At 48.7% G+C, this 230,686-nt stretch carries 197 protein-coding genes and 1 pseudogene (2 of these 198 only partly in view); 119 read left to right on the forward strand and 79 right to left on the reverse strand.

What is annotated here, in order from left to right:
* The 5 genes from G367_RS0116470 to gcvH all read left to right on the forward strand — a co-directional run.
* Positions 1–1,037, forward strand: partial view of a UbiH/UbiF/VisC/COQ6 family ubiquinone biosynthesis hydroxylase gene (locus G367_RS0116470; RefSeq protein WP_020414258.1) — the 3' portion only. The gene continues 199 nt to the left of window position 1, outside the view; 1,037 of the gene's 1,236 nt are visible here — the last part of the coding sequence; its start codon lies off the left edge, out of view; the stop codon is at positions 1,035–1,037.
* A gap of 107 nt (positions 1,038–1,144) precedes the next feature.
* Positions 1,145–2,107, forward strand: coding sequence for a rhomboid family intramembrane serine protease (locus tag G367_RS25245; protein WP_051089523.1), 963 nt, complete (start codon positions 1,145–1,147; stop codon positions 2,105–2,107).
* Between the two features lie 173 nt (positions 2,108–2,280).
* The gene (locus G367_RS0116480) at positions 2,281–3,396 is read left to right on the forward strand and encodes a CNNM domain-containing protein (protein ID WP_020414260.1); all 1,116 of its coding nucleotides are present in this window, start codon (positions 2,281–2,283) and stop codon (positions 3,394–3,396) included.
* 203 nt (positions 3,397–3,599) lie between these two features.
* Complete coding sequence (gene gcvT, locus G367_RS0116485; RefSeq protein ID WP_026305189.1) at positions 3,600–4,688, forward strand: glycine cleavage system aminomethyltransferase GcvT; 1,089 nt, start codon at positions 3,600–3,602, stop codon at positions 4,686–4,688.
* A 66-nt stretch (positions 4,689–4,754) separates the two neighbouring features.
* The gene (gcvH, locus tag G367_RS0116490; RefSeq protein WP_020414262.1) at positions 4,755–5,141 is read left to right on the forward strand and encodes a glycine cleavage system protein GcvH; all 387 of its coding nucleotides are present in this window, start codon (positions 4,755–4,757) and stop codon (positions 5,139–5,141) included.
* Between the two features lie 70 nt (positions 5,142–5,211).
* Here the strand turns inward: gcvH and ptsP are convergent, their stop codons facing one another.
* Both ptsP and G367_RS24055 read right to left on the reverse strand, forming a co-directional pair.
* A complete protein-coding gene (gene ptsP / locus G367_RS0116495) occupies positions 5,212–7,479 on the reverse strand; it encodes a phosphoenolpyruvate--protein phosphotransferase (protein ID WP_026305190.1) in 2,268 nt (755 codons plus the stop codon).
* Positions 7,480–7,574: 95 nt separating this feature from the next.
* Complete coding sequence (locus G367_RS24055; RefSeq protein ID WP_020414264.1) at positions 7,575–8,252, reverse strand: RNA pyrophosphohydrolase; 678 nt, start codon at positions 8,250–8,252, stop codon at positions 7,575–7,577.
* Between the two features lie 168 nt (positions 8,253–8,420).
* Between G367_RS24055 and G367_RS0116505 the strand changes: the two genes are divergently transcribed.
* A complete protein-coding gene (locus tag G367_RS0116505) occupies positions 8,421–9,086 on the forward strand; it encodes a histidinol-phosphatase (RefSeq protein ID WP_020414265.1) in 666 nt (221 codons plus the stop codon).
* A 47-nt stretch (positions 9,087–9,133) separates the two neighbouring features.
* Positions 9,134–10,312, forward strand: a complete 1,179-nt coding sequence (locus tag G367_RS0116510; RefSeq protein ID WP_245556710.1) for an imelysin family protein — start codon at positions 9,134–9,136, stop codon at positions 10,310–10,312.
* 56 nt (positions 10,313–10,368) lie between these two features.
* On the opposite strand, the gene mepK is transcribed toward G367_RS0116510, so the two are convergent.
* The 5 genes from mepK to G367_RS0116535 form a co-directional block, all read right to left on the reverse strand.
* Positions 10,369–10,902: a peptidoglycan L,D-endopeptidase MepK gene (gene mepK / locus G367_RS0116515; protein ID WP_020414267.1), complete on the reverse strand. Its 534-nt coding sequence runs from the start codon at positions 10,900–10,902 to the stop codon at positions 10,369–10,371.
* Positions 10,903–11,971: 1,069 nt separating this feature from the next.
* Positions 11,972–13,150 carry a L,D-transpeptidase family protein gene (locus G367_RS0116520; RefSeq protein WP_020414268.1) on the reverse strand — a complete coding sequence of 393 codons (1,179 nt, stop codon included), beginning with the start codon at positions 13,148–13,150 and terminating at the stop codon, positions 11,972–11,974.
* A 27-nt stretch (positions 13,151–13,177) separates the two neighbouring features.
* Positions 13,178–14,434: a L,D-transpeptidase family protein gene (locus G367_RS0116525; protein WP_020414269.1), complete on the reverse strand. Its 1,257-nt coding sequence runs from the start codon at positions 14,432–14,434 to the stop codon at positions 13,178–13,180.
* 179 nt (positions 14,435–14,613) lie between these two features.
* The gene (locus G367_RS0116530; protein ID WP_020414270.1) at positions 14,614–16,581 is read right to left on the reverse strand and encodes a L,D-transpeptidase family protein; all 1,968 of its coding nucleotides are present in this window, start codon (positions 16,579–16,581) and stop codon (positions 14,614–14,616) included.
* A gap of 426 nt (positions 16,582–17,007) precedes the next feature.
* The gene (locus G367_RS0116535) at positions 17,008–17,844 is read right to left on the reverse strand and encodes an NRDE family protein (protein WP_020414271.1); all 837 of its coding nucleotides are present in this window, start codon (positions 17,842–17,844) and stop codon (positions 17,008–17,010) included.
* A gap of 95 nt (positions 17,845–17,939) precedes the next feature.
* On the opposite strand from G367_RS0116535, the gene lgt reads away from it, so the two are divergent.
* The 10 genes from lgt (at position 17,940) to G367_RS25250 (ending at position 26,506) form a co-directional block, all read left to right on the forward strand.
* Positions 17,940–18,791 carry a prolipoprotein diacylglyceryl transferase gene (gene lgt, locus G367_RS0116540; RefSeq protein WP_020414272.1) on the forward strand — a complete coding sequence of 284 codons (852 nt, stop codon included), beginning with the start codon at positions 17,940–17,942 and terminating at the stop codon, positions 18,789–18,791.
* A 6-nt stretch (positions 18,792–18,797) separates the two neighbouring features.
* Positions 18,798–19,631: a thymidylate synthase gene (locus G367_RS0116545; protein WP_020414273.1), complete on the forward strand. Its 834-nt coding sequence runs from the start codon at positions 18,798–18,800 to the stop codon at positions 19,629–19,631.
* 10 nt (positions 19,632–19,641) lie between these two features.
* Positions 19,642–20,151, forward strand: a complete 510-nt coding sequence (locus G367_RS0116550) for a dihydrofolate reductase (RefSeq protein ID WP_020414274.1) — start codon at positions 19,642–19,644, stop codon at positions 20,149–20,151.
* 287 nt (positions 20,152–20,438) lie between these two features.
* On the forward strand, positions 20,439–21,221 hold the full coding sequence (locus tag G367_RS0116555; RefSeq protein ID WP_020414275.1) for a DUF3450 domain-containing protein: 783 nt from the start codon (positions 20,439–20,441) through the stop codon (positions 21,219–21,221).
* Complete coding sequence (locus tag G367_RS0116560; RefSeq protein ID WP_020414276.1) at positions 21,218–22,588, forward strand: MotA/TolQ/ExbB proton channel family protein; 1,371 nt, start codon at positions 21,218–21,220, stop codon at positions 22,586–22,588. The genes G367_RS0116555 and G367_RS0116560 overlap by 4 nt, the downstream gene beginning before the upstream one ends.
* A 14-nt stretch (positions 22,589–22,602) precedes the next feature.
* Positions 22,603–23,130, forward strand: a complete 528-nt coding sequence (locus tag G367_RS0116565) for a MotA/TolQ/ExbB proton channel family protein (RefSeq protein ID WP_020414277.1) — start codon at positions 22,603–22,605, stop codon at positions 23,128–23,130.
* 115 nt (positions 23,131–23,245) lie between these two features.
* Complete coding sequence (locus G367_RS0116570; protein ID WP_020414278.1) at positions 23,246–23,647, forward strand: ExbD/TolR family protein; 402 nt, start codon at positions 23,246–23,248, stop codon at positions 23,645–23,647.
* A 5-nt stretch (positions 23,648–23,652) separates the two neighbouring features.
* The gene (locus G367_RS0116575) at positions 23,653–24,270 is read left to right on the forward strand and encodes an energy transducer TonB (RefSeq protein ID WP_026305191.1); all 618 of its coding nucleotides are present in this window, start codon (positions 23,653–23,655) and stop codon (positions 24,268–24,270) included.
* Positions 24,271–24,281: 11 nt separating this feature from the next.
* Entirely contained in the window at positions 24,282–25,634 is a 1,353-nt protein-coding gene (locus tag G367_RS0116580) for a tetratricopeptide repeat protein (protein ID WP_020414280.1), read from the forward strand.
* Positions 25,635–25,855: 221 nt separating this feature from the next.
* On the forward strand, positions 25,856–26,506 hold the full coding sequence (locus G367_RS25250; protein ID WP_020414281.1) for an energy transducer TonB: 651 nt from the start codon (positions 25,856–25,858) through the stop codon (positions 26,504–26,506).
* Between the two features lie 48 nt (positions 26,507–26,554).
* Here G367_RS25250 and ilvD read toward each other — a convergent pair whose 3' ends face one another.
* The 7 genes from ilvD to G367_RS0116620 all read right to left on the reverse strand — a co-directional run bounded on the left by ilvD (position 26,555) and on the right by G367_RS0116620 (position 36,002).
* The gene (ilvD, locus tag G367_RS0116590) at positions 26,555–28,390 is read right to left on the reverse strand and encodes a dihydroxy-acid dehydratase (RefSeq protein WP_026305192.1); all 1,836 of its coding nucleotides are present in this window, start codon (positions 28,388–28,390) and stop codon (positions 26,555–26,557) included.
* A gap of 126 nt (positions 28,391–28,516) precedes the next feature.
* Positions 28,517–29,839: an amino-acid N-acetyltransferase gene (gene argA, locus G367_RS0116595; protein WP_020414283.1), complete on the reverse strand. Its 1,323-nt coding sequence runs from the start codon at positions 29,837–29,839 to the stop codon at positions 28,517–28,519.
* Between the two features lie 115 nt (positions 29,840–29,954).
* Entirely contained in the window at positions 29,955–31,118 is a 1,164-nt protein-coding gene (gene argE / locus G367_RS0116600; RefSeq protein WP_020414284.1) for an acetylornithine deacetylase, read from the reverse strand.
* Positions 31,096–31,974 carry a DMT family transporter gene (locus G367_RS0116605; protein ID WP_020414285.1) on the reverse strand — a complete coding sequence of 293 codons (879 nt, stop codon included), beginning with the start codon at positions 31,972–31,974 and terminating at the stop codon, positions 31,096–31,098. The genes argE and G367_RS0116605 overlap by 23 nt, the downstream gene beginning before the upstream one ends.
* Positions 31,975–32,156: 182 nt before the next feature.
* Positions 32,157–33,857 (reverse strand): thiamine pyrophosphate-binding protein, encoded by a 1,701-nt coding sequence (locus G367_RS0116610; RefSeq protein ID WP_020414286.1) that lies wholly within the window; start codon positions 33,855–33,857, stop codon positions 32,157–32,159.
* Positions 33,858–34,039: 182 nt separating this feature from the next.
* The gene (locus G367_RS0116615; RefSeq protein ID WP_020414287.1) at positions 34,040–35,314 is read right to left on the reverse strand and encodes an inorganic phosphate transporter; all 1,275 of its coding nucleotides are present in this window, start codon (positions 35,312–35,314) and stop codon (positions 34,040–34,042) included.
* A 10-nt stretch (positions 35,315–35,324) separates the two neighbouring features.
* Positions 35,325–36,002: a TIGR00153 family protein gene (locus tag G367_RS0116620; protein WP_020414288.1), complete on the reverse strand. Its 678-nt coding sequence runs from the start codon at positions 36,000–36,002 to the stop codon at positions 35,325–35,327.
* Between the two features lie 148 nt (positions 36,003–36,150).
* Between G367_RS0116620 and tfpB the strand changes: the two genes are divergently transcribed.
* The 3 genes from tfpB (at position 36,151) to G367_RS0116635 (ending at position 41,933) form a co-directional block, all read left to right on the forward strand.
* Positions 36,151–37,926, forward strand: coding sequence for a type IV pilus assembly ATPase TfpB (gene tfpB, locus G367_RS0116625; RefSeq protein WP_020414289.1), 1,776 nt, complete (start codon positions 36,151–36,153; stop codon positions 37,924–37,926).
* Positions 37,927–38,076: 150 nt separating this feature from the next.
* Positions 38,077–40,920 carry a bifunctional [glutamate--ammonia ligase]-adenylyl-L-tyrosine phosphorylase/[glutamate--ammonia-ligase] adenylyltransferase gene (gene glnE / locus G367_RS0116630; protein ID WP_020414290.1) on the forward strand — a complete coding sequence of 948 codons (2,844 nt, stop codon included), beginning with the start codon at positions 38,077–38,079 and terminating at the stop codon, positions 40,918–40,920.
* 59 nt (positions 40,921–40,979) lie between these two features.
* Positions 40,980–41,933 carry a branched-chain amino acid transaminase gene (locus G367_RS0116635; protein WP_020414291.1) on the forward strand — a complete coding sequence of 318 codons (954 nt, stop codon included), beginning with the start codon at positions 40,980–40,982 and terminating at the stop codon, positions 41,931–41,933.
* A gap of 80 nt (positions 41,934–42,013) precedes the next feature.
* On the opposite strand, the gene G367_RS0116640 is transcribed toward G367_RS0116635, so the two are convergent.
* Together G367_RS0116640 and G367_RS0116645 are read right to left on the reverse strand one after the other, a co-directional pair.
* Positions 42,014–43,357 (reverse strand): UDP-glucose dehydrogenase family protein, encoded by a 1,344-nt coding sequence (locus tag G367_RS0116640; protein ID WP_020414292.1) that lies wholly within the window; start codon positions 43,355–43,357, stop codon positions 42,014–42,016.
* The gene (locus G367_RS0116645) at positions 43,357–44,562 is read right to left on the reverse strand and encodes an O-antigen ligase family protein (protein WP_169337129.1); all 1,206 of its coding nucleotides are present in this window, start codon (positions 44,560–44,562) and stop codon (positions 43,357–43,359) included. The genes G367_RS0116640 and G367_RS0116645 overlap by 1 nt, the downstream gene beginning before the upstream one ends.
* Before the next feature lie 429 nt (positions 44,563–44,991).
* Between G367_RS0116645 and G367_RS0116650 the strand changes: the two genes are divergently transcribed.
* Positions 44,992–45,882, forward strand: a complete 891-nt coding sequence (locus G367_RS0116650; RefSeq protein WP_245556711.1) for an ELM1/GtrOC1 family putative glycosyltransferase — start codon at positions 44,992–44,994, stop codon at positions 45,880–45,882.
* On the opposite strand, the gene G367_RS0116655 is transcribed toward G367_RS0116650, so the two are convergent.
* Both G367_RS0116655 and G367_RS0116660 read right to left on the reverse strand, forming a co-directional pair.
* On the reverse strand, positions 45,879–46,544 hold the full coding sequence (locus G367_RS0116655; protein ID WP_020414295.1) for a YrbL family protein: 666 nt from the start codon (positions 46,542–46,544) through the stop codon (positions 45,879–45,881). The genes G367_RS0116650 and G367_RS0116655 overlap by 4 nt on opposite strands.
* 4 nt (positions 46,545–46,548) lie before the next feature.
* On the reverse strand, positions 46,549–47,667 hold the full coding sequence (locus G367_RS0116660; protein ID WP_026305195.1) for a glycosyltransferase family 4 protein: 1,119 nt from the start codon (positions 47,665–47,667) through the stop codon (positions 46,549–46,551).
* A 189-nt stretch (positions 47,668–47,856) separates the two neighbouring features.
* Here G367_RS0116660 and G367_RS0116665 point away from each other — a divergent pair, with 189 nt between their 5' ends.
* Together G367_RS0116665 and waaA are read left to right on the forward strand one after the other, a co-directional pair.
* Complete coding sequence (locus G367_RS0116665) at positions 47,857–48,777, forward strand: glycosyltransferase family 2 protein (protein WP_020414297.1); 921 nt, start codon at positions 47,857–47,859, stop codon at positions 48,775–48,777.
* Between the two features lie 103 nt (positions 48,778–48,880).
* On the forward strand, positions 48,881–50,179 hold the full coding sequence (waaA, locus tag G367_RS0116670) for a lipid IV(A) 3-deoxy-D-manno-octulosonic acid transferase (protein WP_020414298.1): 1,299 nt from the start codon (positions 48,881–48,883) through the stop codon (positions 50,177–50,179).
* Positions 50,180–50,223: 44 nt separating this feature from the next.
* Here the strand turns inward: waaA and G367_RS0116675 are convergent, their stop codons facing one another.
* The gene (locus tag G367_RS0116675; protein WP_020414299.1) at positions 50,224–51,723 is read right to left on the reverse strand and encodes a TolC family outer membrane protein; all 1,500 of its coding nucleotides are present in this window, start codon (positions 51,721–51,723) and stop codon (positions 50,224–50,226) included.
* Between the two features lie 356 nt (positions 51,724–52,079).
* Here G367_RS0116675 and G367_RS0116680 point away from each other — a divergent pair, with 356 nt between their 5' ends.
* Genes G367_RS0116680 through G367_RS0116695 form a run of 4 tightly spaced genes read left to right on the forward strand, consistent with a single transcriptional unit; the run spans position 52,080 to position 56,367 of the window.
* On the forward strand, positions 52,080–52,730 hold the full coding sequence (locus tag G367_RS0116680; RefSeq protein ID WP_020414300.1) for a paraquat-inducible protein A: 651 nt from the start codon (positions 52,080–52,082) through the stop codon (positions 52,728–52,730).
* Complete coding sequence (locus G367_RS24065; protein ID WP_051089524.1) at positions 52,727–53,413, forward strand: paraquat-inducible protein A; 687 nt, start codon at positions 52,727–52,729, stop codon at positions 53,411–53,413. The genes G367_RS0116680 and G367_RS24065 overlap by 4 nt, the downstream gene beginning before the upstream one ends.
* The gene (locus tag G367_RS0116690) at positions 53,406–55,793 is read left to right on the forward strand and encodes a PqiB family protein (RefSeq protein WP_020414302.1); all 2,388 of its coding nucleotides are present in this window, start codon (positions 53,406–53,408) and stop codon (positions 55,791–55,793) included. Before G367_RS24065 ends, G367_RS0116690 begins: the two co-directional genes overlap by 8 nt.
* A gap of 22 nt (positions 55,794–55,815) precedes the next feature.
* Entirely contained in the window at positions 55,816–56,367 is a 552-nt protein-coding gene (locus tag G367_RS0116695; protein WP_026305196.1) for a DUF4136 domain-containing protein, read from the forward strand.
* A gap of 64 nt (positions 56,368–56,431) precedes the next feature.
* Here G367_RS0116695 and G367_RS0116700 read toward each other — a convergent pair whose 3' ends face one another.
* Positions 56,432–57,487: a glycosyltransferase gene (locus G367_RS0116700; protein WP_040629039.1), complete on the reverse strand. Its 1,056-nt coding sequence runs from the start codon at positions 57,485–57,487 to the stop codon at positions 56,432–56,434.
* Between the two features lie 39 nt (positions 57,488–57,526).
* Positions 57,527–58,567: a glycosyltransferase family protein gene (locus tag G367_RS0116705; protein WP_020414305.1), complete on the reverse strand. Its 1,041-nt coding sequence runs from the start codon at positions 58,565–58,567 to the stop codon at positions 57,527–57,529.
* Between the two features lie 157 nt (positions 58,568–58,724).
* Here G367_RS0116705 and G367_RS0116710 point away from each other — a divergent pair, with 157 nt between their 5' ends.
* The 6 genes from G367_RS0116710 to parE all read left to right on the forward strand — a co-directional run bounded on the left by G367_RS0116710 (position 58,725) and on the right by parE (position 64,436).
* Positions 58,725–59,387 (forward strand): NUDIX domain-containing protein, encoded by a 663-nt coding sequence (locus tag G367_RS0116710; RefSeq protein WP_020414306.1) that lies wholly within the window; start codon positions 58,725–58,727, stop codon positions 59,385–59,387.
* Positions 59,388–59,474: 87 nt separating this feature from the next.
* Entirely contained in the window at positions 59,475–59,996 is a 522-nt protein-coding gene (locus tag G367_RS0116715; protein ID WP_020414307.1) for a DUF1249 domain-containing protein, read from the forward strand.
* Between the two features lie 41 nt (positions 59,997–60,037).
* Positions 60,038–60,862 (forward strand): 3',5'-cyclic-AMP phosphodiesterase, encoded by an 825-nt coding sequence (gene cpdA / locus G367_RS0116720; RefSeq protein WP_245556712.1) that lies wholly within the window; start codon positions 60,038–60,040, stop codon positions 60,860–60,862.
* A 298-nt stretch (positions 60,863–61,160) separates the two neighbouring features.
* Complete coding sequence (locus tag G367_RS0116725) at positions 61,161–61,838, forward strand: hypothetical protein (RefSeq protein WP_020414309.1); 678 nt, start codon at positions 61,161–61,163, stop codon at positions 61,836–61,838.
* A gap of 76 nt (positions 61,839–61,914) precedes the next feature.
* The gene (locus tag G367_RS0116730) at positions 61,915–62,538 is read left to right on the forward strand and encodes a YqiA/YcfP family alpha/beta fold hydrolase (protein ID WP_026305199.1); all 624 of its coding nucleotides are present in this window, start codon (positions 61,915–61,917) and stop codon (positions 62,536–62,538) included.
* Between the two features lie 11 nt (positions 62,539–62,549).
* Positions 62,550–64,436 (forward strand): DNA topoisomerase IV subunit B, encoded by a 1,887-nt coding sequence (gene parE, locus G367_RS0116735; protein ID WP_020414312.1) that lies wholly within the window; start codon positions 62,550–62,552, stop codon positions 64,434–64,436.
* 370 nt (positions 64,437–64,806) lie between these two features.
* On the opposite strand, the gene G367_RS0116740 is transcribed toward parE, so the two are convergent.
* The 3 genes from G367_RS0116740 to G367_RS0116750 form a co-directional block, all read right to left on the reverse strand.
* Entirely contained in the window at positions 64,807–65,052 is a 246-nt protein-coding gene (locus G367_RS0116740) for a hypothetical protein (RefSeq protein ID WP_020414313.1), read from the reverse strand.
* 131 nt (positions 65,053–65,183) lie between these two features.
* Positions 65,184–65,690, reverse strand: a complete 507-nt coding sequence (locus G367_RS0116745; RefSeq protein ID WP_020414314.1) for a hypothetical protein — start codon at positions 65,688–65,690, stop codon at positions 65,184–65,186.
* A 51-nt stretch (positions 65,691–65,741) separates the two neighbouring features.
* Positions 65,742–66,542 (reverse strand): helix-turn-helix domain-containing protein, encoded by an 801-nt coding sequence (locus G367_RS0116750; RefSeq protein ID WP_020414315.1) that lies wholly within the window; start codon positions 66,540–66,542, stop codon positions 65,742–65,744.
* A gap of 320 nt (positions 66,543–66,862) precedes the next feature.
* Between G367_RS0116750 and G367_RS0116755 the strand changes: the two genes are divergently transcribed.
* On the forward strand, positions 66,863–67,357 hold the full coding sequence (locus G367_RS0116755; protein ID WP_020414316.1) for a hypothetical protein: 495 nt from the start codon (positions 66,863–66,865) through the stop codon (positions 67,355–67,357).
* A 54-nt stretch (positions 67,358–67,411) separates the two neighbouring features.
* Complete coding sequence (locus tag G367_RS0116760; protein ID WP_020414317.1) at positions 67,412–67,942, forward strand: hypothetical protein; 531 nt, start codon at positions 67,412–67,414, stop codon at positions 67,940–67,942.
* 10 nt (positions 67,943–67,952) lie between these two features.
* Here the strand turns inward: G367_RS0116760 and G367_RS0116765 are convergent, their stop codons facing one another.
* Together G367_RS0116765 and G367_RS0116770 are read right to left on the reverse strand one after the other, a co-directional pair.
* Complete coding sequence (locus G367_RS0116765; protein ID WP_020414318.1) at positions 67,953–68,408, reverse strand: helix-turn-helix domain-containing protein; 456 nt, start codon at positions 68,406–68,408, stop codon at positions 67,953–67,955.
* On the reverse strand, positions 68,395–68,754 hold the full coding sequence (locus G367_RS0116770; protein ID WP_169337130.1) for a helix-turn-helix domain-containing protein: 360 nt from the start codon (positions 68,752–68,754) through the stop codon (positions 68,395–68,397). Before G367_RS0116770 ends, G367_RS0116765 begins: the two co-directional genes overlap by 14 nt.
* A gap of 178 nt (positions 68,755–68,932) precedes the next feature.
* On the opposite strand from G367_RS0116770, the gene G367_RS0116775 reads away from it, so the two are divergent.
* The 24 genes from G367_RS0116775 to G367_RS25270 all read left to right on the forward strand — a co-directional run bounded on the left by G367_RS0116775 (position 68,933) and on the right by G367_RS25270 (position 89,379).
* A complete protein-coding gene (locus G367_RS0116775) occupies positions 68,933–69,220 on the forward strand; it encodes a hypothetical protein (RefSeq protein ID WP_020414320.1) in 288 nt (95 codons plus the stop codon).
* Positions 69,221–70,668: 1,448 nt separating this feature from the next.
* The gene (locus G367_RS0116785) at positions 70,669–70,965 is read left to right on the forward strand and encodes a hypothetical protein (RefSeq protein ID WP_020414322.1); all 297 of its coding nucleotides are present in this window, start codon (positions 70,669–70,671) and stop codon (positions 70,963–70,965) included.
* Positions 70,952–71,254, forward strand: coding sequence for a hypothetical protein (locus G367_RS0116790; RefSeq protein ID WP_020414323.1), 303 nt, complete (start codon positions 70,952–70,954; stop codon positions 71,252–71,254). Before G367_RS0116785 ends, G367_RS0116790 begins: the two co-directional genes overlap by 14 nt.
* Positions 71,251–71,688 (forward strand): hypothetical protein, encoded by a 438-nt coding sequence (locus G367_RS0116795; protein WP_020414324.1) that lies wholly within the window; start codon positions 71,251–71,253, stop codon positions 71,686–71,688. The genes G367_RS0116790 and G367_RS0116795 overlap by 4 nt, the downstream gene beginning before the upstream one ends.
* A 182-nt stretch (positions 71,689–71,870) precedes the next feature.
* Positions 71,871–72,443 (forward strand): hypothetical protein, encoded by a 573-nt coding sequence (locus tag G367_RS0116800; protein WP_020414325.1) that lies wholly within the window; start codon positions 71,871–71,873, stop codon positions 72,441–72,443.
* Positions 72,440–73,036 (forward strand): phage baseplate assembly protein V, encoded by a 597-nt coding sequence (locus G367_RS24070; RefSeq protein WP_020414326.1) that lies wholly within the window; start codon positions 72,440–72,442, stop codon positions 73,034–73,036. Before G367_RS0116800 ends, G367_RS24070 begins: the two co-directional genes overlap by 4 nt.
* A gap of 8 nt (positions 73,037–73,044) precedes the next feature.
* Positions 73,045–73,386: a GPW/gp25 family protein gene (locus G367_RS0116810; protein ID WP_020414327.1), complete on the forward strand. Its 342-nt coding sequence runs from the start codon at positions 73,045–73,047 to the stop codon at positions 73,384–73,386.
* Complete coding sequence (locus G367_RS24075; RefSeq protein ID WP_020414328.1) at positions 73,383–74,333, forward strand: baseplate assembly protein; 951 nt, start codon at positions 73,383–73,385, stop codon at positions 74,331–74,333. The genes G367_RS0116810 and G367_RS24075 overlap by 4 nt, the downstream gene beginning before the upstream one ends.
* A gap of 2 nt (positions 74,334–74,335) precedes the next feature.
* Positions 74,336–74,698, forward strand: a complete 363-nt coding sequence (locus G367_RS0116820) for a hypothetical protein (protein WP_020414329.1) — start codon at positions 74,336–74,338, stop codon at positions 74,696–74,698.
* A gap of 13 nt (positions 74,699–74,711) precedes the next feature.
* On the forward strand, positions 74,712–76,556 hold the full coding sequence (locus tag G367_RS25255) for a collagen-like protein (protein WP_020414330.1): 1,845 nt from the start codon (positions 74,712–74,714) through the stop codon (positions 76,554–76,556).
* 252 nt (positions 76,557–76,808) lie between these two features.
* The gene (locus G367_RS0116830; RefSeq protein ID WP_020414331.1) at positions 76,809–78,614 is read left to right on the forward strand and encodes a collagen-like domain-containing protein; all 1,806 of its coding nucleotides are present in this window, start codon (positions 76,809–76,811) and stop codon (positions 78,612–78,614) included.
* Positions 78,615–78,643: 29 nt separating this feature from the next.
* A complete protein-coding gene (locus G367_RS0116835) occupies positions 78,644–79,579 on the forward strand; it encodes an immunoglobulin domain-containing protein (protein ID WP_020414332.1) in 936 nt (311 codons plus the stop codon).
* A 9-nt stretch (positions 79,580–79,588) separates the two neighbouring features.
* Complete coding sequence (locus tag G367_RS0116840; protein WP_020414333.1) at positions 79,589–80,233, forward strand: 2OG-Fe(II) oxygenase family protein; 645 nt, start codon at positions 79,589–79,591, stop codon at positions 80,231–80,233.
* Entirely contained in the window at positions 80,220–80,819 is a 600-nt protein-coding gene (locus G367_RS25260) for a prolyl hydroxylase family protein (protein ID WP_020414334.1), read from the forward strand. The genes G367_RS0116840 and G367_RS25260 overlap by 14 nt, the downstream gene beginning before the upstream one ends.
* A 13-nt stretch (positions 80,820–80,832) precedes the next feature.
* Complete coding sequence (locus tag G367_RS0116850; protein ID WP_020414335.1) at positions 80,833–81,381, forward strand: phage tail protein I; 549 nt, start codon at positions 80,833–80,835, stop codon at positions 81,379–81,381.
* A 78-nt stretch (positions 81,382–81,459) separates the two neighbouring features.
* Positions 81,460–82,767 carry a phage tail-collar fiber domain-containing protein gene (locus G367_RS25265; protein WP_020414336.1) on the forward strand — a complete coding sequence of 436 codons (1,308 nt, stop codon included), beginning with the start codon at positions 81,460–81,462 and terminating at the stop codon, positions 82,765–82,767.
* Between the two features lie 17 nt (positions 82,768–82,784).
* Positions 82,785–83,411, forward strand: a complete 627-nt coding sequence (locus tag G367_RS0116860) for a hypothetical protein (RefSeq protein ID WP_020414337.1) — start codon at positions 82,785–82,787, stop codon at positions 83,409–83,411.
* A gap of 39 nt (positions 83,412–83,450) precedes the next feature.
* A complete protein-coding gene (locus tag G367_RS0116865; protein WP_020414338.1) occupies positions 83,451–84,959 on the forward strand; it encodes a phage tail sheath subtilisin-like domain-containing protein in 1,509 nt (502 codons plus the stop codon).
* Between the two features lie 33 nt (positions 84,960–84,992).
* Entirely contained in the window at positions 84,993–85,502 is a 510-nt protein-coding gene (locus G367_RS0116870) for a phage major tail tube protein (protein WP_020414339.1), read from the forward strand.
* Positions 85,503–85,602: 100 nt separating this feature from the next.
* Positions 85,603–85,875 carry a phage tail assembly protein gene (locus tag G367_RS0116875; protein ID WP_020414340.1) on the forward strand — a complete coding sequence of 91 codons (273 nt, stop codon included), beginning with the start codon at positions 85,603–85,605 and terminating at the stop codon, positions 85,873–85,875.
* A 173-nt stretch (positions 85,876–86,048) separates the two neighbouring features.
* Entirely contained in the window at positions 86,049–87,764 is a 1,716-nt protein-coding gene (locus G367_RS0116880) for a phage tail tape measure protein (RefSeq protein ID WP_020414341.1), read from the forward strand.
* Entirely contained in the window at positions 87,761–88,201 is a 441-nt protein-coding gene (locus tag G367_RS0116885) for a phage tail protein (RefSeq protein ID WP_020414342.1), read from the forward strand. Before G367_RS0116880 ends, G367_RS0116885 begins: the two co-directional genes overlap by 4 nt.
* Positions 88,191–88,400, forward strand: coding sequence for a tail protein X (locus G367_RS27150; RefSeq protein WP_020414343.1), 210 nt, complete (start codon positions 88,191–88,193; stop codon positions 88,398–88,400). Before G367_RS0116885 ends, G367_RS27150 begins: the two co-directional genes overlap by 11 nt.
* Before the next feature lie 10 nt (positions 88,401–88,410).
* Positions 88,411–89,379 (forward strand): contractile injection system protein, VgrG/Pvc8 family, encoded by a 969-nt coding sequence (locus tag G367_RS25270; RefSeq protein WP_020414344.1) that lies wholly within the window; start codon positions 88,411–88,413, stop codon positions 89,377–89,379.
* A 190-nt stretch (positions 89,380–89,569) separates the two neighbouring features.
* On the opposite strand, the gene G367_RS0116900 is transcribed toward G367_RS25270, so the two are convergent.
* Positions 89,570–90,037, reverse strand: a complete 468-nt coding sequence (locus G367_RS0116900; RefSeq protein ID WP_157533585.1) for a hypothetical protein — start codon at positions 90,035–90,037, stop codon at positions 89,570–89,572.
* A gap of 659 nt (positions 90,038–90,696) precedes the next feature.
* Between G367_RS0116900 and G367_RS0116905 the strand changes: the two genes are divergently transcribed.
* Both G367_RS0116905 and G367_RS0116910 read left to right on the forward strand, forming a co-directional pair.
* On the forward strand, positions 90,697–91,179 hold the full coding sequence (locus G367_RS0116905; protein ID WP_020414346.1) for a hypothetical protein: 483 nt from the start codon (positions 90,697–90,699) through the stop codon (positions 91,177–91,179).
* Between the two features lie 325 nt (positions 91,180–91,504).
* On the forward strand, positions 91,505–91,825 hold the full coding sequence (locus G367_RS0116910; RefSeq protein WP_020414347.1) for a hypothetical protein: 321 nt from the start codon (positions 91,505–91,507) through the stop codon (positions 91,823–91,825).
* A 738-nt stretch (positions 91,826–92,563) separates the two neighbouring features.
* Here the strand turns inward: G367_RS0116910 and G367_RS25275 are convergent.
* Positions 92,564–92,995, reverse strand: a complete 432-nt coding sequence (locus tag G367_RS25275) for a LytR/AlgR family response regulator transcription factor (protein ID WP_020414348.1) — start codon at positions 92,993–92,995, stop codon at positions 92,564–92,566.
* Positions 92,996–93,093: 98 nt separating this feature from the next.
* Positions 93,094–93,375 (reverse strand): histidine kinase, encoded by a 282-nt coding sequence (locus G367_RS27155; protein ID WP_157533586.1) that lies wholly within the window; start codon positions 93,373–93,375, stop codon positions 93,094–93,096.
* 988 nt (positions 93,376–94,363) lie between these two features.
* On the opposite strand from G367_RS27155, the gene G367_RS0116925 reads away from it, so the two are divergent.
* Positions 94,364–94,636: a hypothetical protein gene (locus G367_RS0116925; RefSeq protein WP_020414349.1), complete on the forward strand. Its 273-nt coding sequence runs from the start codon at positions 94,364–94,366 to the stop codon at positions 94,634–94,636.
* Positions 94,637–94,705: 69 nt separating this feature from the next.
* Here G367_RS0116925 and G367_RS0116930 read toward each other — a convergent pair whose 3' ends face one another.
* Positions 94,706–95,620 (reverse strand): LysR family transcriptional regulator, encoded by a 915-nt coding sequence (locus G367_RS0116930; protein ID WP_020414350.1) that lies wholly within the window; start codon positions 95,618–95,620, stop codon positions 94,706–94,708.
* Between the two features lie 121 nt (positions 95,621–95,741).
* Here G367_RS0116930 and G367_RS0116935 point away from each other — a divergent pair, with 121 nt between their 5' ends.
* Complete coding sequence (locus tag G367_RS0116935; protein WP_020414351.1) at positions 95,742–96,464, forward strand: SDR family oxidoreductase; 723 nt, start codon at positions 95,742–95,744, stop codon at positions 96,462–96,464.
* Between the two features lie 132 nt (positions 96,465–96,596).
* On the opposite strand, the gene mmsB is transcribed toward G367_RS0116935, so the two are convergent.
* A complete protein-coding gene (mmsB, locus tag G367_RS0116940; protein ID WP_020414352.1) occupies positions 96,597–97,487 on the reverse strand; it encodes a 3-hydroxyisobutyrate dehydrogenase in 891 nt (296 codons plus the stop codon).
* Between the two features lie 42 nt (positions 97,488–97,529).
* A complete protein-coding gene (locus G367_RS0116945; protein ID WP_026305203.1) occupies positions 97,530–99,041 on the reverse strand; it encodes a CoA-acylating methylmalonate-semialdehyde dehydrogenase in 1,512 nt (503 codons plus the stop codon).
* 425 nt (positions 99,042–99,466) lie between these two features.
* Here G367_RS0116945 and G367_RS0116950 point away from each other — a divergent pair, with 425 nt between their 5' ends.
* Positions 99,467–100,525, forward strand: coding sequence for a hypothetical protein (locus tag G367_RS0116950; protein ID WP_020414354.1), 1,059 nt, complete (start codon positions 99,467–99,469; stop codon positions 100,523–100,525).
* A 224-nt stretch (positions 100,526–100,749) separates the two neighbouring features.
* Here the strand turns inward: G367_RS0116950 and G367_RS0116955 are convergent, their stop codons facing one another.
* The 3 genes from G367_RS0116955 to G367_RS24110 all read right to left on the reverse strand — a co-directional run bounded on the left by G367_RS0116955 (position 100,750) and on the right by G367_RS24110 (position 102,417).
* Positions 100,750–101,055, reverse strand: a complete 306-nt coding sequence (locus G367_RS0116955) for a hypothetical protein (protein ID WP_020414355.1) — start codon at positions 101,053–101,055, stop codon at positions 100,750–100,752.
* A gap of 31 nt (positions 101,056–101,086) precedes the next feature.
* Positions 101,087–101,248 (reverse strand): hypothetical protein, encoded by a 162-nt coding sequence (locus tag G367_RS26490; protein WP_169337131.1) that lies wholly within the window; start codon positions 101,246–101,248, stop codon positions 101,087–101,089.
* 566 nt (positions 101,249–101,814) lie between these two features.
* Positions 101,815–102,417: a GNAT family N-acetyltransferase gene (locus tag G367_RS24110; RefSeq protein ID WP_020414358.1), complete on the reverse strand. Its 603-nt coding sequence runs from the start codon at positions 102,415–102,417 to the stop codon at positions 101,815–101,817.
* Between the two features lie 447 nt (positions 102,418–102,864).
* On the opposite strand from G367_RS24110, the gene G367_RS0116975 reads away from it, so the two are divergent.
* Positions 102,865–104,340: a DEAD/DEAH box helicase gene (locus G367_RS0116975; protein WP_040629100.1), complete on the forward strand. Its 1,476-nt coding sequence runs from the start codon at positions 102,865–102,867 to the stop codon at positions 104,338–104,340.
* Positions 104,341–104,384: 44 nt separating this feature from the next.
* Here the strand turns inward: G367_RS0116975 and G367_RS0116980 are convergent, their stop codons facing one another.
* Complete coding sequence (locus G367_RS0116980; RefSeq protein ID WP_020414360.1) at positions 104,385–105,686, reverse strand: amidohydrolase; 1,302 nt, start codon at positions 105,684–105,686, stop codon at positions 104,385–104,387.
* An 816-nt stretch (positions 105,687–106,502) separates the two neighbouring features.
* On the opposite strand from G367_RS0116980, the gene G367_RS0116985 reads away from it, so the two are divergent.
* From G367_RS0116985 to G367_RS0117000, 4 genes are all read left to right on the forward strand, one after another.
* Positions 106,503–108,860 carry an efflux RND transporter permease subunit gene (locus tag G367_RS0116985; RefSeq protein WP_020414361.1) on the forward strand — a complete coding sequence of 786 codons (2,358 nt, stop codon included), beginning with the start codon at positions 106,503–106,505 and terminating at the stop codon, positions 108,858–108,860.
* Complete coding sequence (locus G367_RS0116990; protein ID WP_020414362.1) at positions 108,841–109,656, forward strand: outer membrane lipoprotein-sorting protein; 816 nt, start codon at positions 108,841–108,843, stop codon at positions 109,654–109,656. Before G367_RS0116985 ends, G367_RS0116990 begins: the two co-directional genes overlap by 20 nt.
* A gap of 11 nt (positions 109,657–109,667) precedes the next feature.
* Positions 109,668–110,852: a hypothetical protein gene (locus G367_RS0116995; protein ID WP_020414363.1), complete on the forward strand. Its 1,185-nt coding sequence runs from the start codon at positions 109,668–109,670 to the stop codon at positions 110,850–110,852.
* Positions 110,853–111,396: 544 nt separating this feature from the next.
* Positions 111,397–112,092, forward strand: coding sequence for a hypothetical protein (locus G367_RS0117000; RefSeq protein ID WP_157533588.1), 696 nt, complete (start codon positions 111,397–111,399; stop codon positions 112,090–112,092).
* Between the two features lie 62 nt (positions 112,093–112,154).
* On the opposite strand, the gene G367_RS0117005 is transcribed toward G367_RS0117000, so the two are convergent.
* A complete protein-coding gene (locus G367_RS0117005) occupies positions 112,155–112,748 on the reverse strand; it encodes a TetR/AcrR family transcriptional regulator (protein ID WP_020414365.1) in 594 nt (197 codons plus the stop codon).
* Between the two features lie 452 nt (positions 112,749–113,200).
* Between G367_RS0117005 and G367_RS0117010 the strand changes: the two genes are divergently transcribed.
* The 5 genes from G367_RS0117010 to G367_RS0117035 all read left to right on the forward strand — a co-directional run bounded on the left by G367_RS0117010 (position 113,201) and on the right by G367_RS0117035 (position 120,238).
* Positions 113,201–113,500 carry a hypothetical protein gene (locus G367_RS0117010; protein WP_020414366.1) on the forward strand — a complete coding sequence of 100 codons (300 nt, stop codon included), beginning with the start codon at positions 113,201–113,203 and terminating at the stop codon, positions 113,498–113,500.
* A gap of 526 nt (positions 113,501–114,026) precedes the next feature.
* Complete coding sequence (locus tag G367_RS25740) at positions 114,027–114,368, forward strand: DUF1272 domain-containing protein (RefSeq protein ID WP_083922764.1); 342 nt, start codon at positions 114,027–114,029, stop codon at positions 114,366–114,368.
* Between the two features lie 228 nt (positions 114,369–114,596).
* Positions 114,597–115,559 (forward strand): glucokinase, encoded by a 963-nt coding sequence (glk, locus tag G367_RS0117025; protein WP_020414368.1) that lies wholly within the window; start codon positions 114,597–114,599, stop codon positions 115,557–115,559.
* 170 nt (positions 115,560–115,729) lie between these two features.
* The gene (locus G367_RS0117030; protein WP_020414369.1) at positions 115,730–118,594 is read left to right on the forward strand and encodes a TonB-dependent receptor; all 2,865 of its coding nucleotides are present in this window, start codon (positions 115,730–115,732) and stop codon (positions 118,592–118,594) included.
* 135 nt (positions 118,595–118,729) lie between these two features.
* Entirely contained in the window at positions 118,730–120,238 is a 1,509-nt protein-coding gene (locus G367_RS0117035; RefSeq protein WP_026305206.1) for a tryptophan halogenase family protein, read from the forward strand.
* Between the two features lie 151 nt (positions 120,239–120,389).
* On the opposite strand, the gene G367_RS0117040 is transcribed toward G367_RS0117035, so the two are convergent.
* From G367_RS0117040 to G367_RS0117065, 4 genes are all read right to left on the reverse strand, one after another.
* A complete protein-coding gene (locus G367_RS0117040) occupies positions 120,390–120,689 on the reverse strand; it encodes a hypothetical protein (protein WP_020414371.1) in 300 nt (99 codons plus the stop codon).
* Between the two features lie 43 nt (positions 120,690–120,732).
* Complete coding sequence (locus G367_RS0117045; RefSeq protein ID WP_020414372.1) at positions 120,733–122,643, reverse strand: VCBS domain-containing protein; 1,911 nt, start codon at positions 122,641–122,643, stop codon at positions 120,733–120,735.
* Positions 122,644–123,891: 1,248 nt separating this feature from the next.
* On the reverse strand, positions 123,892–124,140 hold the full coding sequence (locus G367_RS0117060; RefSeq protein ID WP_020414375.1) for a hypothetical protein: 249 nt from the start codon (positions 124,138–124,140) through the stop codon (positions 123,892–123,894).
* 127 nt (positions 124,141–124,267) lie between these two features.
* Positions 124,268–125,128, reverse strand: coding sequence for a DUF3014 domain-containing protein (locus G367_RS0117065; protein WP_020414376.1), 861 nt, complete (start codon positions 125,126–125,128; stop codon positions 124,268–124,270).
* Between the two features lie 276 nt (positions 125,129–125,404).
* Here G367_RS0117065 and G367_RS0117070 point away from each other — a divergent pair, with 276 nt between their 5' ends.
* Entirely contained in the window at positions 125,405–127,057 is a 1,653-nt protein-coding gene (locus G367_RS0117070) for an alpha-amylase family glycosyl hydrolase (RefSeq protein ID WP_020414377.1), read from the forward strand.
* 60 nt (positions 127,058–127,117) lie between these two features.
* Here G367_RS0117070 and G367_RS0117075 read toward each other — a convergent pair whose 3' ends face one another.
* A complete protein-coding gene (locus G367_RS0117075; RefSeq protein WP_020414378.1) occupies positions 127,118–127,969 on the reverse strand; it encodes a universal stress protein in 852 nt (283 codons plus the stop codon).
* Between the two features lie 2,029 nt (positions 127,970–129,998).
* On the opposite strand from G367_RS0117075, the gene G367_RS0117090 reads away from it, so the two are divergent.
* On the forward strand, positions 129,999–132,545 hold the full coding sequence (locus G367_RS0117090; RefSeq protein ID WP_020414381.1) for an alpha amylase C-terminal domain-containing protein: 2,547 nt from the start codon (positions 129,999–130,001) through the stop codon (positions 132,543–132,545).
* Between the two features lie 88 nt (positions 132,546–132,633).
* On the opposite strand, the gene G367_RS0117095 is transcribed toward G367_RS0117090, so the two are convergent.
* From G367_RS0117095 to G367_RS0117105, 3 genes are all read right to left on the reverse strand, one after another.
* On the reverse strand, positions 132,634–135,750 hold the full coding sequence (locus tag G367_RS0117095) for an FG-GAP repeat domain-containing protein (protein WP_169337132.1): 3,117 nt from the start codon (positions 135,748–135,750) through the stop codon (positions 132,634–132,636).
* Positions 135,751–136,051: 301 nt separating this feature from the next.
* Complete coding sequence (locus G367_RS0117100) at positions 136,052–137,983, reverse strand: alpha-amylase family protein (RefSeq protein WP_020414383.1); 1,932 nt, start codon at positions 137,981–137,983, stop codon at positions 136,052–136,054.
* Between the two features lie 52 nt (positions 137,984–138,035).
* Positions 138,036–140,477, reverse strand: coding sequence for a glycoside hydrolase family 31 protein (locus tag G367_RS0117105; RefSeq protein ID WP_020414384.1), 2,442 nt, complete (start codon positions 140,475–140,477; stop codon positions 138,036–138,038).
* 184 nt (positions 140,478–140,661) lie between these two features.
* Between G367_RS0117105 and G367_RS0117110 the strand changes: the two genes are divergently transcribed.
* Positions 140,662–142,179 carry an MFS transporter gene (locus G367_RS0117110; RefSeq protein ID WP_020414385.1) on the forward strand — a complete coding sequence of 506 codons (1,518 nt, stop codon included), beginning with the start codon at positions 140,662–140,664 and terminating at the stop codon, positions 142,177–142,179.
* A 166-nt stretch (positions 142,180–142,345) separates the two neighbouring features.
* Positions 142,346–143,752 carry an alanine/glycine:cation symporter family protein gene (locus tag G367_RS0117115; RefSeq protein ID WP_020414386.1) on the forward strand — a complete coding sequence of 469 codons (1,407 nt, stop codon included), beginning with the start codon at positions 142,346–142,348 and terminating at the stop codon, positions 143,750–143,752.
* Positions 143,753–143,803: 51 nt separating this feature from the next.
* On the opposite strand, the gene G367_RS26495 is transcribed toward G367_RS0117115, so the two are convergent.
* Positions 143,804–144,250: a L,D-transpeptidase family protein gene (locus tag G367_RS26495; protein WP_169337133.1), complete on the reverse strand. Its 447-nt coding sequence runs from the start codon at positions 144,248–144,250 to the stop codon at positions 143,804–143,806.
* On the reverse strand, positions 144,208–144,447 hold the full coding sequence (locus G367_RS26500) for a hypothetical protein (protein WP_169337134.1): 240 nt from the start codon (positions 144,445–144,447) through the stop codon (positions 144,208–144,210). Before G367_RS26500 ends, G367_RS26495 begins: the two co-directional genes overlap by 43 nt.
* Positions 144,448–145,213: 766 nt before the next feature.
* On the opposite strand from G367_RS26500, the gene G367_RS0117130 reads away from it, so the two are divergent.
* From G367_RS0117130 to G367_RS0117140, 3 genes are all read left to right on the forward strand, one after another.
* Positions 145,214–145,531 carry a hypothetical protein gene (locus G367_RS0117130; protein ID WP_020414389.1) on the forward strand — a complete coding sequence of 106 codons (318 nt, stop codon included), beginning with the start codon at positions 145,214–145,216 and terminating at the stop codon, positions 145,529–145,531.
* Between the two features lie 8 nt (positions 145,532–145,539).
* Complete coding sequence (locus G367_RS0117135; protein ID WP_020414390.1) at positions 145,540–145,920, forward strand: hypothetical protein; 381 nt, start codon at positions 145,540–145,542, stop codon at positions 145,918–145,920.
* A 287-nt stretch (positions 145,921–146,207) separates the two neighbouring features.
* Positions 146,208–147,662 carry an aryl-sulfate sulfotransferase gene (locus G367_RS0117140; RefSeq protein ID WP_020414391.1) on the forward strand — a complete coding sequence of 485 codons (1,455 nt, stop codon included), beginning with the start codon at positions 146,208–146,210 and terminating at the stop codon, positions 147,660–147,662.
* A gap of 145 nt (positions 147,663–147,807) precedes the next feature.
* Here G367_RS0117140 and G367_RS0117145 read toward each other — a convergent pair whose 3' ends face one another.
* From G367_RS0117145 to G367_RS0117155, 3 genes are read right to left on the reverse strand one after another with little or no spacing between them, the layout of a single operon-like run.
* Positions 147,808–148,098: a putative quinol monooxygenase gene (locus G367_RS0117145; RefSeq protein ID WP_020414392.1), complete on the reverse strand. Its 291-nt coding sequence runs from the start codon at positions 148,096–148,098 to the stop codon at positions 147,808–147,810.
* 37 nt (positions 148,099–148,135) lie between these two features.
* Entirely contained in the window at positions 148,136–148,588 is a 453-nt protein-coding gene (locus G367_RS0117150) for a DMT family transporter (RefSeq protein ID WP_020414393.1), read from the reverse strand.
* Between the two features lie 56 nt (positions 148,589–148,644).
* Positions 148,645–149,319: a type 1 glutamine amidotransferase domain-containing protein gene (locus G367_RS0117155; RefSeq protein WP_020414394.1), complete on the reverse strand. Its 675-nt coding sequence runs from the start codon at positions 149,317–149,319 to the stop codon at positions 148,645–148,647.
* 121 nt (positions 149,320–149,440) lie between these two features.
* Between G367_RS0117155 and G367_RS0117160 the strand changes: the two genes are divergently transcribed.
* The 3 genes and pseudogenes from G367_RS0117160 to G367_RS27160 form a co-directional block, all read left to right on the forward strand.
* Positions 149,441–150,322 (forward strand): LysR family transcriptional regulator, encoded by an 882-nt coding sequence (locus G367_RS0117160; RefSeq protein ID WP_020414395.1) that lies wholly within the window; start codon positions 149,441–149,443, stop codon positions 150,320–150,322.
* A gap of 57 nt (positions 150,323–150,379) precedes the next feature.
* Positions 150,380–150,694 (forward strand): cupin domain-containing protein, encoded by a 315-nt coding sequence (locus G367_RS0117165; protein WP_026305209.1) that lies wholly within the window; start codon positions 150,380–150,382, stop codon positions 150,692–150,694.
* 367 nt (positions 150,695–151,061) lie between these two features.
* Positions 151,062–151,314, forward strand: a pseudogene (locus tag G367_RS27160) (DUF1203 domain-containing protein); the annotation flags it as partial.
* A 94-nt stretch (positions 151,315–151,408) separates the two neighbouring features.
* On the opposite strand, the gene G367_RS0117170 reads toward G367_RS27160, so the two are convergent.
* Positions 151,409–151,774 (reverse strand): winged helix-turn-helix transcriptional regulator, encoded by a 366-nt coding sequence (locus G367_RS0117170; protein WP_020414397.1) that lies wholly within the window; start codon positions 151,772–151,774, stop codon positions 151,409–151,411.
* A gap of 112 nt (positions 151,775–151,886) precedes the next feature.
* Between G367_RS0117170 and G367_RS25745 the strand changes: the two genes are divergently transcribed.
* The 3 genes from G367_RS25745 (at position 151,887) to G367_RS26980 (ending at position 153,607) form a co-directional block, all read left to right on the forward strand.
* Complete coding sequence (locus G367_RS25745; RefSeq protein ID WP_040629041.1) at positions 151,887–152,297, forward strand: GFA family protein; 411 nt, start codon at positions 151,887–151,889, stop codon at positions 152,295–152,297.
* A 565-nt stretch (positions 152,298–152,862) separates the two neighbouring features.
* The gene (locus tag G367_RS26975) at positions 152,863–153,186 is read left to right on the forward strand and encodes an alpha/beta hydrolase-fold protein (protein WP_051089525.1); all 324 of its coding nucleotides are present in this window, start codon (positions 152,863–152,865) and stop codon (positions 153,184–153,186) included.
* Positions 153,187–153,202: 16 nt separating this feature from the next.
* Positions 153,203–153,607, forward strand: coding sequence for an alpha/beta hydrolase-fold protein (locus tag G367_RS26980; protein ID WP_169337135.1), 405 nt, complete (start codon positions 153,203–153,205; stop codon positions 153,605–153,607).
* Between the two features lie 16 nt (positions 153,608–153,623).
* Here the strand turns inward: G367_RS26980 and G367_RS0117190 are convergent, their stop codons facing one another.
* From G367_RS0117190 to malT, 4 genes are all read right to left on the reverse strand, one after another.
* A complete protein-coding gene (locus tag G367_RS0117190; protein WP_020414400.1) occupies positions 153,624–154,499 on the reverse strand; it encodes a polyphosphate kinase 2 family protein in 876 nt (291 codons plus the stop codon).
* 42 nt (positions 154,500–154,541) lie between these two features.
* Complete coding sequence (locus tag G367_RS0117195; protein ID WP_020414401.1) at positions 154,542–157,073, reverse strand: plasma-membrane proton-efflux P-type ATPase; 2,532 nt, start codon at positions 157,071–157,073, stop codon at positions 154,542–154,544.
* A 318-nt stretch (positions 157,074–157,391) separates the two neighbouring features.
* On the reverse strand, positions 157,392–159,041 hold the full coding sequence (locus G367_RS0117200) for an alpha-amylase family glycosyl hydrolase (RefSeq protein ID WP_020414402.1): 1,650 nt from the start codon (positions 159,039–159,041) through the stop codon (positions 157,392–157,394).
* Between the two features lie 245 nt (positions 159,042–159,286).
* Positions 159,287–162,001, reverse strand: coding sequence for an HTH-type transcriptional regulator MalT (malT, locus tag G367_RS0117205; protein ID WP_020414403.1), 2,715 nt, complete (start codon positions 161,999–162,001; stop codon positions 159,287–159,289).
* Between the two features lie 435 nt (positions 162,002–162,436).
* Here malT and G367_RS0117210 point away from each other — a divergent pair, with 435 nt between their 5' ends.
* The 9 genes from G367_RS0117210 to G367_RS0117250 all read left to right on the forward strand — a co-directional run bounded on the left by G367_RS0117210 (position 162,437) and on the right by G367_RS0117250 (position 169,262).
* On the forward strand, positions 162,437–163,330 hold the full coding sequence (locus G367_RS0117210) for a hypothetical protein (RefSeq protein WP_020414404.1): 894 nt from the start codon (positions 162,437–162,439) through the stop codon (positions 163,328–163,330).
* Positions 163,331–163,367: 37 nt separating this feature from the next.
* Positions 163,368–164,018, forward strand: coding sequence for an MBL fold metallo-hydrolase (locus G367_RS0117215; protein WP_020414405.1), 651 nt, complete (start codon positions 163,368–163,370; stop codon positions 164,016–164,018).
* 45 nt (positions 164,019–164,063) lie between these two features.
* Entirely contained in the window at positions 164,064–164,675 is a 612-nt protein-coding gene (locus G367_RS0117220; protein ID WP_020414406.1) for a DUF2799 domain-containing protein, read from the forward strand.
* Positions 164,676–164,750: 75 nt separating this feature from the next.
* A complete protein-coding gene (locus G367_RS0117225) occupies positions 164,751–165,179 on the forward strand; it encodes a hotdog fold thioesterase (RefSeq protein ID WP_020414407.1) in 429 nt (142 codons plus the stop codon).
* Between the two features lie 29 nt (positions 165,180–165,208).
* On the forward strand, positions 165,209–165,916 hold the full coding sequence (locus tag G367_RS0117230) for a M48 family metallopeptidase (protein WP_020414408.1): 708 nt from the start codon (positions 165,209–165,211) through the stop codon (positions 165,914–165,916).
* A gap of 47 nt (positions 165,917–165,963) precedes the next feature.
* Positions 165,964–167,328 (forward strand): 23S rRNA (uracil(1939)-C(5))-methyltransferase RlmD, encoded by a 1,365-nt coding sequence (gene rlmD / locus G367_RS0117235; RefSeq protein WP_020414409.1) that lies wholly within the window; start codon positions 165,964–165,966, stop codon positions 167,326–167,328.
* A 183-nt stretch (positions 167,329–167,511) separates the two neighbouring features.
* Positions 167,512–167,880 carry a DUF2750 domain-containing protein gene (locus tag G367_RS0117240; RefSeq protein WP_020414410.1) on the forward strand — a complete coding sequence of 123 codons (369 nt, stop codon included), beginning with the start codon at positions 167,512–167,514 and terminating at the stop codon, positions 167,878–167,880.
* Positions 167,881–167,934: 54 nt separating this feature from the next.
* Positions 167,935–168,327, forward strand: a complete 393-nt coding sequence (locus tag G367_RS24135) for a VOC family protein (protein WP_020414411.1) — start codon at positions 167,935–167,937, stop codon at positions 168,325–168,327.
* Positions 168,328–168,332: 5 nt separating this feature from the next.
* Positions 168,333–169,262 (forward strand): SDR family oxidoreductase, encoded by a 930-nt coding sequence (locus tag G367_RS0117250; RefSeq protein ID WP_020414412.1) that lies wholly within the window; start codon positions 168,333–168,335, stop codon positions 169,260–169,262.
* Positions 169,263–169,304: 42 nt separating this feature from the next.
* Here G367_RS0117250 and mnmH read toward each other — a convergent pair whose 3' ends face one another.
* The 4 genes from mnmH to G367_RS25290 all read right to left on the reverse strand — a co-directional run bounded on the left by mnmH (position 169,305) and on the right by G367_RS25290 (position 173,501).
* Positions 169,305–170,399, reverse strand: a complete 1,095-nt coding sequence (gene mnmH, locus G367_RS0117255) for a tRNA 2-selenouridine(34) synthase MnmH (protein ID WP_020414413.1) — start codon at positions 170,397–170,399, stop codon at positions 169,305–169,307.
* A 483-nt stretch (positions 170,400–170,882) separates the two neighbouring features.
* On the reverse strand, positions 170,883–171,788 hold the full coding sequence (locus tag G367_RS0117265) for a sterol desaturase family protein (RefSeq protein WP_020414415.1): 906 nt from the start codon (positions 171,786–171,788) through the stop codon (positions 170,883–170,885).
* Position 171,789: 1 nt separating this feature from the next.
* Positions 171,790–172,374, reverse strand: coding sequence for a hypothetical protein (locus tag G367_RS0117270; protein WP_020414416.1), 585 nt, complete (start codon positions 172,372–172,374; stop codon positions 171,790–171,792).
* Complete coding sequence (locus G367_RS25290) at positions 172,371–173,501, reverse strand: aromatic ring-hydroxylating oxygenase subunit alpha (RefSeq protein ID WP_083922768.1); 1,131 nt, start codon at positions 173,499–173,501, stop codon at positions 172,371–172,373. The genes G367_RS0117270 and G367_RS25290 overlap by 4 nt, the downstream gene beginning before the upstream one ends.
* Before the next feature lie 72 nt (positions 173,502–173,573).
* On the opposite strand from G367_RS25290, the gene G367_RS0117280 reads away from it, so the two are divergent.
* From G367_RS0117280 to G367_RS0117290, 3 genes are all read left to right on the forward strand, one after another.
* Positions 173,574–174,164: a TetR/AcrR family transcriptional regulator gene (locus G367_RS0117280; protein ID WP_211214948.1), complete on the forward strand. Its 591-nt coding sequence runs from the start codon at positions 173,574–173,576 to the stop codon at positions 174,162–174,164.
* Between the two features lie 854 nt (positions 174,165–175,018).
* Complete coding sequence (locus G367_RS0117285) at positions 175,019–175,618, forward strand: hypothetical protein (protein WP_020414419.1); 600 nt, start codon at positions 175,019–175,021, stop codon at positions 175,616–175,618.
* Between the two features lie 219 nt (positions 175,619–175,837).
* The gene (locus tag G367_RS0117290) at positions 175,838–177,688 is read left to right on the forward strand and encodes an SLC13 family permease (protein WP_020414420.1); all 1,851 of its coding nucleotides are present in this window, start codon (positions 175,838–175,840) and stop codon (positions 177,686–177,688) included.
* 19 nt (positions 177,689–177,707) lie between these two features.
* Here the strand turns inward: G367_RS0117290 and G367_RS0117295 are convergent, their stop codons facing one another.
* Entirely contained in the window at positions 177,708–178,154 is a 447-nt protein-coding gene (locus G367_RS0117295) for a CBS domain-containing protein (protein WP_245556713.1), read from the reverse strand.
* A gap of 549 nt (positions 178,155–178,703) precedes the next feature.
* On the opposite strand from G367_RS0117295, the gene G367_RS0117300 reads away from it, so the two are divergent.
* Entirely contained in the window at positions 178,704–179,180 is a 477-nt protein-coding gene (locus tag G367_RS0117300; protein WP_020414422.1) for a DNA binding protein, read from the forward strand.
* Positions 179,181–179,356: 176 nt separating this feature from the next.
* Complete coding sequence (locus G367_RS25295; protein WP_020414423.1) at positions 179,357–179,941, forward strand: SixA phosphatase family protein; 585 nt, start codon at positions 179,357–179,359, stop codon at positions 179,939–179,941.
* Between the two features lie 5 nt (positions 179,942–179,946).
* On the opposite strand, the gene cobB is transcribed toward G367_RS25295, so the two are convergent.
* From cobB to selD, 3 genes are all read right to left on the reverse strand, one after another.
* Positions 179,947–180,696, reverse strand: coding sequence for a Sir2 family NAD+-dependent deacetylase (gene cobB / locus G367_RS0117310; protein WP_281165758.1), 750 nt, complete (start codon positions 180,694–180,696; stop codon positions 179,947–179,949).
* Between the two features lie 129 nt (positions 180,697–180,825).
* Positions 180,826–182,133: an NAD(P)/FAD-dependent oxidoreductase gene (locus tag G367_RS0117315; protein WP_020414425.1), complete on the reverse strand. Its 1,308-nt coding sequence runs from the start codon at positions 182,131–182,133 to the stop codon at positions 180,826–180,828.
* A gap of 128 nt (positions 182,134–182,261) precedes the next feature.
* Positions 182,262–184,556: a slr1591 family oxidoreductase gene (gene selD, locus G367_RS24150; protein ID WP_020414426.1), complete on the reverse strand. Its 2,295-nt coding sequence runs from the start codon at positions 184,554–184,556 to the stop codon at positions 182,262–182,264.
* 252 nt (positions 184,557–184,808) lie between these two features.
* On the opposite strand from selD, the gene G367_RS0117325 reads away from it, so the two are divergent.
* Positions 184,809–189,995: a DUF748 domain-containing protein gene (locus G367_RS0117325; RefSeq protein ID WP_020414427.1), complete on the forward strand. Its 5,187-nt coding sequence runs from the start codon at positions 184,809–184,811 to the stop codon at positions 189,993–189,995.
* A gap of 15 nt (positions 189,996–190,010) precedes the next feature.
* Here G367_RS0117325 and G367_RS0117330 read toward each other — a convergent pair whose 3' ends face one another.
* Entirely contained in the window at positions 190,011–190,550 is a 540-nt protein-coding gene (locus tag G367_RS0117330; RefSeq protein WP_083922769.1) for a carboxymuconolactone decarboxylase family protein, read from the reverse strand.
* Between the two features lie 217 nt (positions 190,551–190,767).
* On the opposite strand from G367_RS0117330, the gene G367_RS0117335 reads away from it, so the two are divergent.
* The 3 genes from G367_RS0117335 (at position 190,768) to G367_RS0117350 (ending at position 192,414) form a co-directional block, all read left to right on the forward strand.
* Complete coding sequence (locus G367_RS0117335) at positions 190,768–191,190, forward strand: GFA family protein (protein ID WP_026305211.1); 423 nt, start codon at positions 190,768–190,770, stop codon at positions 191,188–191,190.
* Between the two features lie 187 nt (positions 191,191–191,377).
* Positions 191,378–191,686 carry a hypothetical protein gene (locus G367_RS0117340; RefSeq protein ID WP_020414430.1) on the forward strand — a complete coding sequence of 103 codons (309 nt, stop codon included), beginning with the start codon at positions 191,378–191,380 and terminating at the stop codon, positions 191,684–191,686.
* Positions 191,687–192,015: 329 nt separating this feature from the next.
* The gene (locus G367_RS0117350; protein WP_020414432.1) at positions 192,016–192,414 is read left to right on the forward strand and encodes a hypothetical protein; all 399 of its coding nucleotides are present in this window, start codon (positions 192,016–192,018) and stop codon (positions 192,412–192,414) included.
* Positions 192,415–192,522: 108 nt separating this feature from the next.
* Here G367_RS0117350 and G367_RS0117355 read toward each other — a convergent pair whose 3' ends face one another.
* Together G367_RS0117355 and G367_RS0117360 are read right to left on the reverse strand one after the other, a co-directional pair.
* A complete protein-coding gene (locus tag G367_RS0117355) occupies positions 192,523–193,329 on the reverse strand; it encodes an ABC transporter permease (protein WP_020414433.1) in 807 nt (268 codons plus the stop codon).
* Positions 193,326–193,931, reverse strand: coding sequence for an ABC transporter ATP-binding protein (locus G367_RS0117360; protein ID WP_020414434.1), 606 nt, complete (start codon positions 193,929–193,931; stop codon positions 193,326–193,328). The genes G367_RS0117355 and G367_RS0117360 overlap by 4 nt, the downstream gene beginning before the upstream one ends.
* 293 nt (positions 193,932–194,224) lie before the next feature.
* Here G367_RS0117360 and parC point away from each other — a divergent pair, with 293 nt between their 5' ends.
* The 3 genes from parC to G367_RS0117375 all read left to right on the forward strand — a co-directional run bounded on the left by parC (position 194,225) and on the right by G367_RS0117375 (position 198,147).
* Positions 194,225–196,474 (forward strand): DNA topoisomerase IV subunit A, encoded by a 2,250-nt coding sequence (gene parC / locus G367_RS0117365; protein ID WP_020414435.1) that lies wholly within the window; start codon positions 194,225–194,227, stop codon positions 196,472–196,474.
* A gap of 136 nt (positions 196,475–196,610) precedes the next feature.
* Positions 196,611–197,075, forward strand: a complete 465-nt coding sequence (locus tag G367_RS0117370; RefSeq protein ID WP_157533593.1) for a MarR family winged helix-turn-helix transcriptional regulator — start codon at positions 196,611–196,613, stop codon at positions 197,073–197,075.
* Complete coding sequence (locus tag G367_RS0117375) at positions 197,068–198,147, forward strand: HlyD family secretion protein (RefSeq protein WP_020414437.1); 1,080 nt, start codon at positions 197,068–197,070, stop codon at positions 198,145–198,147. The genes G367_RS0117370 and G367_RS0117375 overlap by 8 nt, the downstream gene beginning before the upstream one ends.
* A gap of 83 nt (positions 198,148–198,230) precedes the next feature.
* Here the strand turns inward: G367_RS0117375 and G367_RS0117380 are convergent, their stop codons facing one another.
* Positions 198,231–198,650 carry a DUF2147 domain-containing protein gene (locus tag G367_RS0117380; protein WP_020414438.1) on the reverse strand — a complete coding sequence of 140 codons (420 nt, stop codon included), beginning with the start codon at positions 198,648–198,650 and terminating at the stop codon, positions 198,231–198,233.
* A gap of 21 nt (positions 198,651–198,671) precedes the next feature.
* Here G367_RS0117380 and G367_RS26220 point away from each other — a divergent pair, with 21 nt between their 5' ends.
* Positions 198,672–198,815 carry a hypothetical protein gene (locus G367_RS26220; protein ID WP_157533595.1) on the forward strand — a complete coding sequence of 48 codons (144 nt, stop codon included), beginning with the start codon at positions 198,672–198,674 and terminating at the stop codon, positions 198,813–198,815.
* On the opposite strand, the gene G367_RS0117385 is transcribed toward G367_RS26220, so the two are convergent.
* Together G367_RS0117385 and G367_RS0117390 are read right to left on the reverse strand one after the other, a co-directional pair.
* A complete protein-coding gene (locus G367_RS0117385; protein WP_020414439.1) occupies positions 198,810–200,276 on the reverse strand; it encodes a protein adenylyltransferase SelO in 1,467 nt (488 codons plus the stop codon). The two genes, G367_RS26220 and G367_RS0117385, sit on opposite strands and share 6 nt — an antisense overlap.
* A gap of 73 nt (positions 200,277–200,349) precedes the next feature.
* Complete coding sequence (locus G367_RS0117390) at positions 200,350–201,822, reverse strand: Ppx/GppA phosphatase family protein (RefSeq protein WP_020414440.1); 1,473 nt, start codon at positions 201,820–201,822, stop codon at positions 200,350–200,352.
* Positions 201,823–202,083: 261 nt separating this feature from the next.
* On the opposite strand from G367_RS0117390, the gene ppk1 reads away from it, so the two are divergent.
* Entirely contained in the window at positions 202,084–204,129 is a 2,046-nt protein-coding gene (gene ppk1 / locus G367_RS0117395) for a polyphosphate kinase 1 (RefSeq protein ID WP_020414441.1), read from the forward strand.
* Positions 204,130–204,140: 11 nt separating this feature from the next.
* Here the strand turns inward: ppk1 and G367_RS0117400 are convergent, their stop codons facing one another.
* Together G367_RS0117400 and aceK are read right to left on the reverse strand one after the other, a co-directional pair.
* Positions 204,141–204,641: a hypothetical protein gene (locus G367_RS0117400; RefSeq protein ID WP_020414442.1), complete on the reverse strand. Its 501-nt coding sequence runs from the start codon at positions 204,639–204,641 to the stop codon at positions 204,141–204,143.
* A 56-nt stretch (positions 204,642–204,697) separates the two neighbouring features.
* Positions 204,698–206,452, reverse strand: coding sequence for a bifunctional isocitrate dehydrogenase kinase/phosphatase (gene aceK, locus G367_RS0117405; protein WP_020414443.1), 1,755 nt, complete (start codon positions 206,450–206,452; stop codon positions 204,698–204,700).
* A gap of 158 nt (positions 206,453–206,610) precedes the next feature.
* Here aceK and G367_RS0117410 point away from each other — a divergent pair, with 158 nt between their 5' ends.
* The 3 genes from G367_RS0117410 (at position 206,611) to G367_RS24155 (ending at position 210,875) form a co-directional block, all read left to right on the forward strand.
* Positions 206,611–207,219 (forward strand): MarC family protein, encoded by a 609-nt coding sequence (locus tag G367_RS0117410; RefSeq protein WP_020414444.1) that lies wholly within the window; start codon positions 206,611–206,613, stop codon positions 207,217–207,219.
* 476 nt (positions 207,220–207,695) lie between these two features.
* Positions 207,696–207,965, forward strand: coding sequence for a hypothetical protein (locus tag G367_RS0117425; protein WP_020414447.1), 270 nt, complete (start codon positions 207,696–207,698; stop codon positions 207,963–207,965).
* A 1,164-nt stretch (positions 207,966–209,129) separates the two neighbouring features.
* A complete protein-coding gene (locus tag G367_RS24155) occupies positions 209,130–210,875 on the forward strand; it encodes a diguanylate cyclase (RefSeq protein ID WP_020414448.1) in 1,746 nt (581 codons plus the stop codon).
* Between the two features lie 72 nt (positions 210,876–210,947).
* On the opposite strand, the gene pstS (G367_RS0117440) is transcribed toward G367_RS24155, so the two are convergent.
* From pstS (G367_RS0117440) to G367_RS0117450, 3 genes are all read right to left on the reverse strand, one after another.
* A complete protein-coding gene (gene pstS / locus G367_RS0117440) occupies positions 210,948–212,033 on the reverse strand; it encodes a phosphate ABC transporter substrate-binding protein PstS (RefSeq protein WP_020414449.1) in 1,086 nt (361 codons plus the stop codon).
* Between the two features lie 167 nt (positions 212,034–212,200).
* The gene (gene pstS, locus G367_RS0117445) at positions 212,201–213,280 is read right to left on the reverse strand and encodes a phosphate ABC transporter substrate-binding protein PstS (RefSeq protein WP_020414450.1); all 1,080 of its coding nucleotides are present in this window, start codon (positions 213,278–213,280) and stop codon (positions 212,201–212,203) included.
* Positions 213,281–213,398: 118 nt separating this feature from the next.
* Positions 213,399–215,327, reverse strand: a complete 1,929-nt coding sequence (locus tag G367_RS0117450) for a PhoX family protein (protein WP_020414451.1) — start codon at positions 215,325–215,327, stop codon at positions 213,399–213,401.
* 280 nt (positions 215,328–215,607) lie between these two features.
* Here G367_RS0117450 and G367_RS0117455 point away from each other — a divergent pair, with 280 nt between their 5' ends.
* Both G367_RS0117455 and G367_RS25300 read left to right on the forward strand, forming a co-directional pair.
* Complete coding sequence (locus tag G367_RS0117455; protein WP_020414452.1) at positions 215,608–218,220, forward strand: TonB-dependent receptor; 2,613 nt, start codon at positions 215,608–215,610, stop codon at positions 218,218–218,220.
* Positions 218,221–218,287: 67 nt separating this feature from the next.
* A complete protein-coding gene (locus G367_RS25300; RefSeq protein ID WP_020414453.1) occupies positions 218,288–220,228 on the forward strand; it encodes a phytase in 1,941 nt (646 codons plus the stop codon).
* Between the two features lie 116 nt (positions 220,229–220,344).
* On the opposite strand, the gene G367_RS0117470 is transcribed toward G367_RS25300, so the two are convergent.
* The 4 genes from G367_RS0117470 to G367_RS0117485 all read right to left on the reverse strand — a co-directional run bounded on the left by G367_RS0117470 (position 220,345) and on the right by G367_RS0117485 (position 224,100).
* Positions 220,345–220,731 (reverse strand): VanZ family protein, encoded by a 387-nt coding sequence (locus G367_RS0117470; RefSeq protein WP_020414455.1) that lies wholly within the window; start codon positions 220,729–220,731, stop codon positions 220,345–220,347.
* Positions 220,732–221,141: 410 nt separating this feature from the next.
* A complete protein-coding gene (locus G367_RS0117475) occupies positions 221,142–222,011 on the reverse strand; it encodes a delta-class carbonic anhydrase (RefSeq protein ID WP_020414456.1) in 870 nt (289 codons plus the stop codon).
* A gap of 189 nt (positions 222,012–222,200) precedes the next feature.
* Positions 222,201–222,866, reverse strand: a complete 666-nt coding sequence (locus G367_RS0117480) for a replication protein P (RefSeq protein WP_020414457.1) — start codon at positions 222,864–222,866, stop codon at positions 222,201–222,203.
* The gene (locus tag G367_RS0117485; protein WP_020414458.1) at positions 222,778–224,100 is read right to left on the reverse strand and encodes a DnaT-like ssDNA-binding domain-containing protein; all 1,323 of its coding nucleotides are present in this window, start codon (positions 224,098–224,100) and stop codon (positions 222,778–222,780) included. The genes G367_RS0117480 and G367_RS0117485 overlap by 89 nt, the downstream gene beginning before the upstream one ends.
* A gap of 203 nt (positions 224,101–224,303) precedes the next feature.
* On the opposite strand from G367_RS0117485, the gene G367_RS0117490 reads away from it, so the two are divergent.
* The 4 genes from G367_RS0117490 (at position 224,304) to G367_RS0117505 (ending at position 230,332) form a co-directional block, all read left to right on the forward strand.
* Positions 224,304–226,547: a heavy metal translocating P-type ATPase gene (locus G367_RS0117490; RefSeq protein WP_020414459.1), complete on the forward strand. Its 2,244-nt coding sequence runs from the start codon at positions 224,304–224,306 to the stop codon at positions 226,545–226,547.
* A complete protein-coding gene (locus G367_RS0117495) occupies positions 226,547–226,915 on the forward strand; it encodes a cupredoxin domain-containing protein (protein ID WP_020414460.1) in 369 nt (122 codons plus the stop codon). The genes G367_RS0117490 and G367_RS0117495 overlap by 1 nt, the downstream gene beginning before the upstream one ends.
* A 199-nt stretch (positions 226,916–227,114) precedes the next feature.
* A complete protein-coding gene (locus tag G367_RS24165) occupies positions 227,115–227,972 on the forward strand; it encodes a DUF417 family protein (RefSeq protein ID WP_020414461.1) in 858 nt (285 codons plus the stop codon).
* An 851-nt stretch (positions 227,973–228,823) separates the two neighbouring features.
* Positions 228,824–230,332 (forward strand): multicopper oxidase family protein, encoded by a 1,509-nt coding sequence (locus G367_RS0117505; RefSeq protein ID WP_157533603.1) that lies wholly within the window; start codon positions 228,824–228,826, stop codon positions 230,330–230,332.
* Between the two features lie 304 nt (positions 230,333–230,636).
* Here the strand turns inward: G367_RS0117505 and G367_RS0117510 are convergent, their stop codons facing one another.
* A protein-coding gene (locus G367_RS0117510; protein ID WP_020414463.1) for an ester cyclase crosses the window boundary here: on the reverse strand, positions 230,637–230,686 show its end. Its footprint extends 481 nt past the window's final position; 50 of the gene's 531 nt are visible here — the last part of the coding sequence; the start codon falls outside the window, past its right edge — the gene reads right to left on this strand; the stop codon is at positions 230,637–230,639.

Consider the following 230,686-nt stretch of genomic DNA (forward strand, 5'->3'; position numbering starts at 1 on the left):
AGGTTGGTGCCTGGGCGGAGATTTCTGCGCGCCGCGCCTGCCCATATGTGGAAATGCGAGTCTGGGATGCCGATGGCACCGGTTCAGTAAGGTTTAACAGCCGCGATGTGCAATTACCAAATCTCGGCCATATTGTTGAAAACAATGTGATTGTTGCTGCTTTGAGGGCCCGGCTTGAGGCACTGCCGAATGTGGAGCTGGTCAATGGCTTTCGTTTGGAAAGTTGGTGGCGAGACTGTGGGCTTTGGCACTTACAGCCGCGTGGTGAGCAGCTCAATGACATAGAAGAGTTGCGTGAGCGGGCCGAGATAGTGCGCACCCGCCTGCTGATTGGGGCCGATGGCGCTCGTTCTAAAGTGCGAGACCTGCTCCGAATTCGCTGCCAGGATACGGATTATCATCAGGCAGCCCTGGTATGTGTCGCTCGCTGCGAAAAGCCTCATCGCCATACCGCTTGGCAGCGTTTCCTGCAGAGTGGCCCCCTGGCATTCCTGCCTCTAGCTGGACTCGGGGATGACAATCACTGTGCCGTTGTCTGGTCGGCGGATGACCCACTCGCTCGGGAGCTGCTGATGTTGGATGACCAGGCCTTCGCTCTGAATCTGGAAAAAGCTTTCGAAAGTCGGCTCGGTAAAGTCGAATCAGTGAGTGAGCGCTTTTCTTTTCCTCTGCGTGCTCGCCATGCGGAGCGCTATCATGGCCCCGGTGCCGTGCTGGTTGGGGACGCGGCCCATAGTATCCACCCTCTGGCTGGACAGGGCGTGAATCTTGGGTTCCAGGATGTGCGTGTTCTCACCGATGAAGTAGACCGTGCCTTGTCCCGCGGGCTGGAACCTGCACACGCCTCGGTGTTGGCGCGTTACGAACGTCGTCGCCGCGGGGATAATGCTGCAACCTTAAAAGCCATGAGTGCGTTTAAATCTCTGTTTGGTGCTGGCGATTTGCACTGGCGCTGGCTGCGCAATACTGGCTTGAGTATGGTGGACGCCAGCCCCATGTTAAAAAAGCGTATCATTCTGCGGGCCATGGCGGTGTAGTGAGAGCTTGCCCCTTGTAATTGCCGTTAAAATATAGCGCCGTTAAGTGCAAAAGGGCCCGTTGGAATGAGTGATGTCAGGCAATCCAATTAGAAGGGTTTACCGATTTGAGCCAGTGGTTAGTTATTTATTCCTTTCCTCTTTCGAAGGATCTCTGTGCACTGGCGCATTTTATTCAACGTTATCAACTGCCGTTGCGAATCGTTGAGGAGAAAAACCGGCAGCAGATAATGACCTTTGATGGCAACCTAGCAGAAGTACTTAAACCCCTGCTGCAGCGCTGGGATGCTGGTGAAGTTGACCTCGACAGGGTCCAGTTACAAGCTGCTCAGCCAAATGGTGCGCCTGATTCGGCAGTTGAAGCGAATGATCCCGAGACGGAATCAGCGCATCAACCTAAAAAAAATGTATCGTCTGAACAGGCACATAACCAAGTCTCAGTGTTACCAAGTTTTCCCCTGGATAAGACACCAGTCAGCCTCTTGTTGATTGCACTATGTTTTGTTGGCTGGTTTCTGCAAGCGAATAATTTTTCCAGTGCTTTGCTGATCTACCCGGATCAAACGGGCAATCCTCTCTCAGATTCCTCTCTTGCCTGGCATCTACAAAATGGGCAGTGGTGGCGGTTGTTGACACCAGCTATTGTGCACTTTTCCCTGCCCCATGCTTTGTTCAATGCTCTGGGTATTTGGATATTAGGTCGGCCATTGGAAGCCCGGGGTGGCAGCCTCATGTATACGTTGCTGGTACTTATCGGGGCTATCGCCTCCAATCTTTCCCAGTATTTGTGGGAGCCGAGGGTTCTTTTTGGTGGTATGTCTGGAGTGGTGTATGGCCTTGTAGGGTTTGCTTTGGTAGTGCAGCGTTTTCAGCCAGCATGGCGTGATATTCCCGTAGGTATTATCACCGTGGCTTTGGCTTGGCTGGTTTTATGCGCTTTGGGGGTTGTGACATTTTTCACCGGAGTCGGGGTTGCAAACGCAGCACATATAGGGGGCTTCGTTAGCGGCTTGGTCGTTGCTTTAGTGTATTGCGTTGTGGGCGGGGGGCGGAAGTTTATTCCAGGCTGAACCGCTCCCTAAGGTGCACTTGCGTTTGTTGTTCCTGTTTTGATAAGTGGGGCCTTGTCCGGCTGTTATTGGCCCATTTGATAATATTTTTGCTTTTTTAGCTTGTTACAGGCTTGTTGTGTCGTTGGCAGTACGCAAAAATTCAATTCCAGTTTTTCTGTAACCAGGGATATATGCTTCTCTTAATTACTTATGTATTTATCGCTCTCGGTTTCTCCTTTTTGTGCTCTATAGCCGAGTCCGTCATTCTCAGTGTAACAACGCCCTACGTGCGACTATTGGAGCGCGAGGGACATAAGGCCGGCCCTCTGCTACGTAAACTCAAGGGGGATATCAATGCGCCCCTGGCCGCAATTCTTACCCTGAATACCATCGCTCATACCGCCGGTGCTGCCGGGGCTGGAGCCCAGGCAACGGCGGTTTTTGGCAATCAATACCTGGGAATTGCCTCTGTGATCCTGACACTGTTAATTCTGGTTTTTTCTGAGATTATCCCCAAAACCCTGGGAGCGGTTTATTGGCGTCAACTGGCACCATTTACTGCTTACGGGTTGCGGGGGCTGGTTTGGCTGCTCTATCCGTTTGTCAAAATGTCTGAAATGTTAACCCGCGGTCTCTCCCATGGGCCGACCCTGACCGGCTTTAGCCGCGATGAATTTGCGATTATGGCCGAGATTGGTGAGGCTGAGGGCCAGCTGGAACAGCGTGAGTCCAATATTTTACGCAATCTCTTTTTTACCCTGCGGGATCACTCGGTACGAGAGGTGATGACTCCACGCACCGTGGTTTTTTCCCTGCCCCAGGATGCAACATTGGCTGAGGCTTATGAGGAAGTTGAAAAAGGGCGCTTCTCGCGTATCCCTGTTTATGAAAATCGCGATCCAGATTGCGTTGTAGGTTTTGTACTTAAACAGGAGCTTTTACTTGCTTATGCCAAGGGAGAGCGCGAGCGTAAGTTGGAGGATTTCCGCCGTGAGATGCTGATGCTGCCGGAAACTGCCACGATCTATCAGGCCTTCCAGAAAATGCTATCTCGTCGGGTGCAGATCAGCGCAGTGCTGGATGAGTATGGTGGCCTTGAGGGATTGATCACCCTTGAGGATCTTCTTGAGACCTTGCTCGGTGAAGAGATTGTCGATGAGGCTGATAAAACCCCTGATCGCCAGGAGTTGGCTAAGCGGTTGTGGCGTTGGCGCTCCAAAAAATATGGTCTAAAGGTGGACGAATCGGCTCAAGAAGAGAAAAAACCAGAAGAAAGCAATAAGGAGAGTGAGCGTCCGCGGGACTAATCTATCCGCTCTTCATGCCACTTTTTTTACTACCGGTGGCACCAGCGGAATCTTTGACGGCCTCCGGCATTCTGCGCAGGTTTTAGTCCCGGCGGCTGCTAAGCTTGCTGACCATAAATGTCGCCGCGGATAGCCTGCTGGCAAGGTCTGTACTCAAGCCGCTAGAATACGCCGCTTCGGAACCTGACGGACTGAGAATTAAGATGGGAAACAGAACGCCTTTGTTTGACACACATGTCGCCATGGGTGGCAAAATAGTGGACTTCGGTGGATGGGACATGCCGCTACACTACGGCTCCCAGCTGGATGAGCATAATAAGGTGCGCACCGATGCGGGGATGTTCGATGTCTCCCACATGACCGTAGTAGATGTCGATGGGCCCGCTGCTCGCGACTACCTGCGTTATTTGCTGGCCAATGATGTGGCCAAGCTAGACGGCAAGCCTGGCAAGGCTCTCTACACTGGTATGCTCAATGACCAAGGCGGTGTAATCGACGACTTGATCGTCTACCTGCGTGATCCTGGTTATCGAGTGGTGGTGAACTGCGCGACCCGCGACAAAGACTTAGCCTGGATGAACAAGCAGGCAGAATCTTTTGATGTGACTCTCACAGAGCGTCCTCATCTTGCAATGATCGCTATCCAAGGTCCCAATGCAATCGCTAAAACCAAGGAAGTCCTGGGTATCGACTGGACTGCGGCAATCGATGCGTTGAAAGTATTTGAAAGTGTGGCCCGTGGTGATTGGTTTGTGGCGCGCACCGGTTATACCGGTGAAGATGGCCTGGAAATCATGCTCTCGGGTGAGGACGCCAGCGGCTTCTGGCGCGCTCTCGCCGATGCTGGCGTAGCGCCTTGTGGTTTGGGTGCTCGCGATACTCTGCGTCTGGAAGCCGGTATGAACCTCTACGGCCACGAAATGGATGAAGAGACTTCCCCACTGGTGGCCAATATGGCTTGGACCGTCGCCTGGGAGCCGGAAGGCCGCAACTTTATTGGCCGTGCAGTCTTGGAAGAAGAAAAAGCGCAGGGCGTTAAGCACAAGCTGGTTGGTCTGGTCCTGGAGGAGCGCGGTGTACTGCGGGCGGGCCAACAGGTGGTGGTAGACGGTACAGAAGAGCGCGGTATCATTACCAGCGGGACCTTCTCGCCGACCCTGGGTTACTCCATTGCCATGGCGCGGGTACCGGTCAGTGTTGGCGATACCGCTGAGGTGGAAATCCGCAAAAAGCTGCAGCCAGTCAGGGTGGTGAAGCCCTGTTTCGTGCGCAATGGCAAATCGGTTATTTAAGCGTCGCCCGCAGGTGTACGCGTTGGCAAGACAATAAATTCAGATGCTTAATCAAGGGATAACAGCATGAGCGAAATCCGCAATGAACTGAAATACCTCTCCAGCCACGAGTGGGCGCGCCTGGAAGAGGATGGCACCGTAACTATCGGCATCAGCGATCACGCTCAGGATGCTCTGGGCGACGTGGTATACGTTGAAACCCCCGAAGTTGGCAGCACCCTGGCTGCAGGAGATGAGGCTGGTGTGGTCGAGTCGGTGAAAGCTGCCAGCGATATTTACTCCCCCGTTTCCGGTGAGGTTGTCGCGGTGAACGAGGCTCTGGAAGACTCTCCGGAAACCGTGAATTCTTCCCCTTACGATGATGGCTGGTTCTTCCGTATCAAGCCCAGTGACGTGAGTGAGCTGGACAATATGTTGGATGCCGAGGCGTATCGCGAGGAGTCAGCGGAGTAATTACTTCCTGATCTCAAACAAAAAAGCCGCTGCCAAATGCAGCGGCTTTTTTGTTTGAAGAGTATCGGACTTAATGCCGTGCACTTGCTGGGCGCAGAATATTTTTGAGGCCGATCCTCTGCAAAAAGGCGCTCACGGTTTGTTCAATCTCGTCAGCGCAATCCATTTTGAGCACCTGGTGTAGAAGCAGCTCGGTATCTGCCTGGCGCACAGCGCGCAAGGTAGCCTTTACCCTTGGCAAATTGGTGGCATTCATCGATAGTCTGTCATAGCCCATTGCCACTAACAGCAGCGCCCCCCCGGGTTCGCCGGCCAGCTCTCCACAGATGCTCACCTTGGTGCCCTCTGCATGTGCAATGGTGACGATTTCCTGTAGCGCGCGAAGCACCGCGGGATGGAGGGCGTGATAGATATTGGCTACACGTGTGTTGTTGCGGTCTACCGCTAACAGATACTGGGTCAGGTCGTTACTACCTACTGAGATAAAGTCGGCGCGCTCGGCCAGCTCGCGAATCTGGTAAATGGCTGAAGGTACTTCCACCATGACACCAACCGGCGGCATTTCAATCTCATACCCTTCTTCCAGCAGCTCTCCGTAGGCGCGTTCTATTAACCTGCGCGCCGCTTCCAGTTCATTGAGCCCGCTGATCATTGGTAACATGATACGCAGGTTGTTGAGCCCTAAGCTGGCTTTCATCATGGCGCGCACCTGCGCCAGGAATATTTCCGGATGGTCCAGGGTAACGCGGATACCGCGCCAGCCGAGGAAGGGGTTAGTTTCTTCGATAGGGAAGTAGGCCAGCGCCTTATCGCCACCGACATCCAGGGTTCGCATGGTGACTGGCATGGGCGCGAAGGCCTCCAGCTGTTCCCGGTAGATTTCCCGCTGCTCTTCCTCAGAGGGGAAGCGGTCGCGCAGCAGGAAAGGTACTTCAGTCCGAAATAGGCCCACGCCTTCCGCACCTCGTTCCAGGGAGCGCACTACATCGGCCATTAGCCCGGTATTAACTAGCAGGCAAACCCGGTGGCCATCAGCTGTTTCCGCTGGTAGCCCGGCCATATGGTCGAGGCTACGGGCAAGCTGGTGTTCCTCCTCCACAATATCGTCATAGCGGCGCTTCAGTTCCGCGCCGGGATGGATATGTAGGTCGCCCCGATAGCCGTCCACAACCATATCGACACCATCGATAGTCTCATAGGGGAGATCCTGCACCCCCATAATGGCAGGCAGACCCATGGCCCGGGCAATGATAGCTACGTGGCTATTGGAAGAGCCCTTTACAGAGACGGCGCCGATTAACTTTTCCCGTGGGACCTCAGCCAATACAGCCGCTGTTAACTCCTCTCCCACGAGAATGGTGTTATCCGGGTAGTCTCGCTCGCTCTGCTGGCGTTGATGCAGATGTGAGAGAACCCTGGAGCCCAGGTCGCGAACATCGGCTGCCCTGTCGCGAAAATAAGAATCGGACATGGCTTCAAAGCGCCTTACATGTTCGAGCATGACCTCGGCCCAGGCCCTGGGGGCACTCAATTGCTGTTGGATACGGTCGCAGACTTCAACGGCGAGAGAGTTATCGTCCAGCATACTGATATAGGCGTCGAACAGCGCACGCTCCTCGCGGTTCAGGTCTCCTTTGAGCCTTTCTCCTACTTCGCGGATTTCTTCCCTGGCAGTGCTGAGTGCTTGCTGGAATAAGGCGAGTTCGTCCTCAATATCCAAGCACAGGGAATAGGGCACGGTGGCCAGGTTGGCCTGGGGGGTGACAATATGCGCACGACCGATGGCAATGCCAGGTGAGGCGGCAATACCGGAGAAATGGGTTTCCTGGCGCTGCCTACGGATGGTGGCCAGCATACCGGTGGCCTCCGCATGCGCTATAACCCCGGCCAATTGAGCGGACAGCGTGACCAGGAAGGCTTCCTCACCCTCATCGAAACGGCGCTGTTCCTCCTGCTGGACAACCAAAACACCAAGTACGGTGCGGTGGTGAATAATCGGCGTGCCCAGAAAAGCGCTAAAGCGCTCCTCGCCAGTGGAGGGAAAATACTGGAAGGCGGGGTGAGCTTCGGCCTTTTCCAGGTTAATGGGCTCTTCGCGGGTAACCACGTTGCCCACAAGGCCCTCGCCAGGCGCCAAGTGCACTTGACCCACGGCGCTTGGGAGCAGGCCATCGGTGGCCATCAGGACATAATTTCCGGATTGTTTGTCACGAAGGTATACGGAGCAGACCCGGGTATGCATCACTTCACGCACACGTCGAACAATAATTTCGAGCACCGCAGGAAGGTCTCTGGCGGTGTTTACTTCTTGAACGATACTACGTAAAGATCCGAGCAATGGCCTGTCCTCGCCAATCAACGGAGAAATTTATAGGCCCAGGGCTAACCTGGGGCCAGAGGAGGTGCGGAGCCGCACCAGGAGCAGGTTTCGGGTCACTCACCCTTGTCGCGCAGCCAGCGTCTTTCCAGCTGAAGCTGTTGGGGGGCCAGCTCGGTCAAAGCACGACGGTAAACCTCGCGCTTGAAAGTGACTACTTTACTCAGTGGATGCCAATAATTCACCCAGCGCCAGTGGTCGAATTCAGGTTTGTAGCCATTATCGAAGCTGATAGAGGACTCCTGCGCTTCCAGCTTCAGCAAAAACCACTTTTGTTTTTGCCCTATACACAGTGGCTCAGAGCGTCGACGAATCAGTCGCTGAGGCAGGCGATATCTCAGCCAGCCACGAGTACAGGCAATCAGACTGACTTGATCGCGAGTAAGGCCAATTTCCTCGTACAGTTCCCTATATAGCGCCTGTTCTGGGGTTTCGCCTGGGTTTATACCTCCCTGGGGAAATTGCCAGGCGTCCTTGCCACCTACCCGCCTAGCCCACAGTGCCTGACCGCGGACATTCAGCACAATGATACCGACATTGGGGCGGAAACCCTCGGTATCTATATTGCTGCTGTTTTCGCTACCCTGGCCCCGGTTGCGGTTGTTGGCTGCGGGGTTATCGGTGCGATTTGACTGTTTGGCGGGCCTACGGCGGTTTCTTCGCCCGGCTTGTGCCGGCTTGCCGTCGCCCAAAATACCGTCCTCAATACTGTTGTGTGTTGCCGTGCGCAGCACTTACTTGTCCCGCATTGTTCCACAGAGGTGGGTTTACAGCAATTCAGTGACGTAGTCCGTGTGATACGGGCAAGTGCGAGGTAAAATTGACTGTCGCTACGTTGATGGTGGCCTGACCATGGCGGTGAAATACCCTTTGGGAATCTATAGTTTACGGGGGAGCTGGCGGTGCATCTGGCAATATTTGATCTCGATAATACATTGATCGGTGGAGACAGTGATCACGCCTGGGGCGAGTTCCTTGTGGATCGGGAGCATGTGGATAGTGAGCGCTATCGCTCCACCAATGACCGCTTCTACCAGGATTATCAACGTGGTGATCTGGATATTTTTGCCTATCTGGAATTCGCTTTGGAACCATTGTCGCAGATTTCACGCGGTCAACTGGAAAACCTGCAGAGCGAATTTATGCAGGAAGTGGTCAGTGAGTTGTGGTTGCCTGCGGCGCAGGAGTTGATCGGCGAACATCGCCGCAAAGGGCATCACATTATGATTATCACAGCCACTAATCGTTTTGTGGTAGAGCCCATTGCCGCGCGTCTGGGAGTTGACACGTTGTTGGCTACAGAGCCCGAAGAATTAGAGGGCCGGTTTACTGGGCGGGTTGTCGGAGAGCCCTGTTACCAGGCCGGCAAGGTGCTGCGCCTGCGCCAATGGCTGGCGCATAACCCAGAGTTTGAAAGCAGGGAGAAATGGTTTTATAGCGATTCCATTAATGACCTGCCCCTATTGGCCGAAGTGGAGCACCCGGTGGCTGTAGATCCCGACGCGCGCCTGCGTGTAGAGGCAGAAGCGCGCGGTTGGCCAGTTATCAGCTTGCGGGAGAGCCGCTGAATTGCGTAGCCAAGATCTTTGCGGTGATGGGAATAATGAGGAATTGAGTGAACGGACATAGCATTCGGTATCTGGTTGTGGTGCTCTTGCTCGGTGGCTTGGCGCTCACATTGGGATGTGAGAAGGAGCCCGTGGAACCGCCCAAGACTCTTCGGGATGTGGCGCCGCAACAGATCAGTGAACAGGCGGCCTCAGACCTTTCTCTGGCAATTTGGCAGGCGGGACAGGCCCAGGTACTCCACACGCATGCATCAGTGGAAACTTTACAGCGCGCAGTTAAAGCTCTACTGGCAAATCCCAGTGAGGACCAGCTTGAAGAGGCCAGGCTCTCCTGGCTGGATGCACACCGGGAGTTTGCGGCAACCCTTCCCTATATACAGTTGGCGTTTTCCCCGGTGGACTTGCGTAGCCAGGGGCGCAAGTTGATGCTGGCATTGGACAGTTGGCCAGCCCAGGCTGGCTACCTGGATACGGTGCCAGGGTATTCAGACAGCGGCATTGTCAATGACACTGCAATCGAGCTGACCCTGGCTAATTTACGTAAGCAACACAGGCTTACCGCCCATGAGGAAGCCAGTACGGGGTTTCATGCCTTGGAAGTCATGCTTTGGGGGCCCACTGGAGAGCGCACTGCAGAGGACTTTATCCCCGATAGTAACGGTGAGAAACCTGAGGCGCTGGCGGTGAATCGTCGCCGCGAACTGACCCGGCTGATTGCCAAGGGTATGGAAGAGGATATGGCCGGTCTCGCGCGCCGTTGGCCGACTTCAGCCAATAATTTGTCACGTGAGTATCTGTCTCTGGGGCCTGTGGCACGGCTACAGCAAATTCGTGCTGCGCATACTCAGGTAATTGATGAACAAGTATTACGGCGCCTTCCCGAGGGCTCAGAGAGTGACGTGGAAAGTGGTCGGGCTGCGGATTCTAAGCAGGCTCTGTTGGGCATCATGGCGACTTTACAGTCCAACTGGATACCTACCGGTGGTGGCGGCATGGCGGAAGTATTGCTTGACCGTCATCAGGTCAGTGCACTGGAAGAGACTTTTTCGGATTTTGAGGCCTTGTTGCTGAAGATGGAGGATCCGTTTGAGCTGGCTGAGCCGGGGCAATTGGTGCAGGCGCGTAAACTGCTTGAACGTATGGCGGGTTTGATGGCAGGAACAACCCAGGTTCCGTTATCGGAAAAGGATGTTATGCCGGTATCCCTGCCTACGATAGGGAACTGATCAAAATAAAACCCCGGCAATGGCCGGGGTTTTTGATTTGGAATACTTTCTCAGTCTTACCAGCGACGTACAGGGCCAGTATCTACATGGACGAAGTTACTTTTCGGATAGTAGCCAACACCGCCTGCTTTTAGAGCCAGTGCCGCCTGTCGCAGTTTTGACAGTGGGACGCCCGGCATGCGGATATCCAGGGCCATACCACGAGTATGGTAACTGCGCTTGGCAACTCCGCGGCCTGCAGCACGCAACTTGGCGTTGGTCTTGGCCGATCGGTATCCCGAGATAATCTCGATGGTACCTGTGTAATTGAACTTTTCCTTCAGCTTATACACGATATCCAACAGTTTCGGGTCCATTCGAGTCACTTCGTTGGCTCGGTGGTCGCGCAGCAATTTGTTGAATTGTTTCAAGCCATTGCTGCTGTAGTCTCCGTTAGCCCAGTAGGCGGCCTCCAGCTTCTCCCCTGTGTGCAGGTTGCGCATCTTCAGGGTGCGGGAGCTACCTACTTTAGCGAAAGTCGGTCCGGCGCTGACCGCCGCCGCAGTTGCGCAGGTCACTGCCAGGAATCGACGTCTGGATGGATTCTTCATAATTCCGCCTCGTCGTTAATTCTCTTCGGAGCGCGTCGGATAGCGCATCCGGGTACGGCGGAAAATGTACAAAAAATAACCAGTTGTTACAAATTTGCAGCTGCTAATTCGGAAATAATCATACCGCTATGCTGGTAAATTTTTTCTCTTATGCTACCGGCGGGTGGGAATTTTCCAGAAATAACTCAAGGATACCTGTTAGCAATGAGACAGCGTTGTCATTTTGTTGCCAACGTTAAAAAAACATTTTTCTGCGACTGTTAGGTTCCATAGGGCTGGGAAAGTGATAGAAAAGTGGGGCTCGGACACGGTGAGAGGTCTATTACCTACTCTTTTGAGAGCTATTCAAATATACGAAGAGTGCTGCTGGTAGGTTGTTAGAAAGCCCTATGTAGCATGGGAGAAAGTCCACCTCTATCTATTACCCCTTCCCCTTTGAATGTATGTACATGTATATACAACATTGAGGGTATGATTCCTACATATCCTTCAGATAGATACCTTATCTCGATGTGATGGTTGTGGATAAGAGTGCGCCTGATTGGTGTAAGTAAAAGTTCTGCAGGATGCTTCATATTTTTATTAAATAAGAATGTTGGCCACAGTACTCCTTTTTTAATTCTTGCAAAGCTATAGAATTCTGCGATCTCGGTTACCCATTGCTATAAATCTTAGCTGGGGTTTGTGGCTAAAGTTGCCTTTGCGACCTTCTTTTTTCAGTACTTAAAAACTACCGTAGGCTGCAGCCGTTTTTACAGTTTTGAGAATTGTAACTCTATCAGTATTCAATGTGTGTTGGACTTTTTAGTCGAAATAGAGCCTTTAGCTAAACAACCAGAAAGAAAATCAAGTTGTTCAATTCCATATCTTAGCGCTATGGGGCTTTTGAATCTGATTTTTTAAGAATTGAGATTTTTCCTAAAGATACCGTAAAAGCGCTGTGCTTCTTTCATTACAAAAACGTTTAGCCCAGATAACTAAAATTTTGTTCGCGTTTATTTCACTATTTTTTTAGGTTTTAAAGCGTAGATCATTTTCAGGTTGTCAAAAATCGGACTCACTTGTGGAGCTAGTTCAGAGGGGCCTGATGTTTATCGCGGTGATAAATATCCTGACGGAACTGTGGGCGCCCATGGGTATCTATCCAGGCTGTCATATAGACAATAAAAAGCCGTGGGGCGGGCTTGATCGGAACATTGAGGACCTCACTGCCGGTTGTGGCCTGGGCAACGCGAGTTCTGTCCCATCCCTGAGACTCAAGAAGTGAGTAAGCTAACTCTTCCGGCTGCTGGAGCCGTACACACCCGTGGCTGAATGCTCGCTGTTGTTCTGAAAATAGGCTCTGGGCCTGAGTATCGTGTAGAAAGATTGCCTGCTTATTGGGAATAACAAATTTTACTTTGCCGAGGGTGTTGTCAGGACCGCTCACCTGACGCAAGGTGGCGTGGCCACCGGCTGCACGGGCGAGGCTTTCATCGGTAATTGGTGATGTGGCTCCGCTACGATATTGAACTACTCGGTAGCCACGACGGTGCATGGCGGCGGGGTTGTGCCGCGCCTTGGGGAGGAGTTCGGTAATCAGAATGCTTCGCGGCACTGTCCAGGTGGGATTGAAGACGACACTGGTAATACGGCTGTGCATGTTCGGCGTACGGGTGCTACTTTTGCCAACCACTGTTTTCATGTCCAGCTTAACCTGACCATTCTCGACCAGCTGCAATCGGTAGCTGGGAATATTGACCAATATATAGCGGCCATCCTCGGGAAGGGATAGTTGGTCCCAGCGATCCGCATTCAGGGTCATTTGCCTAGCTCGCTCAACGGGGGAAACTGATAGGGCGGAGAGAGTTTCATTATCGGCAACCCCGGTGGCGGGAAGTCCGTGGCGGCGCTGAAAATTTTCAAGGGCTGACTGTAGGGCGCTGTCGAAGCGCAAGTGATCCTTCTGAGGGGCTGACGCAGGTCCCGGTTGCCCGCGATAGTCTCCATATAGTTCAAGCAATTTGCGCAATTGCAGCACGCGTAAGTCTTTATCCCCTGCCTGAAGAGGGCCCCCTTCATTAATAGGCCGCCAGCGTTTGGCAATCTCCCGATAATGGTTGGCTTCAGAGCGCAGTTGATTACTGATATTGACTGGGTTTAGAGCCACAGATTCCTTAGTTGCCATGGCAATGTGTATTGGCGTCGCAGAGGCGATAGCCAAACTGAGTAAGGCTGCTAGGCCTAGATGGCGGGGAATCTTGACCATAAATAACTCCCGTGGTGATACTTGTGCTTAACCACGGTTTGTCCCCGCACCGGCTTTATCACGTTGGTAAATATCCGGTCGGAACTGTAGCTGTCCATGCTCATCCACCCAGGCAGTCCAATAGGCGATATAGACCGGAAGAGGATTTTTCAGTTGTACGCCATGGGTGCGGCTACTCATCAGTGCCCGGTCTATGCGCGCCCTATTCCAGCGATTTTGTTGAGCCAGCATCATGCGGGCAAACTTCAGCGGTTTTTCCAGACGAATGCAGCCATGACTGAAAGCGCGTTGGTTTTTTTTGAAAAGGTGCTTGCTGTTTGTATCGTGCAGGAAAATTGCCTGGCGATTGGGTATAACAAACTTGACCCGTCCCAGTGCATTGCCCGGTCCACCTTTTTGCTGCAGCGTTACTTTTCCTCGGCGAACGCCAGCGACATTACCTCTGGTAAAGGGAACAGCCCTGCCGCGGTGGTTGACCAGCCGGTAGCCCTTGGCGCTCAGGGCCGAGCTGCCTTTTGGCAAAAGTTCTTTCAGCGCGATACTCGGCGGCACACGCCACACTGGATTGAATTCCAGGCGGGTCATACGCGTGGCGATCAGTGGAGTCTTGTGCTTCGGTTTGCCCACTACCACTTTCATACGAAACTGCTCTCGATCACCGTCGATCAGGCGGAGGCTGAATTCCGGGATATTAACAACGATATAGCGTGGCCCCAGGTCTTTGGGCAGTTGTTCCCAGCGCTGAAGATTGGCGCTCAGGATTTGTGCCAGTTTGGCAGGATTGGTATTGAGACGACTGCGAGTGCGTTCGTCCACAAGTCCATCGGCTTTCAGGCCGTGGCGTCTTTGAAACCGGCGTACTGCCTGCTGCAGGGGCTTATCGTAGACATCAGCTTCCAGGCTGCCTTTTTCGGTAGTTTCAGCAAAGTCTTCTGGCCGGTAATCGCCATACAGCATCAACAGGCTGCGGAGCTGCGCGACCCTAGGGCTGCGGCTTCCGGGAGTTATAGGTTGCCCTTTAGATAGGGGCTTCCACTGTTCCCCCTCCGCTAAGGCGCTGTAGCGCGCCAGCTCCTCGCTTAGCAAGGCATATTGACGGCCGTAAGGGGAAAAAGGATCACTGCCAGAAACGCCCTCAATCGAATCATCTTTTTTGGCGTTTCCTGGCGCGGCGACTGCTATCGACTGCTCAAAGCCCAGTGCAACAGCCAATATTATTGCGCAACCGCACCACATCGGTTTTCGTGCAACACGCAAACGAGAAGGGAAAAAGCCAACACCCATAAGTCACCCCTGTAAGCAAAGAAGGATCACCGGAAATGATCACTCTGCTCACAGTGGTAACTTGTGACCGTGAAACTCTAAATAATTATGGGGAATGGATGCTGCTGGTACTCACAGGAAAAGGTATATAGGTATTACTTTCACGAGGCTAAGGGCGGCCCTGGGACCGCCCCGATAACTTAGAACTGGTTATCACTGAGTCCGTCCTTGTCATAGATATCAGGGCGGAAGTTCAGCCTGCCCTGGCCATCCACCCAGGCGGTCCAATAAGTGATATACACCTTGACCAGTTGCCTCAGGTCTACTTCGGTGGTTTCCTCGCCGACGGTTAGCTTGTCTATACGCCAATGATCCCATTCGCCCTGTGGACGCAATAGCGCCTCAGCCAAGTGGCGTGGCTTCTCCAACCGGATACAGCCGTGGCTATAGTCCCGGTCGGTCAGCGAGAATAATTTGCGCGCGCGCGTATCGTGCAGATAGACATCGTGTTTATTGGGGATTTCAAATTTCACCCGGCCGAGCATATTCTCCTCCCCGCCCATCTGGCGCATCAGGTAGGAACCCGCGCCTGCCGCCGAGAGATTCTGGGATGTGAGCGGTAGATACTCCCCTCTACCACTAACCACCCGATAGCCCATGTTTTCCATGCCGGTGGGGTTCTTGCGCGCTTTGGGCAGGATCTCATTCACCAGGATACTGCGTGGTACAGTCCAGGTGGGATTGAACACTACTTTGCTAACCCTCGTAGTAATTTCAGGCGTTGCATGTTTTTTCTTACCCACAACTACATTCATGGCCAGCTTTACCTGGTTGTTCTCCACGTATTGGAGACGGTAAGCGGGAATATTGACCTGGATAAAGCGCTCCCCAAGATTGGCCGGCAACTCCTCCCTGCGGAGAATATTCATCTCAACAATTTTTGCCCGAGCAGTAGGGGAGAGGTTGAGCCGTTTGCGCGTGCCGCGGCCCACAATTCCATCGGGTTTAAGGCCATGGCGCTTTTGGAAACGCAGCACTGCCTCGTGCAGTCCGCGGTCGAATCGGTTGGGGTCGACGCCCCCATAACTGTAGCGACTGGAATAGTCACCGTATAGGGAGAGCATATCCCGCAGGTGGCTCACATGGGGGTGGCGTGCTCCCATAGTCATAACAGGTCCTGGAGGAATGGGACGCCAGCGCCCGCTAGCAGAGATTTTGCGCAGCCGTTCAAGCTCATTTCTCAAGGCATATGCATCACTACCGTAGGGTTTATTCTCCTCGAAGTAGGGCCCCTCGCTATTTTCCGTGCGCGGGACCGCCTCGCCTCCCCGACCATTGGCATTACGGCCTTGATTGTAATATACGCGGCTGCCATTACTCCCGGCTCCAGAGCCATTTACATTGTTATCTCGGTAAGAGCTGTGTCGTGAGCGGTTGTAGCTGCGATTGGCGCTTGATGAGCTGGAATAATTGCGATCGCGATCAGTTTCGTAATCGCGTGAGTAATGGCGGCTGCGTGGGGTGCTGCCGATAATGCGCGCTCGGTTGTAGCCGCGAAAATGTTTGCGCCCACGATGTTCATTGGTCTCTCGCTGGCTGGGTTGTATCAGAGCAACCATGCGAAATCCCTGGTCATCACGGAACACAGGGGTGATACCGCGACGCGGTCGACTCTTGGGGCTTAGCCGGTCCAGTTGGGTGTCCTGGGCATAGGAGACAAACGCGTCGGTGAGCAGGATATCGAGAACTGCGGCCATCTGCAGTCGCTGGGGGGTGTCTCTCAAAGTGCGGTCGAAATAACCAAGATGGTAGCGGTAATCCACCATGCTGCTGGGATTGCCTGAGCTGGCTGCTGTAAGTTGCTTCAACAGATCGTTGGCGCTTTCACTCAGGTTGTAGTTATCGAACCACAGTAGACGGTAATCCGTGCGCTGGTAAATTCTGCGCACCGCGGCAGGGTTGAATATAGGATCCTGGGCTGGCCAAGCGTCAGGATTTTCTTCCAGCCAGTGAACCAAGTGAGGTCGTACGGCGTTTTCAGGCAATACCGGCACCGTTTCTTGGTTCGCGGCAAAGGCATAATAGAGAATAGAGACACATAGAGTGCCCAGGGTTAGTAGGGGCAGAATGGATTTTCGTTTGCGGAGCTCAGGGTTGAAATAAGACATGGTACCTCAGCGATACTGCAGGGGCCCGGGGTTGTCTTGCGGATAATACCGGGCGCCAGATCGTTCATACCTTCCCAACCTGTGGCGAGCCCACCCAGAAACATTTTGGTGTTCAGCGTTGACTCGCACTTGTCATGCGTCCCGCGCGACATCCTCTTATTTAGACCACAATTGGCGCCGCACTTGCGCGAATATCAACCAATTTCAGTCTGTGAAAGTAAGTATGGCAACAAATGAGGAATTTGCTTGGCGTTTGCTTCTTCTTAGATTAAGTGTGAAAGAAAAAAGCGACAATCTAGCTGTGTCAACCATGCACATTTATTCTGTTTGGCGGAAATAATTCCATTAGTGGGTGAGTGCTTGTACGATTAGATACGGCTAATCAAATGTGAAAAGTGGGCTAAGTCACAGTTTTTCATGGGGTTTTTATGGCTCTGGAGGAGCGAGGCAAAAGTGACGCAAGGGTCCCTGCGGCTCACCATTTTCAAAGGTCTGTTCCCATAACTGGCTGGCGCCATTTCGATTAAAAGCGACTACGGTGCTGGCGCGAGTACCGTAACCTCCAGTCAAGTTATCTGTTTTGGTGTCGGCTGGCAGAAGTTTTTCCCTATGGTTTATCTGTACGAATATTGACGACAGGGCTCGTTCAAGGGAAAGGCCAACCCCCGTTTTGGGAAGGTTTGCATCCGCAGCTCTTTGTCTGTCTTGAAGCAAGCTGAGGGCTGGCTCTACGAAGTTATGGCCGGAAATTGGGCCCTTGATATTTTGTACAATCCGTTCTAAACCGGCCTTTCCCTTTTCGACCTTGGGCCAGGGGGCATCTGGTGCTCCGTTGGAAATTCCGTGAACCCCTGCCGTAAATAAAAATGGAGTGTGGCGATTGCCGGCACAGGTGAGAGGGTGTTCTGCTCTCAAGTCAAATAGCAGCGCATTAAAGCCGCGGTAGCGAGGCCCTTGAAGGGTCCTGGCAAATTGCTCTGGTGTACTCATGCCAGTCAAAAAATTAACCGGAATTTCCCCTCTGGAAAGCGCATTGTCAGGTTCGGGTGTGCCGGGTTCGCGGATATTAGTGACTGCGGCGACACGGCCGGGGGATATGCCTGCCCAGGTGCCGCCAGCTTCCAAATCCCGCCCGGCTACCAAGCTTCCCGTGTTCCACTGCGCTGCTGGGGCGGTAGGACGAGCGTAGAATTCATCTCGATTGGCGATCAACAGGAGTGGGTACTCGGGGTGGCAGCGATAGGCAAACAGTAGTAGGCACATAGCGGCTTCCTGGGAGGTGGGGAAGGGCGCGCCCCTTTCGCTGCGGGGCGCTTTGCGACCATAATACGCGCTTAACAAACAATCTCGATTCCCCCATGCTGACTTACCCTGAAATAGACCCGGTGGCCATCGCTATTGGCCCATTAAAAGTGCACTGGTATGGCTTGATGTACCTGTTCGGCTTTATCGCAGCCTGGTGGTTGGCACTGCGTCGCAGCACCAAACCATGGTCTCCGGTAATTAAATCAGAAGTCGAAGACTTAATTCTTTACTGTGCAATAGGCGTAGTTGTTGGCGGGCGACTCGGTTATATGTTCTTCTACAACCTGCCGCAATTGATTGAGAATCCGCTTTCGCTGCTTAAAGTGTGGGAGGGCGGCATGAGCTTCCACGGAGGCCTGGTGGGAGTGATGCTGGCTACCGTTCTCTACGCCCGTAAAATTGGTACAACCTTCCCCGTGCTAATCGACTTTGTGGCTCCCTTGGTGCCTATTGGCTTGGGACTGGGCCGGATGGGCAACTTTATCGGCCAGGAACTCTGGGGCCGGCCGACTGAAGGCCCCTGGGGCATGGTATTTCCCCGCGATCCTGAGCTGCTGTCCAGGCACCCCTCCCAGCTTTACCAGGCATTTCTTGAAGGGCTTGTGCTCTTTGCTGTGCTCTGGTGGTTTTCCAGTAAACCGCGTCCACGCCTTGCCGTAGGCGGTATGTTTGTTCTGCTTTACGGCATATTCCGCTTCCTCGTGGAATTTGTGCGGGAACCGGATGGTCATATCGGTTTCGATCTTTTTGGCTGGATGACCCGTGGCCAGCTTCTGAGCCTGCCGATGATTTTGGCCGGTATCGCTCTGCTGGTGTGGAGTTACCGAACCCAGCCTCTACCAGAGGGGCGTAGTGGTAAAAATGGCAATAAGCGGACGCGTTCCCAAGTTAATGGCGGAGCATAGCAATAGATGAAGCAGTACCTCGATCTAATGCGCCATGTGCGCGATCACGGCACGGAAAAAGGTGACCGTACAGGCACCGGCACCTTAAGCGTTTTTGGGTATCAGATGCGCTGTGACCTCGCGGAGGGGTTTCCGCTAATTACCACGAAAAAGTGCCATTTACGCTCGATCATCCACGAACTCCTTTGGTTCTTGCGGGGGGATACCAATATCCGTTACCTGCAGGAAAATAGGGTAAGAATCTGGGATGAGTGGGCCGCAGAAGATGGTGACCTGGGTCCGGTTTACGGCCATCAGTGGCGCTCCTGGCCGACACCGGATGGCCGTCAAATCGACCAGATTGAACAGCTGGTACACCAATTAAAAACCCGTCCCGATTCCCGGCGCCTGATTGTCAGTGCCTGGAACCCGGCAGATCTTCCCGATGAGGGGATTTCCCCGGCAGATAATGCCCGCGAGGGGCGTATGGCGCTCGCTCCCTGCCACGCGCTGTTTCAGTTTTACGTGGCTGAGGGTAAGTTGTCCTGCCAGCTGTATCAGCGCAGCGCAGATATCTTCCTCGGAGTCCCCTTTAATATTGCTTCCTACAGCCTGCTAACCCTGATGCTGGCACAGGTTTGTGGCCTTAAGCCGGGCGAGTTCATTCATTCTTTTGGTGATGCTCATCTCTACTCCAATCACCTGGAGCAGGTTGAGCTGCAATTGCAGCGTGAGCCTCTGCCGCTACCAAAGATGCAACTAAACCCCGATGTGGAAGATCTGTTCGCCTTCCGCTTTGAAGATTTCGAGCTGCAAAACTATGAAGCTCATCCGCATATACCGGCACCGGTCGCGGTTTAAGGGGAGAGGTATGGATACATCTATCGCCCTGATTGCGGCTATAGCGCGCAATGGTGCTATCGGTAAAAACAATGAGCTCCCCTGGCGTATTTCAGGTGATCTGCAGTTCTTTAAGCGCACGACTATGGGCAAACCTGTAGTGATGGGGCGCAAAACCTATGAGTCTATCGGCCGACCTCTACCGGGTCGCGTCAATATCGTGATCACCCGCAATCGTGATTGGGCAGCTGAAGGTGTCGAAGTGGTGGACTCTCTGGAGTCCGCCCTGGACCTTGCCCGTGAGCGGGCCTCACTGGCAGGTGCGGCTGAATTGATGGTGATCGGTGGGGCGCAGGTCTACCGCCAGGCCCTACCAATGGCAGCGCGACTCTATATCACCGAGGTGGATGCCGATGTGGAAGGGGACGCCTTCTTCCCAGAGATTGACGACTCATGGGTCGAAGTGGTGCGGGAGTGTTACCCTGCTTCAGACAAGAATGAGTACAACTACGCATTAGTTCAGTACGACAGATTTAAATAAAAACAATTTGATTAAAAGTTGATCAATCTGTTAAATTCTGCGACAGCCTACACAAGGAACACCGCCGCCAATGTGTGCAAGTGACCCGGTTTTGTTACCCGGTTGTTACCTTGCTACCCATGCGGGCCGATGCTGACAATCGGCATTTGAATAATCAAATCGGCTGTTTACAATGTGCGGCTCTTAGCTGTCTTCTAACCAATGTTTTTAAAACAAAAGGACACCGCGTTGTGGCAGCTAATTCATCGCGACCATGTTGTGAAATATTGAACCCACTGGGGGGTCTAATGAAAACCAAGCGATTCATGGCTGTGGCGCTGACCACTGCGCTGTCTGCCGGCGCGCTCTACGGCAGCGTAGCCACTGCGGATACTCTCGATAACGTACTCGCCGTCGGCCAGCAGAAAACCACTGCGGCCCAGGCATCGCAAAAGCGCATCGACAAGATTGCCGAAGAAACTAGCAGCCTGCTGCAGGACTTCAAGGTGGTCAATAAAGAAATCGATGGTCTGCGAGTGTACAACCGTCAGCTGGAAAAGCAGCTGGCCAACCAGCTCCAGGTTATCAATGAGCTGGATGCATCTATTGCCAACGTTACTGTCATTGAACGTCAAATCCAGCCGCTGATCCTGCGCATGCTGGAAGGTCTGGAGCAGTTCATCGAATTGGATGCCCCGTTCAAACTGGACGAGCGCATGGCAAACCTCGAAGGTGTAAAGAACAATATGGACCGTTCCGATATTACTGTTGCGGAGAAATTCCGTCAGGTATTGGAGCTGTACAACTTCGAAGCGGAGTACGCGCGTAAGATTGACACTTACGGTGATTCCCTGAACGTAAATGGCCAGGAGCGCGAAGTAAACGTGCTGCAGATCGGCCGTATCGCTCTGCTGGCTCAGACTACCGATTCCGAGATCTCTCTTGCCTACGATAAAGGCCAGAAAGCCTGGGTTGAAATCGATGCTGGCGAATATCGCCGCGCCCTCATGAATGGCCTGAAGATCGCCAAGAAGCAGGCCACTATCGACATCATGACCATGCCGATCCCGGCTCCGGAGGCAGCGCAATGAAATCCTCTATCGCCAAACGCGTATTAGTTGCAGCAGCGGCTGGCCTGATCAGCTTCTCTGCTGTTGCCCAAGAGAAAGCAGCTTCCCTCGACGATCTGCTGAAAATGGTTCAACAATCCAAAATTGCTGAATCCAAAGAGCACAAACAGCGTGAAGCTGATTTCCGTCGCCAGAAAGCTAATCAGCAATCTCTGCTGAACAAGGCCAAAGACACTCGCACGGCGGAAGAAAAGCGCTCTGCCGAGCTGGAAAAGAAATACCAGGAACAGGAAGTTGCTGTTGACCAGAAGCGCCAGCAGCTGGACGAGCGTCTGGGCTCCCTGAAAGAGCTGTTCGGCCATATGTCCTCTACTGCCGCAGACTTGCGTGCGAGCGTCGGTTCCTCCCTGGTTTCCGCTCAATACCCAGGTCGTACAGAGTTTATCGATGGCCTGCTGGCGAAGATGAACAGTGCTACTCAGCTGCCTACTATCGAAGAGATCGAACGCCTGTGGTTTGAGATCCAGCGTGAGACCGTGGAGTCTGGCAAGGTTGTTAAGTTCAACGCAACTGTGATCAAGCCTAGTGGTGAACAGGCTCAGCAGGAAGTTGTGCGCGTTGGTAACTTCAACCTGGTTTCCAATGGTAAATACCTGGAAATGAACGATGCATACAAAATGGCTGAACTGATTCGCCAGCCGGATGCCAAGTTCCAGGGTATGGCAGAAAGTCTGCAGGCTTCCACCGCTGGTTTTAGCGCTTTTGGTGTTGACCCGACAGGCCCTACTGGCGGTTCCTACCTGAAAGCTATGATCAACAGCCCGGATCTTGTTGAGCGCTGGCATCAAGGCGGTATCGTTGGCTACATCATCTCCGCAGTTGGTGTATTTGCCATGCTGCTGGCTATCTTCCGCCTCATCGTATTAACCGGTATTAGCGCCAAAGTAAGTGCGCAGCTGCGTTCCTCTACCCCGAACACCAATAACCCGCTGGGCCGCGTCCTGGCTGTCGCGGAAGAAAATAAAGGTGTCGACGGCGAGACTCTAGAGCTGAAGATGGAAGAAGCCGTTCTGAAAGAGCGCCCGGCAGTAGAATCCGGCCTTAACCTGCTGAAGATCATCGCCATGGTAGCTCCACTATTAGGTCTGCTGGGTACCGTTACCGGTATGATCATTACTTTCCAGGCGATTACTATCTTTGGTGCCGGTGATCCGAGAGCAATGGCCGGTGGTATTTCCTCAGCCCTGATCACCACCGTTCTGGGTCTGGTAGTGGCTATCCCCACTGTACTGATGCACACCGTAGTAAACGGTCGAGCCAAGCGTGTCCTGCACATTCTGGAAGAGCAGAGTGCTGGTATCGTGGCAGAAAACGCCGAGCGTAAATAAGAGGAGGCGGCAACATGCACGCATTAAATGACGCATGGGCCGCCGTCAACGCCTTTATGGCGTCGGGCGGGCCAGTACTGTTCCTGATCGCCGGCCTGACCTTCTTTATGTGGACGCTGATTTTCGAGCGGGTCTTTTATTTCAATAAAGCATTGAAGGAAGACGTTCAGGGTGCGGTAAACCACTGGGAGGGGCGCAGTGAGCGCAATTCCTGGGGGGCCCACCAGATCCGCTACGCGCTGATTTCCCGGGTATCCGAGAAAATTCAGGACAATATGGATATGATCCAGGCTTGTGTTGCCCTTGCGCCCCTGTTCGGGCTGCTGGGTACGGTCTGGGGCATGATCAATGTGTTCGATGTTCTCGCGATTACCGGTGGTGGTGATGCGAAGCAGATGGCCAGTGGTGTATCCATGGCAACTATCCCGACGATGGCGGGTATGGTTGCGGCCCTCTCTGGTGTATTTGCCAATACCTACCTTACCCGTAAGGCAGAACGTGAGACTCAGCTGCTGGAAGACCATCTGACGATGGACCATTAAGCACACATAAGCGAATAGGCAAGCTTATTTGCTGTGAAGGTTTAGCCAACCAGATATTTTCACCGGGGGTGCTCCCTTGGAGCCCCTCGCGGGAAAGTTCGCTAAGAGAGTTGCTATGAGCAAAAGACAAAATACGGCAGAAGAAGAAGCCGGCGCTATCGACCTCACGCCCATGCTGGACGTGGTGTTTATTATGCTGATCTTCTTTATCGTCACTGCGACTTTTATCAAGGAGCCGGGTGCTGATGTTGTGAAGCCGGATGCAACAACCGCTGAACTCAAGGCCGCCTCTATCCTGGTAGCGATCAACGATAGTGATGAGATCTGGATTGCCAAAGAGAAGGTTGACGAGCGCCAGGTGAGAATTGTCCTGGAGCGCCTTTACTCGGAAAACCCGAAAGGGTGGTTGGTAATTCAGCCCGATAAGGAAGCGAGTATTGAGATGATTGCCCTGATTGCGGAAGCTGCCAGGAAAATCGGCATTAAGAAAGTTTCGGTCGCGACAGAAAAGAGTTAACAGCTATGAATCCGGTAAGACTTCTTGGGGCAGGAACGTTGGCGATAGCCACTACCTTCGGCCTCATCTTCACCATGCATCAGCTGATTGCGGCAAACATGAGTGCTCCAGAGGAAAAGGAGCAGTTCAAGGTTGCCGATGTAGTGATGCCTGAGCAAAAGATCGAAACACAATACGATACGACCAAACCGGTGAAACCGGAAGAGCCGGAAACGCCTCCGCCGGAGATGCCAGAGCCTGAGTTTGAAGACCCGAATATTGATACCAGTATCAGTGTTGCTGCCCCTAGAGCAGGTGGCGGCGTCAAGTTGTCGGGCTTCAGCTTTGGTGAGGGGGATTATCTGCCAATTGTTAAGGTGCAGCCTCAGTACCCTCGACGCGCCCTGCAGCGCGGAATGGAAGGGTATGTGATTGTGGAATATACGGTGACCACAAACGGCTCTGTACGTGACCCCATCGTAATTGAAGCTTTCACGCTAGATGGTAAGCCTACTTCTGTTTTCAACAGAGCTGCGCTTAAGTCTGCACTGAAATACAAGTACAAGCCGCGGGTAGTCGATGGCAAGCCGACCGAAGTTCCCAATGTAAGGACTAAGATCAGCTTTAATATGGCCAAAAACTAAGGGGAAGCACTATGAAGTTGACAAGCATTAGCAAAAGTTTGTCCAAGCTCGCTCTGCGCACCTCAGTAGCGCTGCCCCTGGTCTTGGCACCAGCAGTCAGTGTTACCGTGCTTGAAGCAGCGGGTGTTTCCGCATCTTTCGCCTCGGCACAGGCACAAGAGCAAAAAAAGCCTAGTAAAGAAAAGACCCGTAAAGTTCCGGCAATGCGCGAAGCGGCGTATAAAAAACTGGAAAAGGCCCAGGAAGCTGCAGATGCAGAGGATTGGGCGGGTGCTCTTGCTGCGCTGAAGGAAATGGATGCGAGCAAGAAACGGTACAATGGCTATGAAATAGCACAGATGTACAATTTCTTTGGTGTGGTTTACTACAGTACCGAGCGCTACAAAGAGGCTATTCCTTACTTCAAGAAAGTGCTGAGTCAGGGTGAAAAAAACCTGCCAGTAGCACTTGAAGTGGGCACTTTGTTTACCTTGGCCCAACTTTATTTCGTAACCGAAGACTATAAGCAGGCGATCAATTACTTGAACCAGTGGTTCAAGGTTTCTGATCGTATTACTGCAGATTCTTATGCATTGCGTGCTCAGGCTTATAACCAGGTTGGTGATCAAGCTAAGGCACTGAAGGATATCAACGTAGCGGTATCCATGTATGAGAAAGAGGGCAAGGTACCGAAGGAAGGCTGGTACGGGTTGCAGCAGTTTGTGTATTTCGAGCGCAACGACTACAAAAAAGTAGCGGGTGTTCTGGAAAAATTAGTGCAGTATTACCCGAAGCCGGTGTACTACAAAACTCTTGCAGCTATGTACGGTGAGCTTAAGCGTGACAAAGACCAGCTTCATATGATGGAAGCAGCTTATATTGCTGGCGCTTTGGAGAAAGATCGGGATTTACTGAACATGGGCTATCTCTTTATGGGGCATGAAATGCCTTATAAAGGTGCCAAGGTTATTGCCAAAGGTATTAAAGAGAAGAAGATCCCTCGAACAGCTAAGAACCTGGAGACTTTAGCCCAGGCTTACCAGATGGCTCAGGAGCTGCAAAAAGCAATCCCTCAGCTGGAGGCTGCAGCTAGCTTGTCAGACAAAGGGGAAATTTACTCACGTTTGGCCGGTATCTATTTGGATCTGGATCAGAATGAGAAAGCCATTTCGATGGGCAAGAAGGCTTTTGCAAAAGGCAAAATTAAGCGTGTCGATCAGCTGCACATCGTGATGGGTATGGCTAATGCTAACCTGAAACGTTATGACGCAGCTTTGGTAAGTCTCAAGAAAGCTTCAAAAGATGAGCGCTCTAAAAAGTCTGCGCAGCAGTGGATCGCTTACGTTGAGGGTGAGAAAAAGCGTGAAGAGCAGTTAGCGATTTAATTTCCTTCAATTATTTACCTTTTTTTAGGAGGCCATACAGAAATGTATGGCCTTTTTTCTTTTCTAGAGTTCTCTCAATTGCCCAGGCTAAATAACCTGTATTAATGGACTATTTGCATTTTTTCGTGAATTGACTAATGATTAGAGTCAGCTGATCAGCTTTTTCCATTTCGGCACTCCAGATGCCGTTTTTGCACCCTAACAATAATAGGAGAGGTGTTATGGATAGAGCTTGCCCGCCAATTTCCAGCCCTGAATTTCTACTTACCTATCAGCTTTCTGGCTATGCCAAAGGTTTGGCCTATGCTGCCCTGATAACTCTCGGGTTGATTTTTTTAATGAGCCAGTTGATTTCCACTAATTTTGTGGAGCCGGTGGCTAAGCCGTTACCGACGATTCAACCAATAGATATCACTGAGAAAAAGGTGGTAACGGTTAAAGAGTACCAGGCACCGCCCAGCCCTCAGGATATTCCGCCACCAATTCAGCGCACTGAGGTGATCAGAGACGTAGAGATTATAGATACCATACCAACGGTTGCTCCGCCGGTTGCTGAAACTGGGGGTAACCCGGTTATTGTATCGAGAGAACCTTTGCCTGTTTATAAGCCCGCACCGCGTTACCCTAGTGTGGCTATGCGCAGAGGCATGGAGGGTTACGTAGTTGTGGAGTTTACGATAACCAAAACCGGAGCGGTGCGTGATGCCCAGGTAGTTGGGGGATTCGACAGCGCTGGGAACCCTACCAATGTATTCAATCGCTCGGCACTGGCAGCGGCTGAGCGATTTAAATACCAGCCGCAAATGGAAGACGGTCAGCCTGTAGAGCGCTATGGTGTGCGTAATCGTATTACTTATAAGTTGGCGCAATGAAATAAAAAAACGGCCCTCAAAGAGGGCCGTTTTACTTCATGTTTTTAGTCAATCAATTTCTCGCACCGCGCCCCGATCAGCACTGGTGGCGAGTAACGCATACGCTTTAAGAGCTTTACTAACCTTGCGGGGGCGAGATTCACCCGGTTTCCAGGCTTGTGGGCCGAGGCTGACCATATCCTGGCGGCGTTTCTCGAGCTCCTTATCACTAATCGCGACCTCTATTTTTCGGGCGGGAATATCAATATGTATTGGATCTCCATTTCGCACTAAGGCGATAGTGCCACCAGAAGCTGCTTCTGGTGATACATGCCCGATAGAGAGGCCGGAAGTTCCGCCTGAGAAGCGACCATCAGTAATTAATGCACAGTGTTCCCCTAATCCCTTGGATTTCAGGTAGCTGGTGGGGTAGAGCATCTCCTGCATACCGGGGCCGCCTTTGGGGCCCTCATAGCGGACTATCACGGCTTCACCTTTGTGAACTTTGCCCTTGAGAATATGCGAAACCGCCTCCTCTTGGCTCTCAACCACATGAGCCGGGCCTTCAAAATGCCAAAGCGCCTCGTCTACGCCGGAAGTTTTCACTACGCAGCCATTAGGGGCCAGGTTGCCGAATAAAACTGCCAGCCCGCCCTCAGCAGAATAAGCGTGCTCGGCTGAGCGAATACAGCCTTGCTGGCGATTGACATCAAGAGTTGGCCAGCGGCAGGCCTGGCTAAATGCGGTCTGTGTGGGAATTCCTGCGGGACCAGCCCGGTAGAAGTCACGCACTGATTGCTTATCGGTGCGAGAGATATCCCATTGCTTTAGTGCATCCGCTAATGAGCCACCGTAGGCTGTGGGCAGGGAGGCATCAATTAACCCAGCAGATTCCAATTCGCCGAGAATCGCCATTACCCCACCGGCTCGGTGGACGTCCTCAACATGGTACTTCTCTGTGTTAGGCGCGACTTTGCACAGTTGCGGTATCTCGCGGGAGAGTCGATCGATATCCTGTAAGTTGAAGTCGATATCGCCCTCCTGGGCAGCGGCGAGTAGATGTAATATCGTGTTGGTCGAGCCACCCATGGCGATATCGAGAGCCATGGCATTCATGAAAGCACTGCGGTTGGCGATATTGCGAGGCAGGGCGCTCTCGTCATTTTCTTCGTAGTAACGCTTCGTTAGCGAAACGATTTCTCGTCCTGCGCGCAGGAACAACTCTTTGCGGTCCGCATGGGTGGCCAACAGGGTGCCATTGCCTGGCAGTGAGAGGCCCAGTGCCTCAGTCAGACAGTTCATAGAATTTGCGGTGAACATGCCGGAGCATGAGCCGCAGGTAGGGCAGGCGGAGCGCTCGTACTCTGCAACCTCTTCATCAGTTGCTGTATCCGTAGCAGCGATCACCATCGCATCGACAAGATCCAGTTTATGATCGGCCAGCTTGGTTTTACCGGCCTCCATTGGTCCGCCAGATACAAAAATAACCGGGATATTCAGACGTAGAGCGGCCATCAGCATTCCCGGAGTGATCTTGTCACAGTTGGATATACATACCAGGGCATCAGCACAGTGTGCGTTGACCATGTATTCTACTGAATCGGCGATAATCTCACGGCTGGGCAGGCTGTAGAGCATGCCGTCGTGGCCCATGGCAATGCCATCATCTACGGCGATGGTATTGAATTCCTTGGCGACACCACCGGCTCGCTCTATCTCCCTTGCCACCAGTTGTCCCATATCCTTCAGGTGTACGTGGCCCGGCACAAACTGGGTGAAAGAGTTGGCGATGGCGATAATCGGCTTGTGGAAATCGGCGTCGGTCATTCCTGTGGCTCGCCACAGCGCCCGGGCGCCGGCCATGTTGCGTCCGGCGGTGGAGGTACGGGAACGATATCTGGGCATGGTACAAGCATCCGGCTGTGTAAATTAGAGCGTCAGCTTATCAAAAAAATCCGATATCTGGGATATTTTCGCGCAACTTGATCAAGTTGCGCGACTTACTAGGATGAAAATTGCGGATGGAGCGGTTTATGCAGGAGGGCTGGCAGTGATGCGTTTACGCAGAATCCGCGAATTGCGCTGAATATTGTAGAGAGACTTGCGAGATGTGGGCAGGTCCTTGATCGCCACTTGCTTAAACCCCTGCTCAATAAACCAATGCTCGGTCTGCGTGGTGAGCACATAGAGCTCATCGACATTTAGGGTGCGGGCCTGACGCTCCAGGTGTCGCATCAACTTGGCGCCACGGCCACCGCCGCGGAATTCGGGATGGCTGGCCACACAGGCAATTTCCGCTGCTGATGTGATCCCGCTGTCATCTCTGATCGGGTAGAGAGCAGCACAAGCCACCGGGGTCCCATCGACTTCTACCAGAGTGAAATGCTCAATCTCTGCTTCGAGCTTTTCCCGAGAGCGACGTACCAGGACACCCTGCTTCTCCAGCGGGCGAATAAGGCCGAGAATGCCACCAACATCGGTGATACGCGCACGGCGCACCACTTCATAGCTATCCCGGTAGATCATGGTACCGGCACCCTCGCGGCGAAACAGCTCCTGGATAAGAGCGCCATTCTGACAGTAGCTGAGCAAATGGGTACGAGCGATCCCGGAATTACAGGCGCGTATGGCACACCCTAGAGCTTTGCTTCGTACTCGAGCAGAAACTTGTTCAGCCTGTACAATACTGAGTTCGTGAACCGGGTTACCGTCCAAGATTAACTGGGCAGGTTCGCGGAACAGTACCAGCTTCTCTGCTCGTAATACCCGCGCTGCCTCCGCTGCCAGGTCGAGGTAGTTGATATTGAACAGTTCCCCTGTCAGCGAAGTGCCCAGTGGAGAGAGCAATACCAGCGCACCCTGGTCTAAGGCTTGCTCAATGGTATTGACTTCCATTCTCCGAACGGTACCTGTCCAGCCCAAGTCGACACCATCAAGCACTCCGCAGGGCCGTGCGGTAACCAGGTTACCGGAAATCACTTTCAAAGCTGAGCGGGCCATAGGGGAGTCAGGTAGACCCTGTGAAAATGCGGCTTCGATATCAAATCGCAATCTACCCACCGCAGCTTTAATTATCTCCAGGCTCTCTCGATTGGTGACCCGGTTATTGTCGTGAAAGCGGCTCTCTATGCCGCTCTCAGCAAGGGCCCGGTTCACTTGGGCGCGGGCGCCATGAACGACTACCAAGCGCACGCCGAGGCTGGCGAGTAGCGCTAGGTCATGCACTAAATTACGGAAATTGGTGTGTTCCAGGGCGTCACCAGGGACTCCAATCACCAGGGTGCGACCGCGAAGATCGTTAATATAGGGTGCCGCATGGCGGAACCAGTTGAGGGAGGCGCTATCGTCGCTCACTAATGCCTTTCCGTTTACTGAGGTACTTGCCAGCTTAAAGACAAGTATTGGAGGTTTTATCTACTCCAGGCGAAGTGCCCAGACTCCTGCTGTATGCCGAGTTAGGGTGCTGTGCTTATAGGCAGAAGCGGGCTATCAGTTTGCGTAATATATCCACCATGGGATTGATACGCTCTAGCCCAAGGTATTCATCTGGCTGATGGGCTACGTCAATATCACCTGGACCCAGCACAATAGTGTCAATGCCCATGCTCTTCAAGTAGGGAGCCTCTGTAGCGAAGGCGACGCTTCCGGCGGTATGGCCACAGAGTTTTTCTGCAGTCTGCACCAGCTCAGAATTCTGCTCTTGCTCGAAAGGTTGTGCACCTGGAAATAGGGAAATCACTTCCAGGCGAATTCTGTCGTTGTCGATACAGCTGGCTAGACGTTTTTGCAGTTCAGCGCGCAGGTCTGTCAGATGCATGCCTGGTAGTGGGCGCACATCGAATTGCAATTCAGTAGAGCCGCATATTCTATTAGGGTTGTCGCCGCCATGGATGTAGCCCAAGTTCAAGGTTGGGACAGGTACGGCAAAGCCCGGGTTATTGTATTTTTGCTGCCATTCGGCTCGCAAAGACATCAGCTCTCCAATTACTGAGTGCATGGCTTCCAAGGCATTGGCGCCAAGGCTGGGATTGGAAGAGTGACCGGACTGGCCGGTGATTCGCACTGCCTCCATCATTATCCCTTTGTGCATGCGTATAGGGCGCAAGCCGGTGGGTTCACCTACTATCGCAAAGCGCCCGTGGGGTTTCCCTGCTTCGACCAATGCCTGTGCCCCAGCCATTGAGGTCTCTTCGTCGGCTGTTGCAAGAATCGTAAGGGGTTGGCGCAGAGGCTTATTTAAGAAGGACTTGGCCGCCTCAATGGCAAGGGGGAAGAACCCTTTCATATCGCTACTACCGAGGCCGTATAGGCGATTGTCTCGCTCTATCAGCTTGAAAGGATCGGACTGCCATCGGCCCTCATCATAAGGCACTGTATCGGTATGTCCGGATAAAATCAGTCCGCCATTGCCATCGGAGCTGCCGCCCAAAGTGGCGATCATGTTGGCCTTGAGAGGGTTGCCTTTCAGGGGCAACAATTCCACTTTAAAATTGAGGGCTTCCAGCCAGGTTGCCAATAGTTCCACCACCGGTCGGTTCCCCATATCGAGCGCTGGATCTGTGGCACTGATACTCGGGGTGCCAACAAGCTGGCGCAGTTGCTCCTTGAGGTTAGGTACTGCGGTACTCGCCATAGTGGATCTCCCTTTTCCTGTTGCGCCATTCGCTAATTATTACGGCTGCGGTAATTACACCACCTCCCACTGCCAGTTTTGTGATATCGGCTTCTCGATTCCAGATTAACAGGTTTACCAATAAGCCCGCGGGAATCAAGGCGTTATTCATAGCTGCCAAAGTTGTGGCGGAAACCTGGGTAGCGCCTTTGTTCCAAAGAAAGTAGCCAAGCCCTGATGCGGCCAGCCCTAGCCAGATTAGTACACCCCACTGAATTTCGTTTTGCGGATATTTGGCTTCACCCAATAGTGTCCAGGCTGTCACGGTAACTAAGCTGGCACCCAGGAAAAACCAGCCGAAAGTTTGCCTGGGCTCAAGTGGCTGTCGGTGCTGCATGAACTGCTTGTAGGCTACTTGGCCCAGTGCAAAGCATAGATTTGCCCCTTGGACCATGGCGAATCCATTCCAGTAGTCGCCATTCGGTTTATCCCAGCGAATAATAGCTGCCCCGGAAACTGCTAATAGTGCGATTGCCAGATTCCATAAAGAGACTCGTTTCTTGAGTAGGTCGTATAAAAGGGCAATATACAGAGGAGTAAATATGGTAAACAACAGGACTTCCGGGACGCTCAGAAGTAGGAATGACTGGTAATAAAACAAATACATCAGCCCAAGCTGTACACCACCAATAGTCATAAGGGTTAAGGCAATGCGAGTGCCTGAGCGACGCCACCGCAACATGGGCAAAAATAGCAGGGAGGCGAGTAATACCCGGCTCATTGCGGAAAAGTAGCTATCCACCTGGCCGGCCAGGTAAACCCCGATCAAACTGAAGGAAAGGGCCCAAAGGAAGGTGACAAAGAGTAGCAGTGGCATGGATAAGACGTAAGCTTTTAAGTAATGGACATTATTATGTTCAGGAAAAGTAGTATTACCGGCGTGCTAGCCAATTGGAAGCAGTGCTATAGAGCACTTAGATTTTGTAAATAGAGGCTAAGGCTGGGCGACTAATACTCTTACTTGAGAGCTGAACGTAGTTCTCATTTTACCTGGTTTTTTTACATGCTTCGGTTTGCACGGCCGTTATTACGCGCAACCTGGTTCCCCCAGCGCAGCAGATTCACATTGCAATCGTTGCGGTCGATGATCACTTCTATCAGGCAGAGCCCTTTACGGCTTTTAGCCTCCTTAATAGCTTTATCCAGTTCCTCCTCGGTACTGACTTTACAGCCCCAGGCATCACCTTCTCCCGCACTAAATACTTCAACTAATTGGGCGTAGTTCCAGTTTTTAATCTTATTGTAAGGGCCATCATGGATTTCCACTTCAATGGTATAGCCACCGTTGTTGATCAGGAAAATAATCGGGTCGACCTGATAGCGGATCATGGTGGAAATTTCTTGTGCAGTCAGCTGGAAAGAACCGTCGCCAATACAGGAAATAAGGCGGCCTTTGTCCTTCCCCAGTGCGTAACCAAGAGTCGCTCCTACTGACCATCCAATACTCCCGTATTGCATCTGGATTTCAAATTGTGCATCTTCAGGCAGGGATAGCTCCATACCGTTAAACCATGAGTCCCCTGTTTCCACCAGCAAAGTGCTTTTACGGTCGAGCAGTTTCTGTATTCGTGTAAACAGTTGCCGGATAGATAGTGGAGTCTTGGCTTTGCCTGGCTGAGGAATGTGTTTTGGACTGCTGACTCTTCGGTAGGCCTTGAGTGCACCATCGTTGGGTTTGAGTTGTCCTACAAGAGCTTCAAACAGGTCGTTCATGTGCACATTGCTGTAACAGGTCTCCCCGAGTTGTATTGAGGCCGGGTGGCAGAAGATTGCCCGGCTTTTTTCAAAACCCAGTTGGTGTCCGGTAGTTGTGTAGTCAGTGAATTGTGGTCCTGCGAACAATAGCGCATCGGAGGTATCAATTATCTCACTACAACCTGGCGTACTCACTGGCCCCCAATAGATCCCCATAAAGTTCTCGTGTGCCTCAGACACTATGCCCTTAGCATCGGGCATGGTGGCGAGGCCGTAACTACAGCTTTGGGCCAAATCGCGAAGGGCGATGCGGGCATTGGCTGCACGGATTTTACTTCCGGCGATCAGTACCGGTCTCTCAGCGGCATTAAGGAATTCGGCAACATGCTTGGTTGCAGCGTTGAGGGAATCGGGATCGCTGGTAGCGCGCCTGGCAAAACCGCGGGGTATGGGTGCGGAAGTTGGAGCATTGGCGACATTTGCGGCGATCTCAATGTATACCGGTTTGCGGCGCAACATTGCCGTATCAATTGCGCGATCGATAGCGGCGGGTGCCAGTGAGGGGTGGTGGATGATCACGGTTTCTGCGGTTATGCGGGAATACATCTCTCGCTGATAGCTATAGTCGACCTTGCCTAATGTGTGATGCAAGTATTCCCACTCAGCTTCAGAATTGGTATTTGGCCCACCAGAGATAGCGATTAGCGGTAGGTCCTCGGCATAGGCTCCTGCAACGGCATTAATCATGCTCAATCCACCAACGGAGAATGTGACCACCGCCGCTGATGGCCCACCAGTGGCACGTGCATAGCCATCGGCGGCATAGCCAGCATTTAGCTCATTGCAACAGCTGATCATCTGTAAGTCCCTGTGCATCAATAGCTGGTCCAGCAGTACCAGGTTATAGTCGCCAGGTAGAGCAAAATAATGCCGGACTCCCGCATCTTTTAACCTCTGCGCGAGGTAGGTTCCGACAGTCCATTGGCATGTGTTAGTAGTCTTCATTGCAGTGGAGGCCAATTGCTTGGAGAGGCTGGAATTCCCGGCTGATAAAAGGGCAGGCTATCTCGCCCTGCGTTGCAACAGCGTAGCTCAAACAGGTAGATGGCGAATTTAGAGGCAATAAAAAAGGGAGGCTTTTGGGGCCTCCCTCTAATCGACTTTTCTCAAAGCCTAAGACTGGCTTATCAGCCAAATATACCTTTAAACAAGTAGAAGAACAGGATTGCAATACCGGCACCTGCGGGCAAAGTTACTACCCAAGAAGCTGCAATGGTTGTGATCATACGCAGATTCAGGGCGCCAATACCGCGTGCCAGGCCAACACCGAGAACTGCGCCAACCAGGGTATGGGTCGTGGAAATTGGCAGTCCAGTTCCCGAGGCCAGAACGACGGTGGCGGCAGCCCCCAGCTCGGCGGCAAAACCGCGGCTCGGAGTCAGCTCGGTAATTTTCTTGCCAATAGTGGCCATTACCTTAAAGCCGTAAGTGGCAAGACCCACAACAATTCCCAGGCCACCAAGGAGCAGAATCCAGGAGGGCATAGTGGCTTTGGCGGTTACCGCACCGCTCTGGATAGTGTTTACAACCGCTGCGAGTGGGCCTACTGCATTGGCCACGTCGTTAGAGCCGTGGGCAAAAGCCATGGCACAGGCAGTAAAGATCATCAGAATCGCGAAGACTCGCTCCACATTGGCAAAGCGATTCTCGGATTCTGCGGAGGGGTCGCGCTTCACGCGCTTGAGCATGGCAATACCGATACCCGCCACAATAAGACCGGCAATGGCTGCGATGCCTGCATCCTGCACGAATGTCAGCTGGATATTGGCATCTTTCAAGACATGTTTCAGGCCCTTGGTCAGGGTCACCATCGCGATCATCCAGCCTACAGCGAACATGTAGAAGGGAATATAACGCTTAGCGTTATTGAATGGATCTTCGGTATCGAGAATCAGCCGCTGAACGCTGCGGAATAACAGGAAGGAGATAGTGCCAGCTAGCAGAGGAGAAACCACCCAGCTGGCTACAATACTGCCAACTTTACCCCAGGCCACAGCGTCGGCAGAGATGCCAACTGCAGAAAAGCCGACAATTGCACCAACGATTGAGTGGGTAGTCGATACTGGCCAGCCGAGGATGCTCGCCACTAGTAACCAGGTGCCGGCCGCGAGAAGGGCAGATAGCATGCCGTAAACCAGCAACTCTGGCTGCGAGGCAAAGATTTCCGAGTCAATAATACCCTTGCGAATGGTGGCAGTTACCTCTCCGCCAGCTAGGTAAGCACCGGCAAACTCGAAAATCATGGCGATAATGATCGCCTGCTTGATAGTCAGTGCGCGCGAGCCCACAGATGTACCCATGGCGTTGGCGACATCATTTGCACCAACGCCCCAGGCCATAAAGAAGCCTGCGACACAGGCCAAAATCAACAGAATATGGCCGTATTGACTAATAATTTCCACGCTGAACCCCCTAACGTGCCAACAACAACTGCAATCGGTTGCCCACGCTGTGGGCGCGGTCGGCTAGTTCGCCGATCCATTCAATAACGCGGTAGAGGAACATTACATCCACCGGCGGTAAGTCTTTTTCTATGGCGAAAAGCGCAGCGCGAATTTCAATTTCCAGCTTGTCTGACTTGCGCTCCAGCTCGTCCAGCTCTTCAGTCATGCGCTTTGCGATGGTGACCTCACGGCCGGCGAAACCACTTTCCAGCAGCTCATCCAGTTCGTTAATGGCGCGCAGTGCCTGGGATGAGGTCGCCACAGCACTTTCAACAAAAGTGGCCATGAGCGGCTGCAGGCTTTGTGGGATTTGCATTTTCCTGCCCACTGCCAGCCCGGCGATATCCTGCGCGGTGTTGGCAACCTCATCTTGCGCGTGCAACAGCTCCAGCAGATCGGATCTGGAGACCGGCATAAACAGGCTGTCCGGCAGGTGCAGGCGCAGATCTCTTTTGATGTCATCTGCGCGGTTTTCTGTGGCAGAGATGCGCAGTTGAATTTTTTCCGCCTCTTCCAGATCACCTTTGATCAGTGCGTCAAAAAACGGAATCAGATCGGCTGAAGCCTCGTGGGCCGTAGCCATATGCTTCTCAATCGGCTTGATTGGAGAGCGGCCAAACAGATTGGCAATATTCGACAGGGCCATGGTTAGCTCCATTGCTCAGGGTGCGAAACGGCGGCATGGTACCCCAATCGGAGCAACTTCGGTAATAGTGCGTTAACGATGCACTGTTGTACCCTGAGGATGGGGCTACAATGCGGCGTCGCCATATGAGAATAAAGGGGGTTTACCAATGGCAGAGAGCAAAGCCGCGGACAGGCTGCTGGACTTACATGGGCTGCTGGATGACCTTGTCGGTCAGGGCTATGTGAGCAGGCAGGATGCTAACCGGATTGTAGGTACTCCGCGTACTGCTGAGCAGGCACAAATGCACCCTCTCAGCTACATCGCAAGCTGCGACCTCGCCAACCGGAAAGCCCCCGGAGCCCTATTGAACAGCGAAGTTCTCAGTGCCTGGTTAGCAGATATTTCCTCTCATGCCCTCTATCATATTGACTCGCTTAAAGTGAATGTCAGTGCGGTGACCGAGGTGATGAGCTTCCAGTTTGCCAAGCGCCATCAGATCTTATGTGTTGAAGCGGGAGCAGAAGAACTCTTGGTTGCAACTGCACAGCCTTTCGCTAGGGGCTGGGAAGAGCAGTTGGAGCACACCAGTGGCCGTATGGTACGGAGAGTGGTGGCGGACCCCGCAGATATTAAGCGCTATTGCGTGGAGTTCTACTCTCTTGCCAACTCCATTTCTGGGGCCAGCGGCCTGCAAGGTACATCTACTGCGAACAATTTTGAGCAGTTGCTGGAGCTCGGCAACCTAAAGGATCCCGAGGCCAACGATCAACATATCGTCAATATTGTCGACTGGCTGCTGCAACATGCCTTCGACCAGCGCGCCAGTGATATCCATATCGAGCCAAGGCGGGAAGTGGGGCGAATCCGTTTCCGTATCGATGGTGTGCTGCACCCTATTCACGAGCTGCCAGATCAGGTGAATGCTGCTGTGACCAGTCGCCTGAAAATTCTCGGGCGAATGAACGTGGCTGAGAAGCGAAAGCCCCAGGATGGACGTATCAAGACCAAGCGGCCCGATGGCAGTGAAGTGGAGCTGCGCCTCTCTACGTTGCCTACAGCCTTTGGTGAAAAACTGGTGATGCGAATTTTCGACCCCGAAGTGCTGGCGCGCTCCTACAGTGACCTGGGCTTGGGTGGTGAAGATTTGTCCCGCTGGCAAAAAATATTGTCGCGTCCCAACGGCATTGTACTGGTAACAGGGCCTACGGGGTCGGGAAAGACCACCACTCTGTATACAGGCCTCAAACAGTTGGCTACCAGCGCGGTGAATGTCTCCACGGTGGAAGATCCGATTGAAATGGTTGAAGAGAGCTTCAACCAAACCCAGGTGCACCACTCTATCGGTTTCGATTTTGCCGCAGGTATTCGGACCCTGATGCGCCAGGACCCGGATATCATTATGGTGGGGGAGATCCGGGATCTTGAGACAGCTCAGATGGCGGTACAGGCGGCGCTTACCGGGCACTTGGTGATCTCCACCTTACATACCAACGATGCCCCTACGGCGGTCACTCGATTGCTTGACCTGGGGTTACCTCACTACCTACTTAAATCGACCATCCTCGGGGTAATGGCGCAGCGACTGGTTCGCACCCTGTGCCCGTCATGCAAGCGTGCGGATAAGATAGCAGAGGCCGATTGGCAATCCCTGGTGCGCCCATGGAAGGCTCCGCTCCCGGAAAAGGTATATGCACCGATAGGTTGCCTGGAGTGTCGTAATACCGGTTATTTGGGACGTCAAGGCATTTACGAAATATTGCCGTTCAGTGAGCCTGTCCAAGCACAGGTTACCCCTGATTGCGATCTGCAGCAGCTGCGTCGTCAGGCAATGCGAGAGGGTATGAGTAGCTTGCGTCTCTCAGGTGCCAAAAAAGTGGCAGCCGGCCTGACTACCGTTGCGGAAGTGTTGCGTGTAGCTCCGCCGCCAGACATTGCGTTTTAAAGTTTGGAGCTGGATTGCCTAGCTGGTGAAGAACAGGTGGAGGTATTAAGAAGCTAGCTGTTCTAAGCTGCTGGCTTCAAAATTGAATTCGGCCTAGGAAAAAATGAACAGGCACACCAGCCTCATAGCTGCTCTAAGGATTGATACCCCATGTTCGACCACGCCAATTGCCCCGAGTCACTCAAACACCAGCTGGATTCATTGTGGAGTGATTGGTGCGAACAGGCGGGCACTGCTTTTAGTGATGAGGTGGAGAGGCTTACAGAAGAGCGGGCCCTAGAGCCGGGATTGGCAAGAAGCTTTATCGGTTCTGAGTTTTTTCACCGTCATTGCTGCCGGCAACCTCAGTTCTTGGTTGAGCTGTTAAAAGCCGAGGATCTTGGGCTTGCACTGCCAGACTTCAATAGTGATGAGAGCCTCGACAGCGCACTGAGGTTTCTGCGCAATCGCGCTACCGCGGAGGTGATATTCCGCGATTTTGCCGACCAGTGGGATATTCCACGGACTTGCCTGCGCCTGAGTGAGTTGGCGGAGCTTTGTATTGATACGGCGCTGCGATGGCACCATTCCCAGCTGGTAAAGCGCTACGGCGAGCCGCGGGATAGAGAAGGGCGTGCGCAATCTATGGTAGTGCTCGGTATGGGCAAGCTGGGTGCGCGAGAGCTGAATCTATCCTCAGATATAGACCTGATCTTTGCCTATCCGGAACCCGGCCACACAGATGGCGAACGGTGCGTGGAAAACCAGAAGTTTTTTCAGCGTTTGGGACAGCGACTAATCAAATCATTGGATGCTATTAATGCCGAAGGCTTTGTGTTTCGTGTGGATATGCGTTTGCGCCCCTATGGAGACAGTGGCCCGCTTGTGAGCCATTTTGCTGCACTGGAGGACTACTACCAGACCCAGGGACGCGAATGGGAGCGCTATGCCATGGTCAAGGCGCGTCCTGTGGCCGGTAATAAGGAAGTTGCGGCAGATTTGATGGAGCTGCTGCGCCCGTTTACTTATCGTCGCTATATCGATTTCAGTGCGATCGATGCGCTGCGGGAGATGAAGGCTTTGATTCAACGCCAGGTGCGTGCAAAAGGCCTAACAGACAATATCAAGCTCGGTCGAGGTGGTATTCGCGAAGTCGAATTTATCGCCCAGGCGTTCCAGTTAATTCGCGGTGGCCGCCAACCGGCACTGCGTGAACGCAACCTGTTGAAGCTCCTACCACTATTGGAAAGTGATGGGCATGTAGAGCCCGGTGTAGCCTCTGAATTGGCAAACTGTTATCTGTTACTGCGCCGGGTTGAGCACGCGCTACAAGCTTATCGAGACCAGCAAACTCAAGCATTACCCCAAGATGATAAGGAACGTCAGCGGCTTGCTTATGCCCTGGGGCGAGATGACTGGGGACAACTCTTCGGGGAGTTGGCATCGGTGCGCAATGTAGTCGAAAGTGAATTCGATACTGTAATCGCGCCTCCGGAGGAGATCGCTGAGCCGCGTGTAGCGGAGGAATGGCAGGGGCTTTGGGGCAGCTGTAATGAGCCGGGAAGTGAGGAGATCAACCTGCAGAGCTTGGCGGATGCTGGCTTTGTCCCTGCTGGGGAGGCCCTGAATCTGTTGCGGGAGCTATCCAACTCACCAATGGTGATCGCATTGCCTGCTTCATCCCGGGAGCGCCTGGACCAGTTTATGCCTCTGCTATTGGCGGCAGCCAGTTTACAGGAGCAGCCGCTGCTGGTGCTTGCTAGAGTACTGCCCCTAGTGCGCTCAGTACTGCGCCGCAGCGCCTACCTGGTTTTGATCAATGAAAACCCACCGGTACTGAGCCAGCTAGTGCGGCTTTGTAGTGCCAGCCCGCGAATTGCAGAGCAGCTCGCACGCCACCCGATACTTCTGGATGAATTACTGGATTCACGTCGCCTGTTAGCGCCGGCTACAGCGGAGGATATTGCAGATGAGCTGCGTCGAGAACTATTGCGCGTTGATCCTGCTGATTTGGAGCAACAGATGGAAGCGTTGCGTTACTTCAAGCAGAGTCAAAGCCTGCGTATTGCTGCCCAGGAGGTAAGTGGGGCTCTGCCGCTGATGAGAGTGAGCGACTCCCTCACTTGGCTTGCTGAGGCAATTCTACAGCAATCTTTGCATCTGGCCTGGGCGCAGATGGTGGACAAATACGGCTTGCCTGCAGGCGCTACCGTAGAGGATATGCGTTTTGCCATTATCGCCTACGGTAAACTTGGCGGTCTCGAGTTGGCCCATGGATCTGATCTGGATATTGTGTTTGTGCATGATGCAGACCCCCAGCTCAATACTAGCGGGGATACCAGCATTGATAACCAGCGTTTTTATACCCGTCTGGCGCAGCGCCTGATCCATATTCTGCAAACGCGCACATTGAGCGGACCACTCTATGAGGTGGACACTCGCCTGAGGCCCTCTGGTAATTCAGGGCTACTGGTCACTTCTATGGCGGCATTTGACAAGTACCAGCGTGAGAGTGCCTGGACCTGGGAGCACCAGGCAATTGTGCGCGCCCGGCCGGTGACGGGTAGCAGCCGCCTGTGTGAGGATTTCCAGGAGCTTCGTTTGAGATTGCTTTGCGAGCACAGAAATGAGCAGAAATTGCGCGAGGAAGTGATCGCAATGCGAAATAAAATGCGCTCCCATCTCGATAAGAGCAATGATCAAAAGTTCGACCTGAAACACGGAGCGGGCGGTGTTGTCGATATTGAGTTTTTGGTTCAATATGCTGCTCTGGCCTGGGCGCAAACTGCGCCCTCGATAGTGCGTTATACCGATAATATTCGCATTCTCGAAAGTCTGATTGACGCGGGCCTGATGCCAGCCAAACAAGCTGGACATCTGATCGACGCCTACAAAGCCTACCGATCTGAGGGTCATCGCCTGGCACTACAACAACTGCCAGGGATTGTGAGCGATGACCGATTCACAGCGGAAAGAAAGACCGTTCAAACAAACTGGCAGCAATTGCTCGGTTAAAGGCCGGCTACCTCCTGCTGCCCGATTAAACTGTTTTTCAGGATTTGTAGGAGTTTCCCATGTCTTTTGCCGACCGCGACGGCGTTATCTGGTTTGACGGTGAGCTGGTCCCCTGGCGCGATGCACGCGTTCATGTACTGACCCATACCCTGCACTACGGGATGGGAGTGTTCGAGGGGGTACGGGCTTATGAAACTGACCGAGGCGCCAGTATTTTTCGCTTGCTGGACCATACCCGCCGACTATTTCGCTCTGCAAAAATTATGAATATCCCAATGCCATTCGATGTTGATGAGCTGAATGAAGCTCAGCGTTTGGTAGTGAGGGAGAATAACCTGCATCAGGCCTATCTGAGGCCCATGGTGTTTTTCGGATCCGAGGGAATGGGGCTACGTGCTGAGGGTCTCAAAACCCATGTCATCGTAGCTTCGTGGGAATGGCCCAGTTATATGAGCCCGGAGGCCTTGGAACAAGGTATCAAGGTGAATACCTCCTCCTATACCCGCCATCATGTCAATATCAGCATGTGTAAAGCCAAGGCCAATGGCAATTACATCAACTCTATGCTGGCTCTACAGGAGGCTGTGCGCAACGGTTGTGATGAGGCGCTCCTATTAGACCCAGAAGGCTATGTGGCAGAGGGGAGTGGAGAGAACTTTTTCATCGTTAGCGAAGGTATCATCTATACGCCGGAGCTTACCTCCTGCCTGGATGGAATTACCCGCGATACTGTAATTGAACTCGCCAGGGAATGCGGATACAGGGTGGTGGAGAAGCGGATTACCCGGGACGAAGTATATATTGCCGATGAAGCCTTCTTTACGGGCACTGCGGCTGAAGTACTGCCGATCAGCTCTCTAGATGGGCGTTCAATTGGCAGTGGTCGGCGCGGGCCGATCACCGGCCGCTTACAGAGTCTCTATTTCGATGTGGTTCAGGGACGTAGCGCCGCTCATCGGGGGTGGTTGAGCGATGTCACTGATGCACCTGAAGTAAATATTCGAATTGCTTAAGATGCTGGTCAGAGATAATAAAAAACCCGGTGAAAACCGGGTTTTTTTATTACTCATCAAACTTGTAATTATATTATTTATTATGGGGCTGCATTGGTATCAGGCCTTCCCACACAATAGTAATCAAATCCATCTTCCTGCATTTCGCTTGGCTCATACTGATTGCGGCCATCGAAAATGACTGGAGAAACCAAAGTTGCTTTCAGTTCATCTGTATCGATGCTTTTGAACTGTTGCCATTCTGTAGCGATAATCAGGGCATTGGCGTTTTGCAGTGCCTCATTTTTTGATGCACAGAGTTTTAGGTCTGCTCGATTTCCATAGATACGGCGACACTCTTCTATGGCTTCAGGATCGAAAGCCTGAACCCGTGCACCCTGCTCCCACAAGCGTTCTAGTAGGATACGGCTCGGTGCCTCTCGCATGTCGTCAGTGTTGGGTTTAAAAGAAAGGCCCCAGAGCGCAAAGGTTTTCCCTTTCAGGTTCCCCTTAAAATGTCCCACAATTTTCTCGGCTAGATAGTGTTTCTGCTGTTCGTTGCGTGATTCGACTGCAGAGAGGATGTCCGCCGACAAGCCTAATTGCTGTGCAGAAGAAATCAGGGCTTTGACATCTTTTGGGAAACAAGAGCCGCCATAACCGATGCCAGCATAAATAAAGTGATAGCCAACCCGTGGGTCAGAGCCGATACCTTTGCGCACGGCCTCGATATCAGCACCAACTTTATCGGCAATATTTGCCATCTCATTCATAAAGCTGATTTTGGTAGCGAGCATACAGTTAGCCGCATACTTGGTCAGCTCTGCGCTTTTAACATCCATAACGAGAATCTTCTCGTGGTTGCGATTAAATGGCGCGTATAGATGGCGGAGTTTTTGCTCCGATTCGGCCTCAGAGGTGCCTATTATGATGCGATCAGGGCGCATGCAATCTGAGACAGCAGATCCCTCCTTGAGAAACTCCGGATTTGAAATAATATCAAATGTTAAATCGGGTCTATTGCGGCCAGTTAGCTGCTGTTCGACTGTCGCGCGGACTTTGTCGGCAGTACCTACGGGCACCGTTGACTTTGTGATAATAAATTTTTTGCTGTCCATATGCTGCGCAATAGTCTTTGCAACGGTAAGGACGTGTCTAAGATCGGCGGAGCCATCCTCATCTGGTGGCGTGCCGACCGCAATAAAAATAAGCTCTCCATGTTCAACACCATAAGCGGCATTGGTCGAGAATGACAAATTGCCGGTGTTGATCCCACTTTTCACCATCGGCTCAAGGCCTGGCTCGAAAATAGGGATATGCCCCTGTTTCAGACGCTCGACTTTGTCATTATCAATATCAATACAGACTACTTTATTGCCGGCCTCAGCCAGTACAGCAGCTTGCACCAGACCTACGTAACCGGTGCCGAAAACGGTGACATTCATCAGTTTGACTCAATATTTGGAGGAGTTTGTTTCTGGTAGATCTGCTGGTAAGCAGAGCCCGAGGGCCTGAGTTTACCTTGCTCAAGATAACTGCGGGCCAAAAGGATTGCGAGAGGAGCCCAATAGAAGAACCAGATGTAGTTAGGTTTGACCAAAGGTTGTTGGGCGTAAATTAGCATCGCTAAAGTACCGAACAGGAACCAGGCAACATATAAGCCTGGAACCCAACTAAGTAGGTTTTTCTTGGTTGCGACAGTGTAAAGCACACCTAGCCCCTGCCAAGCACAAGCTGCGATGCCGAGTAGGCCTGTAAAGCGAGCCACATCCAAGAGGTAGTTATGTGGATGAGGCAGTACATAATTTAGCGTGATAAATTGCTTGTGAACCAGCCCTGAGCCAACGATAGGGGAGAGCATAAATTCTTCGAAAGTTTTGCCCCATAGTTCCAGGCGAGCTGAATAGGCGACGCTTCGATGGAATAGCGGCAAGTCACCAAACATAATAAAGTAGGCAAAGGGTATAGCAGTAAAAAGTACCAGTGCCACAAGTATTTTGAATATACGCGAAGGAGTTAGAGTTGCTGAGAGTAGAATAGCAACCCCTGCCATTATTATCGGAATCTTGGTCTGTGAAAGAAAAATATAGGTGCAGGAAATCACTAATCCAGTCCAAGATAGCCAGCGCCAAAATAGAGAGGAGTGCCTGATTCCATAGCAGCAGAACAACGCGTGGAAGCCAAATAGCATGCCGGTTTTATCAATATTCCCTTCTAAAGATACTCCACCTATACGGTAAAATTTCTGAAACCCACCATCAATACCATATGCAATTAATGAGGCGATCCCGGAAACTAATCCCACTAAAATTATTGCAAGTAATAGGTTTCGTAAAATTTTATCTCCATATTGTTCTAATAATAGATATATCGCACAGTAAAAAGCCGCTAAATAGAGTACCAGCTTCCAGTAGTATGTTGCCTCTCGCACGACATCAGCATTCGCACCGTCGGCCCAAAAAGTGGATAGTGCCAATATCAAAGGAAGGCTGCAAAAAGCAACAAATTGCCATGAAAATATGAACGAATAGTCTTTCCTCCAAGGCAGCAGAAAAAGTGTCGCTGGCAGTAAAGTTAAATAGAAGCTTGTTTGTACGCCCGAGACCTTGGGAGTCAGGTAAAAACCGCAAAGCAGAAGGAATAGCCCCAAGTAAACTATGCGGAGCGGTATAGAGACCCACCTGGAATCTTGCCTTCGGTAACGTGCTGGAGGGAGTGGATTGGAGTTACTTCCAGTTTCTGACATAACTAAGTGTGTAGTTGATAATGTTTCTGCTTTAGGCAAACAAGGCTTGCTGAAGCTGCCCATGGGTTGCCAACGGTAAATGCTATAGCAATACTCTGGGGAGCTTAAGATGGATACAATCTTCGAAATAGGTAATATATTTAGTGCATTGATAAGTTTTAGATGTGCAGGGTTCTTAGCATCCGCACAACCGGCTGGAAGGTTATACTGGAAGAGGTGAGGGTTCAACAGTGGCGGCCCCTGTAAAAGCATCTACAAGATTTTAGCAATTGGCGCCAGTAAGTTGATGACTTGTTTAATAATTGGCCTCTGTTTGCATATCAAGGATTTCTTTTGCAACTGACAATATGGTGCTTTCTAGATGGTAACCGCGCACACGAAAAGCAAAGTGCGGCATTGATCACTGGGTTGCGAAGTAGTTTCGTGGGCCAGATTAGGAGCTTTGATATCTCCACTTCCATTACGGCCTCTAATATCCTTTTCGGAACTGCCGGTGAGATTCCCAAGCTCCCTAAGCCGGATTTTCTGATTGGAACTGGCCGCCGAAGTCGTTTGCCTATGTTAGCTGCACGTCACCGTTTTGGGGGGCGTGCAGTAGCTATTAACCTCCCACAGTTGCCATTTCGCTGGTTTGACTTTTCGATAGTGCCAGAGCACGACCGCCCGCCTCCTTTAGATAATGTGATTCTCAGTCAGGGTGCACTGACAGGCCCTTTGCCACAAGGGTCTAAAAAATCTGGGCGGGGGCTAATATTACTGGGGGGACCAAGTAGTCACTATTCATGGGATGACAGTGCTATTCATCACCAAGTGGATCAGTTACTTCAACAACCTCTTAAATGGCAGTTGTCCAATAGCCGCAGAACTCCTGAGAGCACGATTACTTCACTATTGGTAGACAATGTCCAGATGGTGGATTGGCGTACCTGCTCCCCCATGTGGTTACAAGAAGAGATGGCGGCGGCTGAGCAAATTTGGGTTAGTGAAGACAGTATCTCTATGCTGTTTGAATCTTTACAGAGCAGTGCCCAGGTGGGTGTTATGCGTGTGCCAAGTCGAGCACGATCCAATAAAGTCAGGGCTGCGGTGCAAAGGTTGGTAGACCAGGGAATTATTAGTGACCAAGTAGCTGAGGTGGCAAAACAAAAGCGACGAGAGCCTTTGGATCAATATCTCCTATGTGCCCAGGCTTTACTCCGCCGCTGCGACTTGCCATTTCGCTAGTGTTTGAGGCCTTGAGACTCAAACTTCCTCCAGGGGGTTTTCTTATCTGAAATCTCCCACTCAACTCGAAGCCACATGCGCCGGATTCGCCGCTGAATGTAGCGTTTGGCGAAGTAGTCAGAAATTTGAGGCAAGGGCAAAAAAGATGCACAACCCAAGCCATCAATAATATAAATTTCTAATTTTTCATTTTCCCTGCGCACAACTAGATTGTGTGCAATCAGGTTCTTGGTCAGTACACCATACTCCAAGAGCCATGCTGCAAAGCGTTCAAGGGCAGATCTTATTTCACTGTTTAGGCCATGCTTATTCAGATATTGGCGCAAGGTAGGGGCTGGGTTGCCCTCGCTCTCCAGGATAAGGTCTGTTACTGCACCGGGGCCCAGACTGGTTTGTTGTATCCCGTACCAGCGAGGTAAATGTTGCCAGAGGCCTTCTTTATTTTGCTGGATAGCTTTTTGCGAATAGCCTTCTTGTTCACGCAAATTATCATCAAAATCATCTTCACCGCGCCACTTTTTGTACCATGGTGCTCGTCCGAGCAATTCTGCGGTGCGCCCTGGGCGCATAACCTTTATGCAGAGCAGAGGTTTCTCTGGGTGGCGGTAGCAAAAGCGGTTCCCACCACTGGCAAAAGGCTTACTGTAGCCTAAATCAATCACTATATCAGGCTCCGGGCGACTTTTTGATCATGGTTTCATAGACTTCGATGGTATGTTCTGCTTGGCGCTTGAGGGTAAAGTCTTCAGAAAGGGAGGCTTTTTGTTTTGGGCCTTTTAGCAATTCCCGTGAGCGATTATAAAGTGCTTCAGCATCGTTTTGCTCTACCAACCCTTGTGGAAAGCAAACACGCAGAGACTCTGCGGGACCACCGATGTTGTATCCAATTACGGGTGTTCCCATAGCTGCAGATTCTATCACGGTACGTCCAAATGGCTCAGGTCGTTTGGATAGGTTGTACACGAGACGAGATTCCTTATACCAATAACGAATATCACTACGATGGCCGACAAAGGTAAGGTGCCCCTCTATTCCTTTCTCTCTTACTTTTTGTTTCAGTTCCTTTTCATAGTGGCTCTTGTTAGCTTCAGCCCCACCGAGAATGATCCCATGAATATCATGATGCTTACTGATCAAACGCTGGATTAGCTCAATAAAATCCTCTTGACCTTTCCAGCGAGTCAGCCTGCCGGGCAAGAGAAGCCATTGCTTATTTGCTAGATTTGGATATTCCTTCTCAATGTTCGCTTTCCAGTCAGCTGGAACCGAGATGTTGGGATTGAATTCCTCGGTATCAACTCCGCGATAGATCACTTCTGGGGGACGTTGTAGATAGGCTTGGTAATTATCATGTAAGTAATCGTTCACGCACTCGGATATTGCGATTACCTGCTCGCTCCGGGCCATAATGGCACTGTAGCGATTAATTGAATACAGGCCGTGGGCGGTGCTAATTAGGCGTGGCCGCGACTGGATATCTAGTTTTCTCCAAGCCAAGAAAGTGAGCCAGGCGGGGACCCTGGATCGAACATGCAATATATCTGGAGCTTCCCATTCGATAAGTTGTCTTAACGGTCTAACCTGTAGCAAACTACTTAGGGACTTTTTGTGGATAGGCAGTGTAAAATGCCTGGACCCTTCGGATTCCAATTTTGGAACCATGGTGCCCCCAGAAGATACAACGATAGAAGTGTGGCCGGCTTGAATGAGCATTCTTGCCAAGTCGAGCGTACCCCGCTCGACTCCCCCGGAGTTTAAAGCGGGAAGCAGTTGCATTACTTTCATGGATTGTTTCACGACATAAGTGTGTACTAGGTATTACTCAGACTGTCTAGCTCAACGGGCAATAAGTTGATGAGCTGACTACAGGCTTACTAAAAGTCAAATATTATAGACATGCCAAATAGAGGGGTATAGGCTGCGCTGCTATTGCTAACGCCCTGATTTAATATTTGGTTGTTTGTGGAGTTTAAATTGCGACCACTGCTAGACATTTGTATCTGCACCTGCAAAAGGCCGGAGCAACTTCGCGTTGCTTTGCAAAGTCTTGCCGAGCTTGATTTACCTGCAGATGCAGATGTAAGTGTGACAGTAGTGGATAATGACCCTGAGGAGCAGGGGGGGAAGGCGGTAGTGGAGTCCTTCGCAACAGATTCGTCCCTCCCAATTCTTTACGTCCTTGAAGAACGCCGTGGAATTCCCATTGCTCGCAATCGCTGTATTCAAGAGGCACAGGGCAAAAATGCGGATTACCTTATTTTTATTGATGATGATGAATGGGTGGCTCGAGACTGGCTGGTCAAGTTGTTTCGATTTGCTCAAGAGCTTGGTGGCAACACGGTAGTAAATGGTAGTGTGATACGGGAATTGCCAGACTCAGTGCCGACTTATTACTCAAGATATTTCTCTCGAAGGAAGAGGCAAACAGGTGATCACCTCACCTACTGTGCCACCAATAATGTCCTGATTCCAATGAAAATAATTCGTGAGTTTAGCTTGTCCTTTGATGAGCGGGATCCCTTTGGAGGTGGTGAGGATGTGTTGTTCTTTTCTGAGCTGCATACCAAGGGTGGAGACATCATTCATTGCGCTGAAGCAAAAGTATTCGAACCTGTACCAATAAGCCGCGCGAACTTACGCTGGCTTTCCCGTCGCAAATATTCAGCAGGTATCACGCTTGCAAAGCAAAAGTTGCAATCTGGGCGCAGTCGGCTAGGAATTTTACTTTCAGCGATATTCCAACTTATGGTTGCAGGGGTTCTCTGCTTGTTTGGCTTGGTTTTTGGAGGGCTCCGCCTGGGTTCCCGGCCTTGGTTGCGCCTATGTCGTTCTGTAGGCATGGCCTGTGGAGTGTTTGGGGCTCGCTCAGATTTTTACCGGGTTGTGGACTGCTAGTAAGTCACATAAAAAGTTCAAGTTGTACTCTCTGCCTGTAAGATAGCTGGCTGGAGCTTCGGCTCGGATTCCAAATAATTGCCAACTGGTGACAGCTGGATATATGCAGACCCTTTACAACTGGCTTTTTCGCTTAGCCATTCCATTTATTTTTTTTCGGTTATGGTGGCGCGGCCGTAGCCAGCCAGCTTATCGTCAGCGTTTCGAGGAGCGGCTGGGACGGGTGCCAAAACGCTATAGTCAAGCTCCATTAATATGGGTTCACTCCGTATCTGTGGGGGAGACCCTCGCTGCGATCCCCGTTATTGCTCAATTAGCAGCTCGCTATCCTGATTGGCATTGGCTGGTTACAACGAGTACCCCTACAGGCTCCGAGCGGGTTACAAAGTCCTTAAGCCCGATTTTGGGCGGCCGCCTGCTCCATTATTACCTACCTTATGACTTACCCGAGTTCCTCAATCCATTTCTGGAAGCTCTCAACCCCACTATGTTGGTGATTGTAGAGACCGAATTGTGGCCAAACCTTCTGCGTTTATGTCGAAAGAGGGCGATCCCTGCATTGCTTGCCAATGCACGTTTGAGTGAGAAATCTGCCCGGGGTTATGGGCGATTTATTGGGTTTACCCGCTCAATGTTGGGCAATTTGGATAAAGTTGTTGCCCAGTACCCAGTAGACGCTGAACGTTTTGTTTCTCTGGGCTTGCCTCGAGAGAAAGTAGTGGCCAGCGGCAATATTAAGTTTGACCTGGATATTGACCTGGGCCTCATCAGCGAAGCGCAGGCGCTATCCCACCAATGGCGCGGCTCTTTAAATCGTAAGGTTTGGCTGGCAGCCAGCACCCATGCCGGCGAGGATGAGATCATACTGGATGCGTTCTCTACCCTGATTAAGGACTTTTCAGATCTGCTTTTAGTCTTGGTACCGCGTCACCCTCAGCGTTTTGATGATGTTGCCCGTTTATGTCAGGAGCGAGGCTTTCAGGTTTCAAGGCGCAGTAGTGGTGGTGCTCCAAAAGCGGATGATCAGGTTCTTTTAGGGGATACCATGGGTGAGCTACTGCGTTTCTATGGTGCCTGTGATGTGGCTTTTGTGGGGGGGAGCCTGGTCCCTGTGGGAGGGCACAATATGATTGAGCCGGCGGCCTGGGGGATACCGACTATCTCCGGGCCATACATGCATAACTTCGCGACCGTGGCTGATCTTTTAAAGAATGCTGGCGGATTGGCAATTGCGGCGGATGCTGTATCACTGAGTAATCAGATAAAGCAGTGGTTACTGAACGATAAGGAGCGACAGGTCTTAGGTCAACGAGCTAGGGCAGTAGCGAAGCAAAATAGTGGGGCTTTGCAGCGCCTGCTAGAAGAGATAGACAGGCTGATGCCGAGTTCAGGAAAAGTGTGAGCGGCTCTCTTGGAGCTGCTCACATTTCTTTGGAGTCGAGTTAGCTACTTGGAACCGCTTGGGCCGGCTTCCGCTACACGGTGAACATTGTTGGCCGGGTTCAACATAACATCCAATTCTTGTAGATCCTGTGGTGAAAGGAGACCCGCTACCTGCTTAAGGCTTAAGGTGTTGATGATGTAGTCGTAGAGGGCGTTGGCATATTCGGTTTGATTTGAATAAAGGGTGTTTTGCGCTAAAAGCACATCTACGATATTGCGCGTACCCACCTCGTAGCCGGCTTGAGTGGCATCCAATGCACTCTTTGCGGAGACCACAGCCTGTTGTCGGGCTGCCACACGGGATACATCTGTTACCACTGCACGATGTAGGGTGCGGGTGTTTTGGATAGTATTGCGTTCAGCCAGGTTGCGCAGGTCTTGTGCTTGAAAGGATAAGTTACGCGCTTCACGTCGATTGGCGCTCAAAAGGCCACCAGTATAAATCGGTATATTCAGTGTGACTGCGGCTACAGAATCACGGTCGTCCAAGTCCCTGGGAAACTCAGTATCTGATTGGCGAGTCTCGTCTCTGAATCTCACACGTTCAGTACCGTTTGAGGTGAGCTTGTTATAGGAGAGGGAGCCGGTAAGAGTGGGCAGGTGCTCACTGGCGGCAGAACGGGCATTGTAGCGGGCCGCCTCGGCATTCAGTCGTGCAGCTTTCAAGTCGAAGTTATTGGCCAAAGCGAAGTCGACCCAGTCTGCACGTTCAGCCGGCACCGGAGGTGCGACTTGGAAGGTATCTACGAGAGGAGCAACCTCATCGTGATAGCTACCGGTGAGGATTGATAGGGCATCGAAGTTACTGAGCAGCTCGTCTTGAGCGGTTAAGCGGCGGGCTACAGAGCTGTCGAAGGCCGCCTGGGAATCATACACATCAGTAATTGCGGTTAGGCCTACTTCGAATCGCTGCTGAGTTTGCTCCAACTGCTTGGCTAGGGCTTTCTCCTCGGCCACTGCGGATTCCAGGATGTCATAGGCGCGTAGTACATCGAAATAGGCTGTGGCGACTCGAAGCATCATTTCTTGCTGATTGGCACTAAATTCTGCAGTAGCAACTTTGGTTAATCTTTTACCCCGTTGGTAATCAAACCAAGCAGGGGCGTCAAAAATTGCTTGGGTCAGTGTGGCATTGTACACCCTATTTTGATAGGTCCCGGTTGATCTTCGGTTAAAGTCAACTAGATCACCATCAACGGGGCCATCTTCAAGAATTTGTGCCCCGTTTGAGATGTTAAATTCATGGACTCTGGAGGCCTCGAATCTGGCATTTACCTGCGGCAATAGCGGTGCTCGCAGCTGGTTCTTTGCCTCGATACCTGCATGGTAGGTGGCTCGATCGGCGGCAAGTTGCTGATCGTTATCTAGCGCCTGAGTATAAATATCCCACAGGGTGTCGGCCTGGGCCTGCATGGCACCGAATCCGAGTAGGGCGGCGGCGAGTAGTTTCTTCAGTGGACGCAACTGGCGGCCTCGCGGCTCTGTGCGGTTACTTCTTTTCATCTGTTTCAACTTCCTGTGGCGGGTGCGGTCTTCAAGCTTCTAAAAAGTATCTGGAGCGGCACTCGAGTTCTAGGTACTCGGTGGATTCCTTTGGCTCGCAAAGTTAGGTTGTGCTGCCAGTCTCCCCAATCAGCAGTCGCGAGAGTGTACCCGCGGCCAGCCTGAGCGTCGAGGCGACGCTTTCGGCTTTTTGGTATATCTTCGTTAAACCGACGCGAATGTGCGTTTACCGGTAACTGCCTGGCAATGTCAGGGCAGCATTGAATAGGGCAATGGCCCTATATTGCAATAGACGCGCCATCGAAGCATTTGGATGCGGCAAAAATTGTGCAGGATAAGGCAAGGACCTCTCGCACATGGAACAGCTGCGTGATGATAAACAGATACGTTGGCAGCATGCTTGCCATGAGTGCGATCTATTGCTGACTGGCGGGTTGGCACCGCCCGGTCAAAAGCTGACTTGCCCACGCTGTGGTTGCACTCTGCATCGCAATGCCAATCACAGCGTCTACTACACCATTGCCTTAAGCTTGACTGGGCTACTGCTATTTATTCCCTCAGCGAGTCTCCCGCTCCTTAAATTCTCGTTATTCTCTTTTGGTGCCGAGAATACCCTGATGAATGGTGTTTATTCATTATTTAAAGCTGGCTATATCTGGTTGGCGTCACTGGTCTTATTCTGCAGTGTGCTGGCTCCTTTGGGAAAATTTCTGCTGCTGTTATTTGTTTGTTGCGGCAGTTTTTTGGGGCTGCTGGATCGCTGGGTTTCTATTGCGGTGCGCTGGTACCAACATATCAAAGAGTGGGGGATGCTGGATGTATATATGCTCGGCATTCTTGTAGCGCTGATTAAATTAAGGGATCTGGGAAAAATGGATGTGGAACCGGGGCTGTATTGCTTTGGCGCCATGATGCTGGTTGCGAATCTCTCTTCACTCAGTTTTGACCAGAATGCCATTTGGCACCGGCTGGCACTTCGGCGTGCTCAGCGGGAGAAACTGACATGAGTTCGAAATTCCCTCGCAAAGGGATTCATGAGGGCCTGACAAGCTGTCTCAGCTGCCATCAATTAATTATTTTGCCAATTGCGGGTGGGCACTGCCGATGCCCTCGCTGTGGTGGACGGGTGCACGGGCGTATTTTGGGGAGTTTGATGCTTACCTGGGCACTAACAATTACCGGGGCCCTATTATTGTTACCAGCAAATATTCTCCCGATTATGACGGTGGTTTACCTTGGTGCCGGCGACCCAACCACCATAATTAGTGGCGTTATGCAGCTATATAACAGCGGGATGTGGGGAATTGCGCTTATTGTCTTTGTGGCAAGTATTGCTGTGCCAGTAATGAAGTTGTTGGGCTTGGCTTTATTGCTGGTTCAGATGCAACTGCGCCTAACGTTTGTGCCTTCCCAGGCAATGAAAATCTATCGGGTAGTTGCCGGTATTGGGCGATGGTCTCTTCTGGATCTTTTTATGATTTCCATTTTGGTGGCATTAGTCGATATGGGATTTATTGCTCAGGTGGTGGCGGGTCCTGGCAGCACCGCTTTCGCCTCTGTGGTAATCGTTACTATGTTGGCTGCACGTTCTTTTGATCCCCGACTTATTTGGGATGCTTATGATGGTGACTTATACAGTAAGGATGTAGCACCGGAGACGGCACATCGGGGTGCCGCAGAAAATGGCTGATAATTTGCCCCCTGAAAATAGTGGCGTTGAAGGGGCACGTTTAAACGGTGGGGCCCAGCGGGGGGTGGTGCGCGCGAGTAAGGGATTACCGTTGGTTTGGATTCTGCCTTTGGTGGCGGGACTGATCGCAGTTTGGCTGCTATACCAGGACGTGGCCGAGGGAGATGTAAAGGCGAGCATCCTGTTTCACTCTGGCGATGGCTTGGTGAAGGGGAAGACCGTCGTGAAGTATTCCGGTGTAGATATCGGCCTTGTGCAGGATGTACGCCTGGTACCCAATGCTAAGGAGTTAAATGGTGCTGATGGAGTGTTGGCGGAGGTCAGCCTCAATCGCAGTGCAGAGTATCTGCTAGTTGAAGGGACTGAATTCTGGGTAGTGAAACCGGAGCTTTCCATCACAGGTATCAGTGGTTTAGAGACATTACTATCAGGTAACTATATTGCAGTTGAATCTGGCAGCGGCAAACGCAAGCGCGAATTTGTTGCGCTGGACCAGCCCCCGGCATTTATTCGCGGAGATGGCCTGCGCGTGGTGCTCAAATCCCGCCGCTTGGGCTCATTGAGCCGTGGCTCCCCTGTTTATTACCGCCAGTTAAGGGTGGGCCAGGTAGCGGATTACAGCCTTGAAGAGGATGGTAATGAAGTCAGTATCGAGCTGTTTATTCGTCGTGAATATGCCTATCTAATTCACCGGGGCAGCCGTTTTTGGAACAGTTCAGGTATTTCAATTGAAGGTGGCATCAGCGGAATTAGCATTAATTTGGAATCTCTTGCCGCCTTGTTTGCCGGCGGTGTCAGCTTTTATACCCCGGAATCTCAGCGTCAATCCCCCTTAGCCGTAAATGGCACAGAATTTAAATTATATAAAAATTTTGCTGCTGCAGATGCAGGGATTTCTGTCACTTTAAATTTTGATCGCGGTGTAGATGTTACGCCTGGCAGCACCAAAGTGTATTACCAGGGGATTCAAGTAGGTGAAGTCAGCAGGGCAAAAGCTAACAAGCGTATGGATGGCATAGAAGTTAAAGTGTTGATGGACCCAGTAACTGATGACCTCCTCAGTGAAAATACTCGTTTCTGGCTAGCCCCCCCCACATTTGACTTTACTGGCGGCCTTAACAAGCTGATTCAGGGCAATCGCATCGAAGTAGATCTTCGCCGGGGAAACCGATCCCAGCGTATTTTTACGGCACGTGCCTCGGCACCGCCAAGAGATCCCCGCGTACCCGGTTTACACCTGCGTCTCACCACACGCAACCCAGGTTCACTTCAACGAGGAGCTCCTGTGTACTTCCGGCGTATCGAAGTGGGTAAGGTGCAGGGAATGGAGCTGCGTAGAGATGGTGAGGGGGTTGAGGTGTACGTGGTAATTGAGCCGCGCTATGCGCACTTGGTACACCAGGGTACTCGTTTTTGGAATGTCAGCGGTCTGCGCGCCAGTGCCAGTCTTAGTGAGGGGATTGAAGTACAGGCGGACTCCTTGATGTCATTGTTGCGTGGGGGCGTTGCTTTTGGCATCCGGCGTGAGGATCGTGCGAAATCAGCACCAGTGCAAAATGGCGATCAATTTCCTCTGTACAGCAGTCGTGAGGATGCACTTGAAGAAGGGATTGAAATACGAATCAACCTTCCCAGTGCGGAAGGGCTGAAAGTTGGGGCCCCTCTGCGCTATAAAGGTGTGCAAATTGGGGAAATTACTCGGTTACGTCTTGGCGCAGACCTCGGAGAGGTCCATGCCCGTGCCAAGCTTTATCACCGTGGTGCAAGCTTTGCCCGTGCAGGCACACGTATTTGGGTGGTGTCGCCACAGATAGGCATAAGTAAAGTTGCCCACCTGGATACATTGATAACCGGGCGCTATTTGGCTTTAGAGCCGGGCCTGGGGCCCATGCAAACGGAGTTTTATGCAGAGCTGCAAGCGCCTAAAGAGGATCTTGCCGATACCATGAGCCGACCCGGGTTAGCTGTGATACTGGATGCCGCGAGGCGCGGCTCTCTGGTAGCTGGGAGTCCCGTTTATTACCGGCAGGTCCAGGTGGGTGAGGTTACAGGTTTTTCCCTGGGAGAATTGGCTGACCGAGTTTACATCTATGTGCATATCGAGCCGCAGTATCAACCATTAGTGCGTGAGCACACTGTGTTTTGGAATGCCAGTGGTGTAGAGGTGAATTTTGGTTTGAGGAGCGGTCTTAATGTCAATACAGAATCCGCTCAAGCCTTGATAAAAGGGGGGGTTGCCTTTGCGACGCCGGAAGCGCCCTTCATGGGTTTCGAGGTGGAGAGCGGCAGTCACTATCCTTTGTACCCAAAAGCTGAACCTGAATGGTATAAGTGGAGTCCCAAAATAGAACTCTATGATTTTTCTGAACCGGTTAAATAAGTATGAAAGTTAAGGAGTATTTATGCGTTACATAATGACGGGTCTGGTGACATTGCTATTAATGGCAGGATGCCAGGAGATGCAGGTGGAGCGAGTAAATACAGGAGCCCAGCCGGTGGCTTTTTCCACCTACAAATGGGGAGTAACGCCGCTCGGGGATGCGCCCGATGCGCCGGCGCAATTGGTGGAGTTGGATGAAGAAATGCGTGGCACAGTCGCGGCGCAGTTGCAGCAAAGAGGTTATCGTCAGGTGGGGCAGGACCAGGAAGCCGATATGGTGGTTGACTACCAGGTTGCCGTTGTTGATGAGTTTTTTTCCGGGGATACTAGGGACCCCAGTTGGGATAAACAGTTTGACAGTAATGCGCCCCAAGAGGTTGTAGAGTTACCGCCGCTTACTGATGCCCCTCTGGTGATTATGAGTGTGGGGATTGGTCGCCCAGGGGGGGAAATTATTTGGGGTGGAAGTGCCAGTGAACTACTGACTCGCCCAGATAGCATTGAGCAGCGCCAGCGTCTCATTGTCCGGGGTGTGAGCGCCTTATTGAGGGATTTACCGGAGGCTTATCAGTAGCAGGTGCCAAAATTTTGGCCTGATGTGAAAAAAGCCACCATAAATTGGTGGCTTTTTTTGTTCATTAAGGGCGCCCTCGGTGCATTAGTTTATCGTAGAGCTCAATATAGGAGTCCACGATAAACTTTTTCGAATAGCCATTTGCATAGACCTCCGACGCATTTTCAATCAGGCTCTGGCGCAACTCAGGGTTGTCCAGTACTGATTTAATGGCTTTAGCTAGTGCGTCTGCATCATCGATCGGAGTGATTAGGCCGCTCTTACCGTCAGTAATTACCTCACCCGGCCCCTGGGAGTTGGTTGCTACTATTGGGCAGCGGTGCGCCCAGGACTCCATTACGATCGAGCCCAATCCCTCGTGGCGTGATGGGCACACAAATAGATCGGCAGTGCGCATCAGGGTGGTGACATCGTTGCGCCAGCCCAGAAAGCGTACCCGCTGATCCAGGCCAAGCCTGTGACACAGGGCCTTTAATTTGGCCTCCTCTGGCCCAGCACCTGCTAGCCACAGTGTCGCATTGGGAATCTGTGCCAGGGAGTGCAGCAGAACATTGAACCCTTTATTGATATGCAGACGTCCGGCAGCGAGAATCAGGGGTTTGTCTTCCGGAGTATTAAAACTGTTGCGTGGTAGAGGTTCTACAGGAGTCTCGTCGGCAAAGTTGGGGATATGAAAAATGCGGTCTTTGGGGATACCGCCATCAATCATATGCTGGCAGATGCCTTTACTGATACCGATCCAGTAATCTGCATGGCGGTAGTACTTAAGATTGTAGTAGTGCCCTAGGCGACTAACCAGTAAGTAGTTTTTTGAATTGGGGGTGATAATCGTGGCGCGCCCCATCCAGGTCATCACAATATCGGGCTGCCAGTTGCCCAAGGCCTCCCGGTAAATTCTGCGGCCGAGAAAATCCAGCTTGCCACCAAACTTGAAGCCTTCAGTTTCAACGCCATTGTTACGCAGTGCCTGTACGCGATGGTCGTGGTTACGAATAAATGCCTTCTCGTTAATTTCCCCTCTTGGGTTTAATCCACTTACCAGGCGTACAAAAAAATTTTCCGCACCACCGTGTTCGGCGCCGGCGAGGACTTGTGCCACTCGAATTGGCTTGTTACTCATAAATCCAACATATTAAGTGTGATTGGTTTGGCAGTGCCGTTATTTCAGGGTGCCATCCAGGTTGATATCGCGTGCCCAGGCATAGTCATGGCTAAATGGCTGCAAGCTTGTGGCTTCGACAATATACTGCGCATAGAGCTTGGAGTTCATTTCCGTATGGAAAAATTCCCGGGCCTTTGCTGCCCAGGCACGGCGTTTGGCATCATCATTTTGAAACTCTCGGATTTTTTCCAGTAGATCTTGCTCTTCTGAAAAATAAACGATGCTCTCTGGCGGTAGTAACTCATCAAAGTGCAATTTGTCACTGGTGAACTGCAGTATGCCGTTACCGGCAAGTTGTGCCATGCGTGCGGATGAATACCAGTAGTGGGTATCCTGACGATTAAAGTTCAGCCCCATTTTAGTTTGGGAGAGTGCACGATCGTAATCTCTTCCCCAGACCGGCGGCTCACCAAAACTGCCATAGGTTTTAAAATTTAATGAGTCCCCCAAGGCATCCTTGAGGTTCTTAACCATCTGCAGGCGCTTGGTAAAATTGTTGCTGTTACTGCAAAACAATAAGTCGATGGGCAGATCTGTGCGCTCAGCATTATTAAGGTTTTCGATCGAAGTCTCTACTGGGTTTGGCATGTGGTAAACCCGAGCGCCGAAGCCTTCAAAAATTTTCAGTTCGCGGCGCCCAGTGGACACGAAAACTGCATCGGCGATTTCCGCGCGGTATTTAATTCGCTCCACATTACTGGGGACAAACAGAGGATCATTATTACAGTGCGCAATCATGCAGTTGGGCTGCTGCTTTTTAATTTCCCTCAGGGTATCGTTACCGATCATGTCGCAATGGCCTGCGATCACCAAGTCCGGTTCAAATGCTTCTACGGTTTCTAACAAACGGCGGTTGGCTTTGCTCACACCCAGGTCGCGGATGCCAAACGGGGCCTCAAATGCGGCTACATCCCGATCGCTGAATACTTGGGTGTTGTGATCATTTTTGATCAGGCCAAAAGTCAATTTCTGCGCCCAGCTGACCCGTGTCTTGCCGTAGCGACGCAGTTGCTGATAGGCGATATTGAGCACTCTCATAGTGGCGCACTCTCTAAAATCCAGGGAGATAATTCGTATGGCCGCTTGGTTCAGAGGCTGTTACGGTGGGCGCAGAGTATAACAGCTGGCTCGGGTCCATATAGCCCTGTACTACCCAGAGTGCGAAAGACCTGTATCGCAAAGAGGAAGGCGAACAATGCCAAGAAAAAGTAGTCAAAACGATTTGTATCCTGAGTTTTCTGCGGATTCTGTGGAAATCCTTTCCAAGGAAACAGTGTTCAAGGGATTTTTCACCATGTTGCGCTTGAGGCTACGCCACCGGCTATTTCGCGGCGGTTGGAGCAGCACATTTCAACGCGAGGTGTTTGTCCGTGGGCCTGCTGTCGGAGTACTACTTTATGATCCAGAACGGGACCTTGTAGCATTAACTGAACAGTTTCGCGCGGGTGCTCTAGAGCGTTCAGCTGGGCCCTGGTGTCTGGAGGTGGTCGCCGGAATGGTTGAGGAGGGAGAAGATCTGCGGGATGTGGCCCAACGCGAGGTGCAGGAAGAGGCCGGTTTGAAAGTGCAGGAATTGCACTTTATCCACAGCTATATGCCCAGTGTAGGGGGCAGTTCAGAGCGATTACACCTTTACTGTGGGCTAGTGGACTTGAGTTCTGCAGAGGGGTACTTTGGCCTGGAAGATGAGAATGAAGATATACACCTAAGGGTGTTTACCCGGGATCTGATTCTTAGGACTTTGGGTGGGGACTATGCTCCAGGGGAGAACCCTATCGATAATGCACCCACTATCATTTGCATGCAGTGGCTGGAGTTAAACCGGGAAAAACTAGTAAAGATGACGCTAACTGCCTGACCGGTCATTATGCCTTGCACTCTGTTACCTGCTGTAAGGGCAAACTGAGATCTGAGTCACGGCGGCAATAGAATCGGAGTGTTGATAATGGCTGTACTGGGCGAGGCACAGGCGCGACAGCGCAAACGGCAACAATTGTCGCCAAATGGCAATGAAAGTGCAGTGTATAGAGTCGATCTGCCGTCATATCATGCCGACTGCGATGCAAACTACCTGCGTCTGATCAAATTGCTGCCACAGCTTTCAGAGAGGGAGTTGTGGCGCTATCAATTGCCCGGAGGCACTCTGATACTGGGAGTGAAGGCGCGATCTAGGTACACGACGGAAGTGTCCCTGAGCGCGGAGGTAAGCCTCAGTAAGTGCCGCTGGCTGGAACCCCCGGACTTAACTGTGCGTCTTTATCACGATGCGTGCATGGCGGAGGTAATCACAGCCAATGGTCGCGGGCCGGTGGGTGGTAAAGGAGTTGATACCGCTTACCCGAATCCCCGTATGCAACGCGCAGATGAGAGACCTCAGGCGAACCGTTATCTCGGCGAATGGCTTGAGTACTGTCTCGCAAATGGTCGCGCAGAATTTGATCTGGTGCTGGATGGCCGGAGATTTTGATTCTGCAGTAGAGCACATGGATGTGAACACAAGGTGAGCAAGTGATTCGCGAACACAATAAGTCGAAGTCTCCCCCTGGGGCGACATCGCACCGTTTGATCCAGATCACAGATCCACATATCGGCAGCAGGCCCGATTATCAATTGCTGGGTCTGGATACCGGCCACACACTCGACGAGGTTTTGGCGACAGTTATCGCCAAACAACCCCGTGCTCAAGCCCTGGTTGCCACCGGTGATATCAGTGCGAACGGCTCGGAGGCCTCCTATTGTCGCTTTTTGCAAAAAATTCGCACCATTCCTATTCCCTGGTACTGGCTTCCCGGCAATCATGATGTGAGTGCACGTATGCGGCAGTTGGCTCCCAATCGGAGCACGGATTTGATCGCACTGGGTAATTGGCGATTATTACTGCTGGATACCAGTGTGGAGGGCCAGATATGTGGTGGACTGGGTGAGGCACAACTGGAACGCCTTCAACTGCTACTATGGGAAACTCGAGAGCATCCGGTGATGATTATGATGCACCACCAGCCTGTTCCTGTGGGCAGTAAATGGATTGATGGCCATATGCTTCGTGCGGGGCGTGACCAACTTTTACAGATGGTGGATCAAGCACCTCAAGTTAAAGCCTTGGTGTGGGGCCATGTACACCAGCAATTTGACAGCAACCGAGGACAGATCGGCTTGCACGCAACGCCGTCTACTTCGGTACAGTTCACCCCTGGCAGCGGCCCTTTCGCGGTAGATGACGAAATGCCTGGCTATCGTTGGTTTGAGCTGCACAATGATGGCACCTACACCACTGGCGTGGAGCGCGTGGCCATCTCTAAATATTATGTGGATCTTGCCTCTTCAGGTTATTGATTTGCATCAACCCGGTACCAATTAGCTGTAGCGGGTTGCCTGTCTTCTGTTTCTTGATTGTTGAATAGTACAAAACCATTCTTAACGAACTAACTACTATCTTTCCTCCCCGGTCGCCGTACAATGAAATTCCCTGGATTGGGCGCAAGTCCAATCATTGGTATAGGGATTGATCGGCGAAAATCAGAGCTATAAAAGTGTGACGCTGCAATGAGCAGCCTAAAAAGTGTGGTAATTGATCGCTGTGTTCGAGCTCCATTCGCCGGGTTGATAACATCGGGAAGTCAGGAGTTTAGAAATGCAAAAATTATTACTTAGCTCAATGTTGGGTACAGCATTAATAGTTACAGCCTGTACCCAGCAACCAATACAGGTTACATCTGCTGAAGGTAGCTCTGTTCAGGTACAGCAGGATGGTTTGGAGCCTCGTCCCAGCCATTTGGATGAGGTATCAGCAGCTTTTGCTTTGGATCTCAGTGGCGCCAAGGTTTATGTCGGCCCTGTACAAATTGAATACAGCAAGCGTTTTTCCACTTTGCCACGCAGTAATTATCGCGAGAAGGACTATGAGCTGGACCAACGGGATCTGCAGCGCCTTAATAACCTGTTGGCACAAACTTTCTCGGATAAGTTTCTTAGTGCGCGCAATGGAGTGCTGGTTTCTGAGCAGTCAGAGGCTGATTACACCCTGGCAATGTCACTGGAAAAATTTTCAGTGGCTGCTCCATTGGACCCCTCACCCTGGGCGTGGCGTGTGTACACTGAACAGAGTGCCTATGGTGTACTGGTAGGAACTCTCTACGACCGCGATGGCAATGCGGTGATGCGCTTTCGCGACCGGCGGGATATTGGAGAAAACTTTGGTACGAACGGGCCGGGGGGGCGGCTTGAGCGCTTTACAAGCGTAACTTTTTGGTCTGATATGCGTGTAGATATGCGCCGGGCCTTTGCCAGCCTCGATAAGGCTCTACTGTAGATAATGTGAAATATTCGGCGGGTAGGTATGGAGCTTACGCTCCCACAGGCTCTCAAGGGCGCTATAATCCCCGCCTATGCAAACACAAGACTCCAAGGGAAGGCCGCTGCTGATTTACTTGCACGGCTTTCTATCGTCCCCGCAATCTTTTAAGTGTCAGTTGATGCGCGAACAGCTCGGTGCTGATCATCCGAGCATTATTTTCTGTGCGCCACAAATCTCTCCTTATCCGGCAATTGCACAGCAATCCCTGGTTAGCTTATTAAAGGGTTTCCTGAAGTCTGCTGATTGTGGCCCTATTGGGTTGGTGGGAAGTTCTATGGGAGGGTTTTGGTGCACCTATCTGGGAGAGCGCTTTAACCTGCCAGCAGCACTTATCAACCCTGCAGTACGACCGTCCCGCTTTATGCCCGCCTATATTGGGCAGGTATTACGGCCTTATAGTGGTGAACAGCGAGACTATCGCCTTGGTAGGGGGGACGTAGATACTTTGGAGCATTTGGAAGCTGAGCTGCCCAGCCCTTTGAGCAGTCGCTATTGGCTTTTAGCCCAGCGAGGTGATGAAACACTCGATTACCGTGATGCAGAGGACTTTTATCGGGGCCAGCGTCAAACTATCGAAGACGGTGGTGATCACAGCTTTCAGGGGTTCGCACGATATTGCGATCCTATAGTTGAATTTTTATTTAATCAGCAGTAATTAATTAAATTATGGCCAATTATTCCGCCGAAGATATTGAGGTTCTCACAGGGCTGGATCCGGTGCGCAAACGCCCCGGTATGTATACAGATACTACCCGCCCCAACCACTTGGCCCAAGAAGTCATCGATAATAGTGTCGATGAAGCCCTCGCAGGTCATGCCAATAAAATCGAAATCGTCTTACACAAAGACCAATCGATCTCTGTTAGTGATAACGGGCGTGGCATGCCCGTGGATATTCACCCCGAGCAGGGGCGTCCAGGTGTTGAAGTAATTTTGTCCACCTTGCATGCTGGAGGTAAGTTTTCCAATAAAAACTACCAGTTTTCTGGCGGTTTGCATGGTGTGGGTGTGTCCGTGGTCAACGCCCTGTCGAAGGTGCTTGAAGTGACTATCCAGCGGGATGGTAAAGTACATCGAATCGGTTTCAAGGATGGAGAAAAAGCCTCTGATCTTGAAGTGGTCGGTGACTGCCCCAAGCGTACTACCGGAACCAGCGTTCGTTTTTTGCCAGACCCGCAGTATTTTGATTCCGCAAAATTTTCCGTGGTGCGCCTACGCCACCTGCTACGTGCCAAAGCTGTGCTCTGTCCTGGGCTCACCGTTACCTTTATCAATGAACAGGACGGGGAGTCGGATGAATGGTACTACGAAGATGGACTAAAAGATTATCTTGCTGCGGCTAACCAAGGATGGGAAATTCTGCCTGCAGAACCTTTTGTCGGTAGTTTTGCTGCATCTACAGAAGCTGCAGACTGGGCAGTACAGTGGTTACCTGAAGGTGGAGAAATTACTGCAGAGTCCTATGTAAACCTGATTCCCACCGCTCAGGGTGGCACTCATGTGAATGGGCTGCGAGCAGGTTTGCTGGATGCCATGCGGGAGTATTGTGAAATCCGCAACTTGTTACCTCGCGGTATTAAGTTGGGTCCTGAGGATATTTGGGGCCAATGTTCCTACGTACTTTCTGCCAAGCTGGCTGACCCTCAGTTTTCAGGTCAGACCAAAGAGCGGCTGTCCTCTCGCGAAGCTACTGCGTTTATCTCCGGTGTGGCTAAGGATGCCTTTAGCCTATGGTTGAACCAGCACACGGAAGAGGGCGATAAACTCGCTGAAGTATGCATCAGCAATGCGCAAAAACGTATGCGCTCCGCCAAAAAAGTTGCACGTAAAAAAGTAACCCAGGGACCTGCACTGCCCGGCAAATTAGCAGACTGCTCCAGTGCCGATACCTCCCGCAGTGAACTCTTCCTGGTCGAGGGGGACTCTGCGGGTGGCTCCGCCAAGCAGGCTCGTGACCGTGAGTTTCAGGCTATCATGCCCTTGCGCGGAAAAATTCTGAATACTTGGGAGGTTGATTCAGCAGAAATCCTGGGCAGCCAAGAAGTGCATGATATTGCTGTAGCCTTGGGAGTAGATCCCGGTAGCGATAACCTTGAAGGTTTGCGCTATAACAAAATTTGTATTCTTGCAGATGCCGATTCAGATGGATTACATATTGCTACTCTGCTTTGTGCCCTATTCCTGAGACACTTCCGCCCGCTTGTGACCAATGGCCATGTGTATGTAGCAATGCCGCCATTATTTCGTATCGATATTGGCAAAGATGTCTATTACGCGCTGGATGAATCAGAAAAACAGGGCATTCTCGATCGAATCAGTGCAGAGAAGAAAAAGGGCAAGATCCAGGTTACTCGCTTTAAAGGCCTAGGTGAAATGAATCCTATGCAGCTGCGTGAAACCACAATGGATCCCAATACCCGTCGCCTGGTACAGCTTTATATAGATGCCGGTGATGACAGCAATCAGTTGTTGGATATGTTACTTGCCAAAAAGCGTGCGGGTGATCGCAAGCAGTGGCTGGAGAGTAAAGGGAACCTTGCCGAGGTCGGTTAATTTTTTAGGTTGTAGCAATAATTTATTGGAGTGCAGGAACATCTTATAAATTTGGGGGGAAAGCATTAAACTAACGTATATTGTCTGAGCAAGGAAGCTCTAAATATCTCATGAAGGGAATATCCCTGCTCGTAAATTAAAAGGATCTGTCATTAATAGTACCATTTCATTTAAATATGATGAATAGTAGGATATCTATCTTTACGTTAGTTCTTCATTCATGCGATCGCCTCCATTTTTACTTTTAAATTTAGTTGCCTTGATCAGCTGAGTAAAACGCTTATTTTCAAGAGACAAATTTCCAGCTTTTGCTTAATTTGATCCATCTAAGTTATGTACTTGATAAGTGCTTCCTGGCCTTTTTTTATTTTTACTTGGGGGTAGCCAAATATTGATCGCAGTCCCTTTCCTTGAGTTCACCATCAACCACATTGTAGATGGTAAGCTCATCGGTTACTTTGTCAAAGATTTGAACCCAGCTAGCAAAGAAATTTTCCTTGGCAATTTCCTCTGCTCTTTTCCGTGCCTCTTCTTTATTTGGGTGAGACTCTTTAAAATCTTTTGCTCCACCCATCTGCAGATTATAGCTGCCGTAAAAAATTGCAAATCTGTCCATTATTTTTTTGTCTCCTAATAAGTTTATTTTTTTAAAAATTGGTTAAATCCATATTGGTTTTCATCGTAAATAAGGGAAATTCAATATAGATGGGAATTTATGACAAATATTGTTTCCATATCTCGGTCTCCTCAATAGGTCCATAGCCAGGGGCGCGGGCGCCCAGGGAAATCAGTGTTCCCTCCAATATGAATAAAGCGTCCTGTGTATGGTCCGCGCTGATTGGGACAAATAGCAGTAAAAGGGCGCGGCATGCCTCTTTGGCTATGCCACCAATTGTAAATGTGCAGTGCCTCAATCAAATCATGGGCATTAGCACCATATATTCTTACATCTACACCCACGCCACTGGGATGATCGCCGTGAATATATGGTTTTCCATCTCGCTTGGCTTGCTCACGCTTGCGCAACTCTACAGGGTGGCGACTGCAACGGTAGCCGCTGGAAATTGGCATTGAGCGACAGTACACTTTCTCACGTACCCGATTTAGATGCTGCATAAATTCATGATTCATGTTCTGTGCATTGCCCACACAAGTATCGCCCTGGTGGCGCTCTGTTATGCAGTTGTTACAGCGACATTGCAGTTCTTTATAAGAAAAATAATTTCTATTGGCTGGAGTTAAAAAATCAAGCATTGTGGAGGCTCAAGAGCTTAGTAATGGTGGTTGAATAAATAATTTTCATACCTACCATTGGTCATTGAGCATGTCGGCGATGGGGATATCACGAGAGCGGCGGTTGCTGCTTGATGTACGAGGGGACATCTTTGACTGCATAGGTACGAGCCACTCCAATTCCAGTCCGTACCAGCCACGGTCGGGAATCTTTTGTAGGGCTTCATTGGCTGTTATACCTGCGATCTGGGGTGCTTGCAGAGCAGTTTTTATCAGTCGATTAAATGCGCCTTGGGTTAGTGGTTTTTTCTGTTTCTCTCGGTGATCTATAACTTCCCGAGCAATTTCTGGATCAATAGAATCAGGCAAGTTATCAAGGATAATTCCTCTGTGTCGATTTATATACTTTATAGATTTATTATTTTTTACATTATTGGGGCTAACAGTAACCCCACTTGACGCGTTTTTCCGGTGTTCCTGGTACTCGGTGCTCCTAGTTTGGGAACTCAATGAACCTGGCTCACTCTGCACCCAGTGCTTTGGAACCCCAGTTAATGCACCTAGTTTCTCCTCGCTCTCGTCGTTGCATAGTCCTTCGGGTTGAACCAAATACGCCCGTACTTTGCGTCTTTTATTATCTGCGCCATACCCCACGTGTAAGGGCATTTCTACTAGGCGACCCTTGGCACATAACCGAGCTACTGTGCGCTTTATAGTGGCTTTGGATAATGAAGTTCGACGGGCAACAGTTTCTTTACTCGGCCAGGAGCAACCCTTTTCATTGGCGTAGCTACCATAAGCTAGAAGAACAAATTTTTCGGTACTATTTAGATTTTCGAGCTTCCAGACTCGCGTCATTAGTTCTAAACTCACAGTCCCTTTCCCTTAGGTATCGCTTGTGGATTAAAAAACAATACTCCACATGTGGTGCTTGTTGCAACCTGTCTAACCTGCTATATGGATATTATTTCACCAAAATTTGATAAATTTATTTCTTTCATTGTGTAATTTTAGGCTTAATTGCCTGATTTTTATTCTGACAATTTATAGTGACACTTATGGTATGATCATTTCTCAGTACAAAAGGCCCACTATCAATCGACTTTGGGCGGTTTGGAAAAGAAAAGTCACGCTACAGAAGACGGGTCAAAGATTACTTCGCAAGTGATACTTGCAGTACTAAGGAAATACACTTGAGCAAAAAGAAGTCATTAGGTACTGCCGGGAGTAGCGCGCGCCTGCATCGACTGTTGGATGCAAAAGGCTTCGCACCAGACGGTAAGGGGCGTGTAGCCGCCTTTTCGAGGGAGTTTCGGGTAAATACGGCTAACGCGACCAGATGGCTTAATGACGATAAAGTACCTCGTGATATGACAGAATTGAAACGAATCTCTGATGCTCTGGGTACAGATCCATTTTGGTGGGCAATAGGTAAAGGAGAAGAGGAGTCCTCTGTGCAAGAGGTATTCGATATTTCACTTTTTGGCCGGTGTGCAAATGCACTTCTAAAACGATTGGCAGACCTGATGGATAGACCGCTGGATCTTGAAGGAGAGGCTTTGAACTGCGGTTATATCGAGCTTTACGAGTATGCATGTAGTAATAGCGGAAACATTGATCCGGACCGTGTATCACTTACAGCTGTCAACGTATTAGCAGTACATAGAAAACAATTGAGTGCGCAATGACAGGGTAGATAGCCATAAGGTTTTTACCCAGCTCAACAATAGGTAGAGGGGAAAATGGTTGATAAATACTTAGTGGCTACAGAGGGATGTAGTGAGCGTTTGAATCTCTTACTAGATAAAGCTGGCTTTCCTCCTGAAGGATCGGGACGTAGCGCAGAATTTTCACGCAGGTTTGGAGTAAGTAAGGCAAATACCACCCGCTGGCTCAGTCAGGATATTCTCCCCCGCGACCTCAAGGAAATGGATGATATCGCCGAAGCTTTGGGTTCAGATGCTATTTGGTGGGCCTATGCTGCCGATCGTAATTCTCTATGCTCCGATCTCCCCCCCCCCAAAACTGTCAAAGACTTTGTACTCGCTGGCCAATGTGTTAACGAAGTAGTGTGTTATTTGGATGAGGCCTTGGGGGGGGATGTAGATATCGCTGTAGATGATGAAATCCTTACACGTTCCTACAGCGAACTTTATGCCGATGCCAAGAAGAACAAAGGCAAAATTAGCAAGGACCTAGTAGCACGCGCAGCCGTAAGGGTACTGGTTGAGATGCATCGCAGGGAGCGACAAGACAAGATGATTATACTGTAGCTAGTAGCCCTTACTCTGATTTTAATAATGCTTGTAAGCGTCGCTGGTCTCTTGCTATAGCTATCTCGGCTGGAGCTCCACCACGCTTTAGGTGCAACTGATATAGATCTGCCACTAATTCCCCTACTGCTCCCTGCGTCTGAATGTCCAGTGCGCGTAGACGATATAGTAGACGCTGCCAAGTGCGCGCTAACTTCGCCTCACCAGAAAGCGGTTGCCCGACTAAGGTTACCCCATAAACTAAGAGGTTGGCATCAAGCCCATATAAGCGCCCGAGCTGCTGTAAATCCGCTCCATTGGCTAGGTATTCACTGCGCTCTAAACGTTTGTAACTCGATAGACTCATCCCCAAAGCCCGTGCCGTAGCGGTGATTCCCTGCCCGGCATCCAAGCGCAGAGATTTCGCTATCGCTGCCAACATTTCCATATAGTCCCGCTCTTCCCTGGTGGGTTCACGGCTGGGCATTACGTCCCGCGGTGATGTTGAACACAAATTTTTCTACAGCCTCCATTTCATCCAGGTCTAGCAGGCTTAGGTGTTGTTGGAATTGCGGGCTGGCTTCGATGCCTAATAATGGCACTTTCTCCATACCGACCAGCCAGCTATTGGGGCTCAAATTGTAGCCGCCCAGTAAAGGCAATAGTTCTCTAGGAGCCAACCTGCCATTGCCTCTCTCTATACGCTGCAAGCGCTCTGCGCTGATACCCGAGATCGCAGCCATTTTTACTAGACTCAAACCCAGCGCTCGACGCTGTTGAGCCAAGCGCAACCCTGGGCTCAACTCAAGCCAGTTAGTGGGTAAGCGATTCACCACCATTCTCCTTAAAAGCATTTATACGATAGTGCAACTTTCATGAAATCGTATCTATGTCGAATCTATTTTAATAAACCGGTTCAAGTCTGACCCATCAGGGATTTTTACGATAGACCTCAATAGGTATATTGTTCTCTTGTTTGTTGTATTACGACAATAAAGTGAGAGGATTGTCATGGAAGCTAGAAAAATAACCCAATTTCAGGAAAAAAATGGGGGTATAAACACTAAAAATCGAGCTGCGCGAGTAGCTGCCAGAGTAACAGCAAAAATTGCTCTAGCTAAGGGCGCCACTATGACACAAGCCCTTTCTATTCAACGGCAGCTATTCGAAGCACTGTCTGAGGATACCTACAAAGCTGAGGTTAAAACAAAGGGCACCTTACATTGTATTGCATCCGTACGTGCAGATCTTTGTAGAAAATGCGAGGCATGTACATTAAAGCTTAACTGTACCCGATGACAAAGTTAGATAGAGTAAAACAAATCAAATTACCTTAAAGCATTACCTTTTCTCGACTCCAGGTTGTTGCGATATATTTAGCCCTAATTAATCTAAATAAAACGCTTCAACCTATTAGGTCCTATTTTATCTCGTATTATGGCGAAATATCTTGTAAAAAATTTCTGAGCAATTTATTGCAAATATTACTGAAATAATTATTTGTCGTCGCTTTGTGACTTGTGCAAGAGAATTGTCACATTCGAGGTAATAGTTATGGTGGGATATCCAGATATTCAAGACTCCTTCGGAAATTTATAAGCAATGAGGGATTGAGGAGGAATAAACAATGGCGCACAGCTATCGGAAACTTAACCGGTGCGAGCACTAAACGGCCTAAAGTGTTTGGCAGGTATAGAGCGAAGCCGTGACGCACTTTTTTGAGGTCTAAATTTCTGGGCACAAGAAGTTTCTAGCCTAGCGAGCTATGGAGGAATTTAGTGGTGAGGACTCATTCTAGCACTTATTAGTTTTTCGTAAGTTAGGCTTAAGCTATCAAGCTAGCTTCAGTTTTTGAACTCTTCTTACTGCAATGCCTGCTTACATATTGATTAGTGTGAAGAATTTATTGGCTGTTAATCTATTGTTCCTTCCATATTCTATAAGTGAGGTCTGAATTAAAAGGGTCATGTGTTTGGTGATTACGGATTTTTTCGCTAAAGTATCCGTATCGTGGGCAAGGTAAGCTCGTGAATAACAGGCCAGAGCTGTAAAATTTAATTTTGCGGCTATTGGCTTGATATCTATATGGTGCAATTTTTTCATCTATATCCTCTGAAGAAAATGGAAGTTATTGAGGGGTACTCATAAGAGTCGTATTGCATTCTTAGGTAGAGTTATACACTGCAATATAGATATAATCTTTGAGGTTTATTAAAAGGGTCATGTATTTTGCAGTTACGGATTTGTTTGCTAAAGTTTCTGCATTGTGGGCGAAGTAAGCCCATAAAGGTGAGGGTAGGAAAATGAGATGTGACGATAGCTGCTGCGGCTGTTAATCGATTGCGTCACAAATTCTCAGATTTTTTTGGTTTTCCAAAAATGTTAATTAATTATGCTTGATTGATAGCTGCCACCAGTGCTGCTTTGGTGGCAGTTGGCTTGATAGTTTGAATTTTCTGTCTATATGCTCTGAGGAGAATGACAGGTATTGAAGTATGCTTTTGTGGTCGTTATTGCGTGCCTAAATTGTTTATTAGTCCATAGTCAAATTACAGGCCCGATTTAAAAGGGTCATATATTTGGTGATTACAGATTTTTTCGATAAGGTTTCTGTAGTGTGGGTAAGGTAAGACCAGCAGAAGCTAAGACAGTAAATTTAATTTCGATTAATATTTTTCGAAGTCGTTTAATCTGAATATTGAGAAAGCTCCAGAAATTCTGGGGCTTTTTTGTATCCTGGGGAATTTATGAGTTGTGATCAACCTCAAGCGATCGACCGTGATACACCGGTGGCTATTGGTTTGGTAATTATGCTATGTGGGGCAGTTTTTTCTTTTGGAATGTTTTGGAGCAAATGGCAAGCATTAGAGCACAACCACAAGAATGATATTGCACGCCTGGATGAGGCTAATCGTCGCCTGGAAGAGAAAACTGACCGTAAATTTGAGAATTTACAGAATAGTATTGATCAAGTGGGAGCTGATGTGAACCAAGTTAAGAATTTCTTAATGCGAAATCCTGTACACAAATATGAACAAAACTGAAAAGAGCCCCCTTACCTTAGAGTCTATAGGTTCATCAGAAGTACTTGTATTAGTGGTGCCAACAAAAGAATTTATGATAGCAGTATCTACTAATAGCGAAACTATGACAGTCTGGCAATGTAATGGCGGAGGGCTATTTAAGCCACTAAAGGAATATCCATATATAGAGACAACTAATGCCGGATTCTTAACTCTAAACGAAGTTTATGATAAAGCGGCGGAAGCAGCTTATCAATATTTATCTCGAGAGCCATGCTTGTGGGGAATTAAATTGGGGCTTAAATCATGAGTTTATGGAAGAGATTATGGGATACTAGCGATGTTATCGAACAGAGTGTCGATGCCGTAATTAGAACCGGTGATGCTTTAGTTTATACTGAAGAGGAAAAAGCTGATTTCAAAGCAAGAGTATTAGATTGGATGCTGAAGTGGCAGCAGGTAACTGCTGGCCAGAACCTTACCCGGCGTTTATTAGCGTTATCAATTACGTTTATTTGGCTGCTAGAAAGTCTCGTAGCTTTGATATTGTGTGTGTGGTCAGCATTTGAGCCTTATAGTCAAAGTTTCGCTAATGCTGCTGAAATTACTTTTTCAGCAGCCTCGAAAATGGGATTACCGGTAGGAGTAATTCTTACTTTTTATTTTGCTCCGAATAAAATCAGCGAAGCGATAGCTCGCTATCATATGGCCCGTTCTCCTTCGGGTTTATCTAAAGATAGCTAAATTTATTTAGTGGCCGAAAAATTTTAGATTCAAAAGTTTTAAATTCCTTTGGGTTGTGTTGCTCAAATTTATTTATTTTTTTTTGGGTTTTTAAAATTTCAGTGGTTCAGATTTAGTTTTTGAATTTCACATTGGATCTAATTTTTATTTGCTCCTTGAGGTCGGATAAGAGATGCACATTTATGACCAGTATTAACACTATATCTGACAATATTTTACTTAAATTACAAAGTATTCCCGGCATAATTAAATGTGAAGAAATAATAAAGGAACTTCAGGTAGGTAGTAGTGAGATTCCTGATAGCACTCCAGCCTTACTGTTAAGACTCGTTTCTAGTGAACCAATAGCTGCTTTTAATAATGGCGTGCAGCCGCTTTCAGTAGAATGGGAAATTATAGTCATTGTAGGCAATCTGACTACTTTGGTGGCTAATAACCGAGCAGCTCGAGATCTTGCGGTTTCAACAGTCCTAGTATTTGAGCAGCACTTGACCGATTCACAAGCCAAGTTAATTGAAAAGTCTGGACGTTTGAATTTCCAAGGGCTTCAGCCTTTGCAGCTTAATGAAACTGGTGACGGTGTTCTTGCTGCTTACACCTTAAGGTTTACTCAGAAAATATGGGTCGGAGAAGACCGGCGACATGATCTTACGCCAATACCTAAGCCGGTAGAAGTTCATGTGGGTTATGAACCAAAAGTTGGCTTAAAGCATCGCGATGACTATACCAAAATTGGTGAGGTGGGCGAGGCATGAACTCAGAAGTAGTAACTGCACTTCTACAGCAGCTTGGTGAGTTACAGCGTCGGGTCGACAATATAGTACGTCTCGGTACTGTGGAGGAGGTGGACTATGACACAGCCTGCGCTCGCGTGCGCTTAGGAGAAAACCTAACAACCTGGTTACGTTGGTTTGCCCCAGCGGCTGGGACTAATGATACCGAGTGGCGTCCACCGAGTATTGGTGAACAGGTTGCAGTATTAAGCCCTAGTGGAGAGCTACGTGCAGGTGTGATTTTACCAGCGATCTATAGCGATAAAGCACCAGCTAATGGCGATACTGCCGACCTTTTTCGCCGCACATTCGCCAATGGTGACATGATTGAGTATCAAAATGGTAATACCCAGTTGAAAGTGGCGGGCTCGATTGTTGCTGAGGCTGAGAATATAAGTTTAAAAGCGAAAAATATTAACTTAGAGAGCGAAAGTCTCAGGCTAGAAGGGACTGAAATTCAAATGAAAGGAAAGGTTGAGCATACCGGTGATGACCTTAGCAGTAATGGCATCAGCCTACCCAAGCATACACATATAGTGAAATCGGTGGGTAGCCCCACTGAGAAACCACAATAGGGGGAAGCGTGCAGCGATACGGTATGGATAGTAGTAGTGGTATGGCTATCACAGAGCTGGAGCACTTGCGTCAGTCAATCACCGACATTCTCACTACTCCAGTAGGGTCTAGATTAATGCGTCGGAACTATGGTGCAAAAATTTTCCATTCCTTGGATGCACCATTAACTCGCTCCACCATAGTGGATATCTACTCCAATGCAGCAGAGGCTTTAAGCCTTTGGGAACCTCGCTTTCAGAGTACAGAAATGCAGGTAGTACGTATGGAGAGCAGCGGTATAACTATGAAACTGTCCGGCTATATGGTGGACAGCGGCGAGTTTATAACTCTGGAGAATATAAAAATATGACAACAGAAAGTGCAGTGGACATCAGTCGCTTACCAGCACCAAATATAGTGGAAACTCTAGATTTTGAAAGTATCTATGGCGAAATGGTAGCTCTGCTTGATGGTGCCTCCCCTCTATTACTTGATGAAATGGGGCAGGTGATTAAGCCACAAACAGTGAGGGCAGATCTAGTTACTGATGATGGAGCACCTTACTTCAAAATCCCAGCGGATTCTCTGATGAATCTTAGTTATGTACAAATGGAAAGCGAGCCTTTAGCTCGATTATTACAAGTAGCTGCCTACCGAGAGATGCTCACTCGTCAGCGAGTCAATGATGCGGCTCGGGGCGTCATGGTTGCTTTTGCGGTTGATGGAGATTTGGATCGGCTGGGAGAGAACAACAAGACTCGCCGGCTAGAAGGTGAGGATGACACCCGCTACCGCGGGCGAATTCCTCTTGCCTTCGAGGGCCTCACCACTGCTGGTCCTAAAGGCTCCTATAAGAGCCATGCGCTTGCAGCTGACCCCCGCGTAAAAGATGCATTGGCAAGCAGTCCTAGTGATGGAGTGGTACATGTGGTTATCCTCAGCACTGAGGGTAATGGCTCGGCTTCACCGGATTTACTTGAAGCTGTGAATAATGCCTTATCAGAAAAGTCCATACGTCCTCTAACTGATAAGGTAGAGATAATAGAGCCTGAAATTAAACAGTACTCTATTAGTGCAACTCTGACTCCAATGCCAGGACCTGTGGATGAAGCGTTATATCAACGTGCTGAAGAGGCCGCAATTGCTTATGCAAAGAAACGCCATGGTTTGGGCCTTACTGTAGCCAGATCGGGGTTATCCAAAGTATTGCATCAAGAGGGTATAGAAAGAGTGCAATTGCACGAACCAGAATTCGATATCCTCAATGAACCACATCAGACCGCGTGGTGTGCAGGTATTGAAATTATACGGGGGTAAATATGTACGGCTCTAATTACAATATTGAACTGGAGCAAGGGGCTGGCTATGGCTTGCTAATGACTATTGAAGCTCCACCAGGCACACCTCGTAACTTGACTGGCTACACGGCACGTCTACAAATACGTGATAACCATGATGATAAAACACTACTGCTATCTTTAGACAATTTAGATGGGCTGAAGGTGGGAGGCGACAGCGGTGACCCAAATAATGGCCAGCTAAAAATTGAAATACCGGGTCTCGTAACCGCTGGTTTTACCTGGCGCGATGCTATCTACGATCTGTTTCTAAATCCCAGTAGTGATAGTGCTGAGCGCTTGATATATGGCAGTGTCTCTGTGGCGCCGCGCGTTACTGTCTAGCTATGAGAAAACTATGAGCGAAATTACCCAGACATTAACTCTGGCACAGAGTGGTGTAGCGGGCCCATCCGGCCCAACAGGCCCTCAAGGTGCAACAATGCATTGGGGCAGTGGTATACCTGCCACGGGCCTCGGTAACAACGGCGACCAATATCTCGACTATGATAGTGCCGACTTATATGGAAAAAGTGATAATAGCTGGGCAAAGCTGCGCAACCTCCGTGGCCCTCAAGGGCCAAAGGGAGATAAGGGGGATAAGGGCAATCAAGGTATCCAGGGAGTTCAGGGTGAACAGGGCCTAGGTATTTTTGCTAGTAATGGTGTACCTACAGATAACCTGGGCCGAAATGGAGAGCATTATGTGGAGCTGGATAGCCCAAGTAAAACCCTTTACCAAAAGAGTGCTGGTAATTGGTCTGTAATCGGTAACTTAGCTGGTCCAAAGGGTGATACTGGCCGAGGTATTTCCGATATGGAAGTATTATCAGATGGCACCTTGCGAGTTTCATACACTGATGGTACGAATCAAGATACTGGCTCTTTTCCGATAGAGGGTTTGGGACGGCGTGTAGCACTATCACAAAATCCAGGAGCTGATAATTCAAATTACTGGGCCAAAGTCGCAACGTTAAGAACTACGACAGGTACAGCTGATGCTGGGCTGGTTTTAGCTCTAGTTTGTGGGGATCAAGCAGTACATGGCGCGGCCGTGATCACTGTAAAGTTTCGTGAGGGAGCCAGCCCCGATACTTTGGCGGCAGAGTCTGGGGTATATATTGCTGCAAATCATGGTGAAATTTTTGCAGATGATTCGTTTAAATTGATATCTAATGGATATGGTCAGCCTGTAGAACTCTGGGTGAGAAAGAAGCATTCTTTTGTATCTTTGAGTGTTCACGAAGTGGCTGCCGCACTTAATGAAGTGACGGTTACTTATCATAACGATTTTAGCTGGCAGGCAGAGGAGCCTAGTGCAGCTTATGTCAAACAATCTATCGGGCTAGTTTATGGAAAAAATAGGAAGATTTATCATGAGGAGCACAAGCCTACTCCAGCAGAAATCGGTGCGATAAAAACCGGTGGCACGGTTTCAGTCAGCGGTAATGCCAGTGGCTCAGCAAGTTTTGATGCAAATGGCGATCTCTCGCTGAATCTGAATGTTAGTTATTCTACCAGCGCAAATAGCGCTACCAGCGCTACTAGTGCCGGGAATGCGGACACCGTAGATAATTTACACGGTTCACAGCTTATTCGTTCTGATACTGATGATAATGTAACAGGACATACCGAATGGCAGGACCTCAAAGAGGTTCGTTGGGGCAACAGTGCGGATATGCGCATGATGCATAGCGGAAGCCACGGTTATTTGAGTCTACATACTGGTGACTTATATATTCGCTCAGGCACCACAACGAAATATTTGTTCGATGTTTCCAGTGGTAACTTCCATGCTGATGGCCATGTGTATTGGCAGTCTAGTTCGGTTGGATCGGACCCAATCCTTAAAACCAATGTACGCACGATTGACAAGCCAATTTCCAGATTGAAAAAACTTAATGGTGTTCTTTTCGATTGGAAAGATAGTGGTCGTGGTTCTGGCGGTTTGATGAGCCCGGATATTCGTAGGGCACTACCACGTACCGTTTACAAATCCAAATTTAAGAAGAATGGTAAGCGATATGATCAGGCCGATTATAATGCGGTCATTGGTTTGTTGGTTGAGGTGTGTAAAGACTTGGAGAATAGATTGCAGCGGCAGAGTGATGACTTTAAAGCTATCAAGGACCAAGGTAAAACTGTTAATAAACTCCAGCATATGATGAAAAGTCTTCAAAGCCGGATTGAAAACCTGTATTAACTATGCCGTTATACCTAGCGAAAGTTAAGTAAGCAGTGCTTATTTTTAGCTAGACAAAAATAAAAATCTCAAGACTTTAGTCGTGAGGGTATTGCTCCTTGCTATGCACACTTAGCCCTTGCGAGGCTGATAATTGCTTGGCCTGCTGCCCTCTACAGCTTCTCTTTAAAACCCAAAACTGATAGTGCAAATGCCTGATATATGGCTGCGTCACTGTGACGCCGCACGTCACTGTTTAACCATTAGAAAATTATGAGCGAAATCACCCAGACATTAACTCTGGCGCAGAGCGGTGTAGCGGGCCCATCCGGCCCAACTGGCCCTCAAGGCGCAACAATTCATTGGGGTAGTGGTATACCTGCTGCGGGCCTCGGTAACAATGGCGACCAATACTTGGACTATGATAGTGCCGACCTGTATGGAAAAAGTGATAACAGTTGGGCGAAGTTGCGTAATCTACGGGGCCCCCAAGGCCCAAAAGGAGATAAGGGCGATAAGGGTAACCAGGGTATACAAGGAATTCAGGGCGAACAAGGCCTGGGTATTTTCGCTGGTAATGGTATACCTGCAGACAGCCTGGGCCGAAATGGCGAGCATTATGTGGAGCTGGATAGCCCAAATAAAATTCTTTATCAAAAGAGTGTTGGTAGTTGGTCCATAATTGGTAACTTGGCCGGTCCCAAGGGCGACTCCGGGCGCGGTATTTCCAGCATGGAAGTTTTAGTTGATGGCACCTTGCGAATTACCTATACCGATGGAGTAAAAGAAAACACCGGCCCCTTTCCAGTAGAGGGCTTGGGGAGGCGGGTTTGCAATTTAAAGAATGCGGGAATGAGCAGTGCAAATTATTGGGCGAAAATTGCTACATTCAATATGCCCAATTCTGATTATGCCAATGCCACATCGATTCTATTATTGACAACTAATGGTTCATCTATTCGTGGTCATGCAATGGTGAGTGTCCATGTCGTTCAGCAGACCGCACCAAATACCCTAGTGTCCGATAGCGGTATCTCCTATGCATTTAACCATAGTGGAGCTTTTAAAGATGACGCTTTTCGGCTGATTAGTGCGGGGTATGGTCAGCCGGTTGAGCTGTGGGTACAGAAGGCTGTTGATCACTTCGGAGTAAGTGTATTCGAAATTGGCGCGACGAAATCTAATGGCGTATCTACTACCTACAATGATGAGGCCGTTTGGCAGGCTGCGGAACCTAGCGCAGCTTATATAAAACAATCTGGCGGATTGACTTATGGCGATAATAAAAAAATCTATCATGAAGGGCAAAAGCCTACCCCAGCAGAAATCGGTGCGATAAAAACCGGTGGTACTGTTTCAGTCAGCGGTAATGCCAGTGGCTCAGCAAGTTTTGATGCAAACGGCGACATCTCGCTGAATCTGAATGTTAGTTATGCCACTAGTGCCAATAGTGCTACCAGTGCTACTAGTGCCGGGAATGCGGACACCGTAGATAATTTACACGGTTCACAGCTTATTCGTTCTGATACTGATGATAATGTAACAGGACATACTGAATGGCAGGACCTCAAGGAGGTTCGTTGGGGCAACAGTGCGGATATGCGTATGATGCATAGCGGAAGCCACGGTTATTTGAGTCTACATACTGGTGACTTATATATTCGCTCAGGCACCACAACGAAATATTTGTTCGATGTTTCCAATGGTAATTTCCATGCTGATGGCCATGTGTATTGGCAGTCTAGTTCGGTTGGATCAGACCCAATTCTTAAAACCAATGTACGCACGATTGACAAGCCAATTTCCAGATTGAAAAAACTTAATGGCGTTCTTTTCGATTGGAAAGACAGTGGTCGTGGTTCTGGCGGTTTGATGAGCCCCGATATTCGTAAAGCACTACCAGGTACTGTTTACAAATCGAAGTTCAGGAAGCATGGTAAGCGATATGATCAGGCCGATTATAACGTTGTGACGGGATTACTCGTTGAAGTATGTAAAGACCAGGAAGCACGACTTGAACAGCAGGCTGAGATCATCAAAGAATGTAGTAAAACGATAAAAGAGCTGCAGAAAAATTAGCGAGATCAAACTAAATAGCGGGGATAATTATGGCAACTATGCCCAGTAGCGGCCAGGCTAGTAGTGCCAATCTACAAAGTGTATTTGGACAGAGTGGTGCCGGTAATACTTCACAATTTTATCGAGGCGGTAGTTTTGTACCGAATATTTCACAAAATAATAATATTCCGACTTCAGGTGCTGCTGATAGTGCAGATTTCTATAGTGCTACCGATTATGTAGCTATGGGTACACCATCTTTATCTGGTACCACAGTCAAGCAAAATGCCGGTACGGGTTCAGTAAGTTGCAGTACTACATTGACATGTAGCCAACCGAGCAATGGCACTGGGAATTTTATTTACACTTGGCAAAAGGTCAGTGGTACCACTTTGTCAGTTTCCGCTAATGGAAGGAGCGTGACTCTTAGCCGCTCCGATACAGGAGAAATAACAACCAGCCAATACCGTTGCAAGGTGACCGATGGTGTAGGTACTGTCTACAGTAATACGGTTACGATAACTTTTCACCATTACCAGTTTCTCCCAGGTAATCTACCAAGTAGTTATTCAGTGTCAGCGGCCTCACCGACTAACGCGGTAGCACGTTTAGAAATTGCCCGCAACGGATACATATATTTGGAAAATCAGTCTGGCTCCCCCGTTAGTCAGGGAGCCTGGATTAAGCCTGCTAGTAGCACTGTAGGTGATAAATTCCAGATGCGCTTCGATAATGCCAGTGTATCCGGCGACAATTCCGATATTTCTGGTGCTTCGCCATCAGTAGGTTCTGTGGGGACTATTAATGGTACTCGCTATGCATACCGCAATCGAACCAGTAATGGATCCTACACATGCGGAGTGCGGGTACGTATAAAATTAATTGGTGGTAGTTACCTATTTGATGACGTTATTGGCCTGAAAGCTACAAAATTTTCTACAGTTGGTATGGGCATAGGCGTAGGTATGGGAATACATATTCCGTAGGAGAACTCGATGGAAATAGAACGTACTACGGATCCCCGAATTATTTACGTCCACGATGTGTTTAAAAAAACTGAATGTGAGCAGATTATCCAGCTAGCTGAATCAGTAAAATTTAACACGCCCGGCCGGGTAGTAATGGGGAACGGCGTGGGAAATGTAGTGGTCCCCAGTAGTCGCCGCTGTCATGAGATCTGGCTTAGTCAGCATTCTGAGCTGACCGATTTGGAAAAAAAACTGGAAGTTCTCTACCAAGATATTGCCGAATTATATCGAAAAAATGTAGCGAATGTAGAGGCTTACTTAGTGGCCGAGCCTGCGCGTATAGTACGCTATAGGCCAACCGGATTTTTTCGGTTGCATTCTGACTTACGCCATTGCCGACCAGGTGAATGGCGTCAATTAACTATGGTCATTAATCTAAATCACACTTATGGTGGGCAGCTGTTTTTCCCTCAGCAGAATGTCTGCTGTAATACAAATCCCGGGAGCGCGGTAGTATTTCCAGTATCTGATAATTACCTCCATGAGGCATTCCCGCCGGAAAATGATAATAAGTATATTTTGTTAAATTGGCTCTCTGCTTGTGAGGATATTCTTGCGGATAAGGCTGAACTAATAGGCATAAAAAAGGGAGAATCCCATGCTGCCGCATGAGTTAGCCTGCTTTAACCAGGGAGCTCTACCTCCAGCAATATGTGCAGAAATTATTGAGGCTGCTGAGAAACATGGTCGGTGGCTACGATCGGGTCAAGTTGGTTATACATCAGATAATTTTGTCGGTGATTCACGAACCAGTTCAGAAACTTGGGTTGAGCGCTATGAGCCACTGCTTTGGGTAAGGGATCAATTGATAGCGGCTGCTACACGTACTTTAGATAAATACTTAGGAAGTGGAGGACCTCAGCGTTACTTCTATGAGTCTCGTGTAATTCGTTACCAAATGGGTGAATACCTACGGGCTCACGAGGATAATCCTCGTCCGCTGAGTTTTCATGAAAATCCTGATCATGGGGCTCGTGCGGGGCACTATTACCTTGGGTGGCGCAAAGTATTCACCCTGGTCTTTTATTTGAACGACAACTATTCAGGTGGACAGCTAAAATTTTTGCAAAGTGGTCAGAATATCGCTCCGACTACTGGAGATTTGTTGCTGTTTCCACCCTCGGAGCTACATGAATCTTTACCAGTGTTAGAGGGTACAAAATATATTGTGACCAACGCGCTTTTTTATGCTGACTAATGGAGGGTAAATCTTGAATAACACTTTATTGCCACCCAATGCGAGCCAGTTGGAGCTAGCTGTAGAGTCTGTTATTGCTACCAGACTCAATGCAATACCGGTAAACATTACAGAACTCTATGACCCAGATAAATGTCCACCAACGTTCCTACCTTTTTTAGCCTGGCAACATAGTGTGGATACATGGAATGATAGTTGGCCTACCGCTACCAAACGTGCCGTAATTCGCTCAGCGTTTACTACACATACAACAAAAGGTACTCGATCTGCAGTAGAAACTGCAGCTGCAGCCTTTGGTGGAGATGTAGCAATTGTTGAGTGGTTTCAAACTGATCCTCCAGGTAAGCCTCATACTTTTGATCTGGTACTAAATGCTGTGGATGCATTTGGTAAGCCAGTGAGTGCTGAATTTCAGAAAGATATTGTGAAAGCGGTAACATATGTTAAACCGCTTCGTTCCCATTTCACTATGCGACTGGGGACACAGGCAAGTGCTACGACTTTATCTGTAGGTTTAGCGCGAGCTGCTGTATTTGACCGATTGCGGTTTACCGCGACCTAAACACTTTTCCCATAAATCTGCCCGCGAGTCACTCGGTATTTTTTGGCTGAGTGGCTCGCCCGTGCATGGAGTAAACCCGTGACACTCGCGCTAGTACTTACCACTGCAGGCCAGAAGGCCATCGTGGATGAGAATAACGCCGGTACTTTACCGGTAAAACTGTCAAAGATTGCCCTGGGTACAGGGCGCTGGAACCCGGATGCCAGTGCTACAGGGTTGCAACAAGAATTTAAAAGACTGCCTACCATATCCGGTAACGTAGAAGTTGCCAATGATATGCTGCATATCACCTTAAAAGATGAGAGCAGTGATATCTATGATGTTAATGAGTTTGGCTTGTATACCGATACGGGAATACTTTATGCCGTATATTCGGTAGGCCCTGGAGCCGACCCGGTAGGGAATAAAGGAGCCAATTCAACTTACCTGTTATCCCTAGATATCAAACTATCTGGTAGTAACGCGGATAATATTTCCGTTGGAGATACAGGCTTTAGCAACCCAACAGCTACCACAGAACGTGCGGGCGTTATTCCTATTGCGACTCAAGCCGAAGTTAATATAGGGAGCGTTGATGATAAAGTGGTAACGCCAAAAACGCTCCATCAGCGCTTGTCGGTATTGGCTCTTTCCAGCCACAGTCATGTTTATGCAACTACGAATCGAGATGGTTTTACCCGTTTGGCTACCCAGGAGGCTGTGGATGATGGAAATAGCTCAACACTCGTAGTTACTCCAAAGACACTGCAGAATAAACTCAATGATAATAAACCAGTAGCAGCTGGTACTAGCCAGAGCGGAATCGTAGCGCTGGCCAGTCAGAGTGAAGTTGACATTGGCAATGAAAAGAAAAAGGCCGTCACTCCAGAAACATTAAAGGGATATATCAATAAGCAATTTCCTGGTCAGTTAATTTATATCTGGGGCGGGGAGATCCAAGATTTGCCAGCTGGATACAAGCTATGTAATGGCAGTAACGGTACACGTGATTTGCGTAACCGATTTGTACTTGGCGCTGGGGACAATTATTCAGTTGGGGCGACTGGTGGTGCCACATCAGCAAGGACAAGTAAGAATGGTGCCCACTCCCACGCGATAACAGTTAATAACCACACATTGACCTTATCACAAATTCCTAGCCACCGGCACCATCATGATCTAGGTGCCTACACGAACGGAAGTACCGGAACATACCAGCAAAGATGGATACTCAAGTGGGATGGAGGTACTTGGGATAACGGGCTCAATACTTATACCCGCTACAGTGGTGGTGGTGGTGCACATAACCACACGGCAAGTGCCTCTACTCATGATGGCCATGAGCACACTGTGGCGATTTTACCTCCTTATTATGCGCTGGCCTATGTACAGCGTATAGCACCATAAATCTAGAGGCAAAGATAATGCAACTGACGATTATGGCTACCGAGAGCTTAGTTACAGTGGATGGTAACACTGTGGAAATGGACTTGGCTGACTACGATATTCTCGATGCAGTGCACGCAGTACAGTTCGATGGCGTAGAGGGAGAGATTGAATGGCAAGACCCCATTCGCCCTAATGATGTAATTTTAACTCTCGATGATTTTCAGCAGGTAATTGCTGACCATGCCACTCTGTGGGCAGAACTGCAGGTTGATACCCGTAGTGAGGAACAGAGACGTGCTGATGCTTTAATCAGCATCGATCACTTTGCCGGCCAAGTACGTGCTCAACTCTTAGGGCCCGGTGAATTTATGCATGAAGAACGTCGCCGAGCTTATGAAGTAGCAATAGCTTATGAGGTTGATGGATTTCCTGGCCCCACCCCTCTAGCTGTACAAGTACAAATGGATACTTCTGGACAAACTGCTGTAGAAGCAGTGGCAGAAATTAAATTCCAACATAGTGTCTGGCTCGAGGCACTCGACCAAATCCGCGATCTCCGCCTACGTGGTAAGGCTCAGATTTTGGAGCTTGCGGAGGGCTCAGACTATGGGGCCCAAGCACAACAAACTATTGATGAACTGGCGGCACTGGCTATCAGCTGATGTCTCTACTAACTGATCACTAAAAGCAGGAGCTATTCTATGAGCACCAACATTTTACACGGCGTAGGGGTAACCCATAGTGACGCCGGCGCACGCGATATCAACCTAGTCAAACTGGGTTGTATTGGTATTGTGGGGACGGCCCCAAATGCTGCGGCAGCAACCAATGCCTCTCTGACTATTGGCACTACTGAAGCAAATACAGAGCTTGTTTTTACGGCAGCAAGCCCTGGTAATACGGGCAATGTCATCAGTATTGAGTTTGTCAATCCAAATACCGCAGATGCTGTTCTCTCCATTAACATTAATGGTAAATCAGTAACGGTATCACTCGCCACAGATTCAAGTAGCAAGCTTATTAGCACAGCTGATAATGTTCGCACGGCATTAGCAGCAAATGCGGAGGCTTCAGCACTATTTTCTGTGGTAAACGGTGATAGTGATGGTAGTGGTGTTCTTTCGCCGCAGCCTGCACTCCGGATGTCTGGCGGTACCGATGAACCTTTCCCTCTCAACAAACCCGTATTGATTGCGGGTTCTGAACTGCAGGCATCAGCCTTGGATACATTGGGTACTGCTAAAGGCAGTTTACCTGATGCTCTTGATGCCATTTTAGATCAGGCCGGCGCTTTAGTTGTAGTAGTAAGGGTAGCAGAAGGCCCTGATGATTCCTCCACTCGTGCAAACGTTATTGGGGGCGAAAGTGCTGGCCAGTACACTGGCTTACATTCATTACGTGGTGCGGAAAGTGCCGTGGGAGAGCGCCCCCGTATTGTGATTGCCCCAGGCTTTTCGTCTGATTCGGCAGTCGCGAGTGAAATGAACGTCGTCGCTGATCGAGTTAAAGGCGTTGCATATATTGATGCCCCTGACACCGATGATGCTGCCGCAAAAGCATTTCGAACTAACTTCGGCAGTAAGCGTCTACAGATTTTTGATCCGTCCGTGCTCAAATTTGATAAGACCAGTGGAGATAATAAACGAGTCCCTCTGTCGGCGATTGCTGCAGGTATCCGTGCTAAGCGAGATAGCGAAGAAGGTTTTTGGGCATCCATCTCCAATCAGGAAATTTCAGGAATTGTTGGTAGCAGTCGCCCTGTAGATTTCATTCAAGGTGACCCTAATAGCCGCGCTAATCTACTGAATCAACATGAGATTACAACAGTAATTCGCCAAGGTGGTTTTCGTCTTTGGGGAAACCGTACTTGTTCTGCAGATCCCAAGTGGGCATTTGAAACGCATGTACGTATCGCCGATGCAATTGATGACAGTATTCAAGAAGGTGTTGCTTGGGCAGTAGATCGTAATTTAAATCGAACCTTTTTTGAAGATGTCGCAGAAAGTGTTAATAACTTCTTACGTCGCTTGACTCTGCTTGGAGCAATTCATGGAGGCACTTGTACCCCAGATCCAGAGCTTAATAGTACAAGTGAATTGGCCGCTGGACGAGTGTACTTCAACGTAGAATATACCCCTGTTGGTATCGCAGAGAGTATCCGCTTCCAAGTTGCTAGCACTAATCGCTACCTAACCGATCTGGTAGCTTAATTTAATATTATTTTCGACTGAGCGGGGAAACAAATGCAAGGTTTTATTTTTAAAGATATGGAGCTCTTTGCTGATGGTAAGGGGTATGCCGGTTTGGTGGAAGAGTTTGAAGCACCTAGCCTCAAAGTCGTTACTGAAGACTATAACGGGGGCGGTTTAGGGGCCGCTATTGGGATAGATATGGGCAGGGTCGAGAAACTGGAAGCTAGTTGGACCCTGGCTGGCTACCATGCCGAAACATTGGCCCAGTGGGGTCAAGCAGGACAAGCTGGTACACCCTTAACCCTACGCGCGGCAGCTCAAAGTGAAGCCGATGGCTCAGTGGTACCGGTGGTTATTAAGATGCGAGGGCTGGTGCGTACTTATGAAGCTGGTTCTCATAAGCCCGGTGAGATGAACAAACAGAAATACAGTGCGGAACTGCGTTATTACTCTGTGAGCATTGATGGCCGTCAAGTCGTTGAAATTGACGTGCTAAATGGCAAGCGTGTTGTTGATGGTGTTGACCAGACGGCAGAGCTTCGCGCTGCTATTGGCCGATAACCCAGGCTCTTAAGAGTTTTCAATTCCCTCTTTTTTTATCACTCTCTAAATTGACTTGCCCACAGGTTCTTAATGCTTGTGGGCTTTTTTTGAGGAAAATATGTCCGAGAACGTAATTAAGCTGGATTTTCCAGTTGAATATCAAGGTATTATCTATTCCGAATTGCAAATGCGGCGTCCCAAGGTGCGTGACTTGCTAGCTATTGAGCGTAAACAAAAAGAATCAGAACGCAAACGCCAGCCGGTGGGAGATGGTGAGCTGGCGACTGAAACCTATGCCAATCTCTGTGAAGTCTCCCCCGCAGTCATTGAAGATATGGATGCTGCAGACTTCAAAAAACTAGATGAGACCTATGAAGGTTTTTTATCCTAAGCGCCTCTGCTATCCGAAGACTATTAATAACTCTGGCTAGCTGGACTGGCTGGAGTCTCACAGAACTCTCAAATATGAGTTGTGAGGAACTGAGTAGTTGGGTTGATCATCTGCCTAAAGATGAAGCTGTACCGAGGCAATCTATCTAATTTACCCCCTTTGGATCCGTATCCATGAGCAAGTTTTCCCTATTAGTGAGCCTAGATGGCACCTTAACGTCTGGATTTAAAAGTGCTGTTACACAAGGCCAGACAATGTTGCAACGCTTTAGTAAGTCTATTAACGAGACCGATGAAGCAATGGCTGCGGCCGAGGGTTTAAAAAAGCAACGAGATGGTCTTTCCAAACTGGAAAGGCGTTACGAGGCCAGTAGTATTAAAGGGGAGAGAGCTCGTCAGGTTGTTGAGCGTAAACGTAAGGAGCTTTGGAGAGCAGCCACAGCGGCTCAAAAATATGGTATCAGTGTTGCTAATGTGGATCGAAAATTAGAGCGCTTAGAAAGACGCTCGGCAGGCCTTAAATCCCTCGGGCGTCTACCTGGCATAGCTAAAAAATCCATCTCTCACTTAAAAGGCATAGGAGCAGGTGCAACCACCGCAGCTTTAGGGCTTTTCAATTTTGTAAAAAGTACGGCTGACTCAGGTAATCAAGCGATTGATACCGCTAACAAGCTTGGGTTCACTGTAGAGGGATTGCAGCAGTATCGTTTTGCCGCAGAGCGCTCAGGCATAACTGCCAAAACGTTTGATATGAGCGCCCAGAATATGATCAAAGGTATTACTGCGGCTGCGAAGGGTGATGTGAAGGCATCGTCTGCACTTAAAGATCTGGGTTTGGATGCACAGAACCTGGCCCAGATGAAACCTGAAGAACAATTGAAAGTTATAGCGGACGCTATGGTGACTATTGAAAGTCAAAGTAAGCGTATATCTATAGCGGATAAACTTTTTGGTTCTCAAGGTATCGACATGGTCAACATGTTAGGCGGTGGGAGTAGTGGGCTTGAGCAGATGCACCAGGAAGCTAACGCGACAGGTAATGTTTTAGACCGTAAACAACTTCAGCTTGCAGCGGATTTTAACACTAGCTGGCTAAAATTGACCACTACGCTTACTGGCTTTAAAAACCTTCTTGCTACTGAGCTGATGCCAACACTTATGAGTATGTTCAAGGATTTTACGCAGTGGCTACAAAAGCCAGAAGCTAAAGAGTTTATCCGTAATTTTGCTCTAGGTTTAATCGAAGTGGTTAAAGGCGTTGGCTCTTTAGTCAGTAAATTTAGTGAATTTGGCGGAATAGCTAAGTCTATTGGTGCTGTGCTAACTGGAATAATGACTGTTGCGATATTGCCTTTTATTAGCTTGTTATCACTCCCTGGGATTATTATTGCAGGTATCGTTGCTGCCGTAGCCTTACTCTGGGTGCACTGGGACAAAGTTGTTGCAGCGGTTGGTAAGTTTGGAGATTGGCTTAAAGAGATTCGCGATAAAACTTTGGGTAGTTTATGGGATAAGCTACCTGAAGGTGCACGTAAATCCCTAACCAAGATCAAAGACTTTGCCTTCAAAATCTTGGGTAAAAGTCCTTTAGGTTTGCTATTTCGTGGAGCCTCCTGGTTGAGTGGAAAGCTGTTCGGTAAAGAAGAGAATCCTGAAAATCAGCCAACGACAATAGACACGCAAGCAGATATACGACCTCGAGGTGGCAGCAATATCATGGTACAAAACAGTATTAACTCTCCAATCAATATTTACCCTTCAGCAGGAGTGGATGAAGAGTCCATAGGACGCAAAGTAGGTGAAGAACTGGATAAACGTCAACGAAGCCAAGAAGCTCAGCAACGCAGTGTAATGTTTGACCTGGGTATAATGAATGGAGCGGCGACATGATGAATATATTAGAAACTTTGCTGAAATTAGGAGACGTTCCATCAGAAACTATGCTGAAATTAGGAGACTTTCCATTTGCTCTACAGACCGCTGGCTACGATCAGTTGCGCCAGGCATGGAAATTCAACTGGCAGAATAGTAACCGCCCTCGGGGGTATCCACAGCCTCAATTTACTGGGCAGGGAACACGTGACATTACTCTGAGTGGGACAATCTATCCTTTAGAGTTTGGTAAGCCTAATCAACTTCAAGAAATGGCAGATACTGCTGCTCAAGGAGAGCCTTTACAGCTTGTATCCGGAATGGGTGAAGTAATGGGGTTTTGGGCAATTACCAGTATAGAGCGCACCGACAAAGATCCATTGGCAGATGGAGTGGCTCGCTGTGTGGAGTTTTCTATTTCTTTGACATATTACGGAGCAAAGTATGGTCACTGATTACCGTACAAGAGCTGGGGATGTCCTGGACCAAGTTTGCAAAAGTTACTATGGCCGAGAGTCCGCCGTACCGGAAGTGCTAGAAGCAAATCCTAAGTTAGCCCTTTTGCCTTCAGTGTTGCCAGAGGGCGTGCGTATAATTCTGCCAGAATTGAGCGATGCGAAGGTAAAAAGTCCAATGATTAACTTATGGGATTAGAGGTTCTTCTATGCAGCCGCGTTTTGTAATAGAAGTGGATGGTATTGAGGGAAGTGAACTCAACCAAAGAGCTCTAGGGTTCACATGGGTGGATAAGGCAGGCCAAACTTCTGATACGTTTAGTGTCATTTTGGATGATACGGAAGGTCGCCTAGCTATACCGCGAAAGGGTGTTTTAATTTCCGCTCAGCTAGGTTATGGCAATGACTTACAAATGTTACCAAGGTTTGTTGTAGATGAGATTGAATTAAGTGGGCCGCTGCGTCAGATGACTATAACTGCCCGTGGTAGCAACTTTCGTGATAAATTAAAGACGCATAAATCACGTAGTTGGGATAATCTTACTTTAAAGGAGCTAATCACAGAAATCTGTAAAGATAACCGTTTAACTCCAGTTGTGGCTGAATCCCTAGCAAATCACAAGTTCCAGCATCTAGATCAAACCAACGAAAGTGATATGAACTTACTTACTCGTCTTGCACTGGAAATGCAGGCTATAGCCAAGCTGGTAGAGGATCGTCTGATTTTTGTTCCAGTAGATGAAGCCAAAAGTGCCAGTGGTAAGAAGTTACTTGAGATGCGAATTAACTCAGATACATGCGAGAACTGGCGATTTACCCTACCCGATCGTAATCTCTATAGTGGTGTTGAAGCTCGCTGGCATGACCCGCTTACGGCTACAGAACAATTGGTTTTAATCGGCGATCGCAGTGGGGCGGTAGATCGGTTACCACAACTGAGATCTGGACCAACAGATGCGGAAACTGCAGCTGCTGCTCGTCTACGTAATCTAAACCGCCAGAGCGGAAAGCTGTCATTTACCCTGGATGGAAATCCCAATCTTAGAGCCAAAACCCCTCTGCGCTTAAGTAACTTCCACCAGCAAATTGATGGTGTATGGACTGTGGATCAGGCTACCCACAGTATTGGGAAAAACCAGCGTTACACAACGCAAGTTCAAGCGGCGCTACAGCCATAGCTTGCTGAAAATTCGTAAGTATCAGAGTTATATTATTAGCTTTATGGTCAGAGAAATAGTTTTCATTCACGGTAAGTATTCTCTGCTTTATAAGTAGGATAACTTCAAAATCAGCTAATACACCTCTCTCGATAATAGGTGATTACTTATTAGTTAAGTATGTGTAATAGTAGTTTTCTGAGGTTGATGTTTAACTTTTTTGAGCCAGCTTCGCAAGTACCTGAACAGAAACCTTGGCGACTAACTCTGAGGAAATTTCGCCATTGTTCTCCTGGGCGTAACGATACAAGCTACCGTATGCATCAGCCAGTACCACGTCTGGTAAAGTATCCGGATCCAGTTCACACTCATCGCGCAAATAGACCACGATAGCATTGACGCACTTACCAACTAGCAGAAAGTCAATTTGTCGTAATTCTGTTTCGCCCTCACCCGTCGCCCAATAGCCAACACTACTTCCCAGTGCATTGGCGATGCGTTGCTGCTCAATTCGGTCTCTAGGCAATACATCATTGTTAAGCCAAGCTGCTGCTGTAGTCTTGCCAATACCGAACTCCTTGCAGAAGCTAGACAATCGACCACGCCCTACGGGGTAACCTTTTTGGGTGAGGAGCTTATGTAAACGTTCACTAGCTCCCCGGCTATTGGGATCTTTCAAAGTTTCACTCTTCTTACCAGTTTTCACTGTTTTCATGCTTCATTTAGTCTGTTGGTGAACCACTATCATAAGTCCATTATAAATGAACCTTTCAGCGGGGAACGAACGTTGTTTCCTTTAAGGCGCAGGCACATTCTAATCGGTAGAACTCACTACGCAACTATAGAGTATGTACTTTTGTACGAGAAGTTGATAACTCAGTCTACAGCTCCATCTAGCAAAAAATTACCCTTTTTGTGAGGGGTAAGCCCATTCGAGATGAACGCTACACAAAAAATCTAGAAATAAATGTTGATAAAAGTACGCTTCAAATGTACATTATTCCACATGTTCACTTTAAGTGAACATGTGAGGTGGTCAGCTGTTGGCCTCTGTACTTTGACAAAACTCCTCCTGGCTTAATTGTTAGCAGGGAGATATTTATAGTTGAAATAACAACAAATACAAAGAACTAAAGCGCAACTTTCGTATTAAGAAAATTCTCGATCATTAAATAAAGGAAAAAAGGTCATACCGGCTAAATAAAAAAACTAACCACGCTGACAATGAAAAAATGATATCACTGAAACTTGAAATAATTTATTAAGAGTTACTTACATCAGAGTGACATTCTAAAAATTATAGATCGCCTTTGTTCACAGGATTGGGACTATAGATTTATGGCGCAATTAGATAACAAACTAAAAAAAGCTTTAGAGCAACGCTTAGAGGAGTGGTTGCAATGGAGCTCCGCAGGGTATGACGGCCTTCCCCAAGGGTTATCAGGAAGCGGAAATATAATTGCTGCACTTATGTCTAGTGGTGGTGAAATAATACGATCAACTTCTCCGCATAATGGCTATCAATGCCCTCGAGCAGAAGAAGTAGATCGCTGTCTAATGACGTTAGGGCAGCTTCTATCTGAAGCTCGTCAAGTCGTAGAGTTAGAGTTACATGCTGGCAAGCCAGGCCTTGAAACTCAAGTTGCAAGAGCCAAGTCTATTCAAATGAGTCGTCGTCAATATGTCGAGTATCTCAATACTGGACGCTGGATGTTAGTTGGCATGTTGTTCGGAAAGGCTAACGCAGCAAACTTTAAAAAGACAGCGTTTGAGCAGCGTCAACCTCGCACCCCACGGATTAAAACCTGGCATGCAGAATAAGTATAAATTCATAGGCAGTCTCCTAATATGATTAAACACCCTACAGTAGGACGCCCTCGCCGGAAGACAGATAGTCAAGGCCGCCTACAGTGTTGCATATGTCGCTACTGGCAAACTCCTGAGAACTACTATTTAAACTCCCAAAATAGTAGTGGTCGTGATAGTCGATGCAAATCCTGTGATAGCCTACGACGTAAAGATGCGCGTCAGAAACGAAAACGAGTGGCCATAATTACAGAGGCTAAAAGTAAATTTATCCATTGGAAAAGGCCTTCAACTGAAGAGTAAATCTAATCTACTGAAAAGTTATATGTAGGAGTTTTAAATGGATGCTACAGTATTAGGCATAATGATAATTATTGTCTTATTACAGATTGTTAATTTAGGTGATATGTTGTGGAATCGTTTTGGTCCAAAGCTACTTTTAATTAATTATACTGTTAGTGGGGGAGAGGCAGAGAAAGCTTGGACTCTACATTGCAGTAATTTTGGTCGTGTTCGTGGACCTATCTCAGACGTTGGGCTAGACTTCTTGGTTAGTGAATTCGTTAAAAGAATGCAAGTAGATTACCCAGATATAAATGGCTATAGCTTGAATGGGGTAACGATATTAGATACCGCAGTACCGCTTCCCAAGGAAGATTAAATATTTATATTTATTTACTTATAGTATGAAGATAAGTAGATGTGAAGTTTCTTGCTGAGATGCTAGTTATAAGTGAAGAAGTTTATAGATTTGCTAAGGCTGCTCGGAATAAGATATCTGCAGAAATTTATTTGTGTGTATTGATAGAGGCAACTTGAAAAGAAAGATGACTTAAGATTATCGGACAAATTTTTAATTGTAATTAAAAGAGCTTTATGTGAAATTCAAATTTTCATTTTTTAGAAAAAAATGATGGTTTATGAATATATTGTAATAATTTTTATAATTATACTATTGTTCTAATAGGCCGGATGGCATGTTGAGGTTTGCCTATATTAATTTTCTTATTGTGGAGCAGTCATGAATGAACTTAGCATGACCATGAATCTATAGTATTTTGCTGAAGTTTTTTTACCAAATTTTACTGTTTTTTTGGCCAATATGACATTTTTCTGTTTAGGCTAAAAATTTTTTTGGTAGATGCGGTAAGCAAATATTATCCCCAAGCCAGATTTTTACATACTTTCCGTAAGCTTCAAAATAAAGTAATTTAATAATTTAATAATTTAATAATTTAATATTTAGGATTTTTTGTTCTACTCTTTCTACGATACAATTTATATGTTCTAGGTTTACTGGCGGTGTTGACTCTCCAAAATGACGTCTGACTTTATCCATGGCTTGGGGAAAATGTTCATTACTGATTGATTTCAACGGATAGTCGGTTACATTTGATTCTTAACCTTTAAGTGCGTATTCCTGATAGGCAGTGCAAAGAGCAACCTGAGGGCGGTTAGCCAGTATGTTAATCATTTTCAGGCCGGATAAAACAGGCATGTGAATATCCAATGGTATCAGATCAATTTCCTGGTCAGCTAGAAAAGAAAGTCCTTCAGCAGCCCTATAACACTGCTCTGCTATTTCAAGATCAACATGTATATGGCTTTGGTGTATATGGATATCATGAGCTAATGGTTCATCATTTATAATTAAGGTTTTCATAATTGTATTGTTAGTCGAGCATGCCAATGCTGTTCCTGCAGCTACCCTTTGTAGGGTAAAACGTTTTGGTTGTCCTAATTGTAAGCGATGTTTAATATTTTCCAGACCAATACCCACGGTGTTCTTATTGATAGATTGATCAGGTGCGCGATTAATAGATTCAAACATTAATTTGTTACTTTGCACATATCAAAGGATGTGAACAAAGCATTTGTCGTGGCTGATTTCATTACTATGTTTAAAGGTATTTTTTACTGGTATAATCATTAATAGAGGTGGAATCTTTTTTGATTCCTCTGGTAATTTATATCTATTCCAATCCTGCAGAGAAATTCTACTCCTATTTTTTGCAGTTCAAAATAATTTTGTAAATAGGCAGGTTTATCTTTTAGTGCTACTTCAGCTGTTTGACCCTGATACACCAAATGGCGTAGAAGGTCAGATAATATCAGCAGCATCGGTGCCGCTTGATTCGACTGCATTAAGCGTAATGCATATAGACTGTTTAGTGTATTAAAAAAGTAGGGATTAACATGTTGTTGTAACATTCTTAGCTCAGTCTGGGTCTGTTCATTTGTCAGTTCAGCGAGCTTCCGAGTATTGTGTTCTCGCTCGAAGGCCAAAATTAAAGGAGTGGTGACTAACCAGAAAATCAAGACCACAAGCAAATTTAGTGTGTCGAAAGGTTTATGATTTTCTGATGGTAATAAACTTAATGTAGGAATATTCAGGGGTAGTTGTAAGATAAGGGTGCCAAATAAAGGGTAAGATAGCAGTCAGGCCTATCGCCGTGCAGTTCATAAAACTGCATACCAATGGTTTGGCTAATGGTTTGGCCATTGGTTTGAAATGGGATTAAATGAGATAGAGCCTTCTTGGTGGAATCCATAGCTAAGTATATAGAGCTGTTGATGCTGGAACGTTATCAGGGAAGAGTTGCTATGGAAGGGCTGATCTCCTATGAGCGATAGCGATATCAGAGCGCCGAAGTCCATAGCCATAAGCCAAATCTTAGCCTGGTCAGCGCTGAGTTCTCACATGACAGGTATTCTCGTGCTACTTTGGTTTTTGCTCGAGTGCGCCAGGTCATTGGTGATACACTTATTCTTGCTGCCCTAGGTGAATTGGGTAAACAGCATAGTTATCCAGCTCCATCAGCAAGCTCTTTGGATTTTTTTGAAACTCTCGTGGGCAAGGCTCGAGCCCAATGAGAATTGATTGAAACTTTATTTATCTAACCGGTACCTGTAGCCAATTGGTTGGAAGAATTGATCGCAGGAAAATCTTGGAAGCTCCCATTTATTTCTATGGTAAACCCCCTAACTGGAGGAGGATGTTATAAAATATAGTTCATCCTATTCTGGAGTTAGTTGGGTAGGTTGTGTCTGCTGCTGATCAAATTAAAGTATTATGAAGTACCTATTAATAATCGTATTGTTTTATTCATCTACATTATGGGCTTTGGAAATAGAACCTTTTCAAACAGATGGTTGTAGTGTTTTTCCTGATGGGACTGTTGAGCATGGAGAACTATGGATGAGCTGTTGCCTGGCTCATGACTACGCTTACTGGAAAGGCGGTACCTATGAAGAGCGCAAGCTGGTGGATGAAAAATTAAAAGCTTGTGTTGTTGGTACTGGTGAGGACGAAGTTGCGCTACTAATGTTGGTGGGAGTCCGTATCGGTGGGACACCCTTTTTGCCTACACCTTTTCGGTGGGGGTTTGGATGGCCTTATTTACGTGGTTATAAGTCGTTAACTTTGGAAGAGTTAGAGGCGATTAGGCGAGCTGATAAATCAGAGGAATAAATATTTTCCGAGACAAATTGTTAATAGAATTTTTTTTGAAAACAAGAAGAAAAATAAGCAGGTGCGGAGTTAACCAGCCGGACCATTTTCCAGTAAGAGTTGATATGCGTTAGGGAAGCGCTCTTTTAGCCATTCCATAAGACTGCGAACTCTTATTAGCTGGTGCTTCAGGGGTGGGCACACCATAGACAATATCGTGGACTCTGACCAGCCAGGTAAGATTTCTACAAGCCTGTTCCCGGCAATATCTGCTTGCACATAAACATCTGCCAAGCGAGTCACTCCCAGGCCAGCCAATGATGCGAGATGCATAGCCCGGCCGCTGACGAGTTTAATTCCTTGATTAGCTTGAACAACCTGTTGGGCTTTACCTCGTGTCATGACCCATTGGTCAACACTGCCATAAACCAGAGGCACCAGGGAAAGGTCAGAAGGTTTGGTTATAGGCCCGTGGGTACTTAAAAAGTCGGGGCTCGCGACATATCGGGTTTTAATATTATGCAGCTTGCGCACTATCAGCGATGAGTCCGGCAGCGTACCCATACGGATGACCAGGTCGTATTGCTCTTCAACCAGGTCTACACGTACGCTGGAAAAGTCTAAGTGAACCCGCACTTCGGGATATTTACGCTGGAAATCTATCACGAGTGGCGCAATAAGCTCTTCACCAATCACCCCGCCAACAGCATTTATCCGAATACTGCCTTTAATCCCTGCTTTGCTCTGAGATGCCCACTCCGCGGCAGTATCCAGCTGCTGCATTGCCAGTTTACAACGCTGGTAATAGCCCTCACCGATTTCCGTCAGCCGCAACTTGCGGGTGGTGCGGTAAAGGAGTTGGACCCCGAGAGCAGCTTCCAACTCAGATACTTGCTGGCTCAGATTGGCCTTGGAAAACCCACGGTGCTCGGCGGCGGCAGTAAAGCTCCCATATTCTGCTACAGATAAAAAGGCCCTGATGGCTCGCCAGGATAGCTTGTTCATTAAAACCAAACAATGTTTTCAGATTGGTGAGGATAATCATCATAGTCGTAAATCCTATACTTGGTCCATCAAATGAGTGCCGAAAGATAGACCGGCTATGGAAAAGAAAAGAGAGATTGTTATGACCAAACCACTTATTGTGATTACTGGAGCCAGCTCAGGCATCGGCGCCACCATCGCTCGGCATATGTCAGATGCTGGATATCCCCTTCTACTGTTGGCGCGCCGTTTGGAGAAGATGGAATCCCTTAATCTACCTAATACCTTGTGTAAGAAGGTAGATATCACCGATCGAGAGGACCTTGAAGCAGCAATTAGAGAAGCTGAACATCAATTTGGCCCTGTTGATTGTTTGATTAACAATGCCGGTATGATGCTTTTAGGTAATGTGGAAACCCAAGACCCTACTGAATGGAGGCAGATGTTTGATGTGAATGTGCTTGGAACTCTAAATGGTATGCAGGCAGTACTTGGTGGCATGAAAAACAGAAAGCGTGGCAGTATTATCAATATCAGTTCACTGGCAGGAGTGAAAACCTTTATTAACCACGCTGCTTATTGTGGGACCAAATATGCGGTTACGGCCATTGGTGAGACGGTACGAGAAGAGGTCGCATCCAGTGGCGTACGTGTGATGACAATAAGTCCAGGTGCAGTGGAAACTGATCTTGTAAGCCATACCACTTCACAGGCAATTATTGACGACTATCTAAAGTGGAAGGATTCTATTGGTGGCGCAATAAATGCAGATGATATAGCACGCGCAGCACTATTTATGTATTCACAGCCTCAACAAGTAACTATCAGAGAAATCCAGATAGCACCTACAGGACAAGAGCGCTAATAGTTAATCCCAAGTATAATTTAGGCCTCTCTTTTATAGGGGCCTACAACAGTTAGGTCTAGTTTTCTAAATAGATTATTTTTTCCTGAGGAAACGCATTCGTACTTAATTCCAGCAGATTTCAGGTAGTTATCAAGTCTTCTGGAACATTCGCTGTATACTGGAAAAATCCAGCTCATGATTGCCTGCAAGATCATGTAGCCCGTAAAGATTACGGGCCAGGGAACCAAGTGGAGTATAACTTTGGCTGTTATTTGCAGCCTGCTGCGCAAGTCCCAAATCTTTACACATCAGCTTCACCATAAATCCACCGGTGTAATCCTTACTTGCGGGGGTATCAGACATTACACCGGGATAGGGGTTATATTTTTGCAGTGACCAGTTGGCCCCAGAGCTATTCGACATTATCTCGCTGAGTACAATGGGGTTGAGGCCATTATCTACCCCAAGTTGCAAGGCCTCGGCTGTACCAATCATATGAATGGCCAGTAGCATGTTATTGCAGATTTTTGCGGTTTGTCCTGCGCCTGCGGGACCAGCATGGAAGATATTGGCCCCCATATGCTGAAGAATTTCCCTTGCTCGCTCGACATCGCTATGGTTTCCACCGCACATAAAACTAAGCGTACCTGCTGCTGCACCGGCGACACCACCAGATACAGGAGCTTCAATAGCATGTAACTTTTTATCTTGAGCAGAAGCAAGAAGTCTCTTGGAGCTCTTTGTCGAAATAGTTGAGCAATCGATTACCAATGTATTTTCGGTAATTTGCTCCAGTAATTTCTCTTCATCAAGATAGAGTGATTCGACGGCACTATCATTAGGTAGCATACTCACAATAAAATCTACACCCACAACTGCTTGATGTGGAGATACACACTTTTCTATACCTTGCTTTTCTGCGTTATCGAGGAGCTCTGTAACGGGATCATACCCTTTGACCTGAAATCCAGCTTTTACCAGGTTAGATGCCATTGGAGCTCCCATATGCCCCAATCCAAAAAAGGCGACTGATGTGGCCACGATGATCTCCTTAACTGAACGTAGTTTAATGCACTTTTAAATTTATTTGAGCTGTATAGTCATATTGGTATGCTCCGCATGTTCGATATCGGAGTCGAACCACCGCGCAGTTACCGTCTTCGTTTCCGTATAGAAGCGCACGGCCTGCTTTCCATAGGCATGTTGATCCCCGTAAAATGAGGCTCGCCAGCCAGTGAAGCTAAAGAAAGGTAGGGGGACAGGAATGGGAACGTTTATTCCTACCTGCCCCACTAAAATTTCATGCTGATATTTGCGAGCGGCGGCACCACTGGAAGTAAAAATTGAAGTACCGTTACCATAGGGGCAAGAATTGACCAGATGGATAGCATCTTCCAGTGAATCCGCATTGACGAGACATAAGACCGGCCCAAATATTTCGTCAGTGTAAATGGACATCTCTGGAGAGACATTAGCAAACAGGGTTGGCCCTACCCAATTCCCATTGGGGTAACCTTCGACTGATATATTGGAACCATCCAGCAGGCAGTCTGCGCCTTCTGCCTTTCCTTTCGCAATATACCCCAATACCCGTTTCTTGGCTGTTGGAGAAATCAGTGGGCCAAAGTCAGAGTCTGGATTTGTCCAATGGCCCGGTTTAACTTTGGCCATGGCTTCACGGATTTCAGGTATCCATTGCTGTGCTTCACCTACTAGCACCACGACTGAAATTGCCATGCATCGCTGACCTGCCGCACCAACAGAGGAGCCGACGATATTATTGATTGCAGCCCTCTTGTTAGCATCAGGCATAACAACCATATGGTTTTTAGCTCCTGCAAATGCCTGGACTCTCTTTAAGTGCTGAGTACCTGTCTGATAAATATGACGACCTACGGGCACTGATCCAACGAAGGATATTGCCTTGATGCCTGGATCTTTCAGTAGGAAATCTACCTGCTCACTACCTCCATGTACTACCTGTAAAACTCCTTTCGGCGCACCGGCCTCCTCAAAGAGTTCTGCGAGCTTACAGGGAGTAATCGGGTCTTGCTCTGATGGCTTGAGGATAAAAGTATTGCCACAAGCTATTGCCATGGGAAACATCCAGAGGGGAATCATTGCAGGAAAGTTGAACGGAGTTATTCCGGCACAAACACCTATTGGCTGGAGGTAGGAATAGCAATCTATACCAGTGGCGACATTTTCAACGGTCTCGCCCATCATCAGGCTGGCAATATTCGCTGCGTGTTCGACCACTTCAATACCACGCCAAACATCGCCCTTGGCATCTTCAAAGGTTTTACCAGTCTCCTCACTCAGTATTTCAGCTAGTGATTCCTGGTTTTCCTTCAATAAAGCTTGATATTTCAACATTATCCGAGCTCGTATGGAAACCGGTGTATCTTTCCAGTCGTTAAATGCCTCGGTGGCAGAAATTACTGCATTTTGTAGCTCTTTTGAAGTTGTATATGGTGCATGGCAGAGTGTATCCCCTGAGGCGGGGTTGGTGACATCTAGCCATTTTTTGCTGTTAGAGCTTACCCATGTACCATTTATGTAGATTGGGAGTTTGGGAGGAATAGATCTATCCATTTTAAGAGAGTCAGGCTGGGAATTGGATTTTCTTATTTTAGATGTGATTCAAAAATAAAAGAGAAATTATCCGCCACATATTATTTAAATAGAACCTAAAATTAACCAGTTTTAATGATTCTAGGTTTTTTGGTTGAGCCGGTATCCCTTTATTCCACTAATTATTGTTTAAATTATGTAATGGCATTCAATATAAAAGATATTTTGATTTTAATTGTGGGCTCTCTCTCATTTTATGCAGTCTAATGTTGGTGGGTATCCTATCTGGTTGATAAAGACTGTTATGCTCCTGTTCGCCAAAAAACCGGCTTAGCTGTTTCTAGCTCGGTGGGCTTTTCAATCTGACATTTATTACTATTTACATTTTTTGTAAAGGATAGTCAGTTATATTGCTGGTCTACAGTATTTCTCATGGGAAGAATGCTATGCGCTGCTTTATTAAATTAAGATATTTTTTATTTGCTTCAGTATTGATTTTTTCACATATAAAAGGGTACGCAACAACTCTAGATGACGTAAAGGCTCATAACCCAACCTCAGATAAGACCTGGGCCGAACAGTGGTTCTACAATATTGCGGTTCCTGATGTAGGCTACTTCAAGGTCAGCTTTCAGACATATATTGCTCCAAATTTTTCTGACCCCATTCCAAAAGCCTATATTCATCTGGCTTTTACGCCAATAAATGGAGAATCTGTAAAATATGATTTGTTTTTGGATGAGGTGATTTTAACTCACCCGGATGATCCTGGTAAGTTTTATTATGAAGTGCCCGGAGTCCTTGTGGCTGATGATGAAGCTATTTGGGTGAACCATGAAAATTTTAATTTCAGTATGCGATGGAATGGTGAACACCATCATTATTGGCATGGTTTGAATCCGGGGCAAACACCATTTGGTATTATTCCTGAGATTCCAGGAGTAGGGGGACGATGGTTTCTATACACGGTAGGGACTCCTATACAGTATAGCTTTCACGATGGTACACAATCACTGATGGGAGTAGGGTATGCCCAGCTGGACAAAGGTTGGTATGACAAAGAGTCCAGTGCGGGGATGGCATACAGTATGGGGCTATCTGATAAACTTTACTATATGTTTACTGGAGCCAAGCTTGGTAATTCTGACTTTGAAATGTGGGCCGGTCGGTATATTTCTGATGAGCACGATTTGATATTCTATCCTGCGTTTAATAATTTATCTGTTAAAAGGGTGATAGACTCATGTTCTGGATTTATGAGAATTGAACTCAATAAGATAAGATATAAGCTTGTTGTGGAAGCTAAGGCTGATATCAATAGTTTCTATCCTCTTGAATTTCCTTCTGTAATTATTTTTGGTGGGGAGCAGAGATATATGAAATCTATGCAGGCTAACGTAAATTTCTCGCTTTATAAAAAAGGAGATCTTGTTGAGACAGTCACAATGCCGCAAGCCTTGCTGGAGTTTAGTGGTCCACTAGCATGTGATGATTTTTTTGAATAGCTGTTGAGTTGATTTTACTTACTTTTAGTTTTTATTTGACATTCAGTGATACAAAAAGTATCACTGAATGCTGAAATTATGATGAAATAAAAATATATTAAGCATACAATCCTAACCATATTACTTTAGCCAATTAATAAGTGCCTCATGCTCATTTTTTTCGATCACTCCCATGCTGGGATGATTTCTCTCCCTAAGTAATACCAAATTTATATTACTATCTGTTAAGTCCTTGGATTCGCTATAGGGGCAATAGGGTCTGATGGTGAGAGGAATAGAAGCGTTGGAGTACTGGAGGAAATTAGGAGTGCTTTTATTCTTGTGTTGTCGTGATAAATATTGGCTTTTTCCAGTGCGCGAGTAGCTCCTTCGCGGAAGTTACTTTCTGGAATAAGGCCGCTAGCCAAAGGGTGAGCGGCTCTAGCATAGTTTACTACTGCTTGATCAAATTTCACCATGGGAGCCTGAAGAATTCGACCGCTGATATCTTGGCGAGAGGCAGAGATTCGTGCAGCGGTTAGGGCTCCCATTGAATGGCCTAGCAAATAGAGATTATCTTTCTTAATAATACTTGTTTTGGATAAGGTTATCGACCAAAGCGTTGACGATCTCACTGTCGCCCACTCCAAAGGCTTTTTTGCCACCTGATTCTCCATGACTCAGAAGGTCTGGGATTACTACATCAAACCCAAGAAAGTGAAAATAGAGCGCTGAGCTAAGCATGAACTCCTTTGAAGCGCGAAATCCATGTAGAAGCATTACAGTACCTGAAAAAGAACTTTCCAAAGCATTTCGGTTAAGTTCGAGATTAACTGTACTTTCAGACTTGTAGGATTCAACTTCAATAGAATAATTAATTTTCTTATTGGTTTAAGCAGTTGCATGAAAATAGTTAACACAAAGATTGTTTCTCCCTGGCAGTATTTACTCTTATTGAATCCCCATAGCTGAATCTGTTCTTGAGTAACTAAGCGATTGTGTGGGAAGCTTTTTGAGTTATTAATATACGAGGGGATACTTGAAGAGCAGGATGATATGCAGAAACATAGTACGAAAATAGAAATAGTTTTTTTTCAGCTTCATTTACTTTTTTTAATCGTTGTTTGATTTTTTATCGGCTTAAAGGCTGATTGTTTAATGTGTAGCTGTTAATGCTTGGATTTCGAGTACTGGAAAGAATATATCGCTGACCGGCTAGTCAGTGCGTTGTGTTTTTGGAGATTCGGCCAAGGTAATAGGTTGATGAAGGGCTGCCAAGCTATACCAGGCAGCCCCTAATCGATGGTATTTCAGTTTAGATTAATTCGGTTATCTTCTGACTTCTGCTCAAATTCGATGGTTTGCGCTGCCGGCTGTAGATTTAGAGTATAAGTCAGTAAGGTGTAATCTCGAGCGTCGGCCTGGCAAACAAAGCCCATTGACCTTGCGAAAGAATGAACGCGTTTGTTTTCGGCAGATTCAATAGAGTAAATACGCTCTAAGCCTTGTTCTTGGGCGCAGTGAATTAGGCGTTTTAACATCAGTCTACCAAGGCCAAGGCCCTGCCAATCATCACTAACCACTACGGCACACTCACAGGCTTGTCCGTCTGGATCTACTGCATAGTGCGCGGTGGCAACCGCTCTCTGTGCGTGGTCGCTGCTGCAAAGGGCAATAAAAGCTTCATGAACCTGATGGTCGTTGTCGGTGAGCAGTTCAATCAGTTGCTGACTCGCTTTACAGCTGCCCCCAATAAAGCGATCGCGTCGGGTTTGGGGGGAGAGGTCCTCAATGAGCTCTTTCTCCAGCTGCCCGTCACTGCGGCAAATGGGGCGGATTGATACCCTGCGCCCGTTGCCGAGAGTGATTAATTCTATTTTTCGTTCCGGGGTAACTCTGTTGTTAAATGACATATCAATAAAAATCCCAACTGCGCTTGGCAGCTTTGTTTCTAGTTCGCAACGGGGGTGGATATCAAAAAGATAGACGCTCGCGTTGCGAACGCAAAACTATATTACGGTCGCGCTGGGCGTTTTCCTAACAACCCCTATGTATAAGGCTATGAAGCCTGGGTGTTAACAGATAGAACTATACAGTCAGTACATTTATGTTATAGTGCCCGCGCTGTGATTTCTCAGCTGCGTCATTTGTAGGCCGGTATTTCACCGGTGCCCTCCCAGGAACATTTCTTAAATTCTTCCCGGAACTTTCTACTGAATGCCGCGCGCCGGACGACCGGTGAATAGACGGCTGTATGCATTGAGCACCAACAAGCTCTGTATGCCCACTCCGATTTTTAAATTTGCACCCTTGTGGTGCGAATGTGTTTGCTTGCGCCTGGAGCGCAGTTTGAGGTTTTTATGTTGTTTGAAGATCTGGGGCTTGCCCAGGATATTGCCCGTGCAGTTGCAGAGCAGGGATACAGTACGCCTACGCCCATTCAGGCGCAGGCTATCCCTGCGGTAATGAGGGGCAGTGATATTATGGCGGCGGCCCAGACGGGTACAGGTAAAACAGCCGGTTTTACTTTGCCACTATTGCACCGGCTCAGTGCCGGTGAACGTGCCCGTAAGGGGCATGTGCGTGCGCTGGTACTTACCCCAACCCGCGAGCTGGCCGCTCAGGTGTTCGATAATGTGCAGAGCTATAGCCAGTACCTGCCAATGCGTCATGCGGTAGTATTTGGTGGTGTTAAGATAAATCCCCAGATATCCCGCTTGCGCGGCGGTGCCGACATTCTGGTGGCGACCCCCGGGCGCCTGTTGGATCTGCACAACCAGGGGGCAATCCGTTTCGATCGGCTAGAGGCTCTGGTATTGGATGAAGCAGACCGTATGCTGGATATGGGCTTTATCCATGATATTAAGCGAGTGTTAAAGATTCTGCCGGCCAAACGCCAGAATCTGCTGTTCTCCGCAACCTTCTCCCCAGAAATTCGCCAGCTTGCCAAAGGATTGGTGGAGGACCCGCTGGAGATTGATGTCAGCCCTCGTAACTCCACCACAAAAACGGTACGCCAAAAGCTGCACCCTGTGGATAAAGCTAGAAAAACAAAACTGCTTAGTCACCTGATTCGGGAGAATAGCTGGCATCAGGCACTGGTATTTAGTCGTACCAAGCACGGTGCCAATAGACTTGTGAAGCAGCTGGAAGGAGATGGCATTCTGGCAGCTGCTATTCACGGCAATAAGAGCCAAAATGCCAGAACCCGGGCCCTGGCGGACTTTAAAGCTGGCAAGGTGCAGATCCTAGTTGCAACGGATATCGCGGCCCGCGGAATTGATATTGATCAATTACCTCAGGTAGTGAATTTTGATCTGCCGAGTGTCCCCGAGGATTATGTCCACCGTATTGGTCGCACAGGGCGTGCGGGGGCTCAGGGGCAAGCCTTGTCTCTTGTGAGCGCCGATGAAATCAAGCAATTACGCGATATCGAGCGCTTGATTGGTAAACCGATCCCTCGTGAGGAAATTGAGGATTTCGAGCCAGATCATCAGCTGCCGGCCTCAGGCACCCCTAAGCGCAGAGGAGTCCAGCCCTCACGTTCTGGTGGGGAAAAACGCAGAGAGAGCGCTCGCGGCAATAACGACAGCCGTGGTAGCCGAAGCAGCAAGGACAGTCGTTCAGGTAATCGCGCAAACAGCCGCGGTAATAATGAGGGGCGGGGGAAAAGCCGTTCTCGCAGTAATAACGATAATGGTGGGAATGCTGGGGCTCGCTCAAGAAATAATGGCAAGGGGCGAGATAGAGTTGAAGGAACAGACCGCTCCGATTCACAAGGGCTCCAACGTGCACCACGCCGCCGTCCAGCAAGGGGGCGCTCGGAAAGCGCGTAAAATAAAAATAGTGTAAGCGAGCCTCAATGGAGGCTCGCTTTCCATTACTGTCGTTTATAATTGGCCATGTAGTCCAAGGTTAGTAAGGTTAGAGCTTCAGTCCCTTTACGCAAAGCGCTTTCATCCACATAGAATAGAGGTGAGTGGTTACTGGGGGCTTTGCTGGGATCTTGCCCTTGTGGGGTTACTCCTAAGAAATAGTAAAAACCGGGCACTTCATTGGCGAAGTAGGAAAAGTCTTCCGCACCAGTAACTTTAGGTATCTCTATCACCCGCTTGTCACCCGCTACGGATCTCAAAATGGGGAGAGCCATTTCAGTTAATTCCGCATTGTTGATAGTTACAGGGTATCCTTCCAAAATTTCTACATCTGCGCTAGCGCCAGAACTCTCAGCAATTAATTCAGCTGTTGTTTTCAAGCGCTTGAAAATTTCCGCACGATTATCCATATCAAAATTTCGGATGGTGCCATTCAGATAAACACTATCCGGAATAATATTATTGCGCACACCGCCATCAATGCGTCCGTAAGAAATAACTGCTGGTTCCTTAGTGATATCTATCTGACGGCTGACAATTGCCTGGGTACCCATAACTACCTGCGCGGCTGCAACAATAGGGTCTACTCCGCCCCAGGGGCGGGAGCCATGAGTCTGGTGGCCATTAATAGTGATGCGGAATTCATCAGCGGCGGCCATCAAGGGGCCTGAGCGGTAACCGACTACGCCAGCAGGAAGTGAGGAGGTAACGTGCTGGCCAAAAGCAACATCTGGCTTGTATTTCTTGAAAATTCCCTCTTTGAGCATCAGCTCGGCTCCGCCTTCTTCACCATCTGGCGCCCCCTCTTCGGCAGGCTGGAAAATAAAGAGTACATTGCCGGCGAGTTCTTCACGTAGGCCGGCAAGTACTTCAGCGGCGCCCATCAACATGGCGACATGGGTATCGTGGCCGCAGGCGTGCATTACGCCTACATCTTTGCCCTGGTAAGTGGTTCTCACCTTGGATGCAAAAGGAACATCGGTCCTTTCAGTTACCGGTAGAGCGTCCATATCGGCGCGTAGCGCTACTGTCGGCCCTGGTTTGGCACCTTTCAGAAACCCAACAAGCCCGGTATGGGCAATGCCAGTTTCTACCTCCAGCCCTAATGAACGGAGATGTTTTTCTATATATTTAGCTGTTTCAAACTCGCGGTTACCCAACTCTGGATTCTGGTGCAGGTGGCGACGCCACTCAATAACCTTGGATTCGGTATTTTCCAGCAACTGCTGGGGTTTGGTGGCGGCAGCAGATATCTGAGTGACCAGCAGCGAGGCGCCGATGGCCAAGGGCAGGAGTAATCTCTTCACAGCATATTTCCTTGGTTATCGTTATGGTTATTGGGATTCTAACCTCATAGGCTTTAAAGCTCCGATGACTAATTCAATCAGTGTCCGACTGATGAGGCTTAGGTGGTCGTATTTTTAGGCAATCCTCTCGTGCTACCAGGCAATCATAATTTGTTGACAAGGTGAACCGAACGGTTCAAGATTGCTGGCAGAGCTTGTGGGAATCAATACAGCCACAGAAATAATAAGAGGGCATGCGATGCTCGAATGGATATTAGAGGCCGGTCTTTTAAGTGTGTTTGTTATGTAATGACTAGTAAATCCGAACTCTAATGGATCGGAAGGGAAAAGTGCTTATTTCACAGAGTGCATTGTGTGCCCGTTTACTAATTTCATTAGGACTTGAAGGCATGTATTGAGAGATGGAGATTGCCCAACCAATATAAAGGCGCACCCTCTGTCCCGGATTTTTTTCTCCTTCTTAATAATGGGGGATGAAAGGACTTAAAAATTTTGGCTTAACTAGGAATAGCTTTGTTATTTACAACATTAGATTTTTTCTTAGGTTCTTATTAAATTAATTTTAAGGTTTTATAGTCATCCTTTAACTGGGAGGGGTGGATGTGTGCCAATAAAAACTTGGCTGGTTAATTCAATTAAAAGTTAATATATATAGGTCCGCATTTATTTTGATGCTAATAAAATTACACTGAATTATTTAATGAATTTGTTGCCCACTTTTTAATTACCTCAATCCGCATGGGGAAATGAAATCTACTAATACTGGTTAAAGACTATTTTTTCTTCTCTATCAGGTAGTTTGAAGGAGCTGCTTTTATGTCTTCCCCCCAATTACAGTCGAATTGGGTTGGCCGCTATGCGGACTGGCTCATTCGATATCGCTGGCTGGTCGCTATTGGTGCCCTGTTGTTAACCTTTCTCGCGGTAAGTGGTGCTAGGTTCCTCGGTTTTAACAACGATTACCGAGCATTCTTTAGTGATGCTAATCCTCAGTTACAGGCCTATGAACAGATTCAGCGTACTTATACCAAGAATGACAACATTCTTTTTGCCATAGTGCCTAAAGGTAGCGAAGCCTTCTCCACGAGTGCCCTAGCGGCGGTGGAAGAAATGACCGAAAAATCCTGGTTGTTGCCTTATGCACTGCGGGTGGATTCTATTACTAATTTCCAGCATACCATTGCTGAGGAAGATGATCTTTTAGTTCAGGATTTGGTGGAAAATGCCAGTGGGCTCAATACCGAAACATTAGCTTCCATTAAATCCACAGCTCTTGCGGATCCTACCTTGAAAGAGCGTCTGGTAAATAGTGATGGCTCTGTGACTGGAATTAATATTACCTTCCAGCTACCGCAGAAATCCATGAATGAAACACCTGAGGCAGCTGCCGCGGCTCAAGCGCTGATGGAAGAGATTGAAGCTAAGTATGATGTTGAAGTCTATGCGACTGGTATCATTTTGCTAAGTAATGCCTTCTTTGAAGCTTCTCAGTCAGACATGAGTACTCTGGTTCCACTCATGTATCTTGTCATCATTGCTGTAGTTTTCTTGCTGGTGCGCAGTGTCAGTGCCACATTTGCCGCGTTATTAGTAATTATCTTCTCCATGGCCGCAGGTATGGGACTGGCTGGTTTTATCGGCGTTAAACTGACTCCTCCCTCTGTATCCGCTCCAACCATTATTATGACCCTCGCGGTGGCAGATTCGATACATATCCTGGTCAGCTTGTTTGCTGCTATGCGCCGTGGCCTCAGTAAGCATGCGGCTATTAAAGAGAGCCTGCAGCTCAACATGGGTCCAGTGTTTCTTACGTCGATCACTACAGCGATCGGCTTTCTGTCAATGAACTTTTCCGATGCGCCCCCTTTTCATGATCTGGGTAATATCACTGCTATGGGTGTGATGGTGGCCTTCTTCCTGTCAATCACTTTGCTGCCCGCACTGATGGCGATTCTGCCGGTCAAGAGCCGTGTCAGCGAATCCAAGATTGGCCGCTCTATGGATGCCCTTGGAGATTTTGTTATAAGTCGCCAACGCCCGATACTTCTGGTTGGTGTCATCATCTCCCTGGCTTTACTGGTTATGGTGCCGCGTAACGAAATCAATGATGACTTCGTTGGTTACTTTGATGAATCTGTAGAGTTCCGGGCTGACTCCGATTACATCAATGAAAACCTGTCTGGTATTTATCAATTGATCTATTCCCTGGAATCTGGCGATAGCAATGGTGTAAGTAACCCTGAGTTCCTCGCTAAGCTGGATCGTTTTACCGAGTGGATGGAAACCCAACCTGGCGTGCGTCATGTCAATACGATTGGCAATACTTTCAAACGTTTGAACAAAAACCTGCATGGTGATGATCCGGCGTACTACAAGCTGCCTGACGATCAGGAGCTGGCAGCTCAGTATCTACTGTTGTATGAATTATCCTTGCCTTATGGCCTGGACTTGAATAACCAGCTTAATGTGGCCAAGTCTTCCACGCAGGTAGTCGTAACCCTCGACAATCTGAAGTCGAAAGAGCTCAAAGCAGTGGCTGACGCCGGCAGTAATTGGCTGGAAAAAAATGTTGGCCTCACTGCTTACGGAGTAGGTCCGGCCATCATGTTTGCGAATATTGCTGAGCGTAATATGGAGGGCATGTTGGTGGGTACTCTGGTGGCACTGGTGCTGATCTCCGCTCTTATTGGTATTGCCCTGCGCAGTGTAAAACTCGGCACCTTGAGCCTGATACCCAACCTGTTACCCGCTGGCTTGGCTTTTGGCCTCTGGGGTGCCCTGGTAGCGGAGGTCAATGTTGCGGTAACCATGGTTACTGGTATGGCACTGGGTATTGTGGTGGATGATACCGTGCACTTTCTCAGTAAATATCTTCGTCGCCGCCGTGCCGGCTACAACGTGGAAGATGGGCTGCGCTACGCCTTCTCTTCTGTGGGTGTGGCAATTGTAGTGACCTCTTTGATTCTGATTGCCGGATTTATGGTACTGGCTCAGTCTTCATTCGGTATGAATTCCTCCATGGCCATATTAACTGCAATTTGTATTCTGATGGCCTTACTGGCGGACTTCCTACTATTACCGATTCTTCTGATGAAACTTGATGCCAAGGCATATGACCCAGCTATCCCCTCTATTGAAAGTAAGGAGCAAGACTATGCAACCCAACCGCTCTAAAAAACAATTTCTGACTCGAGTGCTTGCCGGCACACTGGCACTGGCTACTTTTTCAGTCGCTGCTAATGAACTGGACCTGGCCGCAGAGAAAGGCCTGGAAATTGCGAAAGAGGCCGATCGCCGCGACTTAGGATTCGGTGATATCAGTAACAACCTCACAATGACTTTACGAAATAAATATGGTGAGGCGAGCATGCGCTCTATGCGTACCAAGACACTTGAGCAGGAAGATGATGGAGATAAATCCCTGGTAATTTTTGACAACCCGCGAGATGTGAAGGGCACTGCATTTTTGTCCTTTACCCATAAAGTGGGTTCCGATGATCAGTGGCTCTACTTACCTGCACTAAAACGCGTTAAGCGTATTTCCTCCAGCAATAAATCCGGCCCGTTTATGGGTAGTGAATTTGCCTATGAGGATATTGCCTCTCAAGAAGTGGAGAAATATACCTACAAGTATCTGCGCAATGAGACTTTTGATGGGCGAGATCACTTTGTTTTGGAATTGGACCCGGTAGACCCTAAATCCGGTTACTCCATCCAGCATATCTGGATTGATATGGAAGAATATCGGGCGTGGAGGACAGATTTTTATGATCGTAAAGGAGACCTGATGAAGACTCTTACGGTTTCCGATTACAACCAGTATGACGATAAATACTGGCGCGCAAATAAAATGGAGATGGTAAATCACCAAACCGGTAAATCTACTGTGTTGCAGTATAGCGACTGGGTTTTTGGCAACGGCTTTACCGATCGTGACTTTACCAAAAACAGTCTGTCAAGGGCGAAGTAGGAAGCGTGCCCATGGCAAACCGAAAAATACTCGCCTTTTTTCCGTTGATGGCTGCATTGAGTCAGGCGCCAGTGGCAAATGAGTTAACCGGTTACGCGGGCCTGGAGGCTCGCGCTTTTACTGCGGACCCAGCAGATTCTATCCAGAGTGATGCAGGGATTTCCGCATCTTTAAGTCTTGAGTATTATCGGGACCTTGACGATGGTAATCAGCGCTTTGTAGCCAGTACCTTTGGTCGTTGGGATAGCGAGGATGGCGAGCGCAGCCATGGTGATCTCGGTGAGCTGTACTGGTGGAAGGCCTATGATAGTTTTGAACTCTATGCTGGTGTGCGTAAGGTTTTTTGGGGGGTTACTGAAACCCTGCATTTAGTGGATGTGATTAATCAGGACGATGCTCTGGAAAATATCGATGGTGAAGACAAGTTAGGCCAGCCCATGGTGAACCTTCTGATGGAACGTGATTGGGGCACTTTAGAGGTTTATGGCTTATTGGGTTTTCGCGAGCGGCAATTTGCTGGTCGTGAGGGACGGCTGCGTGCTTCCCTACCTGTTGATGAGGGTGGGGCAATCTACCAGTCTGACCGGGAAGAAAAACACATAGATTGGGCCTTACGCTACAGTCATGTGCTTGGAGATTGGGATCTGGGGTTAAGTCATTTTTCTGGTACAAATCGGGATCCTCTGCTGTTGTCGAGCAATGATGGCTTGCTAACACCTTACTATGCTCAGGTAGACCAAACAGGAGTGGATATCCAGACTACTCGAGGTGATTGGTTGTGGAAGTTTGAAGCCATTTCTTTTAAGCCGCGCGGTGAAGATCGTCAGACAGCTGCTGTCGGCGGTTTCGAATATAGTTTATATGGTATTCGTGAAACTGTGGCCGATCTTGGCTTGTTGATGGAATATCAATTTGATGATCGCCGTGGGCCTTGGTCTACTGCAAACCAAAATGATATAGCGGTAGGGGTTCGTTACGCTCTTAATAATACACAGGATACTGAGTTCCTGCTGGCAGTAAGTACCGATCTGGATAATGGCAGCCGCTTTACCAACCTGGAAGTTACTCATCGATTGGACGATCGCTGGCTTTTGGAGGCCGAGGCCCGTTTCTTCGGTAATGCCGATGAGGGGGATCCAACTTACAGCCTACGCAACGACGACTATTTACAACTGGAGCTGCGTCGCTATTTCTAAAAAATAGTTTTCACAGGAACCCCTCTGCGCCCTTTCCAAAATCAGTTTTGAAAGGGTGTTTTTTACGATAAGCAGAAGTTGTAGGGGGCTGTCTAGTGGTGAATTTTCGCCACATACTGTCGGTTTTTTTTGCGCTTCCCAGTATAGAGTGCGGCTTTAGAATATCAACCTGTGATCGGCATCAATCATCGAAATGTTGGAACCTTGAACAATATAAGCCTAAAGATAAGCCTCTAAAGATAAACATAAAGCATTTTCTTTTCTTCCCGGCTTGGGGGAGTCCCCCATCGAACATGCCCCCAGTGTTCGCCTGGAAAATGGGAATCAGTGCATTCCACAGCATTATCTGGTCTACAAACAAACCAGGGAAACTGTGGAACAGTTAATACCCGAAGTTGAGTGCTCGGAGAATTATCCGATATTCGTAGACCAGGATGCCGGGGGAATTTTTATTCAAGTTGGTGTTATTGGTCCTGATAACTACCGGAGTAAGGGTTGGGGAAACAAAATTGCATATGGGCGTAAGTGGCGGGTAGAGCCGGAGTTGCCAACTTTAGAAATTATTCAAACTGTTTTTCTGGCGATCAAAAAATCGCGAGAGCATGAAATACGTGAGCGCTTTCGCCTGAAAGTAGGCTGTCATACCAGCACGCCATTTAATAACCATCATAATTTTTCGCAAATAGCGCGCAACTCTGAATACTTTATTTTGGGTGATTCACCTATTGATGAAGGTGAAATTACCAATGTGTTACGAAATTGTTTACAGCAGGTTGAATATGCTGGAGCGAATTTTCAACTGTGGAATATGGAAATGCGCTACAAAGGGCAGTGGCTTGTAGATATTTTTATGGAATTGCCAAATGGATGCGATTTACCGGAGTTAGAAACAGGAGAGATTACCCTTTTGTTAACCCAGCTGGATGCCAACACACTGTTATTTGCGTTGATGGATCAGCTCTTAGCCATGAGTAATGACCATGTCGATCAAATTTTTAGTTATGCAGGGTTTCGCCGTTTTAGTCGCACGGTAGGCCTTAATAAGATCGCCAGAATGTCTGTAATTCTAAGGCAACAGGGGAATTTGAATAGCGACCAGGAATTTCTGCAAGCCTTTGAGCGGGCAAACGAGGCAACAGATCGGACGAGGATACCACGTCTGCATCCCGGGCCATTGGCCGAGCGCAGATTTAAAGAGCTAAACGAATTTGCACCACTACAAGGTATGCTGCCGAAGTAAATTACTTATGTTACTCAGGGCAATGTAATTACAGCGTAAAATAGCTCCAGCCAGCAAGATGATTAGGGCTTGGTGTATTGGCCCAGTATTGCAGTGAGCTGCTGGTAACTGCGTTTGCCCGCTATATTGTTACCAGTACCTTTATTCAAGGCTACAACGCCACGGCTTACAGCCATCACCAGTGCTGCAAGAGCACCACAGTCGGTATCAACCTTCAGCTGGCCATCTTCTACCGCTTTTTGCATTCTGGACTCAATACGCTCCAGCATTTCATTTGTACCTTTGGCCACCAGGTCGGCGAGAAATCCCTCGCTAGCGCCAACTTCCATAGCTGCCATGGTGGCAATACACCCTTCTGGATTTTCTGAGCTTTCCATACCCGCCTGTAGCATCTCCAAAAAGCTGCCCATGGCACTGTTAAAATCCGGGTGGTCCAGGGTGTTCATTGCGTCGCAGGCGTACTGGGAGTGGAAATGTTCCAAGCAGCGACCGTACAACTCTTCTTTACTGTGAAATGAGTTGTAGATGCTTGATTTATTCAGACCCATAGCTGATTCAAGGTCGGACAGGGAGGTGCCTTTGTAGCCCTTCTCCCAAAAGACGCGCATGGCTTTATCGAGGACTTCTGACTCATTGAACTGTTTGCGTCCACTCATGCGTTGTTACCAAACATCAAAAAAATCATATTGACATAACGACCAGGGGGGGGCAAGACATGGAGCGGCACAGAGTAAAATATAGAGTTTCAGGATGTCTATAGCCGTTGATACTGCAGGGTAAGGTTCGTCCTGCTTTGTTTGTAGAGGATAGTTCTGGAGGTGGCTGGTTAGTCAATCTTTACTTCTCAGTTTCACAACCCCCACTAATATTCAGTATAAATTTTACCTTTGTGATAATAAGGTTAATGACTGATTCGTCAGATTACCGTTTACTATTCAAACAATTTTGTACACTTTTATCAGGTTATAAGTAAAGGGATATTGGGTAAAAGTAATACTTTGGGTAGTGCAACCCATCCCAGCTGAATGCCTGGAGACAGTTCCTAAGAGTTGAGTTATTCCCTATGATCTTATTCGTTTTATAGGTAAAGATGATAAGGGGAACAGATGTGGGTATTTTTGATAAAGCCAGGGAACTTGGCGACAAGGTCAATGAATCTGTGACCGCATTTAGTAGTGATGAAGTGATTGCCAATACGGTTATTAAAGCGGTAGAAAAACAGGAGAAAGTGAAGGCCATTCTGAGGGCCAAGGGATGTAATTATCGTGTTGCTGATATTGATCTGAGCATGGGCATTCCTCCTACTGTAACTTTTGGCGTGCGCAGAATAGACGATGCTGCTGAGAACTATAATGATGAGATTGAGCGTCCTAAACAGGCACAGGAGATTGGGGGCACTCCTTTCTAGTAATAAATTTCAGCGGCTATTTAATCTTTGTCTCTTTGTTAAGTTTGGAACTTTATATCTGATGGAAATTGTAAAGCGTTGTCAATTTGTTGGAGAGAAGGCCTGGCAATCAAAGTTGATTGTCAATATGAAGGGAATTACTACCAAATTGCACTGGATGGACAAATCTTATGTTGGGCATGTAAATGACGGACAGGAGGTTTTGCGGTTATGGATGGAAGCGTGGAAATATTTTACAAGCGTGAAGGTAAGGTATGCTCCGGAGTGCTTAATGCAAGGGGTATATTTTATACGTCGGAAGGTACAGAACATCTCGTACATCCTTTAGGGGTGGCAAAGGTTCTGGTCATAGAGCATGAGAGAGGTGTTTAACTGCTTTTCGCTTATTTTAAAAGTGAGGACTTTTTGTAAAACGAGTTTAAGTAGAAGAGAAATTTATTGTTATTTTTTATGAGAAAAATTTTCAGTATAAAAACAGACATGTCTATCTGATTATGGGTTGGTTTTTCTTTTCGATAGATGATCAATGAGTTGGCAAAATAATAGAGGAGTGTTTCCAGTGCTGGAGCTGAGGCCGAATTGTGAATGTTGTGATAAAAATCTACCGCCAAATTCTGTTGAGGCAATGATCTGTACTTATGAGTGCACCTTCTGCAAATCCTGTGTTGAAGAGGTTTTGAGTAATGTCTGCCCCAATTGCGGTGGTGGATTTTGCCCTCGCCCTGTACGGCCGCGGTTGGCAAGACGTGAAGGAGTGGGGATCCGGTTTCAACCTGCATCGCAAAAGCGAGTTTTGAGTCGCTACAGTAAAAAGGAGATGCAGGACTTTGCTGTGTCCGTGAAGGGAGTAGCCCCTCAAGAGCGCTGAAAGCCCTTAAAGAGGTATAAAGCTAGTTTGGTTGTTTGACCAAATCTAGCTCTGCAGTCTAGGTTTTGCTGTTATTAAGTGCCTAATCGCAAATATGGCCAGTCTATCGACTATCCGGTTCCTCTCCGGGCTGAGATAGCCCCTTTGGCAAACTTTTGGGGCTGGCAATATTTTCTCTGACACCGTAACTTATATCGCCTTTTTTGGGGGGATCTCATAGGGATAAATATGACAAGTATCGTAGCGGATATCGGCGGCACTAATGCCCGCTTTGCCATTGCCAAACCGGTGGCGGCTGGTTACCAGCTTGAAGATCTGAAAGTAGTGGACTGTAAGCGGTTTCAGGGCTTTGATGCCGCCCTGCAACACTGGCTTGATGAACTGGAAGGCCCCCGGCCTGAGAAGGCGTGTATTGCGGCCGCGGGCCCTCTAGAAAAGACCGCCTCCGGTGGCCGCGTCTATATGACCAACCTTGGCTGGAGTATTGATGCAGGAGAGTTGGCCAGGGAGTTTTCCTTTCCGCACCTCGAACTGATCAATGACTTCGCCGCATTGGCGCAATCCCTGCCTCGTCTGGGAAAAGACGATTATGAAGTATTGCGAGATGTTCCCCGGCTGCGGGGTGCGCCAATGGCTGTACTTGGGCCGGGAACCGGTCTTGGTGTAGCAGGTTTGGCTGAGGCAGATGGCCGCTATCATGTCCTTGCTGGAGAGGGCGGCCACGCCAATCTGACAGTATCCACTGAGCGAGAATTACAGCTTCTGCAAATCATGATGAAGAGCCGCGCACCTATTTTTAATGAATGGGTGCTGTCGGGCAATGGCTTGGTGAACCTCTATCGTGCGGTCTGCGAATTGAATGGACAGGAACCGGAAGACTTGAGCCCTCCCGACATTAGCGCGCGCGGATTGGGCGGAACAGATCCCGTATGCCGTGAAACTTTACTGGATTTCCTGAACTTCCTTGGAAGTGCGGCTGGGGATGCGGCGTTGTATATCGGGGCCCGAGGGGGTGTCTTCTTAGGTGGTGGGATACTGCCACGTATTGCGGAACTGCTGCCGGAGAGTGAATTCGAGCAACGTTTTCTGAATAAGGGCCGGGTAGCCCAGTGGATGGAGGCTGTGCCTGTTTATGCTCTTAAAGCCGGTTACCAAGCCTTGATTGGCGCTGCGGTACAGCTTGAGGGGTGATTTTCCTGTATAAATAGCCAACATACTAAAGTGTGGGGTGTAGAGATGCGCCCCTGTGAACAAAATCACAGTTTCTCCCACCTCCTCCCCCCTCGGGGGAGGATGTTATGGATTAGGGGCCGCCCTAGGATGCAGGGTCTCAACATAACGATAAGTCCAGGGAGAAGATGATGAGTCTATCCAATAAAGGTAAAGGGGCGCTCAGACCCACTTTGCTATCTGCTGCCATCGCGGCCTCCGTGTCCACCTCGGTTGGGGCCTATGCGCAGGAGCAGGAAACACTGGAAGAGGTAACAGTTACCGGTATTCGCACCAGCGTTTTGGACTCCGTTGAAGCCAAGCGCGCCGCCGATGTTGTGGCCGATGTGGTAGATGCGGGCGCTCTGTCATCTCTTCCCGATCAATCAATCGCTGATGCCCTGGGCCGCTTGCCCGGCGTAACCACCGTGCGATCCAACGGTCAGTCCTCACAGCTAAATATCCGCGGTATGAATGGCGACTTCCTGCAGACCACCCTGAATGGTCGTGAGCAGGCCTCTACCAGTGGTTATACCGAAAGTACTCGCTGGATCTCTTTTGACCAGTATCCAGCTGAGCTGATTAATCAGGCCGCGGTCTACAAGACTCCGAAAGCCTCTCATATTGAAGGTGGTGTAGCGGGCTCTGTAGAGCTGAAAACAGCCAATCCTCTCGACGCCGAGAAAGAACACAACTTTAATGCCAATGTGCGTATGTCGTTTAACGACGCAGCCGACGACGTCGGTGCCGACGAATTCGGTGAGCGTGTCACGCTGTCGTACATGGGTAAATTTATGGATGACAAGGTGGGCGTCGCCCTGGGTTATTCCCACCTTGAGCAGCCGAACAGCTTTGTAAAGTCCCGCACGGGTGCAGACGCCCAGATCGGTTATGAACCGCCGGCAAGCGATTACGATGGTGACGGCAGCGCAGATGCTTTGCCGCGCGCATTCCAATGGCAGTCAGGTGATGGTACCGATACCCGTAATGGTTACCTGGCCAGCGTCGTTTTTGAGCCTACCGATGGTTTCAAGGCCCAGTTGGATTACTTCAAATCTGACTTTGAGCGTGTGGATACCCGCCACGGTATTACGGTTGGTGGGCTGGCCAATACAGACATGTATACCCTTTCCGATACGGAAGTAAACGGCGGAGTGGTTACCGATGGAACGGTAATTATTACCGATCCAAAAACTGTTTACGATTCCAGCCCCTGGTTTGAATCCCGCTCTGAGGATCAATCCACTCAGGCGGATAGCGATAGTATTGGCCTGAACCTGGAGTGGAATTTTGGTGACCGCCACACTCTGGCCGTTGACTACTCCTATAGTAAGGGCACCAAGACGCGCAAGGATCAGATTGTATCCATGCACGCTTACGACCTGACCTACGATGACAATGGTAACTTAGAGACCTGGGAAGAAGCTGCTGGCCAGAGCTTTGCCTATTCCCTTAATGGTGACGGTATTCCCTCAGGCGTTTTCTCCGGTGTAGATTTCACCGATCTGGATACCATGCGTTTGTCGCGCTACGAAGAGTACCCCCACGAGTACACCGATAAAGTTGAAGCCTTCAAGTTCGATTACAAGTTTGACTTGGAGTGGCGAGCCATTGCCTCTATTGAGACTGGATTCCGTGTCTCTGAGCGTACCTTCGATTCTGAGCGTGGTGCTTTCCTGTACGGTAGCCGCGATGGTCAATTCAATGACTACTGTGCGGATAACCTGTCCGACATCGATTGTGAGCCGCAACTACTGGACGGCTATGTCAGCGTTGAATCCACCAATGGGATACCACAATTCGTAGTCAACGATATGGATGCTCTGGCTTCCAGCATTTTTGGAGCCGGTAATTACGAAGGTAAAAAGGTATTTAGCCAGGACTGGACTTTCGTTGAGTCCGGTGCTGTGAAAGAGGAAGTTTTTGCCTACTATCTGATGGCTAATATTGAAACCCAGCTGGGTAGTATTCCAGTAACTGGTAATTTCGGTGTACGGGTTGTTGAAACCGATGTGAAGTCCAGCGGTATCCAAAATGTGGGTGCTGGCAATGGTATCGAAATTACTGATGACGTGGGTGTAACTTCAGATAGCTACGACTATGTTGAGTACGGCCCCGAATACACAGACACCCTGCCTTCCCTTAACTTGAACTTTGAGCTGACCGAGCAGGACTACATTCGCTTTGCTGCAGCTAAAGTGATGGGCCGTCCGCCGGTTGGGCAGCTGAAGGGCGGCGCTGGCTCCTGGAACAGTGTTAACAACGATGGCGCTACGGAGTACAACGTTTGGACCAAGGGGTCTCCCTACCTCGATCCTTTCCGTGCAAACCAGTTTGACCTGGCTTATGAGCACTATTTCGAGGATGGCGGCGCGGTAACTGCAGCCATTTTCTGGAAAGATATCGAAAGCCTCGTAGAAAAGCAGTATATCTACCTGGACAGCCAGGCAGATCGAACGGCGCTGTTTGATTCCCTGGGCATTGAAATTCCCGTTGGTCTGGAAGCCGGCGCTTTCGAGACTTACGTGAACAACGACAAGGGTGGTTATATTCGAGGCATCGAGCTTGCGGGTACCAAAACCTTTGATCAGCTGCCTGGTATTTGGGCTGGCTTGGGTATGACCGCCAGCTATTCATATACTGAGAGTGAAACCGAAGTGAGTGGCGGTAACCTCTATGGTGAAAACCTGCCGTTGCCGGGCCTCTCTGAAAATGTCTGGAGCACTACAGTATTCTGGGACATCGGTAATTTCAGCTCCCACGTCAATGTTCGCTATCGGGATGAATTTATCCTGAATATGCCGGTACCAGGTAGCTCCACACCTGTGGAAGCACAAGCCTATACCACTGTCGATGCACAGATATCCTACGCATTTGATAATGGTATCGATGTGATTTTCTCAGCGAACAATCTTACGGATGAGGCTGATGTGAAATCCTACGGAGTAGATGGCGTTCTCGGTGAATACACTGAGTTTGGGCGTCAGTTCTACCTCGGCTTGAACTATAGCTACTAAGTATCGCTGATTCTTTCGGTGTAAAACCGGAGATGTGATAAGAGACCGCCCGCTGAGCTACGCTTGCCGGGCGGTTTTTTTTGGAATATCAAATGGCCCGAAAACAAGTGCGGTGCCGAATTTTTGAGAGTCGCCATGAGCAATCAATGTAAAAAAATAATTATTCTTGGCGGGGGTACCGCTGGCTGGATAACCGCCAATCTGATGGCGACCCATTGGCAGAATAAAGGGTTTGAAATCACCCTGGTGGAATCACCGGATATTGGGATTATCGGTGTGGGGGAGGGATCAACTCCGCCACTAAAGGGTTTTATGGAGACTATAGGGGTTAGCGAATCGGAGTGGATGCCTGCTTGTAACGCTACTTACAAGGTCGGTATTACCTTTAGGGATTGGTCGGTCAAACCGGGCTTTACCGAGTATGTTCATCCCTTTGTCGGCCAGCCGGACCAATTTACTATCCCGGCATTTTTTCATAATAGTTACCTGCGAAGGAAAGGCGTTGACCTGGAGGGGCACCCGGACCACTTCTTTCTGGCAACTGAGTTGATCCGGCAAAAATTAGCTCCAGTCGCGCCGGAAAACTTCCCTTTTGAAATTGCCTATGGCTACCATTTTGATTCTGGTTTATTGGGCCAGTTCCTGCGGCGTGTTGCAGAAAAGAAAGGGGTTCGCTATAAGGTGGCGACAGTGGCTGGCGCCATGCTCGATGCACAGGGGAATATTGATCACCTGAAAACTACTGATGATGAGGTGCTCAAAGCGGATCTGTATGTGGATAGTTCCGGCTTCCGTGGAAGTCTTATACAACAATCCCTGAAAATTCCTTTTATTAGTAGCGCTGAGAGTCTGTTTAACGATTCTGCGGTTGTATTTGCTACGGACCAAGAAAGGGAGTATGCACCGCACACTATTTCTACTGCGATGAAATATGGCTGGGCCTGGAAAATCCCACTGACTAATCGCAATGGCAACGGCTATGTTTATAGCTCTCGCTTTGTCGATGATGACAAGGCGGAAACGGAATTTCGCGCTCACTTGGGTTTGCTGGACAGTGATGTCGAGGCGCGTAGATTAAATTTCAAGGTGGGTCGGGTTGCCGAACACTGGGCCAAGAACTGCCTGGCAGTGGGGCTCTCCCAAGGGTTTATTGAGCCTTTGGAGGCAACGGCGTTGGATATGGTTCAGGAAACCGTTGTGCGCTTTATAGAGGCCTATAACAATGGTGATCATACAGATAAGTATAGGGCTGACTTTAATGATCGTATCAGCGCTCGTTTTGATGCGGTGCGGGACTATATTGTCTGTCACTACCGTATTAGTTCGAGAACAGATACGGATTATTGGATTGCCAATGGCACTAATGAAAAGATATCTCCCTCCCTGCGCTCAATCTTGATGTCCTGGATGGCAGGCAAGAATATTACTGATGAACTACTGGATCAAAAACTGGATGTCTATTTCCCGAATGTATCCTGGAATTGCCTATTGACTGGCAAGGGAATTTACCCGGGACAGGAGCAGTTACGTCCAGGTAATGAGTTGGCGAACAAGTATAAAATTGAAGAAATTATGGATTTTAATCGTCGCTGTGCCCTAAATTTTACCTCACATATTCAACAGTTGAAGTTACTTGTTTCGTAGATGCATTGAAATCCAGGGATGTTAAGAGCCCCGCGTAAAGCGGGGCTGGAGGTCAGTATAAAGCTGTAACTTCTTGGGCGCACTATATGTAGGCGCCCAGAGAGAAAAATTTAAATAGTCAGTGTTTACTATAGTAAATCGACAGGCTAACTTACTCCTCTCCCTCAGTCTCAAGTTTTTGGGTCTCCTTGATATGTAGCATCCGTTTTTTTCCGCGTTCACCGCGAATTTTTACTCGATCCCCAGTTTTCATACCCTTGCGCTTTAATTCTTCAGCTTCAATAAAGTAATAATGACCACTTTGCTCATCTTTGAGGGAAAAGCGTCTTTCTACCTTTCCCGTTTCAAAGTCTTCAGAAATAATTTCTTCCAAAGTGCCGGTTACGACCTCCTCTGCTTGAGCAAAAACGGCGAGGGTTATACCTGTGATCAGTGTCAAAACTCTAAGCATATTATTTATCCTTCCAATACTTTGTTAACTTTCTCTAAGGTAATTAGTTGTAACTCACTGTGATTACAGCAGATTTCTTGATTGAGTCGGATGATTTGTACGTAATTGTGAGTCCGATTTTTGAGTCAGTGAAGCTATCACCAACCTGCTCTAAAACTGCTACATGGTTGGACGTTCTACCATTGAGATAGTGAACGGTTACTGAATCTTCAAAGTGAGGCCTAGGATTCAGTATATCGTGAGCTACATGGTAGTTAACATAATAGTGGTTTTGTCCATTGCTGCTACCATTACTCTCTATTTTTAATTGCTGGGGAAGAGAGCCAGAAAGCTCTCCAGCAGTTAATTCAATGGCTTCGATTTCCACATCTTGGGATGAGCTGGAAACTTGTTCAACTGTTGTTGTGTACTCAGGGAAGAGGTTATACCACTTCATATATTCTCGATGCGCACTGCCAAATAATCTTGATCGAGAACGATTGCCCATTAATGAGCCATCAGTGCCATATTCACTATCTCCGCTATCGTTAGTATCACCATCATTATTGCTATCCAGGCCTGCATGGCTTAGGCCGATATTATGACCTAGTTCATGTCCCATAACATTTTGATCGGAGAAAGAGGCAACAAGGCTCATACCCCCTCCAACGCTGGCAACACCAGCTCCTACAAGACCAGCTTTGTAAGACGCGTTTGGATAAATGAAGACCTGATGACGCCAGTTGCGTAAGTTTAGTGGCTGGTTATTTTCGTCAACGAGATTATCACTAGCCCACTGGTAGGCTTTGTCACGCCATGTGAAGCCGTCATCTGTATATTCCCCTTCCTGGCCGGCCTCGGCACGGGCAACTGCATCTGCAATGCTTAATGTACCGCCGTTCTCGCTATCTGGAATATTGAAGACCACGCAGTCAACAGAGGTATCCTCATTGCCTGGTTCGCCGTAACAGTAGTGCTGTAGAGACTTATCGTTGATTCTATGGCGTAGGAACTTTAACTGCCCAAAAGAGTTTTCTCTATAGGCATTATCCAGTGAATCTTTATCATTGAAGACAGTATTCGCTATGTGAGTAAGATCCCCCTGGTCTGTTGCCAGGCCATCAGAGAAGTTCATTAAAATAAATACTATACTACTCTCTGATGGGTCAATAGTGGCTATGGTAAAAGTAACAGATTGCTCTGTCCCGTCTGTTAATTGAAATGCAATGGTATCTTCAGCTGTTTCACCCTCTTTCAGGCTATCTGCATTGTTGTTTAGCGTAAACTCCCAATCTCCATTCTTTAGAAGTTTGAACTCACCATAGCTACCTGAAATAGTCTCCTCAGGAAATTCTGGAGTATTACCATCGACATCCTCTATCATCATAGTTCCGTTAGCATGCTCTCTGCTATTTACGATCATAGTAGCTAAGGGAGAGCCGGGATCAAAAGTGTAAGCGTCATCAGTACCTGTGACTGATATGGTAATAGTTGTTGTTTTTTCTGTGCTTCCAATGCCAATAGAAAATTCATCTGTAACCAGTTCGTTTGCATTTAGTGGATCAGCCAGATTACTTTCTAGGGTATAGCTCCAATTGCCATCTGAAGAGACTTTCAGGTTGCCATATTTTCCTTGAAGGCCAGTTTCCTCAAAGGTTTGATCTGTGTTGCCGCTATCTATCAATTGACCTGAAGTAGTTATTTCAACATTTTCTGTGACGCTACCCTCACCTCCACTGATTACTCCGTTACTATCTGTGTCATTGCCGGTATCAGTATCTGTATTGCCGCCAGTGCTATTGTCTGAACCGTCATTGCCATTATTGGAATCACCGTTATCGCCACTGCCATCACTTACGGGGTTATTGGCATTGTCATCGTCCGGACTCTGGCCACTGTCACCGCTGCCGCCACCGCAGGCTGTCAAGAAAACGGATAAACTGAAGACTGTTAGTAGTTTTAATGGCTCTCTCATAATTTCTTAATTAATTCGAATGTAGTTGATGAAAATTGAATCGAATTATAGGGAGGGTAAATTGTTATTCTGTGACGTCGGGTGTGAATTTAAGGTTCCGTTACAGATTATGAACAACCTTAGAGTTCGAAACAGTCGATTTCTGCCCATATGAGCCAATGGTAGGAAGGTGTTAGTGTGAGGGGAGAGTCACAAGCAGGGCACTCATCGTATTAACGTACTGAAACTATAAGTATTTTTTTAATGATCTTCAGTGGATAAATAACTGGTTATTGTTTCTCTGCTTTAGGATCACAGTTTTGTGATTTCTGACACCTCTCTAATGTATGTTTTATGGTTGTATCTCGCTTTGTTCTATGGCTATTTTTAAATAACGCAAAGCTTTTACTTGGTCGCTGTTACTGGAATACTTTTTACTGTATACCTTTGCTAGTTTAAGAGATGAAGTAGCATGCCCAAGTCTGGAAGACTTCTTATAGAGTTCTATTGCGCGATCCTGATTTCTGTCTACCTCTAGACATTCTTCAAGCATGCGAGTTTGATTAAAATAACCTCGTGAAAATTGCTCGCTCAAACGATTGGAGAGCGTTGAGGTAACCCTTTAGCCTATATTTGGGATTTGAGTAGATCAAGACCAAGTTTTGCATTGCCACTGCCGAGCCGCCCTCTGCTGCCTGAGAGAGGAGCTCGATTACCAGCCCGAGGTCCTGCTCCACCTCCTGACTACCCTGATAGAGTGAACCTAGATTATAACTGGCCCTGACAGAACCCTGTATTACAGCATACTGATTCTTTTCCGCTGCATGCTGATAGTTCTGTTTTACACCAGCCCTAAGGCAGTGCTGGTAAGGTATTCCAGATTATTTGTCTTGACACAGAGAGCCTACCGGTCGTAGGCGTTTTCGTGGTTGGTCTGTACTAGATTTCCATTGGCATTCAGAGCGCCCATGTAAAACTGATCTTTGATGCATCGACATTTGGCGGTAGCTTCTTAGTTTTTCGGGGCTAGCTGTCCATTTTTTGCTGGTTATGCAATTTGTTTTTGGCGATATATGCACTCAGTTAGAGAGCGAGAGGAAATCCTGAATTGGCGGATTTATTCAGATATTCAATCCCCTTGCTGTTATGATCTTTATCGCTTATTTCAAGCAGATAACTGCCATAATGAAAATAAGCAGCGGGAAAATCTGCTTAAATAATCCTTCAATATTTTCCCACTGGCCAGTTGTGCTCCACAATTTCACTGACCTAAAGCTGGTACAGTGGCTGCATAGTGGCTTGGAAATAATACTTCTGTTCTTGTCCCTGGTGCAGTATCTGGGACTTGGATAAATGCACACGCACATTGTCTTCTGGTGGCCGCCCGGATTTTACTGGTGCCAGCTCTACTACCCATTCTGGAGCCGGTGCAAAATGTATTTCCAGGGTTGCGTGCGCGACCGAATCAATGAGGATAAGTGCGACAGCCAGCGGCCTGCCGGGGGCAAGATATTTCAAAGTGGGCCTCTATAGGCTTGTTAGCAGGGGCTTTATCGGTAAGAAGGAGATCAGGGGGCGAATAAGATATTGAGAGAGGGCTTTTATTAGCCTGTGCCAGTAGGTTGGCACAGGCTGGTTATGGGAATTACTGGTTTTGTTCCTGTTGGGGCTGTTGTACTGGTATGGCCTGTAGCTTTTCCTTTAGCTCTTTGAGTTTTTCTTTAACTCGTGTGGCGTTATCTGGACCCATACGGATCATCAATTTCTGCACACCGGGCAGTTTTTCCAGTGAAGGGTCGGCAAATTTATAGTAAACCGACGGACGTACCAGCTGGATAGGGCCCTCTACTTCCGGTGCTGCCAGCACTTGGTCAATGGCTTCAAGTACTACTTGGTGGAAGCTTTTATCGCGGATACCCAGTTCACCCCAGGCTTGGGACAAGCGCGGATACCAGTATTGATAGAGACCTACCGCCATATCGGTGTTCATCAGGGCGAAAATTCGCACGGGTTGATCGTAGCGGCGATAGTTATCCGGAGATAACTGGTAGCCTTCCATAGATGAGCCATCGACAATAATCGGGCCGCGAATTGTTTTGAGTGGGCGATGCTTGTGGATCAATTGGCCGCGTGAGCCTGCATTGGCAGCGGCTACCCATTTGCGGACTACCTCCTCGGACACCAGCCAGCGGGATAGTGCGTTATCTGGTGCCAGGGTCATCAGGTCATCATAAGCGGCTTTGTCACTCTCGTTGAGTGGAGGAGGGGGTTCTCTACCGGGTTCTTCTGCCGGTGCGGGTTCTTGGGGTTCTGGAATGGGTGCGGCCACTTCTGGCTGCGCCATTGTTTCCGGTTCGGGGGTGGTTTGGGGCTCTTCGATTACTTTGGTGATGGGAACTTCATTCTTCTTTTCCTCGCCGGTCCACAACCAATAGGCTGCCGCGGCGACGACAATCACCACAATAATTCCGATGATCCACCCTTGCCTAGACTGGTGTTCCGACATTCCCTGCCTCCTTTTTGCTGCTATCAGAATGTAACGGTTGGACCACGATAAAGCCCTGCGGTTTCTCCGTGGTGTATGAGTTTTACATTACTCTCCGTTGCAGCCAGTCGCAAAGGGGAATTGTGCTTTCATGAGGCTTATGGTGAAAAAGGGATATTAACCGGACGCTGCGGTCGCAATAGCCCGAATCTACGCCCCCTAGCAGGAGGATGTGTGTTTTACTGTGCATATTAGAGTGCAATGGGCAAATAGTGAGCGGTGAGACAAGAGGAAATAATGTATAAATTGACCAGCTTTTTGATGGCCTTGCTATTGGGAGCCGCGCAAGCTGCTGTAGCTGTCGAGCCGGTAGATCCTTTCTGGCGTAATGCTACTGTCTACTTTATGTTGCCGGATCGCTTTTTGAATGGCGACACCAAAAATGATTTCCCCTACGAACGGAAAGCTGACGCAGCTTATTTGCGCGGCTTTGAGGGCGGTGACCTGCGTGGGGTGATAGAGAAAATTGAGGAGGGATATTTTAATGATCTCGGGGTGGATGCTATCTGGATGGCTCCGGTGATTGAGAATATCCACGGCTATAACGAGTCCGATAAGCGCACTTATGCTTTCCATGGATACTGGCCCAAGGATTGGACCGCTGTGGATGCAAACTTCGGTACTGAGGCCGAGTTAGCGGAGCTGATTGAAGTCGCCCATAACCGCGGTATTCGCATACTAATGGATGTGATCATTAATCATACCGGGCCTGTTACGGAACAAGACGCGAAATGGCCGGCTTCCTGGTTGAGAAATGGTCAGCAGTGTGACTGGTCTGATTACGCCGGGAATGTTGAATGTGCGATACACGAGAACCTCACAGATATTCTTACGGAAAGTGAAGATGCTGTGGCGTTACCGCCGCAGTTGCTTGAAAAGTGGAAGGATGAGGGACGCTTGGAGCAGGAGCAGAGTGAACTGGATGCATTCTTCGAGCGTACAGGTTATCCCCGTGCGCCCAAGTACTATCTGATCAAATGGCTGACAGACTGGGTGCGTGAGTATGGGGTGGATGGTTTTCGTGTGGATACAGTAAAACATGTAGAGGCAGAAGCCTGGGCAGTATTGAGAAAAGAAGCAGATCTGGCACTGGCGGAATGGAAAGCCAGAAACCCGCATAAGAAACTTGATGACCGTGACTTCTTTATGGTGGGGGAGGTCTATCACTTTGGGGTTAATAACTTCGGTCCCACAGTTGGGCGTGCCTACAATTACAATGATAAGAAAGTGGATTTCTACCGGCATGGCTTCGACAGTTTGATCAATTTTGACTTCGCCCAAGTTGCCGGCCAATCTGCTGAGGAGATCTTCTCCAGCTATTCAGTAGCACTAAATAACGGAGACTTGAAAGGTTTAGGGGTACTCAACTACTTGGGTTCACACGATGATCACCATTCATTTGATCGTGAGCGCGAGCAAACTGTGAGTGCTGCTACCAAGTTGATGTTGGCTCCCGGTGCGGTACAGATTTATTACGGCGATGAACTGGCTCGCCCCATGATCGATGATCGTGCCTATGGAGATGCCTCCATGCGTACCAGGATGAACTGGGATGACCTAAAAAAGCCTGAGACCCGTAAATTATTGGCTCACTGGCAAAAGCTCGGCCAGTTCCGCCAAGCCCACCCAGCGCTGGGTGCTGGTGTGCACAAGAAAATCGCTGATATACCTTACACCTTCGCTCGTACCTTATCCGGCGAGCAATCGGTCGTAGTTGCTATGGATCTGCCTCGTGGAGAAAAGACTGTCTCTGTAGTGGGGGTTTTTGCTGATGGCACTGAGCTGACGGACTACTACTCCGGCAAACGTGCCAGGGTTAAAAGCGGTAGGGTAATGTTTGATACTCAGGCTGAGTTACTGCTGCTCTCGGCCAAGCCGAAGAAATCATAGCAAGCATAAGGCCCGGCAATTTTTCGATTGCCAGGCCTTAAAGGGCTTTATTAAAGCCGTTCAATCGTGTTTCATTTCAGTGGTAGTGAACTGGTTGCACACCATCACGTCCACGTCTAGCTGGCCGATCACTCGTTCGGCGGTGTTACCGCGCAGGAAGGAGCCGGTTTCACCGTACTGGTTCAGGGTTCCCATTACCACCAGGTCCGCATCAATCTCGCGGGCAATAGTTTCCACCACATCACTGGTATATCCCTGCTTCACGTGAATGCGGTGTGTTGGTACTCCGGTTTTGTCTGCGAGTTTGGCCAGCGCACCTCGATCCGGGTAAAGCATGGAATCCAGGTAGGCGTTTACCAAGTGCAGTTCGGCACCATAGTGACCGGCAATATAAGTAGCCCGCTCGCTGATCTGGCGATTTAGCTGGCGCTGTTCCAGGGTTTTAGCCTGGTAGTTCACGGTGGCCAATACCACTTTTCGCTCTTCCTTGGCGCCAGGACGGATTAGGACCACTGGGCAGCGTGCAGTTTTTAATACCTGCCACTTGGACTCGGCAAAAGTAAAGCGGCGGCTGGATTTTGCGTGTACCGGCAAATAGATCATTTCCGCATTGTAGCGCTTGGATTCCTGCACAATGGCTGCTTGCCAGTCGCTGGACCAGCATACAGTAATTTCACAGGATAGCCCTGCTTCGGAAATAGGCTCGCGGATTTGCTCGCGAAACCAGGATTCATCACGAAAGAGGTGGTCGTTTACTGCGCGCGTATCTACAGCCTCACCATCAACGGCTACAAACACTGCAAGGCGCGGTTGTGGATTGCGCCCGCGGGAAGTGGTCAGAGCTCGCTCCAGAGCTACATGCTTTTCATCGTTGGGGTCCACTACCACGAATACGGTGCTTTGCTGCTCCATCTTTCCTCCAGATCAAAGGGTATTTCTGGTCCCTGCCTTATGCAGTTGACTCTTGGGTCTAATCTATCACGGGGCGATAGTGGCGCGGAGATTTTGTTATTGAAATACGTAGAAATATGCGCCATTTGGCCCTGTTATCGGCGCATAATGAAGCAATGGGGGAAGCACGTATTGAGTTAGATCAAGTTGAGTTGCCAGCAGGGCTATCCTCTGGGGCTATCGATACAATAATCACTATCTGGCTGAAATACATTACTCAGCTATTAGTGATGGCAGTATTTGTTAGGTATTGGCAATAGTTGCAATTACTGATTTGGACAGGCTCGCGACTTGTGCAGATTTTTTGGGGAATAGCTTCCCTGCGGGAGAAGGCTTCTATAACTGGGCAGTTGCTTTGCTTTAGACGGTTAAGAAGCAAGTCCAACATATCTAGAAGTGATTACCTATTTTAGTGCCGTTGTTTTTATACTAGGGTGCATGGTGCCGTATATGTTAGTTCAGCAGGGAGTGGCAATCAATTTGGTTAGGCATTTTACATTGATTTATTGACACCTTCTCTTCCAGTGAAAAATTTCTTAACACCCTGAATTTGCGGTAATTAAGCGTAATGTAGCGGGGCAACTCCCGAAGGGGCAAGAAAAGCCGTTTTTAAAACTCACTGGGAGTATTCGCAGTCTATTTCTGCCAATACAGAGTAGGTAGGGTCACCATAAATTTGCCTAACTTTACATAATGATAGTGATCCCTGGTATTCCTCAAAATCTTGATGAAGCTGATTTAGCAATGCTTGTTCTATGTTGCCTTTAGATTCTTCTAATTGTGCCCTAAGGTGGAAGCTATTTGGCTTGTACTCAATAAATTGATTGCTCCCTGCTCTATCTTCGAACCTGATGTAGCTACTTATCTGATCATGCATTAGTAGGTAACCATAAAAAGAGGATGCTGAAAGAATACAAGAGACAAAAACTATCAGAGAGGATTTCTTTAAGCTCACCGTATTTATCATGTTTTAACGCTTTGAACAAACACACGCGTTAGTATGCTTGTTTGTTTAGATATGTTAATGGTTGTTCGATAGCTTATTACGCCAGTCCCTATTGAGACATTCAGTTTGAATGTTAAAGCTGCACCTGCTCAGTATAGGGGTTCGTTTCCTTTGGTGGATAAAAGTCATTCTTGTTCCTCCTTAAGCCGTGGGTCACAGGAAATTATACTTTGCTCAATAGTTTTAGATAATTGCGGCTAGGAGCTTTTTATTACCTCACTTATCTCCCACTTAAACTAGGAAGAACTTGTAGTTCTAAGCCTTGCCAGAACGACAGCATCAGAAGAACTATATTGTTCTGAAATTTTTGAAGTTTCACTGCCTGAGTATGCAAATGCATACGTGCCAAGCAGGCTGCTAAAAAAGAGGAGTATGACTCTCACATGTTTTGTGATCATTAACGTCCGTAGTTGGGCCTGGCTTGGCGCTTAGCGGAAAGCCGGTCGACAAGCTAAGTTTGTTTTTTGAACAGTGCAGAGCTTCACTTGTCGCTAATTTCAAACCTCTGCAGATAAAGCTACTACGCCCCCCTGAAGGGGGATGTATGCATTAGTACCACTTCTTTACTCTGCTATAGGTCATTCTTCATGGAGGGTGGCCCATTGTACTGGAGTCACTGGGTTAGAAGCACTTATTAGGGTTAAATATAACAACGATAACTAGGTTTAGTTATCTCTCAGGTTGTCATTTCCCGGCAATCATTTGCACTCACTGATGCAAGTCATTCGCTTGGTTGGATTCAACTGGTGAGCATTTGCTGTGAGTACTTAGTAAATTGAACCTCATATTGATTGTTATGCATTAGCTTCTTTTATCTCTGTTGGGAAGCTCTCCTGAGCTTTAAGGCTTGCTGTTTCTAAAGTGGTGACTTTGGTATTTAAATTCAGGAAATCTTGCTCCCTTGACCTGCCGTTTGTGTGATTGAGGGCTCAGATACCTGGATTAAAAAAATAACAGCGAAAAGATGACTAAGAGAAAGCAATAATGAACAATCCATTTCCCCTGAAAAGGCTACTGGCCAGTACGGGCCTTGTGCTTGGTACACTATCTAGTGCCCATGTTAATGCCGGTACCGCTTTTGTACATTTATTCGAGTGGAGCTGGAATGATATCGCCAGTGAGTGTGAGAACTTTCTCGGGCCTAAGGGTTTTGATGCGGTGCAAATATCTCCGCCCAATGAGCATATCAGCCTATCCACCTGGTGGGCGCGCTATCAGCCCGTGACTTATACCAACTTAACCAGTCGCAGCGGTACTGAGCAGGAACTGCAAAGCATGATCAACCGTTGCCATGCAGCAGGTGTGAAAGTCTACGCCGATGCGGTAATTAACCATACGGCGGCCTGGAATGGCGGTGGTACCGGTTGGGGGGGCACTCAGTGGACCTTGCTGGACCATCCGGAGTTTTCTTATAACGACTATCACTCCGATTGCACCATCAATAACTACAATGATGCCAATCACGTATGGAGCTGTAGGTTGAGTGGCTTGCCGGATTTGGATACCGGTTCCAGCTATGTACAGGGAAAACTGGCTGGTTACTTGAGTAAATTAAAAGGCATGGGAATTGATGGTTTTCGTATAGATGCGGTCAAGCATATGTCCCCAAGCGATTTACACGCCATTGTGAATCAAGCGGGCAACCCCTGGGTCTTCTCTGAGGTTATTGGCGCTGCCGGCGAAGCTTCGGAAATTCAGCCTTACAATTACACTTTTTTAGGCAGTGTCACCGAATTCAAATATGGCACTGATGTGGCCAGTAACTTCAATGGTCAGATTAAAAATCTTGCCACTATTGGTGAAGGCTGGGGGCTGCTCCCTTCTGGCGATGCGGTACATTTTATCGATAACCACGACCGCGAGCGAGGTCATGGTGGTGGTGGTAATCTGACTTATCACGATGGGGCCAAATACAACCTGGCCAATGTCTTTATGTTGGCTCATCCCTACGGTTATCCCAAGGTAATGTCGGGGTATGACTTTACCGATACTGATATTGGTCCTCCCAGCAATGGCCCGAATAATTGTCAAAATGGTGCTTGGGTCTGTCAACACCGCTGGGGCAATATCGCCAATATGGTAGGTTTCCGTAACTATACCAACGGTACTGCCATGAACAATTGGTGGGACAATGGCAATAACCAGATTGCTTTTGGCCGCGGCAACAAGGGTTTTGTGGTGATCAATAATGAGGGGGGCTCCCTGAGCCAAAGTCTCTACACCGGCATGCCCGCGGGGGATTACTGCAATGTGTTGGCGGACGATAATGAATGCAGTGGTGATGTGATTACTGTGGATGGCAATGGCTATGCTACCTTTAATGTGGCTGCCAACTCTGCTGCGGCAATTCATGGTGGCCAGTTAGTAACACCTTGTGACGATTGCGCTGAACCTGGCTTCCCTAGCCTGTACTTCCGCGGTACTGCCAATAACTGGGGCAGTACAGCATTTGAACAGGTGGGCGATAATATCTGGCAGTTGGTAGTGAACTTTGACGGTCAGGCGGACCAGCGCTTTAAACTGGATATTTATGGTGATTGGGCCGAAAATTACGGCGATGATGGTGCCGATGGTACTTTGGATAAGACCGGTGCAGATATTTATACTTCTGTAAGTGGTAATTATCGAATCGAAGTCAATGATCAGAGCCTGAGCTATACCCTTACTGAAGTTTCCTCCCAGCAGGCACCGGTAGCGGTTGTCTCTCCCTCAGCAGTTACCGTTGCGATCAATCAAAGTATCACTCTGGATGCCAGCGCTTCTAGCGATACTGATGGCAGTGTGGTGTCCTATAGCTGGAGTAGTGGTGGCAGCAACGTCAGTACTTCCCTGAGTTTCGACAGTGCTGGTACCTATACAGAAACAGTGACGGTAACGGATAACGATGACCTGACGGATAGTGCCACTGCGACTATTACAGTGATTGATCCCAATGGAGGCTATGCACAAAACTTCACTGCACTGCATTTTCGGGGAACGCCCAATGGCTGGGGCAGTCAGGCCATGAGTTTGGTAGCGGATAATACCTGGCGTACAACAGTCGTTTTTGATGGCAGTAGTAATCAGCGTTTCAAGTTTGATGTAAGTACTAACTGGGATGAAAATTACGGGGATAACAATGCCGATGGGTTTCTGGAGCAGGGCAGCAATGATATTTATACCAATGTGGCTGGTACTTATCTTGTTGAAGTGAATGATAAAACACTCAGTTACTCCCTAACCTGTGTGGATTGTGGCGGCCACGCCTCTAATTTTTCCTCCCTATATTTCCGTGGAACGCCAAATAATTGGGGAGCTGAGGCAATGCAGTTAGTGGCGGATAACCTTTGGGAAATTTCGGTTAACTTCGATGGTCAATCCCAGCAGCGTTTTAAATTTGATGTCAATGGTGACTGGAGTGAAAACTACGGCGATAACAATACCGACAAAATTCTTGAGCGGGATGGTTCTGATATTTACATCTCTGTTACAGGAATTTATACGGTGCGGATTAATGATCAAACGATGACTTACAATGTGGATGGTCTATAGATGAACAAATAAAGCAGGCCTTGCATTAGGCCTGCTTTATTTTTTCTTGCTTTAAATTGTCAATATATACAGAAAAGAATAGTTTAGGTTATCGAGTTACATTAATAGTGAGCTCCCCCGACAACCATGTTAATTCATAAATTCCATCTTTATTGGTGTCTGTAAAATTCATGTGCCTCCACGGAGAGGATGCCAATTCGGGTGATATGCTAATGGTTTTCCCAGTTTTGGGGTCCATTTCCGCAATGTAAACTGTATCGAACTTAGCTATAGCTAATAAAATATTTCTGTGTGATAAGCCGTAGTTCTGTATCTGTATTGCATTAACCCGATCGACATCTGGAAGGTAAGCAACACTCCTCACACTTAAATCTTGATTTAATATCATCACCCAATGGTGGTTGTATTCGGGTCTTAAACCCATCGTGACAATAATTTCATCAATTGAATCTCCATCTATATCCCCCGTTTCTATAGGATTGAACCATATGTCTTCAATATTTTCTGAAAATATTGGGTCTCTAAACTCATCTGGAGTATCGTTAATTTGGAATTGAAATACTGGGGATTGGTAGCTATTTTCTTCAGTTAAAATACTTATTTTGTCGTAGTTTGAGACAGCAATACCCATCTTCCCACTGTTGTTGATATTGAATAATTCTAGATGGTTGCCACCATCAGATGTATTACTCCAAATTAATTCATAAGTGTTTGCATTATAGGCTTGTAGAGATGAGTCCTCATTCGTGACTACGATGCTGCTTTCCGTATTATTGCCAAGTTTACCTACTACCATGTGCCTTGGATCTGACCCTGTGGCTTCTCCAGACCAGATTATTGACTCTGAAAAGAAATCATAAATTCCAGGCCTTTCATTATTTACGAAAATTAGCTCTTTTATGCCGTCATCCTGTAAGTCTAAAAGTGTTAATTGAGTGTCATAATCATCGCCTTTTGGAAGGTAGATTTCTGGGCTCAAAGAGGTTTTTCCGTTGCTTGAGTCTAAAGAAAATACATATGTGGGTTCATCTAGGGAGTTCGAAAGAACTAAAGCGTGGATCTCAGAAGTATTAGACTCATGTTGTTCTATAGGAAGCATGTAGCTGCGGAAGTTGGGTGCTCTTTCATCTGAATTCCATTCTAACTGGAGCTTAGAGTCTCCTGGATTTTCTGAGAAAATTGCCAAATTCTTTCCATCGTAATAAAGATACTCTAGTTCTGGATCTCCATCCATATTGAAAATCATCACATTTGAGGAGAATTGATTAGGTATTGTTCTTTCTCCTGTTAATAAGCTGGTAAATTGGAGGGTATCTGGGCTAAAGGAATATACTACTGGGAACGAACCTGATGTCGTCACAAACCTTGGAGACGTTTCCTCTGGAGGTTGGATGATGCGAAAATAATCTATGGAACCCGGATTCTCAGCGATTATACTTTTTGTTGTAGTGTCGTACGCAGTAAGATATCCGGTGTCCGGGTGAATTCCAATAATTTCCTCTACTCCATCCATATTTATATCTGCTGTTTCTATACTACGCCATTCTCTAGTAAAACCATTCTCATAGTGCCAAGCTGTTTTATAACTATTTCCATCACGGTCCAATAGAAAGCCATTACCGGTTACGATTTCCATTTCATCATCAAGATCTAAATTACCGATGGTAAAATTAGTCCCTAGGGCTAGTGATTCTGACTGCCATTTAATTGAAAAATCTGTGCTGTCCAGAATGACTAGTTTTTCTTTGCGCTGATAACCGTCAGGTACTGGAAAGGGGGAGGTTGTGGTTTGGACTAATAGAATGATCTCTAAATTTGGGTCATTGTCCAGATTGTAAACCTTGATTTCATGAATATCGTAACCATCAACACTTGAAATTTTCGCAGGCTTAAAATTTTCATTGAATTTATACAGGCCTAATTGGGGCGGATCTCCTACCAAGGAGTTATAATATTTTAACCCTACCAATATTTCATCTAGGCCATTGCCATCGAAGTCGGCAGAGGCAACAGATGAAATAGTTGATGCGGGTGAAAGACCATCATTATAGTTGCTTATCGAGAAAGGGTATTCCCAGTTAATTGCGAAATCAGAACCGTCATATCCCCAGATAGAAAGTCGCCTGCTGTTCTGACTGGTGGACAATACTTCTTGTGCTCCATCTCCATCAAAATCTCCAACAGTTGATAATTGAATCTTAGAAAATATGTTTGAATGGCCTCTTGCAAGTGGAAATTGCCGATTCTGGTCGAGTACTTTAATTGTTCTGCTTTCACTATGTGAATATTCTGATTGGGTCAGTAGGATTTCCCAAGTGACATCCATCTCCGTATCGAACATAGGCCCAGTTGGCGTCCAACTGACCATACCACTTTCATCCATTTCCATACCATTGGGGCGTGCTTGAAATTCAAGCGTGAATGGATCGTTATCAAAATCTTCAGCTACTATTTGAAAAGTGGCTTCAGCACCATATTGCGCGGTTTCCGGCATATTGACAATAGTCAGTACAGGCAGGGAATCTTGTACCTCAGTGCTGGCAGATAGCTCGGTAGCTAGATCGCCATCTGAGGCGATTAATGTTACTGTTATTTGGTCATCTTTTGAAAAGTAGTCCGAAGGTAATGTATCTGTTGTTACACCGATAACTTCTTTTTGGTTAACTGACCACCGATACGTGGAGGTTATCTGATCACCATCCTCATCAGAGACTGTTGAAGTAACTTTTAGATCCGGCTGGGTAAAAACAGGTAAGTTAATAAAACTTAGGTTCTCGATAACCGGTGTTCTATTTTGAATAGTAATAGATGCGGTTTGCGTTACCGTATCTTTGCCATCGGTGACAGAAGCTTCTACAAGAATATTGTCGCCGCGGTTAAAGTAGGCAGGTTCAAGGTTGCTATTGGTTGCTTCACCAATAACTTCTTCGTTATTTTTCCATATATAACTGACTTCCAGCTGGTCACCGTCTTCGTCGGTTGCATCTAGCTGAATAGAGAGGGGTGTATCGTTATATGCCTGTTCAGGTAATAGTAATAAACTATTGATTACAGGAGGAGTATTGTTTGCTCCATCCCCTTGACCTGAGGAGGGCTCACTATTAGAGCTACTGTTGGATGACCCTCCTCCACAAGCGGTCAATATTATAGACATAGTTGCCAGATTAATGAGTTTAATCCAGGGTTTATTAATATATATACTCACATTGTCCTCCATGTATCTGCAGCAATAATCAACATGATTTCCCTGTAACTGGTTCGAGTGTCTCAGTTATTAGTATTCTATTAGCTAATATTATTGGAATCGATGCATGTTATTTGTAATGGGAGGCAAAATAAATAATTTTTTATTTCTTTAAGTAATTGTTGACTGCTTCACAGTTTTCGATGCGTATATCTGGTTTTAAATGGGGGATGTGAATGATTTCCAGAAAAGAAATAGCCAGAAATATGATTTTTATCGATTCTGAATTTGTGGGGAGTGTCCACTCCCCGATTTAATTTCACTAAATATTTGTTGGTGAATTATGAGGTGATGCACTTGAAATGTGGAATATGTTACTTTCAAAGGGTTTTAGTTTAAAGTGAATCTTCCCTAGCCTGTTATTTATTAGGAGATTTATCGTCCTATCAGAAATCTGGCCCTTAACCTGATACACTCCATCTTTCAAATTCCATTTACGAAGTAACCCTTCTGGTAAAACAAAATCAAATTCAGAATGTCGGCTGCTGAAGTTGGCTATTACCAATAGTTTTTCACATTTGTCCCAGCGGGCAAAGGAAAATTGCTTTTCCCCATAGCCAGTACTTTGCTTGCGATTGTAGTTATGCAAATCTAAATAGTTACCACGTAAGGCAGAGCTTTGCTTGGAGAAGTTGAGCAGGCGCTGGTAGAAGCTGCGCAATTCTTTTTCTTCTTTTGTCAGCAGAGCAGTGTCAAAAGCGCCCTCATTATTCCAGCGGCGAACACTGGGTACTGACCAGTAGTCGAAAATGGTGGTGCGGCTGGCTTTACCAAAGCCGGCATCTTTGTTGGCGGGTTCTCCTAACTCCTGGCCAAAGTAAACCAGGGTAGGGGCTGGAGAGAGTGCGGCGGATACCAGCATTGCAGGTTTGCCTGCCTCTGGGTTGCCAGAAAATTGTGGGCTGGCAATACGCTGCTCGTCGTGGTTCTCCATAAAGCGCAACATATGAGAGGAAATATCTACCAGGCCTGCCTGCACCTCTGCGATTTTATCTGTACTGCCCTTGTTTTCCATGACCGCGCGAATAGCGTCGTAGGTGCCGACTTTATCGTAGAGGTAATCCATTTTGCCCAGATGCAGATAGTCCCGGTAGCGCTCCGGAGTATAGATTTCGGCAAGTAACAGTGTGTTGGGGTTGCGCATTTTGATGGAGGAATTCAGGTAGCTCCAGAATTCTACCGGTACCATACCGGCCATGTCATAGCGGAATCCATCCACGCCAAAGTCCAGCCAGTAGTGGGCGATATCGCGGAATTTTTCCCAGGTGTCCGGGACTTTCTTGTTTGCCCAAAACTGGGAGTGGGCCCGGTAGTCGCGCTCGGCATATTCCTGGGGTAGCTCAGAAAAATTCTTGCTGTCATCGGGGCGAACGCCAAAATTAATTTTGACCGTTTCATACCAGTCGTGCATGGCAGGTTGTGCACTGCGCGCGCCATTACCGGTCCATTTCGCTGGACTCTCTATAAACTGCCCATCGACAAGATCATTGACTTCGCCATTGAGTGGCTGATAACTGTCTTCTGCAACGGGCACGCGGAAGTCTTCGCCCACCACATAGTAGAAATTGTTGTTGCGGGCGTAGGTGACCTGGGTGTTGTCGCCAGCTCCAAAATCCTGTACGCCTTGGGGTTTATCGAGAGAATGATAGGCGCGGGCTACATGGTTGGGCACTATATCGATAATCACTTTCAGACCGGCCGCGTGGCTGCGTTCCACCAGTGCGCGGAATTCCTGTAATCGCTCTGCTGGGTTATTGGCCAGGTCTGGGTTTACGCTGTAGTAATCCTTGATGGCATAGGGAGAGCCGGCGCGGCCTTTAACCACGTCTGGATCATCGTTACTGATACCGTATTCCGTATAGTCGCCAACGAGCGCGTGGTGCAGGGCACCGGTGTACCAGATATGGGTGGCGCCCAGCGCGTGGATTTCATTCAGTGCTTTTGAGGTAAAGTCGGAGAACTTACCCACACCATTCTCTTCGAGTGTGCCCCAGGGTTTGTTGGTGCTGTTAGTGTTGCCAAATAAGCGCGGCAGCACTTGGTAGATAACCGCTTTTTTCTCTGCAACTTTTTCAGCGGGCTGTATTTCTTCCGGGCCGCTCTCCTGGCTGCAGCTGGCAGCGCCGAATAGAGCAGCACCTAGTAATGAAGCCGAAATGAGTTTGGCAATAAACAGGGAATGTAACTTCTTCATTGTTTCCTGATGACTTTAAAAGTTTTTAGTCAGTGAACAGCGGTTTGCTGAATTATTGATTTTTGAGCGTTAAATCCAGCGGTTCTTTGTGCCAGTCAAATTTAACCAGCAGTTGCTGCTTGCGCTTGTTGTACCAGGCCCCACGGGGTGCCTGAGCAAAGTCTTTTTCACTGTCGAAAATAGGCAGGGATTCGCCGGTAACATCAAGCTGCGCAGGCACTTGTTGCCAGTTGTGGATCTTTAAATTGACCTTGCGGGATTCCGGCATACCGGTATAACCGTCTCCTTCTCGATTAAAGGCGAAGGTTAAACCCTGCTGTTTGTTTTCAGCTGAGAAATGCAGTTTCTCGTATTTGCCTTTTTCAAAAGCCTGCGCGGTAGCGCCATCATCTTCATAAACATAGCGCTCGGACTTTGCTGCTGATGGGTGCGCGTAGTAGTCCAGGATCAGGTTTTTACTGGAGTAATCGCGGCTGCTGTGAATATCGTCAATGGTGGGAATAATGGCGCCGGCCCGCACCAGTACAGGAATCGTTTTCAGGTTCACCTCTACCAGGGACTGATCGCCAGAATATTGTTCATCAGTCCAGTAATCGAACCAGGTGCCGCCGGGCAGTTTTACCGCGACCTCATCCACATCTTCTTCCACGACCGGGGCAACGAGGAAGTCCTGCCCCCACAAGTAGGCATCCTTGTAGTCCAGGAGAGATAGGTCACTTTCGTTTTCGAAAAACAGCGGGCGCATCAGCGGCATGCCGGTCTGGCTGTTTTCGAAGGCGAGGGTGTAGTTGTAGGGCAGCAGGCGATAGCGTAGTTTTACATACTCGCGCAGGATATCGCGGGTGCGGCGGTCGTGGAAAACCGGTTCGGAAGCAATATGCTCCTGGGCGTGCGGGCGGTAAACCGGTTGGAATACGCCGTACTGTAACCAGCGGATATAGAGTTCGCGGTCAAATTTCTCGCCGCCGGCAAAGCCACCCAGGTCTGAATGGGTGTAGCCAAAGCCCAGCAAGCCCATACTCAGAGCCAATTCCACCTGGGGCTGCAAGCCACCCCATTCCCGAGCGACGTCGCCGGTCCAGGGGATCATGCCGTAGCGCTGGGAGCCGGCAAAACCGGAGCGCATCATAATAAAGGGGCGACGCTCAGAGTGCTTTGCCGTTTGGCGTTCGTGCAGTAATTGCGCCCAGGCGTGGCCGAAGGCGTTGTGGATTTCATCGGCCATACCGATTGCGTGAACGGTATCGGAGGGGTGAACTTCCGGTTCACCCAGGTCGCCCCACCAGCCGGCTACGCCCTGTTCCAATAACCCGTCGTAAATATTCCAGAACCAGTCGCGGCCATCTTCGGAGAAGACATCGATCAGGCCGGTATTGCCGAAGTAGAAATCAAAACGCTTGGGCTCTCCGGCCAGGTTTTTGGCCAGGGCATTATTCGCCACGGCTTCCTGCCAGCGCTCGGAGGTGGAGAGGACAAAAGGCTCGGTCACCAGAATGGTATTGATGCCGCGTTTTTTAAGGTCTGCCATCATCTTTTCTGGTTCGGGAAAGGCTTCCTTGTCCCAGGCCAGGTTGCCCATATGGCCTTTGATATCCGGGCCAAACCAGTAGAGATCCAACACCAGGGCGTCCAGGGGGAAATCTTCTTCGGCAAACTTATCCACGGTTGCGCGGACTTCGGCTTCGCTGTGATAGCCAAAGCGCGAGGCGAAGTTACCCAGGGCCCAACGGGGTGGCAGGGGCTGTTTGCCGGTGGTGGATACATAATTTTCCAGCAACTGTGGATAAGTCTCACCGGCTACCACGATGTAAGCGGTGCGCCCGGCTACGGCTTCAAATTGCAGGATATCTTCTTCGTTTGCGCCCAGATCCAGGGTGCCGGTGGCAGAGTTGTCGAACAGCAGAATGTATTTGTTGCTGGACAGTACTGCAGGCAGGGAAAAATACATCTGGTTGGATTCGGTGGTGTACCCGTAATGGGCACGGTTATACAGGGGCAGGCGTTGACCGCGACGGTCCATCCCCATAACCCGCTCTCCACCGCCCAGTAGTTTTTCCTCTGGCGACAGTGCAAAGCGGAATCCGCGCATTGTCTCGGTGGCAAAGAAGCCGCTTTCTTCACTAAGGATTGGCTCTTTACCGCGAAAGTACTCAATTCGGAAGGGAGACTTGTGGATAATTGCTGTAAGGGAGCCAGTTTGGTAGATGAGCTTGTCCTCTCCGTCCCGCAACTGGGCCTTGAACGAACTTTCCGGCTTGTCGTCAATAGCAAAAGAAGGCAGCTGTTTGATACCTTCGCTGTGGTAGTGCAGGGAGAGTGCCGAAGGGCCGACCGGTGTAAGGGAGACCTCGCCATCATTTAATTGTATGGTAAGTGAGTCTTTGCTTTGCTGATGTGCCAGGTAACTTCTTGATTCACCGGCTACAGCGAGTACGCTCAAGCAGAGGGTGCTGGCAAGGGCAATTAGACGCAGAAGGGGCAGATTTGGGATCATCGCGCGGAACTTCAGTTGATTATTTGACTATTTGTGGCTGCAGGACCTGTGCGGGCACAGGGGACCCAAGCCTATGCTAAGGCACTATTTAGTGCTTGCATCCTCCCCCTGTGGGGAGGATGGAGACCTGAGGTTGGCGTGACAGAATGGCAAAATAAGCATAAATAGAGATGCGGTGATCCCAATGACCCAATCAGTAAACGGCGCCGCCGCGCCCCGGGCCCAACAGCCGAGCCTGCCCTTCTGGCAGGTATGGAATGTCAGCCTCGGATTCCTGGGAGTGCAGTTTGGCTTCTCCCTGCAAAATGCGAATGCCAGCCGGATCTTGTCTGATTTGGGAGCGGATTTACACTCGCTGTCACTTTTCTGGATAGTGGCTCCGCTGATGGGGCTTATTGTGCAGCCTATCGTGGGCTCTGCTTCGGACCGTACCTGGAGCCGTTTTGGGCGCCGCAATCCGTATATCCTGTTTGGTGCTATTGCCGCAGCTCTGGGTATGGCGTTTATGCCCAATGCTGGAATTGTCGTAGCTCTGGTGGCGCCAATTTTGTTCGGCGGTGTAATGCTGGCACTGATGGATGCCGCCTTCAATGTCACCATGCAGCCTTTCCGCGCACTGGTGGCAGATATGGTGCCCTCAGAGCAGCGCACCTTGGGATATTCCATCCAATCCCTACTGATTAATATCGGTGCCATTTTTGGCTCTATGCTTCCATTTATCCTCACCAATGTTATCGGCCTGGAAAATACTGCCCGTGCCGGCGAAGTGGCCCCTTCGGTGATCTGGGCTTTTTATATAGGTGCAACAGTATTATTGGGTAGTGTGCTTTGGACAGTTGTGCGTACCAAGGAATACCCACCGGAGCAGTACAATGCTTATAAAGGCCTTGATGCGGAGCAGTTGCAAAAAGAGCGGGAACAGAAAGGGACACTTTTACAACGTTTGGGTGGCTTTTTCCGTTTGATGCTGAGTATGCCCCGCACTATGCGCCAGTTGGCCTTGGTGCAATTCTTCTCATGGTTCGCCCTGTTTATTATGTGGGTATACACAACCCCAGCGATTACCCAGCATGTTTGGGGAGTGGAAGCCAAGTGGTTTGATCCCGCTTACCTTGAAACTGTAAGTGAAATTCCCACGTATATCGCCGCAGCTAAGGGTGCGGCGGGTGACTGGGTGGGCATTATCTTCGCTGCCTATTCGCTGTTTGCTGCGTTGTTTTCGATTGTGTTGGCGAGGGTGGCTCAACTGCTGGGGCGCAGACTGACTTACTCACTATCTTTAGCGCTGGGAGGGTTGGGTTATATTGGGTTCTTGCTGTTTCAGGGTGGCGAGCCGACCGAGGTGAATCTGCTGATCACCCAGGTCTCTGTGCCCAGCGGTGCACTGGGTTTGTTACTGCCAATGATTGGTGTCGGTATTGCCTGGGCGGCAATTTTGGCAATGCCCTACGCGATCTTATCCGACACCCTGCCGGCAGATAAAACCGGTGTGTATATGGGAATCTTTAATTTCACAATTGCTGCACCCCAGATAATTTCTGCTTTGGTGGCGGGGCTGATCTTGAAGTCGGTGTTCGACAACCAGGCGATTTACATTATTGTTTTGGCCGGGGTGAGTATGCTGCTCGGTGCGGTATCAGTATTTTTTGTGCGGGAAACTGTAGAATCGGAAACTGAATTACGGGCTGGTACTACAGCTTAAATTAAATCCCTTTTTCCGCTAATAAGCCCCTTATTCAGGGGCTTTTTTATTGGTGTTAGTCTATCTGAATGGATTGGCCAGAAACTCTGGGGGAGCCCCTGGATTTTGACAGTTTGGTGCCTGTCTACCTAGACTGGCTCTGTCTCACAGAAAATTACAATCTCCTATGTCCTTTTTTAATGTAATCGAACAAGCGCTAAAGATCTTTGCCGATTTTGTCTGGGGGCCACCGCTGCTTGTCTTGCTAGTTGGTGGCGGATTGGCATTACTGCTTTATTCTCGCGGCCGACCCTATCGTCATTTGGGGCACAGTATCGGGCTGTTAAGTGGTCGCTATGATGACCCAAATGATCCAGGCCAGGTAAATCATAGCCAGGCACTATCTACAGCACTTTCCGGTACTCTGGGGCTGGGCAATATTGCCGGTGTGGCCATTGCCATTACCGCCGGTGGGCCGGGGGCCATTTTTTGGATGTGGGTTACCGCTTTGGTGGGGGTGGCTACAAAATTTTATACCGCGACCCTCGCCGTGATGTTTCGTGGCAGTGATACGAATGGGGAGTTGCAGGGTGGTCCCATGTATGTCATCCGTGAAGGTCTTGGTAAACGCTGGATGCCACTGGCTGTTTTATTTGCTGTGGCCGGATTGTGCGGCATGTTGCCGGTATTTCAGTCCAACCAGACTACTCAATTATTGCGAGAGTCTTTCGCCGAACCGCTGGGCTGGGTAGCACCGGGTGGTTCTCTGTTGTTTGATTTTATTATTGGCTTATTAATCGCTATTGCCTCAGCGTACGTGATTGCCGGGCGAATCCAGCGTATTGGCAAATTTTCCGAGAGAATTGTGCCAGGGATGGTGCTGTTTTATTTCACCTTGACCCTGATTGTGATCGGAAATTTTTGGGAGCAGGTTCCAGCGGCATTTGCCCTTATTTTTAGTGATGCGTTTAGTGGCCAAGCGATTGCCGGTGGTGCTCTTGGTACAGTGATCACGATCGGCGTAAGCCGAGGGGCTTTCTCTAATGAGGCGGGTATCGGTACCGAATCATTGGCGCACGGTGCGGCAAAAACCTGCGAGCCGGTGCGCGAAGGCGTGGTTGCTATGTTGGGGCCTATTGTGGATACCCTGCTGATCTGCACCTGTACCGCCCTGGTAATATTACTTACCGGGGCTTGGCAGCAAGGTGAGGGTGTGGCTGGTGTGACTCTGACCGCACAGGCATTTTCTCAGGTGTTTGGCCAGTTGGGGCCCATTCTGTTGCTGTTTATGGTGTTTCCCTTGGCCTTTAGTACAATCGTTACCTGCTGGTACTACGGTATGAAGTGCTATGTGTTTCTTTTTGGCAGTCGCTGGCAGGGGCTTTATACCGGGCTCTATATGGTGCTGATTGTGTTGGGGGCGGTGGCGTCCTTGAGTGCAGTTAACAGTATTATTATTGGCATGTACGCTGTGATGGCCGTACCTACCATGGTATCTACACTGTTGCTGGCGCGACATGTTAATCGAGCTGCTCATGATTATTTCACCCGCATGGAAGTTTCGAGGCGGAAGGGGGCAAAAGTTTCCCAATAAAAGAAAAAGGCGAACTGTTAAGTCCGCCTTTTTATAGCGCTCCAATTTTGCCTAAGGTACGACGGATACCTTTGTTCCAACTCTAGCGTGGCGATAGAAAATCTTCGCCATATGCCAGGGGATACGGATGCATCCATGGGAGGCCGGGTAACCGGGTACATAACCGGCGTGCATGGTGACCGGGCCGTTAATCCGCATCATGTAATCCATTGATGCGCCGCGGAAGCGAGACCCGGCGGGTTTGCGATGGCGGCGTACATCCACATTGCTGCGCAGTACTTGGCCGCGGGCACTGATATAGTGACCGTATAAGTTTGAGCGATGACTATATTTCTTCTCAGAAATACGGAAGTTGCCTGTGGGAGTGCGATGGCCGGGTTTGCCGGTAGAGACAGGAGACATACCGGCAAGGCGCCCACCTTTATAGAAGTAGGCTATCTGGTCACTAAGGTCGATCACAATGCGTGGCGTACCCTGCACATGGGCTTTGAACCACATATGCTGGCCATATCGTGGTTGTGCCCTTTGGTATCGGCCATATCGTGGTTGTGCCCTTTGATATCGGCCGTATCTTGAATATCCCCTTTGATTCCTGCTGTATCTCGAGTGTCCCCTGTAATCCCTTCTGTATCTGTAATCCCTGCTGTACCTGGAATGCCCGCCATAGTGCCCTCCATGTCCCTGGTGAGAGACATATCTCGAGCCTTGGCGGGCGTGGGGATTGGAGTAATCTACGGCATAGGCCAGGGGAGCTAATATTGCCGATCCTACAACCACCAGTGCGGCGGCGAATGAAGAGTTTTTACGTAGAGATCCCTGCACTTTTTGTAGGGGTGTTTTCCGTTGTGTATGTATAGTTCGATGATTTTGCAGCGAAGGTCGGTTATGCATTACACACCTCTCAATTGCCCGTGGGCTGTGCAAACAACCGCAGTTGCGAACTACTGTTACTAATCCCAGGGCGAGAGACAGGCTCCCAGTTAAGCGGGATAAGACAACAGTGAGTGATTCCCCAGTGCAGATTGCCGTTATATTCGGCATTTACTGCGGGATGGGTTAGCAGTGGTATTTGCCACTACAGGTCAAGAGGATGTTAAGGTCGCCATCTTGGGCCAATCACACCAAAATGGAATAAGGGACTTCTTTGTTAGTGCCAAGCTTGTTGGTCAGCGTTTGAACTAATAAAGCTGATACCATTTCGGACTACTCGGTGCCCCTATTTTATCTACCGATTATCCTTTGACAGAAAAGATTGAGCGAAAGGGGTTTTATGAAAACTTAAGTTCATGGAATAGAAAAATATTCTCCGGATAACTGGTAGAGATGGAGACGTGATGTAGTAAAAAGGGGGGGGGGAGTAGAATAATTAAAAAGTATCTAAATAAGAGCAAGAATATACTGGATGATTTATCTTCGTGAATTCCTGAGGGCTTTACTTCCGATGTTAAGGTTGTTCAGGGTTTGATTGAAGAGCTGCCTGTTTTTGCCTCTTCCGAGAGGAATAATAAAACTGCTCAGATCTTTGATGAAAAACACTACTTTGTAATTCCTTTTGAACTTTCAGAGGTAGGTTTTACCTTGCATACTATGCGGTGTCTGCCCAAAGAAATCCCAGAGGTTAATGACCTGCCTAAGCGGCGTATTTTCACTTCTCCAATGAATATTATGAAGGTAGCCTGCGTAAATTCATGGTGGAGTCTGCCGTGGAATTTTCACTTGAGCATAATGAAAAGCACAGAAATCCTTAAGCCAAGCTTGCCGATGATATTGACGCTTTAGATAGAAACATGACTTTGGGAATGTTGCTCATTGGTGGTGTGGCGGCGGTTTTCAATCCTATTGTTGGTGCTGGATTGGCAGCGAAAGTACTGGTTCCCGGTGTAGGTGGGATAGTCAACAAATTTGGATTGCGTCCAGTCGGTGAGAAAATTGATGAAGCTCAATCTAAGAGAGCCATAGCAAAAGCAGAGAAAGACGTTGCCCTAAAGTTTTCTGAGGCTAGTACTCTCAAGGTTGTCAATCCAATTTTACAGGAATTGGAATTGGCTTTAAGAACTACGCAAGAACAACATGATCCGTTGAATGACCCTAATCTGGCTAGTGGATCAATTCCAGAATTGGATGGCAAGCACTGGAGAGGATTAACTGAGAAAGCAATTTTTCATTAATATAAAGATATTTATTCTAATAAAAGCTGACGTAAAAAGCACACCTGGGCCCAGAAGATTTATGCTGGCTTAAAGTTTTGTTTGCCGATATTAAAAACTGATTTACGTATGTTATTTGTTTTTTGGGGATGGTATTAAAATTTTTCCTGTTTTTATGAAAATGTTCGAATAGATATTGTTATGAATGTGGTATTTGCTTATGGAAGAGTAAAAAATTAATTTTATGTAAACCAAATCCCTTGGGTTCCGTTGAATAGTTGGGTTTTCATAAATAAACGGAGTAGAGCATGTATAAGAAGAATGTGTTACTGAAATTTTTTTTATTATTTTATATATTCCTTAGCGGGTTTTCCAGGGCAGAGGTGAGTCAGGCGGATGAAACAACTCTGGGGGCAGTGGAGTTAATACTGAGCCCTCATCCTGATAATAGTCTGATGGTTAATGCCAGTGTGGTCACAGCGTCTAATGCGAGAGTGGCCATCAGATTCAACTCTGCTGATACAGAAAGAAGGCGTACGGCTTATACTGATTTCGGGACTGATCATAACCGAGTAGTGCTCGGTTTGCGATCTGATACGACTTATCAATTCACAGCAGTAGCTGTATTTGAGTCTGGTGAAAAAGTATTGAGTGAGGCTGTGGAGTTTAAGACGGGCCCTCAACCCACTGGAGTACCTGAGGTAAATCTTCTTGCAAAAAATGAGCAGGGTGAAGGGGGGCTTACCGTTTTCGCGCCGTCAGGCAATACTGGTAGTACTTTCTGGGGATTTGATGAAGAGGGCGAGCTTGTTTGGTACTTACATGGTGATTTGCCTGCAACAGGTACCAAGATAGCGAGAAATCTGCATGATGGACGCCTACTGTTGTTATTGAGTGGTGAGGCGCGCACTATTTCATTTACAGGGGAAACCCTATCCTCTATTGAGCTGCCCCCTTACCATCATGATGCTCTATTACTAGAAAATGGTCACATACTGCTATTGAGCAATGAAACCGAAACAATCAATGGGACTTTATTACAGGGAGACGCAATTATAGAGCTCGATACCCAGGGTAACATTGTATGGGAGTGGTCTGCTTTTGATCACCTGGATACAGGCCGTTTCCCAGGCGATCTGGCCGCAAGAGTGTTACCCAATGGGGCTCTGGATTGGACTCACTCTAATGCACTGCATTATATCGCTGAAGATGATTCTATTCTTCTCTCCAGCCGTTCCCAAAGTTGGGTGGTCAGTATCGACCATAAGAGTGGTGAAATTAACTGGATTATGGGGAGGGACTCAGTAGTTTCTAAAGAGCTATCAGAGAAGTTGTTCGCCCTTGATAATGGAAGCTGGATGGCTTCCCAGCATGCTGCAATGAAGACTGGCGATGGAGAAATATTAGTCTATGACAATAGAAATGAGTCTGAATTAAGTGGAGATATTTACAACAGCCGCGCAGTTAAATTTCGATTAGATACGGAAACTATGTCTGCGGAGCAAACCTGGGAATTTGTTGCGCCTAAATATACTGCATCTCTTGGAGATGTCGATGAGCTTATAGGTGGAAATATCTTAATATGTGCTGGGGGCCCAGGAAGTGCAAGTACAGGTGGTGATCGCAATGCGCACTTGATAGAAGTGACATCAGGAGATATACCTGAGACTGCTTGGGAGGTGGAGGTTGTTGATACCACAATTTACCGAGCAGAGCGTGTTAGTTGGGCTGAACTTTTAGGAAGAAGTTCTGGAAACAACTAGTTTGATAGCCGCTCCATTATTACCCTTTTCCAATTCATAAAGGCCTACCTTTAAAAGCCCAGCAAGTCCATAGTTAATCAGATGCTGTGGACTTGCTTTTACCTATTGAGTGAAAACTCCATAATCAGTTAACTTAATTTATATTTTATAATTCAGTGTATTTTTCAATTCTTGCTTCTTCTGCTAAAAGTGGGGCTAGCTGGGATAGTATATTTTTCAAATGGTCTGTGTTCCAATGCTGCTGCTCAGCTTCCGCAGACTCCCATAGTTCAAGAGTCGTAAATATATTACTCTGATCCGTGGCGGGCAGTATTTTATAATATAGGCAGCCGGATTCATTTTCAGATTCCTTTGCCAGTTCTGTTAGCAGTTTTAATACCGGGGTTGCCTTATCCGGCTGGGCTGTGACTCGCGCCATAACGTATAAATTAGCCATTGCTTCTACTCCAAAGGTTTAAATTGTGCTTAAAAGATCACGAAGTGCGTTTAACTACTAGCAAAACACCAATAACCATCATGGCCAGTCCAATTAGGCGCTTTGTGTCCAGGCTGGATTGCTGCGCCCCAAGTAATCCGAAGTGATCGATAACACTAATAGCGAGCAGCTGTCCAAGAAGAACGAAAGATACTGCATTGCCCACTCCATATCTTGGGGACACCCAAGTGACACTCAATATATAAAATGCGACTAAAATCCCGCCGAGGTAGAAATACCAGGAAATGCCTTTGTGAAAAATTTCGCCTGGGATTCCTTCCGTTTTAAAGAGGTAAACTGAGGAGATTACCAATCCAACAAAAAACAGTAATGTCGTTGCCAGGGCTGAGCTACCGAGCTTAACACCGAGACCACTGTTCAGTGTTGCCATTACCGGTATACCGACACCTGCCAGGAGCATTAAGGACGGATAAAAAATTGCATTTTGCACTTTTGGAACCTCTACTCAAGGTTGTGGGCCGGTACTTGGACCGGCCCGCAGCCCTATTAGCTGGCAAGTTGCTTGGCAATGGCCAAGCCTACGCCGTGTGCGCTAGCTGGGTTTTGGCCGCTGATTACACGTCCGTCCTCAATAACAAACTCCTGCCAGGGCTGGACTTTGTTAAACCGGGCCGAAGTTCTAACGAGAGACTCTTCTAGCAGGAAGGGAATATCGTTAATAGTACCGAAGTCAATCTCTTCTTCGCGGGTAAAAGCCGTTACCGATTTGCTGGCCAAAAGCTTTTCCCCGTTGCTTAGGGTGATGGGCAGGAAGCCAGCTGGACCATGGCAGACTGCCGCCAGGATGCCGCCTTTTTCATAGTGCTCAGCACTCAGTTTGGCGAATTCTTCATTAGTTGCCAGGTCGGAGAGCAAGCCGAATCCTCCTGGATAAAATACTGCATCGTAGTCGTCAATATTCAGCTGATCTACGGGGATGGTATTGTTGATACGGTTCTGGAAATCCTCATCGTCCAGCATCTTCTGGTTCACCTCATCGCCCTCAATATCCGTACCGTAAATAGGAGCCTTGCCGCCTTTGATTGAGGCAATATCGTAGTCGATGCCATTCTCCTTAAATACATGAACGGCATGGGTCAGTTCGGGTGAGTAGGTGCCGTTGGCTTGATCGGTTTCACCCAGGGTGGCGTGATTGGTAACCGGGATAAGTACTTTCTTCATGTCTGTTTCCTCTATCGGTAAGCATTCAGTGGGGAGGGATTGTAGATTGTCCTTAATCTGCTGATAATATATCTATTCGGTTAAATACCTTTGCTGTATAGCAACAATAGAAGTTTGAAATATGGAAAATTTTGACGGCCTGGTCGAGTTTGTAGCTGTGGCGGAAAGCCAGGGTTTCTCTGCGGCAGCGAAGCAGTTGGGGTGTAGCACCAGCCATGTCAGTCGGCAGGTCTCACGCTTGGAAGAACGTCTGGGCTGCGCCCTTCTGGCCCGCACCACACGCCTGGTCAGCCTTACCCAGGCTGGAGCAGTCTATTACCAGCGCTGTAAGGAACTGGTGACTGGATTGCAACAGGCGAATGAACAGGTAAGCCAGCAGCAGTTCCAGCTCAGTGGAACCCTCAGGGTGAGCTGTGCTGGCCTCTTTGCCGAGCAATATGTCGCCCCGGCCCTGATGGAATTTGGTGTAGAGCATCCAGAATTAAATATTGATATGGATTTCAATAGTCGGATGGTTAATTTTGTTGAAGATGGTATCGACTTTGCCATTCGCTATGGTCGCCTGGAAGATTCCGGTTTGGTAGCTCGAAAGCTTGCAGACCGGCAGATGATGGCAGTTGCCAGCAAAGAATATTTAAGACGAAACGGCATTCCCGAGCGCCCTGGTCAACTGAAAGTACATAGCTGTATTGTGACAAATAATGATCAATGGATGTTTGAAGTAAATGGAGGACAAGAGGTTGTGAAGGTTAAGGGGCGCTGGAGAAGTAATAATGCCCATACCGTTGTAGAAGCCTGTAAACAGGGGTTAGGTATTGCCTATATGCCTAAGGGCAGTTTTAGTGAAGTTGTTGAGGAAGGTTTGTTAAAGCCAATTCTTAAACCTTTCTGGAGCAGGGGAGCCAGTAGCTGGATTGTCTACCAGAATCGTCGCTTCTTGCCACTACGCGCAAGAATGGCGATTGACTACTTGGTGGAGTATTTCTCTGGTTGGAAAGAATAATTTTGAACAAGTAGCTACCTTATGTATCCTCGACTAATCAATAATGAGTTGGCCTGGATGAAAAATATATTCGCTCACTTACCTGCAGATACATCTGTGGAGCACTTTACAGACATTGTTAAATCAGGGGATATGCGTATTGAGAGAATCGTATCTTATGGGCAATCCTCCCCTGAACAGGGTTGGTATAATCAGGAACAGAACGAGTGGGTAATCGTTTTATCAGGGTATGGATTGATTGAATTTAATTGCGGAGAGAAGGTGCGCTTGGAGGCTGGTGATTTTGTCGAGATTACAGCGGGGAGAAAGCATCGGGTACTGGAGACCTCTTCAGAAGAAGCTACAGTTTGGCTTGCTGTTTTTTATACATAGATGTCGCCATTTCTAATGAAGCATTTAAGAATAATCCTATTTTAGGGTTACCTGCAAATCATATTGGTACCTATTGCACTTCCGAAATTGGCCTGCCGAAGGCTTGTTTGGAAACTATGCTTATTGGCCTAATTATTAGTTAGGGAAAAATTGGCGTGAATTTTCAAATTAAAGGTCTTGATCCAGCGAATTTACATCACTTATATAACTGCTCAGAACCTCATCTAAAATTTAAAAATATGGATTGGAAATTCGCAGATGCCAGCCCTGGTTATCCCTGAGGATCTCACTGCTAGATGCTGAGGTTGGTGAACGAATACTTTGTATACCATTCGTACACTTCAATTAACGAACCTTTTACTGTACCTCAGGTCCGGTTTTTATTAGGGAGGGTGCAAAACCGACAACATTGAATGTTAATGAAATTCCAGAAATGTTGAAGCACCGACTACTTTCTTTAAGGGCATACTGTTGTAATGATTTAATGGTGGCGGCAGAGGTATGCCAGGGGGTTGATTTGGAAGCTGGGCTAAAAAATGTTCAGTAGTGCAAAGGTTGATTATGTTCATATTCACAATGCGGCTCCTGGTTGCTTTATTTGCGCTGTATACCGTATATGATCTTGTGGTATTTACCTTTTGTGACAAAGCTAATTCTTGCTCTGGATGACTGATAATCAGTCTAACAGCTGAACAACTTCTACTTTGCTTTAAATTACCTTTCTTCTTGCATAAACCATTTAGGTGGAACCCAGGTATCTTCAATATATTTATTGCCCCATCGGGCAATTTCCTGGAGGATCGGCAAAATATCTCGGCCTTTCTCTGTTAGCAGATATTTGTAACGCTTGGGTTTTTCCTGGTACAAGGATTTTTCAATAATTTTTTCCGACTCCAGCATTCTAAGCCTTTCGGCCAGCCGGTTTGTTGGAATCTTCTCTGGTGAATTAGCGAGTTCGGTATAAGTCTCTTTTCCACAAATCAAGTCCCTGAGTATTACCAAGGTCCATTTGTCACCAAATACATCCAGTCCGCTCACTATCGGACATCCGGAGCGCAAAAAGTTCTTATCAGTGGTCACGGTTGTTCCATTCGATTCAATGCGATAAATAGTAATACAGTAACTTGCAAAATTGAAGTTATGCTTATAGGATTTAATAACTTCAAAATCGTAAGTTACTATGGAGGAAAAAATGTCAAATTTATCAGGGGAGTGCCTATGTGGTGCTGTAAGTTATACGTGTGATAGTGATGCTGTAATGGCGGGGCATTGCCAGTGTACGGACTGCCAGAAAATTAGTGGTGCAGGACACATATCGAATATTGCAGTTCCAAAAGATAGTCTTAATATTTCTGGCAAGCTCACATACCATGAAAAGTATGCGGAAAGTGGCAACCTGATAATAAGAGGGTTCTGTCCTCATTGCGGCTCCCATATATCTGCGGAAAATAGTGGAATGCCCCAGTTTGAATTTTTGCGGGCAGGAACTTTGCACGACTTGGAAAAGTTCAGACCATCCATGGTCGTGTACTCGGGCAGTGGTGCTTCCTGGGATTATATGGACCCAGACCTCTCTAAATTTGAAAAGATGCCTGAGCTCTAAGTTGATTGGAGCTGAAAAGGCCATCACTGAATGAGGGATATCCCAATGAGAATAATGACGTGTACACAATTAGGAGATGCTTGTGACCTTGAGTTTCGCGCCAGCACCTTTGAAGAGATGGCGGAAATGAGTAAAAGGCATGGTGTCGAGATGTATCAAAAACAGGATCCCCTTCACTTACAAGCCATGCAAAAAAGCAGAATCTGATGGAAAGTCCTGAAGTGATGCAGGAGTGGTATGAGGCCAAGAAAAGGGAATTTAATGCTCAGCAGGAATGCTGAGGTAGTTAACCACGCAGCAGTCTGTGACATACAATCGGACTGGATATATCAGTCCGGTTGCAGAAAAACTGTTTGGGTAGTAGTACTATCTAATAGTTTTTCGATAGTTAATTTTATACTGATTGCTGTATGATTTTGGGTGGAAATCTAGTGATTAATGTCACCTTACTCAATAATAAAATTTATTTTTACCATTATGAAAATAATAGCTAAATAGCTTATCCTCTTTTGTACTTCACTGGAGTCAGCTGTTGTTGGGACCTTAGGATTTTAAAAAACCACCTTTGGGTATTGGAGATTCTATAAGTTTTCCATCCAAAATATCGGATGAAAAGCGTAGCCTGAATGTTTACCTGCCGGAGAGTGATCAAAGAGAACCAAAAAGGGACTATCCAGTAATATATCTTTTGGATGGATCTACAAATGAAGATTTTATTCATATTGCAGCCTTGTTACAGTTTGGTTCCTTTTTCTGGATTGATATGGTTCCTGAGTCGATTCTTGTTGGAGTTGTGAATGTAGGCAGAAAGCGGGATTTTACCTTCCCCTCTACGGAATCCCGGGATCGTAAGGAATTCCCATCTTCAGGGGGGCAGATCAGTTTATAGAGTTTTTGATAAGGAAGTGCGGCCACTGGTTGAAAGTCACTATCGGGTGAGAGGGGATTCTACCTTGATAGGCCAGTCATTAGGAGGGCTTCTAGCTACCGAAATTCTATTTAGGCGTGCAGAACACTTCGACAATTATATTATCATCAGTCCAAGTCTTTGGTGGAGTGGAGGATCATTATTGGCTGATCTTCCAAAAGATTGCTGTGCTGATGAATTAGTTTATGTCGGCGTAGGGAAAGAGGGTGAGGTTATGGAGAGATTGACAAGGTCGCTATTCACTAAGTTAGATAGTGAGAAAAATAAAGCCAGGGTGCACTTTGGTTATTTTGGGCAGCTGGATCACGGTGATGCTTTACATCTGGCTGTCTATGATGCTTTTGAGAAATTCTTTTCCATAAAGAACGTGCAAGGTAATTAGCCTGTGTGGCTGAGATTCACTGCTTTTTATTTTTAGGGGCATTTACCAGCCCCTCCTCTATATCTATCTTATCCAGGCTGTGATATTTTTTCTTGATTTTGTCTATGTCGACAGTGGGGGCAGGGAATTTCATCTTCAGAGCATCCATAGCATCTGCAACGATAGAAGCTACTGCTAGGTTACGAAACCATTTGTGATTTGCTGGGATGATAAACCACGGAGCATAAGCCGTACTGCATTTACTTAATGCATCCTCAAAGGCATTGGTATAGGCATCCCAGTAGCTTGCCTCTGTGTAGTCATTTTCACTGATTTTCCAATGCCTTGTGGGATCATCAATACGTTGCTTGAAACGCTTTAACTGTTCATCTGCATCAATATGCAAGAAGAACTTCAGGACCAGGGTGTCATGGTCGGCCAGTAGTTTTTCAAAATTATTGATATGCTCATAGCGCTTAGACCATATCGATTTGGGTACCATATTGTGAACCCGTTGAATCAGGACATCTTCATAGTGTGAACGGTTAAAAATAGCCACATGGCCCTGAGCCGGTGTTACCTTATGGCATCGCCAGAGGAAATCATGAGCAGCTTCTTCTTTAGATGGTTGTTTGAAACTGGTTACGTTACAACCCTGGGGATTCATAGCACCCAATACATGATTGATAGTGCCATCCTTGCCCGCAGCATCCCGGCCCTGCAAGCAGATCAATAATGAGTGCTTATGTTCTGCGTACATCAGGTACTGCTGGGCTCGAATTCTCCTATCGAGCTTTTCTATTATTGGATTGGCTTCTTCGCGACTGTTGTAACAGTCTTTGAATCCTGGATCTATTTTATCCAGTTTGACTTTACTGCCAGGTTTAACCTGAAAGGTTTTAAAACAATCCATGGCTATTCCCATTTAGTGAATTGAGAAAAAGTTAAACTCTTTTCAAATGTCCTGCAGGCGGCGGTAGAGTAATTTTTTGACCAAGTCCAGGGCGAACATCCAGATGATCATATATAGCCATACCAAGCCAATAATACTCCAAGGGATGGCGGGAACCAGCCAGCCGAATCCGCACATTAGCACCGTCAGGATTTGAGTGCCGACAATCGCACAAAACAGTTTCATTGCTGGGAATGGTTTACTAAAGAAAGCTTTACGTGAGCGCACTACAAACAGCAGCAGATGACCACCAGCGACAATTTGCAAGAAAATAATTGTCTGGATTTGTTCCTTACTAAGTGATATCCAGGATTGCCACTGGCTATTCTGTAGCCATTCCATGCCAATTAAAAGGAGGCCCATTGTTTGTGCAATAGAAAAAATTCCAATAATCGTTGACCCAAGCAGCAGATCACGCATTTCCCAGTGTACCGGCTCTTTGGGCAGTAAGGTATTGTCGTAGGCGATGGTCATTATGGGAATATCATCCAGTAATGCGACAAGTACAATCATTACGGGGGTAAGGGGAGAGAATCCAAAAAGAATGGTGGCGAATACCACAACAACCATGATATCCAATGTCATGGAAACCCGAAAAAGCACATAATTAATAATACGTTCGAATATTTTTCGTGCTTCGTCGATAGCATCGACAACGGTCGATAATCCTGGGGCGGTAAGAATAATAGCAGCCGCAGCGCGAGCGGCATCGGTGGCGCCGCTGACGGCAATACCACAGTCGGCCTGTTTAAGGGCAGGAGCGTCGTTTACACCGTCACCAGTCATAGCTACCTGATGCCCGCGCCCTTGCAGTGCTTTTACAATGGCATACTTATGTTCTGGAAATACCCTGCCAAATCCGTCAGCTCGCTCTACACAGTCAACCACTTTCTTTGGCAGGTGGTCCATATTTTCCGATTGATCAAATACATCCCCTGCTGCAAATATATTCTGGCCGATACCTACCTGGGAGGCGATTTCCTTACCGATCGCGACATCGTCTCCAGTAATCATTTTTACCTGTAGCCCATGTTCCCGCGCCCTGCTGATAGTTTGTTTAGAGTCATCCCGAGGTGGATCTTCGAGGGAAAGAATTCCGAGAAAAGACCAGTTATTTCCATTATTACAGCGTGCCACTCCCAGTGAACGAAGGCCGTGAGAAGCTAATTCCTCTACACAGGATTTTGCTTTCTCTGCTTTATCACCGTTGAGATTGCACAGTGCCATCACCGCCTGGGGGGCACCCTTGCAAAAAGAAAGTAAGTGTCCTTTATCGTCTGTGACCTGCGCCTGAGCACGCTTAGTAATGGGGTCGAAAGGAGTGAATTCTTTTAGTCGAAAGTTATTTAATTGATTTTTATTTTTAAGGCCGGCAAAAATTGCCTGATCGATGGGGTCACTGGAAGCGGATTCTGAAGCTAGAGCTGCGGCGAGAATAAGTTCATCGCTGCTTTGAGCATCAAATAATTTTGGATCATGTAAGCTCAACTGGTTTTTCGTTAGAGTGCCGGTTTTATCGGAGCAAAGGATATCTACACCGGCGAGTTCTTCAATAGATTCGAGTTTGGAAACAATAGCTTTTTTGCGCGATAGTGCCAACGCACCCAGGGCATTGGTAACAGTAATCACTGAGGGCATAGCTACCGGAATGGAGGCGATTAGCAGCACCAATACTGTGCGCAAAATGTTGATAATGTCGGACCAGTGCCAGTTGGGCGCTATTACTATATCCCGATACAGCTGGGTCCCAACCAGTAACATCGCCAATATCAGGCAGAGCACAATCAGGAAGTCGCCAATATGAGTGACGGCTTTTTGTGAGTGCGAGGCCTCCTGGCCTGCACCTGCGACCAATTTTGCGGTGCGTCCAAAGAAAGTATTGCGGCCGGTGCCAATAGCAACACCGCTCATTTCTCCACGTTTTGCAATACTGCTTGAGTAGCCAATATCTCCCACTTTTTTGCTGACCGGCAGGGACTCGCCGGTGAGAGCGGCTTGATCGATGCTAATAGATTTGCCGTCGATAAAGCGCACATCAGCTGGTACCACTTGACCAAGCTTTATGCGCAAAATATCACCTGGCACCACGTTGGCCGCTGCAATAGTCTGGAATTTGCCGTCCCGTAGTACTTCGGCCTGTGGAGCCATACTGGCTTTCAAGGCGGCGAGGGCATTGGAGGCTTTGTGCTCTTGCCAGAATCCGGCAATGGCATTGTAGAGAAGCAGTGCCATGATGATAGCGAAGTCCGGCCAGTGCCCAATAAGTGCGGAAAGTAAAGCGGCGGCTTCGATCATCCAGGGAATGGGGCCCCAAAAAAAACGGAAGAACCTGGCGAGTGCGCTCTGTTCTTTCTCTTGAATCGTATTGGGGCCGTACTGCTTAAGCCGAGCTGTAGCTTCACTACGGGTTAGGCCCTTAGATGTAGTTTTGAGTGCAGAATAGACGTCGCCAAGCTCTGCCTTTTGCAGATCTACCTGGCTGGCCACTACCGACGAGGTATTTGCAGTTTGAATTCCTGGCCCAGATTCAGGCACGGGCATATTCCATTTGGTCGCAGGCGTTGAGCATAAATTCCGGGTAATTTTACAGGGCAGTTAATTTGTACTTTTGCAAATATCTAATTTAGCAGCAGGGTCGAAGCCAAATGTTGTAAGAGCTGCCTGCGAGGATTTTCAATGGGGAATAAAAAGGCCGGCACGGGGCCGGCGAGGAAGCAGACGTCGAAAGGATAAGCTGACGTTGCAGAGACACAGAAAAGCAACACAAAATACCTGGGAGAGGTGCTGTTATTTTCCTGAAAATAGCGATCAGCAGCAGTAACTGCCGGTCAAAAAGACACCTGGGTTAGCGGGTTACGAATTGGGTTTTTTCCGGTGCAGTACACAGGCTCCAGCAGGATCCAGGGTTAAGGTGCTGTTGTTAAACTGGTTTTTAAACAGGCTTGGGGTAATGTCTTGGGCACCAGTAAACTCTTCAGGCAGGGTATATTGCTCGCTGTGTTTACCTAGATTCAGGGCAACAAGGAGTTCCTCTCCTGCGGCACGGCGAATAAATACCAATAATTCGTTATCAGTGTTGATCACTGCCTGTTGTGCTGTCGCTAAGCTTGGCGGCAATGTGTGGTGCCATTCAATCAGGGCGCGAAACTGGTTCAGCATGGAGTGCTGGCTATCTTCCTGGATGCTGACGGCGCGTCGCTGGTGATCTTCTGAAACAGGTAGCCAGGGTTTACTGGCGGAAAAGCCGGCGCTTTCGCCGCCCCCCTGCAACCAGGGCATAGGCGTGCGGCAACCGTCGCGACCTTTAAATTCAGGCCATAGGTTAATGCCATAAGGGTCGACCAAATCCTCAAAAGCGATATCCGCTTCCGGCAGGCCCAGTTCTTCCCCCTGGTATATACAAACACTGCCGCGCAGGGTCAGCTGCATAAGCAGGAATAGCGGGGCGCGCGCATGGGTTAATTCATCGCTGAAGCCTTTGTTCCAGCGGCTAATTGAGCGGGGTACATCGTGGTTACTGATGGACCAACAGGGCCAACCCCTCTCAATTACCTCGCGGTTTTTCTCCAGTGTTTCCCGCAGGAATTCAGCACTGCAATCCTCGGTCAACAGATCGAAGGAGTAGGCCATGTTCAGTCGGTTTTCTGTGGTGTAGTCGGCCATGATCTTGTGGGTGTTGTCATCGCCCACCTCGCCCACGGTAACCGTGCCCGGATACTGATCCATCAGCTTGCGCACGCGTTGTAAAAAGACGAGGTTTTCAGGTTGGGACTTATCGTGTTGATGCCATTGATAATCGTAGTGATTCACCGGCGGCAACCCTTTTTCGTCAATCCTGAGTGGGCGCGCTGGATTATCAGCCAGGGCCTGCTGGTGGAAAATGAAGTTCACTGCATCCAGGCGGAAACCATCCACTCCTCGGTCCAGCCAGAACTTCATGTCGGCTAGCAGCTGCTCCTGCACTTCTGGGTTGTGCACATTGAGGTCCGGCTGTTCCCTGAGAAAGTTAGCCAGATAAAATTGGCGGCGGCGGGTACACCAGCGCCATGAGCCACCACCAAATACGGATACCCAGTTATTTGGCGGGGTGCCGTCGTCCCTGGGATCTTGCCATACATACCAGTCTGACTTGGGGTTATCATGGCTGGAGCGACTCTCTTTGAACCAGGGGTGCTGGTCTGAGGTATGGCTGAGGATCTGGTCGATAATAATTTTCAGGCCGCGCTCATGGGCTGCTTCGATCAGTTGGTCGAAGTCCTCGAGTTTGCCAAAAATCGGGTCTACATCGCGATAATCCGCCACGTCATAACCAAAATCCACCATCGGGGATTTAAAGAAGGGGGAGATCCAGATGGCATCTACGCCTAGAGATTTCACATAATCCAGTTTTTGCGTAATACCGGGAAGATCGCCGATACCATCGCCATTGGCATCGCAGAAGCTGCGAGGGTAAATCTGGTAGATAACACTATTGCGCCACCATTCTGTGCTGTTGCCGCTCATGGATTACTGCCTTGTTTCATTATTTGAAGGGTGGGACAGGCCCACTCTGGAAGGATGCGCCGAGTATGGGGTAGCGTGCAGTGGTCTACCTCCTCCCCACCCAGGGGGGAGAGGCTGAGAGTTGTGGCGCGCTGGGGGAGAGTAGTTGGAGGACACACTAATATCTGACTCACCCTGGGTGTGTCGTCAAATTATAGTGAGCTGCGGTGGGAATGCGTCAGTACATCCTTGTGCTGTGAGTGGTCTCAGGGGCGATCCTGCACTGAACGCAGCATTTGCTCGGCCAGGGCGATGGCCTCTTGGCGGTCTTTGACATCCAGTTTCTGATAGAGGCTGCGGATATGGGTCTTGATAGTACTGGGTGCCACCTTGAAGTGACGCGCAATGCGCTCGTTCGATAGCCCCGAGTGAATGGCATTGAGTACCTGCCACTCCCTGGGAGTCAGTGGCGAATGGCGCAGAAAATCGGGTACCGCATCGCTGGCGAGAATCTCCCGGATGATGGTGTCATCCAGCTCAATTCGAATGCCACCATCCAGTTCAGGCTGTTGCTGGGTCACGCGAATCAATTCCTGCGCCTTGGTGGCTTCTGCCTCCTCCAGACCCTGCTCCAGGGCGGCCTTCAGAATGACGATCAGTGGTTTACCGATCTGCAGGAAGCTGGCGCGGAAGTCTCGCCCGGCGGCCAACTGCAGCGCCACGGAAATGGCTTCCACTGCTTCGCTGTGCCGCTCGCGCAGCCAAAGCAGGTGGGACTCCAATACCCGATTGCGTAGACGGTCCGTCACCAGGCCGCACTCCTTGGCGACCTGCTGCAAGCGGCTCAGCAAGCGATTGGCGTCAGACCAGCGATGTAGCTCAATCAATGCGCGTACATGGTTGCGTCCGTGACATTGCTCAAAGTGATTGCTGGGCCTGTCGGCTACCGGTTCAGCCTGTTCCAGCCAAGTGGTAATAGCCTGTTGATTGCCCAGGGCGCGCCAGGTGCGGATACGGGTGGCGTCGGCATTGGCAACCCAGTCGCGATGATAGCGTTCGTCTGAGAGCAGGCGCTCAATACGGTCGAGCCATTCCTGGGACTCCTCTTTCTCGCCGCGCGCCTGAGCAATTTTCAGCAATAGGGTGTATTCAGGCAAAAGCCAGTGCTCTCCCACTTTGCGGTTGATTTGCATTCCGCGGCGGGCGGAGCGCTCGGCGCCTTCCAGGTCTCCACACTCCCACTGCAATTGGCCGCGCAGGCGACAGACAAACTCGGAAATTGGTAGGGTGGAAAGGTGGTGTTTCTGCACCAGGTTGTACACCTTTTCCTGCAGGGTGGCGGATTTTTTCAAAAGACCCTGGGCGAAAGCGATCTCGGTCTGCTGGCAGATGGCCCACGCGGCACTGGGAATATCTTTCTCGGCAATAGCCAGGGCTTCCACTTCCTGCATATGTGCAAGGGCTTGTTCCAATGCGCCAAGGCAGAAGCTGGTTTCGCCGGTCACCAGTAATGCGGAAATTCGCTCCCCCAGCTGTTCACGGTGCAACAGCCCCAGGGCTTCCTCAGCGTATTCCTTGGCTTGTAGGGTTTGGCCGCGGGCGATAGCGACCTGGGCGCGCATAGTGGCAAAGGCACCCTCATACTGGTGCCATTGCTGCGGATCCTGGCGTTGCAGCCAGCTCTCAGTGGCGGCGAGGTTCTTCTCACACTGGTCGTACTCAAAGTTTTCCCGCGCCATCTTGGCTGAAAGCAGGGTAAATCGCGCATTGAGTTGTAGCTCTTCAGCGCCCAGCCATTCAAGGCAATCGCGCAACAGGCGGGACTGGCCCCCGCGCAGTAACCGCTCTCCCTGCTCGTTCAGCAGCTGGCGCAGGCGTTCGCGGTCACCACCGGCGAGGGCGTGACGCAGGGCTTCAACCGGCTGGCCCAGCTCTTGCCAGGTGTCGCAGGCAATGGTGTGTAAATGCTGCAACTGATCTCGGTCGCTCAGTTGACGCTGCAGGAAACGCGCAAACACTGGGTGAAAACGGAACCACCGTCGACTGGAATCCTGTGCCTGTAGGAAGAGCCCACGCCTGGCCGCACTTTCCAGCATTTGCTGGCCATCGCTGCGATCACTCAGGCGCTCTGCCAGCTGGGCATTGACGCGGGTGAGGATTGAGGTACATGCGAGCATCTCACGTAGCTGGGGTTCAAGCCGTTCCAGTACTTCTTCGGCGAGGTAGTCGAGAATATGGCTATGGCCCTGCTCCAGTTCTGCCAGGTAACGGTCGACCTCTTCGCGGTCGCGTACAGAGAGCGTGAATAGTTGCACAGCCGGGGGCCAGCCCTCACTTAAATGCTGTAGTTGGGCGGCGCGATCAGCGTCCAGGTTAAATGGCAGGCGCTGCTTCAGCAGCTGGGCGATTTCCTCGGTAGTGAGTGCCAGGGCATCGCTGCCCAGCTCGAGTAGGCGTCCCTGTACACGCAGGGTAGCGAGCCCCAGGGGCGGCTGGCTGCGGCTGGTGAGGACGACGCCCACACCGGCGGGGGCGTGGCGCAGAAGAAAACGGGTTGTGTCGTGTACTACCTGATTATCGATCTGGTGATAATCGTCCAGCACTATGCGCAGCTCGCAAGGCAGTCCGCGCAATTCAGCCAGCAAATGGCTGACGACAGAGGTTGGGTCCGGACACTGGGGTGCTGTTAGCAACTGGTAGGTCTGGGGTACGCCGTTGCCGGTTGCGCGGTGCACACTCTCCACAAGGTAGCGGCAGAATTGATTCGGTTCGTTGTCGCTGGCATCCAGGGTATACCAGGCCACCGGGTTATCCTGGCCTGAGGCCCAGGAGGTGACAAGTGTGGTTTTACCGTAGCCCGCCGGTGCAGTTACCAACAGCAACTGGTCGCTGTGACCGTCGTTAAGTAACGACAGCAGGCGGGGGCGCGCCAGTGTGTGCTCGGGGCAATCCGGCAGGCTGTATTTGGAGGTTAATAGCATCGCTGCGGGCGGGATCGTTTTAAACGTCTGATTTTTGTACAAAGGTTATTATGCACCAGGAAAGCGCTAATGTTACAGCGCTGCGACAGGGGGCAGGGGTAGAATTGGTAGATTTATTTCGATTAAGACTGGCGCGGACTTGACTTTGGGCAGTATATTACTGGGCGGATCAAATTAGTCACACTGATCCCTTAAGATTAGCCGCCGGCAGGGGCACGTCCCTTTGCCCCCGAAAGCTGGCGTGCAAACTGGTCTTACCGACCAGATTAATCACCTTCTAGCGCATTGTTATAGCGGCAATTTCCGGTCCTCCTGACCGGATTATTTTTGCCAAAATACGCAACATATTTTTACGCAGTGAGTTCAATTTGGATCACTGTCGGGTGTGCAGAGGGTCTGATGCCAATTCAACAAAAATAATAAGAAGAGGCAAATATGGCAGATATTGTAGTCCTGGCCGTTGCGGGAGCCGGGGTGGCCCCCAGGGATTTTGCGAGCCCATTATTCTCGGCGTTAAAAGATGCTCTCGGCGGTGACTGGTCGCGCTTGTATTGCGATACCCTGACGGCAGTGGAATCCCTTCAGGGCAATACAGATCGGGTGTTCCAGGGGATGTGCAAGAGCGAGATGGACTATCTGCGCGCGCGCAAATTCTTGCTTTGTACTATGGCCCAGGGCGCAGCCCAATTGGGAGATATCCAGCAGCGTGATGGAGCCTATGAGAAAACCCAAGGGGCGATTTATCGCATGTTGCAAAAGGCTGCAGCAGCGGCCGGTGAGCGAACACCGGTGGTGCTATTAAGTCATTCTTTCGGTTGCGTCAGTTTTTCCAATTACCTCTGGGATGCCCAGCGTTCGAGTGTTGGCCATGGAATTTGGCGTGATGGTGGTCCCGGAGGTGTGCGTAAGGGTTCTGCGCGAGAACGCTTCCTGCGACTGAAGACCCTGAGCTACTGGTACACCCTCGGAGCCAGTAATCCGCTCTGGTGTGCTGGCAGGGGGCGTGAGCAGATCCAGGCGGTCACCGCGGACTCCCGCGGCTATCGATTTCGTTGGAAGAACTTCTATCACCCCGATGATTTATTTGGTTGGCCCCTAAAGCCACTGAGTCCTACTTATAACCAGGCCGTGTTTAAAGATTATGAGACGCGTCCACTAAGTGATTCCCATATGGGTAGCCAAGGTCCACAGGTGTTGCCTCTGGAAGATTACTGGTCCAGTGACCTGGTGCTGCAACAGCTGCTTGGGGACTTGCGCGCGCTGCTGCAAAACGGACAGCGTGGAGGTTCGGCACCTGCTCAGCGATCTCAACGGGTACTCACGGTATAATCTCTGTTCCCTGTAACTGATCCCATTAAGGATACCTATGTCGCTGCAATTTCATTCGGTCCCGGTTACTCCCTTTCAGCAGAACTGCACATTGCTTTGGTGCGAGGACAGCAAGCGCGCTGCGGTAGTGGACCCTGGCGGTGATATTGACAAGATCCTTGCCGCTGTAGAGGAGCGCGGCCTCAAGTTGGAGAAGATACTCCTTACTCACGGCCACTTGGACCATGTGGGGGGGACAGCTGCGCTAGCCGGGCAGCTGCAATTACCCATTGAGGGCCCTCATCAAGATGATAATTTTTGGATAGAACAGCTGCCCATGCAGGCCCAGATGTTTGGCTTTCCCGCGGTGGAAGTTTTTACTCCGGATCGTTGGTTGGAGCAGGGTGATACCGTTACTGTGGGTGAGGAAGAGCTCGAAGTTTATCACTGTCCCGGCCACACGCCGGGCCATGTGGTGTTTTTTCACCGTCCCAGTAACCTTGCCCTGGTGGGGGATGTGCTGTTTTCGGGCTCTATCGGACGCACAGACTTTCCCCAGGGAGATCACGATACTCTGATACGCTCGATCAAGGAGCGCTTGTGGCCGCTCGGTGACGAGGTACGCTTTGTACCTGGGCACGGCCCTATGTCGACTTTTGGCCAGGAGCGTAAAACCAACCCCTTCGTAGCTGATAAACGTTTCGGCTGAGTTTTTATTGTGGGAGAACAGTAACTAATACGGGAGGCCGACCCTATGTCTACGAAAGTGAGTTTATACCTACTTATTTTTGCTGCTGTGTTAAGTGGTTGTGCAGTAATTTCCGAAGATGAGTGCCGCGCTGGGCTCTGGTATGAGCGTGGCGTTCAGGACGGTGCCCGCGGACGCTCCCCGCTGCTGGTGCAGGAGTTGGCTCAGGAATGCCTGAGTTACGAAATCTATGTGGATAATGAGGCTTGGTTGCGCGGTCATGAGGAAGGTATAGAGCAGTTCTGCACCCCGGATAATGGTTATCGGCAAGGGCGTCGGGGGTACAAGTATGAAGGGGTATGTACAGGCCCTACTGCTGATCTCTTCGTCGAAAATTACCAGCGTGGACTCGTTGAATACCGTATCGAACAACAGTATCAAAACTTATTGTGGCGTCGCGACAACTTAGAGCGGGAGCTTTACTCTCTGCATTATGCCCTCCGGCACACTGACAGTGACAGCCAGCGCCGCGCCCTGTATTTCCAGCACAGTCGGCTCGAGTGGGAGTTACGCATGTTGGATTTGGAGCTGCATCGCTATGGGCTTTTCGGTCCTCGTTATTTTATCCCCGGTCTTTATCCCCGTGGTTTTTTCTCCTCCGCCTTTTTTTATTGGTGAGTTTAACGGTGGTGTGCTACCGAGTGGTTAAACTCAGATGATCACCTTTACGATTTCATTTCTAGAGAGTTTTTCATGGCAATTTGGCACAGTACTCCGACCTTGGAAGAGATTAATCAGGGCAGTGCTAACTGCATGCCCGGCTATCTCGGTTTGGAAATTACGGCAATTGGTGAAGATTACTTAGAGGGTAAACTACCGGTGGACCACCGTACACGCCAGCCTTTTGGGATTTTACACGGTGGTGCTAATGTGGTGCTGGCAGAGACTCTGGGATCTATTGGTGCCAACCTGTTGGTGGATCCCAATAAATACTACTGTGTTGGGCAGGAGATTAATGCCAACCACCTGCGACCGGTGCCGGAGGGTGAAGTTACTGGCCGGGCTAAGCCTGTGCATATTGGACGAAGCAGCCAGGTTTGGGAAATATTGATTTATGCACCCAATGGCAAGTTAAGCTGTATTTCCCGAATCACCATGGCGGTGGTGGCTCACGGTGGCTAGCAGATGCCAAATTTTTTGGGGTGCCTCCAATGAGTGAGGCGGATGAATTTATTTTTGAGGATATTCCCTATCGCTTGGTGCGTTCACCCCGACGCAAGCGATTGGGATTGATATTGGCGCAGTCAGGGGTAGAGGTACGTATCCCTCAGCGCTGTGCAGCTCGCCATGGCCATCAGTTTCTGCAGGACAATATTCAGTGGGTGCGAGCCCAATTACTGGCCGCCAGTCAGCGGGCATCCCAGGTGCCGCGTTACCGATATGCTTTTGGTGAGCGATTTCCATGGCTCGGCAGGTCATTGCCACTTGCGCGTGCCTCTAGTACTAAAGCTGCAGGAATTGGTGAAGCGGCAATCCTTCTTTATACCCGTACCCAATTTCCTGAACAGGAGCAACTTCAAGGAGCTTTGCAGCGCTTGTATCAGCGCGAAGCACTGGTCCTGTTAACGGAAAAGTCCCAGTTGGTGGCGGATCGACTGGGGCTGACATTTTCTTCAGTGCGGGTACGGCGTACTAAAAGCAAGTGGGGGCATTGCAGTATCCGTGGAGAGCTACAGTACAACTGGTTGGTTTGTCTGGCTCCGGAACCTGTAGTGGATTACCTCATTGCCCATGAGGTCTGCCATCTGCAACATCACAATCACAGCCGTGACTTTTGGGTGTTGGTGCAAAGTGTTTGTCCCCGTTTCAAAGAATTGCGCCGTTGGCTCCGTGATAATGGCCACCGCCTCACTGTGTAAAAAATATCAGTACAAATCAGATCTTTCGAATTATTCAATTAATTAACATGAGCAAGAAACCGCGTTTTATTACCTCGCGCAAGCCGGTGACAAAAAATTTGCCGGCGCAGGCCGAAGCCTGCGTAGAGAAGTTCAGCCATGATATGCGTGGCATTGCCCGCGTTGCGGGGAAAACTGTATTTATCGATAACGCTTTGCCTGGTGAAAAAGTACTTTTTCGTTATAGCGCTCGTCGGGCCCGGTTCGATGAGGGCTCAGCGGTGGAAATCTTGCAGGCATCACCTCAGCGTAGCGCGCCTTGCTGTCCTCATATCAACTTCTGCGGAGGTTGTTCTCTGCAGCACCTGGAAATTGGTGCGCAGATTATTGAGAAGCAAAAAATCCTGCTGGACCAACTTATTCGTTTTGCTGGTATTGAGCCCAAAGAGATATTACCGCCCTTGGTTGCTGCATCCTACGGCTATCGGCGCAAGGCACGTATCGGCATTCGCCAGTTAAAATCCCGTAGGGGGAAAGAGTTAATTTTTGGCTTCCGTGAAAAACGCAGTAATGATCTGACGGATATCGATGAATGCCATGTACTGCACCCGGCAATTGCCAGACAAATACCGACGTTAAAACAGCTTGTGGCTGACTGCGATGGCAAAGCCTATTTTTCTCAGTTGGATGTGGCTGTGGGTGATGATGTTGCGGCTCTGGTACTGCGCCACCTAAAGCCGTTATCGGAAGGTGACCGAGAGCGCTGGATAAGCTTCGCAAAAGTATCTGGTATACACATGTATATACAACCTGGTGATTCGACATCAGTTCGACGTTTATGGCCGGAGCAGGGGGAGGCCTTCCTCAGTTACGCGCTGCCAGAGTTTGATCTCACCATGCGTTTCCAGCCATTGGACTTTATCCAGGTCAATTTCGAAATTAATCGCCAAATGGTAAGTAGAGCCCTGCAATGGCTGGATCCCCAACCCGATGAGCGGGTATTGGACCTTTTCTGTGGCCTGGGGAACTTTACCCTGCCTTTGGCGCGATGTGCCGGCGAGGTGGTTGGCATTGAGGGCGTGGGGGCACTCACCCGTCGCGGTGTAGAGAATGCCGAGCTGAATACTTTGGATAATGTGCAATTTTACGCAGCAGACTTGAATGAGGAAATAATAAATCAGCCTTGGGCCCAGGGCGGCTTTAATAAGATTCTGCTGGACCCGCCGCGAAGTGGTGCTTTGCAGGCTGTGCGGAGTATTGCGAGTTTTAATGCAAAGAAAATTGTCTATGTGTCCTGTAATCCTGCAACCCTTGCGCGGGATGCGGGGGCCTTGACACAGCTCGGTTACCACCTGACAAAGGCGTGTGTCATGGATATGTTTCCCCATACCGATCACGTTGAATCTATGGCGGTATTTGAAAGGGATGCCTAAGCCGATAATTGTCTAAGCAAAAATATTCGAGATAAAGAAAAAATTAGCTGGGTTTTATGCATAAGTTAAAAATGGCTGGTGAGCCTCGCTAAGGCCAGGCCGGGAAAATTACGCCAGGTTACTGCATTGGTGCGAAGAGAAAACTAACGTACACTGCTGGCAAATCCATTAAGCGAAGATGTTATGCAAAGTGCACCCCTAACGAATGATTTTGAAGAGAACTGTGCGCGCTTTTTGCCTGAGGCTGCTGAGCAGGGCTGTGTTTGGGCACTACAGGGGGAAGAGGGTTTTGCGCTGTGTGAATCAGAAAAACGTGCACAGACTGAAGTAATGCCGTTTTGGTCGCAGCGTGAATTTGCTGAGATGCACTGTGAAGGTGATTGGGCCGAGTATGAAGCTGTAGCTATCGATCTGGAAGAGTTTATGGACGATTGGCTTACCGGTATGCATGAAGACGTGCTGCTGGTAGGGTTAAATTGGAATGTTGAACTGGAGGGAGTGGAGCTGGAACCACTCGACCTGTTGGAGCAGCTGGAGCAGGAACTGCAGTAAGCTGCGCCATAGTGCCCCATCAGTGGATAAAAATCACACAATAGGGTGTCTCAAATGGGGCAGATTCTCGGCTTGCACACGGTTATTTACGGTGTAACAGATATTGCTGAAGCCAAAGACTGGTACACACAATTACTGCAGCAGAAACCCTATTTTGATAGTGAGTGTTATGTGGGGTTTCGAATTGGTCAATGTGAACTGGGCTTGAATCCAGACGCGCGCAGTGCGATCAGCCGTGCGGATGGCGTGGTCGCTTATTGGGCGGTTGCGAATATGGCCACACAGGTCGAACGTCTCGGAACCATGGGTGCGCGACAACATAGCGATGTGGTGGATGTTGGCGAGGGCGTGCTGATGTCAAGTTTTCTCGATCCCTACGGCAATATTTTTGGGTTGATTGAGCACCCACAAGTTCAGCCGGAGGTTTTGGAACAGTTAACGGAGTAGTCCCCGTGAACAGACCGCCAGTATCCAGCTTTCGCACTTCAAGTCAGGGCTTTGCAGCTGAGAGCCTGGCCCAGATCGGACGGGGCTATGTGGCGCCAGACCGAGTCGCACTGATTACCGGATGTTCCAGCGGTATCGGGCGTGAGCTGGCCCTGGCGTTGCATCGTCGCGGTACAATTGTTATTGCCACGGCGCGGCGTCCGGAGAGCTTGCAGGAGCTTGCTGATTTGGGCATTGCCACTGAAGCCATGGATGTAAACAGCCAGGCGGATATAAACCGCGTTGTTCACGCTCTTAAAGCCGCCTATGGTCGCCTCGATATTCTGATCAACAATGCCGGCTATGGCCAGATGGGGCCTTTGCTGGAGTTGGATACTCGGGCCCTGGAAAATCAGTTTCGCACTAATGTATTCGCACCGCTTGCACTGATCCGCGCCTGTGTGCCGTTAATGCGTGCCGGCAAGGGTGGTGTTGTTTGTAATATTGGTTCGGTATCCGGCGTACTGGCGACACCTTTCTCTGGTGCTTATTGTGCCTCCAAGGCTGCCCTTCACTCACTTTCCGAAGTACTGCGTCTCGAGTTAAAGCCTTTTGGCATTCGCGTGATGACGGTGCAGCCGGGGGCTATCGCCTCGGAATTTGGCCGTCATGCAGAGGTATCACTGCGCGGGTTACTGCCGCCGGACTCTTTATATAAGCGCCAGGAGGAGGCCGTGCGCTCCCGCGCACAGGAGTCGCAGCAAAATGCCACTCTGGCCAGCACGCTTGCACGTAAGTTGGTGCGTGAGTTACTTCGAAAGCGGCCACGAACTCTGGTACGCATTGGAAACCGCAGTAGCTTATTGCCCTGGCTGGCACGCTGGCTGCCCCGCGGACTTCGGGACTGGATAATGCTGCGTCGCTTTAAATTGAATCGGTTGGCACATAAGGCTTGATATGTAGCTTCTGATTATTGCGGTAATCGTGCTGGGTGAAAGTTAATTGGGGCTAAGAGTTTCCGAATCTGCCAACCAGGCTTTCACTTCAGCGTAGGTACCGCGAAACAGGACTTCACTATCACGCTTCTTCATCAGATAGCTATAACTCCCATCGTAATACTCCTTCAGCAGTGCCATCACCAATGGAATATAGGCGTCGCTGTTGCCACTGCGCTGTAGCTCCCCATTGGCTTCGGCCAGTTGTGTGTCTAATTGCTGATAGCGCAGCCCGCCTAGGCGTTTGCGTATTTTCCCCAAGCTTTTATGCAGATCCGCTCCAAGTGCCGCAGCAGGGGATTCAGTGTCGCCAAAACGTGGTAAGGCCTCACTGATATAATCGCGCACAATACGGCGGGCACGATTCTCTACGGGTTCCTCAACCAGAATACGTGGTGCTGCTTTCATTGCGCTTTGCAGGGCGGGGGGGAGGGCACAGCGTCCGATGAGGTGACTTTCATCCTCGATAAAAACCCTTTCAGAGGTTTGTGCCAGCTTGAGTAAGTCGATACTGATTTGGTTTTCGAAATTGATCTGCGTTGGTTGCTTGTATCCGGTGCGACCAAAGCTGGAACCACGATGCTTGGCTATGCCCTCCAGGTCCAGAGCTCGACTGGCCGACTGGATCAGTTCCGTTTTTCCACTGCCGGTATGGCCAGCAATAACAGCAAATGATAACTGCCGGCTTTGGATTTCCAGTTCACCAAGAAGGTAGTTGCGCATAGCTTTGTAACCACCCTCTACCAGAGGGTAATCAAAACCTGCGTCGCGAAGCAGTTTCTGAGTAGTATGTGAGCGTAGGCCACCACGAAAACAGTAGAGATAGCCTTGTGGGTGCTCATCGAGAAAAGCCTCCCAGGCGGTGAGACGTGCCTGTACCACCTCTTGAGTGGCGAGTTTCCATCCAAGGGTTATGGCGGCCTGCTGTCCTCGCCGTTTGTATTCGGTGCCGATGAGTTCGCGTTGGTGATCATCCAGTAATGGACGATTTTCTGCAGAGGGGAAGGCCCCACGCTGATACTCTACCGGTGCGCGCACATCCAGTAGTGGAGTATCACGGAGGAAAATTTCTCGGTAATTGGATGTACCCTGCCGCAATGGAAGCCTCTCTATTAATATGGGGAATATCGATAAGATACTTGATGCCGCTTCTGTGAACCAGATGCCTGAAGAGAATATCCTGGCTTTGAAAGTCATTCGCCGGAGTGAGGAAAACTGAGATATGGAAGATAAGATATGTTGTCGATGGTAAAAAAGCACTAATAGTCCGTATGTAATATGGAATATCCAACAAATATAGCGAGTGGCAGGGCTGTTCCTGAGAAATTGTTGAGCGTAATAAAATGGATCTCTTTTACTTCTGTTTCTCTATTGGGATTTTAGGAGAAATACTCTGCCACATTGATGCCAGATTAAATTATGAGAATAAATAGGGTGCAATTATCGCTTTGTCTTTGTTAACTAGTTCAGGCTTGTTCGTGAGTATCACTTATCAAAAAGTGGTCAAAATAGCTTATGAGATAGAACCATTTAATTTATAGTTAACAGATAGAAAAATCTGCCTTTATTGGTGCACAGTATTTAATTTTGTTGAAAACTATTGCGATTCTGGTGATGTTTCCATATCCACTCAGGGGATTTTATCAATAGATGCCAGCGTGCTTTCCAGCTATTAGCCTGCCAGAGCTGCCGGAATAGCTTGGCGTAGCCGTGGCAAAAGATGGTAAACGGGTTGATGCTGTTAATTCTGGGAAAAACCCCGTACCGCACAGTTGATTTTTCCTCAGCAAAGGTTCCAAAAATCCGGTCCCAAATAATTAGAATACCGGCATAATTTTTATCCAGATACTCACGATTAGCAGCATGATGCACCCGGTGATGGGATGGGGTATTTAAAATCCATTCGATCGGTCTAGGTAATTTTTTAACTGCCTCAGTATGCAGTAATGTTTGGTAAACCTGCACAATCATTTCGCTAAAGAAAATGAGAAGTGGATTAAACCCGAGCATGGCTAATGGCAGGTAAAAGAAAAAAGGCAACAAGCCATCCAGTGGTCCAAATCGGTAGGCTACAGAAATATTAAAATAGGGTGAGCTGTGGTGCACTGTATGGGAAGCCCAGGCCAAATTGACTCTGTGGGCAAAGCGGTGCTCCCAGTAGTAAGCCAGATCAGCAAGGATCAGGCAGGCCATGATGGTCCAGCCGGTAATGGGTAGTTGGACGATGCTGAAATTTTCAAAAACAAAGAAAAATGCGGCCACATAAAAAAGCGCAGCAATTAATGAGGTAATTGCAATAAAAGCAGCCAGGGTAATGAAGTTGCTAGCCGAATCACCTAGCATGTTTAGGGTCAGTTTGCGCTTGAGAGCATAACGTAGCAGTTCGAATACAAATACCACCATAGCCAGTAAAAAGAAGCCATCATTCACCCACACCTCTAAGTGTTCAATCTGTTCCTGGGTAAACATTGCAGTTAAAAAGTTCATGTCACTGTTTCTCATTAACCTGATAAATATCAACAGAGCGAACAATCCCGTCTTCTGACAGAGTATATTTCTCAATGACTGCTTGCAGTGTTGGGCCAAAGTGAACCAGTTGCCAGTGCCCTTCAAGTCCATCTGGGGAAGTATCCGTGCTTCCTCCAATGTGGATGACATCACCATCCGGTATGGGCTCACTGATGTTGCTCAGAAATAAGAAGCTTTCCTTCGGTAACCCTACCGTTACCCGGGCTTCATGGTAGTTCTTCGAAAATTTCTGGTAGATAATAAATATCTTATGAGGGCCCGGTTTAAGCCGAGTGTATACATCCTCGCGCTGCAATAGTAATTCAACCAGGTTGCCAGCGTTTTCCAAAGCAATGAAGCGGGTCATGCCATAGATTCTTTTTGGAAGAATCTCTGAACCTGATTGCGTTAAGGAGTTAGCATCAGATTTTGTGGCAATTCCTGGTTCACTCGCTGCATTGGTTATATGTGCTCTTGTTTCAGGAGCTAAAGGCTGGGCCCAGGCAAGAAAAGTCACTGAGCCGGCAATAACACCTGTTAAAAGTAAGGCATGACAAAGTTTCAATTTCTACTCTCCCGGCTCGTAGATGTTCGATAAATAGGGATACTGGGACAGCCAAATAGGCGCGAAGCAAGAAAGTGGTGAAAATCCACAACAATGCGCTCTGCCTCAACTAGAGTGCCGCCTTTTCCTGAACATGAGTTCATACCTCGTTGAACTCGTTCACAAATCCATTGGTCTTCGGCAAAGAATCTGTCCGTAAATTTACGGGTAGAGCGATTGCTGCCATGGCCGTTGTAAATCAGTGAACCGGATTGGACCTCTGTTTCACCCGCATGGCGTGGAATAACGGACATCCAGCTAAAAGAGACAGGATCGATAATGGCAACAAAGTTAGGAGGCAGCATCAGTAGTTGGTAATGTTCTGGCTTGCCAAAGCCAAGAAAGGACTTGATTGTGCCTCCAGTCAGGGCCCATCTGCTGCAGCCCGCGGTGTAGTAGGCATTTTGGGTTGGTGTGACTGTTTCTAAGGTTTTCCGATGTACTTTGAACAGGTGGTAACTCTCCATGGCATTTTCCATCACCACTTTCCAGTTGGCAGACCAATACTCGGTTTTGCCAGGCTCGAATGCATCAAAAACGTCAAGCTGTTGGATTGGCAGGTAATTCGATACGCTGGAAAGCTGTTTTGAGAGGGGGGGTGCCTGACCACTGACATCTACAAATACCAGGCCATTCCAGGTTTCTACCGGGTAGATAGGTAGACAGTGCCTGGCTTTGTTCACCTCCTGTTTTCCAGTGAAGGGTACTCCGAGTAAAGAACCTTCCAGGCTGTAGCTCCAAGCATGATATGGGCAGACTATGCGCTTATTAACATTGCCCAAGCCGGTATCCAGCAATGGTGTGCCTCTGTGCCGGCAGGTATTGGACAGAGCCCGCAGCTGTCCATCTGCCCCACGAATCACAGCTACAGGTATACGTCCAATATTAATGGCACAGTAATCTCCCTGTTTAGAGAGGCTTGCTTCGGCAGCGACAAACACCCAACCCCCTTCAAAGATGCTCTCCATTTCCCTGTGAAATATGGTCTCGCACGTATATGCCCCGAAGGGCAAACAGTGGGCGTTAGGAAGCTGGGAATTGGCCGTGCGTCGATATTCGGATAACAAGTCTTCATCATCAGTACTCATGGAGCCACTCACAGTGTAAAATTTTTATGAGACATTTATGTATCATAACCGTCAGACATTAATGAGACAACTGTGTCTCAAAAAAAAAGGGTTGCTATGAATACCAATGATTCCAGAGTCAGTCGCTCCCGAGCCCGCCTTATTGAAGCCGGCAAGGAGCTACTGATGAAGAACCCAAAAGCCAGCCTGAAAGAAGTAGCCGAAGTTGCCGGGGTGGGAAGGGCAACCCTCTACCGGCACTTTGAAACCCGTGAGGAGTTGATCCTGGAGATAGCCAGAGAGTGTTTTAAGTTAACCAGCCAGGTTCTGCGGCCCATCTATACAGATTGCAAGCTCTCGGCTCGGGAAAAGGTGCGCAGGGGGCTCGAGGCTCTGATGCCCCTGGCAGATAGTTATCATTTCCTGCTATCTCTGTGGAATATCGCAGAGGGTGATTTAGAAGTGCTGGCGTATTATGGTCAGCAGATGGATGATTTAACGAGTCTGATAGAACAGGCGCAAAAAGATGGCGACATTCGCAAGGATTTGTCCATCGAGTGGATAAGTTCAATAATTGATGCCCAGGTTTACTCAGCTTGGTGGTTGATCGGTCAGGGGCAGGCCAGTGTGGAACAGGCAGCAGGTTTTGCTGTTACCAGCTTATTTGAGGGTATAAATGCTTAGTAGTTTTAACCAACTTATTAGAGACTGTACTTTTCCCTAATATGGAGAGGTAAGCCTTATTGTCAATCAATCTATTTCTGCCGAGAGAAAAACTCTTTACTGGAAAATTGATTGTGCGTGAATTTTTATTCGTGAAGTGTAATTTAGAAAAAATTTTCAATAAACTGTAATAATATTTATCTGTCTGAAAATGTAACTTATGTAGTAGGCCGTTAGTTGGAAGTAACCTGATATTTACACCATGTGTAAAAGTTAATCTGAGCGTCCGCCTCTTCTATTTTTGTCATATTTTTTATGTTCCCCTAATTTTATTTTTGATTCTTATCTTTTGAGGTTTTCCTGCCCAGGCAGTCATCAGTAAAAAGCATCATATTGGAGAATTGGCAACTCGTGAAAGTGTGGAGCAAGATATGTCGTCAAAGGTGAATTTGGTGGTAAGTTGTGCACAAAATAAGGAGGTCCAAAAAATATGGTAAAAAATAATTATAAAAGCGTTAGCTGGTGCTGTGTAAAACTAATATAGCGAGTGAATTTCCCCTGTCTTCAAATAGGGATTGCAACTGATTGTTTTTGGATTGCTGCTCAGTTAAAGGATGAAAAACAATTACGGGGTAGGTACAACCTCTAACCTGAATTTAGGATTGATTATCTGATTTTTTTGTGGTTCATTAATGTGCGTAAATTTCAGGAGGGAAAATTATTATTGATTTTCCTGGCTCCTGTTCAGAGTCAGCGTTGAATATTACCGGGGATGAATGTTTCTCCTGATTGCCAGTGGCATTTTCACTCAGCCTGAGTGGAAATTCAGTGTTTAATTTGGAAAAGTATGCGCAACTCCAGGGAAAATGTAAGAAATGGCAAAAAAATATATCTACATTCCAGTTAACAGCGATGAAATGCAGGAATTTGCAAAAGATCTGGCCGGTGCCTGGAATATTCCTGCAAACCAGATCCTCGCCAATAAGGTGACTTCCGGAGTTGGCAAGGCTATGTACCGATGGGTGGATAAGTGTCTCAGTAAACTTACCCCAGCTGACACTCTTTACATAGTTACCCATGGCACAGGTGCACCCGATGGAAAGATGATTGGGGCCCAACGCAATAGTGGTAATAACAAACAAAAGAAAGTATACGTAAATGGTATGGCGCAATGGCAGGGAGGTGAGTGGAAAACCTATACGCCAACCCAATTGGCGAGCACTTTGGTCAAGGAAGGCTTACCGGCTAACTTCGTTAACCTGCATGTCTGTGCTTGTGGCTCTGGTTATGATGGTAAGGAGCTGAGGCCCTGGGCCCAACGCCTGCTCCAGCAGATGGCGAGCAGTCATAGGAGTCTTCAGGTAACAGGGTATACGGGTTGGTTTTCCTGCAGTACCAGCCGGGTCTGTATCAAAGTGGGTACAATCTTTTACCCGCTGGAGGAGCGCGCGGTCACTTTTTCCCTGGCGAATTAACGCATCGATGAATCAATAATTAATATCGCATAGGGATGTGTGATTACTTATCACTTCTATTTAAGGGTGAAGCTGACAGAGTTGCCTTTGGAAATAGCGGCACTGATTCTATCAGTGTTCTGACACTCAATTGCTCGCTCGATACTGTTCCTTGTATACCCTGAATAAGTCATCGCGACGAAATTCTCGCGAATGCTGTGTTCAGGACATACCTAATTTATGACTCTCGACCAGTTGCTTATTTTAGCCATCCTCGCGGTGACCATTGCGCTGTTTATTTGGGGCCCTTGGCGACACGATATGGTGGCACTGGCATCCCTGCTTGCCTGTGTGTTTACCGGCTTAATACCTGCTGAGAATGCCTTTAACGGATTTGGACATCCTGCGGTGGTGACTGTGGCCTGCGTGTTAATCATCAGCCGAGGCCTGCAAAACACCGGGGCAATGGATGCTCTGGCGCAGCGAGTGGTACCGCGTAGCGGCAATATCACCTTGGGTATTTTATTGCTTACCGGTCTCGGCGCATTTCTGTCGAGTTTTATGAATAACATTGGTGCCTTGGCGTTGCTGATGCCAGTGGCTGCCGATATGGCTGAGAAACAGAATATAGCTCCCGGCAAAATTCTGATGCCGCTCTCCTTCGCCACTATTCTCGGCGGTATGACTACCCTGATTGGCACCCCACCGAACCTGGTGGTATCGGGCTTTCGTGCCAGTGCAGGTGCTGGCAGTTACGGTATGTTTGATTTTACTCCGGTGGGCCTACTAGTGACGGTCGTTGGACTGCTGTTCATCGGTCTGATTGGTTGGCGCTTAGTACCGGGGCGCAGTCAGGCTGGAGCCTCCAGTTTTGACACCGGTACCTACCTTACCGAGGCGGTTGTAGGCGAAAAGAGTGCCGCTGCAGGTAAGAGCCTTCGCGAGATTGGAAAACTGCTTGGTGCTGAAGATGCTCAGGTTGTAGGGATTGTTCATAACGATGCCCGAGTTTCGCCAGCTACTCCTTGGCACCGAGCGCACAGCGGAGACATTCTGGTTATTGAGGCTGAACCCGAATCCCTTGCGGCCAGCTTGTCGAGCCTCGGTCTCAAGATGGTGGGGGAATCGGAGAGTGTGCAGAAAGATAAAGAAGAATTGAAAGATAAAATGAGTCAAGCCACAGCTGGGCGTAAAGAGAAATCGGCAGAGAAGGAAAAAAACTCTAATCACCGTGAGGAAATGCAGCTGCGTGAGCTCGTGGTGATGCCCAACTCCCTTTTGGTTGGGCGCTCTATCCAATTCTTACATCTGTCTGCGCGCTACCAGATTCACCTGTTAGCTCTCTCCCGGCGGGGACGTCGCTCAGTGCGTAGGTTGCGCTCTACCCCGATACTGGCCGGAGATGCCCTGTTAATGATGGGGGCAGATGACAACTTGAATCATTTCGCCCGCGAGCAGGGCTGCGTCCCCCTGGCACAGCGGGATATCAGTATGCCGAATAAGGAAAAGTCAGCCATAGCACTAATTGCTATGGCACTGGCGGTTGGGGGAGCTGCTTTTGGTTTAATTCCCGCTGCGATCTCATTTGCTGCCTGCGTATTGGCGTTTATGGCATTGAAGGTTGTACCGTTACGAAATATTTATGAGTCCCTGGATGGCTCGGTAATCGTATTGCTGGGTACCCTGATTGCAGTAGCGGACGTGATAGAAACCACTGGTGCCGCAGACCTGTTAGCGCAGGTATTGCTGGATAATCTGGCCCAGGGCAGTGCGGTAGTGGCATTAGCGCTGATCTTGATTGTCACCATGACCCTGTCGGATTTTATGAACAATGTCGCGACTGCGGCGGTGATGTGCTCCATCGCCTTTAGCACTGCGGAGCAGCTGGCAGTAAACCCGGACAGTTTCCTGATGGCAGTGGCCATCGGCGCATCCTGTGCTTTTCTGACTCCGGTCGGACACCAGAACAATACATTAATCCTTGGACCGGGAGGATTTGATTTCGGTGACTACTGGCGCATGGGGCTGCCTCTGGAGATACTGGTCGTATTAGTCAGTATCCCCATGCTGTTGTGGGTCTGGCCCTTGTGAAATTGCTTTTTTACCGAAATCAGGCGATGGAATCGTCTACCGGCTGGGCTAACTCCGCCATGTAGTTACTGCAAAAACGCAATATATCGGTCACTGTCACAATACCCACCAGTTCTCCCTCGCGCATTACCAATACCGAGCCGATCCCGGTATCGGCCATGGCCAACAGGATTTTATCGAGAGGGTCGTGGATATCGGCGATAAAGGGGCGCCGTGCACAGAGGTCATGCACGTATAGCTGCTGCTCTTCCAGGCGATGGCCGGGTGCATTAGCGCGTTCTATATCTCCCCTGGAGATAACAGTTTCCAGTTCACCCGCTCGAGTAACTGGTAAATGGCGTACCTTGTGCTCCTCCATCACAGCCAAAGCGTCCTCGACAGTGGCATCGATATCAATGTGGTAGGGAAAGGGCGTCATTAATGCCGCAAGTGTGGGCATATGATGGATATTGTGGGGATTGGACATAGCTGACAATAAGTATCCAATAGTTTTTGGCAATGAACTCTATTGCAATGACCAGCATAGTAATTTGCAATTGGCGACTGCAGGTACAATATAGCCAATACAGGAACAGTTGAATATCCCTTCATTGAGGGAGATATCCCCGCCTTTGTTACTTTTTAGTAGCGATACGGGCGAAGATCCATATTATATTCAAATGACAGTGTGTAAACAGTTGATATTTATTGGCGAAAGCTTATTATTCGCGACCTCAGCCGAGAAATATAACCAGCCATTCGGGCATATCACCACTTTTGGCTGAACTCGGTTAGTTTTAAATAATGTATTTGCCGATTATATCTAGCGTTGGAGTCCACCTGCGCAGCGGTATCTACTTTTTTGTTTCGGCCCGTTCGTAATGTGTCGAATATTACAGTTCTTAACCGCACTCAATCGGTTAACGCTGTTGTTTACAAATTTTTATATTTCGAATACCCGGGACTCGACTCTGTGTCGATTGCCGTCACAGGGTTTCCTCTGTATTTTTTAATAACCGTCGTTGAGGTTTATTGAATGTTTCAGGAATACGAACAACTTGAACAACAAATCGCCGAACACCAGGCGAGAATCGAAGAGCTGCAGGAGCAAATGGCCCAGGCAGAACGTAAAAAAGATGGCGTAATCGCTTTCGATAAGGCGCTGGTTAATTTGGCTGCGGAATACCAGATGGAAGAGGAAGAGTTCTTCGTCGCCCGCGGTCAGCAAATTGTTGAATGGCTGGTTGGCCAGCTGGGTGATGAGGATGCTCAGGACTTTGTTCAGACTCTTAAGTCCCGTGTTGCCCGTCACCTGAAGAAAGAGGGAGATTCTCCCCGTCGCGGTCGTCGTGCAGCGCCCGCCAGTAAGTCTGCGGAGCCCAAGCTGGAAACCGGCCACTACCGCAACCCTTATACCGGTGCCACTGTGGAAAAGAAAAAGCGTAATCCGAAGGCTTTAAGCCAGTGGATCGATGAGTATGGATTGGACACTGTAAAAGAGTGGAAGATCTAATCTCTTTTTGATCGCTAGTCCGGTGCCGTTTTATTGGCACCGGATATCCTTCCCTATATATTTACTTTTCTTTACATATTGAGCGCATACTCCTGCGTTTTATCGCATTCCGATTTACTTGCTCTATCATTGCCTGCATAACGTCTTACTGAGTTATTGGTAGGGAGTATTAATCCGTGTTGTCCCGTTTAACGGTTCGCTTTACTTGCGCACTCCTGGCCCTGTTTGGAATGGCGGCTTGGGCTGAGAGTGAAACTGCAATTACTGATAGCCAGGTTATCTATTTAGTGCGCCATGCTGAGAAGCAGCGGGGCCTGGAAAGTGGAATAAACCCGCACCTGACAGAAGCTGGGCGGCAGCGCGCCAAGCAGCTGGCACGCGTACTTGGCGAGGTGGGTATTGATGCGGTGTACAGTACTGACTATGTCCGTACCAAAGAGACCGCAGAGCCACTAGCTGCGGAGTTGGGCCTGCCGATTCAGACGTATAATCCCCGTAAACTGAAGGAATTTGCACGGCAATTCGATCAGGCCGGTAAGCGGGTGCTGGTTGTGGGTCACAGTAATACAACTCCAAAGCTGGTGGAGCTGTTGGGCGGTGATAAGGGGCGGCCAATCAGGGAGTTGGATGAGTACGATCGGCTTTATATCGTGATACGCAATCGCGGAGATGTGACAACTTTGTTACAGCGTTATGGTGCCGATAGTAGTGCTAAAGCTGAGCGTAAATCGAAAACTGAAGCAGCTGTGGAAGAACCGTAAGGATTTTAGCCCAATAGATCTCGTACAAAATAATCCACGACCTCAGAGGCGGGCCCATAGCGGTGCTCGGCAAAGGCATCGCCAACACTGCTGCGCTCCAAATTGAGTTCCACGCTGTGGGCACCTGCCTGGTTGGCACATTCCACAAAGCCCGCTGCGGGATAAACGTTGCCAGAGGTACCTATGCTGATAAATAGGTCGCACCGACTCAGGGCATCGTAAATGCTACGCATTTGAAGGGGCATCTCCCCAAACCAGACTACGTGGGGCCGCAAGGTGCCCCTCAGGGCGCAACAGTGGCAAAGGTCGCTTGTATCCAGGTCTGAGTCGATAGGAAACAGCTGGCCGCTAGTACTGCAACGCACTTTCAGAAGCTCCCCGTGCATGTGAATCAAATTGCTGCTACCGGCTCTTTCATGTAGATCATCAATATTCTGTGTGACCAGCAGGAACTCTCCGGAAAACTCTTGTTCTAGTCTTGCAAGTGCATGATGGGCGCTATTGGGGTTGATTTCACCCGATAGCAATTGACGGCGCCGCTCATTGTAAAAGCGCTGCACCAGGCGGGGATTACGCGCGAAGGCTTCCGGCGTAGCAACGTCTTCAATACGATGGTTTTCCCACAGGCCATCGGCTCCGCGGAAGGTGCGAATCCCGGATTCCGCTGAAACTCCGGCACCAGTCAGGACCACAATACTTTGATACTGCATATTTATCGGTTTTTTCTTATTCTCAGAATAGGTATGCGGCTGGATACTATGTCGATCGCAAAAAAATTACGCTACCAGCATGGGGGCAAGTGCCTATATTGAATTTCTTAAGGCGCACCCCTGCGCCTTGATAATTTACGAATCCCTGTGGTGAGTCAAATCAGAGTGTTTGGTCTAATGCAATTTTAGCCGTGGGCTGACCGCGCGATTGGCCTGGCCGACCAGATAGAGCAGCATGGCCTTTGGCCAGCCGTGAATCGCTGCCAAGTGCATCCGGTAGAGGGAGCGGTAGGCAAAACCGGCAATGCGCCCCTCTACGGTGAGGCTGCCTTTTACCAGGGCGCCCATCAGGTTACCTATCGCAGTGTACTTACTCAGGGAGACCAGTGAGCCGCGATCGCGATAGTAGAAATGTTCCAACGGTTTGTCTTCAATCAGGGCGACCAGATTGTCGGCAGTCAGAGTAGCCATCTGCTGTGCAGCCTGGGCGCGGGGTGGCACTCTTTGTTCATCTCCATCTATACAGCTGGCACAGTCTCCCATGGCGAATATTTTTGGATCGCTTTGGGTCTGCAGAGTGGTTTTCACTTCAATTTGGTTGAGGCGATTAGTGGCGAGGCCATCCAGGTGGGTGAGAAACTCGGGGGCTTTTACCCCGGCAGCCCAGACGCGGATCCTTGCAGGAATTTTCTCTCCGTCGCGGGTTGTCAGGTCCGTGGCGCTGGCTCTGGCGATGTTGCAGCCAGTGAGCACACGCACTCCCATCTTTGCCAATTCCCGTTCGGCGTTATTGCCCAGCCGCGCGGGTAGTGCTGGTAGTAGGTGTGGGCCGGCTTCAATGACCGTTATCTCAATGGCATTGGAGCGAATGCGGCCGTAATTTCCCATTAACTTACTGGCATCTACCAGCTCTGCGGACAGCTCCACGCCGGTAGCACCGCCGCCGACGATAGCAATTTGCAGTTTTTCCTCGACATGGGTTTCCAAGCGCAAAAAATGATTGAGCAACTGTTGGTGGAATTTCTGTGCTTGCTCGCTGCTATCGAGGAACACACAGTGTTCGCGGACTCCCGGAGTACTGAAGTCATTACTCTGGCTGCCGATGCACAGCACCAGGTAGTCGTACTCCAGCTCCCGTGACGGCACCAGTTCGTCACCGTCGTCGTCCTTGACAGGGCCAAGTGTCAGCACTTGTCTTTTCCTGTCGAGGGACTCCAGTGCACCAAGTTGGAATTCATAACCGTTAGCGCGGGCATGAACCTGATAATTGAGCGCGTCCATATTGGCGTCAAGTGCGCCGGCAGCGACTTGGTGGAGCAGGGGTTTCCAGATATGGGTACGATTTTTATCGACCAGAGTTACTTGTACGGCGGGAGTTTTACGCCGTCGTGGCAGCCCCCGGGTAAAGTTGAAGTAGTGTCCGAGTCGTGTGGCCAGATGGAGGCCGCTGGCGCCTCCGCCAACAATCACGATTTTCTTCATGGTGATTGGTCTTCCTGTCGATTGCTAAAAAGCCGACTCCCCAATCTGTGAAGACCTATTCGCCGGAATACTTGGTTGCCGGCGCTTGTTCTGGCGCCAGTATCTCTCTCATCGGTATTGGAGGCAACTTAAACCTGGCTTTGCACCGCCTCATTGTCGCGAGTTATCAGCTGGCGCCAGTTTCCTTCTCGTTGCAGGCGCACACTGGGCTTCACTCCATCAGTGTGGGTGATAACGCCAATGATTGCAGCCTGGCTGCAGCCGCTTTGTAGCAGGTCACGCACACAGGCCTCAGCGTGTTCCTGTGGTAAGGCGGAGAGCAGTCCACCACTGGTCTGTGGATCTGCGAGCAGTGCCCAGTGTGGAAGGGATTGCCACTCCTGAGGGTTTTCCACAGAAAGGTAGGCGCGTGCGTTCTGTGGCTGCAGACTGGAGAGCCAGCCGCGCTCGATACACTTAGCGGCACCCGGAATCAGCGGAAGTTGTTCGGCGATTAGTGTGGCGCCAAGCTTATCGGCGTCGAGCATTTCCAGCAGATGGCCGAGCAGGCCGAATCCTGTAACATCTGTTAAGGCGCGTGCGCTGTGCTGGGCAAGTACTTCGGCTGCGTTCGCATTGCTGAGCAGCATGCACTCCAGGGCCTTCTGCACCCAGCGCCCCTCAGCTTCACCCATACCCTCCGCTGCGAGAATTGTGCCTATGCCGAGGGGTTTGCTCAGCACCAGGCAATCTCCCTCGCGAGCTCCGCTTTTTTCCAGTAACTGCTCACGTTCCGCCAAGCCATTCACCGTGAGCCCTAACTGCATCTCCGCGCCTTCGGCAGTATGACCACCGGATAGGGTGCAATTGTGGCGGTTGAGTTCGTAAATGGCCCCGGCCAATAGTTGTTGTAAATCTCGTTGGGTAATTTCTGCTGAGGCGGTAGGCAGGGTTGCCAGCACTTGTGCACTGACGGGGGGCGCATGCATGGCGAACAAGTCTGAGAGTGCATGCAGTGTGGCAATTCGTCCAAACAACCAGGGGTCCGCCACCATAGACCTCAACTGGTCTGAGCTTTGGACCAGCAACTGGCCTGGGGGCAGGTTCATCACTGCGGCATCATCGCCCACGCCACGTAAAAGATGTTCTGACTGCTGGGGGGGCAATTTCTGTAAGGCGCGGCGTAAAACTTCCGCGCCGACTTTGGCACCACAGCCGTTGCAGCGCATACCCGACAATGAGATGCCGTTGCGTTGGGTTATTACTTCACGGGGTTGGGCCTCAGGCATTTCCTCCATAGCAACGGGCAGGTCGCTAAAGCGCTGCATAAAAGTGCGATCAATATGGTCTTTCCAGCGCCATAGCAGGTCACCTGAGACGGCAATCCCATTGCGTACAGCGATGGCGCGTTTGCCGCCACAGGATAGCAAGCTCAGGAAGCTCTTTTGCGGGCGATAGCTCTTTAGCGGGTGACCAGTGAGAGTGGCGCGCAGGTTATGGAAGAGAATTGGCCCCTGGCGAACGGCGTAGACGCCGGCTTTGGGCAGTGGCTCTGCTGAAAAGCTGGCCACATCACCACAAGCGAAGATTTCCTGTCGGCCCTGGGCTCGCAGCCTGCGATCCACCAGCACAAAGCCTTTTTCATCCAGGGCAAGCTGTGAATCAGCCAGCCATGGCGGTGCACAAGCATTAGTGGAGAGGAGTACCTGGTCGAGTTCCAGCAGGTCGCCGCATTTATTGCGTACGCCTTGTTCTGTAATCTCCTGAACAGGCCAGTTGTGATGCAGCTGTACTCCGAGACGGTCGAGTTCGCGCTCTGCAAGCTTGCGTGCAAGCAGTGGATAGCCTTGGGGGATTCTTTCCGTGGCGTGAATCAGGTGTACCTGCACACGCCCGGAATAAATTTGCTCCTCCAGTGCGTGGGCCATTGCCATGGCCAGTTCACAGCCACCAGCACCACCGCCGACAATGCCGAGTTTTAGCGGTGCCCGGGTCTTATGCACATGTTGTAAAAGTTTCTGCCAAAAAGGATAGAAATGCCCAATGGGCTTGATTGGGATTGCTAACTCCGAACCCGGCAGCTCCCGTGCGGGAGTCGCGCCCACATCCAGTGACAGTAGGTCATACTCCAGTGGCGGGCGCCCCAACAAGGAAATTTTACGTTCTTCGGGATCAATATGGTGCGCACAGGCCTGCACAAAGCGAGCCCCAGCCGCACGGCATAGCCGGATCAAATCTATATGGGTGTCATCCAGTGAATAGTGGCCCGCTACCATACCAGGTAGCATGCCTGAATAGGCGGTTTGTACTTGTGGGGAAACCAGTGTTAGACGCGCGCCTGGTAGTGGGTTCATAGCCCACATTTGCAGCACTATGGCATGGGCGTGGCCACCGCCGACCAGAACGATATCCTGGTAATTTGGGTGCTCCTGCATTTCACTCATTGCTCACTTAATGGAATGGTCGCAGCGATATATAACCTGATCGCCTGCCAAATTCTTCCGCCGTGCAAATTCACTTCTGGATAAATAGTAGACAGCATGAGTTGAAGTGAGACCTATAGCACGACACCGGCTCCTATTATCGCGAATCGAAGCGCCAGGGTAAAAAAATACACAGGTGCTGGTCTTTACTTTATTGGCTTGGCTGTCGTTGCAGCTTGCGCTTAATTTATTTTTTGCGGCGCTATTTTCCCAATGCCACCAGAGCCCGTCCATCAATACACTAATTTTCGCCATCTGCTTTGGTGGTTGGTTGGTGGCTTATTGCTACTGGAAGGCTTTTCTATCTTCGCCTCGGACTTCGTGCGAGATAAAACAGATGCCTGGCTGGCTGAGCGGGGCCTGGATTTTCATGCCGACTATTTCCGGGTGTCCCTACTAGATCTGTCTGTGCTGGCTGTAGGGGTGCGTGCTTCCAATCGTGAAGGAAGGGGGTTTGCCGCACGTGAAGTAACACTGGATTACAGCTGGTGGCAGTTGCTGCGCGGGCGAGCCCACTTACCACGCGCCTCGGTAAGTGGCGCCTACATGGATTTGCAATCCGTTCCCGGAGAAAAATACCGGGAATGGGAAGTGGGCGGCTGGGACTTGGGAGAGGTGAAGCGCAGGGATCGTGATTTTAAAATGGGTATCGGCTGGGCCAGGATACGCGATAGTGAACTCTGTTATCGCCACCGGCCTGTCTGGCCAACTGCGACCTGTGCCTATGTTGGCGATGCAAAAATAGAGGATTTTTTGCTGGGGCTGTGGCGCAAGGGAGATGTGCCCCTCAAGGTCAATATCGCAGCTGCAGATATCCAATTAGAGGAATTGTTAGCCAGGGAAAAAAATTCGACACATTACAATACTACTTTGGCGCATCTGCACTTGAAGCAAGGAGATTTCCGTTGGCCAAGTTTGCGTACCGGAGCGGAATCCTTTCAAGCAGAGCTTTTTTCTGGCTGTCCGCCTCAGAAGTGGGCTGATGCAATTCGCGGCTTACAGCGCCTGGTTGGCCACTGCGCTGCTGCGCGTCGCCTCAATGTTGAAGGTGATCTTAGATTTGGGTTTGGCCGTGAAGGATTGGCACATTGGCGTTATGCGAGTGGGGAGGGCGTCTTACTCCGGCAGAGTAATCAGCGTTGGCAGGATTGGCGCGCTGGAACCATCACTATTCGTGACTTCGATTTTGTCCGCTCAATAAAGCGGATACATTGGCGCAGGGGCCGGGCTACTGCATTTGATTGGTGCCCTAAGCACCTGCGTGATAACAATCATCATTTTTGTATCCGCGCAACCACTTTGCAGGTGCCTGAACCAACCACTTTTGACTGGAGCCATCGACTTAAAATTACAACCGGAACCAGTGCTGCGCAGCAGTTGCGCTATCTCGATGTTGCTCAACCCCATCGACAGCCTTTAACCGCTCAGCAAGCAGCATTGGGTTCATTGGAATTTGATGTCACCAGTCGCATCCTAGCTGTGGACAGCTTGGCGGTGGGAACTGCCAATGGTTGTGTCCCCGGCGATATGTGGAAAAAACCGGATCACTGCGTACGTTTGGTCGGTTTGCGGGCTAAGGAAAAAGCTGCCTTACGCTTCGGCTCTTCCCCACTAAAAATTCCCTGGGGCTTTGCCAGTGGACCATTATCTCTTGCTCAGCTCAAGCTGTCTGGACTCGGTGAAGAACAGCTGCAATTGCAAAAATTAAAGTGGCGTGGAATTGATACCTTGGGTGTCGACACACCTTATTCGATTCAGAATTTTTCCCTCGAGTCCCTTTCCGGTTGCATGTCGCGAGGATTGTTGCCTACGGGCTGGGAACCACTTTGTGCGCAACTGAATAGCCTGGATGGACGTGGGAATTTTGCCTGGCAAGGTGGTGAGGATGGTTATGCCATCTTTGGTAAGCTGGGAGTGCAACGGCTGTTATTGGGAGAGTCTAGAGGAGGTAATAAGGGGCTTCTGCTGCAAAAATTCAGCACCGGTGAAGGGTATTTTCGCCGTGAACCTGTTGAGGACCCATGGGCCAATGCCTTTTCAGCTACGGAAGGCGCTGTGGGGCAAGAGGATTACGGTAAGGAAAAGGGGCGCCTTAGGGAATCGAAAACAGGGAGAGAGGCTCTGAGTATGGCATTGGCCAGTATTCGTGCCCCTAATTTCAAGCTACAGAGCAGCTCCCTCCTTCGATTGGATGGGTGTTTGCCCCCTGAATGGGCAAAATTGATTTACCGTTCGTCAGCAGCAGCGCAGGAAATGCCAGCCTGCTTTGATGTGCGCGACCTGCAACAAGAGCGCCCCCTTGTGCTGGCCTGGCTGGGGGGGGTGGATTTTGCCACTGCGGAGCTTTCTATTGGCCGCGCCACTGCAGCTACTGTACAGAACAGACCCCTGCTTAACCTGGCCGACCTTAACTTGCCATTGGCCAGGATTCGTATTGTTCCTGCTGATACGTTTAGCACTTATATTGCCTTACCCGAAAGCTCAGTCGGCCAGTTGCATGCCTGCCTGCCAGATTTAGAGAGTACTTTGACCCAAAAGCTGCGATGTGTGGAATTGCAAACAGTGCAACTCGGAGGGCACTTTAAACTGGAGGCTGGGCATGATCGGGTATCGGGTAATCTGGATGACAGCGATATTGAGCAACTGCAGCTTTTGGGAAGTGGCAATATTCCATTACTGGAAATCCAGAAACTATCCATACCTGAGCTGGAGTTTCTATGGTCTGGCAATAACACACAAGACTCTATGGTAGAAATGCAGGACTTATCCATAGAGTCGCTATTTGCCTGCTTGCCTAGCCATTTAAATTCCGCAGAACGATTGCCACATTGTGTGTTCAGTAAAGAAATATACTCAGTTGGTAGTAGCGGCTTATCTATTGGAGAGACAGAATTTACTTCTATAGGAACAGGAGAACCACTTTGGCAGCTCTCAAAGCTGTCCGTCGATAAAATCGCCTTCTCGCACAATACACTCGATCTGTACCATCTGGAAATTGATAACATTCTTATCTGTGGTTTGCACAGGCTATTACCTAGTGAGGCAAATAGGTTTCAGCTGGCTGATTGCATTGAAACTCCTCGATTGCGCTTCAATAGAGGACCGGTTCGTATTGGATTAAATGAAAATACAGCTCTTTTGGATTTTGGACCTATGCAAACTGCACCAGTTGCTTTTTGGCAAAAAGGGAATAATTACTTGCAGGCTGGCTTGCAACAGATGAGCTGGCAGCGCATGACCTGGGATGGTGATGGAGATTTTTCCGTTACGAATTTTCGCCTGGAAAATATCAGGGTCTGTTTACCTGACTCCGACAGGAAGGTAAATATTCATCTATTGAAACAGGCTAGCCCAGGGGATACGCGACGTTGCTATGGGCTCGACCAGCTCCTGATGCCTGGTGTGCAAAAAATATCACTCAGTAGACCATTTTCTCTAAAGGGTTCAATGGAGCTAAGTGGATTGTCTTTAGTGCGTAGAAATACTAAACCGATTAGGGTACCTAACTTGCAATTGGATAATATTTCCTTCGAGGGGAAATCACTGATACAAGTTGGCAACATAAGTGGTTGTCTTCCGGCAGGATTACTTAAAGACCGAAAGATAGCGCCTTGTTATCAGTTAGAACGGCTGAAACTTGGCAAAGTAGTAAGTAAAAATACGCTTTCCGGAAGAATATTTAAAGTCTTCGATATTAGTTCGGCAAATATACAGATGCATGCAGCAGGATTTTCGCAGGCACTACCGGAACAGCTGTTAAAAACAGAAAGTCTACGGGTGAGACAACTACGCTTCAGCTCTGGATCAGTACATGTACAGCAGTTGCAATTGAATAATATTGCCAGTTGTATACCCAACGGCTATTTCGATGAGGGAGATCATTGTTTCAGGCTGGGGGATTTGGAACTGGATGGAGGTTTTACAGCTGGACAGGGCCTGGAGTTCAATTTACTAAAGGCTAAAAAAATTGATCTTTTTTCTCCCCAAGGTGAACTGCTAGTGAAGGGGGAGAGTATAACGCTTTCACAATTTGCGATCAGTGCTCAGGAGTGGCGATTTTCCTGGGGGGAAGCGGTTCATTTTCACTTTTTTAACAGGAATCCAGTTGAGCCAGAGTATCATCGACATAGCACAGTGGGGGACTTTAGATTACTGCATATTGAAGGATTTAGTTTCGATAGGCGTTATAAATTACTAAATGTAGAATTTATTGATTTTCTACAGCCGCGGTTTATTTTAGTGCGGGATGAGCGGGGTAGATTCCCAATAAAGCAAGAAATAGCTGAGCTAAGAGGGTTTAAAGGGGTAAACAGACTTTCTGTTGAGAGAGAAAAAAATGACCCCCTTTCCTACCATATAAGGGATGTTCATCTTCGACATGGCACTTTCACCTGGGTTGATCGGCAGGACGAGTTTCGAGCTCGGCTGCCCGTACGTGATATCAATCTAAATTTGAGCCATTTTAGTAATCTCGGCGAACACCCACCGGCAGTGTTGGTAGCGAATGGCAGGCCTGGTGGTTTTGGTGACATTCAACTGGGGGGAACTATCGATTACTTAGGGGAGAACATATGGGATGCTGATTTAACGGGGTATATGGAGAATGTAAATCTTATTCCGGCCACTCCCTATATGGCTAAGTTACTTGGTTATAAGATATTACAAGGACAAATGGACGCGGTGGTTAGCATTCATGTGCGGGAAAATCAATTGAATGCTTTTGCTGATGTTGAGCTAGAAAAAATCAAAGTGCGTCGTGTTCGTAAGGATGACCAGCTGCCCGTTAAATCAAAAATTATCCCATTAAATGTGGCTTTATGGTTGCTGAAAGATGGCCAGGGAAATGTGAAATTTGGAATGCCTGTAACCGGTAATATTCGAGATCCTAAGTTTTCTCTATCCTTTGTCTTCAGTGAATTACTGCAAAAAGCCATCTTCGATGCTTTGTTAAGCTACCTAACTCCCTATGGAATTTACCTGCTGGTTAAGTTGGCGTGGGGACGATTTATGGCAAAAGACTTTGATTCAATTGAGTTTGCTCCTGGCAGCTCAGAATTAAGTAGTTTGGCTATGGGGCAATTACAGCAAATGGTAACTGTACTGCATAAACATCCGAAGGCCCGCCCCGGAGTGTGCGGTATAGCTAATGCCAGAGACTGGAGCGCAATGTATCCTGAGTCTACCGTAGGCCTAAGAGGTAGCCGCCGTCTCCTTGCTGATTTTTACCATAACCCCCCTATTTTCTTGCGTGAAGAGTTTGAGAAGCTGGCACAAGAGCGTAGTCGAAAAGTTGAGCGATATCTTATTGATGCAGGCATTCCAGCGGCGGAATTGATCCCCTGCGCACCAGATTACAATGGAAGAGATTTTGGCCAGCCCAGAGTCGAGTTTTCAAATTAATCAAGATTTGTAAAATTACTTTGACTTGTTATCTTGATAGTAGCCTTGTTGCGCAATAAATTTACCTGCCTCTATATTACCTTGCTGTGATAAGGGTTCTATACCTGCGGCGGATACTAAGCGATTAACTAGAGAAAAGCAGGATACGACGAAGACAACATCTAATATTGTTTGCTCCTTCCATCCAGCACTAATAGCATCTGCAATATCTTCTTTCGAAATCGAATGAGCATTTTCAGCCACTTTCGCAGCGAAACTAAAAATTATTTGCAGCTTTTGGGGAAGCTGAGTGATAACACCTGAAAGCGCAGCTTCTATAAGTTCATCTGCCTCTCCATATTCGCGTGCGACTTCTGCATGGGATAGATAGCAGTATCGACATCCATTCAAGGAGGAAATAAATACTGCTATTAATTCACGTTCTCCACGAGATAGTTCTGAGGGGCTTCTCATTGCTGCTTCAAATGTTTTTAATATTGATGGTCCTGCACCATGTAAGTGACTGAATATTTCCTGGGGGGAGGCTTCAGGTCTAAGATAGGAAAAGTGACTCATAATTTATGAAGCTCGCTGGAAGATATAACTAACTTTGGTTAGAACCAAGTCTCATAAATGAGAACTTATAGAGATCTTAGTGTGATCTTTAGTCCAGAAGTATTCATCGGAACCCTTGTGTGATTCCCTCCAAGCGTGTAGTTTTCTTTTGATGACAGTGTTTGCTGGCAAATACTGACACTGATAATAAAGTTGTTCATTACAGAGGGGATGTAATATGAGCGGTACTAATCAAGTACAAGGAAGTTGTCTGTGTGGTTCTGTTACCCTTAAGGCCTCGTTACCATCATCAAATTTGGGTGTCTGCCACTGCGGAATGTGTAAAAAGTGGGGTGGTGGTCCTTTGTTGGCGGTGGACTGCCAAACCAATGTTGAGATCTCTGGAGAGGAGCATATCTCCGTATTTGACTCCTCAGACTGGGCAGAGCGTGGCTTTTGCTCCAAATGTGGATCTCATCTTTTTTACCGTTTAAAAGAAACCCAGCAGTATTCAATACCAGCGGGAATTTTAAATCTACCTAAAGAAGTAAAAATGACTCATCAGATCTTTATCGATGAAAAGCCGGAATATTATGCTTTTGCCAATGAGACCAGGAATATCACGGGACTAGAGCTTGTGACTGAGTTTCCAGGAGAGTAAGTGCTCGCCAACTTTCTTGTTTTTATTTAAGGAGACTATTTGCTCCGCTTAAAGGTTATTATATGCCATTCATAGGTGCCGCCTTACTGGGGGTATCTTTCCCTGGCTTGGATGGATAATCAGAGAGTTGTCAACCGGGGAGCAGGTATTCTAATGACCGAGTAGTAATAGGGAGTAATAGGTCACCATGACAGAAACTCAAATTGTAGAAATTTTCCTGGCCAACCAGTGGTGGTCAATCATTGCACTTGTGGTGTGTGTGATCGGTGTTACCTTATGCTGGTTTGGGGGACTAATGGCAGCCCTTACAGCATTGGGTAACAAGCATTGGGTTTGGGGTATCATTACCATTTTCTTGGGTCCAATCACTGGTATTCCCTATGCGCTGCGCTATAAAGAGGCAGAATATGCACGCTCCTTGATGTTGAGAGGGGTTTGGATTTTGTTAGTTGGTTTGATTATAGCCGCTCTAGTTTTATTTTTAGGTCGGACATAAAAAGCTACGTGATTAATTTGAAAACGCTGGCTGTTTGCCAGCGTTAACGCCTTTTCCAGTCTTTTTTCATTTGTGTACTCCCGATGGGTTGCTGGAATTCCATGGGAAACTACAGCTAGTTGACTCAGGTACTAATTTTTCAGACAAGTATACCGATACCTTTCCTATTAAGACGGATGTTTTTGGTTACCTCGATCGAGTTAATGGCATCGAGCAGACTTATTTACATCCTGACCTTGAGAAACGGATTGGTCTTCGCATAAGCGCATTAGAGGCATTTCAAGAGAAACTGCTTCTTTCTATCACGCATATTTGGGCCCGAAACCTATATGGCTATTGAATTTAGCACTGTCAAGGAACCAGTCGCAGGTAATCTATTCAATGCTCCAGTTTTTTGGGGTTGGGGTACTGACTCTGCTTGTATTATAGCTGGGGGAGCCTATTGGGATAAAATTGAAAGTGTCGAATTTGGTTTTCCTATTTCTTACAATATTAGTGGTGAGTCTGAGCTCCTTGCTGAATTGACCTATGGTGGTGCCACTGTATTTCGGGAAGCAACTCCTGGCTTTGATATTATGAATAAAGATGGAAATATCGGAGTCGTGGGCGAATTTAATTCTTGGAATGTATGTCTTGGGATATTGTCGGGGATTCTCAGCTCACAGCGATCAGTAATACCCAGAAGGTTACCTTTCCAGAAAATTACCTTTCCAGAAGGTTACCTTTAAAGGGGCTTTAATATTTTGATAATAATTCAGACTCAATTAATACTCTAAATAAAGGTATTTTAATTTGTCTTGTAACACTTGCGCTGCTATTGAGTAACTTAGATTAAATCAAGGTGATTTTAACTCCTTTAATCTATCTATACATAACCTCTCTCTCTGATCAAAGAGATGTTTCGCACACATACCAACAGAGACAAAAGTACCAAACCCTGTACCAGCAGCAATAGTAAACATAATCAAAATTTGATATTTCACTGCGACTGTGGGGGATGTACCAGCTAGTATCTGCCCAGTCATCATGCCTGGCAGAAATACAATGCCGGCTGCAGCCATCGAATTGATTGTTGGCATTAATCCCGCGCGCATTGCGTCTCTGCGAAATTCAATACTGGCTTGCCGCCAGGTTTCGCCCAGCATTAGGCGATTTTCAATAATATCGCTTGAGCGCCGCATACTTTCTGTTAGTCGATCCAGGCCCAGGGCAACGCCGGTCATGGTATTCCCAAGAAGCATTCCCAGGAGGGGAATAGAGTATTGAGGTTGGTACCAGGGCTGAGGACCGATTAGCACCACTAGACTCAGTATTGTGACGCTAAATGCGGAAACCAGCATGGATAAAGTGCCAATGGCAAAACTCCAGCCTCCACGCAGGCGATATTTTTGCCGTGAGACGACTTGTTGCCCGGCAAACAATAACATTGCCAATCCCAGCAGGCTGACCCATAACAGGGTGCCAACAGCGAACAGGGCTTCCAGTATGACTCCGACAAGCGCCAATTGAACCGCAGTGCGTACTGCCGCGACAATCAGTGGCTTGCCGAGCTGTAATCGTGCGATATGGGTGCAAATTGCCAGGGCAACCACCAGCGCCGCAGCCAGCGATAACTGCCACCAGGTCAGGTCGATCACACTCATTGTGATATCTCCCGCTCCACAAGATGGCTTCCCTGAATCTCAAAATGCCTGCTGCCCACTCGCTGTATCTGTTCTTTACTGTGGGCCACCCAGATTACCGGGTATTGATGTTTTTGAATCTTAGCAAGCAGCCACTTTTCTACTTTATTCGTGGTTTCCACATCGAGATTGGCAGTGGGCTCATCCAGTAAAAGCGCACTTGGTTCATAGGAGAGAGCGCGAATAAGCGCCAAGCGCTGCTTTTCTCCCGAAGAGAGCCGGCTCACCTGCCACCCTGTGGCCTCTGCGGGAAACCCGAATACCTTTAAGGCTTCGTCCATCGGTTTATTAAAGTGTTCACCGACAGTCTCATACCACCAGGCACTCTGTGCCGGTACCAGCATGACTTGGCGACGCCACTGGTGGCCAGGTATTTTATTCTGTTCTTTGTCATCAAGAGATATCTTGCCATTATGGGGCTCTATATCAGCCACAGCTCTGAGTAGGCGGCTTTTACCGGAGCCGGAGGAGCCGGATAGGCAGATGACTTCTCCCGGCGGTACATCCAGCGCTATTTTTTCAAGTGAGCCGATACTCAGTGTCTCTAATTTTAGTTGAGGCATATCAGGGGTTACTTGCTAACTACTTTGTAGTTAGTGGTTTTAGTTTCCTGCCAGTATTCTAAAATGCTTATACATCTGTCGTGTGAATTTGACTCAGTGGTTTGTACTGCTTTGCTAGGTTAGCTGAGAAGTGGAAGCTAGTTCCTACTCCTACTCCTACTCCTACTCCTACTCCTACTCCTACTCCTACTCCAGTTCCGCGATATATCTTTTTAACACTCATTGCTTCCCTTTGAACCTCCCGCCCCAGTCCGCCATAATCCGCTCCTTCCGAATCGAATAACGAGTGCTGTATGACCGACACCTCTGTCTATGAGGCCACAGAGCGCCTGCCGTTAAAGGAGTACACCGAGAAGGCGTATCTGGATTACTCCATGTATGTGATCCTGGATCGCGCCCTTCCGAATATCGGAGACGGCCTAAAGCCGGTGCAGCGGCGTATCGTCTATGCCATGAGCGAGCTGGGCCTGAAGAATACCGCCAAGTATAAGAAGTCCGCGCGTACGGTCGGCGATGTGATCGGTAAGTACCATCCCCACGGTGATAGTGCCGTGTATGAGGCAATGGTGTTAATGGCACAGCCGTTCAGTTACCGCTATCCATTGATCGACGGTCAGGGCAACTGGGGCTCGCCGGATGATCCCAAGTCCTTTGCCGCCATGCGTTACACCGAGTCGCGCATGGGTAAATATTCGGAAGTACTGTTGTCGGAATTGGGGCAGGGCACTGTCGATTGGCAGCCGAACTTTGACGGCACCATGGATGAACCCTGTGTTCTTCCGGCACGGGTGCCCAATATTCTATTGAACGGCACCACCGGTATTGCCGTGGGTATGGCTACAGATATTCCGCCGCACAACTTGCGCGAAGTGGTCAACGCGACTGTGGCGCTGCTGGAAAACCCCAAGTCCACAGTAGAAGAGCTGTGTGAGCATATTCTCGGCCCGGATATGCCCACTGAAGCAGAGATAATTACGCCGCGCGATGATATTCGTAAGATTTACACTTCCGGTCGCGGCTCTATCAAGATGCGCGCCCTATGGAGCAAGGAAGACGGCGATATCGTGATTACCGCGCTGCCCCACCAGGTGAGTGGTGCCAAGGTGCTGGAGCAGATTGCCCAGCAGATGCAGGCGAAGAAGCTGCCTATGGTGAATGACCTTCGCGATGAGTCGGATCACGAAAATCCCACGCGCCTGATAATTGTGCCGAAATCCAACCGGGTGGATATGGAATCGGTGATGAACCACCTGTTCGCCACCACCGATCTTGAGCGCAACTACCGCGTCAATATGAATATGATCGGTATCGATGGCCGCCCCCAGGTGAAGTCCCTCGATAAGATCCTGCGAGAGTGGTTGACTTTCCGGGCAACTACCACCCGCCGCCGCCTACAGTTCCGCCTGGACAAAGTTGAGAAACGCCTGCACCTGCTTGCCGGGCAGTTGATCGCCTTCCTCAATCTCGATGAGGTGATCGAAATTATCCGCACCAGCGATGAACCCAAACAGGAGTTGATGGAGAGTTTCGAGCTCACGGATATCCAGGCAGACTACATTCTCGACACCAAGCTGCGCCAGTTGGCGCGTCTGGAAGAGATGAAAATTCGTGGTGAGCAGGCTGAGCTGGAGAAAGAGCGTGATACTCTAACTAAAACTCTGGATAGCGAACGTCGCCTGAAGACGCTGATCAAGAAAGAGCTATTGGCGGCGGCCAAAGAATTTGGTGATGAGCGTCGTTCCCCCATCGTTGCCCGTGAAGAGTCCAAAGCGTTTAGCGAAGCGGAGTTACTGTCTTCCGATCCCATCACTGTTGTGGTTTCCGAAAAGGGTTGGATTCGCGCGGCCAAGGGCCATGAAATTGATGCGGCGGCATTGAGTTACAAGGCTGGGGATAGTCTCGGCTTCGCCGCACGAGGCAAGAGCAACCAGCCGGCGCTGTTACTTGATAGTACAGGGCGCAGCTATTCCATTGCCTCCCATACTCTACCGTCGGCGCGAGGGCAGGGCGAGCCGCTGAGCGGGCGAATCAATCCACCCTCCGGTGCCACCTTTGAGGGGCTGCTCATGGGGCCGGACGAACAACGGGTTTTACTGGCCTCCGATGCCGGCTATGGCTTTATTGCCAAGCTCTCGGATCTGCAGTCGCGCAATAAGGCAGGCAAGGCCATGCTGACCCTGCCCAAGGGCGCGCAGGTGCTGCCACCTCATTTACTGGAAAATCCACAGGAGGCCCTGCTGGCGGCAGTAACCTCGGAAGGACGTATGCTGGTATTCCCTGTCACTGAATTGCCTGAGTTGGCGAAGGGCAAGGGTAATAAGATTATCAATATCACCTCGGCCCGCGCAGCGAGCCGTGAGGAAGTTGTGGTGGGTGTTGCCGTGCTGGAGGGTAAGAGCCAGCTGGTTGTCCACGCTGGAAAGCGTCATACCAAGATTAAGATCGCAGAGATGGATCATTACCGCGGCGAGCGCGGTCGCCGTGGTAATAAGCTGCCACGGGGATTCCAGAAGGTCGATCGGATTGAGGTATTGGAAAAGTAAGCTGAAGTCCACCTGTGCTGGCAAAGGCGGTCATTCTGACCGCCTTTTTTATTGCTAATCCCGTATTGATAACTGATACATTGATGAAATAATAAGCAGGCTTATAATGAGCGCCCTCAAAAAGGGAGTCTTAGGCATGTCAGGGAAAGATACGCAGGGCGAGGATATTGCGACTGGGGTGAGCCTGGAGCTACACAGCGCGGCGCGTTTACTGCGGCGCAACTTTGACCGCCGAGCCAGGGGGCATAGTCTCAGCGGCTCCCGTTGGCAGGTGCTGTGGCATCTGGTGCGACAACAGGGGCAGAAGCAGGCAGAATTGGCTGAGTGCCTTGATATGGCGCCGATTAGCCTGGCGCGCCAACTCGATAACCTGCAGCGGGAAGGGCTGGTAGAGCGGCGCCCTGACCCGCAGGACAGGCGCTGCTTTCGTATTTACCTGACCGGGCAGGCGGAACCGGCCATGGCTTTGTTGGATGGGCTCGAAAAAGAGACTCGCGCCCAAGCCCTGGATGGTTTTTCCCCGGAGGAAGTAATACAGCTGCAAACGTTGTTGGAGCGATTGCGCAAAAACCTGACACGCGAAGAGATTGAATTTGACTGACAAGCTGAATCTAAACCTGGATCGAACCACACAGCGCAAACTGGGGCTCATACTGGTCCTGGTGCTTGCTGCGCTGGCGGTTGGCTGGAGCCTGTTTGGCAGTGGCGATATCGTCGAGACAGAGAATGCCTATGTGAAGGCGGAAAAAGTCTCCCTGGCACCAGAAGTCAGCGGTGTGGTCACCAAGGTACTGGTGAGTGCCAACCAAGTGGTGAGCAAGGGCCAGCTGTTAATTCAGATCGACCGCACCGCCTTTGAGTTGGCGGTCACCGAGGCAGAAGCCCGTTTGTCACAGGTGCGCAATGACTTGCTGGCCCGCCGTGCCGAATATGCGGAGGCCGATGCCGCCTTACAGCAGGCGCGCAAAGATGCAGATTTTTACCGGCGCCAACTGGAGCGCAATGAAAAGCTAGGCAAAGTGGCTTTTTCTGAAGCGGAGCTGGATAGTGCGCGCCAGCAATTGGAGCGGGCTCGGGCACAGATCACTATCAATGCAGAAAAACTGTCCAGCCTGCGGGCAGAGCTGGGAGGCGATCCTGGTTCTGCTTTGGAAGATCAGGCGGATCTCAAAGTGGCCCAGGCACAGTTGGATAAGGCCAACTATCAACTGTCTCGTACGCGTATTATTGCGCCAGTAGATGGCACCATCGCCAATACCGTGCCCCAGGTTGGGGAGATGGCCACTGCCGGACTTAACTTGCTCAATATGATTGGGTCTAGCGGTCTTTGGGTGGAAGCCAATCTTAAGGAAACTGAGCTAGCCAAGGTACGTACCGGTCAGCAGGCAGAGGTGACCCTCGACGCTTATCCTGATTTCGAATGGCAGGCCCAGGTGGACAGTATGAGCCCGGCTAGTGGTAGCGAGTTTGCCCTGACGCCTCCCCAGAATGCCAGCGGCAATTGGAAGAAAGTAGTACAGAGAGTGCCGGTGCGCTTGCGTCTCTATCCTCTAAAGGATGCGCCGCAGTTACGGGCCGGTATGAGTGCAAAGGTGCGTATCGACACCAGCGAGGATGCCAAGGTGGTTTCGGCCCGAGCCTCAACCGATGAGAGTGGCAGGGTGGTCCTGTAAAAACGAAAAGTTTGCAGGGGAAGGGCTTCCTTGCCAGAACAGATATTAAGAAGGCCCGCGAGATGGGCCTTCTTAATATTTAATTACTGAACTCTGTGCCAGGTCTGGGTGCGGTAGAAGAAACCAAGGTAACCGCGCACCTTCAGGGTATCGTCGTTCTCCAGCCAGAACTTGCAGTCGTATACCTTGCCTGTGACCGGGTCCATAATCTCTCCGCCTTCGTATTTATCACCCTTCTTCGCCATGCCGGTGATCACATCCATGCCAACGAGAGGTTTACCCTTCAGATCACCGGGGCAGTTCTCGCAGACGGTGTCATTGGGTTTCATCAGCAACTGGTCAATTTTCCCGTAGTACTTTCCATCCTTTTCGTAGATTTCCACGATGGACTTGGGCTGGCCGGTTTCATCGTCGACAGTGCGCCACTTGCCTACAACATCTGCGGCACTGGCCTGCAGGGCGAACATCAGGCCGAAAGCGGCCAGGAGCAGGTTTTTGATCATCTGTAGGAGTTCCTCTGTTAAGTGGTGACCCAGATCTTACATGAAGTCATCGTTGGCGGCAGGAGGATAGTCACCATCGGGCAAAAATTAGCCGCATATATCCGGCAGTTAGCCGCATTTAAACGCTTTTTATCTGATTTTCGTACCAGTTTTGCCGCTTTATGAGGAGCAGCTTAGGGGAATACGCTTGCCGGATTCAGGTGGTCTGGCAGACCAGGCCTCATGCTCCGGGTGTTCCTCGAACGGTGATTGCAGCAAATTGCGCAAAGTACGCAGGGGATAATAATCACCTTGTCCGGCTGCCTCGATGACTTTCTGTGCCAAATAGTTACGCAGAATATATTTGGGGTTTACTGCTAACATGGCGCGGTTGCGCGTGCGGGAATTACTATTCTCACGTGACAGGCGTCGATCGTAATGCCCCAGCCATTGATCCAGCGCATCGTGTTTAACTGCTGCGATACATTCACATAACCCAGCTGCTGGGCGTTCGCCGCGATAGTGTGCCAATGCGCGGAAGAAACGGGCATAGTCCGCCTCACCCTGTTGTAACAGTTTTAGTAGATCTGCACAGAGTGCTGGATCGCCATCCTCTTCTGTGGTGAGCCCAAGCTTGGCGCGCATACGTGCAGCATAGGTGCGGGTGACCTGGGGCTGAAACTGCTCCAAACAATCACGCAATGTTTCCACGTCAACAAATCCGGACAGGGCGTGGGCGAGAGCGTTTAAATTCCACAATACGACACCCGGCTGCTGTTCGAAGGCGTAGCGGCCTGTGTGATCTGAGTGATTACAAATAAACGTGGGGTCGTAGTCGTCAAGGAAGGCATAGGGGCCGAAATCAAAGGTATCGCCGATAATCGACATATTGTCGGTATTGAGCACTCCGTGGGCAAAGCCCTCTGCCTGCCAACCAGCTACCAGTTCGGCGCTGCGCATAGTGGTAAATCGCAGCATCGCCTCAGCCTGCTCGCGGACACCGAGCCCTTGTGAATTTGGCACAAAGCGCTGGCAGATTTCACTGATGAGCTGTTGCAGGGCTTGTAGTTGTTTAGTGTAAAACAGGTATTCGAAGTGGCCGAAGCGCACGTGGCTCTCGGCCACTCGGATCAGCATGGCGCCATTTTCAATCTGTTCACGGGTTACCGGTTCGTCGCTGCCAACAATACATAGTGCACGGGTGGATCGAATACCCAGGCCGCTTAAGGCCTCACCGGCGAGGTACTCGCGAATAGTGGAGCGCAATACCGCGCGGCCATCGCCAAAACGGGAGTAGGGGGTTTTGCCGGCACCTTTAAGGTGCAGCTCCCAACACCGTCCGGCATTTTCGATTTCTCCCAGCAGCAATGCGCGGCCGTCACCCAGGTCCGGGTTGTAGACCCCAAACTGATGACCTGTGTACTTCATGGCAAAGGGGCGGCTGCCATGAAATAGTTTGGCGCCACAGCCCAGTTGCGCCCATGCGGCATTTTCTATCTCAGATGCATCGATACCGAGTAGCTGCATGACTTTTGGATTGGTGTCGATCAACTGGGGGTGATCGAAGGGGGTGGGATCTATTCGCGTGCCGAAGGCGTCGCCCAGATCTGCATAGTGGTGGCTGAGGGTAACTTCGCTGAGCTTCATAGATTCTGGGCTTAGGATAAAAATTGATATTAACGGGCATGTTACCGGTATCGATAACTATTCACAGTGGTGTCTATACCGCAAGTAGGCGCAATGGGCGTGTCTGTGATTGCCAATGCTGTTCTTCCTGGTAGAGCAGCTCCTCAATAGCCGGGCTGCTATCCAGCCACTCACGTTCAATTTGCAAGCGGTAGGCATCTCCCTGGTCGGCCAGGTTGATTCCTTGCAATGTGCGTTCGGTGCGATCGCGGTGAATGATACAGCCCAGGCGCAGACACAGAAGCAGGTCGGGGCTGGGGTGGAAGCCGTAGTGTTCTTTGGGGTGCTTTATTCGTCCGCGCTGGTTGCGCACGAGATAGGACAAGTGCTCCTGTTCACCCTTGGAAAACCCGGCCAGATCAGCGTGTTTGATCATAAAAGCGCCGAGCTTGCGAAAGCTGCTGTGCGTCAGGGCCAAACCAACTTCATGGAGTTGTATGGCCCAGCGCAATCGCTGGCGTCCTTCCGGCGGATATCCGGGACGCAGTTGCTGTAATAGCTTAAGGGCAGTATCACTTACGCGGCGAGCCTGGTTGGCATCTATCTGCCAGCGCTGCATTACCCAGGCCACTGTATCCGCGCGCCTGTCCCCTCCATGCAGGCGGCCAGCCAGGTCGTGCACTATGCCTTCGCGTATTGCGTAAGGTGAGACTTCCATGCGCTGGATATCCAGCTCGCAAAAAATAGCGTGCAAAATTGCCAGGCCCGCAGCGAATACAGGGCGGCGCTCCTCATCGAGATAGGGCAAATTCAAATCGGCGATATGCTCGGCTTGGGCCACCTCTTGCGCCAGGCGATCAATATCCTCGCGCCTGATATCCTCTACTTCGCCACCGTTCAGTACTCGAGATACCGCCTTGATGGTACCTGAGCAGCCTACTACTTCAGCTTCGGTGGCCATGTGCTGGAGTTCCTGAAGCTCCGCACGTGCAGCGCGCTGAGCGTGCTTGAAATGATTGATGGTCTGCCTGCTAATAATGCCATCGGCGAAGTAGCGCTTGCTGTAGGAAACACAGCCCATGTACAGGCTTTGCAATTGCTCTGGGGACTCACTACCGCGCACCAGTTCGGTGGAGCCGCCACCGATGTCGATTATGCAGCGTAGCCGGGGTGGACCGTCAGCGGCGGCCATTACACCTGAGTAAATCAGGCGAGCCTCTTCAATGCCGCTGATGATTTCCACTGGCACCCCCAGGATGGATTCCGCCTCTTCGAGAAAACCGTCTGCGTTGGCCGCTGCAGCGCGCAGGGTGTTGGTGCCTACCACACGAATATGATCGGTCGGTAGTTTATCCAGTACGGGTTGGAAACGGTTGAGAGCTGCCAATGCACGTTCCGACACCGCTGGATCCAGATTGCGTTCGGCATCCAGTCCCTCAGCCAGGCGCACCATGGCACGGTCTGTATGCAGGCGCACCATGCGCTGACCGCGAAATTCCGCCAATAACAGGTGGAAACTGTTAGAACCCAGGTCGAGCGCTGCGTAGCGTTCACTTGGTGATTGCATCGACATCCTGGCACCCGCGTTAATTGAGACGGCAAACTGCTCTACTATTAACTGTATAACCCTGTGCCCACTTAGATTGTTTCAATCTGGCGGGAATACGCCCCTGAAATTGGCGAAAAGCGTGTAAATCCTCTTTTCTGCAGTAGTGCCTCGTTTCCGCTTATTACTGCGCCTTCTTAATTGACTGCTTGGGACACGCTCACTCCAAGCCCTCTGGGATGGGGAAATTCATTTGCGGCTGAGATGTTTGGCAGATTGTCGATGTTTAACGATACGCCCCTATACCCCAAAGAGTTGAGTTGGCTGTCGTTTAATGAGCGGGTGTTGCAGGAAGTGGAAGATGAAACAGTACCCGTTATTGAGAGGGTGCGCTTCCTGGGGATCTTCTCCAATAACCTCGATGAATTCTTCCGGGTTCGTGTAGCGGATGTACGTCGCCTCGCGGCCTTTGCCGTTGGTGAACAACAGAAGAGGCATTTTGCCAAACTATTGGGGCAGATTAATGAGCGAGTGTTACGTCTTCAGCGGCGCTATGCACGTGCTTACGCCAAAGTACTGGCTGATCTCGATAAACATAACATCCATGTGGTTAGGGAGAATAAGCTCAGCGAGCGCCAGCGTAAGTTTGTAGAGGATTACTTTCATCGCGAAGTGTTGCCTGAGCTGGAGCCTTTCTTTATTGATGACCGCGATACTATGCCGCTACTTAATGAGGCGAGTATTTATTTTGCGATTTTCCTCCGCCTAAAAGATGGCAGTCGGCGCTATGCCGCTATGGAAATTCCCACTAATACTCTATCTCGCTTTGTAGTGATTCCACCCCGTGAAGGTAAGCGGGAAAAGGTTTATATCGTTCTGGACAATATTATACGGGCCTGTTTGGTAGAGGTGTTTCGCCAAGTGTTGCCCATTCGCTCGGCGCAGGCATTCATGTTCAAGATCAGTCGCGATGCCGAGCTGGAGCTGGGCGAGCAAATCACCCAGAATCTTGTAGATCGTATAGAAAAATCACTCAAGAGACGTAAACGTGCTGATCCAGTGCGCCTTGCCTATGATGCAGAAATGCCCAAAGTGCTCCTTAATTTGGTGAAAAAAAAATTAAAGATGGGGCGTTACGATACTTATACACCAGGTGGCCGCTACCACAATTCCAAAGACCTGATGAAATTTCCAGCGGACTCTGGGCGTTATACCTACAAGCCGTTGGTGCCACTGCCTACGCTGCCGAGTGATGGGGGTGCTTTTGCACAAATTCGCAGTGCAGACCGACTTTATTATTACCCTTATCATGATTTTCGTGTAATCACCAATTTGCTGGCCTCTGCAGCTATAGATTCCCAGGTGCGGGAAATTCGTATCAATTTATATCGGGTTGCAAAAAACTCACGGGTGGTTGCTGCTTTGATAAATGCAGTGCGCAATAATAAAAAGGTGATTGCAGTAGTTGAGTTGCGTGCGAGATTCGATGAGCTAGCCAATATCCATTGGTCCAAGGAGTTATCCGATGCGGGAGTGGAGGTAATTTATGGCGTTCCCGGATTAAAAGTTCATTGCAAATTAATCTCTATTGTTCGGCGGGAAGAGGGCAAGGATAAATTCTACAGTCATCTGGGAACAGGTAATTTTAATGAGAGTACCGCGCGAATTTATTGTGATTTTAGTTTGTTAACTAATAACCAGGATCTGGGCCTGGATGTTTACAATGTCTTCGAATTTATCCAGCGTACTCGACGTCGCCCGGTATTCCAGCATATCGCGGTTTCCCCACTGACCAACCGCGCAGCCCTGCTGGGGGCAATAGATCGGGAAATCGAAGCTGCACAAAGAGGTGATCAGGCCGAGTTGTTCATAAAATGCAATAACTTGGTGGATAGTCAGATGATAGAGCGGCTTTATAGTGCAAGTGCTGCTGGTGTGCAGGTTAGAATTATTGTGCGGAGTATGTGTTCGTTAGTATGTGAAACTGCGGGACTCTCCAACAATATCCAGGTTATCAGTTTGGTGGATAAGTTCTTGGAGCATGCGCGTGTCTATATATTCCACAACGGTGGTGAGGAGATTATGTGGCTGTCCTCGGCAGATTTGATGACCCGTAACCTGGATCATCGAGTGGAAGTTACTTTTCCCCTGACCAATAGTAAGCATCGTGAGACTGTACGGAAAATACTGGAGCTGCAATGGAGTGACAATCAAAAGGCCCGGGTTATGGATGCAAAGCAAAGTAATACCAGAATTGCCAATAGTGATCGTAAGGGGTGTCGTTCTCAAGATGCTATTTATCGCTACCTTAAAAAGCGCCCACAGTAATCAGCACTCACCTAGTCTCGGCTGAATCCTACCAGCTTCCCACGGCTAAAAGAGAAGCGATAGCGCTGTCCGATCCGAAGCCATTCGTAACAAGGAGATTGAATAATCATCCTCGGGTATTGAGGTGTAACCACCCAGGTATTGAACTCATTTCCCGGCCCGCGACCAATTAGCCAATAATAGTCTCCGCGCTTGCAGAAGGCGCTAGGAGCACAGCGTTCACTGCCCCATACATAGGCTTCCACATCAAATTGCGCCGGAATACTGGTTTTCTCTTGGAATGGTTGGCGTTCATCGCCTGTAAAGGTGTAGAGCGCATCAAAAGCGATTGGGCGAAACCCCCTGGCTGGGGTGGCACAGCTGACCACTTGGGGTTTGCCTGTGATGCGAGCGTGGGGCGGTGGCGCTTTTTCTTTCCCGGCAATGGTCATTTCGCTGGGGAGATAACCGCAGCCCTTGGCAAATAATAAAGCCAGGGCCACTGGGGTTGTGGCCCATGCAAATATGCGCACTTATCACCTGTTCTAATAGGAAATACCTCCTACCAATATAGTCACAGATTGAGCACTTACTTTTTCCTTGCGATAGCCGGTGCTCGACGGTGGAAGCGCCACTTGCGCCGGTAAGGGAAGGCGCTCTCCACATGTCCAGCGCGAATACGGTCCTGTAGTCGTCTCCAATAGCGGTAATCGTAAAGATCGCTGTGTTGCTTCTCAAAGGCTGCGCGAGCAACAGGGTTGCCAGAGAAAAATAGGCGGAATTCCTCGGGGAAAACATCTGCCTCATCTACCGTATACCAGGGCTTATCCGCCAGCTCCTGCTCTGCGGTCTGTGCTTCGGGGATCTTGCGGAAATTGCACTCTGTCAGAGGGCAAAGCTCATCGTAGTCGTAGAAGACGACACGGCCATGACGGGTGACTCCAAAGTTCTTCAGTAGCATATCGCCAGGAAAAATATTGGCAGCGGCCAGCTGCTTGATTGCATTGCCGTATTCTTCCATAGCCTCTCTTGTTTCCTCTTCATTGGCATTTTGCAGATAGAGGTTAAGGGGCTCCATACGCCGCTCTACATAGAGATGCTTGATGATTACCCACTTGTCATCGATCAGCAGCTTGGAGGGAGCGAGTTTTTGTAGTTCTTCCAGTAATTCATCACTAAAGCGGTTACGGTAGAAAATAAAATTGGTGTACTCCTGGGTGTCAGCCATACGCCCGACCCTGTCTGAGCGGGAAACAAACTTATACTTCTCCTTCACAATTTTCTCGGTGACAGTTTTGGGGCGATCAAAACGGTCCTTGATGACTTTGAATACCACCGGATAAGAGGGTAGCGTAAATACACTCATCACCATGCCCTTGATGCCAGGAGCAATCACAAATTTGTCATTACTCACTTTCATATGGGCGAGAATATGGCGATAAAACTCCGTTTTGCCATGCTTGTGGAAGCCTATGGAGTTATACAGTTCCGATTTTTCCTTTAGAGGCATAATGGTAGAGAGAAAGCGCACGAAGCGGGAAGGAATCGGTGCATCCACCATAAAATAGGAGCGTGTGAAACTGAAGATAATGCTGGCGGAGTCATTGCTGTGCAGCAAGGTGTCTACAAAGATACTGCCTCGACCGTTGTTCAGACAGGGGAGGATCAGGGGGACTACCTCACCATGGAATATCATGCGCCCAACCAGATAGGCGGCCTTATTGCGGTAGAAAACTGACTCCAGCATATCCACGCGCAGCAATTTTTCATTTTCCAGGTCTGCAAGGGGGCGTCCACGTAGCGCCCTACAGATATTTTCAATATCCCGCTGCATATTTTCCCAGGGTGCAGAAAAGCTGAAATCCTTGAGGATATCCTCAATCATGTTTTCCAGGCCGGCGCGCCCGCTATAGCTGATATAGATACTGTAATCCCGCAGCGGCTTGTCTTCCGGGGGGCGGGAAGGTTTAACGAAAATATTGCTATCGTGGATATTGGCGTGTTTAAACTGGCTACAAAACACTGAGTTAAAGAATGTTTCCGCGATTTCGTAATTGCTATGGCTGGCGATTAGTTGTGCGTAAGTTGCGCGTGCATCCCGCCATAGATCCAGTTGGCTGGTGTCTTTGCTAGTGACGGAGTGTACCAGCTTGAGCACCTGATTGACCTTGGTCTTGTATAGATCAATGCGCTCCTTATTGGCCTGGTGTGCGGCTTGCCAGGAGGCGGTCTCAAAGCGCGCCTTGGCGCCCAGGGTGATGTTCTGGTAGTCTGCAAAATACGCATCAAAACCATTCAGGATGGTCTTCGCGATGCGGCGGGCGGTCGGTGAGTGATTGGTCATGCACTAGACTTTTTTACTGAGTTTCAGGTTAAGCTTTTCCACCGCGGAGGCCATTCCCTATGGCATCGGGGATGGCCCGGGCAATATTGCTGTGGTGCTTGCCGGTCTCCCCGCGGCAAGGAATAAGCGGATAGTAGCACGGCACGCCGGAGTACCAATTGAACGATTGGATCAGTAGTTTTGTCTTTTTCTTTGCTGTAATCGACCCGGTGGGTACCCTGCCGGTATTCATTGCAGTGACTTCCCGCCATGCAGAGTGGCAAAAACGTAAAATCGCCTGGCTTTCTGTACTGGTGGCGGCTGGTATTCTGCTGTTCTTCCTGATCGCAGGTCAGTTTCTACTGGAGGCCATTGGGGTGCCTCTATCCGCATTCCAGGTTGCAGGTGGTGTAGTGCTATTTCTATTTGCCCTCACAATGATTTTTGGTGAGGGTAAGCCCGAGCGGGAAAAGGAAATCGTCAAAGAAGGGCATGAGACTGCCATATTTCCGCTGGCAGTGCCGTCCATTGCTTCGCCAGGGGCCATGCTTGCCGCAGTAGTGCTGACTGATAATCACCGCTTTGATTTACTTCACCAATTAAACACCGCATCGGCCATGCTGGCGGTACTCGCTGTAGTCATTGCACTGTTACTGACTGCTAACTGGATTTATCGCTTTATTGGTGATGCTGGTGCCAGCATCGTCAGTCGGGTGATGGGCCTAATTCTCGCCTCTGTGGCCACCACAAGTGTTTTGGTGGGCATCCAGCAATTCTTCTCTATTTAATCGGCATACACTTTCTGAGCACCCCCTGATAGCAGCATTGAGGGGTGCTTTGGCGACCACCGGTTTACTGATTGCCTCTCTGGACTGTATTTGTTGGCTGGGTTTGTCGGCTGTGGTTTTGGATGGATACTTTCAGGAGAGTGCTTTGAGTGGTTGAGGCTGCCAACTAATGATAGCTGCAACTCTCCTGGTTTTTGGCGCTCTACCCTGGTATGTCTGTACTCTGGCCGCCGGTGGCGGGGCCATGTTGCTAGTACCAATGGTAGGTTTTCTCCTGGGTCCTCACTTGGTTGCACCGACTGCCACAATTGGCAGCGTGATGCTGCTCCCTTCAGGACTTTGTTTTTTTGGTCCTATATCAACTGGAAGGTGGCCTGCTGGATCATGCCCGGTAGCATTCTGGGGGCCAAAATTGGGGCCTATATCTGTTCTCAGATGCACCCCCTGTGGCTTCAATTTTTGTTGGAGTCTTTCTAATGTCTACTGTTTTTCAATACCGTTTGGGCAAGACAAAGTATTCGTTTCCCATGCGCCTTCCTTACTTTTTTATACTGGGACTTGTTACTGCCTTTTTATCCGAAATCATCGGGGCTATCGGGCCAGTAAAAAATCCATTTTTTTTGAATTATGGTATTGATAAGGAAAATCTGCTTGCCACCAAAGCTTTGAACACTCTGGTGTTACAGGGAACAAAAATACTGACCTACCTAAGCTTTGAAGTTATTACCAAAGAGTTACTTACCTAGGGTATTGCTATAGGTATTGGGGGGGTCATAGGGGTTTACCCAGTAAAACGTCGAATATTGCGTATTAGCACACAGTGTTTTCACTACTATATGTTTGCCCTTATGTTCACCTGTGGTTTGGTGTTGTCATTGAAGGCACTGCCTCAACTGGTTCAGATAAAGCTAATAAACCAAGCAGAAGCGTATATAGATATTTAAGGATCTTTCTAGATTTGATATTAGTCGATAGCGAGAAGCTCTGACTGAGAAGGTATTCAATCTGTTCAGGTATTTGCACGATCAAACCCTGTAAAAGTATTGCCTTGGATTTCTTTTATCTTTGTATTCACGGTTCAGCCAATATTATTAAACATAGTGATTTCTTTAGGTCAATTGGATAAAGATTAATTAATGACCATCTACCAATACATACTTGTTATGTAATGTGTTTTTACCGGGGAGTTCAGTGGAGACATGAATGGTATGTTTGCAGGCTAAAATGGAGTTTTTGAGAGAGTAGGAGATAAGCTTGGTCAATTAATTCAAATAAGCTTCAATTTTATTGTTAGCCAGATTTGGTCTTCTCTATGTCGGCTTCTCTTCTTTGTCTGATGATCTCTAGGGCCGTGATTGAGTTTGGCCATTCGTGGGGTACATAAGACGCCATGCCGTTAGGTGATCCGCTTAATTTCCCTGTCACTTGTTGGAATCTAGACTCTCTTTAAGTCCAGATATATATAACTATTACTTTGGATGTCTCATCACCGTTAGGCCTTGAGTGTTTTCTGGCGGATGTTAAATGGTATTGGTCAGAACTCCGTCATCTTTTGCGGTTTCGAAGGTTGTATAGCTCTGGCATTCCATCGCAGTATTCGTGATGGGAGGAGTTAAAAGTGACAGTAGCTCAGCAGGGAGTGGCCAAAGATACTGAAGCCGGTTGCTGCCGGAACTGGAGATGACTCTCCGCGTGAGAGGCTGTGATTTACTGAGCCGGCCGAAGACATTATAAAAGCGGAATTGTATCGCCTACGTGCCAAGAGCATGAAGAAAAGTATAATAAGACAGCGGTTATTGTATCTCCGATGCCCCATAAACTTAAAGTGGTACCTTCGTTCTGCCCGATTGTCGCTAACTCTGATACTTATCAACTGCCCGTTTCTACCCTCAGCCTTGGCCTGGGCCCATGTGCCAATTGAAGTATCACAGTTGGAGGATGGAAGTAAGCTCACAGGATTCCATGAGACTTGGCATGATAAAGGTGGCCGTAGTGATATTGCGGATGCTTTACTTGCCTATGAACGTGGAGCATTTACCCCCTTGAGAACTGCGGGCTCAACCGGTATTCAACCCGGTGCTTTCTGGTCGCATTTTGCTTTGCGCAATAGCACAAACCAGCCAGCCAAATTACATATTGAGTATGTGGATCATCAGTTGCTGGGATTACAGGTGTATTCCCGTGCTTTATCCAGTGCCGGACCTTATCGGAAGCTTGCCAACTTATCCATATATGCTCCATTTGACACTCGCCAGGTAGAGCACAATCGATTTGTTTTTGAAATTATTGTGCCAGCCAAGACTACACAGGAATTATTGGTAAAATTTGATTCCGGTGAGCTGGGAGTGGTTTTTCCCAGTATGCGAATTTGGAGCCCCCAAAAGCTGCAACAAAATAGCAAGGGTGAGATTAGTTTAATAGCCTTCCTTTTCGGAGGCTATTTCCTCATGGCCCTATTTGCGTTTGTTGGGGCAATTACGGTTAAAGAAAATATTCTCTACCTTTATTCCCTGTATTGCGCCAGTAAAATTTTGGTGTGGGGCACCGTACTTGGTTATACACACCAATATCTGGTAAGTGGTGGGTTTCACTGGGGATATACCACTATTAGCGGGGCTATCGCGATTTTAACAGGCCTAATTTTTGCGCGGATTTTCCTGGAAACCAGGCGCTATACTCCCAGGCTTGATTACTTATTACAGGTAATGATGGCTAACAGTGCTTTCCTGTTAGTTTTTGTATTGCTGGGGTTGAAATCTGCCTCCCAGATTTCCATGACAGTAGCATTGTTATGTTATCCACTTGTGGTGCCAATTGCCTTGGTGCGCTGGCGGCAGGGTAATAGTGCTGCCGCGGTATTTGCAATAGGTTGGGCCACCCTGGTGCTTGGCTTACTGGTGCAGGCTATGCGTGATTTAGGCTTTGTGGTGCATAATCCGGTCAACTATTACTGGCCTCCAGTAGCTTCATTTGTGGAAATGATGGCCATTATGGCTGCGATTGGATTAATGGTGCAGCGTTTACGCACCCAAAAAGACCAGGCAGAAAAAAAATATTTGCAACAATTGGAAGTTTCCAAAACAGATCTTGAGCACCTGATACAGCTGCGCACAAGGGAGTTACAAGCAGCAAAAGTGCGGGCGGAAATAGAGGCGCGTACAGATCCGCTCACTGGAATATACAATCGCCGCAGCTTCTTCGAGGAAGCTGCTTTACTTATAAAATTAGCCCAGAGCAAGCAGACTCCTCTGGGTGTGTTGATGCTTGATATTGATCATTTTAAATCCATAAATGATATTCACGGCCACCTAATTGGTGATCAGGCGCTGTGTGCGACAGCACGAGTAATAGCCCAGCATGTGCGTGAGGTGGATGTATTTGGTCGGATTGGTGGTGAGGAATTTGCGCTGTTGGTGAGTGCGGATGTCGCGGGCACAGTTTGTATTGCGCAGAGGGTACATAGAGATATTGCAAAAATTGTTATTAAATCGGCTCAGGGACCTGTAAGTTTTACCGCGAGTATTGGGGTGGCTTGTCTGCAAGGGCATAAGGATATTTTGGAATTGTTACAGCAGGCAGATAGCGCCCTTTACCAAGCGAAGAGAACAGGGCGCAATAGGATATTGGAGTTTTCCACAGCGGGTGCCAGTGCCTGATGCGCTCTAGTTTAATGCTGTTTATATTCATCGTCTTAAATTCAATTTCGTTATTTAAATTTGTAACGGATTCTACTGCACAAAGGTAACAGCATTTAAAACTTTTAATCGTACATTCTCTGGCAGTGGCACTAATCCAAGCTTGCCCGCTTCCGACTGGGATTTCCTGCTCAACATAAATACCAGTAATTGCCTCAGGGCCTTGGCTTTATCATCTTCTTGGTCCGAGTAGAGTAATAGCCAGGAAAAACTGGTGATTGGATAAGCGTCCCTCGCTTTGGGGTCCCAAACCCAGGTGATCAAATTGGGAGCGCCACTTACTGGTAGTTCGGTGTTGGGAAATTCGGCCTCTTTTAGTGCTGCAGCACCACTTTCTGCGCTGGCTTCGATATAGTTACCCGCATGATTTTCCAGTGTTGCGATTGGCAGGTTGACGATCTCGGCAAAGCCATGCTCGACATAGCCGATGGCACCAGGGATTTTTCTTACCCTGGCAGATACGCCCTGATTCCCCGGTGCGCGCTTGAAGCTGGGAAGCTTAGGCCAGTTGGGAACTCTATCCAGGCCAACCTTCTCACGAAACTCCTCACTGATACTGCTTAAGTGACCGGAAAAAATATAAGAGGTACCAGAACTTTCTGAGCGCGTGACCACGCTAATCGGTGTTCGGGGCAATGTGATATCGGGGTTATCCGCAACGATCAGTGGATCATCCCAGTTTCTTATTTTACCCAGGAAAATCCCTGTATAGGTTTTCCGGGAAAGTTTCAGCTTATCGATACCTGGAAGGTTGAATACCAGTACCACCTCTCCGGCGGTTACTGGCAAGACCACAGCGCCCTGTTTTAAACGTCTTAATTCATCAACATCAATCGCTGCATCGGATGCGGCGAAGTCCACTGTGTGTCCAAGAAAGTCCCTGATACCATCGCCACTGCTGCTCATTTCATAGAAAATAAAAATATTATTTTCTCGATGAGTAAATTGACGAAACCATTCCACGTAAATGGGATACGGGAAACTTGCGCCACTTCCACGTAAGTTGATAGGGTTTTCCGGTACTTGGGCCAGGGAGGAAAGAGAGAAAATTGCGCCAAAAATAGCGGCTGAAAGAGTGGCAGCCAGGCGGCATAAAGTAGTGGCATACCTCGATAGCATGGAAAACCTCAACTAAAGGGCCGCCAGTACCTTAATCGATTCCTGATGGCGAGCCGGGTAAAACTTGGCTTCAAATTCAATTTTAGCAGGAGGGCAGGGAGCTTGGTGTCACCACTGAGTTAATATAAGTTGATTTCAAGGGAAATAAATCTAAACACATCTTTGATTTATTGGACAAAATCTATGGCGCTCAGTACTTTTTCCCGAACGTGTTCCGGTAAGGGCACCAGCCCCAACTCACCTGCCTTTGCCTGGGAGTTGGCATGTAGAATAAATGACAACATTTTGCGTAGAGCTTTGGCTTTACTATCGTCCTGCTCCGCGTAAAGCAATAGCCAAGAGAAACTGGTAATTGGATAGGCGCCCTCAGCAGCGGGATCCCAAACCCAGGCAATCAGGTTAGGGGCGTTACTGCCTGGTAGCTTGCCTTCAGGAAATTCAACCTCTTCCAATGCTGCAGTGCCGCTCTCTACATTGGCCTCAATGTAATTCCCCGAACGGTTTTCCAGCAGTGCTTCAGGGAGATTGGTAACTTCGGCAAAGCAGTGGTCTATAAAGCCTATGGAACCTGGGGTCGCTCTGACCTTAGCCGCCACTCCCTGGCTACCTGCGGCCCGCTCGAAACCGGGCTGTCTGGGCCAGTTAGGCGCTTGGCTTATTCCGATGTTTTCGCGAAATTCATCATTGATATTACTCAGATGCCCGGAGAAAAGATAAGAGGCGCCAGAACTCTCAGTATGAGTTACCACCGTTATTTCAGTGTTAGGTAACTGTATTTCAGGGTTACTGGCAGCAATACTGGGGTGGTCCCAGGTTTGGACCTTACCTAAAAAGATATTTGCATAGGCATCCCTGGAAAGTTTTAACGCCTCAATGCCCGGCAGGTTGAATATCAATACAAGCTGAATAGCGGTGACAGGTAGTACTACGGCTCCTCCCTTTAAGCCCTCTAGCCTGTCAATCTCGATGGCAATATCTGAGGCAGCAAAGTCTACCGTATTTCCCAGGAAATCCCGGATACCATCTGTGCTGGCACTTAATCCGTAGTGCACGAATATATCGTTATCCTGATGGGTAAACTGTCGAAACCAGTCGACGTAGACTGGGTGGGGGAAACGGGCTCCACTGCCGCGCAGATTAATGGTGGACTCAGAGGTTTGTGCGTTGATCTGGGGTAGCAGGCATACAGCAGCAACTGCCAGAGTGACGCCAATGTGGCGTAAAGCAGCGATAAATGTAGTTTGCATGGCTAACCTCAACCACAAAGCCTGCGCTCTTAGGAGAGACTACAGGCGGCAAGCCGGTAAAAAAATATACTTAGAGTTAATTTTAGCAATACTGACGCCGTCTTAATTGATTGTGAAGTTAGCTGCCAACCTCTTTACCATCGTCCCTGTAGATTGCCAATACGGATGGACGTGGTGGCAATTTGGGGTCATTGTCCGGCCAGCGGTGTATGGGATTTTCATATGTGGAGTTACGCGCTTCGGCGGGATGCTGCACTGCTATGAAAAGGGTTGTGCCATCGGGTGTAAATTCCGGTCCACAAACCTCTGCACCTCTGGGGCAGCCGAAGAAGTGTTTTGGTGCAGCGCGCAGGGGCCCTTCTGTCGCCATGGCCCAGAGCCCATCATGGAATCCAAAGCGCTCACAGCCATCAGTGGCAATCCACATATTGCCGTGGCCATCAAACGCGACATTATCCGGGTTGGCAAACCAGCCATTGGCGGAAATGTTGTAGCTGGCCTGCTGGCCGTAGGCACCTCTCTCTTCTGGGCGTTCTGCATTGGGGTTTCCCCCCAGTAAAAACTGTTGCCACTGAAAACGATCACTGGTGTGGTCACGATTACCATTTTTACCCGGTGGTACTATTTCCAATACATGGCCTGCAACATTTTTAGCGCGAGGGTTGGCAGCATCGATTTCATCTTTCTGGCGCTTCTTATTCTTCGTCAGCATGACATAAGTGCAGTCGTTATGGGGGTTGGTTTCCACATCTTCGGGGCGATCCATGGGGGTTGCGCCTAACAGGGCTGCCGCACGCCGTGCATCGATCAGTACATCTGCCTGATTGTGAAAACCATTTTCGCTGTTGAGAGATCCCTGGCCATAAATCAGGGCTAACCACTGCCCGTGACCATTTTCATCGAACCTGGCGGCATAGAGAGTGCCTTCAGTAAGAAGTTCCCTGTTGGCCTGGTAATCCTCAGGTTGATAAATACCCCTGGAGACAAAGCGATAGACGAACTGGTGTTCGTCATCATCGCCTCCGTAGGCCACCACCGCCTGACCGGGTTTACACACCAGGGTGAAGCCCTCGTGCTCAAAGCGGCCGAGGGTAGTGAGCTTGCGCGGCTTAGATTGGGGATCATAGGGATCGTATTCCACCATCCAGCCAAAACGGTTTGGCTCGTTGGGCTCCGCTTGAATGTCAAAGCGGCGATCGTTGTCACCCAAATTACGGTTTCTTGGGCTTATGCCAAAGCGATGGTGGTTCTGGGCCTCCCTGGGGTCTTCGACTTCTTGTGGGTTACCCTGGAAAGCGCCACCGAACCCTTCCTCAGCAATAAGGACAGTACCCCAAGGCGTCTTGCCCCCGGCACAATTCCCTATGGTGCCCAGCACTTGGGTACCGCTGGGGTCGGCTGCGGTTTTCAATCGCCTGTTTCCTGCCGCTGGCCCACTGATATCCATGGCGGTAGTCATGGTTATTCGGCGGTTATAAGGACTGTCCAGCACGGTACGCCACCCGTTGCTACTGCGCTCAATTTCCACCACGGAGTGACCACAGGCCGCCTGCTCTATCGCGACATGCTCAGAACTAACCCCACGAGTGGCACTGTATTCGTCGTTATAGCCGGGGAACATTAAGTGGGGTTGAGTATATTCGTGATTTACACACAGTAGTCCGCGGTTGCTATTGCCGCTTTGCAGTTGTAAATCCCCACGTGAAGGTTCGACATTGTCAGCCAGAGGCATAAATGCAATGAAATCATTGTTGTAGCCGAATCGCTGTCCCTGTTCTGCGGCATCCAGTTTCTCCGGGTGAAATGGAGTATCGGTTTCCTGAATTGGATCTCCCCAGCGCAAAAGGATATCGGCGCTGTAGTGTTCCGGCAGGTGGTGTTGGAAATCCAGCGAATGAGGAATTTCAGAAAAAGTAAGGCTTTCCCTTTCAGCGCTGTGTTCCGCAATACAGCCGGGTAATACTGAGCTTGCTGTACCCGCGGCGGTCACAGTACTCAAGGTTTTGAGCAGTTTGCGCCGTGTTGGGTTACTGGGTTGGTCGCTCATACTCCACTCCATTTTGGGTTACTGGTTCTGGATCGCTGGCTCGGCGAATCTCATTGGTTAAGTGGGAATTTCTGCTTAAAAGTCTATGACCAGAGTCACTGCTCTATAACTCATTTTTCAGGCCTGATTGTTTGGCCCTTTGGTTGATTGGCACAGATATTTACAATTTTTTCTGAAAGCTTGATGACAGCTTAAAAAAAACGTCACTGAAGGGTCATAAACGCCTACTAGTCTGCGCCCAATCTAATACGCCACTGGCAATGACGGGAGTGGGGGCTTTATGAAATATAAGATCATCAGTTTACGGCTGCTAGGTACATCAGTTACGGCACTTGCCGCTGCAATTATGAGCGCAAATGCAAGTGCACAAAACCAGGATTCACAGGTTATGGAGACTGTGGTCGTCACTGCCCAGGCAAGTAACGCGCGCAGTGACCTGGATCGCCAGAGGGATGCGAATAAGCTGGTTGCAGTGCAGACATCTGATGCAATCGGTGAGCTTCCAGATGCCAATGTTACTGAAGCCTTACAGAGGATGCCGGGGGTTTTTATTGCCCGTGATCAGGGGGAGGGACGCTTTGTGGGTGTGCGCGGTATTGATCCTAACTTGAACGCGGCAACAATAAATGGAATTAACCTGCCGGCCCCGGAAACAGATAGTCGCGCGGTCGCCCTGGATGTCATTCCCTCAGACCTACTCGCCAGCCTGGAGGTTTTTAAAACCCTGACTCCCGACATGAGTGCAGACTCTATTGGCGGCGCTATTGAAATCAAAAGCCTTAATGCGCTCGATTATGATGGCCGTCGCTATAAGTTCAGTGCTGAGAACAGTTACAGTGAACTTCAGGAGGAAAATAGTCCCAAAGTCGCAGCCACTTTAACCAATGTCTTTGATTTGAGTGGCGATCGACGATTTGGCGTGGCCCTGGCCCTCAGCCATCAAGAGCGGAATTTCGGTTCGGAAAATATTGAGACTGATGGTACCTGGCAGGAATTTACGGCTGAGGATGGTACTACCGGCATTGGTGCGACAGAGATCGAACAGCGTGATTATTCCATTACCCGCGAGCGAACAGGTGTTGCTGCCAACTTCGATCTGGATCTTAGTGATCGCTCACGTATGTACTTCCACAATCTCTATTCAGAATTTTCCGACAAGGAAATTCGCCAGCGCAACTCCTGGAAGTTGGATGCCGGGCGGGATGAGCCGGAAACGATTTCAAGGAACTCCGCACAGTGGCAGGAAGCTGCACTGGAAAAGTCTTTGAAGGACCGGCTGGAAGAGCAGGAAATCATCTCCTCTGTTTTCGGTGGTGAGCATAATTTTGATCAGGTGGATATCTCCTATGCACTGGGATATTCCCATGCGGAGGAGTCTGAACCTCACCGACGCGATACAGATTTTGCATTGGAGCCTGTGCGCATTGGCTATGTAGAGGCAGATAAAACGCCGCGTATGGCAGTGGGCGCAGAAGATGCGCAGCGAGTTTTAGACCCGTCCAGTTATCAATTGGATGAGCTCGTCATTGAAGATAACTTTACAGAGGATAAAGAGCTGAGCCTGCGTTTCGACATTAGCCGGGAAATTCAGTGGGCCGGTAATCCATCAGTTATCCAGTTTGGCATACACGAGCGACAGCGTGAGAAGAGTGGAGACTTGAATGCGACCGTGTATAAGGATTTTGCGGGAGACTACACCCTCGCAGATTTTGTTCGCAATGACATCGACTACGGCTTGGATAGCTTTGGCCCTGGGGTTAGTAGCGGCAGTTTAAATTACTTTATTAACAGTCATATTGACGATTTTGAAGTTGATGAAACTGAAACGGCTTTGTCTTCCGCGCGCGATTACAATATGCAGGAAGATATCAGTGCGTTCTACGTTATGAATACGATTGAGTTTGACCAGTCGCAGCTGGTATTTGGGGTTCGCTACGAGCGCACAGACTTTACCGCTGAGGGTGTGCAAGTCGTCGAGTCTGAAGAGCCGGTACCCGGTGCACAGGAAATTGCCGACGAGGTTTATGCAGCTGGGATACGCTATCAGCGCGATTATGATGACTTTTTTCCCAGTGTAAATTATAAATATGACTACAACGATAATATTGTTTTGCGTGCGGCTTATAGTGAGTCTCTTTCGCGCCCATCCTTCGGACACCTGAACCCATCGCCGGCCAAGATAGAGTATGACGATGACAAGCTGGAAGTGGAGGCCGGTAATCCTGCGCTAGATCCGTACCAGTCGCGCAATCTGGACTTCTCTGCCGAGTACTATGCAGACCATTTGGGTATGCTCTCCCTGGGGTTATTCCACAAGCGTATCGACAATTTCATTGTTCTGTCCGATGTTTCCAGTGTTGTGGATTACAGTCAGTATGTGGGGAATTTGAGTGTTGACGAGGCTGAAGTATTACAACCGGTAAATGGTGATTCCGCCCATCTCAATGGTATGGAGCTGGCTTGGACCAGGGGTTTCGAAAACGGGTTCCTGTTACGCGCAAATGCCACTGTGACAGACTCTGAAGCACGCTTGGGCCTGGGGCCAGATAGGGAGCGTAGCGATAAGATTTCTTTGCCTTCGCAAGCAGATCTGGTGGCTAATTTTGTGATGGGTTATGAGCGCGATGCATTTAGCATGCGGTTATCAGCTGCTTATCGCAGCGAGCGTTTATTGGAGGTGGATTTGGAGAATTCTACTGCTGATCGCTATGAGGATGATCATCTACAGTTGGACTTATCCGCACGCTATCGTTTCGATAACGGACTGCAACTGACCTTTACCGGGGTGAACCTCACTGATGAGCCTTACTACGCACATAATTCAGGCTTTAATGGCCAGTATGAGGAGTATGGTCCAACCTATGCACTGGGTTTGAGTTATAGCACTTTCTAAAATTTTAATAGGTATTGCCAACCCCCTATTTAGTAACGGGGTTTATATTTTCTGCTGGTGGATTACCATGAAAAATAAGTACTACCTCCTTATTTGCCTTTTACTGAGTAGTATTCTCGGAGGTTGTGATGCTCGTTGGGATCAGGTTTTACGTGTCAAAAAGGTGCAGCCGATAGAAAAAATCGATCTCCAGGGCATTGGAGCTGAACAGATGTTACCCGTTCAGTTTCCGGGAAAGAGTGCACTATTAATTGCCAGTAAAAATAAAGGCGTCTTATTACTAGATAGCAATGGAGATCACCTGGTATCTGCTCCTGGCCGGGTAGAAACTTTGGCTATACAAAGTTTGTCACAAGGCAGCCTCCTTGTGGCAGCCTATGATGAGCTATCTGCAGAGGTGAAACTTTACAAGTTAAAGGGAGGGATCGATCGCAAACCAGTTTTGCAGTATCTTGGCGGCCGTGATGAAATTTCTCCGCAAAGCGCCCTGTGTTTTTATCAGAATAATGATCGTACTCATCTATTTACTATTGGAGATGATGGGTTAGGGCACGAATACCTGGTAAGCCCTGGACCTTCTACTTGGGAGCTTGTAGAAATTCGCCCCCTGTATTTTGGTGAGCAGGTGAATGCATGTGCAGTCGCTCCCTTTAATGAGAAGCTGCTCTTCTCCCAGCCGCCAATCGGTATTATCAGTATGAATGCTGATGCTGAAAAGGATGAGGAAAGAAAATTACTCATGCAAGCAGATCAACTCGGGGAGGATTTTGGCGGCCTTTGGATTGATCACTCTGGCAATTATTTATGGTTAACAGCGGATGCTCGCCTGCAAGGCTATGAGTTAAAAAATTTACAAGAAGGGTCTGATCAGACTATCTATATTGATAGTAATTATTATCCAGCTTCTGTTGGCGTTATAGGCAAAAATATTGTGGTTTTGGATGAGGAAGTAGATTCCCTTCTGTACTTTGAGTATGAACCTCTCAATCCTCCTGAACATCCTGACCTGCAACTGGTGGATGAATTCATACCGCGTATTCCTGCCAGTGCCCAAACACAGCCGGTTTCTTCAGCTGGAGACGCTGCAGATGATCCAGCTATTTGGGTGAATCGGCTTCACCCTGAGCAAAGCTTAATTCTGGGCACTGATAAAAAATATGGCTTAAATATCTATGGTTTATCCGGGCAACTGGTGCAGCAATTTGCCGTAGGGCGAGTGAATAATGTAGATATCAGCGAAATACAGCATCCTACTTATAGTGCAATTGCAGCAGCTTCCAACCGCTCCACGCCGGGTATTGACTTATTTGCCATAGAAAAATCAGGGAAAGTTGAATATCTGGGATTACAGAAACTGAATATGAAGGACCCCTATGGCTTGTGCCTTTATTATATGGATAGCCGGCTTAGCGTCTGGGTATCTGATAAGGAGGGAGAGCTACATCAGCTGGATATTCACTTGGGTCAAGATGCTAGAAATTGGCAACTTAAACACGTATCCCGTTTACCTGTCGAGGGTCAGGTAGAAGGGTGCGTTGTCGATGCCCAGAATGGCCAGCTTTTCTACGGTGAAGAAGACAGGGGAATATGGAAGCTGGATTTGCACAGATACAGTGCCGGGATGGGTAAGCCTAAACTTGTAGCGGAGGTTAATACTAAAAGTCTAGTGGCTGATGTAGAGGGGCTGGCCTTATATCTGCATGAAGATAGTGGATATCTGGTGGCATCTAGCCAGGGGAACAACAGCTATGCATTATTCAGTCGCTCTGGGACTGAGTTTATCGGTAATTTCCGTGTGGACATGAACAGGGAGTTAGGTATAGATGCCAGCTCAGAGACTGATGGCCTGGCCGTAACTGGTGCAAACCTTGGTACTGAATTCCCAATGGGGTTATTAGTGGTTCAGGATGGAAGAAACCGTATGCCAAGTGGTAGGCAAAACTTTAAGCTGGTTTCCTGGCAGAAAATTGAAAATATATTGAATCTATCTTCCGCTACAGCAAACTGATAGTTTTATTGTTCTGCTTGCGCTTCTATTTCCAGCGGCCATCCGAAATTGTCAGATGGCTGCTCATCAATAAATTTTTTTAAAAGGATGGTAAAAGTAAATTTTTCCATTCGTATTCAAATGTACTTTTCTCTTCTTTGTAAGAGATTAACCGTAATGTTCGCTATACCTATACCGATAAGATCAGCTGCTAAATCAATGAAGTCAAAGGTTCTGGAGGGGAGGAAGGCCTGTGTGACTTCTTCACTTAAAGCAAAAAGAAATACTGCTATCGCCCCATAGTAAATATGTATGGAGCCCAGACAGTAAAATTTTTTCCTTGAAGACAGCGTCAAGATTAATGTAAGTGTGCCAAATAATACTATGTGCCCGATTTTATCCCCGTAGGGGATAGCTCTCACCAGTTCAAAAAATATACTGCTGCTGCCTGTGTTAGCTAAGTAAATTACCCACAAAATAAAGCCAAAAAACAATATGGTCGATAAAGCTAATATTTTTTGCATATGGATGTCACATAGGGGCTCGGTATCCATAAAAATAACATACAGAAAGTTAGGTGGCTATATGGTTAACTTGTCAAGGCTTTGCATGAAATTTCTTTCGTAAAGAAAGTAAAATTACTTCAGTGTCATTTTGCTGTATATAGATACAGTATTTGTCATTTGATTTTTGATTCAGTTTGTCGGTATGCCGTGGTGAATGCTTCTCCAAATCGATATTATGGGATGATGATTTTTAAGGTGAGATTTAATAATTTATAAGTTGTATATGTTGGAAGGTGTTGGGGGCGAGCGTATTGAATTAGGGTGTGGCGTAACACATTTCCAGACTCTGGTTGCTTATTTTAGGAGTGCTTATTTAAGTAAGCACTCCCTAGGCTAGAACTATAGATATTCCGGTGCTTTGATCAAGGTTATGGATTAACCCCAGAAAGAAGGTCTGGATTTGTAATAAGATTTCTTACGCCGTGGGCATGATCTTCATTGAATACATTTTCACGGCACCAATTGTCTACTGATTTAATATTGACCTTTGCAACACGAGGCCTGACGCTCCAGGTTACTTGGAAAGGAGAACCTTGTTCATTATATCCAGGGCCAGTTGTTGAGCCTGGATATTGAATTGGCAGTCCGGTGTTAGCTGGAATATTTACTGCTTGATGAAACCCTTTATGCTCTCCGAGCTTTGTCAGTTCTCTGAAATCAAGGGCATTGTGGTCATTCACCAGTACGTAAACCTGAGCTTCAACCCGTAACTGGGGGTTCCTGACTGAGTCATTCAGGCAGGCGCCCAGGGAGGGGCCAGGTATGGTTTTGGCAGATGAATGAACATAGTGAACTTCAATGGTATCACCTGGGCGCAATCCGCCATGTTCACTGGGGCAAATATCTTGATTGATAGCTGCTAGCTCAGCCGCTGATAGGCTTCCGGAAAATTTAAAGCCAGTGTCGTATCCAAGGCCATTTCCATTCCCAGCAAAGATAGTAAATTCCCCTCCTTTATGTTCGGCATTTTTATGAAAGTGGATATTACAAAGATTCATGCTGGAGTAGGCAGGGGCCAAACTAAAAGAAATGGTATTCCTACCTTCAATGAGGTCAATATCGCGGGGAGATTGGGGTCCAAAACCTCTTCCTTGTGTGTTCTTTGCCAGGTTTGCACGTTGATGTGCAACATCTTCATCAGAAATACTGGTGAGGTTGTGAGAATGGTCCGTGACTGCAAAGGTTTGGAGTGGCAGGAAAGATGAGATAAGGATGGGTAGTAAGGTTTTTAGTTTCATTAATGGGTCCTTTTTAATGATCCTTAAGTATCTTAGGAATACTTTCCTCTAATTATTATTGAGGGATTTTGGTGTATCTAAATGTTAAATTCTAAACAATTTCTTCTGTTATCTTTTTAGGAGAATGTGGAGCCAGAAGTTGCCGCCGACATGGATTTGCCGGCTTACTAAAAATATCCTGGTCTTAGGTCAGATTCCCAGTTCCGCGCGTAGCTCCGCCATTTTTTGTGCATTTTCTTCCTTGGAGAGTGGGGTGCCGGGCTTTTCCTCCAGCTTCAACTGCTCCGGGGCCGGAAGCTTTTCTCCCTCTAACACTCGAGCACAAAACTTGCGATAGTGCTCTGCAAATACGGAGTAGGCTACGGATTCGGGATTATTGGCGAGGAAGAACCAATTAGACTCGCGTCCGGCATGATAAACTGCAGGGTGGCTCCACCTGTGATTGGTTTTTGGACTGGGAGCATTGCAGGCTTCACGGTAAGCCGCGCGGGATTCCGGTAGGCCATTTTCGCCGGCGGCACAGAGCTGCAGCATTTTGTGCACTGTGGGCAAGTATTCGCTCTGGAGGATCGCACGCTTTGCGCCTTGCATAATGTCTTCGGGGGCAAATGAGAGTAAAGCTTCCAGCCATAGGCGCTTGGCATGGTGTAGAGTTTCTGTGTCCGGGAAGGCAGCACTGAACTGGTTATGATAGTTTAACTTAAACAGTGCGAATACTTCGTTGATTGCACGCTTCTTTTCGTTGACTTGTTCCTGGCTCTGTCCACTACCAGTTTGTGTCTGTGAGTATGTCGCCGATTGATCGGTCGCGGGTGCGCTGGTTTGCGCTGCTATTGGAGTCTTGTGGGTTGCCATAAGAGTTTCCTATTGCCAATTTGTTGCGCTCCGCCCACTGGTGGCGTGCGTGACGCACAAAAACGGCGTCCCAGCTTTTGCGTGCGGCGTTTTGGCCGCGCCAGTAAATAATAAATTCCGCTACTAGCGACAGGGCAAAATCTCGGTCGATCTCGCATTGATTCACCAGGTGACTCAGACAGTCGCCCCCAGGTTGCCAGTTGCGTGGAATAGGTTTGGCCACAGGGTTTTTCTCAATACCCTGGCAGTAGTAGGCCCACTCCTCTCGAGCGTATTCAATAAACAGCTCCCCCCAGCGTGCGCTGTGGCCACCTCGCTCAGTCCATTTATAGATAAATTCTGGCAGTAGCTCTGCGGCAAAGCGCGGATTAATGGCCAGGCGTTGTAACTGCTCCCAGGTATGTTCACTGGGTTGCCAGTCACGGGTCATCGCGGTGGGTTTACGCTTTTCAATAAATGGGGTTTCCTGCTTTTCCCAGTCTTCCATGATCCAGTCATTGAATTCCAGATCCCAGGATATGGATTGTTTGCCACTGGAGCGGTGGTAATCGAGGAAACGCTGCAGGCCGCGGCTGACAAATGTACTGGGCACACCCTCGTCGGCCAGTTTTCGCAAGGTGTCGTTGCTCGGTTGCCAGTTATCCGGCAGGGCTTGCTTGCGTTGAGCGGTGGCGCGAAAAGCCTCCCACTTGCCTTTAACCTGGCGTAGGAATAGTGAACCAAAGGAGTGTCGCGGCTCGGCGCGTTCACGCCAGTAGGTTACAAATTCCGGTAACTGCTCGCGCACAAAGTGTTCGGGGATGCCCAGCTGGCTGATACGCGCCATGGTCTCTGCATCGGGCTGCCAGCCTGGTGCAATAGTATTGGCACTGCGGCTCGGTGGGATTTGGACCTGGGGAGTTGGCGGTGTCGCTATAGGGTGTTTGTATTCTCCCGGCAGGGCAAATTTCAGGATTTCGCTACTGCCAAAAGGGGCAGCACCGAGTAACAGTGCACCCTGGTTACGCAGGCTGGTAGCCACACGCTGGATATCCGCTGCTTGCCAAAAGGGTAGTAGCAGGTATAGCTGTTCTCCCTGTGCTGTGTACCAATCCCGCCCCCCATAAGGCTCCAAGGGTAGGAAAGGCGTCAAGTCGCCGAGCGCTGTGAGCAATACAGCCTCCTCCAGGCCAACGGTTGCAGCCAGAGTCGGTGAGATACTCAGGGGTCTTTCAGGGAGCAGGGGGTGTTTCATGGCGCGATAATAACACCCCGGAGAAGGGCTTGCGCGGCCTTTGCACTCGCCTTGTGCGTAGCTCCAAGTCTTTGAGCAAAACACTAAGCTGAAGATTGGCGGCCGAACCCTATAAAAGAAGGGATTGCTGGCGCAAACTGTTGCCTTACCCTAGCGGGAAGGTTGTAACTTTGTCGCCAGAAACGGTTTTGAGGGAGAGCAATATGGCCAAGAAGCAGCATTCAGCACAAATGGTGTTCCGCCTCAGCGGCGTGAGTTGCGCCGGCTGTGTAAACAAGATCGAAGGTGCGGTACGGCAAGCTGGTGGTGTAGAGGATGCCAGGGTAAATCTTGCTGACAAAACCCTTATAGTTCACGGCAAAGCAGAACCTCAGACTTGTATTGAGGCGGTGCGTTCCGCGGGCTATGACGCCGAGATAGCAAAGAGCAGTGAGCGTGATCAGCGCGCCGAGCAAAGAGCCCACGAACAGCAACATTATCGCCAGCTGTTGTGGCGCTCAGCCTTCGCCTTGGGGGTGGGCGTACCGCTGATGGCCTGGGGTCTGATTACCGATAAAGTATCTGTGAACACCCTCAATGAGCAGCTCGCTTGGGGTGCAACAGGACTGATTACTCTGGCAGTGCTGGTTTTCTGCGGCGGTCATTTCTTTAGTGGGGCCTGGAAGGCGCTGCGCCACCACGGTGCCACTATGGATACCTTGGTTGCATTGGGTACTGGTACAGCCTGGCTTTTCTCGATGATGGTGGTGCTGGTTCCCCATCTGTTGCCAGAATCTGCTCGCCATGTGTACTTTGAGGCCAGTGCCATGATTATTGGCCTGATCAGCCTGGGACAGGCCCTGGAAGTGCGGGCCCGTGGGCGCACCAGTGCCGCGGTGGAAAAGTTGCTGGAACTACAAGATGTATCGGCTCGTGTGTTGCGAGATGGTAAAGAGGTAGATCTCCCGATAGAGCAGGTACAGGAAGGTGACCAGCTGCGTGTGCGTCCGGGGGAGAAAATTCCTGTGGATGGCCGGGTTCTCGAGGGCAAAAGCTTGGTGGATGAGTCTATGCTCACCGGTGAGCCGGTCCCGGTAAAAAAAGACGAAGGGGATAGCCTGACAGCAGGTACTCTCAATAAAAACGGTAGCCTGCTGTTTCTTGCGGAAAAAGTCGGAGCCGATACACGCCTTGCGCAGATTATTGAAATGGTGAAAAACGCCCAGGGGTCGCGGGTACCCATCGCACGCCTGGCCGATAGAATTTCTGCGATTTTTGTACCGGTGGTTATGATTATTGCTGTTGTTGCGGCTCTCATCTGGTTTAACTTCGGCCCAGAGCCCCAAGCTGCCCATATGCTGGTGGTGCTTACTTCGGTATTGATCATAGCCTGCCCCTGTGCCTTGGGGCTCGCTACTCCGCTATCCGTAATGGTGGGAGTGGGGAAGGGCGCTGAAAATGGAGTGCTGGTACGCAATGGTAAAGCTTTGCAACAGTCCTGTAATCTGGACGTCCTGGTTGTTGATAAAACAGGTACCCTTACGGAAGGCTCACCACGCCTTACCGATATCGAATGCAATGGTGACAGTGATGAATTACTGCAACTGCTCGCGAGTCTGGAGCAGGGCTCTGAGCACCCTCTGGCTGAAGCTATAGTCAGCGCGGCCCAAGAAAAAGAACTGCAGCTGCAGTCTCCCAGTGACTTCCACGCAATAACTGCCCACGGTGTGACAGGGATTATTTCTGGCAAGAAGGTGCTGCTCGGTAACAGCAAACTAATGCACAAAGAAAATATACCCCTGGCTTCCTGGCGGAGCCGAGCTGATACCTTGGCTGAGGCCGGGCGTACAGTAATGTACGCCGCAGTGGACGGAGAGCTGCAAGGCATAATTGCTGTAGCTGACCCTATTCGTGATGATGCTCAAGCAGCCATAGAGCGCCTGAGCAAGCTGGGACTAAGAATCGAGATGCTGACTGGTGATAACAAAGGGAGTGCAGAGGCAGTCGCCAAAAAGCTGCAGATCGATAGAGTTCATGCAGATCTTTTACCGGAGGATAAAGAGCGCATTGTCGCCGAGCTACAAGAAGGTGGTGAACGTGTGGGCATGGTAGGTGATGGAATCAATGATGCGCCGGCGCTGGCTCGTGCAGATGTGGGTTTTGCTATTGGAGCAGGTACCGATGTTGCAATTGAGAGTGCAGATGTCACTCTGATGCGCTCATCGTTACACGGCGTTGCCAACGCTGTAGAGCTATCCCGTGCGACCCTCCGCAATATCAAGCAGAACCTGTTTGGTGCCTTTATCTATAACACACTGGGCATTCCTATCGCCGCGGGGGTTTTATACCCAATAACTGGAATGCTACTAAGCCCGATTGTGGCGGGAGCTGCAATGGCATTTTCCTCGCTAACTGTTGTTAGTAATGCAAATCGCCTGCGCTTTTTCAAACCTTCGGAGGTGCGCTAATGGGAGCGATACTCGTTAATCTGGTGGGATTGCTGCTCATTGTTGGCATTGTCTGGTGGTTTTGGCTAGGACCAAAGCGCAAAGCCAACAAAGCCATGCCCACCGCAGATAAGTTGCAAATACTGGTCAAAGATGGGGTATATGAGCCAGATCATATTCGCCTTCCGGCGGGCCGAGCTGCAACCTTGCACTTTCTTCGCGAAGATCCGAGTCCCTGCTCGGAGTGGGTGTTATTTCCAGACTTGGAAGTCAGCGCTGAGCTTACTCTGCACAGGGATACTCCGGTTATATTGCCGGCAGCAAACCCTGGGGAATATCCATTTACCTGTCAGATGCAGATGTACCGAGGCACCCTGATTCTGGAGTAGGCTCAGTTGTGACTAAGCCTGGCTGCTAAGTCAAAGTGAAAGACGTTGGAGTTGTAATAATTCCCGAAGTCGTGACGACAACTGTAAGTAAGTTCCTTCAAAGCATCTGCCATCAGGCTGCTCCTGCTGGCAAGGCATAAGGAATGGGAGATTGCCGTAAGGCGGCTCCTTGAAAGTTTAATTACTTCCAGGTCATTGAATGATGAATATTTGTTTGCGGAAACTACCATTTGCCCTCCTGGCTATTTCCTTCGCATTGCTCGCAGCCGCGCTTTTCTCCGGTCAGCAGGGGGGGCTGGGATCCATCATGGCATTTTATGGTTTCGAAGGAGGCGCGGGACTTTCACGAATTGCCACCGCTGTTGCGATAATCTTCACCATAGCTGCCCTACTCTCTGTGCTATCTATCTTTATAGAAAAATTTATCCTGCCTTTGGCGCTCTTGATCATCGCACTATCCATAGTGCCCCTGCTGAGCCTTTTTGGCAGCACACACTGGATTGACGCACTTGGCGGTTTTCCAGCTATAGGTTCTGGGCAGGGAGTCATAAAATATTTTTCCCTGATCGTAATAGGACTGACCTGGCTCGGCTATAAATCTGCACCTTCAAGGAAATATATATGGCTGAATTTTCTACCAGTTGGCTTGGTTCTATTGTGGATTGGAGGAATGAAATTCACCGCTATAGAGGCCCAAGGTATCGAAGGGCTGGTGAATAGTTCCCCATTGATGTCCTGGTTGTATAACTTTTTCAGTGTCCAGCAAGCATCCAATATTATTGGCGTTTATGATCTGCTTGCCTTGGTTATATTGGCTATAGGTATTCATGTTAGGGCACTCTTCTGGCCTGGAGTATTACTTTGTGGGGCTGTTTTTGTTACTACCCAAACGTTCCTGCTTAGTTATCCCGGGAGCTGGGAAAAACCGTGGGTTCTAGCATCCAGTGGAATTTTTATCATTAAAGACCTTTGGTTTATTGCGAATTTGATCATTATGATCAGTTTCAGGCACCAGATATGTCAAAATAATCAAGCTGTAGAAACATCAAAGGAATAGTAATTTGATGAAATTAATGTTTACTTTTACAGCGCCGTAAAATTCAAAGATGGAACCTGGTCGCAAGGATGCAGAGCCAATAATGTAGTAAGCAGATATTCTCAAATTAAGTAGCCAGGGGAAATTTTTCTAGGTTTCTTAGCCGAATAAAATCTCAACAATTCATTTATGCATATCTTTTAACTGAAATAATCAGCCTTGGAGTTTGATTCTGAAAGTAAAATTTATAAGTATTGTGAATAGATTCTGTTGTTTTGTTCGCAAAGGTAATCAAGACTTCGGTATGCTTGGTCTTTCTCTATTCAGATTAAAAGATTTTTTGTTCAAGGCTATTTTTCTTTAGATGACCACCTATTGGTTACTTAAATCTCAGTTGTTGTTGCTGATGACTGAGGATCGAATGAAGCTAATCCCTAACTCTGGATACTGTTCTCACTGGAGCCGTGTGGCGCGCCGGTATGAACCGAATAGAGGTCGTAATTGGCATATGCCTAAGATAAATTGTAAGTTTTGGAGAAAGGCTCCTTGATGGGGATTTTTTACACTCGTAATTAGATCGGCTAAAGCGTAGATTACTTCTCTTACCTGTTTCATTCCAGGCTTATATAGATGTCATTCTTTGACAGACACTCAGTGGCCTACACTGAACTCTATACTTGGATAAGTTGATCCCAGGTTGGGATACTATATAGAGAACTTTTTTCCAGAAGTTATAACCAAGAGAGCGGTTATATCGATGATGCTAGTGTATTAATATTTTCTATGCCTTTAAAAGGATTTGAGGCGATACCGTGAATAATCGAAAGAATATCTCTTTCTTAGAGCCGCTGGTAAACCCACCGGTATATTCGATGAGTAAGGCAGATAGGAATCTACGTGTTGAATTGGATGTTCAGTACGAAGAGAACAATGTCTTCAGTTTTTACAAAAAAAATGAAACTCCTGTCTGGACACGTGTATTTTCATCTTCAATCACCCGGGAAGCTGGGTTTACCCTTACCGGGCCGACCATTGAAATACGCCCCGGTAGCCATCTGACAATTCAAACCAATAACAAGCTGCCACCTGAAGAGGAAGAGGGTGATTCCGGAATGATCAATTTTCCTCATGAATTCAATACTTATAACCTGCATACACACGGACTTCACGTTTCCCCAGAGTCTCCAGGTGATAATGTTTGTATGAAAATCCCGCCGGGTGAAAATTTCACCTATGAATATGATATTCCAAAAAATCACCCGCCCGGCCTCTACTGGTATCACCCTCATAAACACGGCTCTGTCGCGATACAAGTCGGAAGTGGTATGGCTGGTGCCTTAATTGTACGTGACGATTTTGATGATGAACTGGAGGCGATGGGTGTTAAGGAATATGTATTGGTATTTCAAAATATTGCGGTAGATGAAAAAGGAAGAGTGGAGGACCAACATCAGGTTGCCAAGTTCCCCGACAGTGAATACTGCATTACTGTGAATGGTCAATATTGCCCAGTGATACATGCGACGGTGGGAGAGTTACTGAACTTGCGTCTCCTCAATGCAACCACTCGCACGTCAATAGACATAGACTGCCCTTGGTTCGCGCAGATGTACATTTACGGCTTTGATGGGAATCCCACAGAAGACTACCGCCTGCAGGATGGCGTAAGTTTGGGTCCCGCGAATCGCGCTTCCTTGTTTCTCAAAATTAGTGAGGCTGCAACGCCCGGTGCGCATTTCTATGTATATAATAACGCCATTGAATTTCAGCAGATGCCGCACTACAAGTACCACAATAATAGCCCGTTGTTTGTTATCGCGATTGAGCAGGGTGAGGAGATTGGTACTGCTATTTACGCTCCCAGCAAGCCTCCGTCAAGGTGTGCTCCACCTCCATTTCCTGAGAGTTTTAAGGTTGATCTTTTAAAGCCTATTACAGATGATGAGATCACTAATACACGGCGATTGACCTTGCAGGCCAATACGCTGGATGATCCGGATAAATATTTCCGTGGTCTAAATGTAAGTATTGATCATGCGCCATTTGGTGGTTGTGATGTGGTAAACCACTATGTTGAGTTAGATGCGATAGAGGAGTGGACTCTGGTCAATGAGAGTGAGTTTCCTCACCCGATACATATTCATGTCAATCCTTACTATGTTATTGAAGTGGTAGGTGAAGACCCGATGCACCATACACTGAAGCTGCCATTCTGGTGCGATACTTTCCAGGTGCCTCCACATGGATATGTAAAATTTCGAACCCGTTTTAAAGACTTTACGGGTAAATACCCTTTACACTGCCACCTGCTATATCATGAAGATGGCGGTATGATGCAGCATGTGAGAGTTGTAAAGGACCTCTCAGAAGTAAAGAAATAAAATTTTCTAAGCCAGAGGGTGCGAGATTCTTAGCCTTAGGTAGTGTTATTTATGGCTCTATTTCATTAATGAATAAAATCTACCGCAGAATTTACCAGTAAATTGGGGGGTACATTTTATGATTTGAAAATAGCTCTCTATATAAAATAAATAATATCTAAAAGAATATTAAGATAAAAATATAGGCTAGGCTAGGCTAGGCTAGGCTAGGCTAGGCTAGGCTCAATGCTCAACTAATACACCTGGAAAATTTAGATAAGCAACATCTATAACATGAAATGAATGGGTCGCAAATACTGATTTTTTAGGAGCCATTAAAAAAAGGATCCGGCAAGGCTGGATTTCTGATTTTTG

Origin of the sequence: Microbulbifer variabilis ATCC 700307, assembly GCF_000380565.1 — a bacterium.
Lineage (GTDB): Bacteria > Pseudomonadota > Gammaproteobacteria > Pseudomonadales > Cellvibrionaceae > Microbulbifer > Microbulbifer variabilis.

What these genes read in the sequence shown, in the direction of transcription:
- G367_RS0116480 (WP_020414260.1), top strand. Translation starts at nt 2,281, where the DNA reads ATGCTTCTCTTAATTACTTATGTATTTATCGCTCTCGGTTTCTCCTTT.
- gcvT (WP_026305189.1), top strand. Translation starts at nt 3,600, where the DNA reads ATGGGAAACAGAACGCCTTTGTTTGACACACATGTCGCCATGGGTGGC.
- gcvH (WP_020414262.1), top strand. Translation starts at nt 4,755, where the DNA reads ATGAGCGAAATCCGCAATGAACTGAAATACCTCTCCAGCCACGAGTGG.
- mepK (WP_020414267.1), bottom strand. Translation starts at nt 10,902, where the DNA reads ATGAAGAATCCATCCAGACGTCGATTCCTGGCAGTGACCTGCGCAACT.
- G367_RS0116520 (WP_020414268.1), bottom strand. Translation starts at nt 13,150, where the DNA reads ATGGTCAAGATTCCCCGCCATCTAGGCCTAGCAGCCTTACTCAGTTTG.
- G367_RS0116525 (WP_020414269.1), bottom strand. Translation starts at nt 14,434, where the DNA reads ATGGGTGTTGGCTTTTTCCCTTCTCGTTTGCGTGTTGCACGAAAACCG.
- G367_RS0116530 (WP_020414270.1), bottom strand. Translation starts at nt 16,581, where the DNA reads ATGTCTTATTTCAACCCTGAGCTCCGCAAACGAAAATCCATTCTGCCC.
- G367_RS0116535 (WP_020414271.1), bottom strand. Translation starts at nt 17,844, where the DNA reads ATGTGCCTACTACTGTTTGCCTATCGCTGCCACCCCGAGTACCCACTC.
- lgt (WP_020414272.1), top strand. Translation starts at nt 17,940, where the DNA reads ATGCTGACTTACCCTGAAATAGACCCGGTGGCCATCGCTATTGGCCCA.
- G367_RS0116545 (WP_020414273.1), top strand. Translation starts at nt 18,798, where the DNA reads ATGAAGCAGTACCTCGATCTAATGCGCCATGTGCGCGATCACGGCACG.
- G367_RS0116550 (WP_020414274.1), top strand. Translation starts at nt 19,642, where the DNA reads ATGGATACATCTATCGCCCTGATTGCGGCTATAGCGCGCAATGGTGCT.
- G367_RS0116555 (WP_020414275.1), top strand. Translation starts at nt 20,439, where the DNA reads ATGAAAACCAAGCGATTCATGGCTGTGGCGCTGACCACTGCGCTGTCT.
- G367_RS0116560 (WP_020414276.1), top strand. Translation starts at nt 21,218, where the DNA reads ATGAAATCCTCTATCGCCAAACGCGTATTAGTTGCAGCAGCGGCTGGC.
- G367_RS0116565 (WP_020414277.1), top strand. Translation starts at nt 22,603, where the DNA reads ATGCACGCATTAAATGACGCATGGGCCGCCGTCAACGCCTTTATGGCG.
- G367_RS0116570 (WP_020414278.1), top strand. Translation starts at nt 23,246, where the DNA reads ATGAGCAAAAGACAAAATACGGCAGAAGAAGAAGCCGGCGCTATCGAC.
- G367_RS0116575 (WP_026305191.1), top strand. Translation starts at nt 23,653, where the DNA reads ATGAATCCGGTAAGACTTCTTGGGGCAGGAACGTTGGCGATAGCCACT.
- G367_RS0116580 (WP_020414280.1), top strand. Translation starts at nt 24,282, where the DNA reads ATGAAGTTGACAAGCATTAGCAAAAGTTTGTCCAAGCTCGCTCTGCGC.
- G367_RS25250 (WP_020414281.1), top strand. Translation starts at nt 25,856, where the DNA reads ATGGATAGAGCTTGCCCGCCAATTTCCAGCCCTGAATTTCTACTTACC.
- ilvD (WP_026305192.1), bottom strand. Translation starts at nt 28,390, where the DNA reads ATGCCCAGATATCGTTCCCGTACCTCCACCGCCGGACGCAACATGGCC.
- argE (WP_020414284.1), bottom strand. Translation starts at nt 31,118, where the DNA reads ATGGCGAGTACCGCAGTACCTAACCTCAAGGAGCAACTGCGCCAGCTT.
- G367_RS0116605 (WP_020414285.1), bottom strand. Translation starts at nt 31,974, where the DNA reads ATGCCACTGCTACTCTTTGTCACCTTCCTTTGGGCCCTTTCCTTCAGT.
- G367_RS0116610 (WP_020414286.1), bottom strand. Translation starts at nt 33,857, where the DNA reads ATGAAGACTACTAACACATGCCAATGGACTGTCGGAACCTACCTCGCG.
- G367_RS0116620 (WP_020414288.1), bottom strand. Translation starts at nt 36,002, where the DNA reads ATGGCCCTGTCGAATATTGCCAATCTGTTTGGCCGCTCTCCAATCAAG.
- tfpB (WP_020414289.1), top strand. Translation starts at nt 36,151, where the DNA reads ATGGCAGAGAGCAAAGCCGCGGACAGGCTGCTGGACTTACATGGGCTG.
- glnE (WP_020414290.1), top strand. Translation starts at nt 38,077, where the DNA reads ATGTTCGACCACGCCAATTGCCCCGAGTCACTCAAACACCAGCTGGAT.
- G367_RS0116635 (WP_020414291.1), top strand. Translation starts at nt 40,980, where the DNA reads ATGTCTTTTGCCGACCGCGACGGCGTTATCTGGTTTGACGGTGAGCTG.
- G367_RS0116640 (WP_020414292.1), bottom strand. Translation starts at nt 43,357, where the DNA reads ATGAATGTCACCGTTTTCGGCACCGGTTACGTAGGTCTGGTGCAAGCT.
- G367_RS0116660 (WP_026305195.1), bottom strand. Translation starts at nt 47,667, where the DNA reads ATGAAAGTAATGCAACTGCTTCCCGCTTTAAACTCCGGGGGAGTCGAG.
- waaA (WP_020414298.1), top strand. Translation starts at nt 48,881, where the DNA reads ATGCAGACCCTTTACAACTGGCTTTTTCGCTTAGCCATTCCATTTATT.
- G367_RS0116675 (WP_020414299.1), bottom strand. Translation starts at nt 51,723, where the DNA reads ATGAAAAGAAGTAACCGCACAGAGCCGCGAGGCCGCCAGTTGCGTCCA.
- G367_RS0116680 (WP_020414300.1), top strand. Translation starts at nt 52,080, where the DNA reads ATGGAACAGCTGCGTGATGATAAACAGATACGTTGGCAGCATGCTTGC.
- G367_RS24065 (WP_051089524.1), top strand. Translation starts at nt 52,727, where the DNA reads ATGAGTTCGAAATTCCCTCGCAAAGGGATTCATGAGGGCCTGACAAGC.
- G367_RS0116690 (WP_020414302.1), top strand. Translation starts at nt 53,406, where the DNA reads ATGGCTGATAATTTGCCCCCTGAAAATAGTGGCGTTGAAGGGGCACGT.
- G367_RS0116695 (WP_026305196.1), top strand. Translation starts at nt 55,816, where the DNA reads ATGCGTTACATAATGACGGGTCTGGTGACATTGCTATTAATGGCAGGA.
- G367_RS0116700 (WP_040629039.1), bottom strand. Translation starts at nt 57,487, where the DNA reads ATGAGTAACAAGCCAATTCGAGTGGCACAAGTCCTCGCCGGCGCCGAA.
- G367_RS0116705 (WP_020414305.1), bottom strand. Translation starts at nt 58,567, where the DNA reads ATGAGAGTGCTCAATATCGCCTATCAGCAACTGCGTCGCTACGGCAAG.
- G367_RS0116710 (WP_020414306.1), top strand. Translation starts at nt 58,725, where the DNA reads ATGCCAAGAAAAAGTAGTCAAAACGATTTGTATCCTGAGTTTTCTGCG.
- G367_RS0116715 (WP_020414307.1), top strand. Translation starts at nt 59,475, where the DNA reads ATGGCTGTACTGGGCGAGGCACAGGCGCGACAGCGCAAACGGCAACAA.
- G367_RS0116725 (WP_020414309.1), top strand. Translation starts at nt 61,161, where the DNA reads ATGCAAAAATTATTACTTAGCTCAATGTTGGGTACAGCATTAATAGTT.
- G367_RS0116730 (WP_026305199.1), top strand. Translation starts at nt 61,915, where the DNA reads ATGCAAACACAAGACTCCAAGGGAAGGCCGCTGCTGATTTACTTGCAC.
- parE (WP_020414312.1), top strand. Translation starts at nt 62,550, where the DNA reads ATGGCCAATTATTCCGCCGAAGATATTGAGGTTCTCACAGGGCTGGAT.
- G367_RS0116740 (WP_020414313.1), bottom strand. Translation starts at nt 65,052, where the DNA reads ATGGACAGATTTGCAATTTTTTACGGCAGCTATAATCTGCAGATGGGT.
- G367_RS0116745 (WP_020414314.1), bottom strand. Translation starts at nt 65,690, where the DNA reads ATGCTTGATTTTTTAACTCCAGCCAATAGAAATTATTTTTCTTATAAA.
- G367_RS0116760 (WP_020414317.1), top strand. Translation starts at nt 67,412, where the DNA reads ATGGTTGATAAATACTTAGTGGCTACAGAGGGATGTAGTGAGCGTTTG.
- G367_RS0116765 (WP_020414318.1), bottom strand. Translation starts at nt 68,408, where the DNA reads ATGCCCAGCCGTGAACCCACCAGGGAAGAGCGGGACTATATGGAAATG.
- G367_RS0116775 (WP_020414320.1), top strand. Translation starts at nt 68,933, where the DNA reads ATGGAAGCTAGAAAAATAACCCAATTTCAGGAAAAAAATGGGGGTATA.
- G367_RS0116785 (WP_020414322.1), top strand. Translation starts at nt 70,669, where the DNA reads ATGAGTTGTGATCAACCTCAAGCGATCGACCGTGATACACCGGTGGCT.
- G367_RS0116790 (WP_020414323.1), top strand. Translation starts at nt 70,952, where the DNA reads ATGAACAAAACTGAAAAGAGCCCCCTTACCTTAGAGTCTATAGGTTCA.
- G367_RS0116795 (WP_020414324.1), top strand. Translation starts at nt 71,251, where the DNA reads ATGAGTTTATGGAAGAGATTATGGGATACTAGCGATGTTATCGAACAG.
- G367_RS0116800 (WP_020414325.1), top strand. Translation starts at nt 71,871, where the DNA reads ATGACCAGTATTAACACTATATCTGACAATATTTTACTTAAATTACAA.
- G367_RS24070 (WP_020414326.1), top strand. Translation starts at nt 72,440, where the DNA reads ATGAACTCAGAAGTAGTAACTGCACTTCTACAGCAGCTTGGTGAGTTA.
- G367_RS24075 (WP_020414328.1), top strand. Translation starts at nt 73,383, where the DNA reads ATGACAACAGAAAGTGCAGTGGACATCAGTCGCTTACCAGCACCAAAT.
- G367_RS0116820 (WP_020414329.1), top strand. Translation starts at nt 74,336, where the DNA reads ATGTACGGCTCTAATTACAATATTGAACTGGAGCAAGGGGCTGGCTAT.
- G367_RS25255 (WP_020414330.1), top strand. Translation starts at nt 74,712, where the DNA reads ATGAGCGAAATTACCCAGACATTAACTCTGGCACAGAGTGGTGTAGCG.
- G367_RS0116830 (WP_020414331.1), top strand. Translation starts at nt 76,809, where the DNA reads ATGAGCGAAATCACCCAGACATTAACTCTGGCGCAGAGCGGTGTAGCG.
- G367_RS0116835 (WP_020414332.1), top strand. Translation starts at nt 78,644, where the DNA reads ATGGCAACTATGCCCAGTAGCGGCCAGGCTAGTAGTGCCAATCTACAA.
- G367_RS0116840 (WP_020414333.1), top strand. Translation starts at nt 79,589, where the DNA reads ATGGAAATAGAACGTACTACGGATCCCCGAATTATTTACGTCCACGAT.
- G367_RS25260 (WP_020414334.1), top strand. Translation starts at nt 80,220, where the DNA reads ATGCTGCCGCATGAGTTAGCCTGCTTTAACCAGGGAGCTCTACCTCCA.
- G367_RS0116860 (WP_020414337.1), top strand. Translation starts at nt 82,785, where the DNA reads ATGCAACTGACGATTATGGCTACCGAGAGCTTAGTTACAGTGGATGGT.
- G367_RS0116865 (WP_020414338.1), top strand. Translation starts at nt 83,451, where the DNA reads ATGAGCACCAACATTTTACACGGCGTAGGGGTAACCCATAGTGACGCC.
- G367_RS0116870 (WP_020414339.1), top strand. Translation starts at nt 84,993, where the DNA reads ATGCAAGGTTTTATTTTTAAAGATATGGAGCTCTTTGCTGATGGTAAG.
- G367_RS0116875 (WP_020414340.1), top strand. Translation starts at nt 85,603, where the DNA reads ATGTCCGAGAACGTAATTAAGCTGGATTTTCCAGTTGAATATCAAGGT.
- G367_RS0116880 (WP_020414341.1), top strand. Translation starts at nt 86,049, where the DNA reads ATGAGCAAGTTTTCCCTATTAGTGAGCCTAGATGGCACCTTAACGTCT.
- G367_RS0116885 (WP_020414342.1), top strand. Translation starts at nt 87,761, where the DNA reads ATGATGAATATATTAGAAACTTTGCTGAAATTAGGAGACGTTCCATCA.
- G367_RS27150 (WP_020414343.1), top strand. Translation starts at nt 88,191, where the DNA reads ATGGTCACTGATTACCGTACAAGAGCTGGGGATGTCCTGGACCAAGTT.
- G367_RS25270 (WP_020414344.1), top strand. Translation starts at nt 88,411, where the DNA reads ATGCAGCCGCGTTTTGTAATAGAAGTGGATGGTATTGAGGGAAGTGAA.
- G367_RS0116905 (WP_020414346.1), top strand. Translation starts at nt 90,697, where the DNA reads ATGGCGCAATTAGATAACAAACTAAAAAAAGCTTTAGAGCAACGCTTA.
- G367_RS0116910 (WP_020414347.1), top strand. Translation starts at nt 91,505, where the DNA reads ATGGATGCTACAGTATTAGGCATAATGATAATTATTGTCTTATTACAG.
- G367_RS25275 (WP_020414348.1), bottom strand. Translation starts at nt 92,995, where the DNA reads ATGTTTGAATCTATTAATCGCGCACCTGATCAATCTATCAATAAGAAC.
- G367_RS27155 (WP_157533586.1), bottom strand. Translation starts at nt 93,375, where the DNA reads ATGTTACAACAACATGTTAATCCCTACTTTTTTAATACACTAAACAGT.
- G367_RS0116925 (WP_020414349.1), top strand. Translation starts at nt 94,364, where the DNA reads ATGAGCTGTTGCCTGGCTCATGACTACGCTTACTGGAAAGGCGGTACC.
- G367_RS0116930 (WP_020414350.1), bottom strand. Translation starts at nt 95,620, where the DNA reads ATGAACAAGCTATCCTGGCGAGCCATCAGGGCCTTTTTATCTGTAGCA.
- G367_RS0116935 (WP_020414351.1), top strand. Translation starts at nt 95,742, where the DNA reads ATGACCAAACCACTTATTGTGATTACTGGAGCCAGCTCAGGCATCGGC.
- G367_RS0116945 (WP_026305203.1), bottom strand. Translation starts at nt 99,041, where the DNA reads ATGGATAGATCTATTCCTCCCAAACTCCCAATCTACATAAATGGTACA.
- G367_RS0116950 (WP_020414354.1), top strand. Translation starts at nt 99,467, where the DNA reads ATGCGCTGCTTTATTAAATTAAGATATTTTTTATTTGCTTCAGTATTG.
- G367_RS0116955 (WP_020414355.1), bottom strand. Translation starts at nt 101,055, where the DNA reads ATGGGAGCCCTAACCGCTGCACGAATCTCTGCCTCTCGCCAAGATATC.
- G367_RS26490 (WP_169337131.1), bottom strand. Translation starts at nt 101,248, where the DNA reads ATGCTTAGCTCAGCGCTCTATTTTCACTTTCTTGGGTTTGATGTAGTA.
- G367_RS24110 (WP_020414358.1), bottom strand. Translation starts at nt 102,417, where the DNA reads ATGTCATTTAACAACAGAGTTACCCCGGAACGAAAAATAGAATTAATC.
- G367_RS0116975 (WP_040629100.1), top strand. Translation starts at nt 102,865, where the DNA reads ATGTTGTTTGAAGATCTGGGGCTTGCCCAGGATATTGCCCGTGCAGTT.
- G367_RS0116985 (WP_020414361.1), top strand. Translation starts at nt 106,503, where the DNA reads ATGTCTTCCCCCCAATTACAGTCGAATTGGGTTGGCCGCTATGCGGAC.
- G367_RS0116990 (WP_020414362.1), top strand. Translation starts at nt 108,841, where the DNA reads ATGCAACCCAACCGCTCTAAAAAACAATTTCTGACTCGAGTGCTTGCC.
- G367_RS0116995 (WP_020414363.1), top strand. Translation starts at nt 109,668, where the DNA reads ATGGCAAACCGAAAAATACTCGCCTTTTTTCCGTTGATGGCTGCATTG.
- G367_RS0117005 (WP_020414365.1), bottom strand. Translation starts at nt 112,748, where the DNA reads ATGAGTGGACGCAAACAGTTCAATGAGTCAGAAGTCCTCGATAAAGCC.
- G367_RS25740 (WP_083922764.1), top strand. Translation starts at nt 114,027, where the DNA reads ATGAGTTGGCAAAATAATAGAGGAGTGTTTCCAGTGCTGGAGCTGAGG.
- glk (WP_020414368.1), top strand. Translation starts at nt 114,597, where the DNA reads ATGACAAGTATCGTAGCGGATATCGGCGGCACTAATGCCCGCTTTGCC.
- G367_RS0117030 (WP_020414369.1), top strand. Translation starts at nt 115,730, where the DNA reads ATGAGTCTATCCAATAAAGGTAAAGGGGCGCTCAGACCCACTTTGCTA.
- G367_RS0117035 (WP_026305206.1), top strand. Translation starts at nt 118,730, where the DNA reads ATGAGCAATCAATGTAAAAAAATAATTATTCTTGGCGGGGGTACCGCT.
- G367_RS0117040 (WP_020414371.1), bottom strand. Translation starts at nt 120,689, where the DNA reads ATGCTTAGAGTTTTGACACTGATCACAGGTATAACCCTCGCCGTTTTT.
- G367_RS0117045 (WP_020414372.1), bottom strand. Translation starts at nt 122,643, where the DNA reads ATGAGAGAGCCATTAAAACTACTAACAGTCTTCAGTTTATCCGTTTTC.
- G367_RS0117065 (WP_020414376.1), bottom strand. Translation starts at nt 125,128, where the DNA reads ATGTCGGAACACCAGTCTAGGCAAGGGTGGATCATCGGAATTATTGTG.
- G367_RS0117070 (WP_020414377.1), top strand. Translation starts at nt 125,405, where the DNA reads ATGTATAAATTGACCAGCTTTTTGATGGCCTTGCTATTGGGAGCCGCG.
- G367_RS0117075 (WP_020414378.1), bottom strand. Translation starts at nt 127,969, where the DNA reads ATGGAGCAGCAAAGCACCGTATTCGTGGTAGTGGACCCCAACGATGAA.
- G367_RS0117090 (WP_020414381.1), top strand. Translation starts at nt 129,999, where the DNA reads ATGAACAATCCATTTCCCCTGAAAAGGCTACTGGCCAGTACGGGCCTT.
- G367_RS0117100 (WP_020414383.1), bottom strand. Translation starts at nt 137,983, where the DNA reads ATGAAGAAGTTACATTCCCTGTTTATTGCCAAACTCATTTCGGCTTCA.
- G367_RS0117105 (WP_020414384.1), bottom strand. Translation starts at nt 140,477, where the DNA reads ATGATCCCAAATCTGCCCCTTCTGCGTCTAATTGCCCTTGCCAGCACC.
- G367_RS0117110 (WP_020414385.1), top strand. Translation starts at nt 140,662, where the DNA reads ATGACCCAATCAGTAAACGGCGCCGCCGCGCCCCGGGCCCAACAGCCG.
- G367_RS0117115 (WP_020414386.1), top strand. Translation starts at nt 142,346, where the DNA reads ATGTCCTTTTTTAATGTAATCGAACAAGCGCTAAAGATCTTTGCCGAT.
- G367_RS26495 (WP_169337133.1), bottom strand. Translation starts at nt 144,250, where the DNA reads ATGTGGTTCAAAGCCCATGTGCAGGGTACGCCACGCATTGTGATCGAC.
- G367_RS26500 (WP_169337134.1), bottom strand. Translation starts at nt 144,447, where the DNA reads ATGTCTCTCACCAGGGACATGGAGGGCACTATGGCGGGCATTCCAGGT.
- G367_RS0117135 (WP_020414390.1), top strand. Translation starts at nt 145,540, where the DNA reads ATGACTTTGGGAATGTTGCTCATTGGTGGTGTGGCGGCGGTTTTCAAT.
- G367_RS0117140 (WP_020414391.1), top strand. Translation starts at nt 146,208, where the DNA reads ATGTATAAGAAGAATGTGTTACTGAAATTTTTTTTATTATTTTATATA.
- G367_RS0117145 (WP_020414392.1), bottom strand. Translation starts at nt 148,098, where the DNA reads ATGGCTAATTTATACGTTATGGCGCGAGTCACAGCCCAGCCGGATAAG.
- G367_RS0117155 (WP_020414394.1), bottom strand. Translation starts at nt 149,319, where the DNA reads ATGAAGAAAGTACTTATCCCGGTTACCAATCACGCCACCCTGGGTGAA.
- G367_RS0117160 (WP_020414395.1), top strand. Translation starts at nt 149,441, where the DNA reads ATGGAAAATTTTGACGGCCTGGTCGAGTTTGTAGCTGTGGCGGAAAGC.
- G367_RS0117165 (WP_026305209.1), top strand. Translation starts at nt 150,380, where the DNA reads ATGAAAAATATATTCGCTCACTTACCTGCAGATACATCTGTGGAGCAC.
- G367_RS25745 (WP_040629041.1), top strand. Translation starts at nt 151,887, where the DNA reads ATGTCAAATTTATCAGGGGAGTGCCTATGTGGTGCTGTAAGTTATACG.
- G367_RS0117190 (WP_020414400.1), bottom strand. Translation starts at nt 154,499, where the DNA reads ATGGATTGTTTTAAAACCTTTCAGGTTAAACCTGGCAGTAAAGTCAAA.
- G367_RS0117200 (WP_020414402.1), bottom strand. Translation starts at nt 159,041, where the DNA reads ATGAGCGGCAACAGCACAGAATGGTGGCGCAATAGTGTTATCTACCAG.
- malT (WP_020414403.1), bottom strand. Translation starts at nt 162,001, where the DNA reads ATGCTATTAACCTCCAAATACAGCCTGCCGGATTGCCCCGAGCACACA.
- G367_RS0117210 (WP_020414404.1), top strand. Translation starts at nt 162,437, where the DNA reads ATGGCAGATATTGTAGTCCTGGCCGTTGCGGGAGCCGGGGTGGCCCCC.
- G367_RS0117215 (WP_020414405.1), top strand. Translation starts at nt 163,368, where the DNA reads ATGTCGCTGCAATTTCATTCGGTCCCGGTTACTCCCTTTCAGCAGAAC.
- G367_RS0117220 (WP_020414406.1), top strand. Translation starts at nt 164,064, where the DNA reads ATGTCTACGAAAGTGAGTTTATACCTACTTATTTTTGCTGCTGTGTTA.
- G367_RS0117225 (WP_020414407.1), top strand. Translation starts at nt 164,751, where the DNA reads ATGGCAATTTGGCACAGTACTCCGACCTTGGAAGAGATTAATCAGGGC.
- G367_RS0117230 (WP_020414408.1), top strand. Translation starts at nt 165,209, where the DNA reads ATGAGTGAGGCGGATGAATTTATTTTTGAGGATATTCCCTATCGCTTG.
- rlmD (WP_020414409.1), top strand. Translation starts at nt 165,964, where the DNA reads ATGAGCAAGAAACCGCGTTTTATTACCTCGCGCAAGCCGGTGACAAAA.
- G367_RS0117240 (WP_020414410.1), top strand. Translation starts at nt 167,512, where the DNA reads ATGCAAAGTGCACCCCTAACGAATGATTTTGAAGAGAACTGTGCGCGC.
- G367_RS24135 (WP_020414411.1), top strand. Translation starts at nt 167,935, where the DNA reads ATGGGGCAGATTCTCGGCTTGCACACGGTTATTTACGGTGTAACAGAT.
- G367_RS0117265 (WP_020414415.1), bottom strand. Translation starts at nt 171,788, where the DNA reads ATGAACTTTTTAACTGCAATGTTTACCCAGGAACAGATTGAACACTTA.
- G367_RS25290 (WP_083922768.1), bottom strand. Translation starts at nt 173,501, where the DNA reads ATGAGTACTGATGATGAAGACTTGTTATCCGAATATCGACGCACGGCC.
- G367_RS0117285 (WP_020414419.1), top strand. Translation starts at nt 175,019, where the DNA reads ATGGCAAAAAAATATATCTACATTCCAGTTAACAGCGATGAAATGCAG.
- G367_RS0117290 (WP_020414420.1), top strand. Translation starts at nt 175,838, where the DNA reads ATGACTCTCGACCAGTTGCTTATTTTAGCCATCCTCGCGGTGACCATT.
- G367_RS0117295 (WP_245556713.1), bottom strand. Translation starts at nt 178,154, where the DNA reads ATGTCCAATCCCCACAATATCCATCATATGCCCACACTTGCGGCATTA.
- G367_RS0117300 (WP_020414422.1), top strand. Translation starts at nt 178,704, where the DNA reads ATGTTTCAGGAATACGAACAACTTGAACAACAAATCGCCGAACACCAG.
- G367_RS0117315 (WP_020414425.1), bottom strand. Translation starts at nt 182,133, where the DNA reads ATGAAGAAAATCGTGATTGTTGGCGGAGGCGCCAGCGGCCTCCATCTG.
- selD (WP_020414426.1), bottom strand. Translation starts at nt 184,556, where the DNA reads ATGAGTGAAATGCAGGAGCACCCAAATTACCAGGATATCGTTCTGGTC.
- G367_RS0117325 (WP_020414427.1), top strand. Translation starts at nt 184,809, where the DNA reads ATGCCACCAGAGCCCGTCCATCAATACACTAATTTTCGCCATCTGCTT.
- G367_RS0117330 (WP_083922769.1), bottom strand. Translation starts at nt 190,550, where the DNA reads ATGAGTCACTTTTCCTATCTTAGACCTGAAGCCTCCCCCCAGGAAATA.
- G367_RS0117335 (WP_026305211.1), top strand. Translation starts at nt 190,768, where the DNA reads ATGAGCGGTACTAATCAAGTACAAGGAAGTTGTCTGTGTGGTTCTGTT.
- G367_RS0117340 (WP_020414430.1), top strand. Translation starts at nt 191,378, where the DNA reads ATGACAGAAACTCAAATTGTAGAAATTTTCCTGGCCAACCAGTGGTGG.
- G367_RS0117350 (WP_020414432.1), top strand. Translation starts at nt 192,016, where the DNA reads ATGGCTATTGAATTTAGCACTGTCAAGGAACCAGTCGCAGGTAATCTA.
- G367_RS0117355 (WP_020414433.1), bottom strand. Translation starts at nt 193,329, where the DNA reads ATGAGTGTGATCGACCTGACCTGGTGGCAGTTATCGCTGGCTGCGGCG.
- G367_RS0117360 (WP_020414434.1), bottom strand. Translation starts at nt 193,931, where the DNA reads ATGCCTCAACTAAAATTAGAGACACTGAGTATCGGCTCACTTGAAAAA.
- parC (WP_020414435.1), top strand. Translation starts at nt 194,225, where the DNA reads ATGACCGACACCTCTGTCTATGAGGCCACAGAGCGCCTGCCGTTAAAG.
- G367_RS0117370 (WP_157533593.1), top strand. Translation starts at nt 196,611, where the DNA reads ATGTCAGGGAAAGATACGCAGGGCGAGGATATTGCGACTGGGGTGAGC.
- G367_RS0117380 (WP_020414438.1), bottom strand. Translation starts at nt 198,650, where the DNA reads ATGATCAAAAACCTGCTCCTGGCCGCTTTCGGCCTGATGTTCGCCCTG.
- G367_RS0117385 (WP_020414439.1), bottom strand. Translation starts at nt 200,276, where the DNA reads ATGAAGCTCAGCGAAGTTACCCTCAGCCACCACTATGCAGATCTGGGC.
- G367_RS0117390 (WP_020414440.1), bottom strand. Translation starts at nt 201,822, where the DNA reads ATGCAATCACCAAGTGAACGCTACGCAGCGCTCGACCTGGGTTCTAAC.
- ppk1 (WP_020414441.1), top strand. Translation starts at nt 202,084, where the DNA reads ATGTTTAACGATACGCCCCTATACCCCAAAGAGTTGAGTTGGCTGTCG.
- aceK (WP_020414443.1), bottom strand. Translation starts at nt 206,452, where the DNA reads ATGACCAATCACTCACCGACCGCCCGCCGCATCGCGAAGACCATCCTG.
- G367_RS0117425 (WP_020414447.1), top strand. Translation starts at nt 207,696, where the DNA reads ATGTCTACTGTTTTTCAATACCGTTTGGGCAAGACAAAGTATTCGTTT.
- pstS (WP_020414449.1), bottom strand. Translation starts at nt 212,033, where the DNA reads ATGCTATCGAGGTATGCCACTACTTTATGCCGCCTGGCTGCCACTCTT.
- pstS (WP_020414450.1), bottom strand. Translation starts at nt 213,280, where the DNA reads ATGCAAACTACATTTATCGCTGCTTTACGCCACATTGGCGTCACTCTG.
- G367_RS0117450 (WP_020414451.1), bottom strand. Translation starts at nt 215,327, where the DNA reads ATGAGCGACCAACCCAGTAACCCAACACGGCGCAAACTGCTCAAAACC.
- G367_RS0117455 (WP_020414452.1), top strand. Translation starts at nt 215,608, where the DNA reads ATGAAATATAAGATCATCAGTTTACGGCTGCTAGGTACATCAGTTACG.
- G367_RS25300 (WP_020414453.1), top strand. Translation starts at nt 218,288, where the DNA reads ATGAAAAATAAGTACTACCTCCTTATTTGCCTTTTACTGAGTAGTATT.
- G367_RS0117470 (WP_020414455.1), bottom strand. Translation starts at nt 220,731, where the DNA reads ATGCAAAAAATATTAGCTTTATCGACCATATTGTTTTTTGGCTTTATT.
- G367_RS0117475 (WP_020414456.1), bottom strand. Translation starts at nt 222,011, where the DNA reads ATGAAACTAAAAACCTTACTACCCATCCTTATCTCATCTTTCCTGCCA.
- G367_RS0117480 (WP_020414457.1), bottom strand. Translation starts at nt 222,866, where the DNA reads ATGGCAACCCACAAGACTCCAATAGCAGCGCAAACCAGCGCACCCGCG.
- G367_RS0117485 (WP_020414458.1), bottom strand. Translation starts at nt 224,100, where the DNA reads ATGAAACACCCCCTGCTCCCTGAAAGACCCCTGAGTATCTCACCGACT.
- G367_RS0117490 (WP_020414459.1), top strand. Translation starts at nt 224,304, where the DNA reads ATGGCCAAGAAGCAGCATTCAGCACAAATGGTGTTCCGCCTCAGCGGC.
- G367_RS0117495 (WP_020414460.1), top strand. Translation starts at nt 226,547, where the DNA reads ATGGGAGCGATACTCGTTAATCTGGTGGGATTGCTGCTCATTGTTGGC.
- G367_RS24165 (WP_020414461.1), top strand. Translation starts at nt 227,115, where the DNA reads ATGATGAATATTTGTTTGCGGAAACTACCATTTGCCCTCCTGGCTATT.
- G367_RS0117505 (WP_157533603.1), top strand. Translation starts at nt 228,824, where the DNA reads ATGAGTAAGGCAGATAGGAATCTACGTGTTGAATTGGATGTTCAGTAC.